This is a genomic window from Streptomyces sp. NPDC059255, assembly GCF_042752355.1.
GTDB lineage: Bacteria > Actinomycetota > Actinomycetes > Streptomycetales > Streptomycetaceae > Streptomyces.
Genome location: NZ_JBHYZP010000001.1, coordinates 574,776 through 799,342, shown reverse-complemented (window position 1 = coordinate 799,342; position 224,567 = coordinate 574,776). Strand labels below are relative to the sequence as shown.

The following is a 224,567-nucleotide window of genomic DNA, read 5'->3' as shown; positions in this document are numbered from 1 at the left end:
GCTCGGCCGGGCGACCGGGCTGACCGGGAAGCTGAGACTCGCCGGCGAGCTCGTGGACGCCGACCTCACCACGGAAGGCGGCCGCTACGCCGCCCGGCACGCGCTCGCCGCGGTGCTGGAACCCTGGTTCGCCGCGCGCACCCTCGCCGAGGTCCGTGCCGCGTTCGCGGGATCGGGCGCGCTGTGGGGTCCGTACCAGACCTTCCGGCAGCTCGTGGCGGAGGACGAGCGCTGCTCCCCCGACAACCCCATGTTCTCGTGGATCGAGCAGCCCGGCATCGGCACCTACCTCGCGCCGGGGTCGCCCCTCTCCTTCTCCCGCGACCCGGTGCCGCCCGCCCGGCCGGCGCCCGCCCTCGGCGCCGACACGCAGGATGTCCTGGCGGCGGCCGGCCAGGCGCGGTGAGCGTCGCCCGGGGCCGCGGGACGGGTGCCCCCGCCCCGGGCTCGCCTGCCCCCTCAGCGGTCGCCGACGAGATACATGGCCACGAGCACCGTGCACACCACGACGGTCCATCCGCCGAACAGCAGGCGCAGCACTCTCGGCGCCTGGGAGAGCTCCATGAAGTAGCGGCCGACCAGGTACACCTTGAGGAAGGCCACCGCCAGTACGCCCACGGTCGCGGCCTGCCGGGCACCGTGGCCGTCTCCGAGGTACCAGGACACCGCTGTCGCGCCCATGAGGGCGAGCCATACGAGGACGGCGCGATGTCTGGCCGTGCGGGCCGCGGCGGGTGTCGGCACGGGGGTCACCTCATCAGGTAGAGCAGTGCGAAGAGGACGATCCAGAGCAGGTCCACGAGATGCCAGTAGCAGCCTCCGGCTTCGAGGACACGCATCTCCTCGGCGCCGGGAGCGGGGGTACGGGCGATCCTGTACATGATCACCAGGGCGGCCATCCCGATCAGCAGATGGAGCAGGTGGATGCCCGTGAGGACGAAGTAGTACATGAAGAAGACGTTCACCGACGGCCCGTGCCCGGCCTGGATCTCGTGCGCGTACTCCAGGTACTTGTCGACCACGAAGCCCGCTCCGCAGAGCAGCGTGACGACGAACGACCACGCGCCCGACCGGGCGGCCCCCCGGCGCAGCGCGTGCAGGCCCAGCACGACGCACACCGATCCGGTGAGCAGCAGCAGGGTGTTGACCGTGCCGAACGTCAGGCTCAAGGCCTGGCGGCCCCGCTCGAACTCCTCCGGGCTGCGCGACCGCTCGTGGACGAACACGCAGAAGAGCACCGTGAAGACGACGAGGTCTCCGAAGATGAAGACCCAGATGCCGGTCTCCCCGGGTACCCGGCCGTCGCCCCGGGAGGGCCGCACGGGCCCCCTCGGAGCGACGCGTGCCACGAACGGATCGGCGAAGGAATCCGAAGTCCGCGTAGGGCCGGTCACGACACGCCGGCCGGCTCTCGTTCACCGGCTCCACGAGCCGGTTCCTGCTCGTGTACGAAGCCGTTCCTGACGTTCCGCATCGAGAGGTAACTGAAGTACAGGACCCACATGCCGAAGACGACGAACGGTATCCAGAGGCACACCACGCCGGTCCAGCCGAACGGCCCGTCCTTGAAGAACCAGACGGTGCCGCCCGGGATGAAGCAGACACCGGCCCAGATACTGAAGTAGCCCGTCCAGCGCGGGTAGACGGGGGCGTCGGTCCTGTCCAGCAGGATGTTCAGCCCGAGCGCGACGGCCCAGATGGTGAACGGCGGCCACGTGCCGAGCAGGATGATGTAGGCCGCGTCGTTGAACGCCTGGGTGATCTCGGGTGACACCTCGCCGGCCCGGAAGGCCGCCGTCGCCCAGAGGCCGCAGTTCACGACGATCTGCGCGGTGCCCGCGGCCATGCAGGTCAGCTGTACGTAGGTCAGCGCAGGGAAGAGTCCTTCCTTGCGCCGGGTCTGGACGGCCACGCACACACCCCACACGCCCATCAGCGCGTAGGCCATGGTGGAGAGGACGAGGCCGATACGGATGGGTGTCGCGTGGTCCTGGTAGTACCGCGCCACCTGCTCCGCGGAGTCGCCCGGATGGATGGCGGGCGGGAAGTAGCGCGCGAGCCACACGCTGCCTATCGCGAAGAGGACGACCATCGCGGGCCCGCACCACGCGATGAGGAGCTGGGAGTTACGGCTCATGCTCCGGAGGTCGGGTTCCGCCCGACCGGCGGGATTCGAGCCCTGGCCCGTGGTGGGAGCCACGACGGTATCGGGGGCGCTCATGGGTGCCCTCCTTCTCACTCGACCGATGGGGACGCGGGCGGGCCGGGTGCCGGTCGGCGCCTTCTGCGCGACGCGGGGAAACGTCCGCGGCCCGCCCCTCGTACTGTGCTGGCCGCCGGCCGCTCGTCGGCGGGGGCGGCACATCGAGCGATCCTCAGTCAACAAACAACTGATTGTTTGCGAAGGTAGCTCCGCCCCTGATGAGTGTCAACAGGACTGACACATCACCACCTTGCAACAAACAACCATTTGTTCTAGCGTGAGGATCCGTTGCGGGCCTGGGCCCGCGGGCCCGTCGTCGTAACGGGTCGACCAAGCGGAAGGAGCAGGCCGTGACTGCCGGTGGACAGCACGTCAGCACGCTTGAGGGAAGGACCGTCCTGATCACGGGGGCGGGCTCGGGAATCGGCCGGGCGACCGCGCGGCTCACCGCCGCGGCGGGGGCGTTCGTCGTCGCCACGGACGTCAAGGGCCACGACGAGACCGCGGCGGCCATCACCGATGCCGGTGGCGGGGCCGAGGCGCGCACGCTCGACATCACCGACGCCGGCGCGTGGCGGAGTGTGGTGAACGAGGTGCTGTCGTCGCACGGCCGGATCGACGGCCTGGCCAACATCGCCGGCATCGTGTCCAGCACGGACACCCTGCTGACGCAGACCGAGGAGGGGTGGGACCGGCTCATCGGCATCGATCTCAAGGGCCCGTGGCTGGGGATGCGGGCGGTCATCCAGCACATGCTGGCCGCCGGGTCCGGAAAAATCGTGAACACCGCGTCCACGGCGGGGCTCATCGGCATGCCCGACGTGCTGGCCTACTCGGCGGCCAAGGGTGGCGTCATCGCCATGTCCCGACAGGTCGCCGTGGAGTACGCGGCGCGGAACGTCCAGGTGAACGTGGTCGCTCCCGGGGTCATCCGTACCCCCATGCACGGTGATGTCACCCCCGAGCTCATGACCGCGGTGAAGGCGGCGACCCCGGCCGGCCGCATCGGCGAGCCGGAGGACATCGGGAACATGGTCGCCTACCTGCTCGGGCCGGCCGCCGACTTCGTCACGGGTCAGGTGTTCACCGTGGACGGGGGCTGGACCGCGCAGTAGGAGTACGGGAAGCCGTACGGCGCGCCCTGCGCCGAGGCGCCGCTCCACCGATCGGGGGGAGCGGCGCCGTCGTATCCGCCGAAGGCGCACCGGTCTGCCGAAGCCGCTCCGGCCGGCCGGTCAGCCGTCGAGCCCGATCGCCCGCTCGGGGCAGCCGCGCGCTCCGCGCCGGGCATCGGCCTCCTGCTCCGGCGCGATCTCGACGGTGTCGTCGCGGCGCAGGTTGTAGCCCTCGTCATCGGGGACGTAGACGTCAGGTGCCAGGGTGTAGCAGCGGCCGTGGCCCGTGCACAGCGAGCCGTCGACGGTGTACTTCATCGGCCCGCGCCTCCCGCCCGCCGGCCGGGGAACACCAGGTGCAGCGATGTCATCGTGCGCAACACACCGGTCTCGTACTCCTGGGTGGTGCCTTCCTTGACGGAGAAGTCCGGGATCCGGCGCAGGAACTCCTCGAGGACGACCCGCAGTTCGAGGCGGGCCAGGTGCGAGCCGATGCACCGGTGCGGACCGACACCGAAGGAGGTGTGCAGGATGTCCTCGCGGCCGATGTCGAGTTCGGCGGGGTTGTCGAGCGCCTTCGGATCACGTGAGGCCGAGGCGTAGTTGAGCAGGACGTAATCGCCCTCCTTGAACCGGTGCCCGCCGATCTCGGTCTCCTTGGTGACCGTGCGGCCGAGGGCGACCACCGGCGGGTAGTAACGGGCGAACTCCTCCACCGCGTTCGGGATCAGGCCCGGGTCCCGGACCAGCCTCTCGCGGTCTTCCGGATGGGTGGCCAGATGCAGCATCGCGCCGGCCATGACGAAGGTCGTGGTGGCGATGCCGCCGAAGGTCAGGTCGGTGATGACGCTGACCCGGTCCTCCCACGGACACGGCTCGCCGTCACGCTCGACCCCCGCGGCGATCACATCGACGAGATCGCCGCGCGAGGGCTCGTCCCGCCGCCGGGCGAGGAATTCGCCGAGGTAGCCCAGGGCCCGCCCGAAGGCCGCCGCACGCTTGTCGACGGGACCGTAGATGCCGGTTTCCATTGCCTCGACCAGCATCGGCAGATCCTCCACCGGGACGCCGATCAGGTTCTTGAAGAAGGCGCGCCCGGGCAGTTCGGAGGCGAAGTCGCTGATGAACTCGCACTCGCCCCGGTCGACGAAGGAGTCGATGAGGTCGTTGGCGTCGGCCCGGATCTGTTCGTCGAAGCCCTTCACGGCGTTCGGGGAGAAGTACGGGCTCAGGACCCGGCGCCAGTTGTCGTGGTACGGCGGGTCGGACTCCTCCGGGTAGAGATAGGGCAGGCCCTCGGGGCGGTTGGGCTGGAAGCCCTTGGCGCTGCTGAACGTCTGCCAGTCCTGCCCGGCCCTGCGGACGTCCTCGTACCGGTTGATCAGCGCATAGCCGTTCCCGACCTTGCTGTGCGCGACCGGGCACCGCGCGACCAGGGTGTCGAGCACGTCGTAGAAGTTCTCGTTGAATGCCGGATCGTCGATGTCGAAGTCCTTCTCGATGTCTCGTCCGAACCGCTCGGTATCCACGTGAGGTCCTCCACCGGAATCTACGGTGCGTCCACCTTCATGACACACAAACAAACAGTCGTTTGCAAGCTAGGACGCGTCTCATGCACTGTCAACCGCCTTGACAGGCACAGCCTTCGGCCAGGGCCGCGATGGCGGCTGAGGTCGTGTCCGCGACGGCCCTCCCGCGCTCCGCCGACGGTCCGGTGTCCACAGCACCGTCCGGGAGATCCCGACCTCCACGACGTCGACCTCGGGCAGCTCCAGCAGTACGTCGGTGATGAAGCGCCGCATTCCGGTGAAGTGGACGCACGACGTGTCCGTGAGCACCAGGGTGATCCGGACCCGCCCCGCCGCGTACCGGATCTCTTCGACCAGCCCCATCTCGCAGATGTCCAGGGGGTCCCGCATCAGCAGGGCGCACGGTTCGGGAACCTTCCGCAGCTGGCCACGGATCCGGTCCTCCAGGGAGACGGCCGCGCCACCGCCGTCGGCCGTCATCCGCGCACCCGCGTCGCGCGGCCGGCCCGCAGATATCCCCAGGGTGGCCCGCCACCGTCGCGGGAGCGGGCCCGCGCGAACGCGTCGCCGGCGGTGCGCCGGACCACCTCGGCCGCGTCCAGCCCGTGCACCCGCAGCGCGGTGCCACCGAGGATCAGCTCCCTGTCCCGCGCGGTGATCTGCCGGAAGCCGTACTCGTCGAGCGTCTCGCGCGGGAAGCGGTAGTCGCGGAACGCGGCGAGCAGCGGCGCGGGATGGCTGAGGTTCGAGCCGCTTCCGTACATCAGTTGGCCGGCGCCGCAGGCCTGCAACAGCGTGCCCAGGATCTTGGCGAAGACGCGCGGCCGGACGACGGCGTAGGCGAACACCGACTCCAGCGTGGCGTACAGGTTACGGTGCCGGCCCAGCAGGGCCGCGGTGTGCTCAAGGAACGCCGCTCCCGCGTGCACGACATGGAAGTTCAGCTCGGGAAAGCGTTCCAGCGGCGCGCTCAGGTCGTCGATACCGAAGGCGCTGCGCGGCGCGGGCGGCAGCCACAGCGCCTTGTGCACGGCGACATTGCGGATGCCGAGATCGCGGGCGGCCTCCAGCAGCGGGGTGGCGAAGTCGGCGCCGTCCAGGCGCCACCCCTCCCCCGTGCCACCGTAGAAGAACGCGGGGTAGAGCTTCAGCCCGTCCACCCCGAACTCGGTCACCTGCCATTCGAGTTGGGCGATCGCCGCATCGGTGACCGGGGTGTCGACCGTCGCGTAGAGCAGAAAGCGGTCCGGGTGGCGGGACCTGAACGCGGCGGCGCGCCGGGGGTCGGTGACGTAGTCACGGGCGAATCCGAGGTTGGGCAGGGCGTGAATGACCGCCAGGTCCACGGGGCTCTCCACGAACAGCGAGCCGGCGATCGCCTCGAACGGGAAGTCGGAGAAGAACTCGTCGCGGTCGAGCCGGTAGCCCCGGAGCTCCCGCGCGTCCCCGGTCGCCAGGAGATGGGCGGCGTAGACCGATTCCAACTGCTCTGCGGCATCTGGATTCCGGTTCTCGGACGAGAGGTTGTACGGGTGGACCACAGCGTCCACCACCACGATGTCACCGATCATGCGCACCTCCAGCGGTATACCAAACGAGTGTTTGTTCACGGGGACCCGATGTCAAGCGAACGGCCCACCGCCTCCACCATCCGTAAAACAAACAGTCGTTTGTTATCGTCGACTTGAGGGAATTCTCCCCGACGCCCACCGCAATGGCTCTGCCGGTACCGGGTCTCCCAGAGAGGTGACGAACATGAGCGAGTCGTCGTCGACAGCGCATGCCGCGACCACGGCGGCCGGGACACTCTGGGCGGCCGCCCAGGTCCACCCCGACCGGATCTGTGTCACCGAAGTGGACCGCCCGGACGGCGTGCTCAGCTATGCCGGGCTACGGGACAGGGTCGCCGCGACGGCGGGCGGTCTGCGCGCCCTGGGGGCCGGGCCGGGCGACCGGCTGGCCCTGCTGCTGCCCAACTGCGTCGAGTACGTGGAGACCTTTCTCGGCGCACTGGCCGCCGGGCTGGTCGTGGTCCCGTTGAACATCCGGCTGCTGCGCACGGACTACGCACACATGCTGTCCGACTCGGGCAGCAGGGTGCTGGTCACCACCGGGGCGTTCCTCGACCGCCTGCCGGAAGCGAAGGGCCTGCCCGGCCTGACGGTCGTCCGGACGGACACCGTCGGCCCCGGCTCGCTGCGGGCGCTGCGCTCCACCGGCGAGCCGGCCGCCGAACCCGTCGCCGCCCACGGGCACGACGCGGCCTCCCTGATGTACACCTCCGGCACCACCGGGCTGCCCAAGGCGGTCGTCCTGACGCACCACGCGTGGCGGAGCGTGGCCGAAACCGCCCTGCGCGTCCTGGACTTCGGCCCGGACGAGGTGATCCTGCACGCCGCCCCGCTCACCCACGGCTCGGGGTTCCTGCTGCTGCCCACCCTGATGACCGGCGGGCACAGCCTGCTGGCCGGCTCGTACGACGCCACGCGCACCGCCACGCTCTTCGACGAAGCGGGCGTCACGGGGCTCTTCATGGTTCCGTCGATGATCAGGATGCTGCTGGACGCGCTGCCCGCCGGATACACCCCACCACCGGCCCTGCGGCGCGTCTACTACGCCGGGTCGCCCATCGACCCGGAGACCCTGCGCGAGGCGGCCGATGTCCTCGACGGGCGACTGGTGCAGTCGTTCGCGCAGATGGAGTCACCGATGTTCTTCACCGTCCTGGATCAGGCGGACCATCGCCGGGCGGCACGCGATCCGCGGCTGCCACTGGTCCGCTCCGCGGGGCGCGTACTGCCCGGCGTCACGCTCGTGGTCGTGGACGGGACGGGCGCGCCCCTCCCCCCGGGCCGGGCCGGGGAGATCCTCGCCCGGGCCCCGCAGACCATGGCCGGCTACTGGAACCGCCCCGGCGAATCCGCGGCGGCGCTCGCGGACGGCTGGCTGCACACCGGAGACATCGGCTTCCTCGACGAGCGGGGGTACCTCTTCCTCGTCGACCGCAAGAAGGACATGATCGTCACCGGCGGGTCGAATGTGTACGCCCGCGAGGTCGAGGAGGTCCTGCTCAGGCTGGCAGGGGTGCGTGACGCTGCCGTGGTGGGGCTGCCCCACCGGATCTGGGGCGAGGCGGTCACCGCCGTACTCGTACCGGAGCCGGACCGGACCCCGCCCGCCGACGAGGAGATCGTGGCCGGCTGCCGGGCCTCGCTGGCCGGGTACCGCGTGCCCAAACAGGTCGTCTGGGTGGACGAACTGCCGCGTAACGCCTACGGGAAAGTCCTCAAACGGGAGTTGCGCGAACGGCTGTCGGCCGAGCACCTGTACCGCGTTGACAGTGCGGGGAACCCGTGACTACCGTACAAACAAATGATTGTTTGCTTAGCTCTTCAGCTACGAGCCACCCACCACGATGGAGAGTGTGGACACCGTGACGCAGACATCGCCGAAGACCGGCCTCACGGCAGCGGAGCAGCAGTACCCCCTCCCCCCGAGCCGATGGGACGCGTCCGTCTACACCGACCCGGACCGCTACCGCTCCGAACTCACCGCGGTCTTCCATCACTCCTGGTTCCCGGTCCATCCGTCCAGGGACCTGCCGCGCGCGCGTGACTTCCTCACCTGGGACCGGATCGGGCAGTCGATCGTGATCACCCGGCTAGACGACGGTTCGGTACGTGCCTGGCACAACGTGTGCCAGCACCGCGGGGCCCGGCTGGTCAACGGCTCGGGCAACTGCGGCCGGGCCCGGTTCACCTGCCCCTGGCACGGCTTCGTGTACGACCTGGAGGGCATGGTCGGCGCGGTGCCGCTGCGCGAGAGCTTCGACGAGGAAGCGCTGCGCGGGCTGCGCGCCCCCGCCGTTCAGGTGACGGAGTGGGCCGGGTGGATCTGGCTGGCGCTCTCCGACGACGTGCCGCCGCTCCTCGACCACCTCGGCGCCATCGGCACCGAGCTCGCGGGGTACGGCCTGGAGGGCTTCACCACGCGCTTCCGTACGTCGGTCCGCCTGAAGGTGAACTGGAAGATCGCCGTCGACGGCTTCAACGAGACCTGGCACGTGCCCTTCACCCACCCCCACACCCTCGCCGGACTGGTGATGTGGCGGGACGCCGTGCTGCGGATCAGCTCACCGCATTCGTGGATGACGCTCCCGATCCGCGGGTACACCGAGCGGGCGAAGGCGACGGACGACCACCGCGCCTCCCACCTGTGCCACTACCTGGTCTTCCCTAATACCATCTTCAGCTGCTTCCCCACCCACCTCCAGATGTGGAGTGCCTGGCCAGTGTCGGTGGACGAGACGGAGCTGTGCGCGTACGAGGTCGTCGGACCGCCGCCCGCGGGGAAGACGGCGGAGCAGTGGGACCGGCACAACCGGCGGGACTGGCAGCAGTTCCTCGACGTCCTCAACGAGGACGCCGAGGTGATCAACGACATCTCGACGGTGATCGGGTCGCTCGGCTTCCGAGGCAGCATGTTCAACACCGCCGAGAGTCGGCTGACCGCGTTCCACCGTGAGATCGCCCGGCGGATCGGCGAGGAGGAGCCCGCGTGATCGGCATCAGGGTCGACCGCGAACGGTGCCAGGGGTACGGCAACTGCGTCATGGCCCTGGCCGGCGCGTTCGACATCGACGACGAGGGACTCGTCGTGCTGAAGCGCGCGACGGTGGGCGACGGTGAGACGGGGGCGCTGCGACGGGCCGCCTACGACTGCCCCACCGAGGCGATCTCGTTCCACGCCGCCGACGACGCCGGCCCGGAGGCCGAGGCCGGAGCCGAGACCGAGACTGGCTCCGGCTCCGGCGATCGTGTCTGAGCGCTGTCCTCACCCGTCGTCGCGCAGGCACGCCACGTAGTCGCGCCAGACGACCCGCCCGGCCAGCACGTCCCGCAGCCCGTAGTCCTGGGCAGGAACGTCCCACCGGGTGGTGGTCGAGGTGAACTGCAGCAGGGTGCCGAAGGTCGCTCGCGGCGGCAGGAACGTCTCGCTCCAGCGCGGCGAGGCGGTGTCGGTCCCCGTGGGCACGTAACCGCTCGCCGCCAGCGCCTCGACCGTCTGCGGTACGTCGTCCACGAACAGGGTCAGATGGTGGAAACCCGGCCCCCGGCCGTCCAGGAAGGCGGCGACCGCGGCGTCGGCGCGCAGCGGCTGCAGCAGCTCGATCTTGAACTGGCCGAGGGCCAGGTGCAGGAGCCGGATCCCGCGTTCGTCGTTGTCCCCGCCGGACAGGAACCGGCCGCCGAGCAGATCGACGAAGAGCGGTACGGCCTCGGCCACGGACGGTACCGCGATCCCGATGTGGTCGACCGTCCGCACCCGGTCGGCCACCGACACCGTGCGCGTGTCCGCAGGGGTCACAGGCCCATCTCCTTGGCGATGATGCCTCGTTGGATCTCACTGGTGCCGCCGCCGACCATGGCGTGCTTGGCCTCGCGGAAGTAGCGCTCCATGTCGTACTCGGGCAACTGGGCGTAACCGCCCAGGGCCTGCATGCCGTTGAACGACGTCTTGAAGGCCACGTCCGCGGCGAACACCTTCGCCATGGAGACCTCCTTGACCGCCCGTTCGCCGCGGGCCATCTTCGTGGCGGCGCTGTAGACCAGCAGACGGGCCGCCTCGATCTCGCACTCGTTCTCCGCCATCCGGTGCTTGAGCACCTGGAACGACGACAGCGGGCGGCCGAACTGGGTGCGCCCGGAGGTGTACGTGACCGTGTCGTCGAGCGCGGTGCGGGCGTTGCCCACGTAGCTGGCGGCCAGCGCGAGGCGCTCGTACTCCAGGTGCTCACCGATGTACGTCCAGCCGCCGCCGACCTCGCCGAGGAGGTTCTCGCGCGGCACCCGTACGTCGGTCAGGAAGATCTCGGTGGTGCCGAGGCTCCGGCGGACGATGGTGTTGAGCTTGCGGATGTCCACGCCGGGCTCGTTGTTGGGTACGAGGATCAGGCTCAGCCCTTTGTGCCGGTCGGGTCCCGTCCTGGCCAGCACCGTGATCACGGTGCCGGGTACATGGGCGCCCGAGCAGAACACCTTGTTACCGTTGAGGACGAAGTGGTCGCCGTCGGCCACCGCACTGGTCCGCAGACCGGCCGCGTCCGAGCCGGCGCCCGGTTCGGTGATGGAGACACTGAACTTGATGTCGCCGCGGAGGAATCCGCCGAGGTAGCGCTCGCGCTGCTCGGCGGTGCCGTGGTTGGCGATGTTGGTGGCGGTGAACATCGAGGTCATCACGGCGGCGGCGAAGTCGAGGCTGTACGTGGCGATCGCCTCGCAGAAGATCGCGTACATCACCGGGTCCGCCTCCAGGCCGCCGTACTCCTCGGGGATCAGCAGCCCAAGCCAGCCCCGGTCGGCGAACTTCCGGTACGCCTCTTCGGGAAACTCCCGCGACTCGTCGTGCTTGCGGGTGTACTCGCGGCCCACTTCCCGCTCCATGAAGGTGTGCAGGGTGTCGCTCCACAGTCGCTGCTCGTCGGTGAACCGGAAATCCATGCCAGGCCCTTCGCCGTAGGATCGTCAGTCCCGCTTTTCGTCCGTCCCTTTGCAGCACGGTTGTTGACCACCGTAGTGGCCGCTGCTAGTACTAACAAGTGTTTGTTTTTCCCTGACGCCCGAGTGCGGCCGATTCCTGGGGAGGGGACCATTGAGTCTCGAACGCACCTATCGCGGACTGCGCGTGGTGGATCTCAGCGAGAACATCGCCGGCCCGCTGGCCTGCATGATTCTCGCCGACCTCGGCGCGGACGTGGTGAAGGTCGAACCACCGGGAACCGGCGAGGCCACCCGCCGGCTACCGCCCCACTGGGGCACCGACAGCACGGTGTTCCTGGCACTCAACCGCAACAAGCGCAGCGCCGCCGTCGACCTCCGCGTCCCGGCCGGCCGGGACGCGGTGCTGCGGATCGCCCGGGGTGCCGATGTCGTCGTACAGTCCTTCCGGCCGGGTGTGGCCGACCGGCTCGGCCTGGGCTTCGACGATCTGCGGCGGGCCGCCCCGCGCGTGGTGTACTGCTCGGTGAGCGCGTTCGGCGAGGGTGCGCTCGGCCGTGAACTGGCCGGCTACGACGCCCTGATACAAGCGTTCACCGGAATCATGGAGATGACCGGCGACCCCGACGGGCGACCGGCACGGGCCGCGCCCTCGGTGGTGGACATGTCCACCGGCATGTGGGCGGCCGTCGCCGTCATGGCGGCACTGGCCCGGCGCCCCGACGAGCCCGGTGCACAGCGGCTGGAGGCCGGCCTCGTCGACAGCGGCTTCTTCCTGATGGCCCATCAGATCATGGGTTATCTGGGCACCGGGACGTTCCCACCGCGGCTCGGCTCCGCGGCCCCCAGTACCGCTCCGTACGAGGCGTTCCGGACCGCCGACGGATCGATCATGATCGCGGCGGCCACGGACCGGCTGTTCGCCCGGCTGTGTAGGGCGCTGGACCTGCCAGGACTGGCGACGGACCCCCGATTCCGCCGCGTGGCCGACCGGGTGGCACGGCGCGCGGAACTGGCCGAACCGATCGAGGAGCGACTGCGCGGCGCACCGTCAGGATACTGGCTGGACCGCATCGCCGCGGCGGGCGTACCGGCCGCGGCTGTCCACACACTGGCCGAGGCCCTGGAGCACCCCGTGACCGTGGAGCGCGGCATCGTGCGCGACGCGGCGCGGGGGCGTGTCCACGGTCTGAAGCAGCTGCGGCTGCCGATCGACACCGGCGCCGACTGCGCGATGCGCCAGCCACCCGCTCCGGGCGAGCACACCGAGGAGATCCTCTCCGAAGCCGGGTTCTCCCCTGAGGAGATCGACCGGCTTCGTCCGTCAACGGCGATGGAAGGGACGGCACCACCTCAATGACGACACTCCCCCCTCCACAGGAACGGCGTGCCGCCCTGGAGGCGCGGCACCCGGTGTGGACACCACGCACCACCGCCCAGCAACTCGACGCGGCGGCCGCGGAGTTCGCCGGGCGCCCGTTGATCCTGGCCGATGATCACATCCACACCTACACCGAGGTACGGCGGCGCTCCATCCGACTGGCCGCCGGGCTGATGGCGCTGGGAGTGCGGGCGGGCGACCACGTCGCCGTCGACCTGGCCAACTTTCCGGACATCATCGCCCTCAAGTACGCGGTCGCCCGGGTCGGCGCGGTCTCCGTGTCCGTCAACTTCCTGCTGCGGCACGAGGAACTGCGGTACGTCCTGCGCCAGTCCGACGCCGTCCTGCTGATCACCATGGACGCGTTCCGGAAGCTCGACTACCTCGACGCACTCGACCGGATCGCGCCCGGCTGGGAGGAGCACGCGGGCGCCGCCGTGCTCCCCCGGCTCCGTGAGGTCGTCGTACGGGGGACGGACGGGCCGCCCGCCCGGGGCCGGTCCCTGGAGGAACTCGTACGGCTCGGGGCGGCGATCGGCGACGCGGAGGTCCTGGAACGCACGGCCGCCGCCGACCCGTTCGCCGCCTCGGACCTGCTGTACACGTCGGGCACCACCGGCATGTCGAAAGGGGTGCTGCTCCAGCACGACGCGGTGCTGCGCACGGCGTACGCGAGCGCCTACACCCGCGCGTTCCAGGACGGGCGGCGCATCCTGACCGCGCTGCCGATCCACCACGTCTTCGGGTACGTGGAGGCGACACTCCCCGTGCTGTTCGTGGGCGGAGCCGTCTGTCCGCACACGGTGTTCAGCGCCGAAGGGACACTGCGGGCGATCGGCAGGCACCGTATCGACGAGCTCATCTGCGTACCGGCCATGACCGGTGTGGTGCTCTCCGAGGCGAGGTCCGGACCGTACGACCTGTCGTCGCTGACGACGATGTTCTCCTCCGGCGCCGCCCACCCGCCCGGCATGTGGGCACAGATGGCGGAGGTGCTGGACGTGGCGGAGATCTTCACCGCGTACGGGCAGACCGAGACCACCGCTTCCACCTTGTGCACCCGGCCCGGCGACCCGGTCGAACGGCTGAGGACGACGAACGGGTGCCCCAAGCCCGCCGGGGTCGCCGGCGATCCCGGGCTGGGCGGTGTGCTCGCCGCGTACCGGGCCGTCGACCCGGCGACCGGCGAGGAGGTGGCGACGGGCGAGGTCGGCGAACTGGTGGTGAAGGGCCCGGCGGTGACCTCCGGCTACTACAACAAGCCCGAGGAGACGGCCGCCGCGCTGGACGCCGGCGGCTGGCTGCGCACCGGAGACCTCGGGCGCTTCGACGAGCAGGGCTATCTGACGCTCACCGGGAGGCGCAAGGAGTCGTACCGCTGCGGCTCCGAACTGGTCATGCCCGGCGAGGTCGAGGCGGTGCTGCGGGAGCATCCGGGGGTGCGGGCGGCGTATGTCGTCGGCGTCCCGCACGAGCGGATGGGCGAGGTCGGCTGCGCGTGGATCGTGCCCGAGGGGAGCGGAGCGCCACCCGACCCGGACGAGCTGGTCGGGTACTGCGCCGGGCGGCTGGCCAGGTTCAAGGTGCCCGCCGTCGTGCGGTTCGTCGAGGAATCGGAGGTGCCGGTCACGGTGACCGGGCGGGTGCGGAAGTACCGGCTCGCGGAATGGGCGACGGCCGACGGCGGCGGCATGGCGACTCCGGCCTCCGCAACGGCGGACGGCACCGCGGTGACCGACGGCGTCGCAGAGCCCGACGGCAGTGCGGTGAGGCACGCCGCGGCAGTGTCCGACGGCGCCACGTCGCCCGCCGACAGCGCGGCGGCCCCGACGTGAGCGCCGGGCGACGCGGCACCGTCATCGCCGGTGCGGGACTCGCCGGGGTCCGCACCGCGCAGACGCTGCGCGATCTCGGCTACGAAGGACGCATCCGGCTGTTCTCCGAGGAGAGTGAACTCCCCTACGACCGACCGCCGTTGTCCAAGGCCTACCTGACGGGCCGACGGGGTGGGGAAGCGATCCGGTTCGAGGACCGGCTCGATGCCTATACGGCGCGGGGCATCGAGCTGGTCCTCGGGAAGCGGGTCGTCGCGGCCGATCTCGCCGCCGGAACCGTGGGGCTCGCCGACGGCTCGGAAGCCAGCTTCGACCAGCTGGTGGTGGCGACAGGTTCCCGGCCGCGGGAGCTGGCTGCGCTGCCCCCGTCGCCCACCGTGCACTATCTGCGGACGGCGGCCGACTCCCGGCGGCTGGCCGGGGCGCTCACGGCGGGGCGCCGGGTCGTACTGGTCGGAGGAGGCTTCATCGGGCTGGAAGTGGCCTGTGCGGCCCGCGCGCTGGGCTGTGAGGTGACCGTCGTCGAGGCCGTCGCACTGCCGCTCGCCACAGCCGTCGGTGAGGAACCGGCCCGTCGGCTGGTGTCCTGGCACACCGCACGCGGGATCTCGTTCCGCTGCGGGGTGACGGTCCGGAGCGCCTCCGCCGCGGCCGGTGCGCGGATTCTGCGGCTCGACGACGGTTCGCAGGTCACCGCCGATGTCGTGGTCGTCGGCGTCGGTGTGGTCCGTGACACCGGCTGGCTCTCCGCGGCCGGACTCGGCATACATCACGGACTCGTCTGCGACCACGACGGACGCGCCTCGGACCCGGCCGTGCTCGGCGTGGGTGACGTGGTGTGCCGCCACAACGACACCAGGAGCGACGGGACCGGACGGAGCGGAGAGACCGGCGGGAGCGGGGTGTGCCGGCCGATCGGCCACTGGACCGCCGCCGCGGACAGTGCGGTACGCGTGGCCGGGACCATCACCGGCGGTGCTCCTGCCCCGGTCCAGGACGACGGCTTCTTCTGGTCGGACCAGGGCGACCTGCGGCTCCAGTTCGCCGGGTACTCCGGCCCCGGCTCGGAGGCCGCGGTGATCTCGGGCGCACTGGACGCGGACGCCTTCGTCGTGCACTACACCGACCGCGGGCGGCTGACCGGTGTGTTCGCCGCGAACAGCCCGCGCGAGTTCCTGCGCGGCCGGACGGCGCTGCGTTCGGCGAGCGGCGCGGGCCTGGCCCGTACGGCGGAAGGGAGCGGCACATGACCACGGACTCACGGGTGCTGGGCGACATCGATCAGCGGGAGGTCACCGACCTGTACGCGCGCTGTGCGTACGCGTACGACGAGGCGCGGCCCGAAGCGTTCGCCGCGCTGTACACCGAGGACGGCGCGTTCGAGGTGGCGGGCGCCGAGCCGGTGCGGGGAGCGGCGGCGCTGGCGGACCTGGTCCGCGGGGCCGCGGAACGCTCGCCCGGCACGCGGCACCTGGTCTCCAACGTCCTGGTGCGGGGCACCGGGGACGGAGCGAGCGGCACCGCGTACGTCGTCGCACTGCGGGTCGCGCCGCCCGCGGTCCGCCTGATCACCATCGGCCGGTACGACGACGAGTTCGCGCGCACCACGGACGGCTGGCGGATCCGGCGGCGCCGGTTCACACCGTTCGTCCGGCCCGGCGCCGTACAAGCAACTGATTGTTCAGGAGGGTGACCATGTCCATCGGCCCACTGTTCGACGAGTACTCCGAACGGTACGAGCACATCCGCCTCGAACGGGACGACGACGGCGTTCTGCAGGTCACCCTGCACACCGGCGGCGACAGCCTGATCTGGACCTCGCAGGCACACGACGAACTCGCCTACTGCTTCACCGACATATCCTGCGACCCCGGCAACAAAGCCGTCGTACTGACCGGCGCCGGGTCGGCCTTCTGCGCCGAAATCGACTTCAGCAGCTTCCAGTTGGGGACACCCGGCGACTGGTCCCATGTCATGTTCGAGGGCAAGCGGCTGCTCACCAACCTGATGAACATCGAGGTGCCGGTGGTCGCGGCGATCAACGGACCGGCTCTCGTCCACCCCGAGATCCCGGTGCTGAGCGACATCGTCCTCGCGTCGGAGACCACCGTGTTCAAGGACGGCCCCCACTTCCCGTCCGGAATCGTCCCCGGCGACGGCGCCCATGTGGTCTGGACCCACGTGCTGGGCCCGGCCCGGGGCCGTTACTTCCTGCTGACCGGGCAGGAGATCGGTGCCCGCCAGGCCCTGGACCACGGCGTGGTCAACGAGGTTCTGCCGCCCGGGAAGGTGCTGCCCCGGGCCAGGGAACTGGCCGCGGGGATCGCCGCCGGTCCGGCGCTCGCCCGCCGGTTCTCCCGGGTCGTACTCACCCATGAGATCAAACGGCTGCTGCACGAGCAGCTCGGACTCGGCCTGGCCCACGAGGCGCTCGCCGCCCTCGACCGGTGAACGCGGTGAGCGGCCGGTCCGCGAGCGGCCGGCCTGCGGGCGAACCGCCTGCGGGCGGCGCGTTCAACCGGACGCGGCAGTACTTCGAGGACTTCGCGGTCGGTGACACGGTGCTCTCGCCCGGGCGCACGGTCGACATCACGGACATCTCCGCGTTCGCCGGACTCACCGGGGACCACTACCCGTTGCACGTCAACGAGGAGTACGGCCGGGGCACCAGATTCGGCGGCCGCATCGCCCACGGACCGCTGACCTTCGCCCTGGCCGTCGGGCAGATCGCGCTGACCGGCTTCCTCGGCGACGCCGTCGTCGCGTTCCTCGAATGCCAGGGGCTGCGCGCGCTGGCCCCCGTGCGCCCGGGTGACACCATCCGGGCGCGGGCCGAGGTGGCGGCCACCGAGCCCGGCAGCAGGCCGACGCACGGGACGCTCCGCCTCGACTACACCGTCCTCAACCAGAAGGACGAGGACGTCATGACGTTCCGCATGGTGCTGCTCGCCCGGCGGCGGTCATAGCGGTGCCCCACTCGCCACCACGGCCCACGCACAGCATCCCCCCCGAGGAGGAGAACCCACAGTGCCTGCCCCCGTACCCCCCGCATCCCTGGCTCCCGCGTTCCCGCCGTCCCCGGACGAGGCCGCGTTCGTCGGCATCGGCGAACTGCCGTCGGGGCGCTACCCCGACCGGTCCTTCATGGGCGGCCTCGTCGAGGTCGCGCTCGCCGCCGTACGCGACGCCGGTCTGGCCCTGTCCGACATCGACACCCTGCTGCTCATCCCCTGTCTGCACTCCCCCGCCGACCAGGCCGACCTGATCTTCTCGCGGGTGGTCGAGGAACTCGGCCTGGGCGGGCGGGTCAAGAGCAGTGTGATGCTGCACTCCGGCGGCTCGACCAGCGACAACACGGTACGCACCGCCGCCTCGCTGATCGCCGCGGGATACGCGCGCAACGTACTGGTCCTCCAGGCCGAGAAGTGGGGCTCGGCACCGGTCGGCGAAATGATCGACATGCTGACCGCCAACGGCATCCCCCGCGAATGGGAGAAGGCGACGGGGCTGTCCTTCAACGCCGTGGGCGCGCTCATCGCCCGCCGTTACATGGCGGTGAGCGGATCGACACCCCGGGACATGGCCTCGGTCTGTGTCGCCCTGCGCGCGTGGGCGCGGCTCAATCCGAACGCCATGTACCGGGACCGGGAACTCACCGTCGACCAGGTGCTCGGCTCACGGCTGGTCTCCGACCCGCTGCACGCCTTCGAGTGCCCGATGATGGCCGACGGCGCGGTCGGACTCGTCCTCACGAGTGCCGCGCGGGCGCGCGCCGGCGGAGAACCATGGGTACGGGTCGCCGGATCGGGTGGGTGCGTGTCGCACTACAGCATCGGCCAGGAGGAGGACCTCGCGGTGCTCGGCTGGCCGACCGCGGCGGCCCAGGCGTACGAGCAGGCGGGGTGGGGGCCCGAGGACGCCGATGTCGCCGAGGTGTACGACTCCTACGCGGGCGTGCTGACCGTCGCGCTGGAGGGACTCGGTCTGGCCCCCGCCGGCGAGGCCGCCCGGATGTTCGCCGCCGGCGCGTTCTCGCCCGGCGGCCGGCTGCCCGTCAACACCAACGGAGGCCTGCTGTCCGCCGGGCACACCGGGGTGGGAGGCGGAACGGCGCTGCTCGCGGAGGGCGTACGGCAGTTGCTCGGCAGGGCCGGGCCGGAGCGGCAGGTCGAAGGGGCGCGGCGCGCGGTGTGCGGTGGTTCCGGCGGGACCTACATGGACAGTCAGGTACTTCTCCTGGAACGGGTGACACGATGAGCGGACCGGCGGACGGACCGGACGGGGGCCCGGAAGCGGGCCCGGGAATGGGACCGATGGGACCGGAAGTGGGCCCCGGAATGGCGGCGATCACCGAGCCCTACTACGAGGGCCTCGTCCGCGGTGAGCTGATGCTCCAGCACTGCAAGGGGTGCGACCGGGCCATCATGTACCCGCGCCACCTCTGCCCCTTCTGCCATGCGGGCGACCTGGACTGGGTGGTGTCGCACGGCCGGGGTGTGCTGCACAGCTTCACCGTCCAACGACTCGGCGAACCCACCGGGTTCGCCGAGGACACCCCGTACGCGCTCGGCGTGGTCAAGCTGTCGGAGGGCGTCCAGTTGCTCGGCCGGCTGTGGCCCGGCGCGGACGGCGGCTGGGACGCGTACACGTGCGACGCGCCGGTCGAGTTCCGTCCGGCAGCCGCACACGAGGCCAGGCGCCGCCCGGTGGCCTGGTTCGGGCCGGTCCTGCGATGAACGGCAGCTGCACAGAGAGGAGTTGGGCATCATGAACGAGGTTCTGATCGCCGGCGTCGGCATGACCCGCTTCGGCAAGGATCTCCGGCGCGGCGAGCGGACGATGGTGGCCGCGGTCACCGACCAGGCGCTCGCCGACGCGGGGATCCCGGCATCCGGCGTCCAGCGCGTCTTCGCCGCCAACGCGGCGGCCGGACTGGTCTCGGGACAGGAGATGATCCGCGGCCAGGTCGCGCTGCGGGACACCGCCCTGGCCGGGGTGCCGCTGGTCAACGTGGAGAACGCGTGCGCCTCCGGCAGTTCGGCGGTGAACCTGGCGTACGAGGTCATACTGGCCGGACGGTGCGATGTGGCCGTGGTCGTCGGCGTCGAGAAGATGTCCCACGAGGACAAGGCGCGCACGTTCGACGCGCTGCGCGGCGCCACCGATGTCACCACCACCGGACCGCGCGGCGACAGCGGCGCGCCGCCGAAGAACTCGGTGTTCGTCGAGATGTACGCGCACGAGGCCAAGCGCTATCTCGACACCTACGACGCCACCATCGAGGATTTCGCCGCCGTGGCCGTCAAGAACCGGCGCCACGCATCGCTCAATCCGCTGGCACAGTACCGGCAGCCGCAGACCCTGGAGGAGGTGCTGGCCGCACGGACGGTGGTCGATCCGCTGACCCTGCCGATGTGCTCGCCCACCACCGACGGGGCCGCCGCCGTGGTCCTGTGCTCCGCGTCGTACGCGCGTCGGCATGCCACGGGCCGCTGCGCGATCCGCGCGACCCGGACGGCCGCCGGGAACGGCGAGGACTCCCGGCCGGTCGCCGCCGCGGCCCTGGCGGCCTTCGAGGACGCCGCACTCGGCCCCGGGGACCTGCATCTGCTGGAACTGCACGACGCCGCCGCACCGGCGGAGGTGCTGCAGTACGAGGAGATCGGCCTGTGTCCGCCCGGTGAGGGACATGTGCTGGTCAGGAACGGTGTCACGGCCCTGGGCGGCCGGATACCTGTCAATACGGACGGCGGGCTGATGAGCCGGGGGCATCCGATCGGTGCCACGGGATGCGCGCAACTCGTCGAGCTGTACGACCAGTTGCTCGGCCGGGCCGGGGGGCGGCAGGTCGAGGGGGCGCGGGTCGGCATGGCGGTCAACGCGGGAGGCTGGCTGGCGGGCACGTATGCCGCCGCGGTCGCCACGATTCTAGTGAAGGCCGGGTAGCGGATGTCCTCCTCTGCCGGTCCCACCGATGTCGTCGAGCGCGACACCCTCTTCCACGCGCGCGTCGCGGACGGTGTCGTCCTGATCACCCTCAACCGTCCCGACCACGGCAACGGAGTGGTCCCGGAACTCGCCCGTGACCTGCTCGCGGCCCTCACCGAGCTGGAGTCCGACCGGTCCGTGCGCTGCCTGGTCCTCACCGGCGCCGGGCGGCAGTTCTCGGCCGGCGCGGACCTCCACGCCATGCGCCGTTACCTCGACGAACGTCTCGCCGTCGAGCAGGAACCGTACAACGCCAGGGCCCTGTTCCCGGTCACCCAGCGGATCGCCGCCTCCCGCCTGCCGGTCGTGGCGGCGGTCAACGGCGGGGCCACGGCAGGCGGCCTCGATCTGGCGCTCGCCTGTGATCTGCGCATCTGCTCGACGGCGGCCAGACTCGGGGAGACCTACATCAACCTCGGGCTGCCACCGGGCAACGGCGGGTCCTGGTTCCTGCCTCGTCTGGTCGGGTCCGGGACTGCCGCGGAACTGGCCCTCACCGGAGATCTCGTGGACGCGGAGCGTGCCTTGGCGATCGGCCTGGTCAACCGGGTCGTCGAGCCGGACGAGTTGATCCCGGCCGCGGTGGAACTGGCCGGACGCATCGCAGCCAAGGCGTGGCGGGCGGTCGAGGCGACCAAACAGGCGCTGCGGTCCGGCTGGCAGGTCGATCTCGCGACCGCGATGAACTCCGGCTACTGGGCCGTCGCCGCGCTGCACCACACCGACGACCTCTCCGAGGGCATCGACGCCTTCCTCGAACGCCGCCCGCCGGTGTTCAACCGCGGCCGGAACGAAGACGGCACCGTATCCGACGAACCCCCACGCGCATGACGCGGCCCGGGCGCTGATCACCTCCCCTGTACAATCACTTGTTAGGAAACTCCCGGGGAGGTACATCTCTTGGCAGCGCCGTCCAAGTCGCGGAAAACGGAGGCCGGACAGGGCCCCGTCTCGGTCGAACGCATCGAGACGGCTGCCATCCAGCTGTTCGGTCAGAAAACGTATCCCGTCGTCGGGATGCGGGACATCAGCGACGCGGTGGGCATCCTTCCCGGCAGCCTGTATGTGCACATCCGCAAGAAGGAAGACATACTGCTGCGGATCATCGAGGGCGGGATCCAGAACTATCTCGACGCCATCGAGGCCGCGATCAAGCCCGGCACGAACGGACCGGACCGGATGCGCCGCGCCATCGTCGCGCACATGTGCGTCCTCGGCGACACCCTGCTCCAGACGCGTGTGGCGTTCCACCAGTGGACGTATCTGAGTCCTCCGCTCCAGGAGCAGGTGGTCGAGCTGCGGAGGCAGTACGAGGAGATCTTCACCCGCATCCTGCGGACGGGTATCCGCAAGAAGGAGTTCCGGCGGGTGAAGCATCACCGGATCGCGGTGCTGGCCATCATCGGGATGCTCAACTCGGCCACGGAGTGGTTCTCCCCGGACGGCGAGCTCTCCCCCGAAGCCGTCGGCCATCTGCTCGCGGACAGCGCTCTGGAGGGACTCGCCAGGCAGCCGTCGGCGCCTGCCTCCTGACCCGCCCGTCCTGACCCGCTGCCCCGGCGGCGCCCGGTGCGTCGGGCGCCCCTGGTGCGGCCGGCGGGCCGCACCGGGCGGTCTTGCTCGGCGCGTGACCGGCGAACTAGGATGAATGCGCTTTCATAGCGGTTCGGTGGCAGGCATCAGCGCGTACCCAGGTACGGCGGAAGAAGCGGACGGTCGGTCGAGTGAGCGCGCCCACGGTATACGACGTCGCGGAGCGGTCGGACGTCTCCATCGCCACCGTCTCGCGGGTCTACCGCAACCCCGGATCGGTACGGGCACAGACGCGTGAGCGGGTCCTGGAGGCGGCCCGCGCGCTGGGTTACGTCCCCAGCGGGAGCGCCCGGGGTCTGGCCAGCCGCACCACCGGCGTGCTCGGCCTCTGCTTCCCGGACTACGCCGATCCCGACGCCGAGGCGGACGCGGAGGCGGAGGGCGACGCCGACGACGCGGTGATGCTGTACTCCGACCAGATCATCCGCGGTATGGAGCGGGCGGCCCGGCGGCACGGCTACGCGCTGCTGATCTCCGCGTCACTGGAGGGCGGCCCCGAGAGCCTGGTCGCGAAGGTCGCCGGGCGGGTCGACGGCTTCGCCGTCCTCGCGCAGACCGTGCCGACCGAGGACCTCGAAGTGATCTCGAACCGGCTGCCGATCGTGATGCTCGCCGGGCCGCGCGAGATCGACCACCTGGACCACGTCGTGGTCGCCAACGCCGACGGCGAGCGCGCGCTCGCCCGCCATCTGATCGACGACCACGGGCTGCGCCGGCTCGCGTTCGTCGGCGGCGACGCCGACTCCCCGGACGCCGAGGCGCGGTTCTCCGGCTTCCGGGAGGCGTGCCGGGAGGCCGGTCTGCCGGTGCCGGACGCGCCCGACCTGCGGGCCGGGATGATGACCCGGGCCGAGGGCGCGCGCGCCGCCGAGCAGCTGCTCGACCGGCCGGGCGACCGGCCGGAGGCGATGCTCTTCGCCAACGACCAGATGGCGGTGGGCGCGCTGCGCGCACTGGACGGGCGGGGCGTACGGGTCCCCGAGGACATCGCCGTCACCGGGTTCGACGGGATCCCGTTGAGCCGGATCGTACAACCGGCGCTGACCACCGTACGGCAGCCGATCCGCCAACTCGGCGAGCAGGCGGTGGAGTTGCTGGTTCAGCGGTTGGGTGACGGCGACCGCGCCCCGGTCTCGCTGATGCTGCCGGTCTCCGTCGTCCGGCGCGCGAGCTGCGGCTGCGGCTGAGGCAGCCGCAGAATCTCACGGACCACCGGAGGTCCGTCCGTACACCCGTCCGTACACCCGTTTGTGCACCCGTCCGCACGCCGGGACGCCGCGCTCGGACGGCACGTACCGTGCGCGGCGCGTGCCGCGGCGTGCCCGTCAGCGCGGCCGGTGTCCGTGGGGTGTCCCGCACGTTGCACGAGTGTGACCCCGCATCCTCTTGCGTATTTCCAGCCACCTGCCGCAGAGTGATGTATGCGCTTACAGGCAGCGCATACATCCGGATTGCTCAAGGAGGAGCCCTCCATGCCCCGCACCGCCAGAACCGTTTCGGCCGGTATCGCAGTCGCCCTCACCTTCGGTATCACCGCGTGCGGCGGTTCGGGCGGCGGCGACGTCGCCGCGGACGCGAAGCAGACGATCACCGTCTGGGCCATGGGGGCCGAGGGCGAGAAGCTCACGGATGTGGCCGAGAAGTACACCGAGGCCAACCCGAACATCACCGTCAAGGTGACTCCGGTCGGCTGGGACGTCGCCCATCAGAAGCTGGTCTCCGCCGCCGCCGCGGGCACTCTGCCGGACGTGGCCCAGATGGGCGGCAGCTACCTGGGCGAGTTCGCGGAACTCGGTGTGCTGGAGCCGGTCGACACCAAGACCTTCGACAAGAAGGACTTCTTCCCCGCGGGCTGGCAGCAGGGCGAGGTGGACGGCCAGGCGTACGGCGTGCCGTGGTACGTCGACACCCGCGTCCTCTACTACCGCACCGACCTGGCCGAGAAGGCGGGGGTCGGCAAGGCTCCGGCCACCTGGCAGGAGATGCGCGACCTCGCCACGGCGTACCAGCAGAAGGCCGGTACGAAGTGGGGCCTGTCCATCCAGCCCAGCGGCCTGGACACGGTACAGAGCTTCTACTCCTTCCTCTACTCGGCCGGCGGCGAGATCGTCGACGACAAGGGCGAGGTGGTGATCGACAGCCCTCAGGCCGTCAAGGCGCTCAAGGAGTACGGCGCGTACTTCGACAAGGGCCTGTCGAACAAGTCCGTGCCGCCCGGGTACGACGTGGTGAAGGACTTCGGCAACGGCCGCGTCCCGATGTTCTTCGGCGGCCCCTGGCACGTCACCCTGCTGAACGAGGGCCAGCCGCAGATCGCGGGCAAGTGGGCGGTGGCCAACGTGCCCGCCGACGCGGCCTCCGTCTCCATGGCCGGCGGCTCGTCGCTGGTGATCTCCAAGGACAGTGAACACAAGGCCGCGGCGACCCGGTTCATCACGCACCTGACCGACACCAAGGGTCAGGCCGACTGGTACGAGCGCACCAAGGACCTGCCGGCCAACACGGCCGCCTGGACCTCCGGCGACCTCGCCGGTGACGCGAACCTCCAGGTCTTCAAGAAGCAGATGGACACCGCCAAGGCATCCCCGTCGCTGGCGGAGTGGACGGAGATCACCGACAAGGTGGACCAGGCCATCGCCAAGGTGACGCAGGGCAAGGCGTCCCCCGAGGACGCGCTGCGGACCGCGCAGTCCCAGATCGAAGGGCTCGTGAAGTAGGAGCCATGAGCACCACGACCGGAAAGGCCGCACGGACGGCCCAGGTGCGGGCCGGGACGGGCGTCGTCACGCCCCCGGCCGGCGGGCCCGGGGGGCCGCGAAGGCGCCGGAAGCCCTCGATGGGCGTGCAGAACGTGGCCGGCTGGCTGTTCTCCACTCCCTTCCTGGTGCTCTTCCTGGTCTTCATGGCCGTCCCGATCCTCGCCACGCTGGCGATGAGCTTCACCGACTTCGGGCTGCGCAATGTCACGCGCCCGCTGGACGCGGAGTTCATCGGCTTCGAGAACTACGTCAAGCTCTTCCAGGACGACAAGTTCCTCACCTCGCTCTTCAACACGGCGTACTTCGTCGTCGTCGGCGTCCCGCTGACGGTCCTGCTCGGGCTGGTCGTCGCGGTCCTGCTGAACAACGGCATCGACCGGGCACGTACCTTCTTCCGCGTCGGCTTCTACGCCCCGGTGGTCACCACCATCGTCGCGGTCGCCGTGGTCTGGCGGTTCGTGCTCGATCCGAGCGACGGGCTCGTGGCGGGCCTCTTCTCCGAAGTGGGGCTCACCGCCCCGGACTTCCTCGGCTCGGAGGCCCTGGCCATGCCCTCGCTGATCGCGATGGCGGTCTGGCGCAACATGGGCACGGTCATGGTGCTCCTCATCGCCGGGCTCCAGGCCGTCCCCACCGAGGTACGGGAGGCGGCGCGGCTGGACGGCGCCGGGGTCTGGCAGGAGTTCCGCCAAATCACCGTTCCGCTGCTGCGTCCCACGCTGCTCTACGCCACGGTCATCACCACCATCGGCTACCTCAACGTGTTCGAGGAGCCGTTCGTGATGACGCAGGGCGGGCCCTCGGACTCCACCCTCACCGTGTCGCTGAACATGTACCGCGAGGGCTTCAACTTCTTCCACATGGGTTATGCGAGCGCCATGGCGTATGTCCTCTTCGTAGTGATCATGGCCATCACGGTGCTGCAGCTCCGACTGCTGAAGGACAACACGAAATGAGCGCCTCCAGTGCACCGGACGGCGCGGTGACGGCGCCGTCCCAGCAGCCCGGGCCTCCCCGGCAGCCCGGGCCTCCCCGGCGGGACCGGGCGGACCAGCCGGACCCGTCCGGCCGGCCGGGCCGGGCGGACCAGCCGGAGCGGCCGGACCGGTCCTCCGGCCGCCGCCCCCGGTCCGCGGGCCGGTGGGTCCTGGTCCACGCGCCGCTCGCGCTCGGCCTGCTCGTCATGTCGGCGCCGTTCCTGTGGATGGCCCTGGCCGCCTTCAAGACACCCGGTGAGCTGACCGCCAGTCCGCCGGTGTGGATCCCGGCCGAGTGGACCCTGGACAACTTCCGGGACCTGCTCGACAAACTCGATCTGCCGCTCCACTTCATGAACTCGCTGATCGTGGCGGTCCTCGTGACCGTGTCGAACCTGGTGTTCTGCTCGATGCTCGGGTATGCCCTGGCCAAGCTGAACTTCGCCGGCCGCGACAAGATCTTCGGACTGGTGCTCGGCGCCCTGATGGTGCCCGGCAACCTGATGCTGCTCCCGCTCTTCGTGCTGATGAGCAGGATGGGCCTGATCGACTCGTACGCCGGTCTGGTGCTGCCGTTCGCCGCCGGAGCCTTCGGGGTCTTCCTGATGCGGCAGTTCATGCAGTCGATCCCGGACGAGCTGCTGGAAGCGGCCCGGATGGACGGCGCCGGTGAGTGGTACATCTTCTGGCGGATCGTGATGCCCCTGGTGAAGCCCGCCCTGGCGACGCTCTCCATCTTCACGTTCCTGGGGTCCTGGAACAACTTCGTCTGGCCGCTCATCGCCACCAACGACCCCGACAGATACACCCTGCCGGTCGCCCTGGCCACATTCGCCACCGACCCCAACCAGGCCGGAGGCTCGAACGGCATGCTCATGGCCGGCTCCTTCCTGATCGTGCTGCCCGTCCTGGTGGTGTTCATCGCCCTCCAGCGGCACTTCACGCAGGGCATCGCGACGGCGGGCATGAAGTAACCACCGCGAAGCGGCGCCCCGCCCGCCCCACCCCTCCGACCGCTCCGCCTTCCCCACCCTCCACGTACCGGAAAGACATCTCGTGATGACGCACACCCACGTCCCGTTCCCCGAAGGCTTCCTGTGGGGCGCTTCCACGGCCGCCCACCAGATCGAGGGCAACAACACCAACAGCGACTGGTGGGTCAAGGAACACACCGCGGGCACCCACATCCAGGAGCCCAGCCTGGACGCCTGTGACAGCTACCACCGCTGGCGCGAGGACATGGACGTACTGGCCGGGCTCGGCTTCACCGACTACCGCTTCTCCATCGAGTGGGCGCGTATCGAGCCCGCGGAGGGCCGGTTCTCGCGCGCCGAACTCGCCCACTACCGCCGCATGGTCGAAGGCGCCGTCGAACGCGGCCTGCGCCCGATGGTCACCCTGCACCACTTCACCGTGCCGCAGTGGTTCGAGGAGCGCGGCGGCTTCACCTCCGAGGGCGCCGTCGAACTCTTCGCCCGGTACGTCGCGGCCTGCGCCCCGGTCATCTCGGAGGACGTCGACCACGTCTGCACCATCAACGAGCCCAACATGATCGCCGTCATGGCGGGTCAGGCCCGGCGCGGCGACATCGGCTTCCCGCCGGCCGGGCTGCCGACCCCGGACGAGGAGACCACCCACGCCGTGATCGCCGCGCACCACGCTGCCGTCAAGGAGGTCCGCGCCATCAACCCGGACATCCGGGTCGGCTGGACCGTCGCCAACCAGGTCTACCAGGCACTGCCCGGCGCCGAAGCGGTCACCGCGGCCTACCGGCACCCCCGCGAGGACGTCTTCATCGAGGCCGCCCGCGGCGACGACTGGATCGGTGTGCAGTCCTACACCCGGACCAGGATCGGCGCCGACGGCCCGATCCCCACCGCCGACGGCGTCGAGCGCACCCTCACGCAGTGGGAGTACTACCCCGAGGCGGTGGGCCACGCGCTGCGCCACACCGCCGAGGTCGCCGGCCCCGACCTGCCGCTGATCGTCACCGAGAACGGCATCGCGACCGATGACGACCACCGCCGGATCGACTACTACACCGGCGCGCTGAACGAGGTCGCCGCCGCGCTCCAGGACGGGCTGCGCGTCGAGGGATACCTCGCCTGGAGCGCGCTGGACAACTACGAGTGGGGCTCGTACAAGCCCGCGTTCGGCCTGATCGGCTGGGACCCGGAGACCTTCGAGCGGCGGCCCAAGCCGTCCGCCACCTGGCTGGGCGCCATGGGCCGCACCCGCGCACTCCCCCGGCAGGCCGGCTGACGCCGACACCGGCCCACCCGCCGGGAGCCGCCCCTCGGAGCCGCCCGCCCCACCGGGAGCCGCCCGTAGGGCTCCGCCCGACCGGCCCCCGCCCGTACGGGGCCCGGCGCCACCTGACCGGCACCGGGCCCCGTACACCGCCGGGCGCCACGGCCCTGGGACCGCCACGGCCCCAGGTCCGTCAGCGCCCGGGTCCGTCACGGGTCCGGGCCGCGCCGCTCGGCCCCCTGAACCGCACCGCGTACGTCACGGAACTTCCCCCGTCCCCTTCTGCCACCGGGAGCTGGATCGTCATGGACCGTCGCACGTTTCTCACCGCCGCGGGGGGCGGAGCCGCCGCGCTCTCCCTCGGCGCCGCCTCCGCCCCCTCCGCACTCGCCGCCCCCTCAGCGCCGGGCGTCGCGCGGGACTCCGCCGCTCCGCCTCTGCTGCGCTGGTTCCGCGACACCCACCGCTCCATCGAGGCGATGACCACCGACCTCGGTCTCGCCGTCGACAAGATCGACCTCAGCGCCGCGGGCGGCCCCGTACTCTCCCGCCAGACCTCGCCGACCAACATCGGCTGCGGCCTCTGGTCGACCGTCGCCGCCGCCGGCCTCGGCGTGATCGACGACCGGACCATGGAGCGCCGCCTGGCACGCACCGTGGGCGCCGTCGAGAAGCTGGAGCGCCACCACGGCTTCTGGCTCAACTGGTACGACGCACACGACGGTTCGGTACTGACCGAGTGGCCGGAGACGGGCGCCCCGGTCCGCCCCTTCCTCTCCTCCGTCGACAACGCCTGGCTGATCACCGGGCTGCGCATCGCCGCCGACGCCGCGCCCGCGCTGCGCCCCCGGATCGCCCGCCTGCTCGCCACGGCCGACTGGTCGTACTACTACACCCCGTACGACCCCGCCGACCCGGTCGCCGGACCGGGGCAGTTGCGCGGCGGCTTCTGGACCGACACCGGGGAGCCGACGGGACACCACTACGGGGCCCTCAACACCGAGCCCCGCATGGCGAGTTACCTCGGCATCGCGGACGGTTCGCTGCCCTCCGACCACTACTGGCACATGCTGCGCACCATGCTCCCGGAACACGAGCAGGAGCAGCGCCCGGGGGGCCGGTACGAGGTCATGGACGGGGTCCGCGTCTGGCAGGGGCACTACACCCACCGCGGCCGCGCGCTCGTCCCGACCTGGGGCGGTTCGATGTTCGAGGCGCTGATGGTGCCGCTCTTCGTCCCGGAGCCGGAGTGGTCGCCCGGGTCCTGGGGCCTCACCCACCACCGGTACGTCCGCGGCCAGATCGAACACGGCCTGGAGGAGGCGGCGTACGGCTACTGGGGCTTCTCCCCCGCCAACATTCCCGAGGGCGGGTACCAGGAGTACGGGGTCGACGCGATCGGCATGCAGGTCGACGGGTACGCCTCCAACACCGACCGGACGTACACCACGGACGGCGCGCCGCTGCCGCCGCCGTCCGCGTTCACCAACGGGGTGGTCACACCGCACGCGTCCTTCCTCGCCCTGCCGTACGCGCCCCGCGAGGCGGTCGCCAACCTGCGCGCGCTGGACCGGGACTTCGGCGCGTACCACGACGGCTACGGCTTCCGTGACTCCGTCAATGTCTCCACGGGCCGGGTGAGCGACTTCGTACTGGCCCTGGACCAGGGCATGATCGCGGCCGCCCTGGCGCAGGCGATCCGGCCCGGACTGCTGCAGCGCCCGTTCCGTACGGGGGGCTTCCGCGCCCGGGTCCGCCCGCTGCTCGCGAAGGAGCGGTTCTCCATCTGAGGCACGCGGCCCGGACGGGAAGCCCCCGCCCGGGCCGCTCCGCCACCGTCAGTTCCAGGGGTTGGCGATCTGGTCGTCGACGGCGGTCCAGAGGCGTGCGCCCTCCGGTACGTAGCCGTACGCCCAGAAGGACCAGCCGCCGGAGGACTCCAGGCCGGGTCCGTACCGTCCGTCGTGGAACTCGGCCATCCGCCAGCCCGCCCCGTAGTACTGGACGCAGAGGTTGTCGGCGACGGCCCGGCTGGTCAGTGTCGTGCCGCGTACGGGCGGGGTGGCCGCGACGGTTCCCCGGGCCCAGCCCGCGTAGAAGTCGGGAGTGACGCCGGTGGGCACGGCGGCGCCGGTGATTCTCAGGCACAGCACCGACAGCGTGGCGGAGGCGGGGGTGTCCCCCTGGTACGGGTTGGTCACCGCGTCGGAGCTGACCCGGACGGTGCCGTCCGCGCCCTTGGCCGCGACCGTCCAGGTCATCCCGGCGTGATCGGCGCTGACCGCCGCCTGCGCGGGCGCTGCGGTCAGGGTCAAGAAGGTGAGCGAGGCGGCGACCGCGGCGGCGGCGGTGCCCCGGCGTAACGGATTCCTCATGCGTGTCCCTCCGGACGGCGGACACCGGCACCGGCAACGACTGCTCGGTGCTCGGTGCTCAGTACGTGATGCCCGACCAGCATCGGGAGGAGTGCACGATTCCATCACGTCTTCTTCGCGAATTGACCGCAAATGCCTGTGCGGCGTCCGATAAGACGCTCTTGTCACAGGGGTACTTCGGGGAGCGCGATGTCCCCGTCGTACCAGGGGTCGATGGGCGCGCTCTCCAGGCGGCGCCCCAGCTCGTCCAGGATCCACCCCTGCCGCTTCAGCGTCCGCAGCACGACGCCGTGGTCGGCGATCTCCAGCCCCGGGCACCGGGTGCCGATCCGGTCCTCCAGGTCATGGGCGCTGTCGACCGAGTGCAGCCAGGTGGAGAGGAGGATGTTCGTCTCGCCACTGGTTGCGGTGAGCAGCCGGACGTCCGGCATCCGGCCGAGGTGCTCGCAGATCCGCCGCCGCTGCGAGACCGGCGCCCTGGCCCACATGAGCGAGGTGACCGGCCAGCCCGTGATGTGCTGGGAGATCTCGCAGCGGAACGCGACGGCCCCCGTACGCTCCAGTCGCGCCAGCCGGCGCCGGACGGCGGTCTGACTGGTGCCGGTGCGCTCGGCGAGATCGGTGACGGGCAGCCGGCCGTCCGGGGCGAGGGCCAGGAGCAGCTCCCTGTCCGGCCCGCTCAGCGGGCCGGGGGCGGCCTGCCGCGGCGCGGTCTCGTCCGCAGCCCCCTGAGCGGGCCGGAGCAGTTGCCGCTGCGCGCGGGGCAGCGCGTCCAGCCGCCAGTCACTGCCGGAGACGAGGATGCGCGTGGTGATCTGGGTGTTCACCCGCACCACCCCCGGCAGCCGGCTCACCCCGTCCAGGATGAACCGGGACAGGCTCGGCAGGTCCCGGGTGACGGCGTTGACGTGGATGTCGCGCCCGCTGGCCAGCTCCATGACGGACTTCGTCCGCGGGTCCCGGGCCAGCGCCAGCGCGACCCCGCGCCGGGCCCCGGGTCCGCAGTCCACGTCGATGAACGCGTTGCAGAGGGAGCGCCACAGGGCGGGGCTGCCGGTCGCCGTCACCCAGGCCAGGCCCCGGTCGGAGATCCGCCCCCAGCGGCGGGCGACCGTCACCGCGCTGAGTCCGAGCACCTCGCTGATCGCCGTCCAGGAGGCGCGTGGCGCGATCTGGAGGGCGTGCGCGATGGCCAGATCCGTCTCGTCGAGCTGAGCCTGAAGGGCGGCGGAATCCTTCACCCGGGGATGGTCCATGGCGATTCTCGTCGATTTCCTGGGTTGGTGAACGGGAGATGGCCACGATGTACCACCACCGGCGGCCCCGCAAGAGCGATGGCGACCTGAGTGGTACGTCCCCGGGGGCGCCCCGGGACACATTTCTCTCACGGAAGGCCGGATTCTGATGCCGCAGAGCGAACAGCAGCAGCCGTGGGAATGGGACGAGCCGACCTGGCGCGGCCATGTCGGACGCGTACGCGCCGGGCGCTCCCTGGCGCCCGCCGGCTGGCCCGGCGGGGCCCGCTGCGCGGTGGCCGTGTCCTTCGACTCGGACCACGAGACCCCGGCCCTGCGGGACGGCGAGACGAGCCCGGCCAAACTCGCCCAGGGCGAGTACGGCGCCCGGGTGGCCGTGCCGAAGATCCTCGGCCTGCTGGAGAGGCACCGCGTTCCGGCGAGTTTCTTCATGCCCGCCGTCTGCGCGCTGCTGCGTCCGCAGGAGGCGAAGTCCTACACGGCCGCCGGTCACGAGCTGGCGGTCCACGGCTGGATCCACGAGCGCAACACCCTGCTCACCGCGGAGACCGAGCGTGAGCTCCAGTTCCGCGCCGCCGACACCCTGGAGCGGATCGGCGGTGTACGTCCCGTCGGCATCCGCACGCCGAGCTGGGACTTCTCGCCGCACACCCTGGCGATCACCCGTGAGATGGGTCTGCTCTACGACTCCTCGCTGATGGCCGACGACGAGCCCTATGAGCTGGTCGAGGACGGGGAGGCGACCGGTGTGGTGGAGATCCCCGTGGAGTGGATCCGCGACGACGCGCCGTACTTCATGATGGAGCGTTTCGCCTCGCTGCGGCCCTACATCGCGCCGCGCGACGTGCTCGGCATCTGGCAGGACGAGTTCGCGGCCGCGTACGCGGCCGGCGGTCTGTTCCAGCTCACGATGCACCCGCACATCATCGGCCACCGTTCCCGGCTCGTCGTGCTCGACGAGCTGCTCGCGCACATCGGCGGGCACGAGGGGGTGTGGTTCGCCACCCACCGGGAGATCGCGGAGCACTGCCTCGCGCACCACCCGGCCGCCTGACCCGTACTCCCCGCCGATGTGCGGACACCCCCGTCCGCACACCGGGCTTCCCGTAACGCACTCCCCGTACACGCCCCTCGTACGCACACCCACTCCCCGTACACACCCCTCGTACGCACGTCCGCTGCCTCACCCGGCGTCCCGGACCACTGCCGGCGACCGCCCCGGCCGCCCGCGCGTCCCCACCCCAGGACGCCCCCGTTCGCACAGCGCGCGCCCGTCCCCCGGCGCGCCCGTCGACCCCGGTTCCGGCCCGCCCCGAGAGGCCCGGCGGAACCGCCCCCACGGGAAGACACCGGGCCCGCACGCCCGCAGCCCGATCCGTCCCCAGTGACGCTCCCAAGGAAGGCGAGGATCCTCCTCGTGAAAACCGACACCGCCGCATCCGGTACCGCCCCGTCGCACAAACTCACGTCCCAGCAGCGCAAGGCCATCGTGGCCGGATCCGTGGGCAACACCGTCGAATTCGTCGACTGGGCCCTCTACGGCATCTTCGTGAAGATCATCGCGGATGTCTTCTTCCCGAAGGCCGAGGGAGCGGTCGCGCTCCTCTCCACGCTCGCCGTCTTCGCCGTCGGCTTCGTGATGCGGCCGGTGGGGGCCGCCGTCCTCGGCGCGTACGCCGACCGGCACGGCCGCAAGAAGGGGCTCTCCCTCACCATCGGCCTGATGGCGGGCGCCGGTTTCCTCATCGCGATCACCCCGGGCTACGAGACGATCGGCATCGCCGCCCCGGTGATCCTGCTGCTGGCGCGGCTCACCCAGGGCTTCTCCGCGGGCGGCGAGTTCGGCTCGTCCTCGGCGTTCCTGGTGGAGTCCGCGGCGCCCGGACGGCGCGCCTTCGCCGGGTCCTGGCAGCAGGTGTCCGTCGCGGGCGGTGTCCTGATCGCCTCGCTGCTCGGTACCGCGTTCACCTCGCTGCTCAGCGAGGACGCCCTGCACAGCTGGGGGTGGCGGGCCGCCTTCGTCATCGGTGCGCTGCTCGGCCTCGTCGGGCTCTGGCTGCGCGTCACCGTCGAGGACACCGCGTCCTTCAACGAGACCAAGGCCGGCGGGCAGGACCGGAAGAACCCGCTGAAGGCGATGCTCGTCGAGCACCCGGCCGCCGCGCTGCGGGTCGCGGGCATCACCGTCGCCGGCACACTGACGTACTACATCTGGGTCAACTACCTGCCGACGTACGCCAATCTCACCACCGGTATCCCGCTGGAGCGGGCCCTGCTCTCGCAGACCCTGTGCCTGGTCATCTTCATCGTGCTGCTGCCCTTCGCCGGGCTGCTCTCCGACAAGCTGGGGCGCAAGCCCACCCTGGCGGCGTTCGCCGCGGGCTTCGTCCTCCTCTCCTGGCCGATGCTGCACCTCCTGAACGACAGCTTCCTCGTCCTGTTCCTGGTGCAGCTCACCGGCATGCTGCTGATCCTCGGCTACTCCGCCAACTGCGCGGTGATCATGGCCGAGCAGTTCCCGCCGGAGGTCCGGGCCACCGGGATCGCCCTGCCGTACGCGCTGGCCGTCGCCGTGTTCGGCGGCACCGCCCCGTACGTCACAACCTGGCTGAGCGACTCCGGCCACGCCGACAAGCTCTGGCTGTACGTCTCCGGCGCCGCCCTGATCTCCCTCGTGATCTACCTGACCATGCCCGAGACGAAGGACAAGGAGTTCTCCTGATGGCGCACGTACTGGTCACCGGTGCCGCGAGCGGCATCGGACGGGCCGTCGCCGAACACTTCGCCGCGGCCGGCCACCGGCTGACGCTCGTGGACATCGACGCCGACCGGCTCGCCGGGACGGCGGGCCCGCTGGGCGCGGCCCACCAGGTCCACGACCTGTGCGCCCCGAACGGTCCGGCCGCCGCCGTCGGCGATGCCTGGGAGGCCCACGGGCCGGTGGACGTGCTGGTCAACTCGGCCGGCATCTACCCGTCGCTCGACATGGCCGAGGTCACCGCCGCCGACTGGGACCGGGTCTTCGCGCTCAACACCCGGGCCCCGGTCCTCGCCACGGCCGAACTGGCCCGCCGCGCGACCGCCGCGGGGCGGCCCGCGTCGGTGGTCAACATCTCCTCCGGCGCCGCGCTGCGCGCCCGGCCCGGCGGCGGCCCGTACGCGAGTTCCAAGGCGGCGCTGGAGATGGCGACCCGCGCGGCGGCCCTCGAACTGGGCCCGCACGGCATCCGCGTCAACGCCGTCAGCCCCGGCTTCATCGGGGTCGACAGCGCCTGCAACCCCGTCACCGACGAATACGCCGCGGCCGTCTCGGTCAACCCGCTGGGGCGGCCGGGCACCCCGGCGGACATCGCGCGCGCCGTCGTGTGGATCGCCGGTCCCGACGCCTCCTGGGTGACCGGGGAGATCCTGCGCGTGGACGGCGGCAGCGGCACCGGCGCCACCCATCTGCCCCGGCTGTGGCCGCCGGCCGGCGGCTCCCCCGGAGGGCCGGCCGCCGCTCCGCCGGCGGGCACGGACCCGCCCCACCCGGCGGCGGGCAGCCCCACACCCCACAGTCCGGGCCGGGGCCCGGAGCACACTCCGGACCGCGAACCGGACACCACGAAAGGACCCACCACATGACCGGCGATGCCTACACCGTGGTCGGCGCGGGCGCCATCGGCGGCACCCTCGCCCACCGCCTCGCGGCGGCCGGACACCAGGTCACCGTCATCGACACCGACACCGCCCACGTCGCCGCGATCCAGGCGGACGGGCTGACCATCCTGCGCGGCGAGGAGCGCGAGAGCGTACGCCTCGACGCCGCCACCCCGGACACGTACCAGGGCCCGCCGCTCGGACGCGTCCTGCTCAGTGTCAAGGCGCAGGCCACCGAGGCGGCCGTGCGCTGGATCGCGCCACGCCTCGCCCCCGACGGCTATGTCGTCTCGGTGCAGAACGGTTTCAACGAGGCCCTCATCGCCGAGCACGTCGGCGCCGGGCGCACCGTCGCCGCCTTCGTCAACATCTTCGCCGACCTCGTCGAACCGGGCGTGGTGCGCGACGGCGGCCCCGGCGCGTTCGTCCTCGGCGAGGTGGGCGGCGCGCCGGTCTCCCCTCGGGTGCGCGCCCTGGTCGCCGACCTCCAGGCGTGGGGGCCGGCCCGGGCCACCGACAACGTCGAGGGCTATCTGTGGGCGAAGGCCGCGTTCGGCGCCATGCTCTCCGCGACCGCCCTCGCCGACGCCCCCATCGCGGACCTCACGGACCGTCACCGCCCCACCATGTACGCGCTGGCCGCGGAGGTGTACGCGGCGGCCGACGAGGCCGGGGTACGGCTGGAGTCGTTCGACGCCTTCGAGGCGTCCGCCTTCCGGCCGGACCACGACCCGGCCGCGCGGGACGCCGCCTGCGACCGGCTGACCGCGTGGCTGCGCACCCAGCCGAAGGACCGCAGCGGCATCTGGCGCGACCTGGCCGTCCGCCGCCGTCCGGTGGAGGTGACCACGCACTACACGGACGTGTTCGCGTACGCGCGGCGCGCGGGCCGGCCGACGCCGGTGCTCCGGGCCGTCCTGGACGGTCTGCGGGAACTGGAACGGGACCCGTCCACCATGTCCGAGTCCCGTCTGGACGCCCTGGACCGGCTGGCCGCCTCCGGCGGCTGCGCCGCCGGGACGCCCGGCGGCGGTACGGCGGCCCCGGACGGCGCTCCGGGGCGGGGGCTGCCCACCGGGCCCGCGCTCACCGACGCGCAGGCCGTCGCCGTCCGGGACTGGCTCGACGGGCACCGCGACGCGATGGACGCCGACCTGGCCGCGTACACCGGGCAGGAGAGCTCCAGCGACGACAAGGCATCGCTCACCGCCTGCCTCGACTGGGTGCGCGGGTGGCTGGACAGCGCTCTCGGCGCGCCCGTGAAGGAGGAACTGATCCCGCGTGACGGCGCGGGCGACATCCTGGTCCGGCGCTATGCCGGCAGCGGTGCGCCGGCCGCCGCCCCGCTGCTGCTCGTCGGCCACTACGACACCGTCTGGTCCACCGGGACCCTGCGGGACTGGCCGTACCGGCGGGACGGGGACCGTATCTCCGGACCCGGTGTGTTCGACATGAAGGCCGGGCTCGTCCAGGCCGTCTGGGCGCTGCGCGCGCTCACGGCGCTCGGGCTGCCGCGTCCGGAGTGCACCCTGCTGCTCAACGGGGACGAGGAGACGGGCAGCGAGGCGTCCAGCGATGTCATCGTCGCGGAGGCGCGGCGCTCCCGGGCGGCGCTGGTCTTCGAGGCGAGCGCGGACGGCGCGGTGAAGACGACCCGAAAGGGGGTGGGGCTGTTCTCCCTCACCGTCACCGGCGAGGAGGCGCACGCCGGACTCGACCCGACGCGCGGGGCCAGCGCGGTCAGCGAGATCGCCCGTCAGGTGCTGGCGCTGGAGGCCCTCGCCGATCCGGCCGCCGGAACCACCGTCAATGTGGGGGTGCTGCGCGGCGGCACCCGCAGCAATGTCACGGCGGGAGAGGCGATCGCGCACCTCGACATCCGGGTGGCGACCGAGGCCGAACGCACCCGCCTGGACGCGGCGCTGGCCGCCCTCACCCCGTTCGATCCCCGGACGGGCCTGGAACTCGGCGGCGGCTGGAACCGTCCGGTCTTCGAGCGCACCGAGGGCGTCGGGCACCTGTTCGCGGTCGCCCGGGCCTGCGCGGTGCCGCTCGGTCTCCAACTGCGCGAGACGGCCGTGGGCGGCGCCAGCGACGGGAACTTCATCCTCGCCGCGGGCACCCCCGTGCTCGACGGGCTCGGCGCGGTGGGCGGCGGCGCCCACGCCCGCGGCGAGCATGTGACGCTCAGCGGCATGGTCGAGCGCTCCGCCCTGGCGGCCGGTGTCCTCGCCGCCTTCGCCACCGTCTGAGGACTCCCCCTCCGGCCGGGACCGGGAGCCCTTCTCCGGCCGGGACAGGGGACTCCCCTCCGGCCGGATCCCTGAGGGCTCCCCCGGCGGAGCCGGGCCGGCCGTACACGCGGCCGGTCCGGCACCGCCCGCCTCCCTTCCCGCCTCCGTTCCCGCCTCCGTTAGGGTGACGGGATGCGACGCGTCTCCCGCACCCTCGGCTCCGGTACGAGCGGGGCCCGCGCGTGACCACGGAGACCAGGTCGCTGCCGGCCCTCGGGCCCGGCGCGACGGAGACGCCCTTCGTCATCATGGGGTACGACGAGGTCGTCGCACATGACACCGTGTGGGACGAACACTCCCACCCCTTCCACGAGTTGCTCTGGAACCAGCGCGGTGTCTCCTCGGCGGTGGTCGGCGCGCGGGTCTGGACGATCACCCCCGCACTGGGCCTGTGGATGCCCGCGGGCACACTGCACTCCGGCTCGGCGGTCGCCGGTACCTGGTTCCGCGCGAGTTTCTTCGGCTTCGGCACCACGTCCTCGATCTCCGACGTGCCGGTGGCGGTCGAGATCACCCCGCTGCTGCGGCTGCTGCTCGAACGGCTCGGCGACCCGGGGCTCGCCGCGGGCTCCCGGGCGGCGACCGAGGCGCTGGTGCTCGACGTACTCGCGCCGTCGTCGCGCGAACTGCTCGTACAGGTGCCCACCTCCGCCCTGCTGCACCCGATCGCCGAGGCGGTACGGGAGAACCCGGGCGACCCGCGGACGCTGACGGACTGGGCCGGCGCACTCGGGGTGAGCCCCCGCACGATCACCCGCGCCTTCAACTCCGAGACGGGTACGAGCTTCGCGCGCTGGGTGGCCGCGGTGCGCGCCCAGCACGCGGTCGCCCTGCTCACCCGGGGCTGGGACGTCGAGGCCGTCGCGGAGCAGGTCGGCTACCGGTCGGCCAGTGCCTTCGGCGCGGCCTTCCGGCGTACGACCGGGCTCACCCCCGGCACGTTCCGGGCGCGCTGAGCCGGTTGCCCGCACCCCCGGGGGTCCGGGGCCGGGACCGCGTATGTCCGGATCGCTACAACAGCTGACCCAAAGGGTTGATTGCGACACGGGGGCAACGTCTTTAAAGTACAAAGGCAAGCCTTACCTAACCGACTTGTGCGAGCCCGGTGCACCACTCCACGACGGCATCCCGCGCCCCGGACGTGCGAGGGCCGGCACCCCTGACCCCCGAAAGCTGAGTACGGACCCATGCCTTCATACCGCCTTCGCCTGCTCACCGCGGCAGCCGCCCTGGTGGGTCTCACCGCCTGCGGCGGCCCGACCGACACCGGGGACACCGGCGCCGGGAGCCCGGACGGGAAGAGCAGTTCGAGCCAGTTCCCGCTGACCGTCGAGCACGCCCTGGGGAAGACCACCATCCCCGCCGAGCCGAAGCGCGTCGCCACGGTGAACTGGGCCAACGACGAAGTGCCCCTGGCGCTCGGGGTCGTACCGGTGGGCATGGCCAAGGCGAACTTCGGCGACGACGACGGCGACGGGGTCCTGCCCTGGACCGAGGAGCGACTCAAGGAGCTGAAGGCGGAGACGCCGGTGCTGTTCGACGAGACCGACGGGATCGACTTCGAGGCCGTGGCCGACACGGAGCCGGACGTGATCCTGGCCGCGTACTCGGGACTCACCGAGCAGGACTACGAGACGCTGAGCGAGATCGCCCCCGTGGTGGCGTATCCGGACGCGCCGTGGGCGACGCCGTGGCGCGAGATCATCCGGACGAACAGCAAGGCGATCGGGCTCGCCGACGAGGGCGAGAAGCTGATCACGGACCTGGAGGGCGACATCACCAAGACGGTCGCCAAGTACCCGCAGCTCAAAGGCAAGTCGGCGATGTTCATGACGCATGTCGACCCCAACGACGTGAGCGAGATCGGCTTCTACACGACGCACGACACCCGGACGCAGTTCTTCCAGGACCTCGGCCTGAAGATCCCGGGCAGCATCACGGAGGCGTCCAAGGGCACCGAGAAGTTCGCCCTGACGCGGAGCGCCGAACAGATCGACGTGTTCGACGACGTCGACATCATCACCGGGTACGGCGACGAGAAGGGTGAGATGCTCACGACCCTCCGCAAGGACCCGCTGATCTCGAAGATCCCCGCCGTCGAGCGCGGCTCGGCGTACCTGCTGCCCGGCACCACGCCCCTGGCGACCGCGGCGAACCCGACGCCTCTGTCGATCTCGTGGGTCCTGGACGACTACGTCGCCGCCCTCGCCGAGGCCGCGGACAAGGTCAAGTGACGACGGCCGGCACCCGGCGTCCGCCGGGCGCCGCCGTGGCGCGGCGCCCGGCCGGTGCCCGGACCCTGTGGCTCCTCGCCGCGGTCCTGGTGCTGGCCGCGATCATGGTGGCGTCCCTCGCGTTCGGTTCGCGCGACGTCGCCTGGTCCGACGTGTGGGCGGCGCTCGGGGGCGCGGACGACTCCCTGGAGCGGGCGGCGGCCACGAAGCGGCTGCCCCGTACGGTGCTCGCCGCGGTGATCGGCGCGGCGCTCGGCCTGGCCGGCTGCGTGATGCAGGGCGTGACCCGCAACCCGCTGGCCGACCCGGGCATCCTCGGGGTCAACATGGGCGCCTCGCTCGCCGTGGTCACCGGGGTCGCGTACTTCGGGCTCACGTCGCCGACCTCCTACGTATGGGTCGCGATCGTGGGCGCGGGGCTCTCGGCCCTGTTCGTGTACACGGTCGGGACGATCGGCCGGGGCGGCACCACGCCCCTCAAGCTCGCGCTGGCCGGCGCCGCCACGTCGGCGGCGTTCGCCTCGCTGGTCAGCGCCGTGGTCCTGCCGCGCAACGACATCGCGGGAAGCTTCCGGCTCTGGCAGATCGGCGGGGTCGGCGGGGCCTCCTTCGAACGCGTCGGGCAGGTCCTGCCCTTCCTCCTGGTGGGTTTCGCCGTCTGTCTGCTCTCCGCGCGGGCGCTGAACTCGCTCGCGCTGGGCGACGAACTGGCGGCCGGTCTCGGTGAACGCGTCGCCGTCGCACGGGCCATGGCCGCGCTCGGCGCCGTCGTACTGTGCGGTGGGGCGACCTCGGTCACCGGGCCGATCGCCTTCGTCGGCCTGGTCGTTCCCCACGTCTGCCGGCTGCTGGCCGGTGTCGACCACCGCTGGCTGCTGCCGTTCTCCGCGCTGCTGGGCGCGTCGCTGCTCACGGCCGCCGACGTGGTCGGGCGGGTGGTGGCGCGTCCCGCGGAGATCGACGTGGGCATCGTGACGGCGCTGATCGGCGCCCCGTTCTTCATCTACATCGTCCGTCGTCAGAAGGTACGTGCCCTGTGAGTGCCAAGGTCCTGACCCGGCCGCCGTCCGCCGGGGCCGCGGCCCGCGGCCGGGTGCGCCGCGCGTCCCGGCGGCGCGTCGTCGTCCTCGTGCTGGTGGTCCTCGTCGCCGTCGCGTTCTCCGTCACCCTGATGGTCGGGCAGACGTTCTACCCGCCGCGCGACGTGATCCGGGTGGTCCTCGGCGAGCGGGTGCCGGGGGCTTCCTTCACGGTCGGCCGGCTGCGGCTGCCGCGGGCCGTGCTCGCCATGGTGGCGGGGTTCAGTTTCGGGCTCGCCGGTGTCACCTTCCAGACGATGCTCCGCAACCCGCTCGCCAGCCCGGACATCATCGGCATCAGCTCCGGTGCGAGCGCCGCCGCCGCTTTCGCGATCGTGACCCTGTCCCTCGGCGAGTTCCAGGTGTCGGTCCTCGCCATCGCCGCCGGACTCGCCGTGGCCGTCCTGGTGTACGCGCTGGCCTTCCGGAGCGGTGTCGCCGGCACCCGGCTCATCCTGATCGGCATCGGGATCTCCGCGATGCTCGACAGCCTGACCAACTACGTCCTCTCCCAGGCCGCCGAGTGGGACCTCCAGGAGGCGATGCGCTGGCTGACGGGCAGCCTCAACGGGGCGAGCTGGGACCAGGTCGTGCCCGCCGTCGCCGCCCTGGCGGTGCTCACCCCCGTCCTGCTGGCCCGGTCACGTGATCTCTCCGCGATGCAGCTCGGCGACGACACCGCCTCCGCCCTCGGGGTCCGGGTCGAACGGACCCGTATCACGGTCATCGTCGCCGCCGTCGGGCTGATCGCCTTCGCGACGGCGGCGGCCGGTCCCATCGCGTTCGTGGCGTTCCTCTCCGGCCCCATCGCCGCGCGGATCGTGGGGGCGGGCGGCTCGCTGCTGGTGCCCGCCGGACTGGTCGGCTCGCTCCTGGTGCTGGTCGCCGACTTCTGCGGCCAGTTCGCCTTCGGCACCCGCTACCCGGTCGGGGTCGTCACCGGCGTCCTCGGGGCCCCCTACCTCGTCCATCTGATCATCCGTACCAACCGGACAGGAGGGTCGCTGTGACCTCGACCCACTCACTCGCGGCCGAGAGCCTCACCCTGGGCTACGGCGACCGCGTCGTCATCGATTCCCTCGACCTGACCGTGCCGCCCGGCCGGATCACGGTGATCGTCGGCGCGAACGCCTGCGGGAAGTCGACCCTGCTGCGCTCGATGTCCCGGCTGCTCACGCCCCGCGCGGGCCGGGTCGTACTGGACGGCAGGGAGGTGCACCGGCTGCCCGCGAAGGAACTGGCCCGTACGCTCGGGCTGCTCCCCCAGTCGCCGGTCGCCCCCGAGGGCATCACCGTCGGGGATCTCGTCGGCCGCGGCCGCCACCCGCACCAGGGCGTCTTCTCCCGCTGGAGCGAGCGGGACGACGCCGCCGTGGCGTCCGCCCTCGACGCGACGCACACGACGGAGCTCGCCGACCGCGCGGTGGACGAGCTGTCCGGGGGCCAGCGCCAGCGCGTGTGGATCGCGATGGCGCTCGCCCAGCAGACCGATCTGCTGCTGCTCGACGAGCCCACCACCTTCCTCGACGCGAGCCATCAGATCGAAGTCCTGGACCTGCTGACCGACCTGAACCAGGCACGCGGCACCACCATCGTCATGGTCCTGCACGACCTCAACCTCGCGGCCCGGTACGCGGACCACCTCATCGCCCTCGCGGCGGGCCGGCTCCACGCGGTCGGGACCCCCGCCGAGGTGCTGACGCGGGAGAACGTGCGCGCGGTGTTCGGCCTCGACAGCCGCATCATCGAGGACCCCGTCTCGGGCCGCCCGCTGATGCTGCCGATCGGCCGTCACCACGCGGGGACCCCGGCGGAGGAAGCGGTCCGGTGACAGTCGACCGGCCGGCCGGCGGTGCTGACCCCGTCGGCGCCCGAGGCCAGGAGACGTACGAGGTCAGTTGACGTACATGGTCAGTTGACGTACGCAGCGTTCCGTGCCGTTCTCACCACGGTGTCGCCGTCGGTCCGGCCGAGGAGGCCCGCGGAGCGCCACGCGTCCACGGTGCTCCGCACCCGCGCGACGAGCGCGTCCTTGTCACGGAACGGGGCCCCGGCCCAGATCTCGTCGAGGAGGGTCGTGCCGTCGAGCCGCGCCGGGTTGGCGACGCCCGAGTCGGTGTTCCCGAACACGACCCGGGGTTCGTCGCGGCGGAAGTAGACGTGGGCCGGGTCCTCGGTCCCCTCGAAGAAGGGGGCGAACTCCGTGCCGTCGAGGGTGTGGTGGAGGGGCTTGCCCGGTACCGGGGTGAGGGTGGGCAGGAGGTCTCCGGAGAGCGCGGCGTTACGGTAGAACCCGAGGCGCCGACAGGCCGTCGCGGGGTCGCGCGCGACCAGGTTGACCGGCCCGTGGAAGAGGGCCTGGAGGGTCGGGTCGTCGGGCGTCGCCTCGGTCCGGAGCCGGAAGGGCACCGTGATCCGGACGGTGTCTCCGGCGCGCCAGGTGCGGGAGACGGTGAAGTAGGCGCCGGGCCGCGGCTGCCCCGCCACCGGGGCGCCGTTGACGGTCACCCGGAAGTCGGGGCCCGCCCAGGAGGGCACGCGCAGCCGCAGTTCGAACGCGCCGGCGCCGCCGATGGTCAGGGTGGAGCCCTGCTCCCTGGGGTAGTCGGTCGTCTGGGTCACGGTGACGCCCCGCTCGGCCCAGGTCAGGGTGGACGGGCTGTACAGGTTGACGTAGAGGGCGCTGTTGTCGGCCGTCCTGAAGTAGACGGAGTCCTGGTATTTGGTGGCGCTCTCCATCCCGGTGCCCTCGCAGCAGGTGGTGCCCGCCTTCGGTGTGTAGTCGCGGACATGGCCGGGTGTCAGCCCGATGAAGTACGTGACCAGCGGCTTCTCGCCGTCCGCGGTGTCCTGCTTGGAGCCGAGGACCTGGTTGTAGAGGGCGCGTTCGTAGTACTCCATGTACTTCGGGTCCGGCTCGTGGAAGAAGAGCAGCCGGCTCAGCTTGAGCATGTTGTACGCGCAGCAGCTCTCGGCGGTGGTGGCGCTGATCGTTCCGGCCACGGATCCCCGGGCCCGCCAGAACTCGCCGGTGCTGGTGCCGCCGATGGCGTACATCCGGGTGGGGACGACCATGTCCCAGAAGTTCTTCGCGGCGGCGAGGTAGCGGGCTTCGCCCGTCGCGTCGTGGAGCCGCAGGAGCCCGGTGAGAACGGGGATGTGCTGATTGGCGTGGAGCCCGTCCAGGATGTCGCGGTTCGCGGCGCAGGCGTCGATGAGGGAGTCAAGGTCGAACAGCCGGGCGAGAGCGAGGTGTTCGGGTCCGCCGGTGAGGGCGTGGAGATCACAGACCGCCTCGACCAGGCCGCCGAACTCGCCGCTGGAGAAGAGGCCCCACATGCGCTGCAGAGTGGCGGCGGGCAGCCGGGACAGCCGGGAGTACATCCAGTCGCACAGGCCCGAGGCGAGGTCGAGCGCCCGCGCGTCGCCGGTGTGCAGGTGGGCGTCGAGCAGGCCCCGGAGAATCTTGTGCGCGGTGTAGTACGGCGCCCACACGACCGTGTAGTCGCTGCCGGTCATCGACTCCAGCGTGATGAACTGGGTCTCCGGGTAGGCCGCGAGGAACCCGGGGTGGCTCGGGCCGCCCCAGGTGCGGCGCACGGTGGCGTCCAGGCCGCGCGCCGAACCGTCGGCGACGGTGGAGCCCGAGGTCTCGTCGAAGGCGTACGACACCAGATCGCCCCGGCCCGGGGAGGCGTCGGCGGCCCGCCTGTCCTGCAGTTCCGCGATCTCGCGGGCGGTGAGGGCGCGCGCCCAGGCGTTGAACTCGTCGAAGGCGCCGGCGAACACCGGGTCGCCCGGAAAGTTCGAGCGGCCGAGCCAGTTGTTGCGCAACGGGCCCAGTACCGCCGGGTCGAGGGTCATTCCCGTACGGCGCCCGACGGCGGTCCCGTTGACGTAGAGCACACCGGTGCCGCCGCCGATCGTGACGGCCAGATGGCTCCACCGGTCCAGCGGGAGCTCCCCGGTGCCGTCGATGCCCTGCTCGCCCGCGGGGCCCCCGGTCGTGACGGCGAAGCGGGGCACCCCGTTCGCGTTGCGGGCGGCGAGGTAGAGGTAGCGGGTGGTGTCGTCGCCGAAGTCGAAGACCCGGGCCCAGGCCGCGTGGTGGGTGGGCTTCACCCAGGCGGACAGGGTGATGGCCGGGGCGCCGCCGAGGACGCCGGCGGGCAGGTCGACGTACCGGTAGGAGCCGCGGACGTGTTCCGCCGCGGTGCCGAACCGGCCGGCCACGCCGAGCACCGCCGGCGCGACCCTGAGCGCCGCCCTGACCTCGGTGAGGGCGCCGGTCAGGTAGCTGATCCGGTCTGCGTACACCTGGTCACCGGTGCCGGCGTAGGACTGGGCGAGCATCGTCAGGAAGTGTCCGGTGTAGTGGCCCCGGAGGTTGCCGTTGGCCTCGCCGTCGAGGCCCTCCCAGCCGCCGGGGGCGACCGCGCCGCGGGTCGACAGCCCGGCGTTGGCGCGGAAGACCTGGAGGAGCCGGTCCGCGTCGTAACCACGCCCGTGGTCGAGCATGAACTGGCGTTTCGTGGCGAAGACGCCCCGGCCGAGCGTCACATCCCCGAGCGCGAAGGGGTGCAGCGCCCAGGTGGGCGGGGCCGGGAGGGTCGCGGCGGAGGGGCCGACGGGAGCGGAGGAGGAGGCGGATGAGGAGCCGGCGGTGGCGCCGGAGAATCCCGATGCCGCCGCGGCGAGTACCGCGGTCCGGAGCATGCCGCGCCGGGAGAGGGGCGGTGGCGGTGGTGGCGGTGGCATAGGGGGGTCCTCATCTCTGCGACTGGGGAGGCGGCCATGAGCGTCGGAGACGGGCATGTCTCCTTGAGCGGCACCATCCGTTCGGGATACCGAACGTCGTTCTGAGTTCCGGTCAGAAGATAGATTCGGAAAGCGGGCGCGTCAACGCTCGCGTCAGGGCCCGGCGGTGTCCCTCGCACCGCCGGGCCCGCTCCTTCGCCTCTCCCTCTCCTGCCGCCTCGCCCTCCGCCTCCCCTACCAGCGCGGGATGGTGGCCCGGTAGGTCGGGTGGATGGTGCGCATGTAGCCGGTGTCGTCCCGGTCGCGCAGACCGCTGCTCAGGTACTGCTCGTGCAGTGTCCCCAGGGCGTCCCGGTCGAGCGTGACACCGAGGCCGGGGGTGGTGGGCACCTCCACCGAGCCGTCCTTGAACGCCAGGACACCGGGCTCGATGACGTCCTCGGTCTTCCAGGGCCAGTGGGTGTCACAGGCGTAGGTGAGGTTCGGGGTGGCGGCCGCGAGATGGGTCATCGCCGCGAGGCTGATGCCCAGATGCGAGTTCGAGTGCATGGACAGGCCCATGCCGAAGGAGTCGCAGATCCCGGAGAGGAGCTTGGAGCGGCGCAGGCCGCCCCAGTAGTGGTGGTCGGAGAGGATGACCTGTACGGCGTCCACCGCTACCGAGGGGTGGAGTTCGTCGAAGGCCACGACGCACATGTTGGTCGCCAGCGGCATCGACACCTCGCGGGCGACGGCGGCCATGCCCGCGATGTCCGGCGTGGGGTCCTCCAGATACTCCAGCACCCCGTCGAGCGCCTGGCCGACCTTGACGGACGTGGGCACCGTCCACGCCGCGTTCGGGTCGAGCCGCAGCGGGTGGTCGGGGAACTCGGCGCGCAGCGCCCGTACCGCCTCGATCTCCTCCTCCGGCGGCAGGACCCCGCCCTTGAGCTTGATGGCGGTGAACCCGTACGTGTCGACCATGCGCCGGGCCTGGGCCACGATGCCCTCGGGGTCGAGGGCCGCGCCCCATGCGTCGGGCTCGGCGCCGGGGTGGGCGGCCCACTTGTAGAACAGGTAGGCGCTGAACGGCACCGCCGGGCGCACCGCGCCGCCGAGGAGATCGGAGACCGGGCGGCCGCAGGCCCGCCCCTGGATGTCGAGCAGGGCGACCTCGAACGGGGAGAACACCCGGTCGACGGTGCTGCTGGTGGTGACCATCCCGGTCAGACCGGAGCCGCCGACGCCGCCGACCCGGGCGATGACCTCGCCGACGATCCGATGCAACTCCTCGGTGGCGTAGACGTCGAGTCCGGCGATCCGGTCCGCGACGGCCTGGAGCCGTTCCAGGTGCTTGGCGTCGGCGTAGGTCTCGCCGAGCCCGGTGAGCCCGCCGTCGGTGTGCACCTCGACGATCGCGCGCAGGGCGTACGGCTCGTGGACGCCGACCGAGTTGAGGAGCGGCGGGTCCCGGAAGGCGACGGGGGTGATGGTGACGGCGGAGATCCGCAGCTTCTCGGCGCTCATGCGCTGGTGCTCCCTACCAGTTCGAGTCCCCGCTCCAGGAGCGAGGCGAGTTCGTCGAGGTCCTCCCGTGTGGGCTCGGTCAGCGGTGCGCGCACCGGCCCCACGTCGAGGCCGCGCAGCCGCACGCCGGCCTTGACCAGGGAGACCGCGTACCCCGGGACTTTGTCCCGCAGGGCGACCAGCGGGTGGAAGAAGGCGGCCAGCAGGGCGTCGGCGCGCTTGTCGTCGCCGGTGGTCACCGCCTGATGGAAGGCCAGGGAGATCTCCGGGGCGAAACAGAAGACGGCGGACGAGTAGAGCGGGACACCGATGGCCCGGTAGGCGGGGACGGTGACCTCCGCGGTGGGGAGCCCGTTGAAGAACTGGAAGGGCTTGGCGCTGTCGCGCAGCGATGCGCGGATGGCGACGACGGTGCGCGCCAGGGTCTCGATGTCGCCCACGCCGTCCTTGAAGCCGACGACCTGGTCGATCCCGGCGACCTCCACGGCGGCGCGGGGGCCGAACCGGGCGTTGGCCCGGTTGTAGACGATGAGGGGCAGTCCGGCCGCCTCCGCGACCTCCCGTACGTACCGCACCAGGCCGTCCTGATCGGCGTTGACCAGGTACGGCGGCAGCAGGAGCAGTCCGTCGGCGCCGCTCTCACGTGCCGTCACGGCGAGTTCGACCGCCGTCGGGAGCGCGCCGCCGACACCCGCGTACACGGGAACCGCACCGTTCACGGCCTCGACCGCGATGCGTACGACGTCGGTGTGTTCCCGCGGCGCCAGGGCGTGGAACTCCCCGGTGCCGCAGGCGGCGAAGACCGCGCCGGCACCGGCTTGCACCCCCGCCCGTACATGGGCGTCGAGGGTCTGTGGATCGAGAGCGCCGTCGGGTGCGAAGGGGGTGACCGGAAAGAACAGCACTCCGTCAAGCATGAGACTCCGTTCATGTATGTGTCCGAGATCTATGTTCATGTATTCGTCACCGAACTTAGGCCGCCCCGCGGGAAACCGTCAAGCGGTCACACCACCGCCCCTTCGCCTCTGACGTGGGACCTTGCACCTCATGGACACACGGTGGCGGTCCCGCGAGATTCCACGGGAAACCATTGACCGGGTGGACACGCGACCGTAACGTGTCCACACGTGTGACAGATGTTCACATACATATACGACCGAGCCGGACGCCGGGACGGTCGGGGCGCGACGCGCCCCCGCCCTCGCGAGCGGAGTCCGGCCTTCGCGGTCGACGGCCCAGGCACCGGACATATCTGTCATGCCGTCACGCCAATCGAAGTGGGAGACAACGATGGTCCCGCAGCCTCTTGCGAAGAGCCCCAAGAGCGAACCAAGCGAACCGGACGCGGAAAGCCGTGCGGTCGGCAAATTCCTCCGCCGCATGCTGCCCATTCTGGTGCTGATGCTCCTGGTCAACCAGATGGACCGGACGAACGTCGGGTTCGTCCAGGACGAGTTGAGGGCCGACGTCGGGGTGAGCGCCACCGCCTACGGTCTCGGCGCCGGCCTGTTCTTCATCGGGTACGCCCTCTTCGAGGTTCCGAGCAACATGCTCATGGAACGCTTCGGCGCCCGGGTCTGGCTGACCCGCATCATGATCACCTGGGGCGCGGTGATCCTGGCGATGTGTCTCATCCACAACGTGACGACGTTCTACGTCCTGCGCTTCCTCCTCGGTGTCACGGAGGCGGGCTTCTTCCCCGGCGTGCTCCTCTACTTCACCCAGTGGCTGCCGGACTCCAGCCGGGGCCGGGCCAGCGCGATCTTCCTGGGCGGCTCCGCCACGGCCTACATCGTGACCGGTCCGATCACCGGGGCGCTGCTGGAGATGCACGGGGTGGCCGGATTCGCCGGCTGGCGCTGGATGTTCGCGATCGAGGGCGTCTTCTCCATCGTGGTGGGGATCGTCGCCGGATTCTTCCTGGTCTCCCGGATCGGTGACGCGCGCTGGCTCACGCAGGAGGAGAAGGACGCGCTGAGCGCGGCGGTCGCGCGCGACCAGGAGTCCCGCAGCCGGGCTCCGAAGGTGTCGCGGATGCGGCTCCTGGTCCACCCCCAGGTCGCCCTGCTGACCGCGGTCTTCTTCGCGATGGCCCTGACCGGCTACGCGATCACGTTCTGGCTGCCGAGCCTGGTGGCGGAGATCGGCGGGCTCTCGCCCTTCCAGATCGGGCTGCTCTCCGCCATCCCGTGGATCTGCGCGGTGATCGCCATGTACTCGATGAGCCACTTCACGGACCGCTCCCCGGACCGCCGGCCCTATCTCGCGATCGCGCTGGTCCTGTCGGCGGTGGGCTCCTTCCTCGCCACTCTGGGCTCCCCCTGGTTCGGGCTCGCCGCCATCACCCTGGCCGCGGTCGGCGGCAAGTGCGCGGCCACCCTGTTCTGGCCGATGGCGCAGTCCGGACTCGACCTGAAGATCGCCGCGGCCGGTCTGGCGGTGGTCAACTCGCTGGGCAACCTGGGCGGGTTCGTCTCCCCCACCCTCTTCGGCTACCTCAAGGACACCACCGGCAGTACGCACGGCGGTCTGTACGCCCTCGCGGTGGCATCCGTGCTGGCCGCGTTCGGTGTCGCCTTCATGCGCCGGCCGGGCGGCCCGGCGTCCCGTACGGGCGAACCGGAAGCGGCCGGGCGAGCGGTGGCGACCGGCGAGGTGCGGTAGGCGTGCCGTCCGACCCGGGTTTCCTCCCGGGTCGGACGGGGCCGGGCGCTACAGCAGGGCGACGGCGCGGCCGGCCAGCTCGCCGCTCGTGAGCTTGCCGATGTACTCGGGGATCCGGTCGAACGGGATCGGCACGGTGTGCGAGCGCAGGGCGCCGGTGGCGATGAGGCCGAGGACGGCCTCCGCCTCGGACTTCTCCCCGTTGGAGGCACCGACGAGGGTGATCTCCTTCATCGTGATCTTCTGCATGGAGAGGGTGGCCGTCTCACGGGCCAGGCCGATCTGCACGATCCGCCCGCCGTGCCGGACGGCGTCGACGGCGGAGGCGGTGGTCGTACCGAACCCGGCGAAGTCGATGACGACGTCGAGCCCGGCGTCCTCGAAGTCACGGATGTCGGCGGAGACACCGCCGACCCCCAGCTCCCTGGCCCGCTCCCAGGCGGACTCGTTCACCTCGGCCACGTACACGGTGGCGCCGGCGGCCTTCGCGATCTGCGCGCCGAGCGAACCGAGACCGCCGAAGCCGATGATGCCGACGTTCATCCCGGCCGCGACGTGCCCGAACGTCTCGACGGCGCGGTAGGCCGTACGGGCCGCGTCCATGGCGGGCGCGGCCTGTTCGAAGTCGACGGCGTCCGGCACATGGACGGCGAGCCGCGCCTCGACCGCGGTGTACTCGGCGAATCCGCCGTCGACCGCGGTGCCCGGTCCCTCGGTGGTGGCCGGGATGCCGACCCGGTCGCCGACGGCGAAGCCGGTGACGCCCTCACCGACCGCGGTGACGATCCCGGCGGTCTCGTGGCCGAGCACGATCGGGAGGTGCCCGAGCAGCGAGGTGATCGTGCCGTCGATGAAGCTGACGTCGCTGTGACAGATCCCCGCCGCCTTGACGGCGAGTACGATCTCGCCCGCGGCCGGGGTCGGTTCGGGCAGCTCGACAAGCTGCAGGGGTTCGTTCACACCGGTGAACTGCCATGCCCTCATGGGTGTTTCTTCTTCCTCTGGTGATACGTGGTGGCCCGGCCGGAACGCGCCGCGGTGGCGGCGCCGGCCCCGCCGGGGCCGGTGGTGATCGTCAGCGGACGCTGGTCAGGCCGCCGTCGACGGGCAGGAGCTGCCCGGTGATGAAGTGCGAGGCGTCGCTCGCGAGGAACACCAGCACGGGCGCGAGATCGGTGTCGGCGTCGCCGAACTTCCCGCCGAGCGGGATCGACTTCGCGATCTCGGCGTCGTACGCCGCGAGTTCCTCCGGGCCGAGCGAGCCGCGGTACTTGTCGAACATCGGGGTGTTGACGTACGGGAGGACGGCGTTCACCCGTATCCCGTCCGGCCCCCACTCGCGGGCCACGGTGCGCGTCCAGGTGTGGACGGCGGCCTTCGAGGCCCCGTAGGTGGCGTTGGTGAGCTCGCCGGTGAACCCGGACATCGAGCCGAAGTTGACGATCGCGCCCGCGCCGGCCGGCCGCATGGCCCGGTAGGCCGCCTGGTTGGTGTGGATCGTACCCAGCACGTTGACCCGGAAGACCGACTCCCACAGTTCGTCCGTGATCTCCGCCGCGGGCGAGCTGCGCTGCAGGCCGGCCACGTTGACCAGCACGTCGAGGCCGCCGAGCGCGCCGGTCGCCTCGTCGAAGGCGGCGTCGACGGCGTCCTTGTCGGCGATGTCGGCGCGGCGGAACGTGACCGTCCCGGGCCCCTCCGCCGTCGCCTCGGCCGCGACGCGTTCACCGGCCTCCGGCGCGAGATCGAACGACCACACCCGCGCGCCCTCGCGCGCGAAGGCACGCACGGTGGCCTCGCCGATGCCCTGGGAACCGCCGGTCACGATGACGCGTTTGCCGTCGAGTTGCATGGTTGAGCTCTCTTTCCCTTGCCGCGGGGCGCCTCGCCGCGCCGAGCACGGGATTCCTCCCGTCCCACAGGGGGGGCTCCTCCCTGCGTCGAGTACGGTCCCCTCAGCACCGCGACGGGGTGCGCCTTCTATTCTGGTACTGAGTATCACAATGTACTCGCCCCTGACAGGGGCGGGGGGACAGGACTGGTATGCACGCGACTCCACCGCCACCCCGACGGCGGTCCCCCGGCCGGCCCGCGGTGTCGTCCCGGGAGGACATCGAGCGCGTCGCGATCCGCCTCTTCCTCGACCACGGCTACGCGGCGACCACGATCCCGATGATCGCCGAGGCGAGCGGGGTGAGCCGGACGAGTGTGTTCCGGTACTGGGGGACGAAGTCGGAGATCGTCTGGGGCACCTTCGACGTCCACACCCGGCGCCTCTCCGAACTCCTCGACGCCACGGACCCCGCGGAGCCGGCGATGCGCGCCGTCCGCGCGTGCGTCGTCAGGAACCTCGCGCTCTCCATCGAGGACTCCAGCCTGTGGATGGAACGCTTCGCGCTCCTCGACACCTCCCCCGACCTGCGGTCCGAGGAGTCCGCGCACTGGCTGAGCTGGGCGGCCGCCGTCACCGCCTTCGTCGCCCGCCGGCACGGCATACCGCCGAGCGGTGTGACGGCCCAGAGCATCGGCGGCGCCGTGCAGGCGGCGTTCCTCGCCGTACTGCGGAGCTGGCTCACCGAACCGTCGCCGTCCGCCGCCCTCCTCCCGGAACTCGACCGGGAGCTCGCTCCGCTCTGCGACCTCCTGCAGACGTGGCTCGACACCACCGGCTGAGCAGACTCGGTGGGCACCGGCGCGGCTGGGCTCCGCGCCGGGCCGCGCCCCGGCCTGCTGCGGCACATCTGCCGCCGCCGGCGGGACCCCCCGGCCGGCGCCTGACAGCTCTGACCGCGCCTTCCGGACGGTCCTACTCCCAGACGGCGATGTTGCGCCGTACCGGGACCGTGCCCGAGTCCGTGGCGAACAGCTCCGGCGAGCGGGCCCGGATGCGTTCGACGTCGTCGAAGACCGCCCGCAGATGGGTGCGCATGGCCGTACGGGCCAGGGTGACGTCCCCGGCGAGCACCGCTTCGAAGATCTCCACGTGCTGGGCGGCGAAACCGGCCGGTGACGCGGTGTGGTAGAGGCCCAGGCGGCGCGCGCGGTCGAGGTGGCCCTTGGCCGAGACCACGGTGGCCCAGGCGCTGCCGTGTCCGCTCAGCCGCAGGATGGCCTGGTGGAACGCCTCGTCCAGGGCGAAGAACTCCTCCAGGGCGAGGCCCGGCCGCTGCTGCTCGGCCAGGTTGGCGCGCAGTGCGTCGACGAGCTCGGGGTCGAGTTCCTCGGGGAGGTCTTCCAGAGAGGCCAGCTCCACCGCCTCCCGGAGGAACTGGGCGTCGGCCACCTTGGCCGGGTCGACCCGTGAGACGAAGGACCCCACCTGCGGAAAGACCTGGACCAGACCCTCATGGGAGAGCAGGATCAGACTCTCCCTGACAGGGGTGCGGCTGACCCCGAGGGCCGCCGCCAGCTCGTTCTCGGACAGGGCTGCGCCCGGAGGGAGCTCAAGGGTCAGAACCTTGTGCCGCAACGTCTCGTAGACAGCGCGGCGGCTGGTCCGCTGCCGGTTCGATCGGGCCATGCGCTCATCGTATCGGGCGCTGACACGGCCTGTGCCCGGTCGATGGCGCTGTGCCGTTCCGGTGGCGTCGTCCCATGTGGCGCGAGTATTGCATCACTGGCCGACCAGTGCTTGTATACCAGCCATGTCGACCAGTTGTCCGGCGTGTGAACCGGTTGGCCGGCGGCGTACGGACCCTCGAAGGAGCAGGCTCGTCCCTCTCCGACAGCCGACTGCACTTCCCCGAACAACGGAGTTCCCATGACGGACACCACGCGGACGGAGCCCACGGGCCCCGCGACGAGAACGACGCGTGATCTCACCAAGGCCGCCGTATCCGGCTGGCTGGGTACGGCGATGGAGTTCATGGACTTCCAGCTCTACTCGCTGGCAGCGGCCATCGTCTTCAACAAGATCTTCTTCCCCGACGTCAGCCCGGCGATCGGCCTGATCGCCGCCATGGCGACCTACGGTGTCGGGTACGTCGCCCGGCTCGCCGGGGCCGTCTACTTCGGGCGGATGGGCGACCGGATCGGCCGCAAGAAGGTCCTGTTCCTGACCATCCTGCTGATGGGCGCCTCGACCACGCTGATCGGCGCGCTGCCGACCTACGCCTCGATCGGCATCCTCGCCCCGATCCTGCTGGTCGCCCTGCGCCTGGTCCAGGGCTTCGGGGCCGGCGCCGAGATCGCCGGGGCCACCGTCATGCTCGCCGAGTACGCCCCCACCAAGCGCCGGGGCCTGGTCTCGTCGCTGGTGTCGCTCGGCACCAACTCCGGCACCCTGGCCGCGTCCGGCCTGTGGGCGATCCTGCTCGCCGTGCTCAGCGAGGAGCAGCTGCTCTCGTGGGGCTGGCGGCTCCCCTTCCTGCTGAGCTTCCTCCTGATGATCTTCGCTGTCTGGCTGCGCAGGAACCTCAAGGAGAGCCCGGTCTTCGAGGAGCGGGCCGATGTGGTCGACGGTGTCGCCATGTCCCGCGACGAGGTCGAGACCGTTCTGACCGACTCCGCCCTGGACGAAAAGCAGGAGAGCGTCCTGGAGGCCGGGATCCGCCAGCGCAAGGGCAAGGCGTTCTTCCTCGCCCTCGGTCTGCGGTTCGGCCAGGCCGGCAACTCGGGGCTGATCCAGACGTTCCTCGTCGGCTACATCGCCACCACGCTCCACGCCGAGCGGTCCGTGCCGACCGACGCGATCGTCTACGGCTCACTGCTGGGCTTCCTCACCGTGCCGCTGGTCGGGCTGCTCGGCGACCGCTTCGGCCGCCGCCCGATGTATCTCGCGCTCACCCTGCTGACCATGGCCTTCGCGTTCCCGATGATGATGCTCATCACCTCGGACAGCACCTCCGCGCTGATGCTCGGCATGGTCCTCGGGCTCAACGTCGGTGTCCTCGGGCTGTTCTCGCTGGAGAGCGTGACGATGGCCGAGCTGTTCGGCTCCCGGACCCGTTTCACCCAGCTCGCCCTGGCCAAGGAGATCGGCGGCATCCTCGCCACCGCCATCGGGCCGGTCGTCGCGGCGACCCTCACCGCCGTCACCGGGAGCTGGTGGCCGATCGCGGCGATGCTCGTCGTCTACTCCCTGATCACCCTGGTCTCCGCGTACCTCGCCCCCGAGACCCGCGGCCGCGACCTGGTCCGGCTGGAGGACGCCGCATGAGGGCCGTCGTCGTCCACGGTGCCGGAGACCTCCGTATCGACGAGCGTCCCGACCCCGTGCCGGGCGAGGGGGAAGTCCTCCTCGCGATGGAGTGGGGCGGGATCTGCGGGTCCGACGTCGCCTACTGGAAGCACGGGGCGTCCGGGACCGCCGCGCTCACGCACCCCCTGGTGCTCGGTCACGAGGTCGCGGGACGGATCGCCGCGACCGGCGAGGGGGTCGACGGACTGCGCGTCGGACAGCCCGTCACCGTGCACCCGGCCGAGCCGGTCGGCAACGGACCGCTGCCGGACCGGATCGCCGGCCGCACCAACCTCCACCCGCGGATCAGGTACTTCGGTTCCGCGGCCTTCGACCCGGGCACCGACGGCGGGTTCAGCGAGTACCGGGTGGTCCGGGCGACGCAGATACGGCCGCTGCCCGACGGCGTGGACACCGAGCACGGCGCCCTCGCCGAACCCCTCGCCGTGGCGCTGCACGCCGTGCACCGCGCCGGGGACATCCGGGGCAAGGCCGTGCTGGTCAACGGCTGCGGCCCGATCGGGGCGCTGGTCGTGGCGGCGGCGAAGCACCGGGGCGCCGCCGCGGTGATCGCCTCGGACCTCTCCGCGGCGTCGCTCGACGTCGCCCGCGCCATGGGCGCGGACGAGACGCGCGACCTCGGCGCCGGCGCGGCGCTCCCCGACGATGTCGAGGTGGCCTTCGAGGCGTCCGGCGCCCCGGCCGCGCTCGGCCCCGTCCTGCGGGCGACGGCGCGCGGCGGCACCCTCGTCCAGGTCGGTAACCTGCCGGGCGCCGCCGTGTCCGCGGCCCTCGGTGACCTGGTGACCCGGGAGATCAACTGGGTCGGCTCGTACCGCTTCGTGGAGGAGATCGACGACGCGCTGCTGGCGATGCGGGACGGTCTGGACGTCTCCCCCGTGATCACCCACCGCTTCGCCCTCGACCGGGCCGGGGAGGCGCTGGCCGTCGCCGCCGACCCGGCGAGCGGGAGCAGCAAGGTGATGCTCAGGCTCGGCCGGGACGGGTAGAAGGGGAGACAGGACCGGGGGTTGGTTGCGCCGCGGTGCAACCCCGGCGCAACCTCGCGGCGGGTTGACTGGTTCTCCTGACGACCGGTTCCCTTCCTCCGCAGAGGCGGCGAGATGACGGACGAAACGAGTTCCCCCGAGACGCCCCTGGTCGTGCTGACGCCCGCGGCCGCCGAGTTGATCCGGCGGCTGCGGGCGGACCACGGACCGTTGATGTTCCATCAGTCGGGCGGCTGTTGCGACGGCAGCGCGCCCATGTGCTATCCGGACGGCGAGTTCCGTACCGGCGGCTCCGACGTGCTGCTCCATTCCCTGGAGGTCGAGGGCGTCGCCGAGCCGGTCCCGTTCTGGATGTCGGTGAGCCAGTACGAGGTGTGGCGTCACACCCGGCTCATCGTCGACGTGGTCGTGGGGCGCGGCAGCGGCTTCTCCCTGGAGGCCCCCGAGGGAGTGCGCTTCCTGATCCGCTCGCGGCTGGTCGGTACGTGACCGCCGGGCGCCCGGCGGTCAGGGGTTGAGGCTGGAGACCACCCCGGCCGTGGTGGAGATCCCGTTGGCGATGGTCGGCGCCATGCTCGTGCCCGCGAGGAAGAATCCGAGCAGGGCGCAGACCAGCGCGTGCGAGAACTTCAGTCCGCCGCTGCGCAGGAAGACCACCGCGAGAATCGCCAGAAGCAGCACCACTGAAATCGAAATGGCCATCGCCAAACCTCCTCCGCCGCACGGGAATCGCGGCATTCGGCCGCCAGTGTGGCGGAGGAGGGAGCCGGTACGGCCGACTGGCGTGTCCGCCGTACGGGTGGTTGACGCGGGGTTACGGACGGGCGGTGCGCAGAAAGCGTTCGAGACCCGCGAGGTCGTCGGTGTTGAGGTGGTCCACACCGGCGGCGAGCAGTTCGCTCCAGACGGCGTCCCGCGCGGGCCCCGGCAGGTCGGGGGTGGCCCAGAAGCGCAGCCGCTGCCCGTGGGAGTGCGCGGCGCCGGCGAGACGCCGCAGTTCGGCGCGCTCGGCGGCGGGGAACGGGCCGGCGCCCTGCCAGCTGAAGCTCTGCGTCCAGTTGGTGCTGATGAGCGGGACGAAGGAGGCGGGCGCGGCGGTCCCGAGGTCGTCGAGCCGCCCGTCGTAGAAGGCGTACCGCACGCGCTGCGCCTCCATCGGTACGCGGGCCGCGCGGTCGCCGGAGATGACCGGGGTGACCGCGCCGGGGCGTACCGAGCCGTGGGCGTACGTGGTCAGCATCGAGCGGTAGCGGGCGAGTTGGCGGTGCAGCTCGGTGTACGCGGCGGCGCCGTCCGTCTTGATGTCGATGAGCAGTTGCACCGGGCGGTGGTATCCCCGGTGGACGGAGCCCCCGTTCGCGCGGACCCGGGCGAAGAGCGGGTCGAGGTAGAGCGAGGCGAGGGTACGGGCCGGGTCGAGATCGGTGGCCTCGTGGGCGACCAGCAGTTCGCCGTCGACCAGGAAGATGTCGGCCTCGACGCTGGTGAAGCCGTGCGCGAGCGCGTCGAGGAGCGGGCGCGGGTGGAGGTAGTCGTTGTGGGCGTGGGCGCGGCGCAGCGGCCGGGGGCCCTGGCCGCCGCCTCCCGTCCGGGCTGCGGCCCGGGCGTAGGCGGGGGCCGCGACGACCCCCGCGAGCGCGGCGGTGAGCGTGCTGACGGCTCTGCGGCGGGTGGTGAGGGCCATGATGCCTCCGGGACGGGACGCGCTGGGGGCGCGGCGGGCACGGTCCTGGTGAGTATCGCCCTGTCATGCCTGAATCAAGGCTGTGCCGCGCAGTGTTCGTCCACCCGCCATCCGCGATTCAGCCACCCGCGGGGCCCCTCCCCGGCACGCCGCCGGTCACCTCGGCCCGGCCAGGTTCACCAGCCCGGCCAGGCGCTCCCGGTGTGCGCCGGGCGAACCGAGCGCGCTCTCGTCGGACTTGGCGCGCTTGAGGTACAGGTGCGCGGGGTGCTCCCAGGTCATGCCGGTCCCGCCATGGAGCTGGACGCACTCCTCGGCGGCGTGGACGGCGACGCGCCCGCAGTACGCCTGGGCGACGGCCACGGCGAGCGGGGCCCCGGGGTCGCCGGTGGCGAGCGCGTCGGCGGCGTTGCGGGCGGCGGCCCGGGCCGAGACGACCTCCAGCCAGAGCTGCGCCATCCGGTGCTTGAGGGCCTGGAAGGAGCCGACGGGGCGGTTGAACTGGTGGCGTTCGCGGGTGTGCCGGACGGTCTCCTCCAGGCACCACTCGGCGAGGCCGAGCTGTTCGGAGGCGAGCAGTCCGGCGCCGGCCAGCAGTCCGCGCCGTACGGCGGCCTCTCCCGTGGCGGCGTCGGCGATCCGGACGCCGTGGCCGGCCGCGACCGTGACGGTGGCGAGCGGGCGGGTCAGGTCGAGCGGCGTCAGCGGCTCGACGGTGACACCGGGCGCCGCCGTCTCGACGGCGTACAGACCGTCGGCGCGCGGGACGAGCAGCACGTCGGCGCGTACGGCGTCGGCGACGGCGCTCACCGTGGTCGCCGCCGCCTCCGGGTCCCCTGCGGCCACGGCGTCCCCCGCGAAGGGGAGCGGCGCGTCCGGGGCGGTGGTGAGCGGCAGGGCGAGCACGGCGGTACGGTGGCCGCTCGCCAGCGCGGTGAGGAGCCCCGCGACATCGGTGGACTCGGTGCTCTCCCCGTCACAGCCGAGCAGGGTCTCGGTCGCGATCACCGAACTGGTGAGGTAGGGCGCGGGGGTGATGGCGCGGCCCAGCTCCTCCAGGACGACCGCGGCCTCCCGGTGGCCCGCGCCCTGGCCGCCCAGCTTCTCCGGGACGAGCAGCCCCGCCACGCCGATCCCGGCGGTGAGCGAGGTCCACAGCCCGGGGTCGTAGGGGTCGCCGGACTCGGCGCGGGCGAGGGTGGCCGGCAGGTCGGCCCGGTCGGTGAGCAACGACCGTACGGCGGCCCGCAGATCGTCCTCGGTCTCCGAGTAGAGCAGGTCGGGGGAGGTCGCGGCGGGGGCGGGCTGCGTGGTCACCGGGTCAGGTCCTTCCAGGGGACGTCCTTGTCGTTGCGCGGCTCCGGGGGCAGACCGAGGACGCGCTCGGCGACGATGTTGAGGAGGACCTCGCTCGTACCGCCCTCGATGGAGTTGCCCTTGGACCGCAGATAGCGGTATCCGGCGTCGCGTCCGGTGAAGTCGACCAGTTCGGGCCTGCGCAGGGTCCAGTCGGAGTACAGCAGGCCCTCTTCGCCGAGGAGTTCCACCTCCAGGCCGCTGATCTCCTGGTTGAGGCGGGCGAAGGCGAGTTTCATCCCGCTTCCCTCGGGCCCCGGTTGGCCCGCGACGAGCTGCTGGCGCAGCCGCTCGCCGGTGAGCCGGGCGACCTCGGCCTCCACCCAGAGGGTGAGCAGCCGCCGGTGCAGATCGTGGGTGCGCAGCTCCGGCCGCTCGCGCCAGGTGGCGGCGGCCTTGCCGATCATGCCGCCCTCGCGGGGCAGGCGGGCGCCGCCGATCGAGACCCGTTCGTTCATCAGCGTGGTCTGCGCGACCTTCCAGCCCTCGCCGATCGCGCCGAGCCGATGGGCGTCGGGGATGCGGACGCCGGTGAGGAAGACCTCGTTGAACTCCGCCTCGCCGGTGATCTGGCGCAGCGGCCGTACCTCGACGCCCGGGGCGGTCATGTCGCAGAGGAAGTAGCTGATGCCCTGGTGTTTGGGCAGCTCGGGATCGGTACGGGCGATGAGGATGGCCCAGCGGGCGAGATGGGCGCTGGACGTCCAGACCTTCTGGCCGTTGACGATCCAGTCGCCGGTGTCCTGGCCGCCGCCCTCGCGCACCGCGCGGGTGCCGAGGGCCGCCAGGTCGGAGCCGGCGCCGGGCTCGCTGAAGAGCTGGCACCACACCTCCTCGCCGATCCACAGGGGCCGCAGGAAGCGCTCCTTCTGTTCCCGGGTGCCGTACCGCAGGATGGTCGGCGCGGCCATGCCGAGGCCGATGCCGATCCGCCGGGGATCGTTGTCGGGCGCGTCGGCGGCGGCGAGTTCGGCGTCCACCACCGCCTGGAGGGAGCGCGGCGCGTCGAGTCCGCCGAGTCCGGCCGGGTAGTGCACCCAGGCGAGTCCGGCGTCGAAGCGCGCCCTGAGGAAGTCGGTGCGCCCGGTGGTGGCCGGCGGGTGTCCGGCCAGCAGTTCCCTGGTGCGGGAGCGGAGTTCGGCGGCGTCGGGGACGTCGGCGGCAGCGGTCACCGGAGCTCCCCCGCCGGGAGGACGACCACCCGGCCCGTGGTGGCGCCGTCGGCGACGCGCTGCACGGCGTCGGCGCCGCCCTTCATCTCGGCCCGCTCGCTGATGAGCGGCCTGATCGCGCCCCGGGCCGCCAGCGCGGTCAGTTCCTCGTGGCAACGCGCCACCGCCGAGGGGTCCTTGGAGTTGTAGAGGCCCCAGTGGAGCCCCATGATCGTGTAGTTCTTCACCAGCGCGTGGTTGAGGGCGGGGCTCGGGATCGTCCCGCTCGCGAAGCCGACGACGACGATGCGGCCCTCGAAGGCGACGCTCTTGGCGGAGGCGGTGTACGCGTCGCCGCCCACCGGGTCGTAGACGACGTCCGCGCCCCGGCCGCCGGTGGCCTCCTTGACGGCCGCGACGATGTCGTCCGTGCGCCGGTCGATGACCACGTCGCACCCCATCTCCCGGGCCACGGCGGTCTTGTTGCGGCCTCCGGCGACCCCGATGACGGTGGCCCCCGCCGCCTTGCCGAGCTGGACGGCGGCGCTGCCGACGCCGCCGGCCGCGGCGTGTACGAGCAGGGTCTCCCCCGGCTTGAGGGCGGCCCGCCGGTGCAGGGCGAACCAGCCGGTCTGGTAGCCGATGTGGAGCGCGGCGGCCTCGGCGTCGTCCAGTGTGCCGGGCGCGGGCAGCAGCGCCGCCTCGTCGGCCACGACGTACTCGGCCAGGCCGCCGTGCGGCAGTTGCGGTGTGGCGATGACGCGGCGGCCGTCCTCGGTCTCGCCGCAGATCTCCACGCCCGGGGTGAAGGGCAGCGGCGGCCGTACCTGGTACTGGCCCCGGCAGAGCAGGGCGTCCGGGAAGTTGATGTTCGCGGCCCTGACCCGCAGCCGGACCTGCCCGGCGCCGGGCACCGGAAGCTCGGTCTCCTCCAGCCGCATCACCTCCGCGGGCTCGCCGTTCCTGTGCACGCGCCATGCCAGCATTCGGGCCTCCACACACGGGGTCGGTACCACGTCCCTGTGCATACTAAGCGGTCGCTTGTCACGCTGGGAACAGCCCGCTCAGGGCGTCTTCGGCCGCGCCCTGACATGCATCCGCTCGCCCTGCGGGCCGAAGAGGCTCAGGAATTCCACGGGCGCGTCCCCGGCCGGGCCGAACCAGTGCGGGACCCGCGTGTCGAACTCGGCCGCCTCTCCCGGGCCCATCACCACATCGTGGTCGCCGAGCCGCAGCCGCAGCCGCCCGGAGAGGACGTACAGCCACTCGTACCCCTCGTGGGTCCGCTGCTCGTCGTCGCAGTGGTCGGGCGTGTTCTCCGCCACCACCTTGTACGCCCGGAGGCCGCCCGGCCGGCTGGTGAGCGGCACCATCGTGCGGCCGCCGCGCACGATCGCCTTGGAGCGGATCCGGGGGTCGCCCACCTCGGGCGCGCCGACCAGCTCGTCGAGCGGGACCTGGTGGGCGCGGGCAATGGGCAGCAGCACTTCGAGGCTGGGCCTGCGGTGGCCCGACTCCAGCCGGGAGAGGGTGCTCACGGAGATGCCGGTGGCGGCGGAGAGCGCGCCCAGGGTGGCCCCGCGCTCGCGCCTGATCCGGCGCAGCCGGGGTCCCACCTGGTTCAGCACGTCGTCGAGCCGGGGGTCTTCGTCCATCCGTACATTGCAGAAACGGCACGCCCGTTTGTCAATCCGGCACGGCGATCCGGCACGGCGCCGGCCGGGCGCCTCCCGGGCCGCCGCGGGGCGCTCAGCCGTCCGCGCGGGCCGCGTCCGTCCTGGCCGCGTCGGCCCGGGTCATGCCCGCCCGTCTCCCGTCCGGCCTCGTGCGGTCCGACCCCGTACGGTCCGTCCCCGTACGGTTCGAACCGGTACCGCCCGGTTCCGTACCGTCCGGGAAGATCGGAACCGGCCTGATCCTGCGCAGATACGCCTCCGCCTGCCAGATCGCCTCCCGCGCGGTGCGCTGTCCCATGAGGACGCAGAGGGTGTACGCCACGTCCTCGAAGCGTCTGCGGGTCGTCACGTCCAGCGGATCGGCGAGCACCAGCCGTTCCCAGGCCCGGTAGCGGGCCAGGAGATCGGCGACAAGATGTCTGTCCGGCAGCAGCATGTCCACCACCTCCGCTTCGGCGGGGACCGGTCGTCACGCACAGCCCTGACACAGTCCCCTGAGCGTCATTCTCCCCCCGGCGCGCCGCATCCGCGCGGCGGGCGTCGGAGGCTCAGCTCTCGCCGCGGGCCAGCGCCAGCAGCCGGTCCAGGACGCGCGGGCCGCCCGCCCGTACCCCGTCGTGCTCGAACTCGTCGGTGACCCAGGTGCGCAGGCCGCGGATGGCGCGCGCGGTGCGCAGCGAGTGCTCCGTGTCGACGTACATGTCGTCGTGGTAGACGGCCGCCGCGACGGGCACCTCGTTGGCGGCCAGCCGCGCCGTGTCGTACAGGGCGGGCCAGTCGGTGCGGGCGGCGAACAGTTCGGCGGTCTCGCGCAGGGGGCGCAGCGCCGGGTCGCTCTCGAAGTGCCAGGGGTGGACGGACTCGCCGGTGAAGTAGAGCGGGCCCTCCCCGGCGAGGGTCTTGGCGGCGTCGAACCGGGCGAACTCACCCCGTACCCGCTCGGCGGCCCAGTCGGTGGCCGAACCGCCCTGCGCGTAGATCGCCTCGTGGACCAGCGCGTACAGCGGGTGTCCAGCAAAGGAGAGGGCCGAGGCCACACTCTCCTGGAAGGCGTCGGAGAGGGCGGGGCCCTTGGGGGTGCGGACGAAGGCGTTCTCCAGCAGGTAGTGGAGCTGATGGCTGCCGTCCCCCGATCCGAGGACGATGCCGAGGGACTGGAACGCCTCGGGTGTGAGGGTGTAGCCCCCGGGCAGGACCGGCCGGTGCTCGGCGACGTACCGCGCGACGGCGCGGGCCCGTTCGACGTCCTGGGGGTAACGGGCGTAGTGGGCCTCCACCTTGCGCGCGATCCGCGGGTACGCGGCGCGGTAGACCTCGTCCGCGGTGGCGTCCAGGGACGGCAGTCCCCCGGTGATCAGTACGGTGTCCAGTCCCTCGGGAGCGGCGCTGAGGTAGTGGGTGGCGCAGAAGCCGCCGAAGCTCTGGCCGAGTACGGTCCAGGGGGCGCCGCCGGTGAGCAGCGGGCGGATGGTCTCGCAGTCGCGGACGATGGAGTCGGCGCGGAAGTGGGCGAGGTGGTCGGCCTGCGCGCGCGGGCCGCCGTGCAGCGGCAGGGTCTGCCGGTTGACGGGCGTGGAGAGGCCGGTGCCCCGCTGGTCGAGCAGGAGCACCCGGAACTCCGTCAGGGCGCGCCCGAGCCACGCCTGTCTGCCGGTGAACCGGCGCGCGCCGAAGCCGGGCCCGCCCTCCAGGTACACCAGCCAGGGCAGCTCCGCGCCGGCCCGCGCGCTCGCCACGACCTCGCGTGCGAACAGCTCGATCCGCTCGCCGCCCGGATCGCCGTGGTCCAGCGGGACCGTGAAGCGGTGGTCGGTGAGGACGACGCCGGGCTGGCGGTAGCTGGTCAAGAAGGGCTCCTGTTCTCGCGCCCCTGAGGCGGTCAGGCACCACCGGGGCAGTCACGCCGGACATTTCAGCACACGGTCGGCGGGCGCCTCGGCCCGCCCCGGTGGATACGGAACGGGCACGGTGCGTGTTCAGCCGCCGCTGCCCTCCGGACCCGGACGCGGACGCCGCCGCTGCCCCGGACGCGGGCGGTGCCCCGGACAGTCGCGGCCCGTGTGCGGGCGGGACCGGCCGCTCCTAGCGTGAGGTCATGATCCGGTTCGAGCAGGTCGGCAAGGTCTACCCGGACGGTACGGCGGCCGTGGACGACCTGTCCTTCGAGGTGCGCGAGGGCGAGCTGGTGACGCTGGTGGGGCCCTCGGGGTGCGGCAAGACGACCACGATGATGATGGTGAACCGGCTGATCGAGCCCACCTCGGGCCGGGTCCTCGTCGAGGGCCGGGACGTCTCCGGGGTCGACCCGGTCGCGCTGCGCCGCCGGATCGGCTATGTCATCCAGCAGGTCGGGCTGTTCCCGCACCGTACGGTCCTCGACAACACCGCGACCGTCCCCACGCTGCTCGGCTGGAAGAGGGCGAGGGCGCGCGAGCGGGCGGCGGAGCTGCTGGAGCTGGTGGGGCTCGACCCGGCGACGTACGGTCCGCGCTATCCCGCGCAGCTCTCGGGCGGGCAGCGCCAGCGGGTCGGGGTGGCGCGCGCCCTGGCCGCCGATCCGCCGGTGCTGCTGATGGACGAGCCGTTCGGCGCGGTGGACCCGGTGGTGCGCGAGCGGCTGCAGAACGAGTTCCTGAAGCTCCAGGCGACGGTGCGCAAGACCGTGCTGCTGGTGACCCACGACATCGAGGAGGCGGTACGGATGGGCGACCGCATCGCCGTGTACGGGGAAGGGCGCATCGAGCAGTTCGACACCCCGGGCGCGGTCCTCGGCACCCCGGCGACGCCCTACGTGGCCCGGTTCGTCGGTGCCGACCGGGGGCTGAAACGGCTCTCGGTGACCGCGGTCGAGACGGCCGATCTGGAGCAGCCGCCCGTCGCCAGGACCGGGGAGCCCGCGCGGGACGCGGCGGCGCGGATGCGTGCGGAGGGGGCCCGCTGGGCGGTGGTGCTGAACGACGCGGGCGAGCTGCACGGCTGGATCGCGGCCGGCGCGCCGGCCCGCGCGGGGACCGACGGGTCCGAGCCCGGCACGGTGGGGGACCACGCCCGGCGGATGGAGGCGTGGGTGCCGCTCGGCTCGCCGCTGAAGCAGGCGTTCAGCGAGATGCTCCAGCACGACGCGGGGTGGGTGGCGGTGCTGGACGGGGCGCGCTTCGCGGGGGTGCTGACCCCGGCCAAGCTCCACGAGGCGCTGCGCCGTTCGGTCGACGCGGACGCGCAGGGCATCGGCCGGGGCGAGGTCGACTTCGACTCGGTCTCGGACGCCTGAGATCCGTCGTTCGACCCGGGCGCGGGCCGTGGGCAGCAGGACTCAGGTCGTCCACGCCTGCCGCCGCGGCCCGGTGACCTGACGCCGGCCGCACCGGCGGGTTCGCGCTCTTCTGCGATCCACCCTCCGGTCGTACGGTGTGATCATCCGTTGTCCAGTTGGCCGCTTGGCCAGTAGCCCCGTTTCCCTACCGAGGTGGTCCCGCATGCCCCAGGCCGATCTGCCCCTCGACCAGCTCCGCGACTACCGGAGCGCGTCCGTGGAGCCCGAGGACTTCGACCAGTTCTGGGCGAAGACCCTCGCCGAGACCCGCGGCCACGATCTCGACGCGCGCTTCGAGCCCGTCCCGACCGCGCTGACGACGCTCGACGTCCTCGACGTGACCTTCGCCGGCTTCGGCGGCCACCCCGTCAAGGGCTGGCTCGTCCTGCCCGCGGGCGCCCGCGAGCCGCTGCCCGTGGTGGTGCAGTACGTCGGGTACGGCGGCGGGCGCGGGCTGCCGCACAGTCATCTGCTGTGGGGGTCGGCCGGCTTCGCGCACTTCGTGATGGACACCCGGGGCCAGGGCGCCGGGTGGGACGGCGGCGACACCCCCGACCCGGTGGGCAGCGCCTCCTCCATACCGGGCTTCCTGACCCGCGGCATCGAGGACCCCCACGACTACTACTACCGGCGGCTGTTCACGGACGCGGTGCGCGCCGTGGAGGCCGCCCGGGCCCACCCGCTGGTCGACGCGGCGCGCACCGCGGTCGCCGGCGCCAGCCAGGGCGGCGGGATCACCCTCGCGGTGGCCGGTCTCGTACCGGACCTGGTGGCGGTGGCGCCGGATGTGCCGTTCCTCTGCGACTTCCCCCGGGCCACGACCATCAGCGCCCGGCATCCGTACCGCGAGGTGGGCCTCTACCTGAAGACCTACCGGGGCCGTACGGAGCGGGCGTGGCGGACGCTCAACTACTTCGACGGCGTGCACTTCGCGGCGCGCGGCCGGGCCCCCGCGCTGTTCTCGGTGGCCCTGGAGGACGAGACCTGCCCGCCGTCGACGGTGTTCGGCGCGTTCAACGCGTACGCGCACGAGGACAAGTCGATCGAGGTGTACGACTTCAACGACCACGAGGGCGGCGGCCCGTACCAGCAGGCCGCGCAACTGCGCTGGCTGCCGGAACGGCTGCGGGCGGGCTGACGGGGCGGCGGGCCGCCGCTGCCGGCCGGCAGCAGTCCCCTCGACTCCAGATAGCTTCTGGCGACGTCCTCGGGCAGCCGCCGCCAGCCGTCCACCCGCTCGCCCAGACCGGCCAGGTCCGCGGTGGTCAGTACGGTGTTCAGCCGGTCCAGGGCCTCGGTGACGCCTCGCGCGCCGGCCCTGGCCCGGTTGACGACGGGCACGATGTTGTCGGCGTTCTGCAGGTGCTTGTCGTCGGCGAGCAGCACCAGTCCGAACCGGCCGAGGGTCGCGTCGGTCGTCGTGGTCAGCACCATCTGGTCCTGGCCGCGCCGCACGGCCTCTTTGGCCGGTGTGGTGCCGACGCCCTTCGGGTCGATGCCGGTGATGTCGATCCCGTACGTCTTCCTCAGCCCCGGCGCGCAGTACGGGCGGCGTACGCACTCGTCCCCGGCGGCGAGCCGCACCGGCAGCCGGGAGCGGCCCAGGTCGCTCAGGGTCCTGAGGCGGTGCTTCCGTGCGTAGGAGGCGGCGACCGCGAAGGCGTTCTGGTCGACCGCGCGGCCGGGGGCGAGGACCGTCAGCCCGCGCGCCGAGGCGAGGGTGCGCAGCGCCTTCATCGTGGTGGCGAGGTCGGGCGAGCCGACGGGGCGGGCGCCGGGGCCGTGGGTCCTGGCGTTCAGCCAGTCGGCGAAGGTGGCCGCGTACTCCGGTACGACATCGATCCGGCCGCTCTCCAGGGCCGGTTCGTAGAGCTCCCGGTTGGTGACCGAGAGAATTCTGGCGTGGTACCCGGACTGCTCCAGCAGGAGCGCGTACATCTGGGCCAGCAGGTCGCTCTCGGTGAAACCGGCGGTCCCGACGGTGAGATGACGGCTGTCGCCGGGCGGGGCGGTGACGGCGCCCCGGTGCTCCAGGGACGGTCCCGTGGTGCAGGTGGCCGTCGCCAGGAGCAGGACGCCGCAGAGGGCGGTGGTACGCAGCGGTCTCATCCTGCGCCGTCCCCGGGGCCTCCCGTCCGGCCCGTCCGGCCCCACCGCGGCCCGGACGTCCCCAGCCGGCGCACCGCCTCGAACACCCCCTCCACCAGCAGCGCCAGGGCGGCGACGAGCACGGCGCCCGCCACCACCTGGGCGGTGTCGGCGAGGTTGAACCCGGCGGTGATGATCCGGCCGAGTCCCCCGCCGCCGATCAGCGCCGCGAGGGTGGCGGTGGCCACGAGCTGGACGGCGGCGATCCGTACGCCCGTGAGGATCAGCGGCAGCGCGAGCGGCACCTCGACCCGGTACAGCGTCTGCCACGCGGTCATGCCCATGCCGCGGGCGGCCCGGACGGTGTCCCGGTCGACGCCCCGCATCCCGACATAGGCGTTGGTGAGCAGCGGCGGGACGGCGAAGAGGACCAGGGCGATGATCGTGGGCCACTGTCCGTACGCGCCGAGCGGGGTGAGGAGGAGCAGGACGAGAACCGCGAAGGTGGGGACGGCGCGCCCCGCGTTGGAGATGTTGACGGCGAGGGCGCCTCCCCTGCCGAGGTGGCCGAGGACCAGGGCGACGGGCAGGGCGAGCGCGCAGCTCAGGGCGAGGCAGACGACGGTGAGGAAGAGGTGCTCGTTGAGCCGGTCGCCGATGGAGCCGTCGCCCGACCAGTGTGCGGGGCTGGTGAGCCAGGACCAGGCGGCGGTGAGGGTGTTCACGCGCGGGCCCGCCGGGTCCAGGGGGTGAGCCGGCGCTGGAGCAGCAGGAGGATGACGTCGGCGGCGACGGCGATGACGACGCACAGCACGGAGGCGGTGAGCACCTGCGCCTTGAAGAAGGAGTTCATCCCGGCGTAGATGAGGTTGCCGAGCCCCCCGTATCCGACGATGGCGCCGATGGTGACGAGGGAGACCGCCGAGACGGTCGCGATACGCAGTCCGGCCAGGGCCGCGGGCAGGGCGAGCGGCAGCTCGACGGTGAGCAGCAGCCGGAGCGGGCCGTATCCGAGTCCGCGGGCGGCCTGCCGGGTCTCCTCGGGGACGCCGCGCAGCCCGGCGAGGATGTTCCGTACGAGCAGGGTCAGGGAGTAGAGCACCAGCCCGGCGACGACGAGCGAGGCGGACAGTCCGTAGAACGGCAGGAGCAGCGAGAACATGGCGAGCGACGGAATGGTGTAGAGGACGGTCGTGACGCCGAGGACGGGGGCCGCCGCCGCGTTCCAGCGGCGGGCGGCGAGCGCGAGGGGTACGGCGATGGCCAGGCCGATCAGGACGGCGGCGAAGGTGAGCTGGAGGTGCTGGAGCACCGCGTCCCACAGGATCGTTCGGCGGCTGGAGAGGTAGGCGCCGCAGATCCACTCGTTGCGCGCGAGGCAGTCGTCCGGGGGCGCGGTCACCTGTCCATTGGAGCGCCGCCGGGCGGCGCCCGCGCGCCGTGTTGGACCGTACGGGGGAGGCGGGACGGTCGAGTGGGGCGCGGCGAGATCCGCGTGGCGGGCGCCGGGGCTGCCGGGGAGGGGTCCGAGGGCGGAGCGCGGGGTCCCAATTCGCCTGAATGGTAAGGATGTTGCGTGGGATCACACGTAAATACCCCTTACGGGTGAACTGGACGGAATTACTTGAGTGTGGCGACGATCGTCATGGCATGCTCCGATCAATCAGGACTACTCGCCATCTGTTCCCTCCCCTGAGGAAGTGCCGCGATGACTCCTTCGGATTCCGTGCGGACCTGCCCGGTCCGACATGACAACGCGCTGGAACCCGACCCCTTCATGACCCGGATGCGGACCGAGGCTCCGGTGGCCCGGGTCCGGATGCCGTACGGAGAGGGCGACTGCTGGCTCGTCACCCGGTACGCGGACGTCCAGACCGTCACCTCGGACCGGAGGTTCAGCCGCGCGGCGCTGATCGGCAAGGACTTTCCGCGGATCACCCCGGCGCCCATCGCCCAGTCCGAGGCGATCAACCTGATGGACCCGCCCAACCTCAACCGGGTACGCCGGCTGATCATCAAGGCGTTCACCACCCGTCAGGTCGAGCAGACACGGCCCTGGACCCAGCGGACCGTGGACGAACTCCTCGACGAGATGGTCGCGCGGGGCGGGCCGGGCGACATCGTCGCCGACCTCGCCGACCGGTTGCCCCTGATGTCGATCTGCGAACTGCTCGACATACCTGTGGCGGACCGGCGCCAGTTGCGTGACTGGGCGATGGCGATGATGTCCATGAACGCCGCCGACCGCGACTCCGCGGTCGGGGCGAAGGCGGGGCTGCGGGCGTACTTCACCGAGCTGACCGCGGCGCGCCGGCGCGCTCCGGGGGACGATCTCATCAGCGCGCTCGCCACCGCCCGGGTGGGCGACGAGATGCTGGACGAGGCCGAACTGGCCGTCCTGGCCATGCTCCTGGTCGTCACCGGCCACGACACCACCACGTACGACATCAGCAACATCGTCTTCACGCTGCTGACCCACCCCGCGCAGCTCGCGCAGTTGCGGGCCCGCCCCGAGCTGCTGCCCCAGGCCGTCGAGGAACTGCTGCGGTACATCCCGTTCCGCCAGGGGGTCGGTATCCCGCGGGTGGCCCTGGAGGACGTCGAGTTCGACGGGGTGACCATCAAGGCGGGCGACACGGTCCACGTCTCCTATCTGACGGCCAACCGGGACGATTTCGTCTACGAGCGCCCGGACGAGCTGGACTTCGAGCGCGTGGACCCCGCCGTCCACATGGCGTTCGGGTACGGCAGTCACCACTGCCTCGGCTCCCATCTCGCCCGGATGACCCTCCAGGTCTCCGTCGGCACCCTGTTCCGCCGGTTCCCCGCGCTGCGGCTGGCCGTTCCCGAGCCGGAGGTGCGGTGGAACACCGACTCCATCTGGCGCTATCCGCTGGCGCTTCCGGTCGCCTGGTGAAGGAGCTGACATGGCAACACTGTGCAGACCGGCGATCGCCGTGCCCGAGCACGTCATCACCCGGGAACAGACCCTGGAGTTCGCGCGCACCCTGCACGCCGGGCACCCGCAACTCGCCCTGGCGCTACGACTGATCGGCAACACCGGGGTGCAGACCCGGCATCTCGTGCAGCCGATCGAGGACACGCTGAAACATCCGGGCTTCACCGCCCGCAACGCCCTCTACGAGAGCGAGGCCAAGTCCCGGCTGCCGGAGGTCATCGAGCGGGCACTGGCCCACGCCGAGCTGACGACCCGCGACATCGACCTGATCGTGTACGTGTCGTGCACCGGCTTCATGATGCCCTCGATGACCGCGTGGCTGATCAACACCATGGGGTTCAGATCCGCCACCCGCCAACTGCCCATCGCCCAGCTCGGCTGCGCCGCGGGCGGCACCGCCATCAACCGCGCGCACGACTTCTGCATGGCGTATCCGCGGGCGAACGTGCTCATCGTGTCCTGCGAGTTCTGTTCGCTCTGCTACCAGCCGGAGGACCTCGGGGTGGGCAATCTGCTCTCCAACGGTCTCTTCGGGGACGCGGTCGCCGCCGTCGCCGTACGGGGCGAGGGCGGGGTGGGCGTACAGCTCGAACAGAACGGCTCGCACCTCGTGCCCGGCACGGAGGAGTGGATCTCGTACGCGGTCCGGGACACCGGTTTCCACTTCATGCTCGACAAGCGGGTCCCCGGCACGATGTCCATGCTCGCCCCGGCCATGCGGGACATGGCGGAGCCGTTCGGCTGGGACGTCTCCGACCTGGACTTCTACATCGTCCACGCGGGCGGGCCCCGGATCCTCGACGACCTGAGCAAGTATCTGATGCTCCCGTCGGAGACCTTCCGCTACAGCAGGGCGACCCTCACCGAGCGGGGGAACATCGCCAGCGCCGTCATCTTCGACGCGCTGGACCGGCTCTTCGAGGAGGGCGGCGCGGCACAGGGAGCCCGGGGGGTGATCGCCGGCTTCGGCCCCGGGATCACCGCGGAGATCTCCCTCGGCCGCTGGATCCGGCCGGGCGGCGCGACCCCGCTGTCCCACTGCAACGGAAGCGTCCCGAGGAGCGCGGCGTGAACGCCCGGGAGATCCGGCCGGCCGGCCCACAGGGCCCCCGGCTCTCCCGGGCCGACGCCATCCGCGCCGACCGCCGCGCCCGCGCGCCGGGCACAGACGTTCCGCACAGGGACTACTTCGCCCGGCCCGTCAGGCCCGACGACCCGGACGAGGCCGACGCCCCGGACGGAGCCGACGACCCGGACAGACCGAACGCCCCGGACAGACCCGACGACCCGGCTTCCCTGGCCGCGGCCGCCGACCGGCTCATCCGGCTGGCCGGGACCCGGCTCGCGCCGCTCCCAGGCACCGCCCTGCTCGTCATCGGCTGCGGCACCGGACGGGCCGCGCTGCTGCTGGCGGAGGAGACCGGCTGCGCGGTGACCGGCACGGACATCCGCGCCGCCCGGATCGCCACCGCGCGGCGCCGCGTGGCGCGTTCGGCGCTCGCCGTCCGGCCGGAGTTCCACACCGCCGACGCGACCGCCCTGCCGTTCCCGGCCGGCTCCTTCGACCAGGCGCTCATGATGGAGGTCACGACGCGCATGCCGGACACCCCCGGCCGCCGCGGCAAGCGGGCCGCCCTCGCGGAGGCCGCCCGCTGTCTGCGCCCCGGCGGCCTGCTGCTCCTCGCGGACCCGGTCGGCGCCGACGGCACACCGCCGGGGGCGCCGGGCCTGCGTCTCACGACGCGGGAGCGGCTGCCGGCCCTGCTCGACGCCGCGGGGTTCGACGTACTGCGGATCGACGACCTGACCGGGCTCACCGGTGAACCGGCGGCGGAACGGTATCCCGGCTACGTCATGATCACGGCCTGGTCCCGGGTGGCGCGCGTCACCTAGGCTGTGCGCCCGTCCGTGCCGCACCGCGCCCACCACGGCGCGTCGGCGGTCGCGGCAGCCCCGGTCACCCACACAGGAGCCCTTCATGACGGCCCATCCGCCGCCCCAGCCCCGGATCGACACCAGCAAGGCCCACCCCGCACGGGTGTACGACTGGCTCCTCGGCGGCAAGGACAACTATCCGGTCGACCAGGTGGTCGGGGAGCGCATACCCTCCGAGGCCAAGGGCAACGCCTTACGGAACCGGGCGTACATGCGACGCGCCGTCGCCTGGGTGGCCCGGCAGGGCGTCGACCAGTACCTCGACATCGGTACGGGGATCCCCACCGAGCCGAATCTGCACCAGATCGCCCAGGAGATCGTTCCGACGGCCCGGATCGTCTACGCCGACAACGACCCCATCGTGCTGCGCCACGCCGAGGCCCGGCTCACCGGCACGGCCGAGGGCGCCACCGACTACATCCAGGCGGACGTCCGGCAGCCGGAGGCCATCCTCGATCACGCCCGGACCCTCCTGGACTTCGGCCGGCCCGTCGCGCTCTGTCTCATCGCGCTGCTGCACTTCGTCCCGGACGAGGACGACCCGTACGGGATCACCCGGAGCCTGGTGGACGCGCTGCCCTCCGGCAGCTATCTGCTCCTCTCCCACACCACCTTCGACGAGCACCCGCAGTACCGGGACGTCGTCACCACCGCCTACAAGGAGGGCGAGATCCCGCTGCGGATGCGGGACCGGGCCGAGGTGGCGCGCTTCTTCGACGGTCTCGAACTCGTGGAACCCGGTCTGGTGACGGCCGCCCACTGGTACAAGGACGGACCGGCCCCGGCGCCCGAACCGAGCGGCTTCTACGTCGGCGTCGCACGCGTACCGTAGCCGCCACCCGGCGCCCGCGTACCGCCCCGACGGGCCCGATGGACCGGACCGGCGGGGAGCCGGAGCCGGTCCATCAGGGACACGCCGCCCGTGGCCCCCTAGTGGGAGAACCGGGGCAGCCACTTCACCTGGTAGTCCCTGTGGTGGGCGTGCTCCGCGGCCATCTGCCGGACGACGAAGCCCAGTCCCACCGCGCGGCCGTCGGCGAAGCTGTCGCCGGGACGGTCCACGTCCAGGGCCGCGACCTCCGCGTACTCGTCGAGCAGCACCCGGCTCGTCTCGACACGCCGGAGGGTGCACGCCGGATCCTGACGGGCGATGTGGCGGTCGTACCCGTGCGTGCGCAGGCTGAACGCGATACTGCCGGTGCGGTCGTGGATCTCACCGGGCTGCTCCGGCGGGCACCGCCAGGCATCGCCGCCGGCGTCGCGGGCGATCCGCTCTTCCTCGTCGAGGCGTGCCCGCACGAACGCCATCAGTCCAGCGTTGTGGTCTGTCATCTGGTTCCGGTCCTTCTGGCCATGACGGACCCGCTCCGGGCAGTGCCCGTGCCGGGTCCGTTCCACTCGTCCCGCAGAGCATGCCGCACTTCGGCCCCGCCCGCCGCGCCGTCCACGCCGGGGCGCGCGCCCGGCACCGATCCGCCGGGGAAAAGCGAGTTGACCGGTCGGGCGCGGGGCCGCTTGGCTGGTGGTCATGCAGACGCGCCCCCTCCACGCGGACGAAGTGGCCACCGACGTCCCCCTGGTACGGCGGCTGCTCGCCGCCCAGTTCCCCCGGTGGGCGGCGCTGCCCGTCACGCCGGTCCGCTCCGCCGGTACCTCGAACGCGATGTACCGGCTCGGCGCGGAGATGGTCGTACGGCTCCCCCGCGTCGCGGGCGCCGCCGGCGACGTGGCGAAGGAGCACACCTGGCTGCCGCGGCTCGCGCCGGCGCTCCCGGTCGCCGTTCCCGTACCGCTGGGCAGGGGGACGCCCGGCGAGGGTTTTCCCTTTCCGTGGTCGGTCTACCGCTGGCTGCCGGGCGGGAACCCGGAGGCGGCCGGGACCGCACCGCCGGAGCCGTTCGCGCGGGAACTGGCGGAATTCATCAACGCGTTGCACCGGATCGACCCGGCCGACGGGCCTGCCTCGTACCGCGGTGAGCCCCTGGCCTCGCGGGACGCCACCACCCGCGCCGCCATCGGTGAGCTGGGCGGGCACCTCGACGCCGTCGCGGTGACGGCCGCCTGGGCCGCGGCGCTGCGGGCGCCCGGACGGCGCGGGCCGGCCGTCTGGATCCACGCGGACCTGCAGCCGGGGAATGTACTGATCGCCGACGGACGCCTCGGCGCGGTCATCGACTTCGGCTGTCTCGGGCTGGGCGATCCGGCCGTCGACCTGATCGCGGCGTGGTACCTGCTGCCCGCCGCCGCGCGGGGCGTCTTCCGCGCCGCTGTCGGGGCCGACGAGGCGGCCTGGGCGCGGGGGCGCGGCTGGGCGCTGTCGATCGCGCTCCTCGAACTGCGCCACTACCGGGAGACGGACCCGCGGATGGCCGCCATCGCCCGGCGGGTCGTCGACGCCGTGATCCGGGAGGAAGGAGCCTGACCGCGGTTCCGGGGACGGCGTGGCGAGGCCAGCAGAATTCCTTTGCGCCGGCGCGCCGCACCGCCCCACACTGTGCCGGTGCTGATCCGACGTGAGAACCCCGCCGACCGTGCCGCCGTACGGGCCGTCACCGCTGCCGCCTTCGCGACCCCGGAGAAACCGGAGACCGTGGAGGCCCCGCTCCTCGACGCGCTGCGCACCTGCGAGGACTGGCTGCCGGAGCTCTCGCTCGTCGCCGTCGACGGCGCGCCCGGCGGGCCGGGCGACATCGTCGGGCACGTGGTCTGCACCCGCGGGCGCGTCGACGGCGCCCCGGCGCTGCTCCTCGCTCCGCTGAGCGTGCGCCCGGAGCATCAGCGTCGCGGCGTGGGGCTGGCGCTCGTCCACTCCGTGCTCGGCGCGGCGGACGCCCTCGGCGAGCCGCTCGTCGCACTGCTGGGGAGCCCCGCGTACTACGGCAGGTACGGCTTCCGGACCAGCACGGAGTACGGGATCGTGCCGCCCGATCCGTCGTGGGGCGCGTATTTCCAGGTCCGGACGCTGACCGCGTACCGGGAGACGCTGCGCGGCACCTTCCGGCTCGCCGAGCCGTTCGACCACATCTGACTCCGGAGCGCCTCCCCCGAAAAACGACAGGCCCTAGGTTCCCGAGAGGTCCAGCAGCACCTTGGAGGCGACGGCACGGTCCCCGGCGATGTCGAAGGCGTCGACGGACCGCTCCAGCGGGAAGGTGTGGGTGACGACCGGATCGACGGGCAGTCCTCCGGCCAGCAGGGCCAGCGCCTCGTCGAATTCGCCGTCGAACCGGAAGGCGCCCCGCAGTTCGATCTCGCGGGTGACCGCGACATTGCCCAGCAGCCCGACCTCGCCGGGCGGCAGCAGCCCCAGCAGGACGACGGTTCCCCCGCGGCGTACCCGCTCCACGCAGGTACGCAGTCCCGCCGGGGCGCCGGACGCCTCGATCGCGACATCGACGGCGTCTCCCCAGGCCGGATCGTCGGGGCGGTCCGCCCGTACGGTCGCGGTGGCGCCGACCTCGGCCGCGAGCCGCAGCGGCGCGTCGAGCAGATCGGTGACGACGACCTCCGCGGCGCCCGCCTGGCGCAGCGCCGCCACGACGAGGCAGCCGATGGGGCCCGCGCCGGTGACGAGGACGCGTCGGCCGCGTACCGCACCGGCCCGGCGTACGGCGTGCAGCGCGACCGCCAGTGGTTCGGCGAGGACGGCGCGGCGCAGCCCGAGCCCCGCGGGCAGCGGGCGGATCTGGTCGGCGGGCACGGTGATGTGCTGGGCGAAGCCGCCCTGGACGTGCGGGGTCCGGGCGGCGCTGCCCAGATAGCGGGTGTGGGCGCAGATGTTGCGCCGGCCGTCGGCGCACTCGGGGCAGGTGCCGCAGGGGGTGGCGGGGTGGACGGCGACGGGGGTGCCCTCGGCCGGTCCCGTGGTACCGGGGCCGAGGGCGGCGACATGCCCGACGACCTCGTGGCCCAGAACCATGGGCGCGGTGACGGCGAAGTCCCCCACCCGGCCCCGGTGGTAGTAGTGCAGATCGGAACCGCAGATTCCGCCGAGGGCGACCGAGACGGCGATCTCGCCGGGCCCGGGGTCGGCCGCCGGCCGTTCCTCGATCCGCAGGTCACCGGCTCCGTGGACAACACACGCGTGCATGGGGGAAGGCTCCTTCACAGGACGGAGAGCATGCCGCCGTCGACGTACAGCACCTGGCCGTTGACGAAGTCGGAGGCGGGGGAGGCGAGATAGATCAGGGCGCCGACCAGGTCGTCGACCGTGCCCCAGCGGCCGGCGGGCGTGCGGCCCCGGACCCAGGCGCTGAACTCCTCGTCGGCGACGAGCGCGGCGGTCAGCTCGGTCTCGAAGTAGCCGGGGCCGATGGCGTTGACCTGGATACCGGAGGGGCCGAGGTCGGCGCACATGCCCTTGGTGAGCATCTTCAGGCCGCCCTTGGTGGCGGCGTACGGGGCGATACCGGGGCGCACCACCTCGCTCTGGAGCGAGCAGATGTTGACGATCTTGCCCTGGCCACGGGGGGTCATCCGCCGGGCGACCTCGCGGCCGACCAGGAAGGCGCTGGTGAGGTTGGTGCCCAGCAGCCCGTGCCATTCCTCGTCGGTGAAGTCGGTGAAGGGGGCGCGCCGCTGGGCCCCGGTGTTGTTGACGAGGATGTCGATCGGGCCCGTCCGCTCCTCGACGGAGGCGACGGCCCGGGCGACGGCGGCGGAGTCCGTGACGTCGAACGCCTCGGCGCGGACGGCGTCGCCGAACGCCTCGGCCAGTCCGGCGCGCGCCGCCTCCAGGGCGGCGGTGTCCCGGCCGTTGAGCACGACCGTGCAGCCGGCTTCCAGCAGCCCCCGCGCGAGCGCCAGACCGATGCCCCGGCTCGATCCGGTGACCAGGGCCACCTTTCCGGTGATGTCGAACATCGGGTGGCTCATCGGGCGGCCCTCCGGTGTCGTCTCATGCACAGCTCCTTCCATTTTTCCACTGAGTGGAAACACAATCTGTTCAATGGAAAGTATCGTGTCCACGCTCCCCGGCCGGTGTCAACCACCAGGTCGCGGACCAGGTCGCGCGCTGCCCGGCGGAGGGCCCTTCCGCCGAGTGGTAGCGTCCTGCTGTGAGTGCCAGCGATGTCCCGGTCGACGTGGTGGGCCGGGCGATCCGGCTCCTCCTGCTGGTCGGCGAGCACCCGCACGGCATCACACTCTCGGAGCTGGCGCGCGAGAGCGGCGTGCCCGTCTCCACCTCGCACCGGCTGGTGAACTCGCTGTGCCGCGAGGGCCTGGTCGAATTCGAGCCGGTCGGCAAGCGCTACAAGCCGGGGCTCGGCCTCTTCCGGCTCGGCCAGCAGGCCGGCCAGGCGTACGGCTTCGCGGGCGCCGCCCTTCCCGTGATGCAGCGGGTGACGCGGCTGACCGAGGAAGCCACCCTGATGTCCGTGCTCGACGGGACGCACCATCTCTACGTGCACTACGTGGACGGTCCGCTGCCCGTCGGCGTACGCAGCGAACCCGGCCGGCACGGCCCCCTCCACTGCACCTCGATGGGGAAGGTGCTGCTGGCGTTCGCCCCCGCCGAGGTCCGGGCGGACCTGCTGGAACGGATCGAGCTCACCCCGTACGGACCGCGCAGCATCACCGACCGCGCGGTCCTGCGCGCCGAGGTCGAGCGCGCCGCCGAACGCGGTTACGCCACGGCCGACGAGGAACACCACGCCGGGCTGCGCGCCGTGGCCGTACCCGTGCTCCGTCCGGACGGCAGTGTCTTCGCGGCGCTCTCGACCGCGGCCCCCGCGTTCCGCCGCACCCTCGACGACCTGGTCGCCATGGTGCCGGTCCTGCAGGCCGCCGCGTCCGAACTCGGCGTCCGGCTGCCCACCCGCTGACCCCGGCTTCCCCGAACCGCAATCAGGCCGGGAGTGGCTGGACTTCACCGCAACCATCACGGCTCCACGGTGACCACCGGGATCCCCACCGCCGCCGCCCACGCTTCCACCGCTCCCCCGCCACCCCGTCACCTCACCCCGCGGCAGGGCGAGTTCGCCCGCCGCCGCAGTCTCCGGCCGCTCTCCGCCGGGCCGGTGGCGCACCGGCCGCACCGCCCCTGACCACGCACAACGCCGGTCGGGCGGGGCGGTACCCCGGACGCCGGGCGCCCACCCCGGCGCCCGGGGCGCCTCGGACCACCCCGACAGCAAGAAGCCGTGCGGGCCGGAAAGCGCGGAATGGTGGGTTCCGACACGGAGGGCGCGACGCGGTGTGCCGCCGTGCGGCACGCCCGGCAACGGCCCTGACGGAAGGCCCTATTCCGGCCGTTGCCGCAGGTTGACACGGAAGTGGCCGCCCCAGCAGCATGCGTGATGCCACCGAGGCCCCGCTGCCCGGTGTGCGACCACCTACTTCAGTCCGTCCCCCGCTTCGGCCTGCCCGCTCCGGCACCCGGCAGGCCACCTCGTGTTGTGCGCGACACGAGGTACGGGACCGGATCACGCGGGCAACAAGATGGAGAAACGCATGGCCAAAACGAGACGTGTCACCGCGCTGCGCCTGCTCGGAATCGGCGCCGCCGCCCTGGCGTTCACCACCGCCGCGGCAAGCTCCGCGTGGGCGACCGACTGCCCCGGCGGCAAGGGCTGGGACAAGGGCAACCACGGGGGCTACAAGCCCGGCACGGGCGCGGGCACGCCGGTCACCACCGCCGACAAGTGTGAGTTCTCCCTGGACGGCCGGGACTGGTTCTCCCAGATCAAGGTCGACGACATCAGCCTCAAGCCGGCCGACGACGGCAAGGTCCACGTCAAGGTCCGCACCGCCTCCGACGCCTCGAACTGCACGGTCTCGCTCGCCTCGTACCGTACCCACGGCCCCACCTGGGAGACCTCGGGTGAGCAGGTCTTCCACGACTTCGACGCCGTCGACATCAAGCAGGGCGGCCAGGAAACACTGGACGTGGCCTTCCCCGACGTCGGCTGCTACGCACAGGTCGACCTCTACCGCGGCAAGGTCAAGTACGACGGCCTCAAGGACACGAACGACGGTTTCGAACACGGCGACCTGCCGGTCGGTCCGAGCCACGCGGTCATCAAGGACAAGCTGATCGCGGCCTGGAACGGCGGCACGAAGAACTGCACCGCGCAGGAGATCCCGCCGGCTCCGGAGCCGCCCACGGACGAGTCCACGCCGGAGAAGCCGCCGGCCGAGGCGACGCCTCCCGCCGACACGCCGTCGGAGCCCGGGACACCGGGCACGGACACCCCGACCCCCTCGGCGAGCGAGCCCGGCACCCCCGCGTCGGACACCCCCACGCCGAGCGCCTCCGAGCCGACGTCGGACGCCGCCACCCCGCCGAACGCGCCGAGCGCGGCGTCCACCGGTGGCGGCGGCGACCTGGCGGAGACCGGTGGCGGCAATGTCGTCCCGCTCGCCGCGGGCGCGGCCGTGCTGCTGGCCGCGGGTGGCGCGGTCGTGATCGTGACCCGTCGCCGTAAGGCCGTCGCGGGCAACTGACCCACCACGGCAGCCGGCGCGCGGCTACGCAGACCCCTCCGCCCTTTCCCGCCCCTGTTTCCGGGGGCGGGAAAGGGCGGAGGCCGGTTCGGGTCCGGCGGGCGTCGGTGCCGAGAGCGCCCACTGTGCCCCGGACCGGCGCGGCGATCAGGGCCGCGCCACCCAGTCGTACCAGTCGGCCATTCCCTCGCCGGTGGTCGCCGAGACGGTGAGCACCCGCAACTCCGGATTGACCGAACGGGCGTACTTCTCGCACTGTTCGACGTCGAAGTCGACGTACGGCAGCAGGTCGATCTTGTTGATGATCACGAGGTCCGCCGCGGCGAACATGTACGGGTACTTGAGGGGCTTGTCCGTTCCCTCGGTGACCGAGATGATCACGGCCCGGCTCCGCTCGCCCAGGTCGAAGAGGGCGGGGCAGACCAGGTTGCCGACATTCTCGACCAGGACCAGCGACCCCGCCGCGGGCTCCAGCGTGGCCAGCGCGCCCCGTACCATCTTGGCGTCGAGGTGGCAGCCGGCGCCGGTGTTGATCTGGACGACCGTACCGCCCGCCCGCCGGATCCGCTCGGCGTCGAGCGCCGTCTCCTGGTCCCCCTCGACGACCGCGACCGACCGGCGACCGGCGAAGTTCCTGACGGTGCGTTCGAGGAGGGTGGTCTTGCCGGCCCCGGGCGAGCTCATCAGGTTCACCGCCACGATGCCCCGCTCGGCGAGCCAGGCGCGGTTGTGTGCGGCCAGGCCGTCGTTCTTGACGAGGACCTTCTGTTCCAGGGTGATGGTCTCACCGGCCGCGCCGGCCCCACCCGGGTGAACCCGGTCATGACCGTGCGGATGTGCGTGCGGTACGGAGATCCTCGTCCCGCCGCCGCCCTCACCGCTTCCGCCGACGCAACCGCACGTACCGCACATAGGGTCAGCCCACTCTCATCGAGACGATCTGCAGCTCCCGCCCCGAGGTGATGTCCACGTCGGCGCTGCCGCACGGACAAAGCAATACAAGATCGGTCAGTGTGAAGTCCTGCCCACACGCCCGGCAGTGCGCCGTTCCGGGGGGCTGGTCGATCTCCAGGAGTGCGCCCTCCGCGACCGTGCCCGCGGTGGTCAGATCGAAGCAGAACCGCATCGCGTCGGGCACCACCGCGGTCAGCGCTCCCACCCGGACCCGGACGGTGTGTACGGGCCTTCCGGCGGCGCGCTCACACACCGCGTCCACCACGCTCTGAGTGATTGACAATTCATGCATCAGTGGCCAGCTTTCCGTACTCACCCATTCGCCCCGGCCGAACCGCGACGAAAGGCCGGCCCCCCGAAATAATCTCGTGTTGACAGAACGAGCGGACGCATTCTAGATGGTAGCAAGGTGAGTGTCGCCACCTCACCGGTATAGGGCGGTCCCATCCCGGAAGGCGGCGGGCTATGCCGACAGAAGCAGCGGAAAAAGCGGAGAACACTCTCATCCATGTGCTGTGGATCAACGCGGGGCTGAGTTGTGACGGGGATTCCGTCGCGCTCACCGCCGCCACACAGCCCAGCATCGAGGAAATCGCGCTCGGCGCACTGCCCGGTCTGCCGCAGATCGCCGTGCACTGGCCGCTCATCGATTTCGAGTGCGGCCCCACCGGGGGCGCCGACGACTTCCTGGAATGGTTCTTCAAGGCGGACCGGGGCGAACTGGAGCCCTTCGTCCTGGTGGTCGAGGGGTCCATCCCCAACGAGAGGCTGAAGGAAGAGGGGTACTGGGCGGCCTTCGGCAACGACCCCGCGACCGGACAGCCGATGACCACCAGTGAGTGGCTCGACCGGCTCGCGCCCAAGGCCACGGCGGTCGTCGCGGTCGGCACGTGCGCCACGTACGGCGGCATCCACGCCATGGCGGGCAACCCGACCGGCGCCATGGGCGTGCCCGACTACCTCGGCTGGGAGTGGAAGTCGAAGGCGGGCATCCCGATCGTGTGCGTCCCCGGTTGCCCCATTCAGCCGGACAACCTCTCGGAGACGCTCACCTATCTGCTCTACATGGCCACCGACCAGGCCCCGATGATCCCCCTCGACGAATCGCTCCGTCCGACCTGGCTGTTCGGCCGGACGGTGCACGAGGGGTGCGACCGCGCCGGCTACTACGAGCAGGGCGAGTTCGCCACGGAGTACGGACAGCCCGAGTGCATCGTCAAACTGGGCTGCTGGGGTCCGGCCGTGAAGTGCAATGTGCCCAAGCGCGGCTGGATGAACGGAATCGGCGGCTGTCCCAACGTCGGCGGGATCTGCATCGGCTGCACCATGCCGGGATTCCCCGACAAATTCATGCCGTTCATGGACGAGCCGCCGGGCGGAAAGCTCTCCACGAATGCCGTCGGGCTGTACGGCTCGACCATGCGGCGGCTCCGGCAGATCACCACGCACACCCTCGACCGCGAACCCAAGTGGCGTAAACGCGGGAAGCAGCTCACCACCGGCGCCACCCGCACCTGGTAGCGCACCGAAACGGAAAAAGAGGCGGCCTCATGACGACGACGAGCCAGGGCAAAGGCGATCTGGTGGAGATGGCGTGGGATCCCATCACCCGTATCGTCGGGAGTCTGGGCATCTACACGAAGATCGACTTCAAGCAGAAGACCGTCGCCGAGTGCCACAGCACCAGCTCGATCTTCCGTGGCTACTCGGTCTTCATGAAGGGCAAGGACCCGCGCGACGCCCACTTCATCACCAGCCGGATCTGCGGAATCTGCGGCGACAACCACGCCACCTGTTCCTGTTACGCGCAGAACATGGCGTACGGCGTGAAGCCGCCGCACCTCGGTGAGTGGATCGTCAATCTCGGCGAGGCCGCCGAGTACATGTTCGACCACAACATCTTCCAGGAGAATCTGGTCGGGGTCGACTACTGCGAGAAGATGGTCTCCGAGACCAATCCCGGTGTACTCGAACAGGCCCATCGCACCCCGGCGCCGCACGCCGACGCCCACGGGTACCGGACCATCGGCGACATCATGCGCGCGCTGAACCCCTTCTCCGGCGAGTTCTACCGGGAGGCCCTCCAGGTCAGCCGGATGACCCGGGAGATGTTCTGTCTGATGGAAGGGCGCCACGTACACCCCTCCACGCTCTACCCCGGCGGCGTGGGCACGGTGGCGACCATTCAGCTCATGACGGACTACATCACCCGTCTCCAGCGCTACGTGGAGTTCATGAAGAAGGTCGTCCCCCTCCACGACGACCTCTTCGACTTCTTCTACGAGGCGCTGCCCGGCTACGAGCAGGTCGGCAACCGCCGTATCCTGCTGGGCTGCTGGGGCTCCTTCCAGGACCCGGAGCACTGCAACTTCCAGTACCGGGACATGACCGAGTGGGGCCGGAAGATGTACGTGACCCCCGGTGTCGTGGTGGACGGCAAGCTCGTCACCACCGACCTGGTGGAGATCAACCTGGGCATCCGCATCCTGCTCGGCTCGTCGTACTACAACGACTGGGAGGAGCAGGAGATGTTCGTGACCCACGACCCGCTCGGCAACCCGGTCGACCGGCGGCACCCGTGGAACCAGCACACCAACCCGCAGCCGCAGAAGCGCGACCTGGGCGACAAGTACAGCTGGGTCATGTCGCCGCGCTGGTTCGACGGCAAGGAGTACCTGGCCCTCGACACCGGCGGCGGGCCGCTCGCCCGGCTGTGGACCACCGCGCTGGCGGGGCTGGTCGACATCGGGTACATCAAGGCCACCGGCAGCAGCGTGCGGATCAGCCTCCCCAAGACCGCCACCAAGGGCCCGGTCGAGTTCGAGTGGCACGTACCGCGCTGGAGCAACACCATCGAGCGCAACCGGGCCCGCACCTACTTCCAGGCGTACGCCGCGGCCTGCGCGCTGCACTTCGCGGAGAAGGCGCTCGTGGAGATCCGGGCCGGCCGCACCAAGACCTGGGAGAAGTTCGAGGTGCCGGAGGAGGGCATCGGCTGCGGCTTCACCGAAGCGGTACGCGGGGTGCTCTCGCACCACATGGTGATCAGGGACGGCAAGATCGCCAACTACCACCCGTACCCGCCCACCCCGTGGAACGCGAGCCCCCGTGACTCCTACGGGACGCCGGGGCCCTACGAGGACGCGGTGCAGGGCCAGCCGATCTTCGAGGAGAACGACCGGGAGAACTTCAAGGGCATCGACATCATGCGGACCGTACGCAGCTTCGATCCCTGTCTGCCGTGCGGCGTCCACATGTACCTCGGTGGCGGCAAGAAGCTGGAACTGCTCCACTCGCCCACGCAGTCCGCGGGCAGTGAGTGACATGACGGAACGGCAGACGCACATGACCCCGGCCACCGAGGAGTGGCGGACGACCGGGGAACGCATCGAGGCACTGATCACGGCCGGCGCGGCGGGCGGCCCGGCGGCACGCGAACGCGGCGAGGAACTGGTCCGGCTGGTCACCGACTTCTACGGGGCCGGTCTGGAGCGGCTGCTCGACCTCGTCCACGAGCACGGCGGTCTGGACGACACGGTCCTGGCCGCCCTCGCCGGGGACGACCTGGTGGCGAGCGTACTGCTGGTGCACGGACTGCACCCGTACAGCGTGGAAACCCGGATCGAGAAGGCGCTGGAGAGCGTACGGCCGTACCTCGGCTCGCACGGCGGTGACGTGGAGCTGCTCGGTGTCACGAAGGACGGAACCGTACGGCTGCGGCTGCTGGGCAGTTGCGACGGGTGCCCGTCCTCCTCGGCCACACTGGCGCTCGCCGTGCGGGGCGCGGTCGAGGCGGCGGCGCCGGAGGCCGGCGCGATCGAGGTGGAGGAGTCGGCCGGGACGGCGGAGGCACCGGGTCCGCTGGTGCCGGTGAACTCGCTGTTCGCACGGCTGCGCGAAGCCGGTACCGACGACGCGGATGGCAGGGATGACACCGACGACACGGACGACACGGACGACGCGGCCCGTACGGACGCCGGTGACGGGGCCGGCGGCGCGGGGGCGAGCTGGCAGCCGGTGCCGGAGCTGCGCGCCCTGGAGTCCGGCGGTGTCGAGCGCCTGAGCACCGGCGGGTTCCCCGTGGTGGCCTGCCGGATCGGCCCCGACCTGTTCGCCTTCCGGGACCGGTGCGCCCGGTGCGAGCAGCCGATGAAGGGCGCGACGCTGGCCCGGCGGCTGGGCGGCGGCGCGGACGACGGGGTGCTGCGCTGCTCCGCCTGCCGCGCGCACTACGACGTACGGCGCGCGGGCGCCTGTCTCGACCCGGACGCGGACGGCGCCCACCTGGCCCCCCTTCCCGTGCTGGCGGACGGGGCCTCGGTCCTGGTCGCCGTGCCGGCCGCGCCCGCGGTGGCACCGTGAGCGCGCCCGCCGGACCCGCCCGGTCCCCCGTCGCCGCGCTGCTGCAGGTCACCCGCAACCGTCCGGAGCCGGTCGCCGGCGAGCGCTGCGACATGTGCGCCGCCCCGGCCGCCACGGAGCACCAGCATGTGGTGAACCTGGAGAGCCGGCGCCTGATGTGCTGCTGCCGGGCCTGCTACCTGCTCTTCACGGACGACGGGGCACAGCTGCGCTACCGCGCGGTGCCCGACCGGTATCTCGGCTTCGACCGGCTCCCGCTCGACGCGCGGGCCTGGGACGCGCTGGGGATCCCGGTGGGTCTCGCCTTCCTCTTCCGCAACTCCGCGCAGGACCGCACCGTCGCGTTCTACCCCGGTCCGGCCGGGGCGACCGAGTCCGAACTGCCGCTCGACGCCTGGGCCGGCCTCGTGGCGGCCGCCCCCGAACTGGCGGTCGTACGCCCCGATGTCGAGGCGCTGCTCGTACGCCGTACGGAGGCACCCGGGCGCGGGGACGAGGAGGGGAACGGGGACGGCGACAAGATCTCGTGCCATGTGGTGCCGATCGACGCCTGCTACGAACTGGCCGGCCGGCTGCGCACCCTGTGGCGCGGCTTCGACGGCGGCCAGGAGGCACACGCCGCGATGGACGCGTTCTTCGAGCGGGTCAGGGAGCGCAGCAGACCCGTGCGCGCGGAGCCAGTCCCGGAGCCGACCGCGGAGCCGGTCCCGGAGCGGACCGCGGTGGCGGCAGCGGCGGGGACGACCGCTGAGGAGGGAGCCTCGTGAGCCCGCCCACCGCGCCCGGCCTGGAGTTCTCCGTACGGGACATCGTCGCGGAGCCGTTCAGCGCGGCGCCGCAGCTCACCGCGCGGCTGCGGATCGAGGACGGCTCGGGCGAGCCGGTCCACGCGATCGTGCTGCGCTGCCAGGTCCGGATCGAACCGCAGCGCCGCCCCTACGACCAGGCCGAACAGGACGGACTGCGGGGCCTGTTCGGGGAGCGGGAGCGGTGGTCCGACACCCTGCGGCCGTTCCTGTGGATGCAGTGCAACACGACGGTGCAGGGATTCACCGGCTCCACCGAGGTCGACCTCGCGCTGCCGTGCACCTACGACTTCGACGTGGTCGGCTCGCGTTATCTGCACGCGCTCGGGGAGGACGGGACGGTGCCGGTCAGCCTGCTGTTCTCGGGCACCGTCTTCGCCCGGGGCGCGGGCCGTTCGGGGCTCGGGGTGCGGCAGGTGCCCTGGGACCGTGAGGCACGGTACGAGCTGCCGGTCGCCGTGTGGCGGCGGCTGATCGCGTACCACTTCCCCCACTCGGGGTGGATCAGGCTGGACCACGACGTGCTCGCCGCCTTCGCGGAGTTCCGTGAGCGGCGCGGACTGATCAGTTGGGACGAGACGGTGCGTACGGTGCTGGCGACCGCGGGAACGGGAGCGGGGGCGGGGCCGGACGGGAGAGCGTGCGCCGGTGCCACCGTCGGCGCACTCGACGAGGTGGTCCGGTGACCAGGGCGGCCCCGGCGGACCTCGACCCCGTGCGCGCGGTCGCCGACGCGGTGCTCTACGAGGGCTACCTGCTCTACCCGTACCGCGCCAGCGCCCACAAGAACCGGTCGCGCTGGCAGTTCGGGGTGCTGGGGCCGCCCGCCGCGACCGCCGCGAGCTTCGCCGAGGAACCGGGCATGGCGATGCGGTGTCTGCTCGCGGTGGAGCCCGGCGCGCCGGCCCCCGCCGAGGTGACGGTCCGGCTGCGCTTCCTCCAGCACCAGGTGCGCGAGGTGCGGCGGCGGACGGCGGACGGCGGCGAACTCGCCGTCCCGGAACTCGTCGTCGACGGGGTGGCCGTGCTGAGCTGGGACGAGGCCGTCGAGCGGGAGGTCGACCTCGGGCCGGTCCCGTTGACCGGGCCGACCGACCAGCTGTGCGCGGTCGCCGGGGGCGAGGAGACCGAGCCGCTGACGGACGCGCGCGGGGTGCCGGTGGGCAGCGTCGTGCGCCGCCGCGCGCCACTGGTGGCCCGGGTCCGTACCCACGCGGAGCGGGACGGCGGATTCGTACGGCTGACGGTCTCCGTGGCGAACGAGCACGCCGGGACCGTCGCCGACAAGGACGCCGCCGTCCGCGTCTCGCTGATCGGCACGCATCTGCTCCTGCGGGCCCGCGGCGCCCGCTTCGTCTCGCTGCGCGAACCCCCGGACGAGGCGGCCGCCGCGGCGGCCCGCTGCGTACAGCACCGGTGCTGGCCCGTACTGGCCGGGGCGCAGGGCACCACGGACACGGTGCTCGGCGCGCCGATCATTCTCTACGACTACCCGGAGATCGCCGAGCAGAGCGCGGGCGCCCTGTTCGACTCGACCGAGATCGACGAGATCCTGACGCTCCGCGTGATGACGATGACGGACCGGGAGAAGGCGGAGGCCCGGGCCACCGACCCGCGTGCCCGGGAGATCATCGACCGCTGTGACGCGATGACGCCCGGCGACCTCCAGCGGCTGCACGGCCTGTTGCGCACCGGCGACGCGCGGAACGCAGCCCCCGCCTCCTTCGACACCGGCGGCGCCCCCTGGTGGGATCCGGCCGCGGACGCCGCCGTGTCGCCGGGGTCGGACAGCGTCGTGATCGACGGGGTCCGGGTGGCCAAGGGGAGCCTCGTACGGGTGCGTCCGGCCCGCCGCGCCGACGCGCAGGACCTGTTCTTCGACGGTCAGGTGGCACGGGTGACGGCCGTGCTCACGGACGTGGACGGCGGGGTGCACGTCGCCCTCGTCCTCGTCGACGACCCGGCGGCCGACCTGCACGACTGGTACGGCCGCTACTTCTACTTCGCCCCCGACGAGCTGGAACCGCTGACCGCCGGCGATTCCGGCCTGCCCGTCCCCGATCCGCCACCGGCGGAAATCCGGAAGGAGAACCCCTCATGCGCTTCCTCGGACTGATCACCACAGGTGCTGCCGCCGCCATGGCGGCGGTCGCCGTCGCCGTCGGCGTGCGCTCGATCCCCGACCTCCGCAGGTACCTGCGAATGCGCTCCATGTGAGCACGGGAGACGAGCCGGAGGAGTGCCGGGTGCTCGTCGCGGGTGTCGGCAATCTCTTCCTCGGTGACGACGGTTTCGGCCCCGAGGTCGTACGGCGGCTGACCGCCGGCCCCGGAGAGCCGCTCCCCGGCGGCGTCCGCGTCGTCGACTACGGCATCCGGGGCATGCACCTCGCGTACGACCTGCTGACCGGGTACGACGCGCTGGTGCTGGTGGACGCCTGTCCGGGGGACGGGCCACCCGGGGAACTGACGGTGCTGGAGGTCGGCCCGGACGACCTCGGTTCGGGTGAATTCGACGCACACGGCATGAATCCGGTCGCGGTGCTGGCGAATCTGGATCAACTGGGCGGTACGCTCCCGCTGACTCACGTCGTGGGCTGCACCCCCGCCGGAGTCGACGAGGGCATCGGTCTCAGCGAGCCGGTCGCCGCGGCCGTCCCCCGGGCGGTCGCGGCGGTGCGCACACTGGTCCGCCGGCTGACGGCGGCACACCCCGCGCCGTCGCCGGAGCCCTGCCCCGCTCTTCCGTCCGTGCCCGAACGGCCCCGGAGGTCCTGATCATGTGTCTCGGCATTCCCGGCCGCGTCGTGGAGAGCGTCGAGGGATACGCGGGCCAGCTCGCCCTCGTCGATGTGGAGGGCGCCCGGCGCCGCGTCAACATCGGCATGCTCGACACTCCCCCGGCCACCGGTGACTGGGTGCTGCTGCACATGGGGTTCGCCCTGGAGATCATCGACGAGGCGAAGGCGGCGCACGCGCTGTCGGGGCTGGAGTTGATGGGCGGCGGCCCCCGTGAGCGGGGGGATCCGGAGCCCCGGCAGCCCCGGGTCCGCAGCCGGTTCGAGGTGCGCGGGGTCGTCCAGGGCGTGGGCTTCCGCCCCTTCGTGTATGTCACCGCCGCGGAGCTGTCCCTCGTCGGCTCGGTGTCCAACACCGGCACCGGGGTGGTCGCCGAGGTGGAGGGGGACCCCGGGGCGGTGGCGGAGTTCGGCCGCCTGCTCCGGGACCGGCCGCCCCCGCTCGCGGTCGTCGAGTCGGTGACGGAGACGGACCTGCCGCTCGCGGGCGGCGCCGAGTTCACCATCGAGGACTCCAGCACGGCCGACCGGGCCCGTACCCTGGTCTCCCCCGACATCGCGGTCTGCGCGGACTGCCTGGCCGAACTGCGCGACCCGGGGAACCGCCGCCACCGCCACCCTTTCATCACCTGCACCCACTGCGGGCCGCGGTTCACCATCGTCACCGGCCTCCCGTACGACCGGGCGGCAACGACCATGGCGGCGTTCGCGATGTGCGAGGAGTGCCGCACGGAGTACGGCGATCCGCGCGACCGCCGCTTCCACGCCCAGCCGATCGCCTGCCACGCCTGCGGCCCGCGTCTCGAACTGGTCACCCCGGACGGCGGGACCCCGCTCCACGGCGAACAGGCGCTGCGCGCCGCACGGCGGCTGCTCGCCGGGGGCGGGATCGTCGCGGTCAAGGGGCTGGGCGGCTACCACCTCGCGTGCGACGCCCGTGACGAGGCCGCGGTCGCGCGGCTGCGCCACCGCAAGCACCGGGGAGGCAAACCCTTCGCCGTCATGGTCAGGGACCTCGGTGTCGCCGGGGAAATGGTCACCCTGACCGAGGGCGGGCAGGCGCTGCTCAGCGGCGCGCGGAAGCCGATCGTGCTGCTGCCCCGCCGGGCGTCGTCCGGCGCCGCCGGGGGCATTGCGGAGGCCGTGGCACCGGGCAGCCCGGATCTCGGCCTGATGCTCCCGTACACCCCGCTGCACGTGCTGCTGTTCGGCCTCGACGGCGACGAACCCGGCCCCGACGCGCTCGTGATGACCTCCGGGAACCGTTCCGGCGAGCGGATCGTCACCGATGACGCGAGGGCGCTGGCCGAACTCGCTCCGCTGGCCGATGCCTGGCTGCGGCACGACCGGGCGATCCAGGTGCCGTGCGACGACTCGGTCAGCCGGTTCGTCGCCGGCGCCGAGCTGCCCCTGCGCCGATCGCGCGGGTACGCGCCGCTTCCCCTCGCGCTGCCCTTCGAGGTCCCGCCGCTGCTCGCGGCGGGCGCCGACCTGAAGAACACCTGCGCGCTGGGCGAGGGCGGCTATGCCTGGGTCAGCCAGCACGTCGGGGACTTGGACGACCTCGCCACGGTGCAGGCACTGACCCGTACGGCGGACCAGCTGGCGCTGCTGACCGGTGTCGAGCCGGAACAGCTCGTGGCCGACCGCCACCCCGGCTACCGCTCCGGAGCCTGGGCCCGGGCGCACGCCCGGGGCCGGGCCGTACGCACCGTGCAGCACCACCACGCGCACATCGCGTCCGTGATGGGCGAGCACGGCCTCGGCGAAGGCGAGAGTGTCATCGGCTTCGCCTTCGACGGCACCGGCCTCGGCGCCGACGGCGCGGTGTGGGGCGGTGAGGTGCTGATCGCCGGCTACAAGTCGTACCAGCGGGCCGCGCAGCTCGCGTACGTGCCGCTGGCCGGCGGCGACGCGAGCGTGCTGCGGCCCTACCGGATGGCGCTCGCCCATCTGCGGGCCGCCGGTGTCCCGTGGGACCGGGAGCTGCCCTCGGTGGCGGCCTGCCCGGCCGCCGAACGGCGGGTGCTGGCACACCAGTTCGCGACAGACTTCGGGTGTGTACCGACGTCGAGCATGGGCCGGCTCTTCGACGCGGTGGCGTCGCTGGCGGGCGTACGGCACGAGGTGGCGTACGAGGCGGAGGCGGCGATCGAGCTGGAGGGGCTGGCCCGCGCGGCGCCGCAGGAGCCGCACGACCCGCCGGGGAGCGCGTATGCCTTCGCCGTCCGGCCGGCGCCCGGCCCCGGTGACCCGGTCGTGGCCGACCCCGCTCCGGTGATCCGCGCGGTGGTCTCGGACGTACGGGCTGGTGTGGCACGGGAGTTGATCGCCGCGCGCTTCCACACCTGCGTCGCCCGCCTCACCGCCGATCTCGCCGAGGGGTGCCGGGAGCGGACCGGGCTCGGGGTGGTGGCGCTGGGCGGCGGTGTCTTCCAGAACGCCGTCCTCCTGGAGGCCACGCAACACGCCCTGGAATCAAGGGACTTCACCGTGCTCCGGCCCCGTCTGCTGCCGCCCAACGACGGCGGGCTCGCCTTCGGTCAGCTGCTGATCGCGGCGTCCGGCGGCTGACTCCGGCGCCCGAAACCCACCCGATGCCCCGCAGAGAAGGAAGGCACCATGTGTCTGGCAGTTCCGGGACGTGTCCTGCGCACCGCGGAGGTCGACGGCGCCGTGATGGCGGAGGTCGACTTCGGCGGCGTACGCAAGGAGGTCTGCCTCCAGTACGTCCCCGACGCGGCGGTCGGTGAATACGTCGTCGTCCATGTCGGCTTCGCGATCCAGCGGCTCGACGAGACGTCGGCGCGGCAGACCCTGGCCAACTTCGAGCGGCTCGGGCTCCTGGAGGAGGAGTTCGGTGACGGCCTCGAACCGGCCGCCGGAGCACGGAACTCGGTGGAAGGAACCGACCGGTGAAGTACCTGGACGAATTCAGCGACCCCCAGCTGGCACGGCGGCTGCTCGACCAGATCCACGCGACCACCACGGGCCCGGTGGCGATGATGGAGGTCTGCGGCGGCCAGACCCACTCGATCATCCGGCACGGCATCGACCAACTGCTCCCCGACCACATCGAGATGATCCACGGCCCCGGCTGTCCCGTCTGCGTGACCCCGCTGGAGGTCATCGACCGGGCGCTGGCGATCGCCGCCCGGCCCGAGGTCATCTTCTGCTCCTTCGGCGACATGCTGCGGGTGCCGGGCAGCGGCCAGGACCTGTTCTCCGTGAAGAGCGCGGGCGGTGACGTACGCGTCGTCTACTCACCGCTCGACGCGCTGAAACTGGCGCGCGAGAACCCCGACCGGGAGGTCGTCTTCTTCGGCATCGGCTTCGAGACGACGGCCCCCGCCAACGCCATGACCGTCCACCAGGCCCGCCGGCTGGGCGTGCGCAACTTCTCCCTGCTCGTCTCGCATGTCCTCGTGCCGCCGGCGATCGCGGCCATCATGGAGTCCCCCACCTGCCGGGTGCAGGCGTTCCTGGCCGCCGGGCACGTGTGCAGTGTGATGGGGACGTCGGAGTACCCGGCGCTGGCGGAGAAGTACCGGGTCCCCATCGTCGTCACCGGATTCGAGCCGCTCGACATCCTGGAGGGCATCCGCAGGACGGTCCGCCAGATCGCGGAGGGACGGCACGAGGTGGAGAACGCCTATCCCCGTGCCGTGCGCGCCGAGGGGAACCTGCCCGCCATGGAGATGCTGCGGGATGTCTTCGAGGTCACCGACCGGACCTGGCGCGGTATCGGGCCGATCCCCGCCAGTGGCTGGCGGCTCGCCGAGAAGTACCGGGAGTTCGACGCGGAGACGCGGTTCGACGTGGCGGCCATCCGTACGGCGGAGTCCGCGCTGTGCCGGTCGGGCGAGGTGCTCCAGGGGCTGATCAAGCCGCACGAGTGCCCGGCGTTCGGCAGGGAGTGCACCCCGAGAAATCCGCTGGGCGCGACGATGGTGTCCTCCGAGGGCGCGTGCGCCGCGTACTACACGTACCGCCGACTGGAACTGGTCGATGCGAAGTGACTGAGACGACGCGTCAGGTACCCGCCCCCGCCGCCGAGGCCGCGGGGCCGGACTTCGAGAGCTGGGTCTGCCCGGTCCCCCTGCGGGAGACGCCGACGGTGGTGATGGGGCACGGCGGCGGCGGCGCGATGTCGGCCGAGCTGGTCGAGCACCTGTTCCTCCCGGCGTACGGTTCGGCGGCGGCGTCCGAGCTGGGCGACTCCGCCGTGCTCACCGTCGGGGACGGGACGCGGCTCGCCTTCTCCACCGACTCGTACGTGGTACGGCCGATGTTCTTCCCCGGCGGCTCCATCGGCGACCTCGCGGTGAACGGAACCGTCAACGACCTGGCGATGTCGGGCGCCGTACCGCTCTTCCTGTCCAGCGCGTTCATCCTCCAGGAGGGGACGGCGCTCACCGATGTCGGCCGGATCGCCCGGGACATGGGCGAGGCGGCGCGGGCGGCGGGCGTCCGGCTGGTCACCGGCGACACCAAGGTCGTCGACAGCGGCAGCGGGGACGGCGTCTACGTCAACACCTCGGGGATCGGGGTGATCCCGGACGGCGTCGACATCGGCCCGCGCCGCGCCGCGCCCGGTGACGCCGTGCTGATCAGCGGCGACATCGGGGTCCACGGCGTGGCGGTGATGAGCTGCCGGGAGGGTCTGGAGTTCGGCACCGCCGTCGAGAGCGACACCGCGGCGCTGCACGGCCTGGTGGCCGCGATGATCGCCACCGGCGCGGAGATGCACGTACTGCGCGACCCCACTCGCGGTGGTGTCGCGGCCTCCCTCAACGAGATCGCCACCGCCTCCGGGGTCGGTGTGGAACTGGTCGAACGGGATTTGCCCGTACCGGAACCGGTGCGGGACGCGTGCAGTCTGCTGGGGCTCGACCCGCTCCAGGTGGCGAACGAGGGCAAGCTGCTCGCGATCGTCCCGGCCGACAGCGCCGACCGGGTCCTCGCGGCCCTGACGGCGCATCCGCTGGGCCGTGGGGCGCGCCGGATCGGTACCTGCGTGCCTGACCATCCGGGGATGGTGGTGGCCAGGACGGGGCTCGGCGGCTCACGGGTGATCGGGCTGCCGATCGGTGAACAGCTGCCGAGGATCTGCTGAATGAGTGAGCGGGGCGCGCTGCTCTTCGCCCGGTACGCCTATCCGCCGAACGAGCTGGGCTACTGCGGCCCCGCGGACGCCGGGGCTCTGCTCCGTACCGAGGAGACGGCGGGCATCGAGCGTCATGCCCGCCGCTTCGAGGGCGCCTGGTGCTATCTCGAACTGCTCGCCGAGACGGCCGGTCTCGCCGACCCGCTCGACGAGCGGGTGGTCGAGGCGTACTGGATCGGCAACGAGCTGCTGGACCGGACCACCCCGGCGGTCCTGCTGGCGCGGCTGCGGGACCGTTTCGACGGCCAGTGGGGCGGCACGTGGCGTGACGCGGCGGACCGCGCCCTCGCCCACCACACCTTCCAGGTCTTCGACGTGTACCCGTGGGCCGGCCTGCTGCGCGGGCCGGCCCGGCCGACCGCGCTCTCCGTCCTCGACCGGTGCCGTATCCGTACGGGCGTGGTCCACGCGGTACACGGCGAGTCCGCCACGGTGGAGTCCCGCCCGCTGTGTTGGACGGGCACCGCCCTGGCCCCGGGACCGCCCCGCCGGGAGTCCGTCCGCTGGTCGACGGGCGGACGGTCCCTGATCGCGGGGCTCACCCCGGGCGATGTGGTGGCGCTGCACTGGGACTGGGTGTGCGACGTCCTCACACCGGCGCAGGCGGCGCGCGTCGAGTCGACGGAGGCCCGCCAGTTGACGGCGCTGGGGCTGTCTCCCGGCCGGTGACGCCCCCGTCGGCCCCAGCGCCCTCACGGGAGTTCAGGCGTTGCCGACGAGCGACCACTGGAAGGCCCGTACCAGACAATCGCCCGGGTCGATCCACAGCAGGCTGTTGCCCTCCACCTGGATGTCGAAGCGCAGCTCCACCTCCGCCCAGATGCTCTGTCCCGGGAAGGGGGAGCTCATGGTGAGCGACGGCATGGGCTGGAACCCGGGGAGGTTGACCGGCCGCATACGGCTTCCGCCCAGTCCTCCGCTTTCGAGGAATATCAGGTTCTGCGCCTCCACACGTTCGCCGAGTATGTGGCGGTTAGGGGGCGCAGGTGCCGGTCGATCCGGGCATGCCCTTCAGCGGCCTCTTCGAGCTTCTGCACCTGACGTGCCCTGTGTTCCGACGCCCGTGCCCGGTAGTCGTCCAGATCGGCACCGGACGCTCGCGCGACGGACCGGAACAGGTCCGCGCTGGATGCTTGTGCTTCTTCGTCGGGCTGCGCGGCCAACTGATGTACCGGCCGCGCGCTTTGGGTGCGATATACACCATTCAGGGCGGCTTCATCACCAGCCTACTCGGATCCCCGGGATGCGCCTCTCCGAGGCGGGTGTGCCGCGGGAGGCCACATGGCCTGCCTGAACGCCTCCGACGTCAGGCAGGAACACGCCCCCGGTGCGCCGTTTCACGAGCCGCTCCGGGTCTTTTCGTTCGGATCGGGCCGGATCAGGGTGCGTCCGGGCACCAGTGTGCCGGGCAGCAGTTCGTGGGTGATCTCCGTCCGGCCCGGGTTGTCCAGCATGGACTTCATGACGGTCACGGCACGTTCGGCCGCCCGCTCCACGGGGATGCGCAGGGTGGTGAAGCCGAGGAGGTCGTTGCCCGGCATGATTCCGTCGCACCCCGTGAGGGACAAGTCGTCCGGCACGCGCACGCCGGCCGCCTGCGCGTGGGGCAGGAAGGCGAGCAGCCGCAAGTCCGAGGGGAACATGGCGGCGGTGATCCGGCCCGCGCGCCGCAGGGCGATGATCTCCCGCGCGCCTTCGTCCCTGAGTCCGAAGGTGGGGGCGGGGATCTCGTGCACGCGGATGCCGTGGCTCCGCAGCCGGCGGGCCATCGTGGTGCCACGCCGGTACTCCGCCACCGAGTTGTCGGTCCCTGGTGTCACCACGGCCACGGCCCGGTGTCCGTACTCCGCGACGGCGTCCGCGAGTTGCGCCGCGTTGTTCTCCTCGTCGTAGGACACGCTGTATATCCCGGGGTGCGAGGCCGGCCGGCCGATGAGGACGACCGGCACCCTGTCGAGGAACGGCACCAGCATCTCGGCGCGGATGACGCCGGTCGCCACGAACATCCCGCCGACCCGCAGTCCGAGGAGGCGGTTGAGCGCCTGCCGTTCGAAGTGGGCTCCCTCGGTCCGTGACGGGGCGACCGTCACCATCTGGAGGCCGGCCCGGCTGATGTGGGTCTGCAACTCGCTGAAGAGCAGGCCGTACGCGGGGTTGGTGGGGTCCCGCAGCAGCAGGCCGAGGATGTCGGAACCGCGGGCGGCGAGCGAGCGCGCCATCACGTTCGGGACGTATCCGAGCCGCTCCGCCGCGGCGTAGACCGCGTCCCTGGTCCGCGGGGACACGGGCGTCGACCCGTAGAAGACACGCGACGCGGTGGCCCGCGACACGCCTGCCGCCGTGGCGACCGCCGCCATCGTGACGTTCAGCGGTGACGCGGTGGAGGACGGGTCCGGGGGGCTTTCGGCACCTTCGTTCGATCGCACCAGGTCACCCTACCCACCGCGGGCCGGGGGCCGGTTCGTACCGGGGACGGTGGCGTCGGGGCGGGATGCCCCGGAGCTCCTGCCGGTACTGGCACAGCGGTCCCGGCCAGTCGGTCTGGATGATGTCGGCGCCGTGTTCCATGAGCCGCCCCCATCCCTCGGCGGGGTCGCCGAAGAGGGAGGTGTTGTCGTCGTGGCCGGCGAAGAGGGGGATGCCGTTGGTGAGGTTGATGGCGTTGAGCAGGCAGGCCAGCCCGGCCTCGTGCATCCGCGCGACGACCTCGGGCGCGGACAGTTCGTCGTCGTGCCCCACGGCGAGGAGTTCGGCCCCGATCAGGTTGATGTCCGGATCACCGCGTACCGCCTCGATGTCGGCGAGGGAGCGCACCATCGGGATGAAGGGGTACTTGACCGGGTGCCGGCGCAGTTTGTCGAGCCAGATCTCGTCGACCGGGCTCTTGAGGACCAACTGGGGCGCGACGTCGTAGCGGTCGAGGAAGGGCAGCAGGTCGTCCCAGTACCACCACGACCGGTCCACGTTGAACAGCACATCGCCGCGGAAGCGTTCGAGAACCGTGTCGAGTCCGGTCACGGGGATATCGTGTCCGGTCCACCGGTATCTCAGGGCGCGTATCTCGTCGGCCGACAGGGCGCGAAGGTCGAGGTCACGGTCGAACGCCTGGCGCTCGCAGCCGTCGTGGAAGAGGAAGAACTCCCCGTCGGCCGACTCGACAAGGTCGATCTCGACCATGTCGGCACCTTGCGCCAGAGCGGCCTGTACGGCTCTGTCGGTGTTCTCCGGCACGTCACCGAGACCGGTGCCGCGGTGCACGGCGACCAGCGGGGCGCGCTGCGCGAGCTCCGTGTTCACAAGGGAGTTGATGTCCTGGTACCGCGCTTGCCCGAACATGGTTTCCTTCCGTCAGGCGATGGGTGTGCCGTGGGGTCCCGGCGCGGCCGGTGTCTTCGGCCGGCGCCGCTCACGGCGCGGGGACCGGCCGGGACCGGCCCCGCCTCGGCGGCCGTACACGAACCAGATGGCCAGGGTGGAGATGACCATGAGCAGCACGGTGTAGACGAAGGTCAGCGCCGTGGCGTCGCTGTTCCCCTGGTTCCGGGTGGCGTTCTGGATCGCGATGCCGAGGGGCTGGTAGAGCGGGTGGGCGAGGAACACCGCCGTGTCGTACTCGTCGAGCAGGCTGTTGAAGTTGAGCGCCGTGACGGCTGCCGCCGCCGGGAGCACCAGGGGCAGCAGCACCCGCCGGTACGTGTGGAACGTGCTCGCGCCGAGAACGGTCGCCGCTTCTTCGAGGGAGTCGGGGATGCCCGCGTAGGCCGCCTTGAGCAGGCGCAGGGTGAACGGGATCTTGGCCGTGATGTAGGCGATCGCCAGCAGGGCGACCGTGCCGGAGAGGACGACGCCGCCGGTGAGGGCCTGCGGTACGGAGTACGTGATGACCAGCCCGAGCGCCATGAGGGTGCCGGGCAGCACCCACGGGATGTGCAGCAGGTATTCGACGGTGATCGTCACGGCGTTGACGAACCTGTGGAGGATCCGGGCGACGAACAGCATCGCGACGATGACGACGGCCGCCGTGACCGCCGCGTATCCGACGCTGACCACGAACGGCCAGGAGGCCGTCGCGTCCGTCAGCACCCGTCGGTAGTTGGCGAGCGTGAAACCGCCCGCGCCCAGCCGGCCGGACGAGATCGTCGCCGCGTCGGTGAACGAGAAGACCACGATGAGCAGCGGCGGGATCAGATAGACGAGGAAGAGCGCGTAGGCGAGCAGGTGGACCACCGCGTTCGCCACGGGATGGTCGATGCGCTGCTTCTCGAGAACGGCGGGAACCTTCGAGACCGAGAAGTATGTCCCTCCCGCCTGGAGGCGGTTGAGGATGCCGAGCAGCAGCAGGGAGGCCGCGCCGAGGATCAGGGCGAGGGTGGCCGCGAGGTCGCGCGACGTGGGGATCCCCGAGAAGGTGAGAATCATGGGAGTGATCGTCTGGAACTCCCGTCCGCCGAGAACCTGCGGCGCCGCGAAGGCTCCGAGCCCGCCGAGGAAGGTCAGGACGGTGACGGCGAACAGCGTGGGCCTGAGTACGGGCAGCACGATCCGCCGGAGGATCCGCCAGGGGGACGCGCCCAACTGGCGTGCGGCCTCGATGGTCTGGTGGTCGATCCGGGCGACGGCGGAGGAGAGGAAGAGCAGATGATGGCCGGTGCCGGTCAGGGTCATCACGACCACGACCGCGAGCATCCCCGAGAACCACGCCGGGTCCGTCCCCGGGAGGAGTGAGGTCAGCAGCCGGGTGACAAATCCGTTCTCGCCGTAGACGAAGGCGTAGCCCGAGACCGCGACCACACCGCCGTAGACCAGTGTCGTGGCGTATCCGAGCCACAGGAAGCGGGCGCCGCGGATGGTGAAGTAGCGTGTGACGAGCACGATGAAGACGCCGACGACGTTCACCGTGACCGACAGGACGGCGGCCAGCAGAAAGCTGTTACGCAGGGAGTCGAGCGCGCGCTGTGAACTCCAGAGCTTCTCGAAGGCGCGGGTGCTCGGCGAGCCGTGGGGGAAGAAGATCTGCTGCAGTGTGACGGCGTTCGGGTAGACCAGGAACGCGACGACGAACCACAGCAGCGCCACGCCGGCGACGATGACCAGGGGGGACCGGAACATGGTCCGCGCGGAGGCGCTCATCACGCGGCTCCGGGGTACTGCAGGACGGACGCGGGGTCGATGTCGGCCACGACCTCCTGCCCGGTCCGCAGCCGTGGCCCGTCGCCCTCCTTCCGTACGATGCGCAGGCTGTCGTGCTCGGTGCGCAGGCGGTACACGCTGTGCAGTCCGTGGTAGGTGCGCGAGGTGACGGTGGCCCGGACGGGAAGACCGGTCGCCGGCCGGCCGTCCGCCAGGAGGCTGATCTTCTCGATGCGGGCGTAGGAGGGCCTGGCCGGGTCGAGTCCGCGCTCACCGTGTGCGGCCAGCGCTCCCACGAGGTGTGGGCTGAGCTTGTTCACCTCGCCGATGAAGGTGCAGACGAACTCGCTCGCGGAGCGGTCGTAGACCTCCTCGGGCGTCCCCACCTGCTCGATACGCCCCCGGTTGAGCACCGCGATGCGGTCACTCATCGACAGTGCCTCCTCCTGGTCGTGCGTGACGTAGAGGGTGGTGATGCCGAACTGGGTCTGCAACTCCTTGAGCTGGCCGCGCAGTTGCCGGCGGAGCTTCGCGTCGAGGTTCGACAGCGGCTCGTCGAGCAGCAGGACTTTGGGGCGCATGACCAGAGCGCGCGCTATGGCGACACGCTGCTGCTGGCCGCCGGAGAGTTCGGCGACGCCCTTGGCGAGCTGTTCCGGCGAGAGGTCGACCTGTTCCGCGATCTCGCCGACGCGGCGGTTCACCTCCTCGGCGGGACATTTGCGTACCCGCATGCCGAACGCGATGTTCTCGCGCACGCTCATGCCGGGAAACAGGGCGTAGTTCTGGAAGACCATGCCCACCTCGCGCCTGCCGCTGGGAAGGTGGGTGATCTTCCGGCCGGCGACGGCGATGTCTCCGGCGGTGAGGCCGACGAAGCCGGCGAGGGCGCGGAGCGCGGTGGTCTTGCCGCAGCCGGAAGGTCCCAGCAGGGTGAAGAACTCCCCCTCCTCGACCCGCAGGGAGAAGGAGGGAAGCGCCTCGAAGTCCTGGAACCTCACCGTGACGCCGTCAAAGGTGATCATGTCGTTCCTCGGTTGTGCGGGGGTGGGCGGCGCCGTGGGGCGCGTCGGGCGGATGGTGCGGGCGGGGTGGATGGCGCGGCCGGGAGCAGATCACTTGGCGAGGTACTCGAGTTCGATCTTCTCGATCCACTGGTCGAGGTGGCGGGCCACGAAGGACCAGTCGATGTCCTGCGCGGTGAAGGAGTCCGTCTCCTTGACCGCCTCGGGGCTCGCCTTGGCCAGTGCCGCCCTGTCGGTCGGGGCGGTGAAGAACTTCCGCGACCAGGCGGCCTGGACGTCGGCGCCGCCGAACCAGTCGATGAACTTCTTCGCGGTGGCGGCCTTCTTCGTCCCCTTCACGAGGCCGACCTGCTGGACGACCATCGGGACGCCGCCCTCGGGGTGTACGGCCTCGGTCCGGATCTTGTACTGCTGTTCCCGGGTGGCCTTGCCGGACAGCCACATCTGGCCCGCCCCGACCTTGCCCGCGGCCATCCGCGCGTACAGGTCGGTGCCGGTCACCGCGGGCGTCCCGCTCGCGAAGTACTTCTTCACCGCGTCCCAGCCGGCCCGGCCGACACCGAGTTCGCCCTGGTCGTCGCGGTAGCGGCTGAGGATGCCCGCGAGCACCATCTGGGTCGTACCGCCGCCGAGATCGGCGGGGACCTCGTACTTCTTCCTGAACCGCTCCTCGGTCCACAGGTCCGGCCAGTCGGCGGGGGCCTGGTTCCTGTCCGGGTAGGCGGACGTGTTGTAGACGAGCATGACCGGCTCGCGGACGATGGGCCAGAACTGCTTCCCGGTCGCGTCCCCGAGCGAGGCGTCGACCTGGCCGGACCACGAGGGCGTGTAGCCGTCGAGGACCCGCGCCTCCTTCAGCTTCTCGAAGTAGACGTTGTTGAGGCCGAACGTGACGTCCGCCACCGGGTTGTTCTTCTCCGCGACCAGTCGGTTGCGCACATCGGCGCCGCCGAGATCGACGAGCTGGACATCGAAGCCCGCCTTCTTCGCCTCGGCCTTGAGCCAGTCGCCCCGCCCGTCGGAGACGGAGTTGCTGTAGACGACGAGGCTCTCCGAGCCGCCGGACCCGCCGGAGGACATCGGGGAGGAGCATCCACCGGCGATCAGGGCGGTGGCGAGCGCGGCCATGGCGGCCGTGAGGATTCTACGCATCGGTTGTCTTCCGTTCCGGCCCTGTCGGCGTAGCGCGCCGGGACCCCTTGTCGTGGTGGCGACCGCGTATTCGGCTCCTGGCCCCGGGAGACTCGGGCCGCCATGAACGCGCGTTCATTCGGATTGAACGCGCGTTCATCGACGTTCGGCGGTCCGGAAGGTGAACCGTGGGCAGCCGGACACCGAAGAGTGCCGCCCGTACCGCCGCGACCGGCGGGAAGGAAACCTCCACGCGGACGGCTCCCGTCCCGCGCGTGTCCGGAAGCGGAATGAGCCCGGTGCGTACACGGTGGGAGTATGCGTGCGAGCCGATACGGAGGCGCCATGGAGGCGGGAGTGGCCGGAGAGCCGGAGGAGGCGGAGGCCGGGCCCGGGCTGCGCTGTCTGGTGACGGGGGCGACGGGGTACATCGGGGGGCGGCTCGTCCCCGAGTTGCTGGCGGCGGGGCACTCGGTGCGCTGTCTGGCCCGTACCCCGGGGAAGCTGCGGGACCATCCGTGGGCGGATCAGGTGGAGACCGTCAAGGGGGACGTCACCGACGCGGACTCGGTCGGCGCGGCGATGGAGGGGATCGACGTCGCCTACTACCTGGTCCACGGGCTGGCGGGCGGGCCGGACTTCGAGAAGACGGACCGGGCGGCGGCCCGGATCTTCGGCGAGCGGGCCCGCGCCGCGGGCGTCCGGCGCATCGTCTATCTGGGCGGTCTGACCCCGGACGACGTCCCCGCGGAACAGCTCTCGCCGCATCTGCGGTCCCGCGCGGAGGTGGGCCGGATCCTCCTCGGCTCGGGCGTACCGACGGCCGCGCTGCGTGCGGCGGTCATCATCGGTTCGGGCTCGGCCTCCTTCGAGATGCTGCGCTATCTCACCGAGCGGCTTCCGGTGATGGTCACGCCGAGCTGGGTGTCGACGAGGATCCAGCCGATCGCCGTCCGCGACGTGCTGCGCTGTCTGGTGGGCAGCGCGCGGATGCCCGGGGACGTGAACCGCACCTTCGACATCGGCGGCCCGGACATCATCACCTACCGCGAGATGATGCAGCGTTACGCGCGGGTCGCCGGGCTCCCGCACCGGCTGATCGTGCCGGTCCCGGTGCTGACGCCCCGGCTGTCGAGTCACTGGATCGGCCTCGTCACCCCCGTTCCGCGATCGATCGCCCGGCCGCTCGCGGAGTCGCTGCGGTACGAGGTCGTCTGCCGGGAGCACGACATCCGGCGGTACGTCCCCGACCTGCCGGGCCGGCCGTTCACCTTCGACCAGGCGCTCACGCTGGCGCTGCGGCGGGTGCGCGAGGCGCGGGTCACCACGCGGTGGTCTTCGGCGTCGGTGCCCGGCGTACCCAGCGATCCGCTGCCGACCGACCCCGACTGGGCCGGCGGCAGCCTCTACACCGATGTGCGGGAACGGGACGTGGCCGCCTCTCCGGGGGCCCTGTGGCGGGTCGTCGAGGGCATAGGAGGTGATCACGGCTGGTACTCGTTCCCCCTCGCCTGGGCCGTCCGGGGCCGGCTGGACCGGCTGATCGGCGGGGTGGGGCTGCGCCGGGGCCGCCGCGACGCCGAGCGGCTGCGCGTCGGGGACTCGCTGGACTTCTGGCGGGTCGAGGAGATCGAACCCGGGCGGCTGCTGAGGCTCCGCGCCGAGATGCGGCTGCCGGGGCTGGCGTGGCTGGAGATGTACGCGCAGGAGCGGGAGGGAGGCGGCTCCCACTACCGCCAGCGGGCTCTGTTCCACCCGCACGGGCTGCTGGGCCACGCCTACTGGTGGGCGGTCTCCCCGTTCCACGCGGTGGTCTTCGGCGGGATGGCCCGCAACATCGCCCGCGCGGCGGACCAGGAGACGGAACCCGCCCGTGCCGTGTCCGTGACGTCCCGCTGACCGTTGTACCGGCACGTCCGGTGGACACCGGGGCGGGCGGAAGGCACCCGGGTCCGTCCGGCCCCTGGAACAGGAGCAGCAAGATGAGTGTCGCCGTCGTCCTCTTCACGTCCGATCTGCGGCTGCGTGACAACCCGTCGCTGCGCGCGGCCCTCGCGGCGGCCGACGAGGTGGTCCCGCTCTTCGTACGGGACAAGGGTGTCGAGGACGCGGGCTTCGCCGCGCCCAACCGCCGGGCGTTCCTCCACGACTGCCTCCGGGATCTGGACGCGGGTCTCCGGGAGCGCGGCGGCCGGCTGGTGATCAGGTCGGGCGAGGTGGCCGAGGAGGTCTGCCGGGTCGCCGCCGCGACGGGGGCGCGGGACGTATACCTCGCCGGGGGTGTGACCGGTTATGCCATGCGTCGCGAGACGCGGCTGCGCGCGGCCCTGGAGTCCCAGGGGCGCGCGCTCCATGTGCACGACGCCGTGGTGACCGCGGTGGCGCCGGGCGCGGTGACGCCGACGGGTTCCCGGGCGGACCACTTCGCGGTGTTCACCCCGTACTTCCGGCGGTGGTCCACGGAGCGGATCCGGGACACCCTCGACGCGCCGCGCTCCGTGCCCGTACCGCGGGAGGTGGGATCGGACGCGCTGCCGTCCCGGGCCGATGTCAGCGGTCTCTCGGAAGGGCTCGCCGAGGGCGGCGAGCGGGCGGCACGGCGGTGCCTCACGGCCTGGCGCCGCACGGGGCTGGCCTCGTACGCGGAGCTCCATGACGATCTGGCGGGCGACGCCACCTCGCGTCTCTCGCCCCATCTGCACTTCGGCACCCTCTCCCCCGCCGAGCTGATCCGGCGGGCCAGGACGGCGGGCGGCCCGGGCGCGGAGGCCTTCGTACGGCAGCTCTGCTGGCGGGACTTCCACCATCAGGTGCTGGCGGCCCGCCCGTCGGCCGCCCACGCCGACTACCGCGCCCGGCACGACCGCTGGCGCACCGGGAAGGCGGCGGCCGAGGAGATCGAGGCGTGGAAGGCGGGACGTACGGGCTATCCGGTGGTCGACGCGGCGATGCGGCAGTTGCGGCACGAGGGCTGGATGCACAACCGGGGCCGGCTGCTCACCGCGAGCTTCCTCGTGAAGACGCTGTACGTGGACTGGCGTGTCGGCGCCCGCCACTTCCTGGATCTGCTGGTGGACGGCGACATCGCGAACAACCAGCTCAACTGGCAGTGGATGGCGGGGACCGGCACGGACAGCCGGCCCAACCGCGTGCTGAACCCGGTGACCCAGGGGAAGCGGTACGACCCGGACGGCACCTATGTACGCCGCTGGGTGCCCGAGTTGCGGGACATCGAGGGCGGCGCGGTCCACGAGCCGTGGAAGCGGCGGGCGCGGGGGCCGGAGCCGGCGCGGTCCGACTACCCGGAGCCGTTGGTGGAGCTGTCGGAGGGGCTGGCCAGGTTCAGGCGGGCCCGCGGCCTGGACTGACCTCCTCCACCGGACCGGGGCCGCACCGGCCGGGCGCGGTCCGGTCAGTGCGCGAAGAGGGTGCTGGCCAGGACCACGTGGACGGCGGTGCCGCCGACGATGCTCAGCACGGCGTTGCGCCGCCACAGGTGCAGGCCGACCGTGACGGCCAGCGCCGCCGACGGGGCGATGGCCCGCGGCTCGGTCAGGGGGAGGTCGCGCAGGCAGTAGACGAGCAGGATCACCATGATGCCGGCCGGCATACGGGTGCTGAGGTACCGCACGGTGCCACTGGCGCGCAGCGGGGCCAGCGCCGCGAAGGGCAGGGCGCGCAGGGCCCAGGTGACGGCGGCGGAGACCGCGACCGCGGCGATCAGGTACGGGGTGTCAGGCACGGCGGGTCCTCGTACGGGTGAGGAGGTGACGGGTCAGCAGGGCGGCGGTGAACAGGACGCAGGCGGCCGGCATCATCTGCCCGGGCAGGAGCAGGCGGGCGGCGAGCGCGCTGAGCAGGGCCAGGACGGGGGTGGGCAGGTCGTCGCGGCGCTCGCGGATCGCGTCGAGGGCCAGCACGGTGAACAGGGCGGTGAGCGCGAAGTCCAGGCCGGTGACGCTCGTGGGGATGAGCGAGCCGAGCAGCCCGCCGGCGGTGGCGCCGGCGGCCCAGTACAGGTGCATGTACGCCTGGAGCCACAGGATGCGGCGGCCCGGCCAGGAGCGGGCCCGCTCGTTGGTGGTGAGCGCGTACGCCTCGTCGGTCAGGGCGAAGGTGCTGTAGGCCTTGGCGAGGCGCCCGTTCACGCGGTGCAGGGGGAAGGACAGCGTGTAGAACACGTGCCGGACGTTGACCAGGAACGCGGTCAGGGCGACCGTCCCCAGCGGTGCGACGGCGGCGGCCAGGCCGACGAGCAGGAATTCGAACGAGCCGGCGTAGATGAGAGCCGCGAACGCGCTCGCCCACCACCAGGCCAGGCCGGACTGGGTGATGACGGCTCCGAAGGCGAGACCGAGCGGCACCATGGCCAGGCCCACGGTGGCGGAGTCCCGGAACGCGGCGAGCGCCGGAGGCATCGGGCTCGGGGCGTGGCCAGGGGCGAGATCCGGGGCTGGGTCCGGGTGCACGGCGGCGGGCCGGGACGGGTCGCCTACGGCGGGTGGAGATATTCCCATACGGAAATATTATGACAGAGTTGACCAAATATGGTTGCCAATAATGACTCGGTAACTCGCCCTTGAGCAATTAAATGCAGGCGGATCCCTTCCTTGGTGGCATTTTGTTTCAGCCCCGCCGGGGCGGCCTGTCAGACCTCGGGCCGCGCGCCGGCGATCCGCAGCGCGATGTCGCCGTACTGGTAGGCGAGGTCGTCGACGGAGAACTCGCCGTCCTCGCGGAACCAGCCGGCCACACCGATCCCCATGTCGAGGATCGAGTACGAGGCGATCCTGGCGGACCGCACCTCGAAGGCGCCCTCGGCGGCGCCCCGTTCGATCAGCTCACGGAAGCCGCGCTCGTAGTCGCTGCGCCGACCGAGCAGCCGTTCCTGGTCCGGCGGTTCCAGGCTGCCGATCTCCCGGTTGCCGACGAACGCCTCCAGGCGGTGCCGGGCGTGGTAGCGGATGTGTGCCTCCACGGCGCGGCGCAGCGCCTCCCGTGCGGAGTCGGCGCCGGCCACGGCCGCGGTGTGGTCCGCGATCAGCCGCTCCATCGTGCCGGTCATGATCTCTGCCAGTAGTTCGTACTTGGACGCCACGTGCTTGTAGAGGCTCGGGCCGCGCACGCCGACGGCGGCGCCGATCTCGACCATGGTGGTGGCCCGGTACCCCTGGGCGGCGAACAGCCGCAGGGCCGCCTGCCCGATCGCCGTCCGCCGGTCGGCCGGAGGCCCGCCGCCGGACTCCGCGGGCCGGTGCGGACGCTCGTAGGAGCCGTCCTGGATCGCCCTCACACGGACCCCCGAAGCTAAGAGTGGTTAGCCGGTGTTCTCTCCTGACAGCGCTGATTATAGGCAGAGGTCTTGACACCACGCCCCTTCGGCTCTGAGATGGCTAATGTCCAGTAGCCGCGTGTGGCGGAACGAGTGTCCCAGCATCAGAAGGAGAGCCCATGCGCAATCGTCTGTCCGGGCAGGTCGCCCTGGTCACCGGTGCGACCGGCGGCATCGGGGACGCCGTGGTGCGCCGGCTGGCCGATGAGGGAGCCGCGGTGGTGGTGACCGACGTGGACGCCGGCCGCTGCGAGGAACTGGCGCAGGAGCTGACGTCCGGCGGCGCGAGCGCGCTCGGTCTCGCGCTGGACGTCAGCGACGAGGAGGCGTGGCGCGGCACGGTCGAGCGGGTGGTCGCCGAGCTGGGCGGCCTGACGACGCTCGTCAACAACGCGGGCATCGCGGCGATGCGGACCGTGGAGAGCGAGACCCAGGAGTCCTGGGACAAGGTCATCGCCGTCACCCAGACGGGCGTCTGGCTCGGCATGAAACACGGCGGGCCCGCGATCGAACGGTCCGGCGGCGGCTCGATCGTCAATGTCGCGTCGATCTTCGGTACGGTCGGCGGCTTCGGCAGCCAGTTCTCGTACCACGCCGCGAAGGGCGCGGTACGGCTGATGACCAAGAACGCCGCGCTGCACTGGGGCACCCGGGGCGTCCGGGTCAACTCGCTCCACCCCGGCTTCATCGAGACGCCCCGCTCGCGCGAACTGTGGCGGGGTACGCCCCGGCACGCCGCGATGGTCGAGGGCACACCGCTGGGGCGGCTCGGCACCCCCGACGAGGTCGCGGGGGCCGTGGCGTTCCTCGCCTCGCCGGACGCGAGCTTCGTCACCGGCTCGGAGCTGTACGTGGACGGGGGATGGACGGCACGCTGACCCGGGCGGGCGCGGTGTGCCCGGCGGGCGCGATGTGCCGGGCGCCGCGCCGGGTCACCGTACGCGTGTGTACCGGTCGACCCCGTCGGCGTGTGCCACCGTGGCCCGGCCACGCAGCACGAGAACGTCCAGATGCGCCGCCGTCTCGTTGACCGCGAGCATCTGGTTGAAGGCGCTCAGCTCGGCGAACGGCAGCTGCCGGCGCGTCCAGCCGAGCCGGCGCGCCACCGCGTGGGCGTCGAGGGTGCCGTCGTCGAGCGCCGACAGGCTCTTGGCCAGCCGGTCGTCGTGATGGGTGAGCAGTTCGGCGACCCGGATGTGGGTGCTGTCCGAGACCGGCCCGTGGGCGGGCAGCAGCCGGGTGTCCGCGTACCGGGTCATCAGCCGCAGCGAGTCGAGGTAGTCGGCGAGCGGCCGGCCGCCCGGTTCGGCCAGTTCGAAGCCGATGGACGGGGTGATGTGCGGCAGGACGTGGTCCCCCGCGAACAGCAGCCCCCGCCGCTCGTCCAGGTAGACCACATGTCCCTTGGTGTGTCCGGGTGTGGGTACGACGCGCAGTTCGCGGCCGCCGAGCCGGAGGGTCCCCGTACCGAGCCAGCGGTCCGGGAGTTCCCATACGCTCGGGTCGTAGCCACCGTGGTCCATCGCCCCCACCAGATCGGCCAGTTCGGCCGCCCCGGCCCGGCGCAGCGTCGCCAGGGAGCCCTCGGGCCGGTCGCTGCGCAGCCGGCCGAGCATCTCCAGGCCCGGCCGTTCGCCCGCGCCCAGGTAGACGCGTGAGCCCAGCAGCCGGCGCAGTTCCACCGCGTGGGTGTAGTGGTCGCGGTGGATGTGGGTGACGAGGATGTGGCTGATGTCTCCGAGGTCATGGCCGATGGCCGCCATGGCCTGTTCGAGTGCCTTGCGCGCCTCGGGGATCGCCCAGCCGCCGTCGATCATGACGAGGCCGCCGTCGTCGCCCGGGTCCTCCAGCAGGTAGACGTTGACGGCGTGCAGCCCGTCGTTGGGCAGCGGCAGGGGCACACGGTGCACCCCGGGCTGTACGGTCTGGACGCCGGCCTGGGCCCAGGGCCCCTGGTCGAACCGCTCCGTCATGTCTCTCCTCACTCCGTGACGCCGCGTGCCGGGCCGCGCGGGTACGCGGCGGCCCGGCACGCCGGTGTGGCGTCGGTTCAGGCGGTGCCGTCGGGGCCGTGGGTGCCGGTGGGGGCGGCGGTGTCGGTGGGGTCGGTGGTGTCGGTGGGGTCGGTGGGGTCGGCACGCAGCCGCCGGACGAGTGCCCGGGCCCCTGCCCGGTCCAGCTTGCCGACCTTCGTCTGGGGCAACTCCTCTATCCCGTAGACGAATTCGGGCCATTTCGTCTTGGAGAGTCCGACACTGTCGAGGTGTCCGGTCACCTCCGCCAGCGCGATGGAGCCGCCGTCCTCGGTGACGACGAGCAACGCGACCCGCTCACCGAGCACTTCGTCGGGGACCGGTGTGACGCAGACCCTCGACACGCGGGGGTGGGCCGCGACCGCGCGCTCTATCTCGGTGATGTCGATGTTGCGGCCGCCGCGGATGATGACGTCCTTCTCGCGGCCCATGATGCTGATCGTGCCGTCCTCATGGGGCATCAGCAGATCGCCGGTGGGGAAGTAACCGTCCGCGGTGAGGGACGGCGGTTCGACCCGGCCTGCGCGGGCGTAGCCGAGGAAGAGCGAGGGGCCGCGCACCTGCGCCCGGCCGGATTCCCCCGGTCGCGCCCGCTCTCCCCCGGCCGTGAACGCGCGCAGGTCCGTACCGGGGAAGGGGCGGCCGTCCCTTCCGAGCCGGATGTCCTCGGGGTCGTCCGGGCTCGGCGAGGTGTGGCCGAGACACTCCGACATGCCGAAGACGCGGAGGATCTTCGTACCGAGGGAGCGTTCGGCGCGGGCGAGGGCGCCCCGGTCCATGGGGCCGCCGCCGACCGTGATCGCCCTGACTCCCCCGAGGATCCCCGAACCGGCCGCCTCGGCACCCATCTGGAGCGCCATGGTCGGGACGCACATGGTCCAGCGGACCTGGTGGTCGGCCAGGCGCCGCAGTGCGACGGCCCGATCCCACTTCGCCGTCAGGACGAGCGGACCGCCCAGTTGCAGGGCCAGGTGTACGCCGAAGCAGTACGCCGCCGTCGAGGACAGCGGCACGATCGCGGCCACCGCGTCGCCCTGGGCGAGGCCGTTGATCGCGATCGTGTGCGCGCCCGCGTACCGCAGGGCCTCCTCGGACTGGACGACGCCCTTCGGCCTTCCGGTCGAGCCGGAGGTGAGCCCGATCAGGACACCGCCCGACCAGCGCGTGACATCACGCGGCCCCGGCGCGGACCGGCAGGCCCAGCCGTCGAGCACGGTCTCCGCCCGGCCCGGCAGCAGCTCGGGCACCGCCCATTCGTCCATCGCCGAGGGCTCGGCGACGACCACGTCCGGGCGGATGTCCTCCCAGGCCGCGGCGAACTCGGCGCGAGTGGTGTGCCGGTTGACGACCGCGAGGACGCCCCCGTTCCGGCCCACGGCGAGGGTGGCGGCGACGGTACGCCAGGAGTTGTCGGCCTGCACCATGACCGTGGCGCCCGCCGCCTCCGTCCCGTCCGCCCCACCGGGTGACAGGGCTTCGGCCAGCCGGGCCGCCTCGGCGAGCAGTCCGCGCGCGCCATGCTCTCCCGCGTCGTCGACCACGGCGACGAAGTCCGCCTGCTCGGCTCTGAGTTGGAACTCCCGCACTACCTGTCGCATCCCGGCTTCCTCGCTACGCTGTGCCGAACTCCGGACTGAATGCTGTGCTGTGCTGTGTTGTGCTGCGTTGTGGCGCGTTGTGCCGTACCGCCGTCGGGTGCGGCGGTCTCAGCCGGTGAACAGCTCCGCCTCGGGACCCATCACCGCGATGCGCCGGCCCTTCATGTCCCCGACCTGCGCGACGGCCCGCTCCCACTCCGGACTCGCGAGCGCCTTCCGCAGGTCCTCCGGGGAGTCGAAGCTGAGGACGGACAGTCCGTCCCACCCCTCGGAGCGCGTCTCCAGGGCCGTGTCGATCTCGGTGTGCCGCCAGGCGCGCAGTCCGGGCAGGAGGCGGGTCAGCTCCGCGTGGTCGCCCCGCCACCAGTCGATGAACCGCTGGTGCGTCCACTCGGGGGGCCGGGCTGCCAGCAGGACGAGGTTGTACATGACGGTTCTCCTACGGGTTCAGGTGCCCAGGTGTCCGGGCGTTCAGGCGTTCAGGCGTTCAGGGGAAGCGGATCTCGGACGACCGGCCGATCAGCAGCCGCTGGAGCCTGCCCTCGCCGTTCACCCGGCCGGCCGCGACGAAGCTGGCCTCCGGGACACCGGCGCGCCGCACCTCACCGAGGAAGAGTTCGTCCTGGCCGAGGGTGGTCGCGGAGAGCCGGTGGTGGGTACGGGTGCCCTTCTCCCGCTGCTCCAGGTAGCCGACGAGCGCGGCGCGGTCCCCAGCGAAGTCGGTGGCGCTGCCGCCGCCCGTGGAGAACAGGATGGAGAGGGCGAAGTCGTCGCTGATCAGGTCGAGGATCCTGGCGGGCTCGTCGCTGTCCAGGATCTCGAACCACGCGGTGAGGAAGGGCGCCGCGGAGGTCGTGTCAGTGGGCGCGTCCGCGGGTGTGCCGGTGGATGTGCCGGTGGGTGTGTCGGTGGGTGTGTCGGTCATCTCAGCCTCCAATTGGCCGGGGGTCGGACGGTGTCTGCCCGGCCGCGCCCTTGGCCGCCGGGCGCCCCCGGGCGCGGGCCGCGGCCAGCAGGCCCGCGCGGCGGCCGGAGACGACCGCCTGGCACAGCCCGCCGCCGTATCCCTCGTGGTAGACGTCGGACATGTCGGCGCCCGCCGCGTACAGACCCGGCAGCGGCCGGCCCGAGGCGTCCACGACGGTGCCCTCCTCGTCCACCTCGACGCCACCGAAGGTGAAGGTGATCGCGGGGACGACATCCGCGGCGAAGACCCGTCCGTCGCCGAGCCGGGCCCGCGCCTCGTCGTCGAGCACGGGCTCAGTGTGTCCCCATTCCCGCAGTACGGGAAGGAGTGTGGTGAGGTCCTCCGCGACGGTGGTCCGGCCGCCGCGGTCCCGGGTGAAGGCCCAGCGGTCCAGCCGTGGGGTGCCCGGTACGAACGGCGCCTGAGCGGCGTCCCGCTGCACCTCCTCCGACCACAGCAGCAGGCCCCGGCCACCGTGCGCGGCCAGTGCCATGGCGTTGTTGTGGTCTCCGCGCCGTTCATCGGTGAACCGGTGTCCCCGTGGGTCGAAGAGGACGCCGAGTCCGCTGTGGTAGAGGGCGAAGGTGATGTGGTCGACCGGGGAGAGCGTCTGGACGCCGGAGGCGAAGAGGTGACCGTAGAAGCCGGTGTTGGCGGTGTTGGCGGACCCACCGAGCCGCTCGGCGAGGGCCACTCCGGTGCCCCGCGAATACGTGTTGCCCCGCAGCGGCGGCACGAAGCCCCCGCCGACGAGGGAGGCCCGTACCGCCGGATCGGCCTGCCGTCCGCCGGTGGCCAGCACCACCGAGGGGCTGGTGATCCGCAGAACGCCGTCCGGGGTGGACGCGACGGTCAGATAGCCGTGGCCGGTGCGCGTCACGTCCTCGGTCCGCGCTTCGGCGACGACACGGCCGCCGCCCGCCATGACCTCCCGTACCAGATGGGCGATCACGACCGGCATGTCGAACTTGTGACCACGCCCGGCCAGTGCCCGCTCCTCGCCGGTCAGGGGTGGTGTGTACCCGGTGAGCCAGTCGATGGCGTCGCGGTAGCCGTCGACCACGAGGCGGCCGTGGCGCTGGAAGCGGCCGGGGTCCTCCTCACGCAGCCGCTCGGCGCTCTCGACGGCCCAGACGTAACCGCCGGAGATCGCCGCCGATCCCCCGACGGTCACGGCGGGCTCCAGTACGACGGCCGTGGCCCCCGCGGCGGCGGCCGTGGCCGCGGCGGAGAGACCCGCCAGCCCGGCGCCGAGTACGACGAGGTCCGCGCGCAGTTCCCTCGCCATCGGCTACGCCGGCCGGTCGACGAGGTCGAAGGTGGTGGTGAAGAACGACTGGTAGCGGGCCAGGTGTCCGTCCGGCGTGACGGCGGCGGCGGAGAGGAAGGACCCGACGGTCCTCCCCGACTCGGTCACGACGCCGTACACGGTCTCCAGATCGCCGTCGGCGGTGGCGCGGAGGACCTCGTGCACCCGGTCGACGGCGGCGCGGCCCGCTATGTAGGCGGCGAAGTCGTCCCTGGATGTGCCTCGGGCCTCACGCCCCGGCAGGGCGATGAGGAACTGGAAGTCCGGCACGAGGAGGTCGAGCGCCTGCTCGGGGTGTTCGCTGTCCATACGGGCCAGATACGCGCGCAGCACGGGGGCCATGAATATCCTTTCAGCTGTCGTCCGCCTGCCCGGGGGAGCCGGCGCCGAGGGGGATCCGGTACCTCCCACTCAAACTGAGTTAAGTTCAATTCGGTAAGTGGATTTTAATCCCGCCGAAACACACCTGGCAATGGCCGGTGCCGGACTCGATCCGAACGGTCCGGGGCGGGGCGGGAAAGAGCGCGGCCCGCCGACGGAACTCGGCCGGCGGGCCGGTGGCGGTTGCCCAAGAGGCAGGTCGCCCGGGGAGCGGATCGCTCAGGTGGCGCTCAGGTGGCGACCATGCGCACGCAGGAGCCCTCGATCAGCTCACTGATCTCCGAGAGCGGCGTCGGCCCCGACGGCCGGTACCACCGCCAGACGCTGACGATCAGGCCGAGCACCCCCGCGCCCAGCAACTGCGCGTCCCGCAGCGGGAAGACGCCCTGGGACATCCCCCGAACCAGCAGGTTCGTCCAGTCCCGCTCGACGACCTGGACCAGTTGGCGGGCCGCGACCCGCTCCGCCTCCTCGCGCTTGGAGCCGCGCGCACCGGAGAGCAGGTCCATGTGGCTCTGCAGGATCCGCATCTGCAGCACCTCGTGCGCGGAGACGTCGTACGCCGCGCGGACCGCGGCCCGCAGCGCCTCGACCGGGTCCGCGATGTCCTCGGTGGCCTCGGTGAACCGGTCGTGGGAGCGCTGGAGTTCGAGCCGCATGATGGTGAGCAGGCAGTGGGTCTTGGACTCGAAGTAGTGGTAGAGCGCGGTCTGTCCGATGCCGACGCGCTCGGCGACGGTCGACCACTTCGTGGCCTCGAAGCCGGACTCGCCGAAGCAGTCGACGGCGGCGGTGAGAATGGCCGCGCGCTTGGATCGCGGTCCCGCCTCCGGTTCAACCATCCTGGCCATCGTCTCCCTCTCCAGACCGTCACCCACCGTGTCAGTACCCGAGAGTAGCCCCAAGTTGAACTCAGTTGCCAATCAGCCGGTTCACAGGCTTTCGAGGACGGTGGCGTTGGCCATGCCGCCGCCCTCGCACATGGTCTGCAGACCGTACCGGCCGCCGGTCCTGCGCAGCTGGTGGACGAGTGTGGTCATCAGCCGCGCGCCCGTGGCGCCGAGCGGATGCCCGAGCGCGATCGCGCCGCCGAAGGCGTTGACCTTCTCCGGGGCGGCGCCCGTCTCCTTCTGCCAGGCGAGGACCACGGAGGCGAACGCCTCGTTGATCTCGACCAGGTCGATCCGGTCGAGGGACAGCCCCGCGCGGTCCAGGACCTTCTCGGTGGCGGGGATCGGGCCGGTCAGCATGTGGATCGGGTCCGAGCCGACCACGGCCATCGCGTGCACGCGGGCCAGCGGGGTCAGGCCGTGGCGGCGTACCGCCTCCGCCGAGGCGATCAGCAGCGCGGCGGCGCCGTCGGAGATCTGGCTGGAGACGGCGGCGGTCAGCCGGCCCCCTTCGGTGAGGGTCTTCAGGCCCGCCATCTTCTCCGGCGTGGTGTCGGCGCGCGGTCCCTCGTCCCGTGTGAGCCCGAAGGACGGGACGATCTCGTCGTCGAAGACGCCCTCCGCCTGGGCGGCGAGCGCCCGCTGATGGCTGGTGAGCGCGAACCGCTCCATGTCCGTACGGGAGACGGCCCACTTCTCGGCGATCAGTTCGGCGCCGCGGAACTGCGAGACCTCCTGGTCCCCGAAGTGCTCGCGCCAGCCGTCGCCCCCGAACGGGGTGCCCAGGCCCGCCTGTTCGCCGACGTACATGGGACTGGCGATGGGCACCAGGCTCATCACCTCGACCCCGCCGGCGACCACCAGGTCGGCGGCGCCCGAGCCGACCGCCTGGGCGGCGAAGTGCACGGCCTGCTGCGAGGAGCCGCACTGCCGGTCGACGGTGGTGCCGGGCACGTGCTGGGGCAGGCCCGCGGAGAGCCAGGCGGTACGGGCGAGGTTGCCGGTCTGCGCGCCGATCTGGCTGACGCAGCCGAAGAACACGTCGTCGACCTCGCCCGGGTCGACGCCGCCGCGGGCCAGCAGGGCGCGCAGCACATGGGCGCCGAGGTCGGCCGGGTGGACGCCGCTCAGGGCGCCCTTGCGGCGGCCGACGGGGGTGCGGACGGCCGCGACGATGAATGCTTCCGACACTGTGCTCTCCATGGTTTCGGTACGGGGACGGCCCGGTCGGCGGTACCGGCGTGGGCCTGCCGGTGGTGTGCGGGCGCGGGCCCGTGGCGGGGAGGGGGATCAGGGCGCCTACGAGGTGCCCGCGAAGTCCGGTGCGCGCTTGCCGAGGAAGGCGGCGACGCCCTCGCGGCCCGTCGCGGAGGCGGCCGCCGCGGCGATCGCCCGTGCCTCGCTGTCCAGGTGCGGGCCCAGCTCCGTCAGCGGACCGGCGGCGACGAGGCGACGGGTGGCGCCGAAGGCGGCGGTGGGTCCGCGGCGCAGGGCCTCGGCCGTCCGCTCGGCCTCGGCGGCGAGCCGGTCCGCGTCGACCACCCGCGTCACCAGTCCGATCGCCTCGGCCTCCGCCGCCGGTATCCGGCGGTTGGTGAGCAGCAGGTCCAGGGCGCGCTTCGGCCCGACGAGGCGGGGCAGCGACCAGCTCACCCCGGCGTCCGGCGAGTAGCCGATGCCGGTGTAGGCGGCGGTGAACGTGGCGTCGTCGGCGGCGAGGGTGAGGTCGGCGGCGGCCGCCAGCCCGAGCCCCGCCCCGGCGACCGGGCCCTGTACGGCGACGACCAGCGGCGCGTCCAGCGCGGCGAGGACGCGCAGCGCGCCGTGGAGCGCGTCGGTCACCGCCGTCAGGTGGCTCTCCAGGTCCTCGGCCGGGAGCGCGGAGAACTCCCGCAGATCGCCGCCGACGCAGAAGGACCGGCCCTCGCCGGTGAGCAGGACGGCCCGTACGTCCGCCCGCGCGCACGCCCGCGCGGCGTCCAGCAGCTCGCGCGCCATCGCCAGGTCGATGGCGTTGCCGGCCTCGCCGCGCCGCAGGGTCAGGCGGGCGAGGCCGTTGTCCTGGATGTCGGTGGAGACCCTCATCGCGCCGTCCATCCGCCGTCGACGGTCAGGATCTGTCCGGTGCAGTACGAGGACGCGTCCGAGGCGAGGAAGAGCAGTGCGCCGTCGAGTTCGTGGGCGTGGCCGCCGCGGCCCAGCAGGGTGTTGCGTCCGACCCAGCGGGCGGAGCGCTCGTCGCCGAAGAGGTCCGCGGTCATCTCGGTGCGGAACCAGCCGGGGGCCAGCGCGTTGACGCGGGTTCCGGCGGCGCCCCACTGTCCGGCCAGTTCGCGGGTGAGCCCGATCAGCCCGGCTTTGGAGGCCGCGTAGCTCGCGCCGCCGAGCGGGGCGGCGGAGACCAGGCCGAGGATGGAGGAGACGTTGATGATGCTCGGTCCGCCCGCGCGCCCCCCGGCGGGGGCCTCGGCGGTGAGCCGGGCGAGGTGGAAGGGCGCGGTGAGATTCACGCCGAGGACGTCGGCGAAGGCGTCCGGGGACTCGTCCTCGGCGCGGGTCGCGCCGGGCATGGCCGCGTTGTTGACGAGGACGTCGATCCGGCCGCCGGCGGCCAGCGCCGTCTCCACCAGTCGGACGCGGTCGGCCGCCACCGAGACGTCGCAGGTGACGGCGTGGATCCGGGGGTGCGAGCCGGCGAGTTCCCGGAGCGGGCCGGTGCGGCGGGCGGCGGCGAAGACGGTGGCGCCCGCCTGGGCGAGGACGGTGGCGAAACGCCCGCCGAGCCCGGCGGAGGCGCCGGTGACGAGCGCCGTCCTGCCCTCCAGCGAGAACAGTTCGGCGGCGGGCCGCGGCGTGCTCATCCGGCCACCCCGATCGGCAGGGCGGTGGCGCCGCCGTCGAGCACCAGGGTCTGGCCGGTCATCCAGGAGGAGGCGTCGGAGGCCAGGAACAGCGCCGCGTTCGCCACGTCCTCGACCGTGCCGAGGCGGCGCATCGGCAGCGCGGCGGTGAGGATGTCCTCGCGGGCCTCCCATACCGCGCGCGCCAGCTCGGTCTTGATCAGTCCGGGCGCGATGGCGTTCACCCGGGCGCGTGGGCCGAGTTCGTAGGCGAGCTGCCGGGTCATGTGCAGCATGGCGGCCTTGGTGGCGTTGTAGTAGCCGATGTGCGGGTCGACGACGAGCCCGCCGACGGAGGCGATGTTGATCACCGCTCCGCCGTGCTCGGCCATCGACGCGCGCCAGGCGCAGCGGGTCCAGGCGACCATCCCGTACTGGTTGACCCGTACGGTCTTCTCGGCCCGCGGCAGGTCCAGGTCGAGCAGGTCGCCGTGGTACGGGTTGGTCGCCGCGTTGTTGACCAGGATGTCGACGCGGCCCAAGCGGCTCATGGTGGTGTCGACACAGGCCTCGGCCTGGTCGGGTTCGCCCGCGTTGGCGACGACGGTGTGGATCTCCCCGTCGCCCTCGACCCCCAGCAGGTGCGCGCGGGCCTCGGCGAGTCCGGGCGCCTTGCGCGCGGCGATCACCACATGGGCGCCGGCCGCCCGGTAGGCGGCGGCGATGCCGAGGCCGATGCCGCGGGAGCCGCCGGTGATGACGGCGACCCGGCCGTCGAGCGTCCGGGTGCTCATGCCGCACCGGCCTTGGAGCCGCTGTCGCGGTAGGGGGCGAGTTCCCGGCGGGCGATCGTCCGCAGGTGCACCTCGTCGGGGCCGTCGGCGATACGCAGCGCCCGGGTGATGGCGTACAGCCGGGCCAGTACGGTGTCGTCGCTGACGCCCGCCGCGCCGTGCGTCTGGACCGCGCGGTCGACCACCTTGTGGGCGACCTCCAGCGCGGCCACCTTGATGGCGGCGACCTCGGTACGGGCGGCGGCGTTGCCCGCGGTGTCCATCAGCCAGGCCGACTTCAGGACGAGGAGGCGCAGTTGCTCGATCTCGATGCGGCTGCGGGCGATCCACTCGCGGACCACTCCCTGGTCGGCGAGCGGGCCGCCGAAGGCGATCCGCTCGGTGGCGCGTTCGCACATCATCCGGAGGGCGCGTTCGGCGAAGCCGACGGCGCGCATCGCGTAGTGCATGCGGCCCGGTCCCAGGCGTCCCTGGGCGAGTGCGAATCCCTCGCCCTCGCCGCCGAGGATGTTCGCCGCGGGGACGCGGACGTCCTCGAAGAGCACGTCGCCGTGGCCGAGTCGGTCAGTGTAGCCGAACATGGGCAGGTCGCGCAGGACCGTGACGCCCGGGGTGTCCCGCGGGATCAGCACCATGGACTGCTGCCGGTAGGCGGGCGCGTCCGGGTCGGTCTTACCCATCAGGATGATCAGCCGGCAGTCCGGGTCCATGATCCCGGAGGTGTACCACTTGCGTCCGTTGACGACGTAGCTGTCACCGTCGCGGGTGATACGGGTACGGATGTTGCGGGCGTCGGAGCTGGCGACCTCGGGTTCGGTCATCGCGAAGCAGGACCGGATCTCGGCGGTCAGCAGCGGCCGCAGCCAGCGGTCCTGCTGCTCGGGGGTGCCGTACAGCGCGAGCAGCTCCATGTTCCCGGTGTCGGGCGCCGAGCAGTTGAAGACCTCGGGGCCGATGAGGGAGCGGCCGGCCAGCTCGGCGAGGGGCGCGTAGTCGAGGTTGGTGAGTCCCGCGCCCCAGTCGCCGTGCGCGAGGAAGAGGTTCCACAGGCCCTCGGCCCGTGCCTTCTCCTTCAGCTCGGTCATCACCGGCGGCAGCGCGTGGGGATCGGCCGCGGCGGCGAGCTGCCGGTCGTACACACTCTCCGCGGGGTAGACGTGCTGTTCCATGAAGGACCGCATACGGTCCTGGAGTTCGCTCGCGCGTGGCGAGAGTCCGAAATCCACGATTGCTCCTCCTCGCCGGCGGCTGGCCCGGCGTACGTGCCCTGTGCGGTGCGGTGTGTGGCGTGGTCGGCGCGGCTCGGCCGGTCGGGGGATCAGCCGAGAAGGTCGCGGGCCGTGCGGATCATCGCCGCGATGGTGGGCGGCAGCCGTTCCTGGTCCGGGTCGTGGTGCCGGCCCTCGCGGTGCCTGCGCAGGTTGTGGCCCATGATCGCGGCCATCTTCATGCGGCCCAGCGCCCGGAACCAAGCCATCGCCGGCGGCTCCGGCCGGCCGTCGAGGTACGCCGACAGCAGTTCGTCCTCGGTGGGCAGGCCCGGGACGGCGCGTCCCAGCGCGGGGAAGTTGCGGTGGTCGGCGAAGAGCAGGAACCAGCCGAGGTCGGTGCGCGGGTCTCCGGTGCTCCAGATCTCCCAGTCGACGACGGCCACCGCGCGTTCCCCGGCGCACAGTACGTTGCCGAGCCTGAAGTCGCCGTGCAGCAGCACCGGCGGCAGGCCGGGAGGCACCCGGTCGGCGAGGAGGGCGAGCAACTGCTCTGCTCCTGGCCGCAGTTCGGCGGGTACGGCCTGCATGGTGCGGCTCCACCTGGCCAGTTCGCCGGCCGGGTCGAGCGGTGGCGGCGCGTCCAGTCCCTGCGTACGGAGATCGGTGCCGTGCAGCCGCCGCAGCACGGAGGCGATCTCCAGCATCCGCGCCCGTGCCGTCCCGGCGGCCACCTCCGGTGTGTCGAGTACGGGTTCGACGGCCTCCCCGGCGGCGAAGTCCATCGCGAACCAGCCGGGGGCCGCCTCGTCGACGACGGCGACGCCGGGCACCGGCACCGGGCCGCCGGCGAGGGCGCGCAGGACCCGGGCCTGACGCAGCACGTCGTTGCGTCCGACCGGCTCCCGGCCGGGCGGCACCGCTTTGACGACGTACGCCGTGTCCCCGGCGCCGACCGAGTACGTCAGCCCGGAGTGGCCGCCCGGCAGTACCTTCAACTCCCCTACGGTCACGCCGGGATGGCGGGCGGCGAGCCGGTCGCGGACCCGGGCGGCCAGCGTCGGGGACGGCGGGGCCGTGGTCATCGGGAGGGCTCCTTGGGCAGGCCGAGGACGCGCTCGGCGAGGATGGTGCGCTGGATCTCGTCCGTGCCGCCCGCGATGCGGTAGCCGGGCGCGCCGAGCAGGTGCTCCGTCCAGGCGTACGTGCCCCACTCCCCCGTGTCGGCGACCAGGCGGGGGCCGAGCAGCTCGGACACCAGGTCGCTGGTGCGCCGCATGGTGCCGGTCGCGTACAGCTTGCCGACGGAGGCCTCCGCGCCGGGCTCGCGGCCGGCGACGAGGGCGGCGGTCACCCGCTGTCCGATGAGCCGCTGCACCAGGGCGCGTATGTGGAGGTCGGCGGCCCGGACGCGTTCGCCGTCGGTGAGCGGGCGGGGCGGATGGGCGGCGAGCCGCAGCGCCCGGTCGGTGTTGTCCAGCCCGAGGCTCCCGGAGTCGAGCCGCTCGGCGGCCAGCACGGTGAGTGTGACCCGCCAGCCCTCGCCGACGGGTCCGAGCCGGTCGGTGTCGGGCACGACCACGTCGTCCAGATAGACCTCGTTGAAGCTGGCGCCGCCGGTCATCTGCCGGATCGGCCGCACGATCACGCCGGGGGCGTCCATGCGGACGAGGAACACGGTGATCCCTGCGTGCTTGCGTACCTCCGGGTCGGTGCGGCACACGGCGACGCCCCAGGTGGCGGCCCGGGCGCCGGAGGTCCACACCTTGTGCCCGTTGAGTACCCAGTTCTCGCCGTCGCGCTCCGCCCTCGTCCGTACCGCGGCGAGGTCGGAGCCGGCCTCCGTCTCCGAGAAGAGCTGGCAGGCCAGCTCGTCCGTCCGGAGCAGCGGCCGCAGCCAGCGCCGCTTCTGCTCCTCGGTGCCCCAGACGCCGACCGCGGGGGCGACGAGCTGCTGGGTCACCGGGAAGATCTCGGCGCGCCGGGGCACCTCGAAGGCGGCCTCCTCGGCGCGGTAGAGCTGCTCGTAGTAGCCGGGCAGGCCCTGGCCCCCGTACTCCCGCGGCCAGTTGAGCGCGCCCCAGCCCTGGTCGTACCGGAGCCGCTCCCACTCCTGGGCACGGGCGGTGTGTTCGTGTTCCTCCCGCTCGGTCCAGTTCTCGAACACGGCGACGGAGTCGGAGCCGCTGCCCCATCCGCCGTCCGCGGCGACCGGCCGGGCGACCGTGGCGAGCCAGCTCCTGGCCCGGTCGCGGAACTCCGCCGGGGACGGGTCGTCACTCATCTCTTCCTCCTCCACCTGATATCAGCGGGACAGCACCGTGCAGGCGCTGACGCCGGGCGCGCCGTACACATGGGTGAAGCCGGTCCTGGGATCGCCGGGCACCTGCCGCGCGCCGGCCCGGCCGCGCAGCTGCTGGACGATCTCGTAGACCTGGCGCAGCCCGGAGGCGCCGATGGGTTCCCCGTTGGCGATGCAGCCGCCGTCGGTGTTGACCGGCAGCGAGCCGCCGATTGCGGTGGCGCCGGCGGCGATCAGCTTCTCCTGTTCGCCGTCCGCGCAGAAGCCGCACTCGGCCATGTGCATGATCTCGGCGCCGCTCTCGGTGTCCTGGAGCTGGCAGACGTCCACGTCGGCCGGGCCGATCCCCGCCTCCTCGAACGCGGCGGCCGAGGCGTCCCGGCTGACGCTGGTCGGCTCGCCCGCCGGGACCGACGGGCTGAACACCTCGAAGGAGCCGAAGCGCCGGGTGCGTACGGCGACCGAACGCAGCGTGACCGAGGGGCCGTTCATGGTGCGGGCGGCCTCGGGCGAGCAGAGGACGAGCGCCGCCGCGCCGGCCCCCGGGGAGCAGAACATGAAGCGCGTCAGCGGGTCGCTGACCATGGCGGAGTCGAGGATCTCGGCGGCCGGGACCGGTTCGCGCCGCCAGGCCCCGGGGGTCCGGGCGCCGTTGCGGTACGCCTTCTCCGCGACCAGGGCGAGGCTCCGCGGGGTGATCCCGTGGTCGTACATGTAACGCTGGATCTTCATGCCGAAGAACTGGGTGGTCACCATCAGTCCGTCGGTGCCGTACTCCTGGCCCAGGCCCCAGTCCTCGGGGCGTGGGTCGAAGGCGCCGCGCGGGTGTTTGTCGAAGCCGACGGCGAGGGCGACATCGGCCATGCCCGAGCGGATCGCGTTCGCCGCGGAGAGCAGGGCGCTGCCACCGGTCGCGCAGCCGTTCTTGACGTTGACGAACGGCACGCCGGTGAGGCCGAGTTGGGCGACGAGTGTGTCGGCGAGACCGGCGCTGTCGCTGCCGCCGAACGCGGCGCGCACCCGGGGCCATTCGGTCCCGGCGTCCGTCAGCGCGGCGTTCACCGCGGCGACGGCCAGTTGCCGGCCGCTCAGCTCGGACCGGCCGAAGGGGGTGCGCCCGGCACCGCAGATGAGGACGTCGGTGGTCATGTTCCCTCCTCGCCGGGGACCGCGGGCCGGGCCCGCGGCACCCCGTCGCCGGCCGTCACCGTCATCGGCGTGCCGATCCGGATCCCGTCGAGGTCGTCGACGTCGAGTACGGCGGCGACCCGTACCCCGGCCGCCAGCTCGACGTAGCCGAGCGCGAACGGCTCGAAGCCGCCGGACGGGGGCTGGTACGGCGGTGACTTGGGCGCGTAACGCTGCACCGTCCAGGTCCACAGGGTGCCCGCGCCGGACAGGGCCGCCGGGTCGGCCGGCCCTCCGCAGCGCGGGCACGTGTCGTCCGCGGGGTAGAGCGACACCGAGCAGCGGGGACAGTGGGCGCCCGCCAGTCCGGCGGGCCCGCTCCGCGGAGGTGTGGTCATGGGGTTCAGCGCCCCTGCCACTTCGGCTCGCGCTTCTCCAGGAACGCCGAGACGCCTTCCTTGGCGTCCTCGGAGTTGAGCGCCACTCCCACGGCGAGGTGCTCCATGACCATCAGCGACTGGATGTCGGCGTCCAGGCTCCGGTCGATCGTCATCTTGGTGAGCCACATCATGAACGGGCTCTTGTCGACGAGGTCCCCGATGAAGTCCTCGACCGTCGCGTCGAGTTCGCCGGCCGGGGCGGACTTGTTGATCAGTCCGAAGTCGGTGGCCTCGACGCCGGAGAGCAGTTTGCCGGTGAGCATCAGCTCCTTGGTCTTGCGGATGCCGATCATGCGCGGCACACGGTAGATCGGGCCGGCCCCGCCGAAGAGCGAGCGGCGGATGTGGAAGTCACCGATCTTGGCGTCGTCCGCGGCGATGGCGAAGTCGCAGGAGATCATGAGCTCGAAGCCACCCGCGGTGACATGGCCCTCCAGGACGGCGACGGAGGGGGTCTTCATCGAGTAGAGGCGGTCGCACACCTTGGCGGACTTCACCGCCACGTCGATGGCGTTCGACTTGCCGACGTACTCGGCCTTCAGACTGTCGAGGTCGAAGCCTGAGCAGAAGGTGCCGCCGCGACCGCGCAGCACGAGGACCCGCAGTTCGGGGTCCTCGTCCACCTCGGTCACGATCTCGTCGAGCCGGTCCAGGATCGGCACGGTGACGCAGTTCTTCTTCCACGGGCGATTGAGCCAGACACGGGCGACATGACCGTCGCGCTCGAACTGGATCTCGTCTTCCACTGCCATCTCTCATCTCCAAACTGAACTGAATTCACTACGATTCTGGGGAGCCGACGCCCCCCTGTCAACCCCACCATCGACGTCGGTTCACTTCGCGGAAAAGACGGTTGAACCCGCCAGATCGGGGAAGTCGCTCATCTCACTGAACCAAATTCAACATGCTCGACGGTGCCGCGCCGGCCGTCACGCGACCGGGAGGCCGATCAGCCCGGCGAGCCGGGCCCGGTGCTGGTCCGCGGTGCCGAACAGCACCTCGGCGCTGCGCGCGCGGCGCACATAGAGGTGCGCCGGGTGTTCCCACGTGAAACCGATCCCGCCGTGCAGCTGGACGTACTCGGCGGTCGCCAGCAGGAAGGTCTCCGAGCAGACCGCGGCGGCGGCGCTCGCGGCCTCCGGCAGCCTCGGCGAGGCGGCGGCCACGCAGGCGGTCGCGTACGCGGACGCCGAGCGCGCCGCCTCCAGCGCGACCAGCACATCGGCGAGCCGGTGCTTGACCGCCTGGAAGGAGCCGATCGGCCGGCCGAACTGGGTACGTTCCCGTACGAAGCACACCGTGTCGTCCAGCGCGTGGGCGCTGCCGCCGACCTGCTCGGCGGCGAGCCCGGCCCGCCCGGCGTCGAGGGCCGCCGTCACCTCGCCCGACGTGCCGACCGGCGTCGCGGGCGCGCCGCCGAACTCCACCAGTGCCTGGCGGCGCGTCCCGTCCAGGACGCGGCGCGCCGTCCGTACGCAGGTGTCCGGAGCCGGCTCGCAGGCGAACAGCCGGGGCCCGTCGGCCGTTCGGGCCCGCACCAGCAGCAGCTCGGCGCCGGCTCCGTCGAGCACGAAATCGGCCGCGCCCCGCAGCACCCAGCCCGAGCCGCCGCGCTCGGCGCCGACATCGGGCCCGCGGCCCTCGGCGCCGTCCCCGAAGCCGGCCACGGTGGCGGTGAGCGTGCCGTCGGCGATCCGCGGCAGATAGCGCTCGCACGCGGACCCGTCACCGCTGTACAGCAGGGCGTGCGCGGCGAGGACCACCGTGGGCAGCAGTGGCGCGCAGGACAGGACGCGCCCGGACTCCTCCAGCGCCACGGCGAGCTCGGCGAAGGTGAAGCCGGCCCCGCCGTACTCCTCGGGGATCGCCAGCCCGTGCACGCCGATCTCGCGGGCCATCCGCGTCCAGAGCCGCTCGTCGTGACCGCGCGGGGTGGCGGACTGCTCACGGAGCGCCTCGGAGCCGTGGGTGTCGGCGAAGAAGTCCCGGAGGACGGTGCGGAGTTCCCGCTGCTCCTCGGTTTCGGGCAGGAGACGCGGGTCGCCTTGGTGCGGACGGGGGCTCATGGGGTCTCCAATGCGCTCGGGTACGGGACGGGACGGGGGCGACACAAGGGTTTTTGAAATTGAACTCAATTCATGAACGGTACGTGCCGAATCCCCGGGCGGGCAAGATGCGCGCCCCGCGACCCGTATTGAACTGACTTCGTCTCTGTTACCGTCACGGCATGGGACTGACAAGACCCCCGGCGGCCACCATGCGGGCCGTGCGGATGACGGCCTGGGGAGAGGAACCGGCGTACGGGACGGTCGAGCGCCCCGTTCCGCGGGGCGCCGAGGTGGTGGTGCGTGTGGAGGCCACCGGGCTCTGCCACTCCGATCTGCACATCGTGGACGGCCCCGCGGGCGCGCTCCCCTACCGGCTGCCGTTCACCCTCGGGCACGAGGTGGCCGGGGAGGTCGTGGCCCTGGGCCCGGACGCCGGCGGACGGACCACCGGTGAACGCGTCGTGGTGTACGGCCCGTGGGGCTGCGGGGAGTGCGACCGCTGCGCCGCGGGCCGCGACAACTACTGCGACCGGCGCGGCGAACTGGACTGGCACGGTGCCGGACTCGGCCGGGACGGCGGGATGGCCGAGTACGTACGCGTCCCCTCCGCCCGGTACCTGGTGCCGATCGGCGACCTGCCGGCCGACCGGGCGGCACCGCTCACCGACGCGGGGCTGACCTCGTACCACGCGGTCGCGGGGGTACGGGAGGCGCTCGGCGAGGGCACCACCGCCGTGGTCATCGGCGTCGGCGGGCTCGGTCATCTGGCGGTCCAGATCCTGCGCGCGACCACCCCGAGCCGGGTGCTGGCGGTCGACATCCGCGAGAGCGCGCTCGACCTCGCGCACCGGTCGGGGGCCCATTTCGCCACGCTGGCGCAGGAGGACACCGCGCGGGTGCTGAGGGCGCGGACCGGTGGGGTGGGAGCCGACGCGGTCCTGGACTTCGCCGGCACGACCGCCTCCCTGGAGCTCGCCACCGGCGTCCTGCGCCCGGGCGGGGAGCTCTCGGTGGTCGGCAGCGGCGGCGGCCGGCTGACGGTCCGCAAACCGGGCGCCCTCCCGCCGGGGTGCCGGCTGTCGCTGCCGTTCTGGGGCACCCGGGCCGAACTGGCTGAGGTGGTGGCGCTGGCACGCTCGGGTGCGCTCCATGTCGAGACCGAGCGGTTCCCGCTCTCCGCCGCGGCCGAGGCGTTCGGGCGGCTGCGGCGCGGGCAGGTGCGAGGGCGGGCCGTACTCGTACCCGGGTGATCCGCGCGGAGGCGTGCGGCTGATCGTCTCGGAGGCGTGCGGCTGATCGTCTCGGAGGCGTGCGGCTGATCGTCTCGGAGGCGTGCGGCTGATCGTCTCGGAGGCGTCCGGCCGGAGGCCGCCGTGCCGGCCTCCACCGCCCCGGTCGCCCGCCGTCGTCAGCCGTCGTCGGTCGGGCGGGGGCCGGGGGGATCCGGCGGCCGCCCGGTGCCGGGTGCTGTGAGGAGGTGTTCGATGCGGTCGAGCCGGTCGTGGAGGGCGCGCACATCGTGCGAGATCCCGGCCCGCCCGCCGTGTGCGGCGCGTTCGAACACGGCGGCCAGTTCGTGCAGGTCGCGCCCGGCGTCACCGACGAACCAGGTGGCGACGGCCGCCGTGACGACGCTGAACACGGAGATCCCGGCGAGGAGTACCACCGAGGCGATGACCCGGCCCGGCGCGGTGACCGGGTACAGGTCGCCGTACCCGACGGTGGAGGCGGTCTCGACGGACCACCACAGCGCGAGCGGGAAGGACGTGATGGTCGCGTGCGGCGCCGACCGCTCGAACGGGACGATGATCCACGAACCGGCGAGCAGCACGACGGCCACCGCGACCAGGGCCCAGCCGGCCGCCCGTACGTGAAGACGCTGCCACCGCTCACCGCCGAGCAGCCGTTTCAGCACACGGGTGAAGGACAGCAACGGCACGGACCCACCTCGCTCCGGCGGCGGACAACGCTCGACCGCCCCGAAACTACCCGTGCCGTGACGGTCCCGGGGCCCTGACACACGCGGCGCACGCGCGGCACGCGCGCGCCCCGGCCGTGCGGCGGCGGAGGCTTCGCCGGGGGGCTCCGGGGTCGATCGGGAGCGTCGGGTCAGCGCGGCGTGACGAGGCGTCGTACCGCGTCCCGGACGACCGCGACGCAGTGTTCCTCCGACAAGCCGTCGGTCCCGGAGGCCCGTGCCCAGTAGGTGGCGGTCGCGAGGATCATCTGGAGGAGTTCCCCGGGATCCCACGCCCCGTCGACGGTGCCGGCGGCCTGGGCCCGCCGCACGGCTTCGATCTTCCGCTCCGCGTGCGCGCGGACGTCGCCGGTCCTCAGGGCGCGTTCACACTCCTCCTCCAGCCGCATCCAGGCCATCATCCGCAGGTCGTCCGGGTGCCGGAAGAAGTGCCCGGCGAGCCGGCCCGCGTACTCCACGAGGTCGCCGTCATCGATCCCGACGGCCATCGAACTGCGCTCCACGGCACCTCGGACGGCCTCGTCGAACAGCGTCCGCTTGTCGCCGAAGTACGCGTAGAGCCGTTCCTTGCTCGCCCCGGCGTTCCGCGCGATCCGGTCGACGCGGGCGCCGCCCACGCCGTGGCGGATGAACTCGTCCATGGCCGCCTCAAGGATCCGCTGTCTCGCTTCCGCGCCTGTCCTTCGCATGGCGAGCAGCGTACATACAAACAAGTTTGTTTGACTTGGCCACCGAGCGGTCGCAGACTGCTCCCATCCGCGAACCGAACTGTTCGTCCCGGCCCGGCGATCCGCGAGAGGACGACCGCCCGGCGCCCCGCGGCACACTCTCGGCTCGCCCGTTCATCCGAACCGAAAGAGGGACTCCTCATGGCCGGCACGCACGGATCCTCCGTCGACATCGCCACCCCGGACGGAACCGCCGACGCCTATCTCACGCACCCGGACGACGGCGCCCCGCACCCCGCCGTCCTGTTCTACATGGACGCCTTCGGGCTCCGCCCCCATCTGAGGTCCATGGCCGACCGCCTCGCCTCCGCCGGTTACACCGTCCTGGTCCCCAACGTCTACTACCGCCACGGCCGCGCTCCCGTGGTGGAGCTGCCCGAGTTCATCAACCCCGCCGACCGCCCGGAGATCTTCGAGAGCATCCGCCCCGCCGCTGGGACCCTCACCCCCGAGGGGGCCGTGCGGGACGCCGGTGTCTATCTCGACTGGCTGGCGGCCCACCCCCTGACCACGGGCGGCCCGGCGGGGGTCACCGGCTACTGCATGGGCGCCGGCCTGGCCCTGCGCACCGCCGGGGGACACCCGGAGCGCGTGGCTGCCGCGGCCGGCTTCCACGGGGCGTACCTCGCGACCGACGCCCCGGACAGCCCCCATCTGCTGGCCGACCGGATCACCGCCGAGCTCTACTTCGGCCACGCCGATCAGGACCGGACCAACCCGGCCGAGCAGATCGACCGCCTCGGCAAGGCCCTCGGCGCGGCCGGTGTCCACCACCACTCCGAGGTCTACGCCGGCGCCCACCACGGCTTCACCCAGGCCGACACGTCGATGTACAGCGCCGAGGCGACGGAACGCCACTGGACCGCCCTGCTCGACCTGTTCGGCCGTACCCTGCGCTCCGGCTGACGCACGGGGGCATCGGCAACTGCCGTGTAAACCGGGGAAGTTGGAGTGGCCGGTTACGGATGAGGGGGTATGGCGGCGGGGGGCCCGCCGCGCACATACTCGAATCTCCGAAGCCCGGGAGGGGAACCTCATGGCGCAACCGCTCACTGTCGGTGCCGAAGAGGAGTTCTTCCTGGTCGATCCGGGCAGCGGGGCGGCCGTTCCCGCCTTCGAGGCGGTGAGCGCCGCCGCGTCGTCCGCCGGACCCGCGCGCCGGCTCCAGCCGGAGGTGTCCTCGGCCCTGATCGAGGCGGTGACGGAGCCGCATCGCGAACTCTCCCTGCTCGCCGACGACATGCGCTCCTTGCGCGCCACCGCCGCGGCCGCCGCCGAGGCGGCCGGCTGCGCGGTGCTGGCCTGCGGGACGGAGCTGCTGGCCGGGCCGTACATGCCGCCGACCGGGAGCTCCCGCTACCGCGCGATCCACCGGAAGTACGGCGCCCACGTGTTCGGTCATATCCCGTGCGGCCTGCATGTCCACGTCGGCATGCCCGACCGGGAACACGCCGTGCGGGTGAACAACCACCTCCGGCCCTGGCTGCCCACACTCCAGGCGCTGGCGGCCAACTCCCCCATCATGCTGGGAGAGGAGACCGGATACGCGAGCTTTCGGTCAATGTGGTGGGCCTACACACCGGTGGCAGGCCCGGCTCCGCTGGTCGCCGACGCGAGTCAGTACGACGCCCTCCTCGACAGCCTGGTCGCCTCGGGGGTGATCCTCGACCGGAAAATGGCGTACTGGTTCGCCCGCCCCTCCGAGGACGTGCCCACCATCGAGATACGGGTCATGGATGTCTGCCCCACCAGCGACACCGAGATCCTGCTGGTGGGACTGGCCCGCGCGCTGGTCACCACCTGCCTGCAGGCAGTGGAACGGGATGCCCAAGTCCCCCAGGTTGCCGAGCAGTTGCTGACCGCCGCCCACTGGCAGGCCGCCCGGTACGGCCTGGAGGGCGACGCCCTGGACGTGGCCTCCGGGCGTCCGCTCCCCGCCTGGACACTGGTGGAACGGCTGGTGAAGCACGTCACTCCCGCCCTGTCGGACGCGGGGGACCTCGCCCTCGTCAGCGATCTGCTGCTGGACCTGCGTACGCGTGGCTCCTGGGCCGGCCGGCAGCGGAGGATCCTCCAGGAGGGGGGCACACCGGCCGACGTGTCGGCGTATCTCCGCTCCTTGTTCCTGGTGTGACGCCTTCCGCGGTTCGGCACCTTGTACGGGCTCCCGCCCCGCGGCTACCGTCCCTGCCGTCCCTGCACACCGACCAGGAGGCTCAGTGACGGCATCCGCGCCCGAACCCGCACCCGTCCCCGTACTTGAACCCGCACCCGCGCCCGCCCCGCCCGGCGGCGTCGACCCGGCGTGGCTGCCGCCCGAGGTCTTCCGCCCGATCGGTTCCCGGCGCACCCTGATCGCCGGGACGGGGCCGCTGGTGGAGACGGTGCACGGTGAAGTGGCGGACGCCTGCGCCCGGTTCGGGGGGCAGGTCGTCAGGGACGCGCGGACTCAAAACGCGCGGACCCGGGACGTGCCGTACGACGTGGTGCTGGAGGTGGCCGGGGGCGTCGGCCCGGACGCCCTCGGCGGCGAGGGGTTCGCGCTGGTACGGGCCGACGGCGTCACCCGGGTGACGGCCGGGGGCCAGGCCGGGCTGCTGTACGGGCTCTTCCATCTGGTGCGGCTCGGCGAGGCCGCCTTCAGGGGCGAGCGGCCCCGCGAGGTGCACCGCCCGGCGCTGGCGCTGCGGATGCTGGACCACTGGGACAACGTCGCCGTCCATCCGGTGATGGGCCAGGTGGAGCGGGGTTACGCGGGCGGCTCGCTGTTCTGGCGGGACGGCCGGGCCCGGGGCTCGCGGGGCGAGCTGGAGCGGGTGCGCCGGTACGGCCGACTGCTGGCCGCGTGCGGCGTCAACGCGGTGGCCGTGAACAATGTGAACGTGCACCGGGCCGAAGCACGGCTGCTGACCGACCGGATCGGCGAGGTGGCCGCGATCGCGGACGCCCTGCGCCCGTACGGGATCCGGACACATCTGTCGGTCTCCTTCGCCTCTCCCGTCCTGCTCGGCGGCCTGCCGACCGCCGATCCGCTGCACGAGGCGGTGCCCGGCTGGTGGGCGGAGACGACCCGCCGGGTGTACGCGGCGGTGCCCGACTTCGGCGGGTACGTGGTGAAGGCCGACTCCGAGGGGCAGCCCGGCCCGTTCACCTACGGCCGCAGCCACGCGGACGGCGCCAACCTGCTGGCCGGGGCGCTCGCCCCGTACGGCGGTACGGTGCACTGGCGGGCCTTCGTCTACGACCACCGGCAGGACTGGCGGGACCGGTCGACGGACCGGGCCCGCGCCGCCTACGACCACTTCGTGCCGCTGGACGGCGAGTTCGCGCCGAACGCGGTGCTCCAGGTGAAGCACGGGCCGCTGGACTTCCAGGCGCGCGAGCCCGTCTCCCCGGTGATCGGCGCGATGCCGGACACCCGCCTCGCGGTGGAGCTGCAGGCCACCCAGGAGTACACGGGACAGCAGCGGCACGTGTGCTGGCTCGGGCCGATGTGGAGCGAGGTACTGCGGTTCCGCCCCCGGGGCGAGTCGCACCCGGGTGTCGGGGAACTGGCGTGCGGCGGCGGCCTGGTGGCGGTGTCGAACGCCGGTGACGACCCGTTCTGGACCGGGCATCCGCTGGCTCAGGCCAACCTGTACGCGGTGGGCCGGCTGGCCTGGCAGCCCGACGCCGACCCGCGCGCGGTCCTGCGCGAGTGGATCGAGCTGTCCTTCGTCCCCGGGGAGAGCGCCGACCCCGGGCGGCTGCGCGAGGGGCTGCACGCGGTCCTAGACGGCTCGTGGCACACGTACGAGAAATACACGGCGCCGCTCGGGGTCGGCTTCATGGTGCAGCCGGGGCACCACTACGGGCCGAGTGTGGACGGCTACGAGTACAGCCCCTGGGGCACCTACCACTTCGCCGACCGGGACGGCGTCGGCGTCGACCGCAGCCGGGCGACCGGCACCGGATTCGCGGGGCAGTACGCGAAGCCGTGGGCGGAGGTGTACGAGTCGCCCGGAACCTGCCCCGACGAACTGCTCCTCTTCTTCCACCATGTGCCGTACGGACATGTGCTGCACAGTGGCAAGACGGTGATCCAGCACATCTACGACACCCACTTCGACGGGGTGGCGGAGGCCGAGGAGGCGCGCCGGGTGTGGGCCGGGCTCGCGGACCTGGTGGAACCGGCCAGCCACGCCAGGGCTGCGGAGCGCTACGAGGAGCAGGTGCGCGGCGCCCGCGAGTGGCGCGACCACATCAACACATACTTCTTCCGGAAATCCGGTGTGCCGGACACCCACGGGCGCCGTATCCACTGACCACGCGGCGGCCCCGGGAGCGGAGTCCGTCCCGGGGCCGCCGGGTGTCAGTGGGCGCGGCCCTGCTCCGGGCGCAGCACACGGACTCCGTACGGGTCCAGTGTGAGCGTCTCACCGCGCTCGGCCCGCTTGCCGGTGAGCAGGTCCACGGCCGTGGCGTGGGCGGTCACGGACACCGGTTCGGGCGCGTGGTTGAGCAGGAAGAGCAGCCGGGTGCCGTCGGGGGCGGTGCGGGCGGCGGTCTCGACCGACGGGTGGTCCGCGTACGGGCCGACGAGTCCGTGGCGGGCGAGGACGCGGCGTACCACCCAGTCGACACCCGGCTGGTCGAGTGCGGTCGCGACGTACCATCCCTCGCCCCCGCTCGCGCCGACGGGGTGGCGGGTGACGGCCGGGGTGCCCGCGTAGAAGTCGGCCCGGTAGGTGCCGACCGGCTCGGCGCCCCTCGGCAGCACGATCTCGAAGACCAGGCGTGCCTCGGTGTGCAGGGCCTCGTCGCCCGTGCCGAGCACGACCGGGTTGGCGGTGTCGGCCGGGCGCGCGTCCCACTCGTCGACGCGGACGCCCAGAAGACCGGCCAGCGGGCCGGGGACATCGGTGAGGAACGCGTTGTCGTGCTCGTCGACGCGGCCGGAGAGGAACGTGGTCAGGACGGTGCCGCCGCGCGCGGCGACGGCCTCCAGGCGCGGGGCCAGATCGCCTTTCACCATGTGCAGGACGGGGGCGATGACCACGTCGTACGGGGTGAGATCGGCGGTGACCGCCACCACGTCCACGTCCGCGCCCGCCGCACGGGCGGCCCGGTAGTAGGTGTGGACCACGTCCTGGTAGCGGACGAGGCGGGACGGCCCGTCCGAGAGCTCCAGTGCCCACCAGCTGTCCCAGTCGAAGAGCAGCGCGGTACGGGCCGGGGTGCGGGCGCCGAGCGTGGCCGCGCCCAGCTCCGCCAACTCACGTCCCAGTTCCGCGACTTCACGGAAGACACGGGTGTCCTCGCGGCCGGCGTGGCCGATGACCGCGCCGTGGTACTTCTCGCAGGCGCCGCGCGAGGCGCGCAGCTGGAAGTACAGGGCGGCGTCGGCGCCGTGGGCGACCGCCTGCCAGGTGGCCAGCCGCAGCTCACCGGGGCGCCTGAGCGGGTTCACCTCGCGGCAGGCGGTGGTGGAGGGGGTCTGCTCCATGAGCCAGAAGGGCGCGCCGTCCTTGAGACCGCGCATCAGGTCGTGCCCGAGCGCGGCCCGGGTGGGCGGGGCGTCGAGCGGTGGATAGCTGTCCCAGGAGGCGAAGTCGAGATGGGGCGCCCAGCGGTGGTAGTCCAGCGGGCGGTAGGTGCCCATGAGGTTGGTGGTGACCGGTGTGTCCGGGTCGTGGGCGCGGATCGCCTCCTTCTCGCCGAGGAAGCAGCCGAGGAGGGCGTCCGTGGTGAAGCGGTGGTAGTCGAGGGTGATGCCCTGGAAGGCGGTGTGGTCGGGTCCGCGCCAGTGCTCGGTGAGGGCGCTGGGCGCCTCGATCTCCTCCCATTTCGTGTAGCGGTGCGACCAGAAGGCCGTGCACCAGGCGTCGTTGAGGGCGTCGAGGGTGCCGTACCGCTCGCGCAGCCAGGTGCGGAACGCGGCGGCGCACCGGTCGCAGTAACAGGCGCCGCCGTACTCGTTGTTGATGTGCCAGGCGAGCAGGGCCGGGTGGGCGGCGTAGCGCTCGGCGAGGCGGTCCGCGAGGGCGGTGGAGAGCCGGCGGTACGCGCGGGAGCACGGGCAGAAGTTGTGGCGTTGTCCGTAGCGGTGGCGGCGGCCCTCGAAGTCGGTGCGGTTGACCTCGGGGTGGGCGCGGGCCAGCCAGGGCGGGAGGGCAGCGGTGCCGGTGGCGAGGCACACGCGCCGGTCCTCGGCGGCGGCGCGGTCGAGGATGCGGTCGAGGACGGTGAAGTCGTAGGTGTCCTCGGCGGGTTGGGTGAGCGCCCAGGAGAAGACACCGACCGTGAGGGTGTCGATACGGGCCGCGCGGAAGAGGCGGTGGTCCTCGTCCCAGACGGGTTCGGGCCACTGCTCCGGGTTGTAGTCGCCGCCGTAGGCGATCCTGTCGGTCTCGGGGGTGGTCATACGGTGAAGTCCTCCTGGGCCTCGGTGATCACCGGGCGGGTCGTGTGGAGCAGGCAGAGCAGCAGTGGCGCGGCGAGCAGGGCGGGCAGGGCCTCGGTGAAGAGCACGGTGAGGCCGGCGGCGAGGGCGAGCAGGGAGGCGGTGCCGAGCGTGGCCCCGCCGTGCCGGAGCAGGAGGTACGCGGCCAGGCGGGCGGTGTCGGCGGTGCGGAAGGTGAAGAGCGAGGCGAGCACGAGCGCGTACGTGCCCCACAGCACCGACACCAGACCGGTGAGCACCAGCAGCCAGGCCCACCAGCGAGGAAGCCCCGCGGCGGGGAAGTGGGCGAGCGAGAAACCGATGACCGAGAGCCAGCCGAGCAGCGGAGCCCACAGCTTGAGCACGGGCACGGCGTTCAGCCGCCAGCCGCGCGTGTACACCCGGGCCGGACGGAGCTCCGTGAGGTCCCGGCCGCGGCGGTGGAGCGCGTACAGCGCGGCGGACAGGGCGGGGCCGAGCGGCAGCAGACAGACGGCGGCGAGCGGCAGGTTGGACGCGCTCCGGGCAAGGAAGAGAAGGGCGACGAAGCCGGGTGAGGCGGCCACGAGGACCATCAGCTGGGTGATGAGCAGGGTGTGGACGAGGGCGGCGGCCCGGGAGAGCGTTCCCGTACCGAAGGTGTGGCGGCGAGCCGCCTCGGGGGTACTCATCCTGGCTCCTTCTCGGGGCCGGCCCGGCGGCCCGGTGTGCGCCGCCGGGCCGCGTGGTCCGGCGTACGGTGGCGGCCCGGACGGTCCGGGCAGCCCGGTGTGCACCGTGGGACCGAGCGGTCCGGTGTGCGGTGGTGCGGGGCCGGGCCGGTCATCGTCAGCCGTTCTCCTTCTTGAACCGTTCGTACGCCTTGTTGGTCACGTCGACGAACTGCTGCATGTTCTTGGCCTTCAGTTCGGCGACGTAGTCGTCCCATTCGGACAACGGCCGCCTGCCAAGGGCGAACTGGAGGGTGTTCTGCTTGACGTGGTCCCTCAGCGGGGTCTCCCAGAGCGTGGCCTGCTCCTGCTCCATGGCCTGGAGCGGGTGGGCCGGCTCGACGGGGAGCCGCTCGCGCCGGGCCATCGAGTCCTGGAACGCCTTCTCGTCCGCCGTGAAGGAGGACGCGACCAGGGACCAGGTGCCGCCGTAGGCGAAGACTCCGTTGGAGAACCCGTAATCCTTCTGCAGGTCCTTCTTCGCCTCCGGGTTCAACCCCAGGACCTTGATGCCGTCGAGGGGCTGGTACCGGCCGGGCCCGGAAGTCGTGTATGTGACGTTCCTGACGCCCCACTTGGCGAATTCCTGCCCGGCGTCCGAGTACCACAGCCAGTCCACGAACTGCATCAGCGCGACGAAGTTCTCGCTCTTCAGGGCCTTGCTGGAGATCAGCATGCCGTTCTCCAGGCGGCTGCCCGCCACCACCGGGCCCGCCGGGCCGATCGGCACCGGGATCATCTCCACGGTGGCGCCCTTGATCTGCTTCGCCAGGTTGTTGCGGTACTCGTCCGCCAGGACCTGCGGGTTGCCGCTGATCACGAAGGACTTGCCGCCGAAGAGCTTCTGCTTGGCCTGGTCGTCGGACTGGGTGAAGCTCTCCGGGTCCACCAGACCGTCGGAGACCAGCTTCCTCAGGTAGGTGAGCATCGCGCGGTACGCGTCCATGGCGCCGGTGAAGACGAACTGCCGCGCCTCGGCGTCCCAGGTGGCGTTCTGATATCCCCAGCCCCCCTTGGTGCCGTAGGACGGGGCGAGGAAGTTGAGCAGCGCGCCGCCCGGCTCGGGCTGGTTCCAGCGGTCCGAGAGGGGATACACGTCGGGGTGGGCCTCCTTGAGGCCCTTCAGCACCGCGTGGACCTCGTCCCAGGTGGTCGGCAGGTCGAGCCCGGCCTTCTCCAGTACGTCGGTGCGCAGGGCGAGGGAGTAGCCGGGCTTCACCTTCTCGTGCAGGCCCGGCAGGACGTAGTACTTGCCGTCGGCCTGCCGGACGGAGTCCAGGTCGGCCGCCAGCCCCCACTTCCTGACCTTGTCCTGGAAGTGCGGCATCAGGTGCGCGTACTCGCCGACCGGGAGGATGGCCCCCGAGGAGACGAACGCGGTCTCCGCGCCCGGGTACGTCTTGGGGATGAGGAAGGGCGCGTCCCCCGCCCCGATGAGCAGGCCCCGCTTCTTCTCGTAATCGCTGTACGGGACGGCGGTCGCCTTGAGTGTGACGCCCGTACGCCGGGTCAGCTCCTTCCAGAAGAGCCAGTCGTCCTTGAGCGGATAGGTCGGCATGTTGTTGTGGAGGATGGTGAAGGACAGCGGCTCGGTGGCCTTGAACTGGTCACCCACGCCGTACTTCTTCATCGCGCCGGCCTGTTTGCTCGCGAGGTCCTTCGCGTCCCCGTCGGCCTCGCCGCTGCCGCAGCCGACGAGAACGGTGAGGCCGGCGAATCCGGCGGCGGCGAGCAGGCTCCGCCGCGAAAGCTGTCCGGAGTTCTTCACGGATACTCCTTTGTTCCGTATGCGGGTGTTCCTCCGTGATGGAGCGGGGTTCTTCCCGTGGTGGAGCGGGGTTCTTTCCGTTGCGCGGTCCCGGCCGGTCTCCGGTCAGCCCTTGACCGCGCCGAGGGTGACGCCGGATACGAAGTAGCGCTGGACGAACGGGTAGACGGCGAGGATGGGAAGGGCGGTGAGCAGAATCGTCACGGCCTGGATGTTCGCCCCCACCTGGGTGAGCTGCTCCGACTCGGCGCCCAGGTTTCCCCCGCCGGTCGCACCGGCGATCATGTTGCGGAGATAGACGGTGACCGGCATCAGTTCGGCCCGGTCCATGTAGAGGAAGGCCCCGAACCAGGAATTCCAGAAGGAGACCGAGTAGAAGAGCACCATCGTCGCGATCACCGCTTTGGAGAGGGGCAGCACGACCCGGAGCAGAATGCCGTAGGTGCTCAGCCCGTCGATCTGCGCGGCCTCTTCGAGTTCGGTCGGCAGCCCCTCGAAGAACGCCTTCATCACGAGCAGGTTGAAGACGCTGATCGCGTTCGGGATCACCAGCGCCCACAGTGTGTTCTTCATGTCGAGACTGGTGATGAGGACGTAGTTCGGGATCAGGCCGCCGGAGAAGAACATGGTGAAAACGGCGATGCCGATCAGCGCGCCACGGCCCTTCAGCTGCCGCTTCGAGAGGACGTACGCGTAACAGGTGGTGAGCACCATGGCGACGACGGTGGCCACCACCGTGTAGAGGACGGTGTTGCCGTAGTTCCGCCAGAACATGCCGTCCGAGACGACGAGGCGGTACGTGGTCAGGTTGAAGCCCTCGGGCAGCAGGCTCACCTGGCCGGCCCGGATCCGGTCCTCCGCGCTGAGGGAGCGGGCGATGATGTTCACGAAGGGGTAGAGGGTCACGGCCACGACCCCGGTGAGGATCAACCCGTTCACCCCTTGGAAGACGCGGTAGCCCCGGGAGGGCCGGTGCACCGAGACGCGCGGGCGCGGGGCGCGGCGGCGGGGGCCGCCCGTCAGGGTCACCACAGGCTCGTCCCCACCGTGCGACGCGAGAGCTGATTCGCGGAGAAGATCAGTACGAGGCCGATGACCGCCTCGAACAGGCCGATCGCGGCGGCGTAGCTGAAGCTGTTGGACTCCACCCCGGCGCGGTACAGATACGTGGAGATGACGTCCGCGGTGGGGTAGGTCAGCGGGTTGTAGATCAGCATGATCTTCTCGAATCCCACCGCCATGAAGGTGCCGATGTTGAGGATCAGCAGCGTGATCATGGTGGGGCGGATGCCGGGCAGGGTGATGTGCCAGATCTGCTGCCAGCGGTTGGCGCCGTCGATGCGTGCCGCCTCGTACAGCTGGTCGTCGACGGTGGTGAGCGCGGCGAGGTAGAGGATGGTGCCCCAGCCGGCGGTCTGCCAGATCTCCGAGCCGACGTAGACCGTACGGAACCACTCGGGTTCCTGGAGGAACGGGACCGGATCGTGGCCGAAGGTCCGCAGCGCGTGGTTGACGGGTCCGTCCGTGGCGAGGATCTGCATCGTGATGCCCGCGACGATCACGACGGAGAGGAAGTGCGGGAGGTACGACACCGACTGCACGAACCGTTTCAGCGCGCGGGTGCGCACCTCGTTGAGCAGCAGCGCCAGCACGATCGGGATCGGGAAGCAGAAGACGAGGGTGAGCGTGCCCAGCCACAGTGTGTTGGTGAAGACCTGCCAGAAGGTGGGGTCGCTGAGGAACATCCGCACGTAGCGCAGGCCCACCCAGCCCTCGCCCAGGATCGAACCGCCCGGCTCGAAGCGGCGGAAGGCGATCACGTTCCCGATCATCGGCAGATAGCGGAAGACCAGGAAGAACAGCAGTGGCAGCACCGCCAGCGAGTACAACTGCCAGTCGCGGCCCAGTGCTTGGCGCCAGGTGCGGCGCGCGACGGGAGGCGTACCGGGCGTGGGATGTCCGCCGGCCGGCCGCGGCTCCGGGGGGCCGTGCGGCGGTTTCCGCGTTCCGTCCGGCGGTGGGTCCGGTGCGGTGGAGGTGCTCATGCTCGGGCCTCCGTGGTGTGGGCGGAGTGGATGGCCGGGCCCGGGGGCCGGCCGCAGAGGGTGGTGGTGCGTGGGTGGTTCCTGGCGCGCCCGTCGCCCCGCACAGGGGGCGTCAACTCCGCACAGGGGCTGTTACCGTCCTCCGGAGATGTTCGACCGGACAGCGGAACGGCCGGACGGCTGTGCGCCGTCCCCGACCGCCCTGCGAGGTTCCGTGCCCGCCTTCGATCTCCCCCTGGACGAGTTGCGGCGCTACCGCCCCGTGCTCGACGAGCCCGCCGACTTCGACGCCTTCTGGCAGGACACACTGAAGGAGGCCGAAGAGGAGACGGAAGGGGCCGGCCCGGTGGTGTCGCAGTGTCCCGTGGACACCGGCCTGCGGCTGGTCGAGACGTGGGACGTGACCTTCCGCGGATTCGCCGGCGAAGCGGTGCGCGCCTGGTACACGCGCCCCGCCGGGGTGTCGGGCGCCCTGCCCGCCGTCGTCGAGTACGCGGGGTACGGGCGGGGGCGCGGGCTCCCGCACGAACGGATCACCTGGCCCGCCGCCGGGTTCGCGCACCTCCTCATGGACAACAGGGGTCAGGGGGACCGGTACGGCTGCGGTGGCGACACCCCGGATCCGCACGCCTCCGCGCCCGGTGGCCCCGGACCCGCCGCGCGCGGCCTGCTCGCGCCGCGCGACTACCACTACCGGCGGCTGATCACCGACGCGGTGCGCGCCGTCGCCGCCGTGCGCGCGCTGCCGGGCGTGGACGGCGCCCGGGTGGCCGCGGTCGGCAACAGCCAGGGCGGAGGGCTGGCGCTGGCGGTCGCCGGCCTCGTCCCGGACCTCGCGGCGGTGCTGGTGAGCGCCCCGCTGCTGTGCGGGATCCGCCGCGCGCTGGACCTCGCGGGCGCCGGGCCGTACGACGAGATCGCCGCGTACCTCGCGGTGCGCCGCGAGGCCGCGGGCGCCGCGCTGCACACGCTCTCCTACGTGGAGGGGGCGTCCTTCGCGCGCCGCGCCCACGCACCGGCGCACTTCGGTGTCGGGCTGCGCGACACGGTCTGTCCGCCCAGCGGCGCCTTCTCCGCCTTCAACCGCTACGGCGAACTGACCGGCCGGGAACCGCGCCGGGAGATGCACACCTACCCCTTCAACGGGCACGAGGGGGGCGACGCGGTCCACGTGCGCGGACAACTCTCCTGGCTGCGCGCGGTGGTGGACGACGCGGCGGGCGGCGCGGACGGCGACGCGGCGGGCGGTGTGGTGGGCGACTGAGTGACGGAGGTGTCCCCCGGGACCCCTCGGACCTGGACCGCGGGTGTTCACGCCGTCGCGGTCGACCCCCTGCCACAGGCCGACGAGTTGGGCGAGCTTCTCCTCCAGCGTCATGGCGGCGATCAGATCGAGGACGGCGACCCGGCCGCGCCCGAGGCCGACCGCTTCGTCATTGAGGGCAGACACGTATCACTTCTCCGCGTTCGGCGGGCCGTCCCGCAATTCCCGGCAAGTGGATCTCTGCAACCGCCCGCAAGAGTTGCGGCGGATTCATGACGCGGACGCTAAGTCCGGGTAAAAACGGGTGTCAAGGAATCGGATAGGAACTCGCGGATCACCTGTGGTTTGCATGAGGAGTTGGCGGAATATTCCGCCAACTCTTGCGGGAATTTGCGGTACAGCCGTACCGTCAGAGCGCTCTACGAGAGGGATCCGGCATGACCGGTCGGGCAACGATGGCGGCGGTGGCCAAGGCGGCGGGGGTCTCGATCTCCACGGTGTCACGGGTCCTCGCCGACAAACCGGATATCTCCGAGGAGACACGGGGCCGCGTCACACGGGCGGCGAAGGAGACCGGATATGTGGCGCGCAAGGGACGGCAGCAGCCCCAGGACGGCATCCTCGACGTCCTCATCGAGGGGATCGCCACCCCCTGGGCGGGGGAGCTGATATCCGGAGTGCAGACCACCGCGTTCAGCCTCGGGTACCGACTCGCGCTCACGACCACCGGCCACCCGCGCTTCAGCATCCGCGACTGGATCGCCGTCCGCAGGACGCGCCCCACGGACGGGGTGATCCTCGTGCTCTCCCGCGCCCGCCACGACGAGATCGCCGCGCTGGCCGGTCTGTCGGCCCCGCTCATCCTGCTCGACCCGGTGGGCACCAGCGAACCCACCATCCCGACGGTGGGGGCCACGAACTGGTCGGGAGGGGCCGCCGCCACCCGGCACCTCCTCGAACTCGGGCACCGGCGGATCGGGTTCATCGGCGGGCCCGCCGAGATCCAGTGCACCCGCGAGCGGCACGAGGGCTACCTCGCCGCGCACCGTGAGTTCTCGGTCGCCCCCGACCCCGCTCTCACCCGCTACGGGGACTTCCTCCTCACCGGCGGAGTCGCCCACGGTGCCGCGCTGCTCGACCTCCCGGACCGGCCCACCGCCGTCTTCGCCGGCTCCGACGGGCAGGCCGCCGGCGTCTACCAGATGGCCCGCGCGCGCGGACTGCGCATCCCCGAGGAGCTCTCCGTCGTCGGGTTCGACGACACCACGATCTGCACGATGCTCGCCCCTCCGCTGACCACGGTCCGCCAGCCCCTGGCGGAAATGGCAGCGGAGGGAGTACGGCTCATCGCACAGGAGCGGGCACGGCCCGGTTCGTCGCAGGGGCGGCGGATCGAGCTCGCGACCTCGCTCGTCGTCCGGGACAGCACCGCACCGCCCGCCGCCGTCGAGGGGACGCCCTCGGTCAGCACCTGACCCGCTGGAGGAGACCGCGATGAACGGACGGACAACCGGACGGACGGCCGTACGGATGACCACGGTGGCCGAGCTGGCCAACGTCTCGCAGAGCGCCGTCTCCAAGGTGCTCAACGGCCGCCCGGGCCCCTCCCCCGCACTGCGGCAGCGGGTCATGGACGCCGTCGCGGCGACCGGCTACCAGTGGCATCGCCGCGCACCGCGCCACGGGTCGGTGGGGGTGGTGTTCGGCAGTGTGGGCAGCGCCCTCAACGCGCCCCTCCTGCGCGGGTTCTCCGCCGTCCTCCGCGCGGCCGGCCGGCCGCTCACCGTCAGCCATGCCGACGGCGACCCCGACTGGCTGGAACAACTGCTCGCGCACCGCCCGGCCGGCGCCGTGTGCGTCCTGTCCCCCGTGCCGCCCGAGGTGCGCCGGCGGCTGGCCGAGGCCGGGCTGCCCACCGTCATCCTCGACACGATCGGCGACGCCCCCGCGGAGATGAACGCCGTCGGGGCCACCCAGTGGCGCGGCGGGGCACTGGCGGCCCAGCACCTCACGGGGCTCGGCCACCGCAGGATCGCGCTCATCACCGGACCGCTGGACCTGGTCTGCTGCCGCGCCCGCTTCGGCGGATACCTCTCGGCGCTGCGCGAGGCGAACATCCGCCCGGACCGGGCGTTGATCCGTTCGGTACGGTTCCAGGCGGAGCCGGCCCGGCGCGCCGCCCACGCCCTGCTGGACGACTGCCGGACCCCGACCTCCTTCGTGACCGGCAACGACCTCCAGGCCTTCGGCGTGATCGAGGCGTGCGCCGAGCGCGGGCTGCGGGTCCCCGAGGACGTCTCGGTCGTCGGATTCGACGACGTCGACGCCGCGCGGTCGTCGGCCCCCGCCCTGACCACCGTCCGCCAGCCCTTCGAGGAGATGGCCGCCGAGAGCATCCGGGTCCTGGGCGCGGTCACCGACAACCCGTCGCCGGACCCCGTCCGGCTCGACATGTCGGTGGACCTCGTCGTCCGGAAGTCGACCGGTCCGCCCGCCGGCCACGGCGGTCGGCCGGAGTGAGCGCTCCGCGCCCGGAGATCCACCGGCGGGCCATTCATCCGTGGCGAATCCGCCGGTGGGGGTGACTTCCCACGCAAGCGGTCGCGAGAACAGGGGACGGTGTGCGCTCGTCTGGTACCAGCAAGGAATGCCCAGGCGATCACACCCGCAGCCCGACCTTCCGGATCCAGGTCTCCCGAGTGACGGACGGCGCCGCCGGAAGCGGATCCGTACGGCCCCGCGCCGCACCGGCGGATCCGCGGCGCGGCGCCCCGGGGCACGGCGCCCGGCGGGCGCGCGGGCGGAGGAATCGCAGATGTCCCCCGCGCTGCGCAAGAGCGCCGCCTACGCGTGGCGGATCCTCCTCGTGGCGGCCCTCGTGTACGGCGCGCTCGTCGTGCTGGGACAGTTCCACGACCTCGCGGTCGCGGTCTTCCTCGGACTGGTCGGCGCCGCGATGCTGCGCCCGGTGGCGGACTTCCTGACGCCCGCGCTGCCGCGGCCGCTCGCCGTCGCGGTAGTGCTCCTCGGCAGCATTGCCCTGCTCCTCGGTGTGCTGTCCCTGGTCGGCGAGGCGGTGGCCGGGGAAATGGCCGGTCTGGAACGGCAGTTCGGCGCGGGCCTGTCCAGGATCGAGCGCTGGCTCGAAGGGCCGCCGTTCCGGCTGAACCGCGGGGCACTGACCGATGTCCGGGCCCGGACGGGGCAGTTCCTGTCCAGTCACCGCACCGCCGTGATCAGCACGGCACTCACCGGCGTGGGCCGGTTGATCGAAGTGCTGACCGTGCTCGCCCTGGCCGTCTTCTGCTCGGTCTTCTTCATCCACTCGGGCGAGCGTCAGTGGCGCTGGTTCTGCGACCAGCTGCCCGAAGCGGCGCGCGGTCGGACGGAGATCGCGGGGCGTGCGGCCTGGGGGACGTTCATCGGATACACCCACGGGATCGTCCTGGTCTCCTCGACCAACGCCGTACTCGTCGGACTGGCCCTGTTCGCCCTCGGGGTGCCGTTGGCGCTACCGCTGGCCGTGCTGGAGTTCTTCGCCACCTTCATTCCCCTGGTCGGTTCGCCGATCGCGCTCGCCATCGCGGCGGTGGTGGCTCTGGCGCTGAAGGGTCCGGTCGTGGCGGCCATCGTGATCGCGCTCATCGTGATCATCGGCCAGATCGAAGGACATCTGCTCCACCCCCTCGTGATGGGCTGGGCCGTCCGCCTGCATCCGGTGGTGGTCGCGCTCTCGGTCCTCGGTGGCGCGATCGCCGCCGGAGTGGTCGGAGCCGTGGTGGCGGTGCCACTCGTCTCCATCGTCTGGGCCGTCCACCAGGCCCTGCGGCGGGACAGGGAACGTGGTGGCGGTGCGACGACGCCGCGGGACCGGCGCGCGTGAAGTCCCGCGTGGGGCACGGGCGATGCCCCGTCATCACCAGTAGTGACGCCTGCCGCCCACCGCGTGCCCCAGGGCTCCCAGCGCCCACAGGATGGCGCCGATCGCGACCAGGATGATCCCGATGGTCCACAGAACGGAGAGGCTGGTGACGAATCCGACCACGAGCAGGATGATGCCGAGGACGATCACCGTGTCCTCCTCTCGCCGGTCATTTCCTTCATTCTCCGCCCGTCGCGCACTCCCCGCGATTCCTTCTCGCGGAGGTAAGTGTCCAGCTCGGCGGCCCCGGTCAGCATCGCCCGCCCGCGGGCGGACAGCCTGCCGTGCCAGTCGCCCAGCGCGGACTCCAGCGGCTCCAGCCCGCCGGCCGCCCGCACCTGGGCGATCAGCGGTGCGATCTGCTCCAGCAGATAGCCGCCCCGCCTGAGCTGGTGGGCCAGCCGGGCGTCCCGTACGTCGGCCTCGTCATAGACGCGGTATCCGGTCAGCGGGTCGCGGCGCGGGCGGACCAGCCCGGCGCGCTCCCATTTGCGCAGCGTCGCGGGCCGGATGCCGAGCTTCCCCGCGAGCGGCCCGATGAACATGCCGCCGGGCGACCGGCCGCCGGGCCCGGTCACCGCGTCCGGCCCGGACCGGCCGCCGGGCTCGCGCGGCGTGGTGGGCTCCAGGTCGCGGAGGGCGCTCTCGACCGCCCGGAGGGTCACCCGGTCGTCGAGGAGCTGGGCGTGGCTCTCGTCGATGAGGCGCAACGCCTCATCGGCCGCGCCCTCGTTCACGGCCCGCATGATCGCCGACGCCGTCCGGTGGCCGTGGGCGGGCACCAGGGCGAGAAACGCGCGCAGCGCCCGCGCGTGCAGCGGGGTGTAGGTGCGGTACCCGTGGGGCGTGCGATCCGCGGCCGGAAGGATGCCCGCCTCCTCGTAGTTCCTGACCGCCTGCGTGGACAGACCGTGCCCGCGCGCCAGGTCGACCGGCCTGAGCCGCTCCCCGCTTTGAAGGTTCTGTCCCATGGCATTGACGTTATCGCGGGAAAGTTTCCAGCGAAGGTTCAACGATACCGTTGACGGCATGGATGCTGACATCAAGGACATCACCCCTGCCATCACGACCTCTGCCATCACGACCTCTGGCGTCACACCCCCTGCCGTCGAGACCCGTGCCGTCGGGGCCGCCGCCGTCATGGACCTCCTTCCGGTCCGGCCGCGGCTGCTCGCTCTGGGCGAGCCCACCCATGGCGAGGACACTCTGCTCGATCTGCGCAACGAGCTCTTCCGGCAGCTTGCCGAGAACGAGGGCTACCGGACAATCGCGATCGAGAGCGACTGCGTGGCGGGCCTGGTCGTGGACGCGTACATCACCTCGGGCACGGGCACGCTCGACGAGGTCATGGAACGCGGATTCAGCCACGGCTGGGGCGCCTCCGCGGCCAACCGCGAACTGGTGCGCTGGATGCGCGCGTACAACGACGGCCGGCCCGCGTCCGAACAGCTCCGCTTCGCCGGTTTCGACGGCCCGCTGGAGATCACCCACGCCGCGAGCCCCCGCCACGCCCTCACCGCCCTCCACGGCTACCTCTCGGCCCGGGTGGACGCGGACCTGCTCCCCTGCACCGCGGACACACTCGACCGCCTGCTCGGCGGCGACGACCGGTGGACCGACCCCGCTGCGATGACGGACCCGTCCCGGTCCACGGGGCAGTCGGCGGAAGCCGGCCGACTGCGGCTGCTAGCCGACGATCTGGTGGCGCTGCTCGATGCCCAGACGCCGCATCTGATCACGGCGACCTCGCGGGACGACTGGGACCGGGCACGCCTGTACGGGCGCACTGCGACCGGCCTGCTGCGCTACCACTCCTGCATGGCCGACAGCTCACCGGCCCGCATGACACGGCTGTGCGCGCTGCGGGACGTGATGATGGCCGACAACCTCCTTGCCGTCGCCGCCCGGGGCCCGGCATTCGTCCACGCCCACAACTCCCATCTCCAGCGGGAGAAGAGCGGCATGCGGATGTGGCAGGGGCCGGTGGAGTGGTGGAGCGCCGGCGCGCTGGTGAGCGCCCGGCTCGGGGAGGAGTACGCCTTCGTGGCCACGGCCCTCGGCACGATCCGGCACCAGGGGGTGGACACCCCGCCGCCGGACACCCTCGAAGGACTCCTGTACGCGCTCCCCGAGGACCGCTGCCTCGTCGACGCACCGCGGCTGGCCGCCTCCCTCGGCGGTACACCGCCCACGCCCCGCGTGTCCCCCTGGTTCGGATACGCCTCCCTCGACCCGGCCCACCTGGCGAGCCTCGACGGCATCGTGTTCGTCAAGGACGTCCCGCGGAGCCGCTGAGGGCGGTGCGGGAGACCGTCAGGGCGCGCCCGTGGCGTGTTCGGCGGCGTCGAGCAACTGCCACAGCGTCGTACGGGCCCGCGCGACCCGCGAACGCACCGTACCCACGGGACAGCGGCACAGCGCCGCCGCCTCGGCGTACGGCACACCGAGCAGCTGCTCCGAACACAGACGTGCCTGGTCTTCTGCTGCCAACAACTGGCGGCCGGCCTCGGGGCCTTCGCCGGCGGCGTCGCGGGAGGAGCGGGATACCAACTGGCCGAGCGCGCCGCTCACCCCGGGCTCTTCTGGGTCGCGCCCGGCCGCAATAGCCTCAGTCCTGCGCGGTGGGACGCACGACGATGTCGCCCACGTCGACACCGTCCGGCTGCTCGACGGCGAAGGCGACAGTGCGGGCCACCGCCTCCGGAGGGATCGCGATCCTGTCCATCGTGTCGAGGATCTGGGCCTTGACCTCGGGGTCCGACATGGGTTCCGCGAAGTCCGTGCGGACGAAGCCCGGTGAGACGACGGTGACGCGCAGACCGCCGCCGGCCTCCTGCCGCAGCCCCTCCGAGATGGCGCGTACGGCGTTCTTCGTCCCGGCGTACACCGACATGAGCGGGCTGATCCTCAGACCCGCGGTGGACACGATGTTGACGAAATGCCCGAAGCCCTGTTGCCGGAAGACGGGCAGGGCCGCGGCGATCCCGTACAGCACGCCCTTCAGGTTGACGTCGATCATCTCCTCCCAGTCCTCGACGCGGAGGTCGTCGAGGGGGGAGATCAGGCCGACCCCCGCGTTGCCGACGAGGACGTCGAGCTTGCCGAACCGGTCGCGTGCCAGCGTCACGAGGCCGGAGAGGTCCTCGCGCCGCTTCACGTCCGTGCGGACCCAGGCGGCTTCACCGCCGGCCTTCTCGATCCGGGCTGCCAGCGCCTCAAGCCGCTCCGCGCGGCGCGCCCCGAGCACCACCTTCGCGCCACGCTCGGCGAGCAGCAGCGCGGTCGCCTCTCCGATGCCGCTGCCGGCACCCGTGATCGCCACAACCTTGCCTTCGATTCCCGACATGACCGAGAGTCCTTCCGGAGACGGAACGAGGGCAGACCTGTGTCATGCCCTACAGTAAAAGTGGGGGCGCCGCCACTTCACTCAGACTAAGTGGAGGCACCTCCACTTAGCAAATGGTGAAGAGGGGAGAGTCACTGATGGCCCGAGCCGTCGAGCGCCCACTGAGGGCCGACGCACAGCGCAACCGGGACAAGATCCTGGCCGCGGCCGTGCGGGTGTTCAGCGAGGAGGGACTGGACGCGCACTTCGAGCGCATCGCCAAGGAGGCCGGAGTCGGCAGCGGCACCCTCTACCGGAACTTCCCGACCCGGGAGGCCCTGATCGAGGCGGCCTACCGCAACGAGGTGGCCCGGCTGTGCGACGCCGTCCCCGACCTCCTGGCGGCCCTGCCGCCCGCCGAGGCCCTGCGCGCGTGGACGCGCCGCTTCATCGACTACGCCACCGCCAAATTCGGCATGGCCGACGCCCTGCGGGCCGTCGTCGCCTCGGGCTCCAACCCCTACTCCGACAGCCACGAGATGATCCAGGCCGCCCTCTCCTCACTCATGGAAGCCGGCACCGCGGCCGGTGAGATCCGGTCCGACATCCGCCCGACCGACATGTTCGCCGCGCTGGCCGGTATCGCCCTCACCTCCGCCCAACCGGAACAGCGTGAGCAGGCCGAACGCCTCCTCGACCTCACCCTGGACGGACTGCGACCGGCGGCCCGGCGGCCCGCCACGAGCTGACATCGCCCCCGGACGGATCACGGTGAGGGGACGCCTACCCGGGGAAGCCCGGCGTCCGCCAGGACCGGCCGTCGGGCAGGACGGCGAACGCCTCGTAGCCGTCGAGGGACTTCACCCAGTCGCGGGCCGCCTCTCCCATGGCGAAGGCCGCGGTGGCATACGCGTCGGTCAGGGTCAGTCCGGGGCCCGTGAGGGTGATGGAGGCCGGGCCGGTAGCGGGCGTTCCGGTGTGCGGGTCGACGATGTGGGCGCCGCGTTCGGCCGTGCCCGAGGTGGCGACGGCCAGGTCCCGGCCGGTGACGACCGCGCACAGCGCCCCCGGACGCAACGGGTGGGCGATCCCGGTACGCCACGGCGTGCCGGGGGCCGCCTCGCCCCTGAGCCGGAGGTCGCCGCCGCCGTTGACACAGGTGTTACGGGCACCCGCGTCGTACAGGACGCGCGAGGCGTGCTCGACCGACCACCCCTTGACCAGTCCGGACGGGTCGAGCGTGCCGCCCGGCCGATGGCTGAACCAGCCGCCGCTGACCCGCGCCGCGCCCTCGCAGAGGGCAAGGACGCCCTGCACCTCCGGCGAACAGTCGGCCGGCCGGGCTTCGCCGCGCGCCAGGCGGCTGACGGCACTGTCCGGGCGGTACGGGGAGTACTCGGCGTCGACGTGGTGCAGCCAGGCCACGGCGTCCCGCAGGGCCGCCCCGATCGCCGGGGTGCGGGGGTCGCGGATGTCGAAGGAGAAGACGGTGCCCATGACGTGCTCGACATGGCGCAGTCCGGGCGGGGCGTCAGACACCGGCCCGGTCCAGCGCGCTCTGCAGCGACAGGATGTAGCCCTGGCTGGTGTAGCTGGCGCCGGAGACCGCGTCGATGTGCGCGCTGTGCGCCACCAGCGCCTCCTGGGTCAGCCGGGGTACCGCGGTGGCGGCGAGTTGTCTGCTGCGTCCGTCCCCGGACGGTGTTCGGAGGACCTTGACGGCGGTCAGCTGTCCGTTCGCGACGGTCGCGGCGACCTGCACCGTGCCGAACCGGGTGGGGACGGCGTCGCCGGTGTAGGTGCCGGCCGCCGGATGCGCCCCGCCCGACGGGGGTGAGGACGCGCTCCGCGACGGGGGCGCGGCGGGCGCCGGGGGTGTGCCCGCCGCGAGTGCGCCGGGACGGTGCGGCTTCAGGGAGAGCAGCAGGACGACGACGGCGCTGGTCGACGCCGCGACCAGCACGGCTCGACGGACGGGTGCGGACATGCCGGGGCTCCTCAGAACGCGAACGACTCGTGGTGGATGTGACGGCGCGGCACCCCGGCCGCACGCAGCGCGCGGCGCGCCGCGTCGGTCATCCCGGGCGGACCGCACAGGTACACCTCGTGCGCGGCGAGGTCCGGCACCAGGCGGGCCAGGGCGCGGGCGGTGAGCGGCGCGGTCCGGGCCGGGGTCATCGGCTCAGGGGCCGGGGCCGGTTCGTCGACGACGTAGTGGACGACGGCGCCCCGGGCGGCGGCGATCGCGTCGAGTTCGCCGCGCAGCGCCAGATCCTCCGGGCGGCGGGCCCGGTAGACAAGGGTCACCTCGCCCCGCAGGGTCTCGAAGAGCGCCCGCAGCGGGGTGATGCCGACACCGCCCGCCAGCAGAAGTACCTTGGCCGACCGGCGCCGCTCGGCCGTGAAGGCGCCGTACGGGCCCTCCGCCCACACCCTGGTGCCCGGCCGCAGTGTGGCGAGGGCGGCGCTGTGCGCGCCCGCCGCCTTGACGGTGATCCGCAGCTCGCGCGGGTGAGGTGGCGCGGAGAGCGAGTACGGGTTGGCGGCCCACCACAGGCCCGGCGCCAGGAACCGCCAGCGGAAGAACTGCCCCGGGCGCGCGTTCAGTTCGTCCAGGTGCCTGCCGGCCAGATGGACGGAGACGACCCCCGGCGCCTCCTGCCACAGGGCGGCGACGCGCAGCCGGTGGTGCAGGGCACGCCGCACGGGGACCACGAAGCGGTACCAGCCGATCAGCGCGGCAACACCGAGGTACAGGGCGTACCAGGCCGCTTGGGCGGCTGGGTGGCCGACGAAGTCCGCGCCGTTGCTGAGCTGGTGGGAGAAGGCGAGGAAGAGGGCCAGGTAGGTCGCGAAGTGGAGATGGTGCCAGGTCTCGTACCGCATCCTGCGGCGCGCGGCCCGCGCCGAGAGGATTCCGGTGGCGATCAGCAGCAGGAAGGCGGCGGTCGCCTTGAGCATGTCCGGGTAGTGCAGGACGAGCGTGGACGTCTGGTCCACCACTCCGGTGCCCGAGGTCAGGGAGTATCCGCAGATGATCAGCAGCGTGTGGGCGAGCACGAGGGAGACGGTGCAGCGGCCGCCCATGGCGTGCCAGCGGGCGAGCCGGTCGCTGCCGACGGTGTGGTCCAGGACGGGAGCCCGGGACATCAGTGCCACCAGAACCGCGCAGGCGTATCCGGCCAGCAGTCCCGTGATGCGGCCCGCCCCGGTCAGCCACCCCGCCGCACCCACCACCGAGGTGGTGTCGCGCCACCACAGCACCAGCACTGCCGCGGCGCCCACCCAGATGGCGCACTGTGTCAGCAGCGGCGCGATCGAGCGCGGACGCCGTGGACGGGTCGCGCGGTCCGCCGGACGGTGGGTGGGAATCACCGTACTCATGAGGGCCCCCTCTCCTTCAACGTGAGGGCCAGCGTCACAGCGCGACCTATGAGAAGCCTCTGAGAACGCCGGTCGGCCGGTGCCTCCGGTACACATTCAGAGGAAACTCAGAGCCGGCCGTCGCCCCGCGCCGTCGCTCGCGCGCGATGCTGGAGCCACCATGAACACGCACAGCTCCCCGCCCCGCCTGTACGGCGACGACGGCGGCCCCGTCCGGGTACTCGTCGTCGACGACGAGCCCGACCTCACCGAGATCCTGTCCGGCGTGCTGTCGGACGAAGGCTGGCAGGTCCGCACCGCCGCGGACGGGGCGGGGGCCGTCGCAACCGCCCGTGCCTTCCGGCCGCACGCCGTCGTCCTGGACTGGATGCTGCCCGACATGGACGGTCTGCGGGTGCTGCGGGAGCTGCGGGCGGCGAGCGGGGAGCTGGGACACGTGTGTGTCCTCTTCCTCACCGCGCGGGACTCCGTGGAGGACCGCGTCACCGGGATCACGGCGGGCGGCGACGACTACGTGACCAAGCCCTTCAGCCTCGAAGAAGTGCTGGCCCGGCTGCGCGGGCTGCTGCGCAGGGCGGGCATGGCGCGCGAACCCGCCGCGGGCCGGCCGGACGGCGACGGCCTGCTGACCGTCGGCGACCTGGTCATGGACGAGGAGGCGCGCGAGGTGACCCGGGGCGGCGCGCTCGTGGAACTGTCCCGTACGGAGTTCGAACTGCTCAGGTTCCTGATGCGCAATCCGCGCCGTGTGATGTCCAAGGCGCAGATCCTCGACCGTGTCTGGTCGTACGACTTCGGTGGCCGCGCGCATGTCGTCGAGCTCTACATCAGTTATCTGCGCAAGAAGGTCGACGCCGGCCGGACCCCGATGATCCACACCGTGCGCGGGGTGGGCTACGTCCTCAAGCCGGCGCCCTGATGCGCGCGGGAGCCCGTGCCCGGGCGGTCGGCCTGGCGCGGCGGCTGCGCCCCCGCACCCTGCGCGGTCAGCTCACCGGTGGGCTCGTCGTCCTGCTGGCCCTCGCCTGCCTGGCCGTGGGCGTCACGACCGTCCTGGCCCTCGAAGGGTTTCTCGTACGCCGACTGGACCAGCAGCTCACCGCGTCCGGGGGACGCTTCGCGGCAAGCCTGGAGCACGAGGCCACACCGGACTCCGACAACCGGCCCGACACCCGGGGCCAGTCGGAGGGCACGTTCGGCGCGCGCCTGCTGCACGGCACGACCACCCGGGCGGCCGTCGTACGGGACCGGACGGACGCCCCGGTGCCCCTCACCGCCGAGGACCGGCGGACCCTGGCCGCTGTGCCCGTCGACGGAGACGGGCACAGCCGACGGCTGTCCGCTCTCGACGCCTACCGGCTCACCGCCGTACGAGGTGACGACCGGGACGTCCTGATCACCGGATTGCCCCTCCGGCCGGTGGAGGAGACCGTGCGCCGGCTGGAGGGCGTGGAGGCGGTGGTCTTCGGCGCCGCCCTGGCCGCCACCGGTGTCGTGGGTGCCCTGTGGGTACGGCTCTCCCTGCGGCCGCTGCGGCGGGTCACGGCCACCGCGGCGAGCGTGGCCGAACGGCCCCTGGCCGACGGTGACATCGCCATGCCGGAGCCGGTCCCGGTCGCCGACCCCCGGACCGAGGTAGGTCAAGTGGCCACCGCCGTCAACCGCATGCTGGGCCATGTCGGCGGCGCCCTGGAACGGCGCCGGGCCAGTGAGGAGCGGCTGCGCCACTTCGCCGCGGACGCCAGCCATGAACTGCGTACCCCTGTGGCCAACATCCGCGGTCACGTGGAGCTGGCGCTACGGCACCGGGGCCCCGTACCGCCCGAGGTGCGGCGCGCGCTGGACCGGATCCACGCCGAGTCCCGGAGGATGAGCCGCCTCGTCGACGATCTGCTGCTGCTCGCCCGGCTCGACGCGGGGCGCGCCCTCGACCGGAGCCCGGTGGATCTGACCCGGCTCGTGCTCGACGCGACGGAGGACGCGCGCGCCGCGGGCCCCGGGCACCGGTGGCTGCTCGACCTGCCCGAGCAGGCGGTGACGGTCACGGGAGACGAACACCGGCTGCACCAGGCCGTCGGCAACCTCCTGGCCAACGCCCGCACCCACACCCCGCCCGGCACCGAGGTCACCGTACGGCTCCGGTCCGGTACCGAACCCGACGCCGACCACCCCCGGGTCAGGCTCACGGTCACCGACAACGGCCCCGGCATTCCCCCGGAACTCCGGCCAGAGGTGTTCGGCCGCTTCGTCCGCGCGGACCACAGCCGCTCGCGCACGGCGGGCAGTACCGGCCTGGGACTCGCCATCGTCCAGGCGGTGGTGACCGCACACGGCGGCACGGTCACCGTCACGAGCCGCCCCGGGCACACGGTCTTCACGGTGGAACTCCCCACGCCGCCGGAACCCTAGAGCCTGTCGTCCGGATCCCCGGCATCCGGCGGCTCCGTGCACCACCGCCCGGCCCCGCCCGGGACACCGCCGACCGGAGTGTGGTCCGGCCGCCTCGCAGCAGCAGCCGCCGGATCCCCCTCGGGCCGGTCTGTCCGGCCGCGTCGATGCGCCCGTGGCGGACCCTCACCACCTGCCTGTCGACGGCCACTTCGTAGAACCTGTGAGCACCCTCGCCTTCCAGGGACAGCTCCAGATACGTCGTGGCGGATCCCGTTGACATGGCAGTCCCCTCCCCAGGACGGACCCGCCGCCTGTCCGGCCGGTCCCACTGCTCAGACCGTATGTGCCACCACTGACAACGGCCTCGCGAGCAGGCGCCGCGCGCCCCGCGTCCCCTGTCGGACCGCTCGGGAGCCCGCAGAGTGTCGTGTGGTGCGGCGGACCGGGCTGGGGAAAACTGACCGCCAGGGGGACGACCGCCCGGCGAAAGGGACCGCACCATGACCATGGACGCTCCATCAGCTCCCGTTCGGGTCCTGGTGTTCGGTGCCGCACTGCGCGCCGGGTCCACCAACGCGCGGCTCGCCGCGCTCGCCTCGGAGCTGATCAGCGGGACCGGCGCCGAGGTCGACCTGGCCAGGATGCGGGAATTCGACATGCCGCTGTACGACGGGGATGTGGAGGATGCCGAGGGGCTGCCCGCCGGTGCCCTGGCTCTGTGCGAAAGGATCAAGCGCTGCGACGCGTTCGTGATCTCGTCGCCCGAGTACAACGCCTCCGTCCCGGGAGTGCTGAAGAACGCCATCGACTGGGTCTCCCGGGTACGGCCCCAGCCGTTCAAGACCAAGCACGCGCTGCTGGTCTCGTCGTCCCCGTCGATGATCGGCGGCAACCGCGGCCTGTGGGCGCTGCGGGTCCCGCTGGAGCACCTGGGGACACGGGTCTATCCGGACATGTTCAGCCTGCCCCGCGCGTACGAGGCCTTCACCGAGGACGGCCGGCTCGCCCATCCCGGCTCCCACGAGCGGCTCACCGACACCGTCTGCGGGTTCATGCGGCTGGTACGCGCCGACGTGGAGTTCGTGTGCCTGCGGCGCCGCTGGTACGAGTTCCCCGGCGACCGTACCGACGCTCCGGTCACCCACCGGAGCGAGGATTGACCTGTTACGGGCGGCGGCCCCACGCGGAGACCATCGGGGCGGTGGCCAGGTCGAGGCGTCCGGTGGCGACGTGCGCGAGGTGGCGGTCGATCTCCTCGTCGGTGGCGAGTCCTTCCGCCACCAGACGGCCGCGGATCTGCCGCACGGTCGCGGCCTCCAGGACGGCACACGCCGGTGAGGTGATCGGGAAGTAGGCGTCGGCCCGGACGTCGTCCAGACCGGCCTCGCGCAGCAGCCTGGGCAGGGTGCGCCCGTACGTGAGGTCCGCGCCCCGTGCCGCCATCAGGGTGCGGAACCCGGACCGCAACCGGTTGGCGAGCCGCTGTTCGGGACCCGACTCGTCCGGGCACAGCAGCGGCTGCAGCCCCGGGTCGGCGTCCTCCAGGAGCAGCCGGCCGCCGGGCCGGAGCGCCTGGACCATCCGGCGCAGCGCCTCGGCGCGGTCGGTGACATGGACCAGGACCAGTCGGGCGTGGACGAGGTCGAAGCCGCCGGGCGGCGGCGGGTCGGCCGCCACGTCGTGGCGCAGCACCTCGATCACCCCACCGGCGATGTCCCGGGTCCAGGACACGTCGATGTCGGTGGCGATCACCTTTCCCCCGGGGCCGACCCGCTCGGCCAGCCCGAGGGGTACGGACGGACCACCGGCTCCGACCTCCCAGCAGCGCATGCCGGCCGCGATCCCCAGCTGGTCGACGTGCCGGAACGTCACCGGATCGAACAGCTCGCCGAGGGCCTCGAACCGGGTCCCCGCCTCCGACTGCCGGTTGTCCAGCAGGTAACCCTGGTCCGTGTCGTGCTCAGCCATGTGGCGATTCTGTCAGGCGGCCGCCGGTGGCCAGTGCCGCGGCCGGCGGAGTGACATCGGTCCGGCCGTCGTCAGGAAGCGTCGCGGGGATCGCCGGCCCGCAGGAGCTTGCCGAGGTCGAAGGTGACGCGGACGCCGGTGATGCGACCGTCTTCGACGTGCAGCCAGCTGGCCACGGGGAAAGGGTCCGTCCCGCCTCGGGGGTACAGGTCGAACCACGTCATGACATCCGCGCCGTCGACCCACCGCTTGTGGAAGACGAGTGTGTCGGTGAGGGCGAAGATCCGGCCCAGGGATTCCTGGTACCGCTCGGCGCCGTCGATCAGGCCCAGGGGCCCGTGGACACGGACGTCGGGTGCGAGTACGTCGGCCAGGGCGGCCGGCCGGTCGGCCTCCCAGGCGCCGAAATAGGCGTCGGCGGCCGCTGTCGGATCGCTGCTGTCCGGGGTGGCGTTCATGGAGTGCCCGTCTGTGATCTGAAGGAGTCCGCAGGAGAGGGGACGGTCGGTGGGATCCGGTGGAAGGAGCGGCCTGTTCAGGCCGCGACGTGTCCGGCACGCAGCGGCGCCAGCGCCTCGCTCCACGCGATGACCTGGTCGAGCATGGTGGCGAACACGGGGAGGTTGTAGTCACCCGGCTCGAAGGTGCGGTAGTTCTCGAATTCGGTGGCGAAGGGCAGGACGACCTGTGCGCGCACGTCGGCCATCATCAGCTCACCGGCCATCGTCCGCAGGTGTTCCACGGCGCGGACCCCGCCGTGGGCGCCGTACGAGATGAAGCCGACGGCCTTGTTGTTCCACTCGGCGAAGAGGTGGTCGATCGCGTTCTTCAGCACCCCGCTGGTGCTGTGGTTGTACTCGGGGGTCACGACGACGAAGCCGTCGAACGAGGCGATCTTCTCGGCCCAGCGCCGGGTGTGTTCGTGCTGGTACTGCCCGAACGACGGCGGCGTCGCCTCGTCGAGGTGCGGCAGCGGGAAGTCCCGCAGGTCCACCAGTTCGAACTCGGCGTCCTCACGCTTCGAGGCCAGCTCCAGCGCCCAGTGCGCCACGGGCTCGCCGTTCCGGTTCGGACGGGTGCTGCCCAGGATGATGCCGATACGCGTCATGGTCATTCCTCCATCAGCGGTTCAGTGGTTCAGTAGTTCGCGGTGTAGATAGTACATGCACCGTACCATCTCGGCGCTGTACGATAGGCGCCATGTCCGCCCCTCTGCCCACGGACCCCGAACGCGGCTCCGCCGCGGCGGCGGAGGCCGATGCCCTGGCCCTGGTCCACCTCTCCCATCTGGTCCGGGACACCTTCACGCGCGTCGCCGAGCGCCATGACCTGACGCCGGTACAGGCACGCATGCTCTGCGTCCTGGCCGAGAGGCCGCACGGCATGGCGGAACTCGCCCGCCTCTTCGGCGTGGGAAAGGCGAACCTGACCGGACTCGTCGACCGGGCGGCCCAACGCCGGCTCGTCGAGCGATCACTCGTCCCCGGCGACCGCCGCGCCGTCCACGTCACCCTCACCGAGGACGGACGCCGCTCGGCCCTCGCCTTCCACGAGAGCGTGACGGAGGAACTCGGCGGGCTCCTGGCCCCCTTGGCGCCACAGGCGCGGGCCGACCTCCGCAGGAGCGCCGTCGCCATCGCCGAGGCGGCCGGTACGCCCGGCGCCCCGCCCGGCCATCAAGCCTGCTGACCTTCTTCTCAGGCCTCATTCACGGGTGTTCGACGGATGTCCGGTGGGTGCGGGACCACCGGTTCACGGCGTGCCGGCGGAGAGGTTCGGCGCGGCGCTGACGATCGCGTGGACGGTCTCGGTGACGAGCCGCCGGTCCAGGGGCGCGCCGTCGAAGGCGCGGTGCATGGGCCAGCCCTCGATCAGGGCGTCGAGCGCGCGGGAGACCCCCGGCGTGAAGTAGAGGGCGAGACTGTCCCGGCTGCGTTCGAGCCAGGTGCGGGCCGTGACAGACACCGCTTCGTTGTGGTTGGCGTAGGCGTACATCTCGAAGATGAGCGTCATGTCGCGCTCCGTGGCGTAGGCCGGCCCGCAGATCAACTCGACCACGGCCGCCTCGGCTTCGGCGGCCGATCCGGCGGCGCGCATGGTGTGCCGGTAGAGCGCGGACATGGTGTCGGCGAGACGCGCGAACGCCTGCGCGAGCAGGTCGTCGATGCCGTCGAAGTAGTACGTCAACGAGCCGAGCGGAACCTCCGCCCGCGCCGCGATCCTGCGATGGGTGGTCCGGTGCACCCCGCTCTCGGCGATGACGTCGAGGGCGGCATCCAGGATGCGCTCCTTGCGTCCGGGGTCGTTGGGGATCTCGCGTCGTGTGCCGGTCACGCGTCCAATGTGCCATGAGGCACCCGCCCGGAAGTGTGTACAGACGTACACGTTAGTGCGTACGATGGTACACACTCTGCTCGCATGTGTTGGGGAGCCCACCGTCCATGACCGCCGAACTCGCTCTGCGCCGTACCGCCGTCTTCGCCTTGTTCTTCGTTCCCGGCCTGACCATCTCCTCCTGGGTGTCGCGCACCCCCGACGTGCGCGACCTGGTCGGCGCCTCCACGGCGCAGATGGGCCTCATCCTGTTCGGGCTCGCGGCCGGGTCGATGATCGGCATCCTGTGCTCGGGCCCGCTGGTGGCCCGCTGGGGTGCCCGGCCCGTGATCGTGGTCGGGACGACGGCGGTGGCGGCCGGCGCCGGGGTCATCGGCATCGGGGCCGGCACGGGCTCGGGGCTCGTCGTCGCCCTGGGCCTGGGGCTCTTCGGCCTCGGGATGGGCGGCGGCGAAGTGGCCCTCAACGTCGAGGGCGCGGAGGTGGAACGGCTGCTCGGCCGCTCCACGATGCCGGCCATGCACGGCTTCTTCAGCCTCGGTACGGTCATCGGCGCCCTCGGCGGGATGGGCCTGACCGCGGTCGAGTTCCCGGTCCTCGTCCATCTCGCGGCGGTCGCGGCCGTGGTCCTGACCGTGCTGGTTCTCGTGATCCGCAGTGTTCCCCCGGGGGTGGGCAGACGGGCCGGCGCCGCGGACCGGGCACCGGACGCGGAACGCGCGCCGGTGTGGCGGGACACGAAGCTGCTGCTCATCGGATGCGTCATCCTCGCCATGGCCATGGCCGAGGGGACGGCGAACGACTGGCTCCCGCTGGTCATGGTGGACGGCCACGGCTTCGACCCTGCCCTCGGGTCGGCCGTGTACGCCGCGTTCGCCGCCGCGATGACGGTCGGGCGCTTCGTCGGCGGGCGCGCGGTCGACCGCTTCGGACGAGCCGCCGCGCTCTGCGCGAGCGCGCTCATCGGGGCGGCGGGACTGGCCCTCGTGATCTTCGTCGACCATCAGGCCGTCGCGGCCGCCGCGGCCGTCCTCTGGGGCCTGGGAGCATCGCTCGGGTTCCCCGTCGCGCTCTCCGCGGCAGGCGACTCCGGCGACGACTCCGCCGCCCGCGTCGCGCTCGCCGCCACCGTCGGCTACGTCGCGTTCCTCGTGGGGCCGCCCTCCCTCGGTTACCTCGGCGAACACTTCGGACTGCGCCAGGCCCTGCTCCCCGTTCTCGTCCTGGTGCTGGCCGCCACCTTCGCGACGCCCGCCGCTCGCTCCCGGGCGCCACGGGTCATGGAGCGGCACGGCGGGTGACAGCGCCCCGTCCCACCGCCCGACGGGACGGCGGCACCGCCCCGGTCACCCCTGCGCCCCCGCGCTGCCGGATCCGTGGCGCAGCACCCGGGACAGGCCGAGGGCCGCGGTGCGGACCGCCGGCGCCAGTTGCGCGGGGCGGAAGCGGGAGCGGGGCACCGATACCGAGAGCGCGGCCACGGTGGTGTCCCCCGCGAAGACGGGGGCGGCGATGCAGCTCACCCCCAGTGTGGACTCCTGTTCCTCGTAGGCCAGCCCGGACACCTGGATCTTCTCCAGTGCCGTACGCAGCCGTACGGGATCGGTGATCGAGTAGGGGGTGATGCTCGGCAGGGGGCGGGACAGCACCTGCTCCGTCAACTCGTCGCCGGAGAAGGCGAGGAGCGCCTTGCCCACACCGGTGCAGCTCAGGGGCAGGCTTCCGCCGACGTGCGAGGGCAGTCGGGGCGCGTTGTGGCCGTGGATGCGTTCGAGGTAGACCACTTCCAGTGCTTCACGGACCCCGAGGTTGACGGTCTCGTGTGTGGCTTCGAACAGATCCTGCAGGAACGGGAGCGCCACATGCCGCAGGTCCCGCCTGCGGGGCACCAGCGCTCCGAACTCGAACATCTTCACGCCCAGGTAGTAGTGGGCCCCCGACCGCTCCAGCCACCCGAGCCGCACCAGGTCGGCCGCCAGCCGGTGCACGGTCGCCTTCGGCAGCCCCGTCAGCTCCGACAGTTCCGTGAGGCGGAAAGGTCCTCCGGTCGGGGGGAAGCAGTTGAGGATCAATGCGCACTTGTCGAGCATGTTGCCGCCCTCGCCGTTCCGTGTCACGGAACAAACATTGGCTCACCACGGACGATGCGTCTATACCGGAGGCCACATCGAGCGCACCGACGGCCTCGGTCCTCACTCGTCCCTGGAGGTAGCCCGTGCCCACCGCACCCCCCGCCGTTCCACCGGACTCCGTATCCCCGGCCGTGGTGAAGGCCGCCGGAGTGCTGGCGGACGCCACCCGGACGCGGACCGCCTGCGGTCCGGTGCGTGTGCTGTTCGACGACGGCGACATCGAGAGCGCGTACGCCGTCCAGCGGCTCAACGTCCGGCACGGCCTGACGGCCGGACGACGGGCGGTGGGGCGCAAGATCGGCCTCACCTCCCGGGCCGTGCAGTCCCAGCTCGGGGTCGGTCAGCCCGACTTCGGGGTGCTGTTCGCGGACATGGAGGTGCCGGCGGGCGGCATGGTGCCGGTCGGCCGGCTGATCCAGCCCAAGGTCGAGGCCGAGGTGGCGCTCGTCCTGGGCGGCGACCTGCCGCACCCGCGGTGCACCGTCGCCGACGTGCTGCGGGCCACCGATGTCGCGCTGCCCGCGCTGGAGATCGTCGACAGCCGGGTGCGCGGCTGGGACATCTCCATCGTCGACACCGTCGCCGACAACGCGTCCTGCGGGCTCTACGTCCTGGGCGCTGACCCGGTGCCTCTGCGGGATCTGGACCTGCCCTCGGTGCGGATGACGATGACGCGCAACAACGAGGTCGTCTCCCGGGGAAGCGGCGCCGACTGCCTGGGAAGTCCGCTCAGCGCCGTCGCCTGGCTCGCCTCGACCCTGGCCGGGCTGGGGGATCCGCTCAGGGCCGGTGACCTCGTACTCACCGGAGCGCTCGGACCGATGACGCCCGCTGTCCCCGGCGATGTGTTCGAAGCCCGTATCTCGACCCTGGGCTCCGTACGGGTCGGGTTCGCCACGGAAGGAGATGAGCGGTGAGCAGTAGCACGAGCAGGCGCCCCAAGGTGGCCATCATCGGGTCCGGCAACATCGGCACCGATCTGATGATCAAAGTACTCCGGCTCTCCGAGAGCCTGGAGGTCACGGCCATGGCAGGCATCGATCCCGACTCCGAGGGCCTGGCCCGGGCCCGGCGCCTGAAGGTGGCCACCACCCACCGGGGAGTCGACGGGCTGGTGGAGATGGACGAATTCGCGGACGTGGAGATCGTCTTCGACGCCACCTCCGCCGGCGCGCACCGGCACCACGACGACGTGCTGGGTGCCCTCGGGCGTACCGTCGTCGACCTCACGCCGGCGGCCATCGGCCCGTACGTGGTGCCCCCGGTCAACGGCGACGCCCACCTCCGGGCGCGGAACGTCAACATGGTCACCTGCGGCGGCCAGGCCACGATCCCGATCGTCGCCGCCGTCAGCGCGGTCACCGCCGTCCACTACGGGGAGATCGTCGCCTCCATCGCGTCCCGGTCGGCGGGCCCCGGCACCCGGGCGAACATCGACGAGTTCACCGAGACCACCGCTTCCGCCGTGGAGGCCGTCGGCGGCGCCGCCCGTGGCAAGGCCGTCATCATCCTCAACCCGGCGGAGCCACCGCTGATCATGCGCGACACCGTGCACTGCCTGGTCTCGGAGTGCGACACCGGGGCGGTGGCCGCCTCCGTGGCGGACATGGTCGGCCGTGTCCAGGCGTATGTACCCGGCTACCGCCTCAAGCAGGAGGTGCAGTTCGACCCGGTGCGGGCCGACGATCCGCTGCGGTCCTGGCTGCCCGCCGGGGCCGTCCGCGCCGACGCGGTGAAGGTCTCGGTCTTCCTTGAGGTCGAGGGCGCCGCTCACTACCTGCCCGCGTACGCCGGCAACCTCGACATCATGACCTCGGCCGCGCTGCGCACCGCGGAACGCATGGCCGTACACCGTTCCGGCGAAGGGGCCGCGCGATGACCACGACCGACTCCGGGGCCCGTGCGACCGCGGCCTCCCCCACACCCGTCCTGTACGTCCAGGACGTCACCCTCCGGGACGGCATGCACGCCGTGCGGCACCGCTACACCGTCGAACAGGCCCGCGACATCGCGGCCGTCCTGGACGCCGCCGGTGTGGCGGCGATCGAGATCGCCCACGGCGACGGTCTCGCCGGTTCCAGCATCAACTACGGTGTGGGCGCCCACACCGACTGGGAGTGGATCGAGGCCGTCGTCGGCGCCACCAGCACCGCGATTCCCACCACCCTGCTGCTGCCGGGCATCGGCACCGTACGCGATCTGGAGCAGGCACACCGCCTCGGCATACGTTCCGTGCGCGTCGCCACCCACTGCACCGAGGCCGACATCTCCGCCCAGCACATCGCGGCCGCCCGTTCCCTGGGCATGGACGTCGCCGGTTTCCTGATGATGTCGCACATGGCGGAGCCGGCCGAACTGGCGCGTCAGGCCCGGCTCATGGAGTCCTACGGCGCCCAGTGTGTCTACGTCACCGACTCCGGCGGCCGACTGACAATGGACGGCGTCCGTACCCGCCTGCGGGCCTACCGCGACGTTCTCGACCCCGCCACCGAACTCGGCATCCACGCCCACCACAACCTCGCCCTCGGCGTGGCCAACACCGTGGTCGCCGTGGAGCACGGTGTCACCCGGGTGGACGCCTCCCTCGCCGGCCAGGGCGCCGGAGCCGGCAACTGCCCGCTGGAGGCGTTCATCGCGGTGGCCGACCTGATGGGCTGGGAACACGGCTGCGAGCTGTTCCCGCTCATGGACGCGGCGGACGACCTCGTCCGCCCGTTGCAGGACCGGGAGGTCCGCGTCGACCGCGAGACCCTCACGCTGGGCTACGCGGGGGTGTACTCCAGTTTCCTGCGCCATGCCGAGGCGGCCGCCGCCCGGCACGGGGTGGACACCCGGGCGATCCTGGTCGAGGTCGGCCGCCGCAAGATGGTCGGCGGCCAGGAGGACATGATCACGGACGTCGCGCTGGACCTGCTGAGCCGGGCGGACCTCGCGTCCTGACCGTCCGGTCCCGGGGACGGCCCCCGGCCACCGCCGCACCTCTTTCCCATCCGTACTATGTACGGTACGTTGTAATGAACCGATACCTCCGGCGAAGGCACCGTTCGGTACGGGCCGTCCGGGAAAGCCGTCCGGGAAATTCCCGCTCCTCCTACCCGGGAATTGCGCGAATGGCGGAGGGATCACGACGTCGCGATGCGATGTGATCCGGTGGGACGCCTGCCGCCTCGCCGGTTCCTCTCGATTCGCCGGTTCCGCTCGCCTCGTCGGTTCCGCTCGCCTCGTCGATGCCGGTCGCCTCGCCGCATCACTCCCGAAAGGAAGAGCAGATGAGTTCTGTGGTCCTCGGAGTGGGTGCCTCTCACAGCACCCTGATGAACACGCATTGGGCGGAGGTGGACCACCTCGAAGGCGCGCACCGGTTCCGCGACGGACTGGCCGAGGCCCGCGAGGCACTGGCCGAGGCCCGTCCCGACGCGGTGGTGATCATCGGCTCGAACCACTTCCGCGGATTCTTCCTCGACATGATGCCCGCGATCACCGTCGGCGTCGGCGAGGTGCTGGGGGCGGGCGAGGCCGGAACGCCGGCCGGGCCGCTGCCGGTGGACACCGCCCTGGCACGCCACGTGGTGGACTCACTGGTGCGGAAGGATTTCGACCCGGCCTTCTCGCTGCGGCTGACGGTGGACCACGGCATCACCCACAGCCTTCAGCATCTGCTGCCCGGGCTGGACGTCCCCGTGGTGCCCGTGGTGATCAACATGTTCGCGCCGCCGCTGCCCTCGCTGGCCCGCTGCCACGCGCTGGGGCAGGCGATCGGCGCCTCCGTACGCGACGACGGCGAGGCCAAGAGAGTGGCGGTGGTCGCCTCCGGCGGGCTGTCCCACCAACTGCCCTGGCCCGCGTGGTTCGACGCGCTCAGCGACGACGACCGTTTCCTGGTCGAGGCATGGCTGAACGGGCGCGACTCGTGGAGCGAGTACGAGGTGCGCCGCCGCGCGATCATCCGGGCCGCCCGGCCGCGGATCAACCAGGATTTCGACGAGCGCTTCCTCTCGCTGGTCGAGACGGGCGACCTGAGTTCGCTCCTCGCCCTCACCTCCGAGGAGGTTGCCGCCGAGGCCGGCAACGGAGCCCAGGAGATCCGTTCGTGGATAGCGATGACGGCGGCGCTCGGACCGTGCAAGGGGCGCACTCTGGCCTACGCCGCGATGGACGAGTGGCTCACCGGAATGGGCGTATCCGTTCTGGAACCCCGTTCGTCATTTCCCCTTCCCGCCAAGAAGACTCCCGCCAAGAAGGAGACGCGCTCATGAGTATCTGGACCGAACTGACCGGAACGGAATTCCGTCTCACATACGTGGACGCGGGAGGAATGCGCACCCGGTCGCTCCAGGCCGGGTCCGGCGAGGCCGTGATATTCCTCCACGGCACCAGCGGCCACCTGGAAGCCTTCATACGCAACATTCCGGCTCACGCGGCGGCCGGATACTCCTGCCACGCGATCGACATGATCGGCCACGGCTACACCGCGGGCCCCGACGCGCCGTACCGCATCCCCCGCTACGTCGCCCACGTGCTGGCGTACATGGACGCTCTCGGCATCGACCGGGCCCACTTCGTGGGAGAGTCGCTCGGGGGCTGGGTGGCCGGCAGGCTCGCCGCCGACCACCCCGACCGGGTGAGCCGGCTGACCCTGGTCGCTCCCGGCGGCACCGTCGCCAATCCCACGGTGATGGAACGGATCAGGACCAGCACCCGCAAGGCGGTGGAGGAGGACGACATCGCCTTCACCCGCAAGCGGCTCGAACTGCTCATGTTCGACCCCGCGGCGAACGTCAGTGACGAACTGGTCGAGGTCCGCCATCACATCTATCACCGGCCCGAGTTCGTCAAGGCACTGCCCAACCTGCTGTGCCTGCAGGAGATGGACAACCGTCTGGAGGACCTCCTCAGCCCGGAGCAGATGGCCCGGATCACCGCGCCGACTCTCATCGTGTGGGGTGCGGAGAACCCCTTCGGCGATGTTCCCGAGGCGCACGCCCTGAACCGCGCCATCGCCGGATCGGCCCTGGAGATCTTCGCCGAGTGCGGCCACTGGCCCCAGCACGAGCACGCGGACCGGTTCAACGCGCTGCACCTGGACTTCCTCAGCGGGGCCCGGGCATGACCGCCCCGGAGGGCGGGGCGCTGCGCGTCGGCATACGGATACCGCCCTGCGACCGCGCGGACCGGCTGGTGGAGACCGTCCGGCGGGCGGAGAGCCTCGGCTTCGACCAGGTGTGGTTCCCCGACTCGCAGTTGCTGTGGCGGGACGTGTTCACGGTGCTGACCGCCGCCGCTCTGGCCACGGAGCGGATCGGTCTGGGCAGCGCGGTCACCAACCTCGCCACCCGTCACCCGGCCGTCGTCGCCTCGGCCGCGCGCAGTGTGGCCGAACTCGCGCCCGGCCGGTTCGTCCTCGGTCTCGGCGTCGGCAACAGCTCGGTCGGCCCCGTCGGCATGCGTCCGAGCACCAGGGCGGAGATGCGTGCCGGGCTCACCCTGCTGAAGGCCCTGCTGAACGGCGAGGAGTGGGACTTCGGCGGCGTCAGGTCCCGGCTGCGGGACCCCGGGCCGGGGGTTCCGGTCCACCTGGCCGCCAGCGGTCCCAGGAACCTGCAACTCGCCGGCGAGATCGCCGACGGGGTCATCCTGCTCAGCGGCGTCTCGCCGAGGACCCTCGCCGGCGCCACCTCACAGGTGCGGGAGGGGGCCGCCGTCGCGGGGCGCCCGGCGGGGACCATCCCGCTGACCGTATCGGCGTTCTGCGCGGTGACCGACGACACGACGGCCGCGGCCCGGCTCCTCAAACCGATCTGCGCGTCGATCGCGCAGAACGGCGGAGCGGCGGCTCTCGCCCTCGCCGGGATAGAGATCGACGTGCCCGCGAAGGTCGAAGGGGTCTACCCGGATCTCGTGCACGCCGAGGACTGGGACGCGGCCGTGAAGATCTGCTCGGAGTGGGTGAGCGACGCGGACGCCCTCCGGTTCGCCGAGGAGTTCTGCCTGGTCGGGACCGCCGAGGAGATCGCCCGCAAACTGAGGGCGCTGCACGCCGACGGAGTGACCGGCGTCTTCCTCCAGCATGTGGGTTCGTACGACCTGCCCACCGAGCTGATCGAGAGCGTCGGCTCCGGGGTGCTTCCCGCCCTGGCGAAGGGGACCGGCCGGTGAGCGTCCTGGAGGAGTTGGCCGGATGCGGCGGCCGCGGCCTGGGCAAGGCCCGTGCGGACACCCGGATCCTGGCCGCTCTGCACGTGCTGGACACCATGGGGTGCGTGGCGGCCGGTGTCTCCCATCCTCTGGCGGCCCAGCTCTCCGCGCTCGTGTCGCACACCGGCGACCGGGGCGACATGCACTCGCCCGCGCTGACGGGGACACACTCCCTGCGGGCGACCGTACTGGTGGAGTCGGTGCTGGCCCATGCCGACGAGTACGACGCCCTGCATCCCGCCTCGGCGGTGGTGCCGTCGGCCGTGGTCGTGCCCGCGGCCCTGGCCGTGGCCGACCTGGAGGGGCGGCCGGGCAGCGCCGTCATCGATTCCGTCGTGGTCGGTTACGAGGTCGCCGTCGAGGCGGGGCTGCGGTTCGGCGGGCCGCGGCTCTACGAACGCTCCTGGTGGCCCACCGCGGTCTTCGGCGCGCTGGGGGCGGCCGCCGCCACAGCACACCTGCTGGACCTCGACCGCGCGGCCACCGCGGTGTCGCTGGGCCTGGCCGCGGCCGGGCTCGGCGGGCTGCTCAGCCAGGACGAACTCGCGGCCGGACACTATCTGCTGGCCGGACGCGCGGCGGCGAACGGGGTCGAGGCCGCCTATCTGGCCAGGGCCGGCGCGCGGGCCAGCCCGACCCTGCTGGACGGGCCGGGCGCCGCCGCGCTCGGCGTGGCCGCGGCGCCCGGGTCGGCCGGGGCGCGCCCTCACCTGGAGAGCTGCGTCTTCAAGGCGTACCCGTGCGCCCTCCCTCTGCACGCGGCGCTCCGCGCGCTGGACGCCCTGGCCGCGCGGCAGGTACCGGTCGGCACGGCGCGCCGCATAGAGGTCCTCCTGCCGACCGCCCTGTCCCGCTTCGTCACCGCCGACCGGGTGTCCCCGGGGCCCACCGAAGCCGCGGCCAGCGCGTCCTTCGCCGTCGGAGCCTGGCTCCACGGAGCCGCCGGGGACGTCGCGTCCTTCCGTGGTGAACTTCCCCCGGACACACCGGAGGTGGTCCTGGGGCGAGCCCCCGACCTCGACGCCGGCCTGCCGGACCACTGGGGTGCCCGCGTTGTCGTCCACCTGCCGGACGGCCGGCGGGTCGTACGGGAGGAGACCGGCGCGGCGCGTGAAACCGCCCTGCCCGCGCTCACGGACATGGTGACGGCCAAGTTCCGCCGCCGGGTGGGAACAACCGGGGACGGTCTCCTCCGGGAGCGATGGCCGGCGCGGTGCCTGGCGCTGGACGCCGTGAGCGACATCCGCGACCTGCGGCTCGCTCTGAGCGCGCTCGCCAGGCCCTGAAGGTCCCCTTCGTACAGCACGCACGTACAGCACAAGGAGTCACAGTGACCCTCTACAAGATCGCTGTCATCGGCGGCACGGGGCCTCAGGGGAAGGGCCTCGCCTACCGGTTCGCCAAGGCCGGCCACACCGTGGTCATCGGTTCACGTTCGGCCGGGCGGGCACAGGAGACGGCCGACGGCATCGCCGACCGGATCGGGTCGGCGGGCCTGGTCAGCGGGGCGGACAACGCCGCCGCCGCGGAGGCGGCGGACATCGTCCTGCTCGCCGTGCCCTACCGGGGCCACGCGGATCTGGTCGCCTCCCTCGCCGCCCGGGTGGCCGGCAAGGTCCTGATCTCCTGCGTCAACCCGCTCGGCTTCGACGAGCGGGGCCCCTACGGCCTCGACGTCGCCGACGGCAGCGCGGCCGAGGAGGCCCTGCGTCTGGCCCCCGGGGCCAGACTGGCCGGAGCGTTCCATCATGTGTCAGCGGTGAGTCTCTGGGGACCGTCCGCGATGCTGGACCACGAAGACGTACTGGTCTGCGGGGACGACGAGCAGGCCAAGGATGTCGCGTGCGAACTCGCACGCGCCGTCACCGGTCGCCCCGGTGTCGACGCGGGCCCGCTCCGGCTGGCCCGGCATCTCGAACCGCTCACCGCCACACTGATCCATGTCAACAAGCGCTACAAGGTGCGTTCCGGCCTCCGGATCGCCGGTCTGCAACAGACCGGATGACGTCCGGCGGCACACCGGAGGCTGCGGCGCCGCCGTCCGGCCCCGGGTGTTACGGGGGCCGGCCCCGGGATATCGGCCCTGTTTCCGCATCGCTCCGCCCGTAACGGAAGAGTCTCGCCTTTCTCGCTCCGGCCACCTTCCCTTGACGCCCGTGCATTGAACCGTACATCGTACGGTCACGTGCTGAGGCACCACCGCACCACCCCTTCCGGCCGCCGCCCGAAACGCGCCCCCCTCATTTCCTCGGCGTTCCCGCTCCGGCCGCCGCCCGAGGCCCTGTCCTCACCCACATCTGCGGCTCACCTCATGGAGGATCCGATGAGCGTTTCCAGCACTCCCGCGCAACAACGGACGAAAGCGGTGGTGGCGAGCTGGATCGGTACGACGATCGAGTACTACGACAATGCCGCCTACGGCCTCGCCGCCTCACTGATCTTCGCCCCGCTCTTCTTCCCGAGTACGGACCCGGCGGTCGGCACACTGCTGTCCCTGTCCAGCTTCGCCATCGGCTTCGTCGCCCGGCCGGTGGGGGCGGTCGTGTTCGGACACTTCGGTGACCGGGTCGGCCGCAAGACCACGCTCATGATCACGCTGATCATGATGGGGGTCGCGACCTTCGCGATCGGACTGCTGCCGACCTACGACCAGGTCGGACTCGCGGCGCCCGCCCTGCTCATCCTCTGTCGCATCCTCCAGGGCATCAGCGTGGGCGGTGAGTACGGCGGAGCCATCCTCATGACCGTCGAACACGCGGAGGACAAGCGGCGCGGCTTCTTCGGATCGCTGGTGAACACCGGGTCCACCGCCGGCCTGCTGCTGGCCAACCTCGCCTTCCTGCCGGTGTTCTCCCTGCCCAAGGAGGAGATGCTCGACTGGGCCTGGCGCATCCCCTTCCTGATCAGCGCGGTCCTGGTGGTGGTGGGCTACTTCGTCCGCCGGGCGGTCGACGAGAGCCCGGACTTCGCCCGCGCCAAGGAAGCCGGCGACGTGGCCAAGCTGCCGATCGTCGAAGTCCTGCGCCACAACAGACGCCAGGTGGCCCTGCTGGCCCTCGCCATCCTGGCCGCCGGTGTGTCGTTCACCATGGCGTCGGTGTATTCACTGGCCTACGGGCCCGAGGGCCTCGGACTCGGCAACGACGCGATGCTCAAGGTGCTGCTGCCGGCCACCGCCGTGATCCTCGTCTGCGTTCCCGCGTTCGGCGCGCTGGCCGACCGGGTCGGGGTACGCCGAGTGTTCCTGATCAGCGCGGCGTCCCTGGTGGTGCTGCCGTTCGCCTGGTTCGCGCTGCTCGGCACCCGTCAGTACGGACCGATGCTGCTCGGCTTCGTGGTGCTCTTCATCGGCTACTCCGCGAACTACGCCGTCGTCCCCGCCTACTTCTCCCAGGTCTTCCCGCCGGCCCTGCGCTACACCGGCATGTCCATCGGCTTCACCACCGGTCTCATCCTCGGCAACGCCTTCGCCCCGGCGATCGCCGCCTCGCTTCTGGACAGCACCGGCGGCTGGTTCGCCATCGCCCTCTACATGGGCGGCGCGGCCCTGGTGTCCCTGATCGCCGGAGTCTTCCTCCACCCCGCCGAAGCCCCGGCCGGCAAGCCGGCGCCCCTGACCGTGCCCACCCGCTGACCCGTACCGGGAGAACAGATGCGCCACCATTTCGCCGACAGCCGGTTCGGCCAGCTCCACTACGTGGAGGAGGGCACCGGAGAGCCGGTGCTCCTGCTCCACCAGACGCCCCGGTCCTGGGACGAGTACCGGGACGTCCTGCCCCTGCTCGGGCGCGGCTTCCGCGCCATCGCCATGGACACTCTCGGATTCGGCATGTCGGCCCGCCCCACCGGGGAGTGGAGCGTGGAACTCTTCGCGCGGGCCGTGCTCGACCTGTGCGACGCCCTCGGCCTCGATCGGTTCGCGCTCGTCGGGCATCACACCGGCGGTGTGATCGCGACCGAAGTGGCGGCGGCCGCGCCCGGCCGGGTGCGGACGCTGGTGCTCTCGGGCACGCCCTTCGTCGACGCGCCGCGCCGCCACCAGGTCGCGACCGGACGTCCGCCCATCGACCATGTGGAACGCGCGGCCGACGGTTCGCACCTCCAGCGGCTCTGGGACAACCGGGCCGCCTACTACCCGGCCGACCGGCCGGACCTGCTGGAGCGCCTGGTCCGCGACGCCCTGCGGGTACTGGACCGGGTCGAGGAAGGACACCTCGCCGTCAACCGGTACCGCATGGAGGACCGGATCGGTTCGGTCACCGCGCGCACGCTGGTGCTCTGCGGCGAACTCGACACCTTCTCCCTGCCGGACGTGCCGAAGATCCTCGCGGCGATTCCGGGCGCGGTCTCCGAAGTGCTGCCGGGTACGGGTGTTCCCTCGGTCGACCACCGGCCGGACCTGTTCGCGGAAGCGGTCGGCCGGTTCCTTCTCCAGGACGGCGCGCGCACCCGCGAGTGAGCGACGGCCGTCAGCCAGGAGGCGACAGGTCCGGCCGGGACAGGACGGAGGTGATGAACGCCTCCAGGCCGGCCAGGTACTGCTCGTTCGTGGGCAGGCCGGGGAGTTCGCCGGCGAGTTCGACCAGACGCGGGAACTCGTCGCGAGGCAGCGCCGAGTAGACGTGCGAACGCTGCCGGCGCTGCTCGGCGCGGTCCCCGCCGCCGGCGTCCGCCGCGCGGCCCCAGGGTCTGGGGGCCTGGTAGGTGGCGAATCCGATCGAGTAGGTGATCAGAAATCCGTAGCAGCGCACCGCGAGGGGGCCCGGGATGCCGGCGTCGACCAGCCGCTGCAGCGGGGCCTCCATCGCCCCCCGGAGCGCCGGGCGGCTGTCGGTGACCCTGCTGCCGAACAACCTGATGACGGTCGGATGTTCGTCCATCATGTCGAGGAAGGCGAGCCCGACGTCACGCATCGCCTCGGCCGGGCCCGCCGGCGGCTCCGCCGGCAGCTGCATCCGGCCCAGTACGTAATCGGCCATGCCGTCGAGGATCTCGTCGCGGCTGCGGAAGTAGCTGTAGAGCGTCATGGTCCCGACGCCCAGTTCGGATGCGATTCTGCGCACGGTGAGCCGGTCCAGACCGCCTTCGTGGTCGGACAGGCGCAGTGCCGCCTCGATGATCCTGCCGGGCGTCAGGCTCGCTGTACGTCTCTGGCTCGAACTCCGCTGTGTCATGCCCACTTCCGCGTCTGATCCGTTCCGGACGAGTCTAAGGGCAGCCGGTGTTCCCGGCCGCCCCGGCTGCCCGGACTGCCCCGGCTGCCCCGGCTCGTCATCGTGAGGGGCCGGCGAGGGCGACGACGGTGTGGATGAGATGGCGGGCGAGCCGCTCGGCCTCCCGGATGTCGACGGTGTTCATCCCGGCCGGAAAATCCAGCGGGATCGGAGCGTCGGGACCGATCCGGTCCATGCCGATACGAGCGGTGGACAGTCCCCGGGAGCGCAGGATGTTCGCGTCCGTGGCACCGGAGTTGGCGGTGATCGGCGTGTGTGGACGCCCCTCGATCTCCTCCCAGGCGGCGACCGCGGCCCGTACGACCGGAGCGTCCTCGGGGGTGGCGGTGCCGGGGATGGACAGGACCATGTCCCACTCGACGTCGATCTCGGGACATCCCGACCGGATGCCGTCGATCGCCGCCCCGAACTCGCGCCGTACCTCCGCCGGAGTGGAGCGCGGGTTCGTCCGCAGGTCCACCACGAACCGGCAGAGCGCCGGGGTGGCCGAGGCCAGCCGGGGCCAGCCGCCCTCGATCGCGGCCACGATGCCCTGCGGCGCGACGAGCCCGTCCGTGTGCCGGGCGGCGTACCGCGGGAACCAGTCCTCCAGTTCCTGTACGACCCGGGCCGCGTGCGCGATCGGGTTCCGGTACGGCATGCGGTGGCGGGAGCCGACGTAGGAGAAGGTGCCGCGCACCCGCACCTCGAACCAGCAGAGCCCGACCTCCTCCCACGCGACCGCCCAGCCGGGCTTGGCGATGATCGCGTGGTCGGCCCAGACGCCCTGCTCCAGCATGAACGAGCAGCCGACGCCCTGGCCGGCGTTGCGCCGGGTCAGCCCGCGGGCGGTCCGGCCGTTGGTCGGCATCCCGCCCGCTCCCAGTCCGACGACGACATCGCCGGCCAGGGGGACTCCGGCGGCGGCGAGCGCCTCCGCGGCGGCGATCACCGCCGCCCCGTGCCCCTTCGGGTTGCTGGCGCCGAGCCCCAGGACATGGTCGCCGTGGACCTCGGCGCGCGGACGCATGTCGGGGCGCAGTTCGTCACCGATCCACGGGACGTCCTCGGCCTCGTCGCCCACGGTGAAGGTGTCGATCGGCGCGTAGAGCAGCACGTCGTCGCCTCCGCCGGTGCCGGGAAGCACGCCGACCGCGTTGCCCTGCCGGTCGTCGATCTCCTGGTAGCGGCCGCGCAGCCCCGCCGCGGTCAGGGTGTCGGCGAGGTGCCGGGCGAGCTCGGCCTCCTCGCCGGTGGGGCTGGGGATGTCCACCATCCCGACGACCAGTTCGGTGATCCGGGTGCGGTCGAGACGCGCCCGGGCGGCCTCGACCCACGCGCGCCGCTCGTCGTCGAGCCCGGTCGCGCGGGCCAGCGGGGCGCTCACGCGGGCCGCCGTACGGTCAGCACGGTGGTGCCGCGGCCCGCCTTGGCGAGCAGGCCGGCGCCGTAGCGGCGGCGTATCACGGTCCGGTCGGCGACGATCAGTGTCGCGAGCGCGGCGGCGCCCAGGGAGGCGGCGAGCAGACGGGTACGGGGCACGGGTTCTCCTGCTGAGGTCACGGGTTCCCCTGCTGAGGGGGGACGGGCGGATCTGTCGTGGCGGAGGTGGGTGCCGGCCCGCCTCCGCGGCCGGGCTCCGGGAGGAACGCGTCGGCGAGAGCGGCGACGGCGTCCGGGCGTTCGGACTGCGGATGGTGCGCGGTACGGCCGAGGACCACCAGGTCTCCGTGGGGCAGCGCACCGGCGAGCGCGGCCCCGTAGGCGGGCCCGGAGAAGGGGTCGTGTGCCCCCCAGACCGCCAGTGTCGGGGCGGTGACGGTCCCGAGCAGGGGGCCCAGGTCCTCGTCGGTGCCGCGGGCCGCCGGATCGGTCGCGACGGCGAGCGCCGTCGCCGTGGTGGCCGCCCGCAGGCGCCGCGCGACGAGTTCCTCCGGCGGTGTGGAGCGATGCCATTCGGCGCCCTCCATGAGCGCGCGCATCCGGGCGGACCCGGGATCGGCGTACAGCGCGTCGCGCAGCCGGGCGCCGAGCCCCGGGTCCGTGCGCACACCGCGGAAGGCGGCCGGGGTGCTGCCGATCAGCACGATCCGTGCCACCAGTTCGGGCCGGCGCGCGGCGAGCGCGAGCGCCACCGCGCCGCCGAGGGACTGCGCGAGGATGTTCACGGGACCGCCGATGCCGTCGAGCAGACCGGCGAGCGCGGCTGCGGGTCCGGAGAACCGGCCGGACGGCAGCCCCGGGCCTGGCAGGGGTGAACGGCCGTAGCGGGGCAGGTCGACACAGAGCCAGGCCCGGCGGGGGCGCAGGGCGAGCACCGCGGCGAAGTCCGCGGCGGCGTGGCAGCCCGGCCCGCCACCGTGCAGCACGACGGTCGGAACGGTGTCCGCCGGGCCGAGCCTGGTGTGGTGCAGGCCGGGGCGGCGGGAACCGGGCATCAGTGCCCTCGGCGTTTCTCGGCCGGCTGGACGACGGGGCCGGCCTGCTCGATGTGCCTGCGCCACGCAGTCAGCGACAGGTCCGGCCGGTACAGGCGCTCCGGCGGGGCGTCCATCACGTCGACCATCCACGCGTCCTGCGCGGTGAACTGCCCGTGGAAGAGCCAGCGGATCGCCGTGAGGTACTTCGCCTTGAACGCCAGCGCCTTGCGGCCGGTCTCGAACCGCACCATGAGCTGGACGTACCGGACGTGGTCGGCGTCGACCGGCACGTACCACTCGTAGTGGATGAACTGCGGGTAGGCGACGCGCAGCAGGCCGGGCAGCCGGATCGACACGAAGCCGGGCAGGTCCAGGCCGGCGATGACGGGGTTGGCGTCGCCGTTCTTGCCGGGCCGGTCGGGCAGGGGCATCCGCTTCCACCAGCGCCTGTTGGTGAAGGTGCCGACGCCGGGGAACTCGGCGTCCCAGTGCACCTCGTCCTGCACGCGGATCAGCCAGCCGTCCCGCTCCACGATCCGGGTCATGTTCCAGGTCGGCATGACCTTGAACAGCCGCCAGAGCGCGGTGTTGTGCAGGTACTTGGCGTGGCCCTCGTCGAAGCCGTTCTCGGCGGCGAACCGCCAGTTGCCGTCCCGTATCTCGGTCCGCCCGCCCAGGACCAGGGAGTTGTCGTTCAGTTCCGCCGGGATGTCCCGCTCGACCGGCGGCGGCTCCTCCCCCGCCGGGACATCCCCGATGTAGACGAAGACCAGGCCGAGGCGCTCGGCCACGTGGTAGGTGGCGACCTTGACCTTGCCGCAGATCGGCGAGCTGGGCCCGTCGGTGATGACGGCGCAGAGCCTGCCGTCGGTCAGGTCGTAGGTCCAGCCGTGGTACGGGCAGCTGATGGTGCCGTCGAACTGCCGGCGGCCCAGCGAGAGCGGTACTCCGCGGTGCGGACAGCGGTCGTGCAGGGCGCGGACCGTGTTCGTGGTCTCGTCGCGGACCAGCACGATCTTCTCCCCTGCCACCGTCACCGGGACGGGCTTACGGCCGACCTGGTGGGCGAAGAGCGTCGGGTACCAGAAGTCACGGAAACCGAGTTCGGCGGCGTCGTAGGTGGCCCAGGAGCCCCAGTCGGCGCCGGCCTGCACGGGCGGCCCGGGGGGCGGTTCCGCCGCGGCCGACCTGCCGCGCCGGCGCGCGGGCCGGCGCGGAGCCTCCGCCTCGGCCGGGTCGGACGCCGCCGCGACGGCCGGTTCGACCGGGGTGGTCGCCGCCGCGACGGCCGGTTCGACCGGGGTGGTTCCGGCGGGGCCGGGACCGTCGTCGGAGGCCCGGTTGCTCTGCTCGGTCACAGGAATGCCTTTCGAGGGGGCGGTTCGGGGCAGGCGGCCGGACGGGACGGCCGGTCAGAGATCGAGGACGAGTTCGGCCGTACGGGCGCGGGAGACGCAGGGCAGGACACGGTCGGTCACCTCCGGATCCGTGAGGGTGTCGCGGTGCTCGGGAAGCCCGTCCAGGACGCGTGTCTCGCAGCTGCCGCAGATGCCGTCGCGGCAGGCGTTGGGCACCTCGATCCCGGCGGTCTCCAGGACGTCGAGGACGCTCTCGCCCGCGGGGACGGCGAGCCGCGTGTTGCTGCGCCGCGCGACCACGTGGAAGGCCACGTCGCCGCTGGTGTCGATGCCGGCGGCGGAGAACCGCTCGACGTGCAGGGTGCCGGCCGGCCACGCGGCGCAGGCGGCCTCCATCGCCGCGATCAGCGGCTCCGGACCGCAGCAGTACACGGCCACTCCCGGACGTGGCTCCCCCAGGGCTCCGGCCAGGTCGAGCACCCCGTACACGTCCTGCGGGCGCACCAGGACCCGCGGATCGCTCCCGAGACGGCCGGTGAAGGCCATGGAGCGACGGGTACGGCCGCCGTAGAGCAGCCGCCAGTTCTCCCCCGCCGCCGCGATCATCGGCAGCAGCGGTGTGATGCCGATGCCACCCGCGACGAAGAGGTACTCCTCCGCCGGGACCAGCGGAAAGTTGTTGCGCGGCCCGCCCACCTCGATTAGCTCGCCGGGCCGCAGCGCGTCGTGGACGTAGGCCGACCCGCCCCGGGACGTTTCCTCGCGCAGGACCGCCACCCGGTACTCGCGGCGCTCGGCCGGATCGCCGCACAGCGAGTACTGCCGTACATGGTCGGGCAGCCGGAGGTCGATGTGCGCTCCCGGCGTCCAGGCCGGCAGCAGCCGGCGCTCGGGATCGGCCAGCGTCACCGACAGCACACCGTCGGACTCCCTCCTCAGCTGCACAACCTCCAGTTCGAGCACGCCGGAATGTTGGGCTCCGGCGCTCTGTGTGATGCCTGCGAGAGCGGCCTCACCGATGTCGATCGACATGTGTACCTCCAGCCACGACCGGTCGTACTAAGTACGGTACACAAAAGTTCCCAGTTGGGAAGAGGTCGATCCACACAAAGGAGCGAGTGAAGGAGCGGGGGAAGGAGCGAGAGGCGCTACGTGTTCCACGGGCCGTCCGCGACCTCGGTCGCGATCACCGCAGGTCCTACGGCGCCTCGTGCGGGGCGGCGACCGGGTGTGCGCTCGCGGGGTGCCGGAGGGGGACGACCCCCACGCAGGTGCCGTCGTGGTCCAGCAGTCTTCCCATGTGCTTGACGGTGCGCAGCACCACCGAGCGGTCGTTGACGGTGAGCCGGGGCAGCTGCCGCGAGAGGTGGGCCTCGAAGGCGTGCACATCGCTCAGGGCCCGTAGCCAGACGTCGATCACCAGGGTGTGCGGGCCGGCGGCGATGAAGCAGGAGCGGACCTCGCGGACACCGGCCAGGATCCGGCTGGTCTCGTCCAGGTACTTGCCGGGAACGGAGGCGAAGTACACGGCGGACAGCGGCCATCCGGACAGGGGCCGGGCGAGGTCGCAGCGCAGGTTGAGGCGCGAGGCGAGCAGGGAGTGCAGACGGCGGCGCACCGTGGAGACACCGGCGTCGGTCCGCGCGGACAGTTCGCGCAGCGACATGCGGCCGTCCGTGCTCAGCAGTTCCAGCAGGTGGGCGTCGAGGGAGTCCCAGCCCGCCCCGGCGACCGGCGCGGCCCGGTGGACCGGGGGAAGGGCCGCCTCGATGCGCGCGCTCTGTGTGCTGTCCAGGCTGCGCAGACGCCACTGGCTCCCCTCGGTGGGAACACCGGTGGACACATGGGTACGGGTGGCCCTCACTCCCGGCGTGCGCTGGAACTGCGACGTGGCGAGGCGGGCCAGCTCGTCGAGGCTCATGGTCTGCACGGTGGCCACGATGTCCCGGCCGCCGGCCGTGAGCTTGATGTTCGGCATGGAGGGGTGGGCGGCCAGGGCCCACGCGACGTCCTCGGCGGCCCCCGGCTCGGTGTCCACCTCGATCACACCGGTCACGACGGCCCGTGTGTTGGAGACCCGGGGATAGGCGGTCACCCACGCCAGGCCCGCCCCGGTGAGGCGGTTCCACCGTCGCGCGACGGTGACCGGGTTGATCCCGAGCACCTCGCCGATCAGTGTCCAGGGGGCCCGGGGGTGGATCTGCAGGGCGTGGACGAGGCCACGATCCAGCTCGTCGAGCTCCGTCACGGCACTATCCTGCGCACTCAGGGGCGGCACTTCTCTGCGTACAGGAACGAATTCGGCACGGAAACTGCGCCGTGACACCGGGTTTTCATGTGCATTCCACACTCTCCTCGCCTACTCTCCATCGCTTGAGGAGTGTCTCCCGATGTCGGATGCTATGACACAGAACGCGGCCCGTACCCCGCTGAGGATCCACAACGCCCGGCTCATCGACGGCACAGGTTCGTCCCCGGTGGACGACGCCGTCATCCTCGTCGACGCCGAGGGAGTCATCACCTACGCCGGACCCGCGGCCGCCGCACCGCCGGTGACCGGCCAGGCCGATCCGGTCCGCGTCCTCGACGCCGGCGGCCGCACCGTGCTGCCCGGCTTCTTCGACTGCCACGTCCACCTGTCCTACGCGCATGGTTCCCCGCCCCACCGCCGCGCGGAACTGGACCGGGTCCTCGTGACCCTCGACACCGTCGCGCGGATGCGGCAGACGCTCGACGCGGGCATCACCAGCGCCCGGGACCTGGGAGGTCTGTCCGCGGGGTACCGCACGGCGGTCGAGACCGGGCGGATCGTCGGCCCGCGGCTGCACACCGCCGTGCGGATCCTCAGTCACACCGGCGGCCACGCCGATCTGCGCCTGCCCGACGGCACCGACCTGACCGCGGGCATGTCGGAGATCACCGACACCGCCGACGAGGCGAGGCTCGCCGTACGGCGGGTGCTGCGCGAGGGGGCCGACCTGATCAAGGTCTGTGCCACGGGCGGCATGGGCAGCCCGTACGACCAGCCCGACGACGAGGGCCTGCTGGAGGAGGAGATCCGCGCGGTCGTGGACGAGGCCCGGCGTCACGGCGGCAAGCCGGTCGCGGCACACGCCCAGGGCAACGCGGGCATCCTCAACGCCCTGCGCGCCGGCGTCACCAGCATCGAGCACGGCTACGGCCTCGACGACCGGGCGCTGGACCTGCTCGCCGAGCGCGATGCCTTCGTCGTCCCGACGCTCTCCACGGTGTACGCGGGCATCAACAAGGACACGATGCCCGACTACCACTACCAGAAGAAGGTCCGCTGGTCCGGCATCACCAAGACCAACATCGCCCATGCCATCGAGCGGGGTGCCCGGATCGCGCTCGGCACCGACGCCGCCGTCGGTCCGCACGGGGTGAACCTGATGGAACTGAGCTATCTCGTGGACCTGGGGATGGATCCGATGGACGCCATCGTCGCCGGTACCCGCACCTCCGCCGAACTGCTCGGTGTGGCCGACCGGTTGGGCAGCCTGACGTCCGGCCGCGTCGCGGACCTCGTCGTGTGCGACGGGGATCCGCTCACCGACATCGGTGTGCTGGGCGATCCGGCCCACATCGTGTGCGTGATCCAGGACGGTGTGGTCCGCAAGGGTTCGCTGCAGCCGGGCACCCCTGCCGCAGGGCGGCCATGATGTCCACACCAACTCCTGTGCCGGCGCGGGAGCGTGAGGCCCCGGCCCCGGGCGGGCCCCGTGGCATCGACCGGTTGCTGTCCCTGATCGAGCGGGCCGGCAACGCCCTGCCCAACCCGATTCTCCTGTTCACCGGGCTCTTCGTCCTCCTGGCCGTCGTCTCCACCGCGCTCGCCCTGGCCGACGTGTCGGTCACGGTGCCCGGAGCCGACGAGACCAAGAAGGTCGGCGGGCTGTTCACCGGCGAGGGAATGCGCTGGCTGCTGGAGAACTTCGTCCCCAACTTCGCCACGTTCCCGCCCGTCGCTGCCGTACTGCTCATGATCATGGCAGTGGGTGTCGCGGAGAGGACCGGCCTCCTGGAAACCGTCATGCGGGCCACCCTGGCCCGCGCGCCGCGCGCCCTCCTGCCCTATCTGGTGGCGCTGGTCGCCTGCCAGGCGCACATGATGAGCGATGTCGCCTCCATCGTGCTGCCACCCCTGGCGGCCGTGGTGTTCAAGAGCGCGGGGCGCCACCCCGTGGCAGGTCTGATCGGCGGTTTCGCGTGCGTCGGCGCCGGTTACGCCGCGGGCTTCACCCTCGGTTCGCTGGACGCCCTCTACGTCGGCATCACCCAGCAGGCGGCCTCCGTCCTGCCGGGCGGCGCGGACCAGCACCTGAACCTGTTGGTCAACTACTACTTCACCGCGGCCAGCAGCCTTGTCCTGGGACTTCTGGGCGGTTTCCTCATCAGCCGTGTCCTGGAGCCGCGCCTCGGCCCGTACCAGGCCTCCGCGGACGAACCGGCGGAGCAGAACCTCGCTCTCACTCCGGCCCAGCGGCGGGGACTGCTGCTGACCGCTCCGGTCGTCCTGGTCTACGCGGTGGCGGTCCTCCTCCTGTGGCTGCCCGAGGGGGGTCCGCTGCGCGGTGAGGCCGGGGCGTTGGTCCCTTCACCGCTGCTCACCGGCATCGTCCCCGTGCTGTTCGGGGCGTTCATGCTGGCCGGACTGACCTACGGAATCACGGTCAGGGCCCTGACGGGTTCGGAGAGCGTGGTGACCGCCATGTCCGACTCCGTGAAGACCATGTCGGGCTACCTCGTCCTCATGTTCGTCGCCGCCCAGGTCATAGCGCTCTTCAACTGGTCCAACGTGGGCGTCCTCCTCGCCGTGAAGGCCGCCGCCGGTCTCGAATCGATCGGTCTGACCGGCTTCTGGGTGGTGACCGGCTTCGTTCTCCTGGTGTCCGTCCTCAACCTGTTCATCGTCTCCGGGTCGGCCCTGTGGTCGCTGGTCGGTCCCGTGTTCGTCCCGGCCTTCATGCTCCTGGGCATGAGTCCGGCCCTCAGCCAGGCCGCGTTCCGCATAGGCGACTCCGCCACCGGAATCATCACCCCGATGAACCCCTACGTGTTCCTGACCCTGGCACTGCTGCGCCAGTACGAGCCGGACGCGCGCCTGGGCACGCTCATCTCCCGACTGTCGATCTTCGTCGTGCCCTTCCTGGTCGTCTGGCTGGCGATCCTGAGCGTCTTCTACGGGTTCGATCTGCCGCTCGGGCCCGGGGCGCGCATCGGTCTGGACTGAGCACATCGGTCCGGACGGAGATGACGCGGCAGGCACGGTCTTCCGTCGTGGTGGTCGGCGAACGCGACACTCCATGACCACCGGAAGCCGTGCCTGCGCGCGTACCCGCTACGACGAGCCCACCGGGAGAGCGGCGGCGCCCTGGGCTCAGGACAGGAAGCCGCCGTAGGGGCCGTTCCGGATCCTGTCCTTCTGCTGCTGGCTGAAGTGGCAGTTCGGGTAGTCGTAGAACGAGCCGGACATCGGCGTGCCGTCGGTCTGCGAGGAGTCGGGCAGGCCGAGGGCGTGGCCCAACTCGTGCACCATGCCGCCGTACCACCGGTTCATCGGGCCGTTGACCCCGGCGGCGCCGTCGGCGTCGTGACCGCTGAGGATCACCCAGCCGGCACCTCCACCACCGCCCGAGACACCCGCCTTCTCCGCGCTGACCTCGCCGACGCACAGCCAGCGGGGGTCCGGGGATCTGAGACCGAACCTGGCCAACAGCTCCTGCTGCATGTTGAAGACCACCCACCAGTACGCCTCGCCGCCGTTCGGCGTGTTCTCGTACCAGGCCCGCGGGTGGTTGCCCTGGACCACCTCCACCGCCGGGTCGTTCAGCTTGAACGTCACACCGAGTTCCTGGCGGTAGTAGCGCTGCGACTCCCGCATGACGCCGGTGATGCCGTTCGGGTATCGCGAGTCGTTCGCCACGTCCGAGGGCCTGAGCCAGAACACTCGCACCGTCCCGGTCGGCGGGTCGGCCGCTCTCCGGTCCACCGATCCCGTCGCCGCCCGGGCGGTGCCGGTGAACGCCCCGGAACCGAGACCCGCGATCCCCCCGGCCGCCACGGCCAACGCCGAGCGCCGCGTGAACTTACATCCTTCCACCGGACATCCTCTCCATCGAGGCATGGACATGACCAAATCGCGCTTGGCGACCAGTGTGCGACATGCCGGCTCCCCGGACGTAGGTGACATCAAGCCGCACTCGGGGAAGTCGAGTTCGCCCTGCCTCGACGTCGCCGGCTACGACGGTCGCGAGGCAGGCCCTTCCGTGGACAGGACGCGCATGCCGGGTGCGCAACCGGCCACCAGCTCGGCGCGTTCGGAAGCGGGCAGGGAGTGCGCGGAACCGCGGCGGCCGGGGTCGAGGAGGGCCCCTGCGGAGCGGAGCCACTCGGGCCGCGGGGCGACGCCGATGAACTCGGCCATACGGGTCAGTTCGGCGGACGGGTCGTCCAACAGGTCTTCGTAGGCGAGGGTGGTGCCCCGACCGGCGGGCAGTCGGGCGAGGAATTCCGTTCCGTCGGTGACCAGTTGGGACCACAGAGCGCCGAAGGTCCGCAAGGGGATGGGGTGATGGGTCACCAGGGAGGGATCGAAACGTTCGCCGAGCAGCGTCGTCAACGCGGGAGGAAGCGCCCGGACATGGGCATCGGTCAGCTCGTCGAGACGAGTGACCTCGCACCGGCGGAGGATCTCCCGCGTCAGACAGATCACGCGGTAGCCGGGGTGGCGGCTCATCGAGAGCGCGCAGTCGGGGCCGTCGCGGAACAGGTGGACGAACCGCGCTTCGGGGAACGCCTCGCGCAGGCGGGGGGCCCAACCGGTGGAGTAGCCGGAGCGCTCCACGACATGGGCCCGCCCCAGCCGGGTGCACAGGTGCCCGAAGAGCGCCCGGTGGTGGCCGGCCGGGGAGCGTTCGGGCCAGCGGACCACCGTGCCCTCCAACGCGTCGAGGAGCCCGTCGGGATCGTTCGTGAGATGAGGGAGCACCATCAGCGACAGGCCCGGGATGCCCGTGGTGGACACGTCGTACCGCCGGCCGGGCTCGCGGGTGTACAGGAATTCCGGCATGGGCAGCCCGCTGCGGAGCATCTGCGCGAAATACGGTGTGGGCGTGGCCAGGGCCCGCCAGAACTCCTCCCCGGTCAGGCGGCCTTCGGGGAAGGCGGTCTCTCCGACGGATGCCATGTACTCGTTCAGGCTCAACACGTCCGGGTGCATGGCCAGAATGCGGGAGAGCGCGGTCGACCCACTGCGACCGGTGCCGATGACGAAGGTCAGGGTGCGCATGGATGTCCTTCTGCGAGAGGAATGAGCGTGCCTGCCGCCGAGCGCGCCACAGACTATCCGCCGGCGGACACCTCCGGGCCGCGCCGCACGTACGACCGCCTAGGGTTCCGGTGTGCCGACGTACCGCAGGGGGCGGTCGCACCTGCCCGTGGTGAGTCCGGGGACCGTTCGCCGGTGGCGGTCACCCGCGCCGGCTCGTCGCGCCCACTCGAATCCCGCGACGACCGCCGGCGGATCCCGTCGGCGGAGTCATCTGTCAACGAGGTCCATGCCCATGTCCCTGTCCGCCTTCGACCTCGCCTACGACGCGCTGCGCGCCCGTCAGATCGTCGGCGCTCCTCAGCGGTGTTCCCCCGCGTTCGGTGCGGCCGGCGTCGCCCAGGAGATCGACCGCGTGGATGCGGTGGCGCTCGCCGAGGGCGGGTGCGTTGGCGAACCAGACCAGGCGGGTGGCGGATCCGCAGGGCAGCAGCACCACCGAGCTGCCGTCCGTCGGGCCGTACGAGTGGACCCGGGTGCGCCCGTACGGCGTGGCTGACGGCCTGGCTGGACGCACTGCTGGACGGGCTCGGGCTCGCCCGCACTCACCTGTGCGGTCACTCGTACGGTGCCTGGCTGGCCGCCAGGTACGCGCTGCACGCGCCGCAGCGGGTCGACCGCCTCGCCCTCGTCGACCCCACCCAGGTCTTCGCCGGGTTCCGGCCCGGCTACCTGCTGCGTGCCCTGCCCACGCTGATACGCCCGAGCGAGGCCCGCGCCCGCGCCTTCGTCGCCTGGGAGACGGCAGGCACCCACCCGGACGAGACCTGGCTGCGCTACGAGCGCCACTGCTGGTCCGACGGGGAGATCCGCCGCTCCCAGGGGCTGCGCCCGACGGTGGTGCAGACCCGGGTCCGGGTGGACCGTACGGGCGAGGACACCCTCACGCCGGGCCGCCACGCCTGTGAACTCGCCCTCTTCCTGCCCTCCGGCTGCTACGCCACCAACGCGGTGGCGCAGTGGGTGGCCTGGGCCGGTTCGTACGGGGGCGGGCCGGCCTAGCTAGGGTCTGTCGGGTGGATCAGGCCGGGCCCGCGAGGTCAGCCCCGGCGCGGGTCCGGCCTGCTGCTCATCGTGGTGGACGGCTGTCAGCCCGTGTCCCGCGCCCAGGGTTCGGCGACGGCGACGACGAGATCGACGACGGGATCCTTGACATCGGCGTAGGTGGCGAGGTCGGGGGCGATTCCAGGACCTGATCCGGACGACAGGCCCCGGACCACCGCACCTCGCGCGGTGTCTGCCGCGACGTCGGATGCGCGCGATCGGCTGCCTGGGGGTGGCGCACCCCGGTTGAGAGCGGCCTGGATGGCCTCCGGTGCAGCGGACATGCTCGGTCTCATGACGAACAACCTTTCAGAAAACATCTCCCTGTCGGCTCCCGGTGCGTCCGCGGGGCTGCTCGCCGGCCGGGTCGCGGTGATCACCGGGGCGACCGCCGGGATCGGCGCCGCGACCGCACACCGCTTCGCCTCGGCCGGAGCGGCGGTCGCTCTGCTGGGCCGGCGGTCCTCGCGGCTGGACGATCTCGCCGCGACCCTGCGTAAGGAAGGCTCCGCCGGGGTCCTGCCCCTCGCCGTCGACGTCACCGACCCCGCCGCGCTGGCGACCGCGGCGGCGACGATCCGTGGCGCCCTGGGCAGCCCCGACCTGGTCGTCGCCAATGCCGGGGTGATGCTCGGAGCGCCCTTCGACGTGGCGGACACCGCCGAGTGGGACCAGATGATCGACGTGAATCTTCGGGGACTCCTGTCGACCGGCCGGGTCTTCATCGACGACCTTCTCGCCGCGGCGGACGCCGGACGGGCCGCGGACCTGGTGAACATCGGCTCGATCGCGGCCGAGGTGATCTTCGCCGACTACCCGGTCTACGGTGCGACCAAGGCCGCGGTCACCCAGCTGACCCGCAACCTGCGCGCCTCGCTCGGGCCTCGGGGCGTACGGGTGCGGTCCGTCGACCCGGGGTTCGCCCTCACCGAACTCGGCGATTCCATGGCACACGACGCCACCCGGGTGGGGCTGGACGAGATGCGGTCGGCGATCACGCCCATCACCGCCGATGACGTGGCCGACGCCATCACGTACTCGGTGACGGCGCCGGCCCGGGTCAACATCGCCGAGCTGACGGTCGTGCCCACCCAGCTCGGCTGAGAGCACTGATCCCGCCGCCCCGGGCGGTTGCCGCCTCCGCGGGCCTGGTGGCGTCAGGCGGTCAGGGCCGCGAGGGTGGCCTCCAGGTCGGCCGTCCTGGGCTGGTTGTGGGGAAGCCTGGCGAGCACCGCGGCCATGCCACAGGTGTTGGTCACGGCGGAAACGACCAGGCCGCCGGCGACGCCCGCGGACAGCCGGCGCGCCGGGCTCCAGTTCCGGCCGGCGGCCAGGCCGGCCAGGACGAGGAGTCCGGCGGCGAGGCGGACCTGGCGCTCCATGGCCCAGGGGGTGCGGGTGCCGGCGGGGCGGTGGGTGTCGTGACCGAGCCGGGTCCAGGCGGTGGTGCCCCCGACGAGAGTGGCAGCGGTGATGCCTTGATCGGCCAGCCGCCGGCAGGCGGTCGCGGAGCGGGCGCCCGAGGCGCACACGATGAGGAGATCGCCGCGACCGGCGGCGGTCCTCAGGGCGGGCAGCGCGGTGTCGAGGTGGTCGAGGGGGACGTTGTGGGCGCCGGGCAGGTGGCCGGTGGCGTATTCGCCGGGGGTGCGCACGTCGATGACGGTCAGTTCGTGCAGTCGGGCGTCGGCCTGGTCGACGGTGAGTGCGGTGGATGCGGTGGATGCCACGGGGGATCGTCCTTTGTTCGGTTAAGGTGGCCCTTTCGGCACGATACCCAAGGGGGTATCTCGAAAGGAGTGTGGGTCGTGGAACTGGCGATGGCGGCTGAGGAACTGAAGACGGTCATCAACCGGCTGCGCCGGGCCCAGGGTCAGATCGCCGGTGTGATCAAGATGATCGAGGAGGGAAGGGACTGCGAGGACGTGGTCACGCAACTCGCGGCGGCTTCCCGGGCCTTGGACAAGGCCGGTTTCGCGATCATCGCCACCGGTCTGCAGCATTGCCTGACCGATGCGGACATGGCCGCTTCCGGTGACCGGGAACAGATGCGTGCCCGGCTGGAGAAGCTGTTCCTCTCTCTGGCCTGAGCCGTGGTGCCGCGGCTCGGAACCGCCGCCCGGCTCATCAGGTAAGGGCATCGGTCAGCATGAAGGCGGCCACCGCCAGCAGCACGACGGCGAAGGCGCGCCGCAGGAGCGTGCCGGTGGCCTCGTGGGCCAGTCGCCTGCCGTCCCAGGCACCCAGGATCGCCGCCCCGGTGAAGGGTCCGACCACCGCCCAGTCGATGCCGCCGGTGGTGGCACCCCGGGTGGTCAGGGAAGCGAGCGAATTCGCCGAGATGACCAGCAGGCTGGTACCGACGGCGGCCCGCATCTCGAATGCCAACACGGTGACCAGGGCCGGGACCGCGAGGAAGCCTCCGCCGACCCCCAGCAGCCCGGTCAGTGCGCCCAGTCCCGCTCCGGCGCCGGCTGCCCTGACGGGCCCTGCCTCGCCGACCGCCGAGCCGGTGACGGCCTGGCCGGGGCGCAGCATCCTGACGGCGGCGAGTGCGGCGACGACCGCGAACGCGGCGGTCAGCACCGGCTGGGGCAGGCGGGACGCGGCGGCTCCGGCCGCGGCGGCGGGCAGGAGTCCGGCCGCCGCGAAGAGGGCGCCGGCTTTCCAGCGGACGTTGCCCGTACGGGCGTGGGCGTACAGGGCGGTGAGCGAGGTGGCGGTGACGATGATCAGGCCGGCGGTGGTGGCGGCGGCCGGGGTGAAGCCGAGCAGATAGATCAGCGCGGGTACCGCAAGGACACTGCCGCCTCCGCCGAGCGCGCCGAGCGCGAGTCCGACCACGGCCCCGGCGATCAGGGCCAGGATCAGCGCGCTCACGCTATGACACCGCCGGCGTCGCCCCGATCGCCGGTGACCGGCAGGCCCGCACGGGCCGGTGTCGCGCGGGCGTCCGGCAGAACGGCCTTGCCGGCCCTGATCCGCCGGTGGGCCTGTTCCGCGGTGAGGCGGCCCGGGCCGCGGCGAAGAAGCGAGAACAGCGAGAACATCGTTTGATCACTTTCGTGCGGGTGGCGTGGAAGGGCGCGTCAGTCGGTGGCGTCGGGGCGGGTGAGGGTCAGTCCCGCCTCGGTGGCGGCGTCGAAGCCGTCGTCGACGGCGACGACGTCGCGGCCGGCGGCGTCGAGCAGTGAGGCGGCGATCGCCGCGCGCATCCCGCCGGCGCAGTGCACCCACACCACTCCGTCCGGCACCTCACCGATACGGCCGCGCACCTCGTGGACCGGTATGTGGACCGACCCGTCGACCCAGCCGGATGCGCGTTCCGAGTCCCGGCGTACGTCCAGGACGACCACGTCGTCGCCACGCCCGCGGGCATCGGCGAGGTCGGCGAAGCGGGCGCGGGAGAGGGAGGCGAGTTGCTCACCGGCGCGGACCCAGCCGGCCGGGTCGCCGGTGGCCGCGGCGGCCGGGCGGTCGATGCCCACCCGTGCGAGTTCCCGCTGCGCGTCGGTGATCCGCTCCGGGGTGTCGGCGAGCAGGGTGACGGGCTTGCCCCACGGGATCAGCCAGGCCAGGTAGGTGGCGAGCTTGCCCTCACCCTCGAAGTTGAGTGATCCGGCCACATGCCCCTCGGCGAAGGCCGCGCGTCCGCGCAGGTCCACCACCCACTCACCGGCGGCCAGCCGGGAGGCGATCTCCTCGGCGTCCGCCTGCCCGGGCGGAGTGAGGTCGACCGGTGCGGGGCCCGCGGCGTTGGCCGGGCCCATGTGCGCGTAGTACGCGGGCACGTCGTCGAGCCCGGCGAGCAGCCGGGCGACGAAGCTGTCCACGTCCATGGTCAGTGCGTCGTTGGTCCTGCGCTCCTCGCCGATCGTGGTCGCGTCACCCTCGGCCTGTGAGGCGGAGCAGAAGCTGCCGAATCCATGGGTGGGCAGGACCGGCACCTCGTCGTCCAGCTCATCGGCCAGCCGGTGGGCGGAGGCGTGCTGGGCACGGGCCAGTCGCTCGGTCAGCCTCGGTTCGACCAGGTCCGGGCGGCCCACCGCGCCGATCAGCAGCGACCCGCCGGTGAACGCCGCCACACCGCGCCCGTCCTCGGTCAGGGCGTAGGAGGTGTGGTGCGGGGTGTGTCCGGGAGTGGCCATCGCGCGCAGCGCCAGCCCCTCGTCCACCGTGACGGTGTCGCCGTCGGCGACGGGGGTACGGGCGAACGACACCTGCGCCCCGGCCGGCACCAGGTAGCGGGCGCCGGTGACGCGGGCGAGCTCCAGGCCGCCGGTGACGTAGTCGTTGTGCACATGGGTCTCGGCCACCAAGGCGATGCGTACCCCGCGGCGGGCCGCGGCGGCGATGACCCGGTCGATGTCGCGCGGCGGGTCGACGACCACCGCGGCATCGGCTCCGCCGGCCAGGTAGCTGCGGTTTCCCAGGCCCTGGGTTTCCAGGGTGTCCACAAAGAACACGGTTCACTGCCCCTTTCGAACGGTGTACCCCGGGGGGTATCTGACGCCGACCCTAACAGATATACCCACGGGGGTATTACGCGAAGGAAAGGAGCCGGGCGGCGGCACCGCTCCGGGCGGGGCAACGGCCGCCCGCGCTCCGGGGCGTCGGCACCCGTGCGCCCGCATGAAGGCGGGTGAAGGCGGGCGAGGTACCGCGGGCCACGAGCTGGCTAAGCTGTGGCCATGCGGTACTGGCTGATACGCGGAAGGGATGCGCCGTGACCACGACGTCTCCCCCGCCGACCATGCGGATCGGAGAACTGGCCCGGCTGACGGGGGCCAGCGCCCGATCACTGCGGTACTACGAGCAGCAGGGCCTGATCCACAGCACACGGTCCGGCGGTGGGCAGCGCCACTACGCCGGACCGGAGGTCGCGCGGGTCCAGCTCATCCGGCGGCTGTTCGACGCGGGACTGGGGAGCAGGGTGATCGCCCAGTTGCTGCCCTGCGTGGACAGCGGCGAGGCCGACATCGCCGAGGAGGCGTTCGGCACGATGGTCAGGGAACGGGACCGTCTGACCGCCGACATCACCCGGCTCGTCGAGACCCGGGACTCTTTGGATGCCTTGATCGAGGCCAACACCCGGCACCGGCTCGGCGGGCCGGGGCGGCCCTCTTCCTGATCCCGCCGAGGGCGGTCGTCTCCGCGCGGGGTGCGATCAGAGCCGCATGTCGATGACGAGCTTGCCCGCCGTGTGGCCCGACTCGACGAGCGCCAGCGCCTCTTCGGCCCGCGCCAGCGGATAGGTCCCCGTGATGTGGGGATCGAGCCGTCCGGCGGCCATCAGCCCGGCGACGCGCTCAAGGCCGCTCCGGTCGAGACGGCGGTGGACCGTCGCGCCACCGAGCTCGGTGACCGACGGGTCCGCGGCGGAGATGAGCCCGTCCGGCTTCGCCGCCAGTGGGGCGACGCTCCGCAGGGAGTCACCGCCGACCGTGTCGACCACGGCGTCGAAGCCGTCCGGGGCGTGTACCCGGAGCCGGGCCACGACATCGCCCGCGGTGTAGTCGACGAAGGTCGCTCCCATCGCCGTCGCGCGATCCCGCTTGGCCGCACTGCCGGTGCCGACCACGACCAGGCCGCGGTCCCGCGCGAGCTGGGCGAGGGGAACTCCGACGCCGCCGCCGATGCCGTTCACGAGCAGCGACGCCCCGGCGGGCAACGCGAGTTGGTCCAGGATGTCGAGCGCGGTGGTGCCGGCGACGGGGATGGTCGCCGCCCAGGTCTCCGACAGCGTGTCGGGGATACGGGCCGTCGACTCGGCCGCCAACAGGGTCGCCCCCGCGTATGTGCCGGCTCCGGTCAAGGCGAATCCGGTGACCCGGTCGCCGACGGCCAGGCCGGTCACCTCGGCGCCCACCGCGAGGACGGTCCCGGCCGCCTCCATTCCCAGGACCTGCGGGAAGGGGACGTGGCCGTTCAACTCCTGGACGTATCCGGACCGGAGCAGATGATCGAGCGGGTTGACTCCCGCGGCCGCGACGCGGACGAGGACTTCGAGCGGTCCGGGCAACGGCTCGGGCCGGTCGAAGAACTCCTGGACGTCGGCGCCACCGAAGGTCCGGTACCCCAGGGCTGTGCTCATCACTGTTTCCTTTCTCACCGCCCTCGTCCGGCGTTCGGTCGAGGACGCCGCAAAGCTAATCCTTGACATCAATGTCAGGTTCAAGTGGCGTGACGGACGTCACGCCTCACGTGTGGTCAGTCATGACGCCGCGGAGGGCTCCGCCACCCCCGTCCACTGTCACTCCCGGGGTCGGCGGAGCCCTCCGCGCGTCGCGTTACTTCCGGAGCACTACGGCTGCTCGCCCACCAGCGCGGCCAGCTCGGGGTCGTTCTCGTACCGGCGCCGGTGCAGGTCGGCGATCTTCGCCCCCATCTCCGGGTCGTGGTCGTCGACGATGTCGTACGACTCGTACTTCTCCACCAGGGGCATACCGATCCGGTCGGTTTCCGCGTGCGCGGGATGCGTCAGATACGCCCAGTAGCCGTCGAGGTCCTCGATGACGAACACGCCGCCGCAGTCGAAATCGCCTCCGAAGTCGCGCCCGACGATGAACGACTTCACCGCCGGGATGTCCCGGCCCTGGTTGCGCATGCTCTCCAGGGCCTCCCCGACCTGCTCCTCCGTGACGCCCGCCTTGGCCTTCAGCCGGATGGTGTGGTAGATCATCATGCTCCCCTTCAGAGGTGGTGAAATGCGTTTCCGCCGACACGGTGCGGAGCAGGAGCGCCGCACCAGGCCCGTGAATACGGCGAGCGCCCCGACCAGCGGTTCGCAGGGCCGATCAAGGTCATGAGCCGACTATGAGCTGGTCCGGTACCTCGTCACATCGGCATGAGTTGCCTATTCGACGGCACCTGCCCTCGCGGCCCCAGGCAGCGGGTGCCGCCGCGCGGCGGCCTCGCGGAAGCCGCCACGCTCCCGTTCCCGAACCGCCCCGCCGGGCGAGCGCCCTCGGCTTCGGCCGGTCACCGCACCAAACGTCTGAACTCCGGTCGTGCGCCGATAAGTTAAAGTTTTCAACATGTTGACGTCCTCACCTCGATCGGACCTGCTCCTCGGCAGATTCGACGAGAAACGCCACATGGACGAGTTGACCGGCAGGGCGGCCTCGGGCCGGGGTGGCGCCCTGGCCCTCAGAGGTGAGGCGGGCATCGGCAAGAGCGCGTTGCTGGCCCACGCGGCCGGTACGGCGTCGGCGTTCCGTGTCATTCGCGCCTCGGGCTCGGAGTTCGAGCAGCATCTGCCGTACTCCGGACTGCATCAGCTGTGCGTGCCGATGCTGGAGCACCTGGACGCTCTGCCGCACCCGCGTCGCGATGACCTGCGGGCGGCCTTCGGTATGACCGAGGGGACGCCCGACTCGTTCCACATCGGCCTCGCGGCCCTGGGACTGCTGACAGCCGCGGCGCAGGAACGCCCCCTGCTGTGCCTGATCGATGACGCGCAATGGCTGGACAGCGCGTCGTTGCAGGTCATGCTCTTCCTGGGGCGCCGGATCACGACCGACCCGATCGCGATGCTGTTCGCGGCCCGGTCGGGGGACGGGGCGAAGGAGCTCGACGAGCTGCCCGGGCTGGTCGTCCGCGGTCTGAACGACAAGGACGCCAGGACTCTGCTGACGGCGCGCAGCCCGTTCCCCCTGGACGACCAGGTGCGCGACCGGCTGGTCGCGGAGGCCCAGGGCAGTCCGCTGGCGCTGCTCGAACTGCCGCGGGCCGGGGGCTTCGTACCGCCCGAGATGTCCTCCGTACCGAACCGGATCGAGCATGGTTTCCAAGCCAGGCTGACCGGCCTGACCGCGGAGGCCCGGCTTCTGCTCACCGTCGCGGCCGCCGACCCGACCGGCGATCCCGGCCTGCTCTGGGCGGCCGCGCGCCACCTCGGCCTCGACCTGGCCCCGTCCAGCGCGGAGGCGGCCACGACCGGGCTGGCCGAATTCGGCCACCGGATCCGTTTCTGCCACCCACTCGCGCGGTCGGCGGTCTACCGGGCCGCCTCGGCCTGTGAGCGCCGCATGGCCCATGGCGCGCTGGCCGAAGCCACCGACCCGACGGGGGCGCCGGACCGGCGGGCCTGGCACCGCGCGCAGGCCAGCGCCGGCCCCGACGACGACATCGCCGCCGCTTTGGAGCAGTGCGCGTCACGGGCGCGGGCACGTGGGGGCGTGGCCGCGGCGGCGGCGTTCCTCGAACGCTCGGTGGCACTGTCCCTTGATCCCGAGCGCCGGATCGAGCGGACTCTGGCGGCAGCGCAGGCCCACTTCGACGCCGGGACGACGGACGTGGCGGAAGGGCTGCTCGCGACTCTGGAGACCGCCACGCTCGATGACCACCAGCACGCCCGAGTCGATCTGCTGCGGGGCCGGACGGCGTTCACCCGGCGACACGACGATGCCGGCCCGATGCTCATGACGCGCGCCGCACAACGGCTTGTCGCCCTGCACCCGCAGCAGGCACGCGACTCCTTCCTGGACGCCCTGGAGATGAGCCTGGTCGTCGGCCGCGGCGGTGGCGTCATCCGCAAGGTCGTGGCCGCGGCCCGATCCGCGGCCCCGGCGTCCGATTCCCCGGATCTGCTGGACGCGCTGATCGAGCTGGTCACCAACGGTTACCCGACCGCAGCTCCGCTCCTCCACCGGACCCTGCACGGCGAGCACGAGCCACTGTGGTTACGGCGACCGGCCCTCGCGGCCATGATCGCCATCGAACTGTGGGACCCGCGGACCCATACCGACATCGCCAACTGGCTGGTGAAGGACGGCCGTGAATCGGGTTCCCCGCTGGTCCTCAGGCTGGGCCTCGCACAGCAGGCCATCGACGCCGCCATGACCGGCGACCTCGGGCAGGCGATCGCCGCCACCGCCGAGGAGGCCGCGATCGCCGACGCCGCCGGCCTTCCTCCCCTCATCTACCACCGCCTCCACCTGGCCGCACAGCGTGGCCGCCGCGAAGAGTTCGAGGAGCTTGCCCGGGAGGCCGAGAACGGTCCCCACGGCACGGGGCAGGTGACGAACCTGCACTCGACGACGGCTCTGCTCAACAACGGACTCGCCGACTACCCTGCCGCCCTGGCCGCCGCGCGCAGGGCCACCGAGCACGACGACATCTTCCTCACCGGATCAGCCCTGCCGGAACTCATCGAGGCAGCTGTCCACTGCGACGACCACGCCACCGCGAAGGAGGCGCTGGCATCGCTGACCGAGCGCACCGAGGCCGGCGGAACCGGCGTCGGCCGGGGGATCGCCGCCTACGCGCGAGGGCTCGTGACCGGCGTCGAGCACCACTTCCAGGAATCCGTCGAGCTCCTCGCCAAGGAGCGTCTGGCTCCCTACCTGGGCCGGGCGCACCTGCTGTACGGACAGTGGCTGCGTCGTGAGGGCCGCCGCCGCGACAGCCGTCAACACCTGCGCACCGCACATGAGTTGCTGTCCAAGGCCGGGAACGAGGGCTTCGCCGGGCGGGCCGCCAACGAGCTGCGCGCCACCGGCGAAAGGGTCCGCCCCCGTTCCGAGCAGCCCTACGAGAAGCTCACCATGCAGGAAGTCGCCGTCGCCCGCCTCGTCGCCTCCGGTGCCACCTCCCACGAGGTGGCCGGCCAGCTCTTCATCAGCAAACGCACCGTCGACGCCCACCTGCGCAACATCTTCCGCAAGCTCGGCCTGACGTCACGGCGCCAGCTCAAGGACCACCCCGAGGTGCTCACCCACGAACGGTTCACGTAGGCCTCGCGGCCGTTCGTCGCGGGCGGCGACAACGGGGAACGGTCAACTCAGCGCGGGCCGGACCGGCTTGTGCAGGACGGCCAGCAGCACGAACCAGGCGGTGGTCAGCACGCTGGCCGGCCCCAGGGCCGGTTCCGGAAGCACGGACGCCACAAACGTATAGCCGAACAGCCACACTCCGGCGGCCACACCGACCACACGGATGACAAGCACTTCCACGCACAACGACGTGGTCGCGATCCAGATGCCCGCGAATATGTGCCCCGCCAGCCGGACCGGCCACGCGGTCTCGTGCGGAACGTCGTTGATCACCAGCACGCCCGTCAGCACATCGAGCACGACCCAGGCGTATCCGGCCGTTCTCGCCCAGACCGGCGCGTCCAGCCACGGGACCAGCAGAAGCAGCGACAGGTGGAAGAAGATCCCCGGGTATTCGGCCCAGACGGCGCCGGGATCGACGACGAACGAGACGAGCGGTGCCGCGAACAGCACCGCCGGTGTGATCGTCGCCGCGCGGAAACTGTAGATCGCGCGGCGCGGATCGAAGGCAAGCACGCAAAACTCCATCCGGACAGTGACATGGCGTCAGCATCCTGGCAATCCAACTGTTGACGTGTCGACATGCCCGGTGAGTCCATGAGTGCGCGCGTCCGATCCCCGGGCTTCCGCCGGTGATCACGATGTCGGACCGTTGAGCACTCCAGGAGGTTCCTTGTGCGACGCGCTCATCGTTCCCTCCCGGCCCGCGAGTCGCATCGGCAATGATTGCCTACCCGGCCGAGGGGCATCGGCTGCGCGCGCCCGCACACCTCCGTGCGACCGGCCACCGCAACGCCGGGTACGCGACGAGGGCCCCGGCCCGCACCACCGCGCTGGGCGCACGGCGGCGGGCCGGGGACGGTTTCCGTTGTTCGGCGTGCCGCGCCGGTCGTCACACCCTGGTCGACTTCTCCATGGGTGCCGGAGCCACGGCGACAGGTCCGGGTGCGGACACCGGCTCGGGGCCGCTTTCGCTCAGTCCGTACCGCGTGTGGAGCCTGCGCAGGAAGCCGGGCGCGTACCAGGCCGTCTTCCCGAGCAGGCGCATCGCGGCGGGGACGAGGACGCCGCGCACGGCGAGGGCGTCGAGGAGGACAGCCAGTCCGCTGCCGAGGCCGAACATCTGCATGAAGCTGATCTTGGCGGTGCCGAAGGCGAAGAAGCTCACCGCGAGCAGGAAGGCAGCCGCGCTGACGATGCGCCCGGTGTGGCCGAGACCATCGGCCACGGCGGTCTCGTTGTCGGCTCCGTGGTCGTGGAGCTCCTTGATCCTGCTGGTGACGAAGACCTCGTAGTCCATGGAGAGGCCGAAGGCTATGCAGAACATCAGCACCGTCATGGACACCTCCATCGGCTGCGCGGTGAAGCCGAGCGGCGAGGAGAGGTTGCCGTCCTGGAAGATCCAGGTCATCACGCCGAGGGTGGCTCCCAGGCTGATCAGGTTGAGGAGCAGTGCGCGCAGCGGCTGCACGACGCTGCCGGTGAACAGGAAGAGCAGCAGGAACGTGGTGAGGACGACCAGGGACGCGGCCAGGGGGAGCCGATCGGCAATGGAATCCTTGGCGTCGACGAGCACCGCGTCCGTTCCCCCGACCAGGGGCTGGACCCCGGGGGGCGGGGTGACCGCGCGCACCCGCTCGACGAGGTCCTGGGCCGCGTCCGACTTGGGTGTCAGGCCGCTCACCACGCTGATCCGCTGTGCGTCGGGCCGGCCGAGGGCGGAGTCGGCCGGGCCGGCCGCCGCGGCCTCTCCCTTGGTGTAGGTGCCCGTGCTGCTCTCGACCCGCACGACACCCGCGAGCTCGGACAGCCGGCCCGCGTACGACGCCAGCGGGGCCCGGTCCACGGACCGGTCGATGGCGATCTGGAGGGCCGAGTCCTCACTGCTCGCGAACTTCTCCCGCAGCACCTGCGAGACCTGGCGGCTCTCGGCGTCCTCGGGCAGCACGCGTTCGTCGGGCGTGCCGAAGGTGATGCCCAGCAGCGGGCTCGCCGCGAAGAGCAGCACCGCGAGGACGGGCAGCGCGGTGAGCGCGGGGCGCCGCATGACCGTACGGGCAAGCCGTCCCCACATCGGCTCCCGGGTGGCGGAGCGCGCCGGCTTCGCCCACGGCAGTCGCCCGCTGTTGACCCGGTGTCCCAGGACCTTCAGCAGGGCCGGCATCACGAACAGGGTGCTGAGGGCGGCGATGACCACGACACCGACACCGGCGAAGCCGAACGAGCGCAGGAAGTACTGCGGGAACACGAGGAGTGCCGCCAGGGCGGCCGCGACCGTCGCGGCGGAGAAGGCGACGGTGCGGCCGGCGGTGTGCACCGTCCGCCGGACGGCGTCGTCCACGCTCACCCCGGCCGCGATCTGCTCCCGGAAGCGGCTGACCATCAGAAGGGCGTAGTCGATGCCCAGTCCGAGGCCCAGCGCGGTGGTGAGGTTGGTCGCGGTGTCGCCGACATCGGTGACGCTGCCGAGTACGAAGAGCAGGGCGAACGAGCCCATGATGGCGATGACCGCGATGACCAGCGGCAGCAGGGCCGCGACGACGCTGCCGAAGACGAACAGGAGCAGGAGGAGGGTGAGGGGTACGGCGATCACTTCGGCGAGGATCAGATCGTCGACCACCTGGCCGGACAGGTCGGCGCCCACGGCCGCGCCCCCTCCGGCCTGGACCGTGAGGGTGCCCTGGTAGGTACCGGTGTAGGCGTCGAGGATCTCCTGGACGTTGTCCCGGAGCTGCGTGGGGTCGCCTTTCACATGGGCGAGCACCACGGCTTCACGGCCGTCCTCGGAGCGGAGGTCGGGGCTGTTCGTCTCCCAGTACGAGACGATGTTGGTGAGGTTCTTCTCCTTCTTGAGGTCGGCCACCAGGGCTCGGCCGGTCCTGCCGGAGGCGGGGGTGTCGACACGGCCGTCGGAAGAGCTGACCAGGAGGACCAGGTTCGCCTCTCCGCCGAACTTCTCGTCGATGACCTCTGCCGCTCGGGTGGACGCGGAGGCGGGGTCGTCGAATCCGCCCCCCTTCAACTTGTCGAAGGCGCCCGCCCCCAGCCCACTCATGAGAGCCAAGGCCACGACAGCGACGATCAGCACCAGCCGAGACCGGCGGATCGCCAGTTCGGCTATACGTTCGAACACGGATGAATCTCCTTCAATGCTTTCTGCGATAGGCGAGGGGCGCCAGCCGGACAGGAACCGGCTTCACGCACCGCAGAGCCCCTTCACCCCGTCAGAGAGGGTGCGGTGCCGCGCTCTTCGTCGCCGGGAACGACGCTAGTAAGACTCGCGGCGTTTGAGCAGTAGGAGATTTACTTGACACCTGTGAGGGAAATCTGACCCGCCGCGGTTTCTGATGCCTCGTCGGATCGGAGGCCGAGCGCCCTCCGCAGCCCATGGGGACATGGGCGACGCCCCGCGGTCCCGGCGGCGGGTGGGTGCGGTGGACCCTGGCTGAGCCCCGCACACGGTCCTAGCGTCGAGTCATGAAACACGAACAGGCAATCGCCGACCTGCACCGCCGATGGGTGTTCGGCTGGGAGCGTGACGAGGGGGACGCGCCGTTCGACTTCCGGCGCACCTTCGGTGAGTTCTACGACTTCAGCGCCCCGGACGTCCGCCTCTACGACGACTTCGACCCCGCGCAGCGCGTGGCGACGACAGCCGCCGGATACGGCTCCATCTGGGAGCCCGCCTTCCGCCGGATGGTCTCCGCGCATCATGCCGTCGACGACGGCCCCCATGTCGTCGCGGGCCACGATCTGGCCGCGTCCACCCTGACCTTCGTCGCGCGGATCACCATGCCCGACGTCACCACGGACCTTCGCACCACGACCTCGCTGGTCTGGCACCGAACACCTGACGGCTGGCGGATCGTCCGCGAACACAACTCGTCCAAGGTGCTGCCCGCGGGGGATCTCGACGGCGTGCTGCCGACGCGCAAGGCCCCATGACCCCGCGTACCGGCTCGGACTCCCGCTCCGAGCCGGTACGGCGGCCCGGAGGCTCCGGCGCACCCGTCGAATTACCGACGTCACACCCGTTGACGCGCGCACCGGGACCGCCGAAGAATGTGCGACACGCTTCTGACAACGTTGTCTACCTGCCGAGGTTCCGCTCCGTGTCGCATCCCCTGCCCCTCGACCGCCGCCGCTTCCTGCACCTCGCCGGTCTCACGGGCGCGCTGGCCGCCCTGCCTCCGCTCAGCGCCTCCGCGAGCCCCCACGCGGCAAAAGGCCGCACGGACACGCCCCCCGACGACGTCGCGGCCACCTATCTGCGGGTGCTCCTGGACCACACCCGGTGGTCCGAGACCCAGTGGGACGAGGCCCAGGGCCACTACCGGGCCAAGGACTTCGGGTTCGCCGTGGTCCTCGGCAACGCGGTCCTGCTCACCCACGGCACCTACGACACGGAGCGCGCGGGAACGGACCCGGAGACCCTCAAGCGGCGCACACTCGCCACGATCCGCCACTTCGCCGCGTCCAACCGGCTCACGGGCGGAGGCGAGTGGGGACGCACACTGTTCTTCGACACCACGTTCCAGTCGTACTTCATCCTCGCCGCCCGGCTTCTGTGGCAGGACCTCGACGCCACGACACGGACGAACGTCGACACCGTCATCCGCGAACAGGCCGCCTACTGCGCGTCGTTGGGCAGTGGCGACGACCCCGCCTCGGGCAGCTGGACGCCGAACGGACTGCTCGGGGGACACGTCGGCGACACCAAGCTGGAGGAGATGGGCCTGTACGCGCAGACCCTCGCGCCGGCGCTCGCATGGGCCCACGACGACCACCGCGCCGCCGACTGGGCCACGTGGTACGGCATCTGGTCGCGCAACGAGGCGGGGCTGCCGCCCGCCGACCTCGCCAACCCGGCCCGCGTGGACGGCGTCGCCGTCTCCGAGAACACCGCCCGCAATCTGTACGACACCTTCATCGTCGAGAACCACGGCTCCTTCGGCCCGCACTACCAGGAGGAGTTGTGGCGCACCTCCGGCCGTAACGCCGCGCACTTCCTCGCGGCAGGACGGCCCCTGCCGCAGGTCCTCGTGCGGCAGCCGAACGCCGAGCCGCTGTGGCGCACACTGCTGGGCGTCATGAGCGACGCGGGTGAGCCGCTGATGCCGATGGTCAACGACCGCGAGCACCTCTACGGCAGGGACGTCATCCCGCTCGCCTTCCTCTCCCAGGTGATGCGCGACCCGGCCGCGGCGCGCGCGGAGCAGGAGCTGGCGTCGCGGCTGGAGGCCTACCAGCAGTACCCGCCCGCGCACCGGATGGTGAAGTTCTCGGGGGAGCCGAAGTACGAGCCGGAGGCACGCGCAGAGATAGCGATCAGCTATCTGCTGCACGTGTGGGCGGCTGCCGCCGGCCGGCCCGTGCAGGCACTGTCGCGCGAGGAACTGTTCGCGCAGGCCTCCGGTGTCACGGACTTCGGGAGCGGCCCCGGGCTGGTGTCGCACCAGTCGCGTGGCGCGTGGGCCGGTGCGGTGACCAAGCCGGGGTTCGTGAAGTTCGCCTGGCAGCCGAGGCACGACGACTGGCTGTTCCGGCTCAGCGGCGCGACCCCGATGTTCCTGCCCGCCACCGGTGCGAAGGTCCAGGGCCGTACCGTACGTGTGTACGAGTCCCTGCGCGACGGCTTCGACGCCGGCGCGACGCTGCTGCGTCTGGACGGCGGCTGGGCCGGGTTCGCGACGCTGCCGACGGGCGCCGTCGTCTACGCGAGCAGCGGCACCGCCGACGCGGAGGGCCGCCTCGACGTGCACAACCTCACGATGCCCGGCATGCCAGGGCTCGACGGCGCGCGCACGTACCGCTTCGAGGAGGGCGAGGCGACCGTCCGCGCCCGCGACACCTCCCCCGGCACACCCGCGGGGCGGGTCGACGACCTCGGCTTCACGCCCACGACGGTGCGCCATGTCCGCATGCTCGGCGTGCGGCCCGACCCGTCCTACGGGTACTCCCTGTACGCCGTCGAGGTGCGCGAGGGCCCTCAGGGCGAGGACCTCGCGCGCGGTGGATCCGCCACCGCCTCGTCGGCCGACGCCGGGAAGGGCGCGCCCCTCGCGGTGGACGGCGACGCGACCACCCGCTGGGCGGTGTCGAGGGCCGAACGTCCGCGCGCCGACAGCTGGCTGGCCGTCGACCTCGGCGCCGAGCGCCGGATCGGCCACGTCACCCTGCGCTGGGAGTCGGCGGCCGGCCGCGCCTACCGCGTCCAGGGTTCCACGGACGGCCGGAACTGGCAGGACCTGGCGACCGGGCCGAGGCCGGCGGTGAGCAGCCGCGGCGGCTGGCTCGACGTGGCGGGGCGCGCGGGGCTCGTGGTGCGTGAGGGGCGGAACCCGATCGGCGTCCACGACGACAGGATCGTCCTCGGCGACGGCCCGGCGGCGCCCCTCCTCGTCGAGGGCTTCCCCGGTTCCTCGGCCGGGGAGTTGCGCGTGACAGCCCGGCGCCCCGCGCCCTCGGCGGAGGCCGCCGAGGTACGCACGACGCTGACGGACGGGTATCTGACCCTGTTCAACCTCTCCGGGGAGTCCGTCAGTACGAGGGTCGCGATCCCGCGCGCCGGCACGGAGACGGTGGTCTTCGAGGGCACGCAGCGGCTGACCGCCGACGGCACCGCTTTCGAGGCCGCCCTGCCCGCCGCCTCGGCGGTCGTGCTGGCCCCGCGCTTCACACTCACCCCCCTCACGGGCGAGCGACTGCCGTCGGGCCTGCGGGTCCAGGTCGTCGACGGCGCCACCGTGCGCCTGTCCGGGGCCAGTTGTGCCCTGCGCGTCCAGGCCCAGGGACGCGGCAAGGCCGCTGTCGTGACAGCGGGCCGGACGATCACCGTGGTCCTGGACGGCGCGACCGCCTACCCGCACGACGACCTGGCCCTCGGCAGGACCGTCTTCCCCACGAACCCACTGCCGGAGGGCATGTCCGACCCCGCGGCGGCGGTGGACGGCGACGCCCGCACCGCGTGGCGGCCGGGCACGCGCGGCCGCATGGTGGTGGACCTCGGCGCGGAGCTTCCGGTCCGCCTGGTGGAGACCGAGTGGACGACCGGCGCCGTGCCGGGCGCGAAGACAGGCCTCAGCACGGACGGCATCACCTACCGGAACGCCGGGCCCCTCACCGGGCGGGGTCGCCTCCGCCGGCTGGCCGTCTCCGGAACGGCCCGCTACGTCGGTGTCGAGGTCGACGGGTCGCATGCGCCGGTGTCACACCTGCGGCGCCTGACGGTGCGCTGACGCCCGCCCTCTGACCGCGTCAGACGACGGTGATGACGACTCGTTGGTAACTGGTGAGGGCCGGCGAGCCGTTGTCCTTGGCTTCGAGGATGAGGTGGATGGTCTGGCCGGGCCGGGCATCGGCGGGAACGTTCACCTGCACGGTGCTCGTGCCCTTGCGCCGGATGTCGACGGTGCCGGGGTACGTTCCGGCTTCCCGGTACTGCCACCACGTACGCGTGACGGTGTCGCCGTCGGGATCGGTGACCCGGGAGGTGAGTTCGACGGGCCGGCCTGCGCGGCGGTCGATGTCCAGGCCTTGGGTGATGCGAACGCGGGGGGCGTGGTTGGCGTCGGCGTAACTGCTGACGCTCCATCGGAGGCGCGCGGCGAAGTCGTTCTGAAAGGCGGAGAACCACCGCGCGGCCGCGTAGTCACGGGGCGTGGCGCCGGTCTCGTCGGCGTCCTGTGCGTCCCGGTTGGACCACCGGTGGGGGTCGTCGGGGTCGACGACCTGTCGGCCGCCCCAGCCGCCCCAGCCGGGCTGCTGGTAGCTGCGCAGTCCGTTGTCGACGAGGAGGGCGAAGTTGGAGGAGTCGCCTTCGGAGATCCACGATCCCTTGGGCTGCGGTGGCGTCCACACCAGGTACCCCATCGCTTTGAGTTCCTCGGCCGTGTATCCGGACAGGCCGAAGTAGTCCTCGTCGTCGAAGCCGGCCGCCATCTGCTTGCCGTCGCCCCAGACGCGGTAGGAGGCGCCCATCGGTCCCGCGGCGGAGACGTTGGTCCTGGTCCACTCGGCGGAGTGGTAGAACGCGTCCTCGGGGCGAACGACACCGCGGGAGCCGTAACCCCAGACGGACGTGGCCACCTCCCGGTTCTGGATGTCGGGCCAGTTGGGCTTGATGTAGTCGTCGAACGTGGAGTCCTGCTGGCCGAAGCTGGTGATGACCGCCTTGTTCACGACCTTCTTGTAGACGGCGCGCCACCGGGGAGTGCCCTGGTACTCCTCCTGGATCGACCGGAGGGCCCGGGCGATGGTGTTGGGCCCGCCCCAGGCCTGCAGGAACACCTGTCCCGGCCTGTCGTCCAGCAGGACCTTCCTGATCAGGTCGGAGCCGTCCGTGTCCGCGGCCATGTCGCCCTCGTCGGTGACATTGCCCGTCGCGATCAGCGACCGCAGTCGGGAGGGCGTGGGATAGCGCGGGTCGTGCCGGACGAGGTTCGGGTAGGCCCGGGCGTAGGCGTCGACGGCCTCGTCGATGTGCAGCCGGGCTCCGGGGGCGGGCCAGCGGTGTGGTTCCAGGCCTCGGCTCGGGTCGCCCTGGTAGTGGTGCTGGCTGGAGGAGTAGACGAGGCCGGCGATGTTGATCTCGTTGCTGTAGAGCAGCATGCGCAGCATCGAGTTGAGGTCGTCCAGCTCCGGGTCGGTCGTCACGATCGTACGGGGTGCGGCCGACGGTGCGGTGGCATGGCTGCCGGTGCGCACCTGCCGGTCCCGGTCCGCGGCCGATGTGCCGGCGCCTGCCGCCGCGCCGGTCTGGGTGAGCGACAGTGTGAGGCCGAGAGCCGCTGTGCTCACGACGAGCGCGCGGGCGAGGTGGGAGAATCCGGGAGATCGTGGGGCGCTGATCGGGGCGCTGGGTTCCATCGGAGACCTCCATGTGTAGGGCGCTGCTGACGAGTTGGGGAAGTGCTTCGGCCGTACGGGCTCACCGCTCGAAGCCGCCCCGTACCGCTACGGAGCCGCCGAGGGGCGGAGGTACGGAGGGGCGGAGGTACGGAGGGGCGGAGGTACGGAGGGGCGGAGGTACGGAGGCGACGGAGGTGCCGAAGCCGCCCTCCGGCCTTGTGGACGTGTCGTACCGCGGTCAGTCGCTCAGCAGTTCTCGGGCGACATCGACATCGGTGACCAGGATGTTGATCCACCTGCCTCGCACCGCGCCCCGGATCGCTGCCACCTTGTCCATTCCGCCCGCCACCGCGATACGGCGTTCCACGGCGCGCAGCTGATCCGGATCGATGCCGATGAGGCGGTCGTTGAAAGGCGCGCCGACGGAGTTCCCGTCGGCGTCGAAGTACCGGGCGCAGACGTCGCCCACCGCTCCGAGTTTTTTCAGTGCCCGCTGGTCCTGCGTGGTGATGGCGTTGCCCGAACGTCGCAGCAGCGGAGAGGGATCGAGGCTGCCGATACCGAGGAGCGCCAGTGTGAGGCGTGACCACGCCTGCATGACACCCACCATCGCCGGCTCCTGCGCCAGCAGGACCCTCAGTTCCCTGCTGCCGACCAGGGCGGCGGAGGGGGCGAACACCGGTCGCGCGCCGGTGAGTTCCGCCAGTCGGCTCGTCAACCGGGTGGCGTGCAGCTGTACTTCCGGGCTGCCGGAGCCACCGACGATCTGGACGACTTCGTGTGCCACGGACGACGTCCTGGCCCGCATGACCTTCACGGATTCGAGCAGAGTGGCGCTCCAGGAGGAGACACCGATGACCTCTCCTCCCTTGAGCGTCGCGTCGAGATAGGTGGCGGTGGCCGCGGCGAGCGCGGGGATGACGTCCGCCCCCGAGCCCTCCACTTCGACCACGACGGCGTCGCGCAGGCCATACCGCTCGACGAGGGCTTCCTCCAGCTCGGCGTGTACGCCTTCGGGCGACACCACGACGGTGCGGACCACACCTCTGTCGACCGCCTCTTTGAGCAGACGGGAGACGCGCGGCTGCGACATGTTGAGGTGTGCCGCGATCTCGGGCTGCCGCACTCCGCGCTCGTGATACATGCGGGCTACTTTGATCAGCAGCCTCATATGGTCAGGGCTGGGAGTGGACGCTGCCGCCACCATGTCTCCATCCTTGTCATCCCTGGCGGCCGGGCGCCAGGGCCTGTTACCGCTGCGGAGCACCCTATCGTCGGGGCTCGGCCATGGCTGGCCGCGGTGCCCACGTCGCCGGTGTCAGAGCTTGGCGAAGACGCCGTACTCGGCGGCGTTCTTCTCGGTGATCAGTTCGCAGTCGATGGACTGCTTCTCGGGCTGTCCGGTCTTGCCCGTCTTCACGTACGTGTCCGCCTGCTCGACCGCGCGCTCGGCTCCCAGCGCGGCGGGCTGGAGGGCCGTCGCCCGCATGGTGCCGGCCTTGATCTGGGCGATGGCGTCCGGGCTGCCGTCGAACCCGACCACGATGACGTTCTCGCGCTTGGCCGACTTGAGTGCGGCCACCGCGCCGAGGGCCATGGTGTCGTTCCCGGCGATCACACCACGGATCTTCGGGTTGCGCTGCAGGATGGTCTCCATCTTGCTGAAGGCCTCCTGCTGATCCCAGTTGGCCGTCTGCTTGGCGACCTGCTTCATGTCCGGGTACTGCGAGATGACGTCGGTGAAGCCTTTGGAGCGGACACTGGCGTTGGTGTCGGACTCCTTGCCGGTCAACTCGACGTATTCGCCCTTGCCTTCCATCGCGGTGACGAACTCCTGCGCGGCGAGCTGCGCGCCCTGGGCGTTGTTGGACACGATCTGGGCCTTGGCGATGCCCGTCTCGTTGATCTCCCGGTCGATCAGGAAGACGGGGACGCCGGCCTTCGTGGCCTTGCGGACGGGGCCGATCGACGCGTCGGCGCCCGCGTTGTCGAGAATGATCGCCGCGGCCTTGCGGGAGACGGCCGCGTCGATGAGTTCGCTCTGCTTGTTCGGGTCGTCGTCGTGCGAGGCGACCGAGGTCGTGTAGCCGAGGCTTTCGGCCTTCTTCTTCGCCGCGTCGGCCTCGGCCTTGAAGAAGGGGTTGTCCGCGGAGGGGGTGATGATGGCGACCAGGTTGCTTTTCGAACCGCTCTCGGACGATGCCGCGCCGGACGACGAGTCGCCTGATCCCCCGCACGCGGTCAGGAGCAGAGCACCTGCCGCGAGGGCTGCGGTGGTCGTGGCGGTGCGGTTGCGCTTGCGGTGGAACATTCTGGTCTCCTCACAACGGTGTGCGGATATGGGTACGTAGGTCGGTACTGCGAGCGGTGGAGGGGACGGGCCCCGGAGAGATGAGTCGGCTGCGGGGTCACCGGAGTCGGCTCATGGGGCGCTGCCCGCGCCGGCCGGCTCGGGTTCGGTTCGCACGGCGACGGCGGACGCCGCCGCACGGCGGCGCTGGAAGCGCTGCTGGCTCTGGTCGAGAATGACGGCGACGATGATGACGGCGCCCTTGATGAGCATCTGCCAGAACGTCGAGACGCCGAGGATGACGAGGCCGTCGGCGAGGAAGCCGATGACGAAGGCCCCGACGAGCGTGCCCCGTACGGTGCCCCGGCCACCGGAGAGGGCGGCGCCTCCGATGACGACGGCGGCGATGGCGTTGAGCTCGAAGGTCTCACCGGCCTGTGGTGCGGCGGAGGTGAGTTCGGAGGCGATGATGAGGCCGGCCATCGCGGCGCAGGCGCCGGAGATCACGTACACGAGGAGCTTCACACGTGTGACGGGGACTCCGCTGAGTTCGGTGGCACGTTCGTTGCCGCCGGTGGCGTAGAGCCAGCGGCCGAAAGGCGTCGAACGCAGCAGTACCGCGACGAGGCCCGCCACCACGATCATGATCCATACCGCGACGGGCAGACCGAGGGGGCGGCCTTGGCCGAGCCAGCCGAAGCCGGTGTTGTGGGTTCCCGGATCGCCGGCGAGATCGGGGTAGGTGGTGCCGTCGGAGATGAGCAGAGCGGTGGCCCGGGCCACGTACAGCATGCCGAGGGTGGCGATGAAGGGTGCCACGTTGAGGCGTGTGACGAGGATGCCGTTGACGGCGCCGACCAGTGCGCCGACCGCGATGCACAGGGCGATGACGGCCCAGACCTGCGGATAGGCGACGACGTCGAGGATGCTCAGGTGCAGGCCTTGGAGCAGCTCACCGGCGATCACTCCGGACAGGCCGACGGTCGATCCGACGGAGAGGTCGATGCCGCCCTTCAGGATGACCAGCAGCATGCCCAGCGCGAGGATCGCGTTGATGGCGACGTGTTTGGTCATCGTGATCACGTTGTCGACGGTGAGGAAGGAGTCCGACAGCAGGCTGAAGACGACGATCAGGACTCCGAGGGCGATGAAGGCGCGCAGTTCGAAGATCGAGTCGACCGTCTTGAGGCGCCGTGCCTGCGCGGCCGCGGCGCGGCGCTGCTGGAGCACTACTTCGTGGTCCTTGGTCAGGGTGTCACTCATCTTCTGCCTTCTCGGTGGTGTCGGCTCCGTCGGCCAGGCTCATCAGCCGGTCCCGGGTGATCTCTCCGGCTTTCAGGTCGGCGACCAGCCGGCCGCGCGCCAGGACCAGGAGGCGGTCGGGCACGTGCAGCGCTTCTTCGGCCTCGGAGGTGGTGAAGAGCACGGCGAGGCCGCGTTCGGCCTGCTGGGCCATGAGTGTGAAGACATCGGCCTTGGCTCCCACGTCCACACCGCGGGACGGTTCGTCCAGGAGCAGGACGCGCGGGCCGGTCATCAGCGCCTTGCCGATGACGACCTTCTGCTGGTTTCCGCCACTGAGCGAGCCGATGGGCGCACGGGACCCGGAGGTCTTGACGGTCACGTCGGAGATCATCGAGTCGACCGCTTCCTCCTCGTCACGCCGGCTGAGCAGCAGTCGGCGTACGAACCGGGTCACGGAGGCCAGTGAGAGGTTCTGTCCCACCGTCATGGACTGGACCAGGCCGTCCCGCTGGCGGTCCTCGGGGACGAGGGCCAGCCCGCTGCGGATGCGGTCGCGCACACTGCCGGTGAGCGGTGCGCCGTGGAGCCGCAACTCGCCCGAGGCGGCGGGCATCCGGCCGGCCAGACACTCCAGCAGTTCGGTACGGCCGCTGCCCATCAGGCCGTAAATGCCGACCATCTCGCCCGCCCGGACCGTCGTGGTCACACCGTTCACGGCGAGCCGTCCGGGGACGGACGGGTCGGCGACGGACAGTTCGGTCATCTCCAGCGCCAGGGGCCCGAGGGTGGGGTTCCGGTCGGGGAAGAGATCCGCCTGGTCGCGTCCCACCATCGTGCGGACGATCCACGCGAGATCGATGTCCCGCGCCCGTGCCGTGGCGACCATGGCACCGTCCCGCAGGACCGCCACCTCGTCGGCGACGGAGAGGGCTTCCTCCAGGTGGTGCGAGATGTACACGATCGCGACGCCCTCGGCCTTGAGCTCCCGGATCACATGGAAGAGGATCTCCACTTCCGGTGCGCTGAGCGCGGAGGTCGGTTCGTCCATGATCAGCACGCGTGCGTTCTGCAGCAGTGCCCGGGCGATCTCGACGAGTTGCTGCTGGCCCAGCCGCAGCTCGCCCACGGAGGTGTCGGGGTCGAGTTTTCCGTCGAGTCGGCCCAGCACCTTCCGTGCCATGGCGCGCTGAGTGGGGCGGTCGAGCAGGGTGCCGGCCTGCCGGGTGCGCTCGCGGCCGAGGAAGAGGTTGTCCTGGATGCTCAGGTTGGGGCAGAGGCTGAGTTCCTGGTGGATGATCGATATGCCGTGGTCGGACGCCTCTCGCGCGCTGGCGAACTTCACCGCCCGGCCGTCCAGTTCGATGTGGCCGGTACTGGGGGACTCGACCGCGCTGAGGATTTTCATCAGGGTCGACTTGCCGGCCCCGTTCTCGCCGAAGAGCACGGTGGTACGGCCCGCCGGGATGTCCAGCGACACTCCTTTGAGCGCCTTCGTCCCGCCGTACACCTTGGTGACCTCGGCGGCGCGCAGCACGGGTGGAACCGGTGTGTTCGGGGTCGCGGAGGTCATGACGCGGCCTCGATCGAGACGGGGGTGAGGGTCAGTACGTCGGCGGTCAGCGGGGTCATGGCGCCGATGACAGTGATCTTCTTGCCGCGGACCGCCGCGGGATCGAAGGCCTTGAGCACCTTGTCCTTCATCGCGGTGTTCAACGCGGTGCCGGCGTCGGCGTATTCGACCTGGTTGGTGAACTGGCCGAAGGTGATGAAGCCGGCCGCGTCACGGAGGGCCGTGCCGTTGATCGCCGGGCCGACCTGTACGGAGACACGGGCCTTGTCCAGGCCGTCCACGGTCACCTGCAGGAGGCCGTTGCTGACGGCGCCCGCGGTCCCGGTCAGCGTCGCGGCATAGCTGTAGGGTCCGGTGCCCGGCCGATGCCCGTACTGCTTGCCGGCCGCCTCGGTGTCGGCGGCGATGGCCTGGTGCAGGGTGGCGATGTCCACGGCGTTCTTCTTGATCGCGGGAACGACCTTCGGTTCGTACGTGCTGGTGGCGTACGTGGAGGCGTCGAACGCGGGCTTGCCGCTCGTCCTGGCCTCGCTGTCCGATCGGTAGGTGGTGGTGGCCGCGATGGCGGCGAACAGGAGCACCAGCGCGATGAGCGAACCGCTGCCCAGGGTGAGCCGGCCGCGGGGGCGCGCCGGTGTCCTGTCTGTCTGTGGCAAGTCTGCTGTGGTCATGACGTCCTTTGCTGTCCACGTGTCCCGAGGTCGCGAGCGGCCGCGACCCGATGACGCCAGCGCGCGACCGTGGCGCCGCGCTGTGTTTCGTTCCAGTCGGCGGTGAAGGTCTGCAGGTCGCGGTCCGCGCGCCGTTCCAGGTCGGCGGTCGTCCACAGGCCGAGTCCCACTCCCGCCAGCTGTGCGGCGCCCGCGGCGGACCGTTCGTGGTGGCGTGTGCGGGCGACGGTGATATCGGAGACGTCGGCCTGCAGCTGCATGAGCGCGTCGCTGCGGCTCAGGCCGCCGTCGGCCAGGACCCGTCGGGGACCGGGGAGGGCGGCGAGGACGTCGCCCACCTGGAGTGCGACCGATTCCAGTGCGGCGCGCGCCAGTTGGGCCCGACCGGTACCCAGCCCGAAGCCGGCGAGGACGGGCACGGCATGGGCGTCCCACCAGGGCGCTCCGATGCCGCCGAAGGCCGGCACCAGTGTCACGTCGCCCGCGTCCGTGCCGGCCGCGAGCCGGATGAGTTCCGCGGGCTCGGTGTTCAGCAGTTCGGCCAGCCAGGTGAGGGTACGCCCGGTGGAGCGGATGTTGGCCTCGTGCGCGTGGACGGGCTGTCCGGTGGACCAGGCGATGGTGGTGCACACGTGTTCCGCGGGTTCGGGTGAGTCCGTCACCGTCATGACGGAGGATCCGGTGCCGTAGGTGGCTTTCACGGTTCCGGATCGCCAGCCGGCATGGGCGAACAGGGCGGCGTGTGAGTCACCCATGACGGCCAGCACCGGGGTGCCGTCGGCCAGGGGGCGCAGACCGCGCACCGTTCCGAACGGCCCGGTGGAGGGCACGATACGGCCCAGGGCCGCCCGGGGGATGTCGAACAGGTCGAGCAGTTCGTGATCCCAGTCGCCCGTGGCGAGGTTGAGCAGCTGGGTCCGGGACGCGTTGCCGATCTCGGTCACCGGCCGCCCGGTGAGCCGGTACAGGAGGTAGGCGTCCACGGTGCCGAGGCGCAGGGCGCCGTCCTTGCTCCGGGCCCGCGTGGGGTCGTACCGGTCGAGCAGGGCGGCCATTTTCAGAGCCGAGAACATCGGGTCGAGCGGGAGACCCGTGCGGCGGCGGATCTCGTCGGCCGTTCCGGCGGCGGTGAGGCGGGCCGCACGTTCTCCCCCGCGCTGGTCCTGCCAGCTGACCAGGGGTGCGACCGGCTCGCCGGTCGCCGCCTCCCACAGCACGACCGACTCGCGCTGCGTGCTCAGCGCCACCCCGGCCACCGCGCGCGGGTCGATGCCCGTCAGGCAGTCGGCGACGGCGCCGTACACGCTGTCGAGCAGTGCCGTCGCGTCCTGTTCCACCAGGCCGGGGCCGGGATGGGTCTGTGACAGGGGTGCTTCGGCCCGGCCGACGATGTCGCCCGTGGCGTCCAGGAGCAGTGCCTTGGTGGAGCTGGTGCCCTGGTCGATGGCGAGAACGTGCGGCTTCATCACACCCGTCCCAGTGCCTCGCGCGCGGCACCGGCGATACCGTCGGCCGTCAGCCCGAAGTGGTCGAGCAGGAAGGCCGCGCTGCCGGTCGGGGCGAACCCGGGTACGCCCAGCATGCGCACCGGGACAGGGGTGCTCTCGGCCGCGACCTTGGCCACGGCGGCTCCCAGGCCGCCGGAGAGCAGTCCCTCCTCGGCGGTGACGATGGCCGCGGTCTCCCGTGCCGCGGCGATGACGGCGGCGATGTCGAGGGGTTCGACGAAGGTCATGTTGAGGACGCGTGCGGAGATGTTCCGCTGTTCGAGAAGGTGCGCGGCGTCCAGGGCCCGGGAGACCATCGTGCCCACCGCGATCAGGGTGACGTCGGTGCCCTCGCGGAGCCGTACGGCCCGGCCGGGTTCGAACGGCGCGTCGTCGGGAGTGACGGCGGGCACCTTGAAGCGCGGTACGCGGATATAGGTCGGTCTGCCCGACCCGGCGGCCCAGCGCACCGCGCTGCGTGTCTGCGACGGATCGGCCGGCACGATGATGTCCAGTCCCGGGATCGCGCGCATCCAGGACAGGTCCTCGATGGAGTGGTGGGTGGGTCCCAGCTCTCCGTAGGCCATGCCCGGGCTCTGGCCGCAGAGCACGACATGGCGGTGGGTGTAGGCGATGTCGGCCTTGATCTGCTCCAGGGCGCGACCGGTCAGGAAGGGCGCCGCGGCGGACGCGAAGGGGATGAACCCGGCGTTGGCGAGTCCCGCCGACACACCGACCAGGTCCTGCTCCGCGATGCCCACGTTGATGAGGCGGGTGGGGAACTCCTCGCGGAACCCGACGAGGTTGCTGGAGCCCACCGAGTCGTTGCAGACCGCCACGATCCGCTCGTCGGCGCGGGCCAGTGCGGCGAGTTCGTCGGCGAAGTCCGCGCGGCAGTCGAAGGTGGGTGCCTGTTCGGCCACGGAACTCATCGGCTCAGCTCCTCAAGGGCGAGACGCACCTGTTCGTCGGTGGGCACCTTGTGGTGCCATTCGACGCGGTCCTCCATGAACGACACGCCCTTGCCCTTGGTGGTGTTGGCGATCACCGCGACCGGACGTCCCGTGGTCGACGGCGCGTACGCCTCTTTGATCGCCCGGTGGTCGTGGCCGTCGATGACGCGGACCTCCCAGCCGAAGCCGGCCCACTTGGCGTCCAGCGGCTCCAGCGACTTGGTGTCCTCCGTACGCGCGCCCTGCTGCAGCCGGTTGCGGTCCACGACGGCCGTCAGGTTGGCGAGTTCGTAGTGGGCGGCCGTCATGGCGGCTTCCCAGTTGCTGCCCTCCTGCATCTCGCCGTCGCCGAGCACCACGACGGTCCGCCAGGACTCGCCGCGCAGCTTCGCCCCGAGTGCGCATCCGGTGGCCACGGGGAAGCCGTGTCCGAGCGGTCCGCTGTTGGTCTCCACACCGGGAACCTTGAGCCGGGCCGGGTGTCCGTTGAGCGGGGACAGCGGAGCCATGAACTCGCTCAGCCGGCTGCGCGGGAAGAACCCGCAGGACGCCAGTGTCGAGTACAGGGCCGCGGCACAGTGCCCCTTGCTGAGCACGAACCGGTCACGCCTCGGGTGCTCGACCTCCGTGGGACGCATGCGCAGGGTGCCCCACAGGGCGGTGACCATCAGGTCGGTGACGGACAGATCGCCCCCCACGTGTCCCATGCCGGCCGACTGGATGGTGGTCAGGATGTCGCGCCGGATCGAGGCCGAGATGTCGGCGAGTTCCGCGGCCGCCTCGGCAGGCGATGCGGCGCGCAGTCGCGCGCTGCGGCGCTCGTACTCCCGGGCAGCGGTCTCGTCCGCCCGCAGCGGCGCGGCGGTCTCCAGGGTGGCGCTCACGCGGACTCACTCTCCGCGAGGGCGCGGAACAGCGCCCGCTTCGCGATGCGCTGCGCCCCGAGGGCGTCCTGCGCGGACTGCGCGGCGGCCAGTTCTTCGCGGTCGAGGTAGGCCAGTGCCTGGTGGAAGGCGCGCATCGTACGGATTCCGGTGCGGGCCGCCTCGACGGGGTCCTCACGGAACGGGAACTGGTCGAGCTGCCACACGCCCTCCCAGCCGGCGTCCTGCAGGGCGAAGAAGAACTCGAAGGTCTCCAGCAGGTGCACGGAGCCGACGACCATGTCGTCGTCCCAGCCGCGGAAGTTGTCGTTGACATCGATCGCGAAGAGCCTGTCCCGGGCTATGGCCAGCCGGGCGGCCTCGGCCGGGGTCTCCCCGCCGTACAGGGAGTGACCGAAGTCCAGGAGGACACCGACGTTGTCCACGCCCATGTCCTGGATGGCCAGCAGGGTCCGTGCGACGGACGAGAACACCATCCGGTTGCGCGGCTCGCGCGGCTTGTACTCGATCGCGAACCTCAGATCCGGGAAGCCCTGGGCGAGTTCGCGCAGTGCGTCGACCGACTTGGTCCACAGGTCGGTGTAGTCGGCCTGGAAGGGATAGTCGTAGCCGTCCTGCCCGGGCCAGATCTTGACGTAGTCCACGCCGAGCTCGCGGCCTACCTCGGCCGAGGCGGCGACCAGGTCGATGGCCTGCCGGCGGACGGCGGGGTCGGGGTTGGTGAAGCCGCCCTTGGCGAACTTTCCGGTGTAGAACTCCGGTGTCACGGCGATGGCCCGCAGGTTCTGTTCGGCCAGGGCCTGCCGCACCTCGGCGGTGCTGATGTCGCCGGGCGGGAAGGGCCAGTTCAGGTCGAGGACGGACAGATCACCGACCGCTCCGGCGAGCTTGATGGCGTCGAGGATGGTGCGTGGTTCGCCGTAGCCGTCCGTGGCGTATCGGTCGACGTAGGTCGCGAAATGCCAGACACCGGCGCCGTAGATCGGTTCGTCCTGACCAGGCTGCTGAATGTCTATGCGTGGTTGAGTCGACATGCGGGTCAAGTTACGAACCCGAGCCGGGCGCGTCAAGACCCCTGCGTGAGGGGGTTTTCGCTCCGGTCGACCGGAGCTTCGACCACGCGCCGGGACCGTCGGGAACTTCCGTCCGATCTGTTGACATGCCGTCGGGGTGCTCACAGAATCTCACTGCTTACCGAATCGAACACGAATAGGCATTCACTTCCGGACGTTCATCGGCCCCGCCGCGCCTTGCTCGCGTACGTACGCCGGCCGAGGCAACCCGAGTCCGGTCCGCGTGCCGGACCCCCGTGGCCACGATGCGGGGCGGGCCGGCCCAACAGGCTGCCACGGCACGTCCTGTGCGGGCCGCCTGCCGCACGGTCGGCGGCGTCCACATCGCGAGCAGGGCCGCCACGCCACGCCACCGGAGCACACCAGCTGCGGCCGCACCCCGGAACTCTCCGACAACTCAGAGGAGACACATGCACACGCACGGTCCGATCCCGCGCCGACGCCGGCCGTTCACCATCACCGCCCTGCTCGCCGTCACCGCGTCCTTCCTGCCCGCAACGGCCTACGCGACGCCTGCGGCGTCCCCGCTCGACCGTCCCGCGGCGTCGGCGGAGCAGCGCCCTCACGACAAGCCGCGTGTCATCGTGACCCAGGACGGCGAAGTCGATGACATGGACTCCTTCATCCGGTTCCTCTACTACGCCAACGAGTTCGACATCGCGGGCATCGTGTACACCAGCTCACGGTTCCACTGGGCGGGCAACGGGGACACGGTCGCGCCGTACCGGTGGACCGGAACCCGTTGGGTCGACCAGTACATCGACGAGTACGCGAAGATCTACCCCAACCTGCGCAAGCACGCGGACGGCTATCCCACACCGGAGCGCCTGCGCTCGTTGTACAAGATCGGCAACATCGAGAACGTCGGCGACATGGCCGAACCCTCCGACGGCTCCGAGCTGATCAGGAAGGCGATCCTCGACGACCGGCCCGGACCGCTCTACGTACAGGCGTGGGGCGGCCTCAACACCGCCGCCCGAGCACTGAAATCCATTCAGGACGAGTACGAGGGCACGCGGAAGTGGGCCGCCGTCCAGCGGAAGATCGAGAAGAAGCTGGTCCTCTACAACATCCTCGAACAGGACTCGACCCTGCGGGACTACATCAAACCCAACTGGCCGAACGTGAAGATCATCGACAACCAGTCCCAGTTCTGGAGCTTCGCCTACGCCTGGCAGCGCACGGTGCCCGGTCCGCTCCAGCACTCGCTCCAAGGCCCCTACATGGAGCGCAACTTCCTCGACGGACACGGTGGCCTGCTGAAGCAGTACCGGACCTATCGGGACGGCAACCCGACACCCGGGGACGACGAGAACAACCGATGGCGTCCGGAGCCCAGCCAGGAGAATCAGAACCTCGGCTACGGGGTCCACGACTTCATCTCCGAAGGCGACTCCCCCGCGTTCCTGCACATGCTGGACTTCAACGGACTGCGCTCCTCCGAGGACCCCACGTACGGCGGATGGGGCGGCCGGTTCGCCCCCAACGCCTCGGGGTGGATCGACACCACCGACGCCAACCCCTACACGGGAAACGCGGCCGACCGCAGCTACCCCCAGACCCGCTGGGTCGAGGACATCCAGAACGACTTCGCGGCCCGCGCCGACTGGGGGAAGGCCGATTCCTACCGGAAGGCCAATCACAACCCCACAGCCTCCGTCCGCCAGGGCACCGACCTCACCGCCCGGCCGGGCTCCAGGATCACACTGAACGGCAGTGCCACCGACCCCGACGGGGACCGTGTGTCCTTCAAGTGGTGGCGGTACACCGACGCCGGCACCTATCCCGGCGACGTCGACCTGGGCGCCGCGAACGGGCCGAAGCTGTCCTTCGTCGTGCCGTCCGACGCGACACCGGGCTCCACGCTCCACATCATCCTGGAAGTGAAGGACAGCGGCACGCCCGCGCTCAAGCATTACCAGCGCGTCGTCGTCACGGTCGCGGGCAGGTAAGCCCCCTCCTCCAAAGTTGAAGTTTGACTGCAACTAAGTTTCATGCAGACTGTAACTCGTGAGGAGGTGACCACGTCGGCGGGCGCCCACACACCCAGGGGAAAGAGGACAGATGAATCGGCGCGCGCTCGTCACGGCGGGAACTGGCGGAATCGGTCTGGAGACCGCGGTGGGCCTCGCCGCGGCCGGGTACGAGGTGACCGTGGTCGGCCGCGACGCGGGGCGGGGCGGCAGCGCCGTCGAGCGTATCAACGCCGCCGGCACCGGTACGGAGGCCCGGTTCGTCACCTCCGATCTCACCTCCCTGGCGGAGGTGCGGAGTCTCGCCGGGCGTGTGGCGGCGGACGGCGCCCTGAGCGTACTGGTCAACAATGTCGGAGCGATGTTCGACGACCGGCGCCTGACGCCCGACGGCATCGAGGCGAGCTTCGCCCTCAACCATCTCAGCCCCTACCTGCTGACGGAGTTGCTGCTCCCCGCCCTGCGCGCCGGCGCTCCCAGCCGCGTCGTGAACGTCACCTCCGGCTCCGTCCGCATCCCCACCGGCCGCATCGACACCGCCGAGCGGAAAGGCGCGTATTACGGCCTCCACGCGTACGGCCGCGCGAAGCTCGCCAACCTCTCCTACACCCTGGACCTGGCGCGGCGTCTGAAGGGGGACGGCGTCGGTGTGTTCGCCGCCGATCCCGGCGGCGCGGTCACCACCATGACCACCGGGACCATGTCCTCGTCCCATGTCGTCGCCCCCTGGCTGCGACCCTTCTGGCCGCTGGTCCGCGCGGCCTTCCGGCGCACCACGTCCGGGACGCCGGCGCAGGCCGCCCGCTCGTCGGTCACCGCGGCGACCGACCCCGCCCTCGCCGGCCGGCCGGGGCTGGTCGTCGGCCCTGACGGGCTGCCGCTCTCACCACCGCGCCGGGCGGCCGACCCCCGCCTGGCCGAGGCGGTCCGCACACTCAGCCGCCGTCTCGCGCCGTTGACGGGCGAAGGCTGCTGAAGGGCTCCACGCCCACCGGCATCCGCCTCGGCGTGAGACACCCCCGGCCCGAAGACCTTCGAGCCGGGGGTTTGCTCTGCCGGTCACACCATCCTCAGGCCGCGCCCCACCGGGACACGAAACTCATGTCGAACCCGTGAACGGAACGGTAGAAGTAGTCCCCGGCCGACAGATGCGGCGCCTTGACGGCGCGGTTGCGCTCCGCCTGCTCGATGATCAACTGGCCGATGGCCGTGTTGATGTCCAGCCGGGGGAACGCTTCATTGATCACAGCGGCCTCCTCGTCGGAGATGAAGTCGGACTCGTATCCGAAGTCGACCCCGGTGCCGAGGCGGACGAGGTCGCAGACGGTACCGCGGCGTTGGGCGATGCCAGGGCTGGTGTGCAGGGCGATCGCGTCCCAGACGGCCTCCCTCACCTCGGACGCGACCCCATGGCGGGCGAGGAGTTCCGCGGCCATGTCGGCGCCGGCGACCTCGAAACGGTCCGGCCGGGCCTCGCCCGGGTCCGACAGGCCGAGGTCGTGCAGCACCGCCGCGAAGAACAGCGCGTCGTCGTCGTAGTCGACGTCCCGGCGCAGTTGGCGGAATTCGGCGACCTTGAGAGCGAAGAAATAGCTGCGGAGGCTGTGATGCGCTATCGAGGGGGCCTCGATCTCAAGGACATGCTCGACAACGGCTTGGCGGAGCGGCGAGGAGGCGAGATCCGGAAGGGACAGCCCTGAGGCGTTACTGATCGTCATACAGCAACAGTGGCTGCCCCTGGCCCAGTTCGACTACGGGCAGGACTGCCAATCAGCAACTGATTCCTGACATGGCAGGTGATTTCATCTCATCGCCGAGGAAGCCGCGTGGTCCGTGCGCGCCGGGTCCGGGGCGAGCTCTCGCAGGAGACCGGGGGAGAAATTACCGCCGGTGAGGATCGTGGCCACGGAAGCGACACCGAGGTCGTGGCGGAGTGCGGCGGCGATGCCGACCGCGCCCGAGGGTTCCAGGATCAGGCCCAGGGTGTCCCGTACCAACCGCAGCGCCCGCCGGATGTCCTCCTCGCCGACGAGGAGGACGTCGTCGACGACCTCACGCATCCAGGCCACCGCCGCGGGCACCGGCACCCGTACGGCGATGCCGTCCGCGATGGTGCCCACCGGACCGGTGGCCTCGGGCACGCCGGTGCGCCAGCTCGTCGCCATGGCGGGGGCGCCCTCCGCGCACACCCCGATGATCCGGGTGCGGGGTGAGCGGGCCTTCGTCCAGCAGCCGATGCCGCTGATGAGCGCGCCGTTGCCGACCGGGACGACGATGGCGTCCAGATCGAGCGGGGCCAGCTCCACAGCGATGGTGCCGGCTCCCTCCGCGATGAGCGGCTCGTCGCCGTCCTCCACGAAGACGGACTCCGGGCGGCTGCCGGCGTACGCCCGGGCCGCGTCCTTGGCCGCGTCGAAGTCGGCGCCCGACAGAAGGACTTCGGCGCCCAGTTCCCGCATCCGCGCCACCTTGGTGGGGTTGGCGTCATGGGCGGCGAACACCGTCACCGGGATACCGCGGGACCGTCCGACATACGCCATGGCCTGGCCGAAGTTGCCGGCCGAGGCGCAGACGACATGCCGCGGGACCGCCGCTTGCCGCAGGAAGAGGTCCGCTCCGCGGCCCTTGAAGGAGCGGAGCGGGTTCAGTGTCTCCACCTTGACCACGGTGTCCCGGCCGAGTGCGCGGGAGAGCGAGGGGTCCGGGAATTGGGGAGTGTGGAGGAAGGCGGGGTCGATCAGACGGGCGGCCTCATCGATGCCGTCAGGAGACAAACGCGTTACGGTCATGACTCACCCTAAGGCGCACCCGGCGTGCCGGAGGCATGGTTCCGCAAGGGGCGCCCATGACCGTTCGCACGGCCCCTCCTCAGGGGTCCGTGGTCTCCGTCCCGTGCGCCCTGCGTGTGCGGGTGAGGGGCGCCAGCCCCGCCAGGACCAGTCCGACACCGGCGGTACAGACGAAGGCGACGCGCAGCCCGGTCGAGTCCGGAGCGGCACCGGCCGAGGCGAGGGTGGCGATCGTGACCGACGCGGCGGTGCCGAAACCGGCCGAGACTTGTTGCAGGGTGTTGAGAATGGCGCTGCCATGGCCGTAGAGGTGCTCCGGCAGCGCCGACAGCGCCTCGGTGATCAGCGGTGTCATGAGGAGGGCGACCCCGGTCATGAACAGTACGTGGACGCCGACGACCGTGGCCGTACGGGTGCCGTGGCCGAAGGTCGCGAACACGGCCAGGGCTGTGGCGATCGCGATCGCCCCGGGAACCACGACGAAGCGGGCGCCGACGCGGTCGTAGAGCGCTCCGACGGGACGGCCGAGGACACCGAGCATCACCCCGCCGGGCAGCAGTGTCATCCCTGCGGCGAAGCCGGTGCGGCCCAGCACTGTCTGGAGGTGGAGCGGGAGCAGTACGGAACCGGCCACGATGAGTGTCAGGAACATCAGCACCGCCAGCACCAGAGGTACCGAGAACCGGCGGAGCGCCAACGGGCGGAGGTCGAGCAGGGCACGATCGGTGCGTTGCAGGCTCCGTTGCCGCACCACGAAGAGCAGCAGTGCGCCGGCCCCGGCCGCCACCGGCCCCCATACGCCGAACGGCAGGGCGGTGCGCCGTTCTCCCAGGGCGGACAGACCGTAGAGGATCCCACCGAACCCGATCACGGACAGGGCGAGGCTGGGCAGATCCAGCGATACGACGCGCAGCGGGGAGGGCGCCCGCACGACGACGATTCCCACCGCGAGGACGGCCAGCGCGAGAGGAAGTGTGATCCAGAAGATCCAGCGCCAGCCGAGAGTGTCGATCACCGCACCGCCGAGCGCGGGTCCCACGGCGGGTGCGACGGCGACGACGACCGACGTGGCGCCCATGGCCGCGCCGCGGCGGTGCGCGGGCACGTACCGCATCACCGATGTCATCAAGAGGGGCACCATCGTCGCGGTTCCCCCCGCCTGCACGATCCGTGCGGTCAGGAGCAGACCGAATCCCGGGGCGAGCGCGCCGATCAGCGCTCCCACGATGAAGACCGTCAACGAGCCGATGAAGATACGCCGTACCGAGAACCGGTCGAGCAGGTATCCGGTGACCGGCAGGACGATCGCCATCGCCACGAGATACCCGCTGATGACCCACTGCGCGGTGGCCGTGGTCAGGCTCAGGTCCCGGGTGAGGGCCGGCAGCGCCACGCTGAAAACGGTCTCGTTGAGGAACATCACGAACGCCGCCACCACGAGCACACCGATGAGCGGTCCGGTGCGGTCCTCGTGTGCGGACGGTGCCGTCGCCGCCCGTGTGCCGCTCACCACCGCGCCACCCGTCCGCACACGCCGTTCATGGCAGGGCTCCACCGGAGTACCGATGAGAAGGGGGAATCGCCGTCATGCCATCGCAACCGGGGCGCCCGTGGCGCTCCACACCGTGCCGCGCCGTTCGTGCCGGATGAGTTCCGAGACGGCGTGGGCGACGCGGGGCCCCACCTCGCGTTCGACCAGGTACAGGGCGAGGTCGAGGCCGGAGGTGACGTTGCCGGAGCTGAGCAGGTTGCCGTCGTCGACCATGCGGGCCTCCACCGGGATCGCCTTCGTTCCGGCGAGGTCCTGGCCCCGCTCGTGGGTGACCAGCGGCCGGCCGTCCGCCAGTCCGGCGTGGGCGAGGAGCATGGAACCCCCGCAGACGGTGGCGACGGTCATGTCCGGGCGGGCCAGAGCCTCGCGCAGCAGGTCCGGCAGATCCGTGGACCCCGCCTGCCGGAGAATCCAGCCGATGGAGCCGACGACCCCGGGATCCAGCGAGAGGCTTCCCGCGGCGCCGGGGACGACGATCACGCTCTTCCTGTTCACGTCCACGACGGAGGTCGCGGTGAGCTTGATCGACGGGAATCCACTGGGTACTTCGCGCGCGCCTTCGGCACTGACGAACTCGGTGGACACCCCTCCGCCGGAGAACTCGCCCGCGGAGTGGAAGACTTCGAAGGGTCCCAGCACATCGAGGGGGTCGAAGCCGTCGTAGAGCGCGATCTGTACGTGCATGGCACATGTCCTTGTCCGGTCGGGAAGCGCGGTCGGTGAGACAGCGTCGGAAAGGGAAGAGGAAAAGGAAGGGGAAGGGGAAGGGGAAACCGGTCAGCCCAGCATCCGGCGTAGCGCGTGCGCGCTCGCGGTGACGGCCTGGTCGAACCGGGGGCCGAGATGGACGAACGGCAGGAAGCCGTGCGGCAGGTCCGCTTCGCGGACGGCGGTGACCGGGACACCCGCGGAGCGAAGCTTGTCGGCGTAGGACTCGCCTTCGTCACGCAGCGGATCGAATCCCGCCGTGACGAGGTGGGTCGGCGGTGTGTCCGGGGCGACCTCGCCGTGGAGGACCGACACCTGCGGATCCGTACGGTCCGCCCCAGGGGGAAGGTAGTGGTCCTGGAACCAGACGATGTCGTCGTCGGTGAGCAGGAACCCCTTGCCGTACGTGTCCCGGGACGGGTGACGAGTGGCCAGGTCCGTGGCGGGGTACAGCAACCACTGCCCCGCCGGGACGGGGCCGTGCTCGCGCCCGGCGGCGCGGCGGGCGGTCACCGCGGCGAGCGTGGCCCCCGCGCTGTCCCCGCCGACGACGATCCTGTTCGGGTCGATGCCGAATTCCGCGGCTCGCGCGACGGTGTCGTCGAACGCCGCCAGTGCGTCGTCCACCGCGGCGGGGAACGGGGCCTCGGGTGCGAGCCGGTAGTCCACCGACAGCACCCGGTGGCCCGTGTGTTCGGCGAGAAAGCGTCCCACGTGGTCATATCCGGCGCGGCTGCCGATCACCCAGCCTCCACCGTGGAAGAACACCAGCGCACCCGACGTTCCGGGGCAGGACGCGGGTTCGTACAAGGTTGCTTCCAGGCCGTGCTGACCGCCCTTCAGACCTATCTCGGACACGGTCACCGCCCGTGTCGGCCGCCGGCCGGCACGGAGCATCGGGGCGTTGCGCTCCAGTGCCGCGCGGGACAGCTCCGGTGAGTCCTCGACCACCAGAGCCGACTCCTTGTCGCCGAGGGAGCGGATCAGCAACCGGGCATCGACGGCCAGTGTTTCACCGTCCACGACGATCTCCGGCCCCGCCATCGCCGACCGCACCCGGTCCGGCAGGCGGCCCAGCAGCCCGACCATCACCTCCTGTGCCCGCACCCCTATCGGCACGGGGACATCCCTGGCCATGCGGCCCCTCCCGGTGAGTTACAGCTTGACTGAAAGAATGTTTCAGGCAGACTGTAACTCAAGGGAGAGGGCCACGCCAACCGAGGGCGGCCCGCCCCTCCGGCCCGACCCTCCGGCGCGGCCCTTACCCGGTGACGCGAAGAAAGAGGAACTGATGACCGTGCCCATGGACGCCGAAATCGCCGCCGCGCTGGCGCCGACTCTCGCGGCGATGAAGGCCGTGCCCCCGCCGGCACCCGGTGACTGGAAAACCCGGCGGGAGGTGTTCGGCACGGCCATCGCCGCTCAGGCCGCACAGCTCACGGCCCCTCCCGGCGTCACGGTGACCCCCTGCTCGGCCCGGGCCGGCGACGGGGCCACGATCCCCTTGCGCCTGTACCGGCGGCAGGACGCCCAGGGGGCGGCACTGGCCGTCTACCTTCACGGCGGCGGGATGTTCCTCGGGGACCTCGACACCCACGACACCCAATGCCGCGTCTATACACGCCTCTCCGGCGTCGCGTTGCTCTCGGTCGGCTACCGCCTCGCCCCCGAGCATCCGCACCCCGTCCCCGTGGAGGACTGCTGCGCCGCTCTGCGCTGGGCCGCGGCGAACGCCGCCGGTCTCGGCATCGACCCCGCTCGCATCGCGGTCATGGGAGACAGCGCCGGGGGTGGTCTCGCGGCCGCCGTGGCTCTGCTCTCCCGGGACCGCCGGGGCCCCGCCCTGGCAGCCCAGATCCTGATCTACCCGATGCTCGACGACTGGACCACCGTCGCCCCGCCCGACCTCGCCTCCACGCTGACCTGGAGCGCGGAGGACAACCTCACCGGCTGGCGCTGCCTGCTGGGTGACGCGGCGGGTGGCCCCGACACCCCCGGCTACGCCGCCCCTGCCCGCGCCGGCAACCTGAGCGCGCTGCCACCCACTTACATCGAAACAGGCCAGCTCGACCTTTTCCGCGACGAGAACATCGCGTACGCACAACGGCTCAGCCGCGCGGGAGTACCGGTCGAGCTCATCCAGTACCCCGGCGTTCCCCATGCCTTCGACACCTTCGATCCCGCGGCAGCAGTCAGTCGGCGCGCGGTCGACCATCGCGTACGGGCACTCAAGGCCCTGTGAGCGCCGGCCTCGCACCCGTTCCATGACCGCAGACGAGCCGAGGGAATGAACCGAGCGTCAGTTGAGCGCACGCACCACCAGCCGGACAACTCCTTTTATGCCGCGCCACATCCACTCGAAGAGTCCTGCCGGCACAGCCAGGTCGGCGGCGGTGTCGACTGCGGTCTCCCGGCCCGACCCCGAACGGCACTGAGAGCAGGAACGGGGCCAACGGCGCTTTTGCGCACCGCACTTCTTGCACATAGTCATGACCTCATTCATACCTGCTGCCACATCCCGGCGGATCGCCTCGTACACAATGCGGGCGGGGCGCGGGGCGCGGGGGGGCTGAGCAGGGGGCAGGACACGGTCGCTGCGGTGGAGGAGCTCCCCTGCGAGCGAGGGCAGCGTGATCGTATCTGCTTCCATGGACGTTGACGGTGCGGTGCGTGCGGCCGGTTTCACCGTTGGCGACTGCTGCCGCATGCCTTCGAACGGATCGCGCCAGAAGCGGGCACGCGGGGTTCGCCAGTTGTAGCGCAGGGCCAGGAGATGGGCGAGCACACCGCCGCCGACGGAGCTGGCGCAGCGCGCAGGGCGCAGGGCGCGAAGAAATAGCCGAGATCGGTGAAGGCCACGGGGGTGACCCTGAGCACCAGGTCACGGAAGAGGCCGCCGCCGAGGCCCGCCGCCTCGCTGAGGATCACTGTCCCGAACTGGACAGTGCCGCTCAGTTGCTCTACGCGCATCGGACAGGGCCTCTCTGAAAGCTGGTGAGGGTGTGGGCCCTTGACGGCTGCGGAGCGTCTGACGACGCGGGGCTGACCCGCGGCCGCCGTGCGGGCGGCGGCTGCACGGGGTAGACGGGGCTCAGCCGTGGTGAGGGGGCCGAACCCGCGTCGATGAGGGTGCGGGTGCCCCGGGCTCCGCCGAGTCCGGGGCGGATGCGGTCGCGCGGTCGGCGGCTTCCCACAGGGCCGCGCCGAGCTCCTGGCTGTGCAGCTGGGCGGAACCCCCGGCGCGGCGGGTGTGGACGAAGTAGGCCCCGGCAAGGGCCTGTTGGCGGGTGGCGAGTTCGGCCAGCCGTTCGGCGCCTTGGCGAGGGGTGCCGATGAACGGGCGGGCGGCGGTCTTCAGGAGGCTGCCCGTGCGGCCCATGTACCGGCCGAAGTCCGAGGCCATGATGCCGGGGTGGAAGTCGCCGGCGTCCACGTCCGGGTTGCGGCGGTGGAACTCACGCAGCAGCACCCCGGCGGCGAGCTTGGCCCGGGCATAGGTGCGGTGCCCCGACACACGCGGCTCGCCCGCGAAGGTGGCGGCGAGGTTGTGCGGGGAGAGGACGGCGTTGCTGTGTGACGGGGAGGTGGTCAGCAGGACGCGGCCGGTGCCGAGTTGTCCGGCCAGCAGTGTCATCAGCAGCCATGGCGCCAGGGCGTTGGCCTGGAAGTTGGCGTCGATCCCGTCGTCGGTGAGGTGCGGGGGCATGACGCCTCCGGCGTTGAGGGCCAGTACGTCGATCTTCGGCGCGGCGTGGGCCAACCGCGCGGCCAGGGCGCGGGTCTGGGACAGGCTGGTGAAGTCGGCCGTGTAGGTGGGTGCGTGCAGTTCCTCGCCGATGGCCCTGGTACGTGTCTCGTCGCGGCCCACGAGGTGCAGGGCGGCGCCTCGGGCGCTGAACAGGCGGGCGGCCTCGGCACCCAGCCCCGAGCTCGCCCCCGTCAGCACCATGGTCTTGCCCGTGAGGTTCATGGGAGCGTCATCCTTTCGGCGCGCCGCTGACCGAGAGGCGGTGAGCGGTGGGGCCGGGAGATTCGACGGCGTTCAGCAGGCACTGAGCCAGGTCGGCGCGGCTGATCGCCAGGGGCGAGGGGGTTTTCACGTCGGGGTGGGCGGACCAGGCGGACGAGGCGGGCCGGTCGGTCAGCGAGCCGAAATAGGCGATGGTGAAGTCGAGCCCCGAGGCGGCGAGGATCGCCTCCGCGGTGTCGAAGTCCTGGTAGTCACGGCGGATGAGCAGCCGGGTCAGGGCCCTGAGCGGCCACGCGGTGTGCGGCCGTGAGGCGCCGCTCCCCCAGGCCAGCGGCATGGCGAAACGCCGTACCTGATGCAGATGCATGGCGGCCACCAGATTCGCGGTGGCCCGGGCCATCACCGCGGAGCCCGTACGTGCCTTGAGCCAGAGCGGGTTGCCCAGGGCGCCGACGATCGCGTCCTGCCCGTCGACAGCGCGGCGTACGGCTGCCAGGTCATCGCCCACCGCACCCTCCACGATGCGCAGCCCCGGCGTCCGTGCCTGCCCCGCGCCCTGTCGTACGAGTGCGGTCACCTGGTGTCCGCGCTCCAGGGAGTGGGTGACCACCTGCCTGCCCAGGCCGCCGTTGGCGCCGACCACGAGGAGCTTCATCTCCGTCATCTCACTTCATCTGGATCACCGGTCAACTGCAATGATCGTCCTGGGGTGTTGTCACTGGGGACGGCCCTGGCGCCGCCCTGGACCGGCTCCGCGGTGTGCTCGGCGAGGAGGGCCGCGTCGGAGGAACCGGTCAGGTCGCGGGGGACTCGGCCAGCAGGCGCGTGGCCTTGTCGGTCAAGTCCCGGACCTGCTTCTGATAGACAGTCAGGACCGGAACATTGGCGGCTATCAGCTGGCGCTGGTAGCCGGCGAGCGCGGCGAAGTGGATCCCGGCCAGCTCCGACGACCTGGTGCAGGACTCGGCGGCGGTTGCCGCGGCGATCTCGCCGGCGGTCGGCTTCACTGTCTTCCAGGGGCCGGCGGCGAGTTTCTCTGGGTCCTGGGCCGGGTGCCCCGCCGTGGTCATGCAGGCGCTCCAGCGTGTGCGCGCGGCGACAACCCGTCGGTCGGCAACCGCCAGCTGGAGTGACCGGCCGTACAGGGTTTGCGTCAGTTTCCAGCCGTCGGTGTTTGTCAGAGCCGGAAGTTGTTTCTTCGCCTCGGTCGAGCAGGCTCCGTAATCCTCGGCTGTCCGGCCGCTCACGCCCGTCCCGCCGGTCGGCATCCTCAGCCCCACATGGAAACCCCTTTCCTCGGCCGTCGCACGGCCGATATAACCCCAGGCGCCGACAGGGTTGGCCGCCTCTCTGTCCTCATCGGTTCTCGCTTCGATCCGGTTCATGTTCTGACCCGCGTAGCTGTGATGTCCTCGGTCCTTCATACAGCGGACGACCAGAGCCCTTTCTGTCCTGAACAGCAGGTCGTCGTCCTTGTCGGACGTGCCGTAGGCGGACAGCGGAAGCCGCGTCAGTCCGTCGCGCCCGGTGGCGGGCACCGGCGGGGACGGCTCGATGACCGGCGGGGTCGGTGTCATATCCGCCGGGCTGCCCACGGAGTTCGTGGAGCAGCCGGTGGCCGACAGACCGGCGGCCATCGTCACGGCGCAGGCCACTTTGGCGCCGCGCCTCGATCGGGGCGCGGCGGTCGTGACGCGGGCGGATGCCATGGTGGAAATACCTCATCGGGAAGCGCTGGACGGGTCTCGAATGTGAAGGCGGGGAAACACCGCGAGGCACTGCAGTGCTCCCCCACCTGGACAGCGGACGAACGCGATCAGGCTCGACTCCTCACCGTTTCCGGCCGAGGAGCAAGATTTCAGAAGATCTTGATGCTGCTGACCTTGTGAAACGGAGCCTGGCCCCAATCCGGGGCGATCGTGTTATATTTCGAAAAAGCAACGTTCTGCACCGGACTGCTCGTCGTCCGCGCCATGGAGAATTCCCCGCTATTGTTACCTGAATTCACCTGGCGTACGCCATAGATGGCCACGTCCGTGTAACCAGCATTCGCAAAGCAGAGCTGTCCGTCGTTGACGACCGAGAAGAAGTCGGTCCGTCCGGCGCAGTCCACCCTGTTGATCGCCTGCGCGGGAGCGGCGGTTCCGGCGAGGACCGTCACCGCCGCCAGGGCGGTGACGAGGCCGGAAAGGCGGGCGCGATGGGAAATTTTCATACTCACTCGCATTTCGAATAGTGGATCACATGGAAATCCGGAACGAATTCCATGACTTTTACCGGGGCAGGTTTCGCATCTCCGCACCCTCCGCGGGCCCGCGGAACAGGCGACAGCGAGCAGGTCGGCGGCAATCGTCGCCGCCGGGCCGGCGACGCGCCTCGCCCCTCGCGGTGCGGCCGTGCACTCGGTTTCAGCTGGCCTGAAACTCGGGACCCGGTCTTACGCCGTGCCCGTCGGAA

Annotated in this window: 214 protein-coding genes and 3 pseudogenes (1 of these 217 only partly in view); 100 read left to right on the top strand and 117 right to left on the bottom strand. The window is 71.7% G+C overall.

Annotated elements, in window-relative coordinates; all coding sequences use genetic code 11:
* Positions 1 to 406, top strand: the 3' end of a protein-coding gene (locus tag ACFXKG_RS03565) for a CoA transferase (RefSeq protein ID WP_384831570.1). Its footprint begins 785 nt before the window's first position; only the last 406 of its 1,191 coding nucleotides appear in the window; the start codon falls outside the window, past its left edge; its stop codon occupies positions 404 to 406.
* 53 nt (positions 407 to 459) lie between these two features.
* Here the strand turns inward: ACFXKG_RS03565 and ACFXKG_RS03560 are convergent, their stop codons facing one another.
* From ACFXKG_RS03560 to ACFXKG_RS03550, 3 genes are all read right to left on the bottom strand, one after another.
* Positions 460 to 744 (bottom strand): cytochrome C oxidase subunit IV family protein, encoded by a 285-nt coding sequence (locus ACFXKG_RS03560; RefSeq protein ID WP_384831567.1) that lies wholly within the window; start codon positions 742 to 744, stop codon positions 460 to 462.
* Between the two features lie 5 nt (positions 745 to 749).
* The gene (locus ACFXKG_RS03555; RefSeq protein ID WP_384831565.1) at positions 750 to 1,322 is read right to left on the bottom strand and encodes a cytochrome c oxidase subunit 3 family protein; all 573 of its coding nucleotides are present in this window, start codon (positions 1,320 to 1,322) and stop codon (positions 750 to 752) included.
* Between the two features lie 68 nt (positions 1,323 to 1,390).
* On the bottom strand, positions 1,391 to 2,221 hold the full coding sequence (locus ACFXKG_RS03550) for a hypothetical protein (RefSeq protein WP_384831563.1): 831 nt from the start codon (positions 2,219 to 2,221) through the stop codon (positions 1,391 to 1,393).
* A 332-nt stretch (positions 2,222 to 2,553) separates the two neighbouring features.
* On the opposite strand from ACFXKG_RS03550, the gene ACFXKG_RS03545 reads away from it, so the two are divergent.
* A complete protein-coding gene (locus tag ACFXKG_RS03545; protein WP_384831560.1) occupies positions 2,554 to 3,318 on the top strand; it encodes an SDR family NAD(P)-dependent oxidoreductase in 765 nt (254 codons plus the stop codon).
* A 120-nt stretch (positions 3,319 to 3,438) separates the two neighbouring features.
* On the opposite strand, the gene ACFXKG_RS03540 is transcribed toward ACFXKG_RS03545, so the two are convergent.
* From ACFXKG_RS03540 to ACFXKG_RS03525, 4 genes are all read right to left on the bottom strand, one after another.
* Complete coding sequence (locus ACFXKG_RS03540) at positions 3,439 to 3,636, bottom strand: ferredoxin (RefSeq protein WP_384831556.1); 198 nt, start codon at positions 3,634 to 3,636, stop codon at positions 3,439 to 3,441.
* Positions 3,633 to 4,847: a cytochrome P450 gene (locus ACFXKG_RS03535; protein ID WP_384831553.1), complete on the bottom strand. Its 1,215-nt coding sequence runs from the start codon at positions 4,845 to 4,847 to the stop codon at positions 3,633 to 3,635. Before ACFXKG_RS03535 ends, ACFXKG_RS03540 begins: the two co-directional genes overlap by 4 nt.
* 81 nt (positions 4,848 to 4,928) lie before the next feature.
* Positions 4,929 to 5,327, bottom strand: a complete 399-nt coding sequence (locus ACFXKG_RS03530; protein ID WP_384831550.1) for an iron-sulfur cluster assembly protein — start codon at positions 5,325 to 5,327, stop codon at positions 4,929 to 4,931.
* Complete coding sequence (locus tag ACFXKG_RS03525; protein WP_384831547.1) at positions 5,324 to 6,418, bottom strand: amidohydrolase family protein; 1,095 nt, start codon at positions 6,416 to 6,418, stop codon at positions 5,324 to 5,326. Before ACFXKG_RS03525 ends, ACFXKG_RS03530 begins: the two co-directional genes overlap by 4 nt.
* Positions 6,419 to 6,602: 184 nt before the next feature.
* Here ACFXKG_RS03525 and ACFXKG_RS03520 point away from each other — a divergent pair, with 184 nt between their 5' ends.
* The 3 genes from ACFXKG_RS03520 to ACFXKG_RS03510 all read left to right on the top strand — a co-directional run bounded on the left by ACFXKG_RS03520 (position 6,603) and on the right by ACFXKG_RS03510 (position 9,671).
* A complete protein-coding gene (locus ACFXKG_RS03520; protein ID WP_384831544.1) occupies positions 6,603 to 8,204 on the top strand; it encodes a class I adenylate-forming enzyme family protein in 1,602 nt (533 codons plus the stop codon).
* Positions 8,205 to 8,271: 67 nt separating this feature from the next.
* Positions 8,272 to 9,408, top strand: a complete 1,137-nt coding sequence (locus ACFXKG_RS03515) for an aromatic ring-hydroxylating dioxygenase subunit alpha (protein ID WP_384831541.1) — start codon at positions 8,272 to 8,274, stop codon at positions 9,406 to 9,408.
* Entirely contained in the window at positions 9,405 to 9,671 is a 267-nt protein-coding gene (locus ACFXKG_RS03510) for a ferredoxin (protein ID WP_384831538.1), read from the top strand. The genes ACFXKG_RS03515 and ACFXKG_RS03510 overlap by 4 nt, the downstream gene beginning before the upstream one ends.
* 9 nt (positions 9,672 to 9,680) lie before the next feature.
* On the opposite strand, the gene ACFXKG_RS03505 is transcribed toward ACFXKG_RS03510, so the two are convergent.
* Together ACFXKG_RS03505 and ACFXKG_RS03500 are read right to left on the bottom strand one after the other, a co-directional pair.
* Positions 9,681 to 10,214: a VOC family protein gene (locus ACFXKG_RS03505; protein ID WP_384831535.1), complete on the bottom strand. Its 534-nt coding sequence runs from the start codon at positions 10,212 to 10,214 to the stop codon at positions 9,681 to 9,683.
* The gene (locus ACFXKG_RS03500; protein ID WP_384831532.1) at positions 10,211 to 11,347 is read right to left on the bottom strand and encodes an acyl-CoA dehydrogenase family protein; all 1,137 of its coding nucleotides are present in this window, start codon (positions 11,345 to 11,347) and stop codon (positions 10,211 to 10,213) included. Before ACFXKG_RS03500 ends, ACFXKG_RS03505 begins: the two co-directional genes overlap by 4 nt.
* Before the next feature lie 151 nt (positions 11,348 to 11,498).
* Between ACFXKG_RS03500 and ACFXKG_RS03495 the strand changes: the two genes are divergently transcribed.
* The 17 genes from ACFXKG_RS03495 to ACFXKG_RS03415 all read left to right on the top strand — a co-directional run bounded on the left by ACFXKG_RS03495 (position 11,499) and on the right by ACFXKG_RS03415 (position 29,917).
* Entirely contained in the window at positions 11,499 to 12,704 is a 1,206-nt protein-coding gene (locus ACFXKG_RS03495) for a CaiB/BaiF CoA transferase family protein (RefSeq protein WP_384831529.1), read from the top strand.
* The gene (locus ACFXKG_RS03490; RefSeq protein WP_384831526.1) at positions 12,701 to 14,560 is read left to right on the top strand and encodes an AMP-binding protein; all 1,860 of its coding nucleotides are present in this window, start codon (positions 12,701 to 12,703) and stop codon (positions 14,558 to 14,560) included. Before ACFXKG_RS03495 ends, ACFXKG_RS03490 begins: the two co-directional genes overlap by 4 nt.
* Entirely contained in the window at positions 14,557 to 15,810 is a 1,254-nt protein-coding gene (locus ACFXKG_RS03485) for an NAD(P)/FAD-dependent oxidoreductase (protein ID WP_384831523.1), read from the top strand. Before ACFXKG_RS03490 ends, ACFXKG_RS03485 begins: the two co-directional genes overlap by 4 nt.
* The gene (locus tag ACFXKG_RS03480; protein ID WP_384831520.1) at positions 15,807 to 16,253 is read left to right on the top strand and encodes a nuclear transport factor 2 family protein; all 447 of its coding nucleotides are present in this window, start codon (positions 15,807 to 15,809) and stop codon (positions 16,251 to 16,253) included. Before ACFXKG_RS03485 ends, ACFXKG_RS03480 begins: the two co-directional genes overlap by 4 nt.
* 2 nt (positions 16,254 to 16,255) lie before the next feature.
* Complete coding sequence (locus tag ACFXKG_RS03475; protein ID WP_384831518.1) at positions 16,256 to 17,011, top strand: enoyl-CoA hydratase/isomerase family protein; 756 nt, start codon at positions 16,256 to 16,258, stop codon at positions 17,009 to 17,011.
* On the top strand, positions 17,008 to 17,526 hold the full coding sequence (locus ACFXKG_RS03470; protein WP_384831515.1) for a MaoC family dehydratase: 519 nt from the start codon (positions 17,008 to 17,010) through the stop codon (positions 17,524 to 17,526). Before ACFXKG_RS03475 ends, ACFXKG_RS03470 begins: the two co-directional genes overlap by 4 nt.
* A 61-nt stretch (positions 17,527 to 17,587) precedes the next feature.
* Positions 17,588 to 18,817, top strand: a complete 1,230-nt coding sequence (locus tag ACFXKG_RS03465) for a thiolase family protein (RefSeq protein ID WP_384831512.1) — start codon at positions 17,588 to 17,590, stop codon at positions 18,815 to 18,817.
* 56 nt (positions 18,818 to 18,873) lie between these two features.
* On the top strand, positions 18,874 to 19,296 hold the full coding sequence (locus tag ACFXKG_RS03460; RefSeq protein ID WP_384831509.1) for a Zn-ribbon domain-containing OB-fold protein: 423 nt from the start codon (positions 18,874 to 18,876) through the stop codon (positions 19,294 to 19,296).
* A gap of 31 nt (positions 19,297 to 19,327) precedes the next feature.
* A complete protein-coding gene (locus ACFXKG_RS03455) occupies positions 19,328 to 20,506 on the top strand; it encodes a thiolase family protein (RefSeq protein ID WP_384831506.1) in 1,179 nt (392 codons plus the stop codon).
* A gap of 3 nt (positions 20,507 to 20,509) precedes the next feature.
* Entirely contained in the window at positions 20,510 to 21,379 is an 870-nt protein-coding gene (locus tag ACFXKG_RS03450) for an enoyl-CoA hydratase/isomerase family protein (RefSeq protein WP_384831503.1), read from the top strand.
* 69 nt (positions 21,380 to 21,448) lie between these two features.
* Positions 21,449 to 22,081 (top strand): TetR/AcrR family transcriptional regulator, encoded by a 633-nt coding sequence (locus ACFXKG_RS03445; protein ID WP_384831500.1) that lies wholly within the window; start codon positions 21,449 to 21,451, stop codon positions 22,079 to 22,081.
* 191 nt (positions 22,082 to 22,272) lie between these two features.
* Positions 22,273 to 23,328 (top strand): LacI family DNA-binding transcriptional regulator, encoded by a 1,056-nt coding sequence (locus tag ACFXKG_RS03440; protein WP_384831497.1) that lies wholly within the window; start codon positions 22,273 to 22,275, stop codon positions 23,326 to 23,328.
* A 285-nt stretch (positions 23,329 to 23,613) separates the two neighbouring features.
* Positions 23,614 to 24,858, top strand: coding sequence for a sugar ABC transporter substrate-binding protein (locus tag ACFXKG_RS03435; RefSeq protein ID WP_384831493.1), 1,245 nt, complete (start codon positions 23,614 to 23,616; stop codon positions 24,856 to 24,858).
* A gap of 5 nt (positions 24,859 to 24,863) precedes the next feature.
* A complete protein-coding gene (locus ACFXKG_RS03430) occupies positions 24,864 to 25,856 on the top strand; it encodes a carbohydrate ABC transporter permease (protein WP_384831490.1) in 993 nt (330 codons plus the stop codon).
* Positions 25,853 to 26,851, top strand: a complete 999-nt coding sequence (locus ACFXKG_RS03425) for a carbohydrate ABC transporter permease (protein ID WP_384831487.1) — start codon at positions 25,853 to 25,855, stop codon at positions 26,849 to 26,851. The genes ACFXKG_RS03430 and ACFXKG_RS03425 overlap by 4 nt, the downstream gene beginning before the upstream one ends.
* An 85-nt stretch (positions 26,852 to 26,936) precedes the next feature.
* A complete protein-coding gene (locus ACFXKG_RS03420) occupies positions 26,937 to 28,139 on the top strand; it encodes a glycoside hydrolase family 1 protein (protein WP_384831483.1) in 1,203 nt (400 codons plus the stop codon).
* Between the two features lie 293 nt (positions 28,140 to 28,432).
* Positions 28,433 to 29,917 (top strand): glucoamylase family protein, encoded by a 1,485-nt coding sequence (locus ACFXKG_RS03415; protein ID WP_384831480.1) that lies wholly within the window; start codon positions 28,433 to 28,435, stop codon positions 29,915 to 29,917.
* Positions 29,918 to 29,965: 48 nt separating this feature from the next.
* Here the strand turns inward: ACFXKG_RS03415 and ACFXKG_RS03410 are convergent, their stop codons facing one another.
* Both ACFXKG_RS03410 and ACFXKG_RS03405 read right to left on the bottom strand, forming a co-directional pair.
* A complete protein-coding gene (locus ACFXKG_RS03410) occupies positions 29,966 to 30,502 on the bottom strand; it encodes a hypothetical protein (protein ID WP_384831477.1) in 537 nt (178 codons plus the stop codon).
* 164 nt (positions 30,503 to 30,666) lie between these two features.
* Complete coding sequence (locus ACFXKG_RS03405) at positions 30,667 to 31,743, bottom strand: Lrp/AsnC family transcriptional regulator (RefSeq protein WP_384831474.1); 1,077 nt, start codon at positions 31,741 to 31,743, stop codon at positions 30,667 to 30,669.
* A 163-nt stretch (positions 31,744 to 31,906) separates the two neighbouring features.
* Between ACFXKG_RS03405 and ACFXKG_RS03400 the strand changes: the two genes are divergently transcribed.
* The 9 genes from ACFXKG_RS03400 (at position 31,907) to ACFXKG_RS03360 (ending at position 42,835) form a co-directional block, all read left to right on the top strand.
* Positions 31,907 to 32,812, top strand: coding sequence for a polysaccharide deacetylase (locus ACFXKG_RS03400; RefSeq protein WP_384831471.1), 906 nt, complete (start codon positions 31,907 to 31,909; stop codon positions 32,810 to 32,812).
* Positions 32,813 to 33,175: 363 nt separating this feature from the next.
* Positions 33,176 to 34,480 (top strand): MFS transporter, encoded by a 1,305-nt coding sequence (locus tag ACFXKG_RS03395; protein WP_384831468.1) that lies wholly within the window; start codon positions 33,176 to 33,178, stop codon positions 34,478 to 34,480.
* The gene (locus ACFXKG_RS03390) at positions 34,480 to 35,382 is read left to right on the top strand and encodes an SDR family NAD(P)-dependent oxidoreductase (protein WP_384831465.1); all 903 of its coding nucleotides are present in this window, start codon (positions 34,480 to 34,482) and stop codon (positions 35,380 to 35,382) included. Before ACFXKG_RS03395 ends, ACFXKG_RS03390 begins: the two co-directional genes overlap by 1 nt.
* The gene (locus ACFXKG_RS03385) at positions 35,379 to 37,649 is read left to right on the top strand and encodes a 2-dehydropantoate 2-reductase (protein WP_384831462.1); all 2,271 of its coding nucleotides are present in this window, start codon (positions 35,379 to 35,381) and stop codon (positions 37,647 to 37,649) included. Before ACFXKG_RS03390 ends, ACFXKG_RS03385 begins: the two co-directional genes overlap by 4 nt.
* A 224-nt stretch (positions 37,650 to 37,873) precedes the next feature.
* Complete coding sequence (locus tag ACFXKG_RS03380) at positions 37,874 to 38,647, top strand: helix-turn-helix domain-containing protein (RefSeq protein WP_384831459.1); 774 nt, start codon at positions 37,874 to 37,876, stop codon at positions 38,645 to 38,647.
* A gap of 231 nt (positions 38,648 to 38,878) precedes the next feature.
* Positions 38,879 to 39,925: an iron-siderophore ABC transporter substrate-binding protein gene (locus tag ACFXKG_RS03375; protein WP_384831456.1), complete on the top strand. Its 1,047-nt coding sequence runs from the start codon at positions 38,879 to 38,881 to the stop codon at positions 39,923 to 39,925.
* Entirely contained in the window at positions 39,922 to 40,965 is a 1,044-nt protein-coding gene (locus tag ACFXKG_RS03370) for a FecCD family ABC transporter permease (protein ID WP_384831453.1), read from the top strand. The genes ACFXKG_RS03375 and ACFXKG_RS03370 overlap by 4 nt, the downstream gene beginning before the upstream one ends.
* Positions 40,962 to 42,014 carry a FecCD family ABC transporter permease gene (locus ACFXKG_RS03365; protein WP_384831450.1) on the top strand — a complete coding sequence of 351 codons (1,053 nt, stop codon included), beginning with the start codon at positions 40,962 to 40,964 and terminating at the stop codon, positions 42,012 to 42,014. Before ACFXKG_RS03370 ends, ACFXKG_RS03365 begins: the two co-directional genes overlap by 4 nt.
* Positions 42,011 to 42,835, top strand: coding sequence for an ABC transporter ATP-binding protein (locus tag ACFXKG_RS03360; protein WP_384831447.1), 825 nt, complete (start codon positions 42,011 to 42,013; stop codon positions 42,833 to 42,835). Before ACFXKG_RS03365 ends, ACFXKG_RS03360 begins: the two co-directional genes overlap by 4 nt.
* 80 nt (positions 42,836 to 42,915) lie before the next feature.
* On the opposite strand, the gene ACFXKG_RS03355 is transcribed toward ACFXKG_RS03360, so the two are convergent.
* From ACFXKG_RS03355 to ACFXKG_RS03345, 3 genes are all read right to left on the bottom strand, one after another.
* Positions 42,916 to 45,762 carry a beta-L-arabinofuranosidase domain-containing protein gene (locus tag ACFXKG_RS03355; RefSeq protein WP_384831444.1) on the bottom strand — a complete coding sequence of 949 codons (2,847 nt, stop codon included), beginning with the start codon at positions 45,760 to 45,762 and terminating at the stop codon, positions 42,916 to 42,918.
* 234 nt (positions 45,763 to 45,996) lie between these two features.
* Positions 45,997 to 47,268, bottom strand: a complete 1,272-nt coding sequence (locus ACFXKG_RS03350; RefSeq protein ID WP_384831441.1) for a glucarate dehydratase family protein — start codon at positions 47,266 to 47,268, stop codon at positions 45,997 to 45,999.
* Positions 47,265 to 48,185, bottom strand: a complete 921-nt coding sequence (locus tag ACFXKG_RS03345) for a 5-dehydro-4-deoxyglucarate dehydratase (protein WP_384831438.1) — start codon at positions 48,183 to 48,185, stop codon at positions 47,265 to 47,267. The genes ACFXKG_RS03350 and ACFXKG_RS03345 overlap by 4 nt, the downstream gene beginning before the upstream one ends.
* A gap of 463 nt (positions 48,186 to 48,648) precedes the next feature.
* Between ACFXKG_RS03345 and ACFXKG_RS03340 the strand changes: the two genes are divergently transcribed.
* Positions 48,649 to 49,932, top strand: a complete 1,284-nt coding sequence (locus tag ACFXKG_RS03340; protein ID WP_384831435.1) for an MFS transporter — start codon at positions 48,649 to 48,651, stop codon at positions 49,930 to 49,932.
* Positions 49,933 to 49,980: 48 nt separating this feature from the next.
* Here the strand turns inward: ACFXKG_RS03340 and ACFXKG_RS03335 are convergent, their stop codons facing one another.
* Positions 49,981 to 50,916, bottom strand: coding sequence for a zinc-binding dehydrogenase (locus ACFXKG_RS03335; protein ID WP_384831432.1), 936 nt, complete (start codon positions 50,914 to 50,916; stop codon positions 49,981 to 49,983).
* Between the two features lie 91 nt (positions 50,917 to 51,007).
* Positions 51,008 to 51,784 carry an SDR family NAD(P)-dependent oxidoreductase gene (locus ACFXKG_RS03330; protein WP_384831429.1) on the bottom strand — a complete coding sequence of 259 codons (777 nt, stop codon included), beginning with the start codon at positions 51,782 to 51,784 and terminating at the stop codon, positions 51,008 to 51,010.
* Between the two features lie 191 nt (positions 51,785 to 51,975).
* Here ACFXKG_RS03330 and ACFXKG_RS03325 point away from each other — a divergent pair, with 191 nt between their 5' ends.
* Positions 51,976 to 52,605 carry a TetR family transcriptional regulator gene (locus ACFXKG_RS03325; protein WP_384831426.1) on the top strand — a complete coding sequence of 210 codons (630 nt, stop codon included), beginning with the start codon at positions 51,976 to 51,978 and terminating at the stop codon, positions 52,603 to 52,605.
* Positions 52,606 to 52,738: 133 nt separating this feature from the next.
* Here ACFXKG_RS03325 and ACFXKG_RS03320 read toward each other — a convergent pair whose 3' ends face one another.
* A complete protein-coding gene (locus tag ACFXKG_RS03320) occupies positions 52,739 to 53,452 on the bottom strand; it encodes a GntR family transcriptional regulator (RefSeq protein WP_384831423.1) in 714 nt (237 codons plus the stop codon).
* 240 nt (positions 53,453 to 53,692) lie between these two features.
* On the opposite strand from ACFXKG_RS03320, the gene ACFXKG_RS03315 reads away from it, so the two are divergent.
* The 3 genes from ACFXKG_RS03315 (at position 53,693) to ACFXKG_RS03305 (ending at position 56,610) form a co-directional block, all read left to right on the top strand.
* Positions 53,693 to 55,090 carry an MFS transporter gene (locus ACFXKG_RS03315; protein WP_384831421.1) on the top strand — a complete coding sequence of 466 codons (1,398 nt, stop codon included), beginning with the start codon at positions 53,693 to 53,695 and terminating at the stop codon, positions 55,088 to 55,090.
* On the top strand, positions 55,087 to 56,121 hold the full coding sequence (locus tag ACFXKG_RS03310; RefSeq protein WP_384831417.1) for an L-idonate 5-dehydrogenase: 1,035 nt from the start codon (positions 55,087 to 55,089) through the stop codon (positions 56,119 to 56,121). Before ACFXKG_RS03315 ends, ACFXKG_RS03310 begins: the two co-directional genes overlap by 4 nt.
* A 114-nt stretch (positions 56,122 to 56,235) precedes the next feature.
* Positions 56,236 to 56,610 carry a DUF779 domain-containing protein gene (locus ACFXKG_RS03305; RefSeq protein WP_384831414.1) on the top strand — a complete coding sequence of 125 codons (375 nt, stop codon included), beginning with the start codon at positions 56,236 to 56,238 and terminating at the stop codon, positions 56,608 to 56,610.
* A gap of 18 nt (positions 56,611 to 56,628) precedes the next feature.
* Here the strand turns inward: ACFXKG_RS03305 and ACFXKG_RS03300 are convergent, their stop codons facing one another.
* From ACFXKG_RS03300 to ACFXKG_RS03265, 8 genes are all read right to left on the bottom strand, one after another.
* Positions 56,629 to 56,823 carry a hypothetical protein gene (locus ACFXKG_RS03300; RefSeq protein WP_365816244.1) on the bottom strand — a complete coding sequence of 65 codons (195 nt, stop codon included), beginning with the start codon at positions 56,821 to 56,823 and terminating at the stop codon, positions 56,629 to 56,631.
* 112 nt (positions 56,824 to 56,935) lie between these two features.
* A complete protein-coding gene (locus ACFXKG_RS03295; protein ID WP_384831411.1) occupies positions 56,936 to 57,805 on the bottom strand; it encodes a phosphatidylinositol-specific phospholipase C/glycerophosphodiester phosphodiesterase family protein in 870 nt (289 codons plus the stop codon).
* Between the two features lie 156 nt (positions 57,806 to 57,961).
* On the bottom strand, positions 57,962 to 59,122 hold the full coding sequence (locus tag ACFXKG_RS03290) for an acyl-CoA dehydrogenase family protein (RefSeq protein ID WP_384831408.1): 1,161 nt from the start codon (positions 59,120 to 59,122) through the stop codon (positions 57,962 to 57,964).
* Positions 59,119 to 60,333 carry an acyl-CoA dehydrogenase family protein gene (locus ACFXKG_RS03285; protein WP_384831405.1) on the bottom strand — a complete coding sequence of 405 codons (1,215 nt, stop codon included), beginning with the start codon at positions 60,331 to 60,333 and terminating at the stop codon, positions 59,119 to 59,121. The genes ACFXKG_RS03290 and ACFXKG_RS03285 overlap by 4 nt, the downstream gene beginning before the upstream one ends.
* Positions 60,330 to 61,298 (bottom strand): NADPH:quinone oxidoreductase family protein, encoded by a 969-nt coding sequence (locus ACFXKG_RS03280; protein WP_384831402.1) that lies wholly within the window; start codon positions 61,296 to 61,298, stop codon positions 60,330 to 60,332. Before ACFXKG_RS03280 ends, ACFXKG_RS03285 begins: the two co-directional genes overlap by 4 nt.
* Positions 61,299 to 61,376: 78 nt before the next feature.
* Entirely contained in the window at positions 61,377 to 61,967 is a 591-nt protein-coding gene (locus ACFXKG_RS03275) for a helix-turn-helix domain-containing protein (RefSeq protein WP_384831399.1), read from the bottom strand.
* A 94-nt stretch (positions 61,968 to 62,061) separates the two neighbouring features.
* Entirely contained in the window at positions 62,062 to 62,424 is a 363-nt protein-coding gene (locus ACFXKG_RS03270) for a DUF5133 domain-containing protein (protein WP_384831396.1), read from the bottom strand.
* 112 nt (positions 62,425 to 62,536) lie between these two features.
* Complete coding sequence (locus ACFXKG_RS03265) at positions 62,537 to 63,835, bottom strand: alpha/beta fold hydrolase (protein ID WP_384831393.1); 1,299 nt, start codon at positions 63,833 to 63,835, stop codon at positions 62,537 to 62,539.
* A gap of 248 nt (positions 63,836 to 64,083) precedes the next feature.
* On the opposite strand from ACFXKG_RS03265, the gene ACFXKG_RS03260 reads away from it, so the two are divergent.
* Both ACFXKG_RS03260 and ACFXKG_RS03255 read left to right on the top strand, forming a co-directional pair.
* The gene (locus ACFXKG_RS03260) at positions 64,084 to 65,259 is read left to right on the top strand and encodes an ABC transporter ATP-binding protein (RefSeq protein WP_384831390.1); all 1,176 of its coding nucleotides are present in this window, start codon (positions 64,084 to 64,086) and stop codon (positions 65,257 to 65,259) included.
* A 205-nt stretch (positions 65,260 to 65,464) separates the two neighbouring features.
* Positions 65,465 to 66,439, top strand: coding sequence for an acetylxylan esterase (locus ACFXKG_RS03255; protein WP_384831387.1), 975 nt, complete (start codon positions 65,465 to 65,467; stop codon positions 66,437 to 66,439).
* Positions 66,440 to 66,459: 20 nt separating this feature from the next.
* On the opposite strand, the pseudogene ACFXKG_RS03250 reads toward ACFXKG_RS03255, so the two are convergent.
* From ACFXKG_RS03250 to ACFXKG_RS03240, 3 genes and pseudogenes are all read right to left on the bottom strand, one after another.
* A pseudogene (locus ACFXKG_RS03250) lies at positions 66,460 to 67,410 on the bottom strand (ABC transporter substrate-binding protein); the annotation flags it as partial.
* Complete coding sequence (locus ACFXKG_RS03245; RefSeq protein WP_384831384.1) at positions 67,407 to 68,114, bottom strand: ABC transporter permease; 708 nt, start codon at positions 68,112 to 68,114, stop codon at positions 67,407 to 67,409. The gene ACFXKG_RS03245 and the pseudogene ACFXKG_RS03250, both read right to left, overlap by 4 nt.
* A complete protein-coding gene (locus ACFXKG_RS03240; RefSeq protein ID WP_384831381.1) occupies positions 68,111 to 68,791 on the bottom strand; it encodes an ABC transporter permease in 681 nt (226 codons plus the stop codon). The genes ACFXKG_RS03245 and ACFXKG_RS03240 overlap by 4 nt, the downstream gene beginning before the upstream one ends.
* Before the next feature lie 306 nt (positions 68,792 to 69,097).
* On the opposite strand from ACFXKG_RS03240, the gene ACFXKG_RS03235 reads away from it, so the two are divergent.
* The 4 genes from ACFXKG_RS03235 (at position 69,098) to ACFXKG_RS03220 (ending at position 73,115) form a co-directional block, all read left to right on the top strand.
* Complete coding sequence (locus ACFXKG_RS03235) at positions 69,098 to 70,306, top strand: cytochrome P450 (protein ID WP_384831378.1); 1,209 nt, start codon at positions 69,098 to 69,100, stop codon at positions 70,304 to 70,306.
* A gap of 10 nt (positions 70,307 to 70,316) precedes the next feature.
* On the top strand, positions 70,317 to 71,420 hold the full coding sequence (locus ACFXKG_RS03230; protein ID WP_384831376.1) for a type III polyketide synthase: 1,104 nt from the start codon (positions 70,317 to 70,319) through the stop codon (positions 71,418 to 71,420).
* The gene (locus tag ACFXKG_RS03225; protein WP_384831373.1) at positions 71,417 to 72,241 is read left to right on the top strand and encodes an SAM-dependent methyltransferase; all 825 of its coding nucleotides are present in this window, start codon (positions 71,417 to 71,419) and stop codon (positions 72,239 to 72,241) included. The genes ACFXKG_RS03230 and ACFXKG_RS03225 overlap by 4 nt, the downstream gene beginning before the upstream one ends.
* Positions 72,242 to 72,326: 85 nt before the next feature.
* Positions 72,327 to 73,115, top strand: coding sequence for an SAM-dependent methyltransferase (locus tag ACFXKG_RS03220; protein WP_384831369.1), 789 nt, complete (start codon positions 72,327 to 72,329; stop codon positions 73,113 to 73,115).
* Between the two features lie 98 nt (positions 73,116 to 73,213).
* Here the strand turns inward: ACFXKG_RS03220 and ACFXKG_RS03215 are convergent, their stop codons facing one another.
* On the bottom strand, positions 73,214 to 73,615 hold the full coding sequence (locus tag ACFXKG_RS03215; RefSeq protein WP_382889792.1) for a DUF6221 family protein: 402 nt from the start codon (positions 73,613 to 73,615) through the stop codon (positions 73,214 to 73,216).
* A gap of 196 nt (positions 73,616 to 73,811) precedes the next feature.
* Here ACFXKG_RS03215 and ACFXKG_RS03210 point away from each other — a divergent pair, with 196 nt between their 5' ends.
* The gene (locus ACFXKG_RS03210) at positions 73,812 to 74,705 is read left to right on the top strand and encodes an aminoglycoside phosphotransferase family protein (protein ID WP_384831365.1); all 894 of its coding nucleotides are present in this window, start codon (positions 73,812 to 73,814) and stop codon (positions 74,703 to 74,705) included.
* A gap of 78 nt (positions 74,706 to 74,783) precedes the next feature.
* Entirely contained in the window at positions 74,784 to 75,311 is a 528-nt protein-coding gene (locus tag ACFXKG_RS03205; RefSeq protein ID WP_384831362.1) for a GNAT family N-acetyltransferase, read from the top strand.
* Positions 75,312 to 75,344: 33 nt separating this feature from the next.
* Here the strand turns inward: ACFXKG_RS03205 and ACFXKG_RS03200 are convergent, their stop codons facing one another.
* Both ACFXKG_RS03200 and ACFXKG_RS03195 read right to left on the bottom strand, forming a co-directional pair.
* On the bottom strand, positions 75,345 to 76,373 hold the full coding sequence (locus ACFXKG_RS03200; RefSeq protein ID WP_384831360.1) for an L-idonate 5-dehydrogenase: 1,029 nt from the start codon (positions 76,371 to 76,373) through the stop codon (positions 75,345 to 75,347).
* 14 nt (positions 76,374 to 76,387) lie between these two features.
* Positions 76,388 to 77,158, bottom strand: coding sequence for an SDR family oxidoreductase (locus ACFXKG_RS03195; RefSeq protein ID WP_365816281.1), 771 nt, complete (start codon positions 77,156 to 77,158; stop codon positions 76,388 to 76,390).
* Between the two features lie 182 nt (positions 77,159 to 77,340).
* Between ACFXKG_RS03195 and ACFXKG_RS03190 the strand changes: the two genes are divergently transcribed.
* The 3 genes from ACFXKG_RS03190 (at position 77,341) to ACFXKG_RS03180 (ending at position 79,729) form a co-directional block, all read left to right on the top strand.
* Entirely contained in the window at positions 77,341 to 78,108 is a 768-nt protein-coding gene (locus ACFXKG_RS03190; RefSeq protein ID WP_384831358.1) for an IclR family transcriptional regulator, read from the top strand.
* Positions 78,109 to 78,141: 33 nt separating this feature from the next.
* Entirely contained in the window at positions 78,142 to 78,330 is a 189-nt protein-coding gene (locus ACFXKG_RS03185; RefSeq protein WP_384831355.1) for a hypothetical protein, read from the top strand.
* A gap of 406 nt (positions 78,331 to 78,736) precedes the next feature.
* Positions 78,737 to 79,729: an LAETG motif-containing sortase-dependent surface protein gene (locus ACFXKG_RS03180; protein WP_384831352.1), complete on the top strand. Its 993-nt coding sequence runs from the start codon at positions 78,737 to 78,739 to the stop codon at positions 79,727 to 79,729.
* A 147-nt stretch (positions 79,730 to 79,876) separates the two neighbouring features.
* Here ACFXKG_RS03180 and hypB read toward each other — a convergent pair whose 3' ends face one another.
* Positions 79,877 to 80,641 carry a hydrogenase nickel incorporation protein HypB gene (gene hypB / locus ACFXKG_RS03175; RefSeq protein ID WP_384831349.1) on the bottom strand — a complete coding sequence of 255 codons (765 nt, stop codon included), beginning with the start codon at positions 80,639 to 80,641 and terminating at the stop codon, positions 79,877 to 79,879.
* 4 nt (positions 80,642 to 80,645) lie between these two features.
* Positions 80,646 to 80,975 carry a hydrogenase maturation nickel metallochaperone HypA gene (locus ACFXKG_RS03170; RefSeq protein ID WP_384831345.1) on the bottom strand — a complete coding sequence of 110 codons (330 nt, stop codon included), beginning with the start codon at positions 80,973 to 80,975 and terminating at the stop codon, positions 80,646 to 80,648.
* A 173-nt stretch (positions 80,976 to 81,148) separates the two neighbouring features.
* On the opposite strand from ACFXKG_RS03170, the gene ACFXKG_RS03165 reads away from it, so the two are divergent.
* Genes ACFXKG_RS03165 through ACFXKG_RS03105 form a run of 13 tightly spaced genes read left to right on the top strand, consistent with a single transcriptional unit; the run spans position 81,149 to position 94,484 of the window.
* Positions 81,149 to 82,204, top strand: a complete 1,056-nt coding sequence (locus ACFXKG_RS03165; RefSeq protein ID WP_384831341.1) for a hydrogenase expression protein HypE — start codon at positions 81,149 to 81,151, stop codon at positions 82,202 to 82,204.
* 29 nt (positions 82,205 to 82,233) lie between these two features.
* Positions 82,234 to 84,006, top strand: a complete 1,773-nt coding sequence (locus ACFXKG_RS03160) for a nickel-dependent hydrogenase large subunit (protein ID WP_384831338.1) — start codon at positions 82,234 to 82,236, stop codon at positions 84,004 to 84,006.
* Position 84,007: 1 nt separating this feature from the next.
* Complete coding sequence (locus ACFXKG_RS03155) at positions 84,008 to 85,045, top strand: NifU family protein (RefSeq protein ID WP_384831334.1); 1,038 nt, start codon at positions 84,008 to 84,010, stop codon at positions 85,043 to 85,045.
* Entirely contained in the window at positions 85,042 to 85,812 is a 771-nt protein-coding gene (locus ACFXKG_RS03150) for a DUF5947 family protein (protein ID WP_384831331.1), read from the top strand. The genes ACFXKG_RS03155 and ACFXKG_RS03150 overlap by 4 nt, the downstream gene beginning before the upstream one ends.
* Entirely contained in the window at positions 85,809 to 86,537 is a 729-nt protein-coding gene (locus tag ACFXKG_RS03145; protein WP_384831328.1) for a DUF6084 family protein, read from the top strand. Before ACFXKG_RS03150 ends, ACFXKG_RS03145 begins: the two co-directional genes overlap by 4 nt.
* Entirely contained in the window at positions 86,534 to 87,967 is a 1,434-nt protein-coding gene (locus ACFXKG_RS03140) for a hypothetical protein (RefSeq protein WP_384831325.1), read from the top strand. The genes ACFXKG_RS03145 and ACFXKG_RS03140 overlap by 4 nt, the downstream gene beginning before the upstream one ends.
* Complete coding sequence (locus ACFXKG_RS03135) at positions 87,949 to 88,068, top strand: DUF6893 family small protein (protein WP_384831322.1); 120 nt, start codon at positions 87,949 to 87,951, stop codon at positions 88,066 to 88,068. Before ACFXKG_RS03140 ends, ACFXKG_RS03135 begins: the two co-directional genes overlap by 19 nt.
* Positions 88,065 to 88,628, top strand: coding sequence for a hydrogenase maturation protease (locus ACFXKG_RS03130; protein WP_384831319.1), 564 nt, complete (start codon positions 88,065 to 88,067; stop codon positions 88,626 to 88,628). Before ACFXKG_RS03135 ends, ACFXKG_RS03130 begins: the two co-directional genes overlap by 4 nt.
* Before the next feature lie 2 nt (positions 88,629 to 88,630).
* Positions 88,631 to 91,222: a carbamoyltransferase HypF gene (gene hypF, locus ACFXKG_RS03125; protein ID WP_384831316.1), complete on the top strand. Its 2,592-nt coding sequence runs from the start codon at positions 88,631 to 88,633 to the stop codon at positions 91,220 to 91,222.
* Between the two features lie 48 nt (positions 91,223 to 91,270).
* Positions 91,271 to 91,567: a HypC/HybG/HupF family hydrogenase formation chaperone gene (locus tag ACFXKG_RS03120; RefSeq protein WP_384831313.1), complete on the top strand. Its 297-nt coding sequence runs from the start codon at positions 91,271 to 91,273 to the stop codon at positions 91,565 to 91,567.
* Positions 91,564 to 92,667, top strand: coding sequence for a hydrogenase formation protein HypD (gene hypD, locus ACFXKG_RS03115; RefSeq protein WP_384831310.1), 1,104 nt, complete (start codon positions 91,564 to 91,566; stop codon positions 92,665 to 92,667). The genes ACFXKG_RS03120 and hypD overlap by 4 nt, the downstream gene beginning before the upstream one ends.
* The gene (gene hypE, locus ACFXKG_RS03110; protein WP_384831307.1) at positions 92,664 to 93,764 is read left to right on the top strand and encodes a hydrogenase expression/formation protein HypE; all 1,101 of its coding nucleotides are present in this window, start codon (positions 92,664 to 92,666) and stop codon (positions 93,762 to 93,764) included. The genes hypD and hypE overlap by 4 nt, the downstream gene beginning before the upstream one ends.
* Positions 93,765 to 94,484 carry a DUF6390 family protein gene (locus ACFXKG_RS03105; protein ID WP_384831305.1) on the top strand — a complete coding sequence of 240 codons (720 nt, stop codon included), beginning with the start codon at positions 93,765 to 93,767 and terminating at the stop codon, positions 94,482 to 94,484. It abuts the gene before it with no gap.
* Positions 94,485 to 94,517: 33 nt separating this feature from the next.
* On the opposite strand, the gene ACFXKG_RS03100 is transcribed toward ACFXKG_RS03105, so the two are convergent.
* From ACFXKG_RS03100 to ACFXKG_RS03075, 6 genes are all read right to left on the bottom strand, one after another.
* A complete protein-coding gene (locus ACFXKG_RS03100) occupies positions 94,518 to 94,664 on the bottom strand; it encodes a hypothetical protein (RefSeq protein WP_384831302.1) in 147 nt (48 codons plus the stop codon).
* Between the two features lie 488 nt (positions 94,665 to 95,152).
* Positions 95,153 to 96,241, bottom strand: coding sequence for a LacI family DNA-binding transcriptional regulator (locus tag ACFXKG_RS03095; RefSeq protein WP_384831299.1), 1,089 nt, complete (start codon positions 96,239 to 96,241; stop codon positions 95,153 to 95,155).
* A gap of 4 nt (positions 96,242 to 96,245) precedes the next feature.
* On the bottom strand, positions 96,246 to 97,151 hold the full coding sequence (locus ACFXKG_RS03090; RefSeq protein WP_384831296.1) for a glycerophosphodiester phosphodiesterase family protein: 906 nt from the start codon (positions 97,149 to 97,151) through the stop codon (positions 96,246 to 96,248).
* Between the two features lie 12 nt (positions 97,152 to 97,163).
* Positions 97,164 to 98,945: an ABC transporter permease gene (locus ACFXKG_RS03085; RefSeq protein ID WP_384831293.1), complete on the bottom strand. Its 1,782-nt coding sequence runs from the start codon at positions 98,943 to 98,945 to the stop codon at positions 97,164 to 97,166.
* Positions 98,945 to 99,970: an ABC transporter ATP-binding protein gene (locus ACFXKG_RS03080; RefSeq protein ID WP_384831290.1), complete on the bottom strand. Its 1,026-nt coding sequence runs from the start codon at positions 99,968 to 99,970 to the stop codon at positions 98,945 to 98,947. Before ACFXKG_RS03080 ends, ACFXKG_RS03085 begins: the two co-directional genes overlap by 1 nt.
* 90 nt (positions 99,971 to 100,060) lie before the next feature.
* On the bottom strand, positions 100,061 to 101,122 hold the full coding sequence (locus tag ACFXKG_RS03075) for an extracellular solute-binding protein (RefSeq protein WP_384831288.1): 1,062 nt from the start codon (positions 101,120 to 101,122) through the stop codon (positions 100,061 to 100,063).
* Between the two features lie 324 nt (positions 101,123 to 101,446).
* On the opposite strand from ACFXKG_RS03075, the gene ACFXKG_RS03070 reads away from it, so the two are divergent.
* On the top strand, positions 101,447 to 103,000 hold the full coding sequence (locus ACFXKG_RS03070; RefSeq protein ID WP_384831801.1) for an SDR family oxidoreductase: 1,554 nt from the start codon (positions 101,447 to 101,449) through the stop codon (positions 102,998 to 103,000).
* 83 nt (positions 103,001 to 103,083) lie between these two features.
* Positions 103,084 to 104,469, top strand: coding sequence for a cryptochrome/photolyase family protein (locus ACFXKG_RS03065; RefSeq protein WP_384831285.1), 1,386 nt, complete (start codon positions 103,084 to 103,086; stop codon positions 104,467 to 104,469).
* Positions 104,470 to 104,513: 44 nt separating this feature from the next.
* On the opposite strand, the gene ACFXKG_RS03060 is transcribed toward ACFXKG_RS03065, so the two are convergent.
* The 3 genes from ACFXKG_RS03060 to ACFXKG_RS03050 form a co-directional block, all read right to left on the bottom strand.
* Positions 104,514 to 104,843, bottom strand: coding sequence for a branched-chain amino acid transporter permease (locus ACFXKG_RS03060; RefSeq protein WP_384831282.1), 330 nt, complete (start codon positions 104,841 to 104,843; stop codon positions 104,514 to 104,516).
* Positions 104,836 to 105,519, bottom strand: coding sequence for an AzlC family ABC transporter permease (locus ACFXKG_RS03055; RefSeq protein WP_384831798.1), 684 nt, complete (start codon positions 105,517 to 105,519; stop codon positions 104,836 to 104,838). Before ACFXKG_RS03055 ends, ACFXKG_RS03060 begins: the two co-directional genes overlap by 8 nt.
* A gap of 230 nt (positions 105,520 to 105,749) precedes the next feature.
* The gene (locus ACFXKG_RS03050) at positions 105,750 to 106,394 is read right to left on the bottom strand and encodes a TetR/AcrR family transcriptional regulator (protein ID WP_384831279.1); all 645 of its coding nucleotides are present in this window, start codon (positions 106,392 to 106,394) and stop codon (positions 105,750 to 105,752) included.
* 158 nt (positions 106,395 to 106,552) lie between these two features.
* On the opposite strand from ACFXKG_RS03050, the gene ACFXKG_RS03045 reads away from it, so the two are divergent.
* The gene (locus ACFXKG_RS03045; protein ID WP_384831276.1) at positions 106,553 to 107,311 is read left to right on the top strand and encodes an SDR family NAD(P)-dependent oxidoreductase; all 759 of its coding nucleotides are present in this window, start codon (positions 106,553 to 106,555) and stop codon (positions 107,309 to 107,311) included.
* 54 nt (positions 107,312 to 107,365) lie between these two features.
* Here ACFXKG_RS03045 and ACFXKG_RS03040 read toward each other — a convergent pair whose 3' ends face one another.
* From ACFXKG_RS03040 to ACFXKG_RS02955, 18 genes are all read right to left on the bottom strand, one after another.
* Entirely contained in the window at positions 107,366 to 108,406 is a 1,041-nt protein-coding gene (locus ACFXKG_RS03040; RefSeq protein ID WP_384831273.1) for an MBL fold metallo-hydrolase, read from the bottom strand.
* 77 nt (positions 108,407 to 108,483) lie between these two features.
* Positions 108,484 to 110,064, bottom strand: coding sequence for a class I adenylate-forming enzyme family protein (locus ACFXKG_RS03035; RefSeq protein WP_384831270.1), 1,581 nt, complete (start codon positions 110,062 to 110,064; stop codon positions 108,484 to 108,486).
* Between the two features lie 108 nt (positions 110,065 to 110,172).
* Positions 110,173 to 110,493, bottom strand: a complete 321-nt coding sequence (locus tag ACFXKG_RS03030; RefSeq protein WP_365809192.1) for an EthD family reductase — start codon at positions 110,491 to 110,493, stop codon at positions 110,173 to 110,175.
* Between the two features lie 58 nt (positions 110,494 to 110,551).
* On the bottom strand, positions 110,552 to 110,989 hold the full coding sequence (locus ACFXKG_RS03025; RefSeq protein WP_384831266.1) for a hypothetical protein: 438 nt from the start codon (positions 110,987 to 110,989) through the stop codon (positions 110,552 to 110,554).
* A 1-nt stretch (position 110,990) separates the two neighbouring features.
* Positions 110,991 to 112,319, bottom strand: a complete 1,329-nt coding sequence (locus ACFXKG_RS03020) for an FAD-binding protein (RefSeq protein WP_384831262.1) — start codon at positions 112,317 to 112,319, stop codon at positions 110,991 to 110,993.
* A 3-nt stretch (positions 112,320 to 112,322) separates the two neighbouring features.
* Positions 112,323 to 112,682, bottom strand: a complete 360-nt coding sequence (locus ACFXKG_RS03015) for a nuclear transport factor 2 family protein (RefSeq protein WP_384831259.1) — start codon at positions 112,680 to 112,682, stop codon at positions 112,323 to 112,325.
* A 269-nt stretch (positions 112,683 to 112,951) separates the two neighbouring features.
* Positions 112,952 to 113,563 (bottom strand): TetR family transcriptional regulator, encoded by a 612-nt coding sequence (locus tag ACFXKG_RS03010; protein ID WP_382889866.1) that lies wholly within the window; start codon positions 113,561 to 113,563, stop codon positions 112,952 to 112,954.
* A 90-nt stretch (positions 113,564 to 113,653) separates the two neighbouring features.
* On the bottom strand, positions 113,654 to 114,802 hold the full coding sequence (locus ACFXKG_RS03005; RefSeq protein ID WP_384831256.1) for an acetyl-CoA C-acetyltransferase: 1,149 nt from the start codon (positions 114,800 to 114,802) through the stop codon (positions 113,654 to 113,656).
* A gap of 108 nt (positions 114,803 to 114,910) precedes the next feature.
* Positions 114,911 to 115,696: an enoyl-CoA hydratase-related protein gene (locus ACFXKG_RS03000; protein ID WP_384831253.1), complete on the bottom strand. Its 786-nt coding sequence runs from the start codon at positions 115,694 to 115,696 to the stop codon at positions 114,911 to 114,913.
* Positions 115,693 to 116,472, bottom strand: a complete 780-nt coding sequence (locus ACFXKG_RS02995; RefSeq protein WP_384831251.1) for an SDR family NAD(P)-dependent oxidoreductase — start codon at positions 116,470 to 116,472, stop codon at positions 115,693 to 115,695. Before ACFXKG_RS02995 ends, ACFXKG_RS03000 begins: the two co-directional genes overlap by 4 nt.
* Complete coding sequence (locus ACFXKG_RS02990) at positions 116,469 to 117,245, bottom strand: SDR family oxidoreductase (RefSeq protein WP_384831248.1); 777 nt, start codon at positions 117,243 to 117,245, stop codon at positions 116,469 to 116,471. Before ACFXKG_RS02990 ends, ACFXKG_RS02995 begins: the two co-directional genes overlap by 4 nt.
* The gene (locus ACFXKG_RS02985; protein ID WP_384831245.1) at positions 117,242 to 118,471 is read right to left on the bottom strand and encodes an acyl-CoA dehydrogenase family protein; all 1,230 of its coding nucleotides are present in this window, start codon (positions 118,469 to 118,471) and stop codon (positions 117,242 to 117,244) included. The genes ACFXKG_RS02990 and ACFXKG_RS02985 overlap by 4 nt, the downstream gene beginning before the upstream one ends.
* Positions 118,472 to 118,563: 92 nt before the next feature.
* Complete coding sequence (locus tag ACFXKG_RS02980; protein ID WP_384831242.1) at positions 118,564 to 119,538, bottom strand: phosphotransferase family protein; 975 nt, start codon at positions 119,536 to 119,538, stop codon at positions 118,564 to 118,566.
* Complete coding sequence (locus tag ACFXKG_RS02975) at positions 119,535 to 120,737, bottom strand: acyl-CoA dehydrogenase family protein (RefSeq protein ID WP_384831239.1); 1,203 nt, start codon at positions 120,735 to 120,737, stop codon at positions 119,535 to 119,537. Before ACFXKG_RS02975 ends, ACFXKG_RS02980 begins: the two co-directional genes overlap by 4 nt.
* 21 nt (positions 120,738 to 120,758) lie before the next feature.
* Positions 120,759 to 121,904, bottom strand: coding sequence for a thiolase family protein (locus tag ACFXKG_RS02970; RefSeq protein ID WP_384831236.1), 1,146 nt, complete (start codon positions 121,902 to 121,904; stop codon positions 120,759 to 120,761).
* Positions 121,901 to 122,281: a Zn-ribbon domain-containing OB-fold protein gene (locus tag ACFXKG_RS02965; RefSeq protein ID WP_384831233.1), complete on the bottom strand. Its 381-nt coding sequence runs from the start codon at positions 122,279 to 122,281 to the stop codon at positions 121,901 to 121,903. The genes ACFXKG_RS02970 and ACFXKG_RS02965 overlap by 4 nt, the downstream gene beginning before the upstream one ends.
* A 5-nt stretch (positions 122,282 to 122,286) precedes the next feature.
* Positions 122,287 to 123,075, bottom strand: a complete 789-nt coding sequence (locus tag ACFXKG_RS02960; protein WP_384831230.1) for an enoyl-CoA hydratase/isomerase family protein — start codon at positions 123,073 to 123,075, stop codon at positions 122,287 to 122,289.
* Between the two features lie 177 nt (positions 123,076 to 123,252).
* Positions 123,253 to 124,389: an acyl-CoA dehydrogenase family protein gene (locus ACFXKG_RS02955; protein ID WP_384831227.1), complete on the bottom strand. Its 1,137-nt coding sequence runs from the start codon at positions 124,387 to 124,389 to the stop codon at positions 123,253 to 123,255.
* 191 nt (positions 124,390 to 124,580) lie between these two features.
* Between ACFXKG_RS02955 and ACFXKG_RS02950 the strand changes: the two genes are divergently transcribed.
* On the top strand, positions 124,581 to 125,621 hold the full coding sequence (locus tag ACFXKG_RS02950; RefSeq protein WP_384831795.1) for an NAD(P)-dependent alcohol dehydrogenase: 1,041 nt from the start codon (positions 124,581 to 124,583) through the stop codon (positions 125,619 to 125,621).
* 158 nt (positions 125,622 to 125,779) lie between these two features.
* Here the strand turns inward: ACFXKG_RS02950 and ACFXKG_RS02945 are convergent, their stop codons facing one another.
* Together ACFXKG_RS02945 and ACFXKG_RS02940 are read right to left on the bottom strand one after the other, a co-directional pair.
* Entirely contained in the window at positions 125,780 to 126,310 is a 531-nt protein-coding gene (locus ACFXKG_RS02945; protein ID WP_384831223.1) for a potassium channel family protein, read from the bottom strand.
* A 170-nt stretch (positions 126,311 to 126,480) separates the two neighbouring features.
* Positions 126,481 to 127,038 (bottom strand): TetR family transcriptional regulator, encoded by a 558-nt coding sequence (locus ACFXKG_RS02940; protein ID WP_384831220.1) that lies wholly within the window; start codon positions 127,036 to 127,038, stop codon positions 126,481 to 126,483.
* A gap of 180 nt (positions 127,039 to 127,218) precedes the next feature.
* Here ACFXKG_RS02940 and ACFXKG_RS02935 point away from each other — a divergent pair, with 180 nt between their 5' ends.
* The 3 genes from ACFXKG_RS02935 to ACFXKG_RS02925 all read left to right on the top strand — a co-directional run bounded on the left by ACFXKG_RS02935 (position 127,219) and on the right by ACFXKG_RS02925 (position 131,381).
* Positions 127,219 to 127,983, top strand: coding sequence for a dienelactone hydrolase family protein (locus tag ACFXKG_RS02935; protein ID WP_384831218.1), 765 nt, complete (start codon positions 127,219 to 127,221; stop codon positions 127,981 to 127,983).
* A 130-nt stretch (positions 127,984 to 128,113) separates the two neighbouring features.
* Positions 128,114 to 129,211 (top strand): glutamate--cysteine ligase, encoded by a 1,098-nt coding sequence (locus ACFXKG_RS02930; RefSeq protein WP_384831215.1) that lies wholly within the window; start codon positions 128,114 to 128,116, stop codon positions 129,209 to 129,211.
* A 175-nt stretch (positions 129,212 to 129,386) separates the two neighbouring features.
* Entirely contained in the window at positions 129,387 to 131,381 is a 1,995-nt protein-coding gene (locus tag ACFXKG_RS02925; protein WP_384831792.1) for an alpha-glucuronidase, read from the top strand.
* A gap of 47 nt (positions 131,382 to 131,428) precedes the next feature.
* On the opposite strand, the gene ACFXKG_RS02920 is transcribed toward ACFXKG_RS02925, so the two are convergent.
* The 5 genes from ACFXKG_RS02920 to ACFXKG_RS02900 form a co-directional block, all read right to left on the bottom strand.
* Positions 131,429 to 133,480, bottom strand: a complete 2,052-nt coding sequence (locus ACFXKG_RS02920) for a beta-galactosidase (protein WP_384831212.1) — start codon at positions 133,478 to 133,480, stop codon at positions 131,429 to 131,431.
* Complete coding sequence (locus tag ACFXKG_RS02915; RefSeq protein ID WP_384831210.1) at positions 133,477 to 134,169, bottom strand: hypothetical protein; 693 nt, start codon at positions 134,167 to 134,169, stop codon at positions 133,477 to 133,479. Before ACFXKG_RS02915 ends, ACFXKG_RS02920 begins: the two co-directional genes overlap by 4 nt.
* 157 nt (positions 134,170 to 134,326) lie before the next feature.
* Entirely contained in the window at positions 134,327 to 135,976 is a 1,650-nt protein-coding gene (locus tag ACFXKG_RS02910; protein WP_384831207.1) for an extracellular solute-binding protein, read from the bottom strand.
* Between the two features lie 105 nt (positions 135,977 to 136,081).
* Entirely contained in the window at positions 136,082 to 136,954 is an 873-nt protein-coding gene (locus ACFXKG_RS02905; protein ID WP_384831789.1) for a carbohydrate ABC transporter permease, read from the bottom strand.
* A gap of 47 nt (positions 136,955 to 137,001) precedes the next feature.
* Entirely contained in the window at positions 137,002 to 138,021 is a 1,020-nt protein-coding gene (locus tag ACFXKG_RS02900) for an ABC transporter permease (RefSeq protein ID WP_384831204.1), read from the bottom strand.
* 214 nt (positions 138,022 to 138,235) lie between these two features.
* On the opposite strand from ACFXKG_RS02900, the gene ACFXKG_RS02895 reads away from it, so the two are divergent.
* From ACFXKG_RS02895 to ACFXKG_RS02880, 4 genes are all read left to right on the top strand, one after another.
* The gene (locus ACFXKG_RS02895) at positions 138,236 to 139,285 is read left to right on the top strand and encodes an acetylxylan esterase (RefSeq protein WP_384831786.1); all 1,050 of its coding nucleotides are present in this window, start codon (positions 138,236 to 138,238) and stop codon (positions 139,283 to 139,285) included.
* 437 nt (positions 139,286 to 139,722) lie between these two features.
* Positions 139,723 to 140,760, top strand: coding sequence for a LacI family DNA-binding transcriptional regulator (locus ACFXKG_RS02890; protein ID WP_384831201.1), 1,038 nt, complete (start codon positions 139,723 to 139,725; stop codon positions 140,758 to 140,760).
* 19 nt (positions 140,761 to 140,779) lie between these two features.
* Entirely contained in the window at positions 140,780 to 141,805 is a 1,026-nt protein-coding gene (locus ACFXKG_RS02885; protein ID WP_384831199.1) for a LacI family DNA-binding transcriptional regulator, read from the top strand.
* A 295-nt stretch (positions 141,806 to 142,100) separates the two neighbouring features.
* Positions 142,101 to 143,168 carry an AI-2E family transporter gene (locus ACFXKG_RS02880; RefSeq protein ID WP_384831196.1) on the top strand — a complete coding sequence of 356 codons (1,068 nt, stop codon included), beginning with the start codon at positions 142,101 to 142,103 and terminating at the stop codon, positions 143,166 to 143,168.
* Between the two features lie 33 nt (positions 143,169 to 143,201).
* Here ACFXKG_RS02880 and ACFXKG_RS02875 read toward each other — a convergent pair whose 3' ends face one another.
* Positions 143,202 to 143,357: a DUF6131 family protein gene (locus ACFXKG_RS02875; protein WP_382889914.1), complete on the bottom strand. Its 156-nt coding sequence runs from the start codon at positions 143,355 to 143,357 to the stop codon at positions 143,202 to 143,204.
* Positions 143,354 to 144,178 (bottom strand): TioE family transcriptional regulator, encoded by an 825-nt coding sequence (locus ACFXKG_RS02870; RefSeq protein ID WP_384831192.1) that lies wholly within the window; start codon positions 144,176 to 144,178, stop codon positions 143,354 to 143,356. The genes ACFXKG_RS02875 and ACFXKG_RS02870 overlap by 4 nt, the downstream gene beginning before the upstream one ends.
* A 169-nt stretch (positions 144,179 to 144,347) precedes the next feature.
* On the opposite strand from ACFXKG_RS02870, the gene ACFXKG_RS02865 reads away from it, so the two are divergent.
* Positions 144,348 to 145,502 carry an erythromycin esterase family protein gene (locus ACFXKG_RS02865; RefSeq protein WP_384831782.1) on the top strand — a complete coding sequence of 385 codons (1,155 nt, stop codon included), beginning with the start codon at positions 144,348 to 144,350 and terminating at the stop codon, positions 145,500 to 145,502.
* Positions 145,503 to 145,520: 18 nt separating this feature from the next.
* On the opposite strand, the pseudogene ACFXKG_RS02860 reads toward ACFXKG_RS02865, so the two are convergent.
* Positions 145,521 to 145,661 (bottom strand): annotated as a pseudogene (locus ACFXKG_RS02860) (sigma factor-like helix-turn-helix DNA-binding protein); the annotation flags it as partial.
* Between the two features lie 154 nt (positions 145,662 to 145,815).
* Positions 145,816 to 146,553 carry an SDR family oxidoreductase gene (locus ACFXKG_RS02855; protein ID WP_384831189.1) on the bottom strand — a complete coding sequence of 246 codons (738 nt, stop codon included), beginning with the start codon at positions 146,551 to 146,553 and terminating at the stop codon, positions 145,816 to 145,818.
* A gap of 137 nt (positions 146,554 to 146,690) precedes the next feature.
* Between ACFXKG_RS02855 and ACFXKG_RS02850 the strand changes: the two genes are divergently transcribed.
* The gene (locus ACFXKG_RS02850; protein WP_384831186.1) at positions 146,691 to 147,281 is read left to right on the top strand and encodes a TetR/AcrR family transcriptional regulator; all 591 of its coding nucleotides are present in this window, start codon (positions 146,691 to 146,693) and stop codon (positions 147,279 to 147,281) included.
* Positions 147,282 to 147,315: 34 nt separating this feature from the next.
* Here the strand turns inward: ACFXKG_RS02850 and ACFXKG_RS02845 are convergent, their stop codons facing one another.
* From ACFXKG_RS02845 to ACFXKG_RS02835, 3 genes are read right to left on the bottom strand one after another with little or no spacing between them, the layout of a single operon-like run.
* Positions 147,316 to 148,029: an FAD:protein FMN transferase gene (locus ACFXKG_RS02845; RefSeq protein WP_384831779.1), complete on the bottom strand. Its 714-nt coding sequence runs from the start codon at positions 148,027 to 148,029 to the stop codon at positions 147,316 to 147,318.
* A gap of 34 nt (positions 148,030 to 148,063) precedes the next feature.
* Positions 148,064 to 148,519 (bottom strand): FMN-binding protein, encoded by a 456-nt coding sequence (locus tag ACFXKG_RS02840; RefSeq protein WP_384831183.1) that lies wholly within the window; start codon positions 148,517 to 148,519, stop codon positions 148,064 to 148,066.
* Positions 148,520 to 148,530: 11 nt separating this feature from the next.
* The gene (locus ACFXKG_RS02835; protein WP_384831180.1) at positions 148,531 to 149,916 is read right to left on the bottom strand and encodes a ferric reductase-like transmembrane domain-containing protein; all 1,386 of its coding nucleotides are present in this window, start codon (positions 149,914 to 149,916) and stop codon (positions 148,531 to 148,533) included.
* A gap of 160 nt (positions 149,917 to 150,076) precedes the next feature.
* Here ACFXKG_RS02835 and ACFXKG_RS02830 point away from each other — a divergent pair, with 160 nt between their 5' ends.
* From ACFXKG_RS02830 to ACFXKG_RS02820, 3 genes are all read left to right on the top strand, one after another.
* Positions 150,077 to 150,835, top strand: coding sequence for a response regulator transcription factor (locus ACFXKG_RS02830; protein WP_384831176.1), 759 nt, complete (start codon positions 150,077 to 150,079; stop codon positions 150,833 to 150,835).
* Entirely contained in the window at positions 150,835 to 152,325 is a 1,491-nt protein-coding gene (locus tag ACFXKG_RS02825; RefSeq protein ID WP_384831173.1) for a sensor histidine kinase, read from the top strand. Before ACFXKG_RS02830 ends, ACFXKG_RS02825 begins: the two co-directional genes overlap by 1 nt.
* A gap of 482 nt (positions 152,326 to 152,807) precedes the next feature.
* Positions 152,808 to 153,467, top strand: coding sequence for an NADPH-dependent FMN reductase (locus ACFXKG_RS02820; RefSeq protein ID WP_384831170.1), 660 nt, complete (start codon positions 152,808 to 152,810; stop codon positions 153,465 to 153,467).
* A 4-nt stretch (positions 153,468 to 153,471) separates the two neighbouring features.
* Here the strand turns inward: ACFXKG_RS02820 and ACFXKG_RS02815 are convergent, their stop codons facing one another.
* The 3 genes from ACFXKG_RS02815 to ACFXKG_RS02805 form a co-directional block, all read right to left on the bottom strand.
* The gene (locus ACFXKG_RS02815) at positions 153,472 to 154,275 is read right to left on the bottom strand and encodes a methyltransferase domain-containing protein (RefSeq protein ID WP_384831167.1); all 804 of its coding nucleotides are present in this window, start codon (positions 154,273 to 154,275) and stop codon (positions 153,472 to 153,474) included.
* 71 nt (positions 154,276 to 154,346) lie between these two features.
* Positions 154,347 to 154,733 (bottom strand): nuclear transport factor 2 family protein, encoded by a 387-nt coding sequence (locus ACFXKG_RS02810; protein WP_384831165.1) that lies wholly within the window; start codon positions 154,731 to 154,733, stop codon positions 154,347 to 154,349.
* Between the two features lie 77 nt (positions 154,734 to 154,810).
* The gene (locus ACFXKG_RS02805; RefSeq protein WP_384831162.1) at positions 154,811 to 155,383 is read right to left on the bottom strand and encodes an NADPH-dependent FMN reductase; all 573 of its coding nucleotides are present in this window, start codon (positions 155,381 to 155,383) and stop codon (positions 154,811 to 154,813) included.
* Between the two features lie 92 nt (positions 155,384 to 155,475).
* Here ACFXKG_RS02805 and ACFXKG_RS02800 point away from each other — a divergent pair, with 92 nt between their 5' ends.
* Complete coding sequence (locus ACFXKG_RS02800; RefSeq protein ID WP_384831158.1) at positions 155,476 to 155,964, top strand: MarR family winged helix-turn-helix transcriptional regulator; 489 nt, start codon at positions 155,476 to 155,478, stop codon at positions 155,962 to 155,964.
* 63 nt (positions 155,965 to 156,027) lie between these two features.
* Here the strand turns inward: ACFXKG_RS02800 and ACFXKG_RS02795 are convergent, their stop codons facing one another.
* Complete coding sequence (locus ACFXKG_RS02795; RefSeq protein ID WP_384831155.1) at positions 156,028 to 156,609, bottom strand: TetR/AcrR family transcriptional regulator; 582 nt, start codon at positions 156,607 to 156,609, stop codon at positions 156,028 to 156,030.
* Positions 156,610 to 156,716: 107 nt separating this feature from the next.
* Here ACFXKG_RS02795 and ACFXKG_RS02790 point away from each other — a divergent pair, with 107 nt between their 5' ends.
* The gene (locus ACFXKG_RS02790; RefSeq protein WP_384831152.1) at positions 156,717 to 157,910 is read left to right on the top strand and encodes an MFS transporter; all 1,194 of its coding nucleotides are present in this window, start codon (positions 156,717 to 156,719) and stop codon (positions 157,908 to 157,910) included.
* Positions 157,911 to 157,955: 45 nt separating this feature from the next.
* Here the strand turns inward: ACFXKG_RS02790 and ACFXKG_RS02785 are convergent, their stop codons facing one another.
* The gene (locus ACFXKG_RS02785; protein WP_384831776.1) at positions 157,956 to 158,699 is read right to left on the bottom strand and encodes an IclR family transcriptional regulator; all 744 of its coding nucleotides are present in this window, start codon (positions 158,697 to 158,699) and stop codon (positions 157,956 to 157,958) included.
* 125 nt (positions 158,700 to 158,824) lie between these two features.
* Here ACFXKG_RS02785 and ACFXKG_RS02780 point away from each other — a divergent pair, with 125 nt between their 5' ends.
* From ACFXKG_RS02780 to ACFXKG_RS02735, 10 genes are all read left to right on the top strand, one after another.
* A complete protein-coding gene (locus ACFXKG_RS02780) occupies positions 158,825 to 159,658 on the top strand; it encodes a 2-keto-4-pentenoate hydratase (protein WP_384831149.1) in 834 nt (277 codons plus the stop codon).
* Entirely contained in the window at positions 159,655 to 160,620 is a 966-nt protein-coding gene (locus tag ACFXKG_RS02775; RefSeq protein WP_384831146.1) for an acetaldehyde dehydrogenase (acetylating), read from the top strand. Before ACFXKG_RS02780 ends, ACFXKG_RS02775 begins: the two co-directional genes overlap by 4 nt.
* The gene (gene dmpG / locus ACFXKG_RS02770) at positions 160,617 to 161,681 is read left to right on the top strand and encodes a 4-hydroxy-2-oxovalerate aldolase (RefSeq protein WP_384831143.1); all 1,065 of its coding nucleotides are present in this window, start codon (positions 160,617 to 160,619) and stop codon (positions 161,679 to 161,681) included. Before ACFXKG_RS02775 ends, dmpG begins: the two co-directional genes overlap by 4 nt.
* A 329-nt stretch (positions 161,682 to 162,010) precedes the next feature.
* The gene (locus ACFXKG_RS02765; RefSeq protein ID WP_384831140.1) at positions 162,011 to 162,997 is read left to right on the top strand and encodes a catechol 1,2-dioxygenase; all 987 of its coding nucleotides are present in this window, start codon (positions 162,011 to 162,013) and stop codon (positions 162,995 to 162,997) included.
* Positions 162,994 to 163,851, top strand: a complete 858-nt coding sequence (locus ACFXKG_RS02760; RefSeq protein ID WP_384831137.1) for an alpha/beta fold hydrolase — start codon at positions 162,994 to 162,996, stop codon at positions 163,849 to 163,851. Before ACFXKG_RS02765 ends, ACFXKG_RS02760 begins: the two co-directional genes overlap by 4 nt.
* A complete protein-coding gene (locus tag ACFXKG_RS02755; protein ID WP_384831134.1) occupies positions 163,848 to 164,897 on the top strand; it encodes an LLM class flavin-dependent oxidoreductase in 1,050 nt (349 codons plus the stop codon). The genes ACFXKG_RS02760 and ACFXKG_RS02755 overlap by 4 nt, the downstream gene beginning before the upstream one ends.
* Positions 164,894 to 166,222 (top strand): MmgE/PrpD family protein, encoded by a 1,329-nt coding sequence (locus tag ACFXKG_RS02750; protein WP_384831131.1) that lies wholly within the window; start codon positions 164,894 to 164,896, stop codon positions 166,220 to 166,222. The genes ACFXKG_RS02755 and ACFXKG_RS02750 overlap by 4 nt, the downstream gene beginning before the upstream one ends.
* Positions 166,223 to 166,266: 44 nt before the next feature.
* Positions 166,267 to 166,941, top strand: coding sequence for an NADPH-dependent F420 reductase (gene npdG / locus ACFXKG_RS02745; protein ID WP_384831127.1), 675 nt, complete (start codon positions 166,267 to 166,269; stop codon positions 166,939 to 166,941).
* Positions 166,942 to 167,259: 318 nt separating this feature from the next.
* Positions 167,260 to 168,570 (top strand): MFS transporter, encoded by a 1,311-nt coding sequence (locus tag ACFXKG_RS02740; protein ID WP_384831124.1) that lies wholly within the window; start codon positions 167,260 to 167,262, stop codon positions 168,568 to 168,570.
* Positions 168,571 to 168,588: 18 nt separating this feature from the next.
* On the top strand, positions 168,589 to 169,395 hold the full coding sequence (locus ACFXKG_RS02735) for an alpha/beta fold hydrolase (RefSeq protein WP_384831121.1): 807 nt from the start codon (positions 168,589 to 168,591) through the stop codon (positions 169,393 to 169,395).
* Positions 169,396 to 169,405: 10 nt separating this feature from the next.
* On the opposite strand, the gene ACFXKG_RS02730 is transcribed toward ACFXKG_RS02735, so the two are convergent.
* The 7 genes from ACFXKG_RS02730 to ACFXKG_RS02700 all read right to left on the bottom strand — a co-directional run bounded on the left by ACFXKG_RS02730 (position 169,406) and on the right by ACFXKG_RS02700 (position 176,175).
* Complete coding sequence (locus ACFXKG_RS02730) at positions 169,406 to 170,110, bottom strand: TetR/AcrR family transcriptional regulator (protein WP_384831118.1); 705 nt, start codon at positions 170,108 to 170,110, stop codon at positions 169,406 to 169,408.
* A gap of 97 nt (positions 170,111 to 170,207) precedes the next feature.
* Positions 170,208 to 171,536 (bottom strand): M20/M25/M40 family metallo-hydrolase, encoded by a 1,329-nt coding sequence (locus ACFXKG_RS02725; protein WP_384831115.1) that lies wholly within the window; start codon positions 171,534 to 171,536, stop codon positions 170,208 to 170,210.
* Entirely contained in the window at positions 171,533 to 171,691 is a 159-nt protein-coding gene (locus ACFXKG_RS02720; RefSeq protein WP_384831112.1) for a hypothetical protein, read from the bottom strand. Before ACFXKG_RS02720 ends, ACFXKG_RS02725 begins: the two co-directional genes overlap by 4 nt.
* A 17-nt stretch (positions 171,692 to 171,708) precedes the next feature.
* Positions 171,709 to 172,587: an alpha/beta fold hydrolase gene (locus tag ACFXKG_RS02715; protein WP_384831109.1), complete on the bottom strand. Its 879-nt coding sequence runs from the start codon at positions 172,585 to 172,587 to the stop codon at positions 171,709 to 171,711.
* Complete coding sequence (locus ACFXKG_RS02710) at positions 172,587 to 173,927, bottom strand: Rieske 2Fe-2S domain-containing protein (protein WP_384831106.1); 1,341 nt, start codon at positions 173,925 to 173,927, stop codon at positions 172,587 to 172,589. Before ACFXKG_RS02710 ends, ACFXKG_RS02715 begins: the two co-directional genes overlap by 1 nt.
* 54 nt (positions 173,928 to 173,981) lie before the next feature.
* On the bottom strand, positions 173,982 to 174,959 hold the full coding sequence (locus ACFXKG_RS02705; RefSeq protein ID WP_384831103.1) for a PDR/VanB family oxidoreductase: 978 nt from the start codon (positions 174,957 to 174,959) through the stop codon (positions 173,982 to 173,984).
* Between the two features lie 166 nt (positions 174,960 to 175,125).
* Positions 175,126 to 176,175: an Lrp/AsnC family transcriptional regulator gene (locus ACFXKG_RS02700; protein WP_384831100.1), complete on the bottom strand. Its 1,050-nt coding sequence runs from the start codon at positions 176,173 to 176,175 to the stop codon at positions 175,126 to 175,128.
* A gap of 142 nt (positions 176,176 to 176,317) precedes the next feature.
* Between ACFXKG_RS02700 and ACFXKG_RS02695 the strand changes: the two genes are divergently transcribed.
* Together ACFXKG_RS02695 and ACFXKG_RS02690 are read left to right on the top strand one after the other, a co-directional pair.
* Positions 176,318 to 177,607, top strand: a complete 1,290-nt coding sequence (locus ACFXKG_RS02695) for an amidohydrolase family protein (RefSeq protein WP_384831097.1) — start codon at positions 176,318 to 176,320, stop codon at positions 177,605 to 177,607.
* Complete coding sequence (locus ACFXKG_RS02690; RefSeq protein WP_384831774.1) at positions 177,607 to 179,178, top strand: AbgT family transporter; 1,572 nt, start codon at positions 177,607 to 177,609, stop codon at positions 179,176 to 179,178. The genes ACFXKG_RS02695 and ACFXKG_RS02690 overlap by 1 nt, the downstream gene beginning before the upstream one ends.
* Before the next feature lie 147 nt (positions 179,179 to 179,325).
* Here the strand turns inward: ACFXKG_RS02690 and ACFXKG_RS02685 are convergent, their stop codons facing one another.
* Both ACFXKG_RS02685 and ACFXKG_RS02680 read right to left on the bottom strand, forming a co-directional pair.
* Complete coding sequence (locus ACFXKG_RS02685; protein ID WP_384831094.1) at positions 179,326 to 180,048, bottom strand: hypothetical protein; 723 nt, start codon at positions 180,046 to 180,048, stop codon at positions 179,326 to 179,328.
* Between the two features lie 138 nt (positions 180,049 to 180,186).
* Positions 180,187 to 181,236 (bottom strand): sulfotransferase family protein, encoded by a 1,050-nt coding sequence (locus tag ACFXKG_RS02680; RefSeq protein ID WP_384831091.1) that lies wholly within the window; start codon positions 181,234 to 181,236, stop codon positions 180,187 to 180,189.
* Between the two features lie 423 nt (positions 181,237 to 181,659).
* On the opposite strand from ACFXKG_RS02680, the gene ACFXKG_RS02675 reads away from it, so the two are divergent.
* A complete protein-coding gene (locus ACFXKG_RS02675; protein ID WP_384831087.1) occupies positions 181,660 to 182,277 on the top strand; it encodes an alpha/beta fold hydrolase in 618 nt (205 codons plus the stop codon).
* Between the two features lie 86 nt (positions 182,278 to 182,363).
* On the opposite strand, the gene ACFXKG_RS02670 is transcribed toward ACFXKG_RS02675, so the two are convergent.
* Positions 182,364 to 182,603 carry a hypothetical protein gene (locus ACFXKG_RS02670; protein WP_384831084.1) on the bottom strand — a complete coding sequence of 80 codons (240 nt, stop codon included), beginning with the start codon at positions 182,601 to 182,603 and terminating at the stop codon, positions 182,364 to 182,366.
* 10 nt (positions 182,604 to 182,613) lie between these two features.
* Between ACFXKG_RS02670 and ACFXKG_RS02665 the strand changes: the two genes are divergently transcribed.
* A complete protein-coding gene (locus ACFXKG_RS02665) occupies positions 182,614 to 183,423 on the top strand; it encodes an SDR family oxidoreductase (RefSeq protein WP_384831081.1) in 810 nt (269 codons plus the stop codon).
* Positions 183,424 to 183,476: 53 nt separating this feature from the next.
* On the opposite strand, the gene ACFXKG_RS02660 is transcribed toward ACFXKG_RS02665, so the two are convergent.
* Positions 183,477 to 184,049 carry a rhodanese-like domain-containing protein gene (locus ACFXKG_RS02660; protein ID WP_384831078.1) on the bottom strand — a complete coding sequence of 191 codons (573 nt, stop codon included), beginning with the start codon at positions 184,047 to 184,049 and terminating at the stop codon, positions 183,477 to 183,479.
* A 78-nt stretch (positions 184,050 to 184,127) separates the two neighbouring features.
* Here ACFXKG_RS02660 and ACFXKG_RS02655 point away from each other — a divergent pair, with 78 nt between their 5' ends.
* A complete protein-coding gene (locus ACFXKG_RS02655) occupies positions 184,128 to 184,409 on the top strand; it encodes a metal-sensitive transcriptional regulator (protein WP_055469017.1) in 282 nt (93 codons plus the stop codon).
* Between the two features lie 37 nt (positions 184,410 to 184,446).
* Here the strand turns inward: ACFXKG_RS02655 and ACFXKG_RS02650 are convergent, their stop codons facing one another.
* From ACFXKG_RS02650 to ACFXKG_RS02640, 3 genes are read right to left on the bottom strand one after another with little or no spacing between them, the layout of a single operon-like run.
* Positions 184,447 to 185,199 carry a sulfite exporter TauE/SafE family protein gene (locus ACFXKG_RS02650; RefSeq protein WP_384831075.1) on the bottom strand — a complete coding sequence of 251 codons (753 nt, stop codon included), beginning with the start codon at positions 185,197 to 185,199 and terminating at the stop codon, positions 184,447 to 184,449.
* Positions 185,196 to 185,369 (bottom strand): hypothetical protein, encoded by a 174-nt coding sequence (locus tag ACFXKG_RS02645; RefSeq protein ID WP_384831072.1) that lies wholly within the window; start codon positions 185,367 to 185,369, stop codon positions 185,196 to 185,198. Before ACFXKG_RS02645 ends, ACFXKG_RS02650 begins: the two co-directional genes overlap by 4 nt.
* A 39-nt stretch (positions 185,370 to 185,408) precedes the next feature.
* Entirely contained in the window at positions 185,409 to 186,785 is a 1,377-nt protein-coding gene (locus ACFXKG_RS02640) for a rhodanese-like domain-containing protein (RefSeq protein ID WP_384831069.1), read from the bottom strand.
* Positions 186,786 to 187,072: 287 nt separating this feature from the next.
* Here ACFXKG_RS02640 and ACFXKG_RS02635 point away from each other — a divergent pair, with 287 nt between their 5' ends.
* The gene (locus tag ACFXKG_RS02635) at positions 187,073 to 187,450 is read left to right on the top strand and encodes a MerR family transcriptional regulator (RefSeq protein ID WP_384831771.1); all 378 of its coding nucleotides are present in this window, start codon (positions 187,073 to 187,075) and stop codon (positions 187,448 to 187,450) included.
* A 36-nt stretch (positions 187,451 to 187,486) separates the two neighbouring features.
* On the opposite strand, the gene ACFXKG_RS02630 is transcribed toward ACFXKG_RS02635, so the two are convergent.
* Both ACFXKG_RS02630 and ACFXKG_RS02625 read right to left on the bottom strand, forming a co-directional pair.
* Positions 187,487 to 188,413: an NADP-dependent oxidoreductase gene (locus ACFXKG_RS02630; RefSeq protein WP_384831066.1), complete on the bottom strand. Its 927-nt coding sequence runs from the start codon at positions 188,411 to 188,413 to the stop codon at positions 187,487 to 187,489.
* A gap of 210 nt (positions 188,414 to 188,623) precedes the next feature.
* Positions 188,624 to 189,004: a Dabb family protein gene (locus ACFXKG_RS02625; RefSeq protein ID WP_384831063.1), complete on the bottom strand. Its 381-nt coding sequence runs from the start codon at positions 189,002 to 189,004 to the stop codon at positions 188,624 to 188,626.
* 352 nt (positions 189,005 to 189,356) lie between these two features.
* Here ACFXKG_RS02625 and ACFXKG_RS02620 point away from each other — a divergent pair, with 352 nt between their 5' ends.
* Positions 189,357 to 192,056 (top strand): AAA family ATPase, encoded by a 2,700-nt coding sequence (locus ACFXKG_RS02620; protein ID WP_384831061.1) that lies wholly within the window; start codon positions 189,357 to 189,359, stop codon positions 192,054 to 192,056.
* Positions 192,057 to 192,098: 42 nt separating this feature from the next.
* On the opposite strand, the gene ACFXKG_RS02615 is transcribed toward ACFXKG_RS02620, so the two are convergent.
* Positions 192,099 to 192,611: a hypothetical protein gene (locus tag ACFXKG_RS02615; RefSeq protein WP_384831058.1), complete on the bottom strand. Its 513-nt coding sequence runs from the start codon at positions 192,609 to 192,611 to the stop codon at positions 192,099 to 192,101.
* 376 nt (positions 192,612 to 192,987) lie between these two features.
* A complete protein-coding gene (locus ACFXKG_RS02610; RefSeq protein WP_384831055.1) occupies positions 192,988 to 195,228 on the bottom strand; it encodes an MMPL family transporter in 2,241 nt (746 codons plus the stop codon).
* Positions 195,229 to 195,572: 344 nt separating this feature from the next.
* Between ACFXKG_RS02610 and ACFXKG_RS02605 the strand changes: the two genes are divergently transcribed.
* Complete coding sequence (locus ACFXKG_RS02605; RefSeq protein ID WP_384831053.1) at positions 195,573 to 196,040, top strand: YybH family protein; 468 nt, start codon at positions 195,573 to 195,575, stop codon at positions 196,038 to 196,040.
* Positions 196,041 to 196,207: 167 nt separating this feature from the next.
* Positions 196,208 to 199,333: a discoidin domain-containing protein gene (locus ACFXKG_RS02600; protein ID WP_384831050.1), complete on the top strand. Its 3,126-nt coding sequence runs from the start codon at positions 196,208 to 196,210 to the stop codon at positions 199,331 to 199,333.
* Between the two features lie 19 nt (positions 199,334 to 199,352).
* Here the strand turns inward: ACFXKG_RS02600 and ACFXKG_RS02595 are convergent, their stop codons facing one another.
* The 10 genes from ACFXKG_RS02595 to ACFXKG_RS02550 all read right to left on the bottom strand — a co-directional run bounded on the left by ACFXKG_RS02595 (position 199,353) and on the right by ACFXKG_RS02550 (position 211,079).
* Positions 199,353 to 200,963 carry a nucleoside hydrolase-like domain-containing protein gene (locus ACFXKG_RS02595; protein ID WP_384831047.1) on the bottom strand — a complete coding sequence of 537 codons (1,611 nt, stop codon included), beginning with the start codon at positions 200,961 to 200,963 and terminating at the stop codon, positions 199,353 to 199,355.
* A gap of 220 nt (positions 200,964 to 201,183) precedes the next feature.
* On the bottom strand, positions 201,184 to 202,116 hold the full coding sequence (locus ACFXKG_RS02590) for a sugar-binding transcriptional regulator (RefSeq protein WP_384831768.1): 933 nt from the start codon (positions 202,114 to 202,116) through the stop codon (positions 201,184 to 201,186).
* Positions 202,117 to 202,263: 147 nt separating this feature from the next.
* Positions 202,264 to 203,256, bottom strand: coding sequence for a D-ribose ABC transporter substrate-binding protein (locus tag ACFXKG_RS02585; RefSeq protein WP_384831044.1), 993 nt, complete (start codon positions 203,254 to 203,256; stop codon positions 202,264 to 202,266).
* A 111-nt stretch (positions 203,257 to 203,367) separates the two neighbouring features.
* Positions 203,368 to 204,498 (bottom strand): ABC transporter permease, encoded by a 1,131-nt coding sequence (locus ACFXKG_RS02580; protein WP_384831041.1) that lies wholly within the window; start codon positions 204,496 to 204,498, stop codon positions 203,368 to 203,370.
* The gene (locus ACFXKG_RS02575) at positions 204,491 to 206,050 is read right to left on the bottom strand and encodes a sugar ABC transporter ATP-binding protein (protein ID WP_384831039.1); all 1,560 of its coding nucleotides are present in this window, start codon (positions 206,048 to 206,050) and stop codon (positions 204,491 to 204,493) included. The genes ACFXKG_RS02580 and ACFXKG_RS02575 overlap by 8 nt, the downstream gene beginning before the upstream one ends.
* Positions 206,047 to 206,721: a DUF2291 family protein gene (locus ACFXKG_RS02570; protein WP_384831036.1), complete on the bottom strand. Its 675-nt coding sequence runs from the start codon at positions 206,719 to 206,721 to the stop codon at positions 206,047 to 206,049. The genes ACFXKG_RS02575 and ACFXKG_RS02570 overlap by 4 nt, the downstream gene beginning before the upstream one ends.
* The gene (locus ACFXKG_RS02565) at positions 206,718 to 208,187 is read right to left on the bottom strand and encodes an FGGY family carbohydrate kinase (protein WP_384831033.1); all 1,470 of its coding nucleotides are present in this window, start codon (positions 208,185 to 208,187) and stop codon (positions 206,718 to 206,720) included. The genes ACFXKG_RS02570 and ACFXKG_RS02565 overlap by 4 nt, the downstream gene beginning before the upstream one ends.
* Entirely contained in the window at positions 208,187 to 209,140 is a 954-nt protein-coding gene (locus tag ACFXKG_RS02560) for a transketolase family protein (protein WP_384831030.1), read from the bottom strand. Before ACFXKG_RS02560 ends, ACFXKG_RS02565 begins: the two co-directional genes overlap by 1 nt.
* Positions 209,137 to 210,045: a transketolase gene (locus tag ACFXKG_RS02555; RefSeq protein WP_384831027.1), complete on the bottom strand. Its 909-nt coding sequence runs from the start codon at positions 210,043 to 210,045 to the stop codon at positions 209,137 to 209,139. Before ACFXKG_RS02555 ends, ACFXKG_RS02560 begins: the two co-directional genes overlap by 4 nt.
* Positions 210,042 to 211,079: a TIM barrel protein gene (locus tag ACFXKG_RS02550; RefSeq protein WP_384831024.1), complete on the bottom strand. Its 1,038-nt coding sequence runs from the start codon at positions 211,077 to 211,079 to the stop codon at positions 210,042 to 210,044. Before ACFXKG_RS02550 ends, ACFXKG_RS02555 begins: the two co-directional genes overlap by 4 nt.
* A 449-nt stretch (positions 211,080 to 211,528) precedes the next feature.
* Between ACFXKG_RS02550 and ACFXKG_RS02545 the strand changes: the two genes are divergently transcribed.
* Positions 211,529 to 213,070, top strand: a complete 1,542-nt coding sequence (locus ACFXKG_RS02545; RefSeq protein ID WP_384831022.1) for a nucleoside hydrolase-like domain-containing protein — start codon at positions 211,529 to 211,531, stop codon at positions 213,068 to 213,070.
* Positions 213,071 to 213,182: 112 nt separating this feature from the next.
* Positions 213,183 to 214,067 (top strand): SDR family NAD(P)-dependent oxidoreductase, encoded by an 885-nt coding sequence (locus ACFXKG_RS02540; protein WP_384831019.1) that lies wholly within the window; start codon positions 213,183 to 213,185, stop codon positions 214,065 to 214,067.
* A 94-nt stretch (positions 214,068 to 214,161) separates the two neighbouring features.
* On the opposite strand, the gene ACFXKG_RS02535 is transcribed toward ACFXKG_RS02540, so the two are convergent.
* The 5 genes from ACFXKG_RS02535 to ACFXKG_RS02515 all read right to left on the bottom strand — a co-directional run bounded on the left by ACFXKG_RS02535 (position 214,162) and on the right by ACFXKG_RS02515 (position 219,277).
* Entirely contained in the window at positions 214,162 to 214,809 is a 648-nt protein-coding gene (locus ACFXKG_RS02535) for an HD domain-containing protein (protein WP_384831016.1), read from the bottom strand.
* An 84-nt stretch (positions 214,810 to 214,893) separates the two neighbouring features.
* A complete protein-coding gene (locus ACFXKG_RS02530) occupies positions 214,894 to 215,880 on the bottom strand; it encodes a threonine/serine dehydratase (RefSeq protein ID WP_384831013.1) in 987 nt (328 codons plus the stop codon).
* 79 nt (positions 215,881 to 215,959) lie between these two features.
* Positions 215,960 to 217,390, bottom strand: coding sequence for a DHA2 family efflux MFS transporter permease subunit (locus tag ACFXKG_RS02525; RefSeq protein ID WP_384831010.1), 1,431 nt, complete (start codon positions 217,388 to 217,390; stop codon positions 215,960 to 215,962).
* A gap of 75 nt (positions 217,391 to 217,465) precedes the next feature.
* The gene (locus ACFXKG_RS02520; protein ID WP_384831007.1) at positions 217,466 to 218,116 is read right to left on the bottom strand and encodes a DJ-1/PfpI family protein; all 651 of its coding nucleotides are present in this window, start codon (positions 218,114 to 218,116) and stop codon (positions 217,466 to 217,468) included.
* Positions 218,117 to 218,209: 93 nt separating this feature from the next.
* Positions 218,210 to 219,277, bottom strand: a complete 1,068-nt coding sequence (locus ACFXKG_RS02515) for an alpha/beta hydrolase (RefSeq protein WP_384831004.1) — start codon at positions 219,275 to 219,277, stop codon at positions 218,210 to 218,212.
* Between the two features lie 154 nt (positions 219,278 to 219,431).
* On the opposite strand from ACFXKG_RS02515, the gene ACFXKG_RS02510 reads away from it, so the two are divergent.
* Entirely contained in the window at positions 219,432 to 220,382 is a 951-nt protein-coding gene (locus ACFXKG_RS02510) for an alpha/beta hydrolase (protein ID WP_384831001.1), read from the top strand.
* 581 nt (positions 220,383 to 220,963) lie between these two features.
* On the opposite strand, the pseudogene ACFXKG_RS02505 reads toward ACFXKG_RS02510, so the two are convergent.
* The 5 genes and pseudogenes from ACFXKG_RS02505 to ACFXKG_RS02485 all read right to left on the bottom strand — a co-directional run.
* A pseudogene (locus tag ACFXKG_RS02505) lies at positions 220,964 to 221,077 on the bottom strand (TRIC cation channel family protein); the annotation flags it as partial.
* 154 nt (positions 221,078 to 221,231) lie between these two features.
* Positions 221,232 to 222,110: an SDR family NAD(P)-dependent oxidoreductase gene (locus ACFXKG_RS02500; protein ID WP_384830998.1), complete on the bottom strand. Its 879-nt coding sequence runs from the start codon at positions 222,108 to 222,110 to the stop codon at positions 221,232 to 221,234.
* 7 nt (positions 222,111 to 222,117) lie between these two features.
* The gene (locus ACFXKG_RS02495) at positions 222,118 to 222,774 is read right to left on the bottom strand and encodes an NAD(P)-dependent oxidoreductase (protein ID WP_384830996.1); all 657 of its coding nucleotides are present in this window, start codon (positions 222,772 to 222,774) and stop codon (positions 222,118 to 222,120) included.
* A 130-nt stretch (positions 222,775 to 222,904) separates the two neighbouring features.
* A complete protein-coding gene (locus ACFXKG_RS02490; RefSeq protein ID WP_384830993.1) occupies positions 222,905 to 223,819 on the bottom strand; it encodes a hypothetical protein in 915 nt (304 codons plus the stop codon).
* A 149-nt stretch (positions 223,820 to 223,968) separates the two neighbouring features.
* Positions 223,969 to 224,325, bottom strand: coding sequence for a beta/gamma crystallin domain-containing protein (locus ACFXKG_RS02485; RefSeq protein ID WP_384830990.1), 357 nt, complete (start codon positions 224,323 to 224,325; stop codon positions 223,969 to 223,971).
* Positions 224,326 to 224,567 lie beyond the last annotated feature (242 nt).

Bases quoted from the DNA above. Each gene is read 5' to 3' on its own strand.
- ACFXKG_RS03550 (WP_384831563.1), bottom strand. From the start codon at position 2,221: ATGAGCGCCCCCGATACCGTCGTGGCTCCCACCACGGGCCAGGGCTCG.
- ACFXKG_RS03540 (WP_384831556.1), bottom strand. From the start codon at position 3,636: ATGAAGTACACCGTCGACGGCTCGCTGTGCACGGGCCACGGCCGCTGC.
- ACFXKG_RS03530 (WP_384831550.1), bottom strand. From the start codon at position 5,327: ATGACGGCCGACGGCGGTGGCGCGGCCGTCTCCCTGGAGGACCGGATC.
- ACFXKG_RS03525 (WP_384831547.1), bottom strand. From the start codon at position 6,418: ATGATCGGTGACATCGTGGTGGTGGACGCTGTGGTCCACCCGTACAAC.
- ACFXKG_RS03520 (WP_384831544.1), top strand. From the start codon at position 6,603: ATGAGCGAGTCGTCGTCGACAGCGCATGCCGCGACCACGGCGGCCGGG.
- ACFXKG_RS03500 (WP_384831532.1), bottom strand. From the start codon at position 11,347: ATGGATTTCCGGTTCACCGACGAGCAGCGACTGTGGAGCGACACCCTG.
- ACFXKG_RS03490 (WP_384831526.1), top strand. From the start codon at position 12,701: ATGACGACACTCCCCCCTCCACAGGAACGGCGTGCCGCCCTGGAGGCG.
- ACFXKG_RS03480 (WP_384831520.1), top strand. From the start codon at position 15,807: ATGACCACGGACTCACGGGTGCTGGGCGACATCGATCAGCGGGAGGTC.
- ACFXKG_RS03475 (WP_384831518.1), top strand. From the start codon at position 16,256: ATGTCCATCGGCCCACTGTTCGACGAGTACTCCGAACGGTACGAGCAC.
- ACFXKG_RS03460 (WP_384831509.1), top strand. From the start codon at position 18,874: ATGGGACCGGAAGTGGGCCCCGGAATGGCGGCGATCACCGAGCCCTAC.
- ACFXKG_RS03455 (WP_384831506.1), top strand. From the start codon at position 19,328: ATGAACGAGGTTCTGATCGCCGGCGTCGGCATGACCCGCTTCGGCAAG.
- ACFXKG_RS03450 (WP_384831503.1), top strand. From the start codon at position 20,510: ATGTCCTCCTCTGCCGGTCCCACCGATGTCGTCGAGCGCGACACCCTC.
- ACFXKG_RS03435 (WP_384831493.1), top strand. From the start codon at position 23,614: ATGCCCCGCACCGCCAGAACCGTTTCGGCCGGTATCGCAGTCGCCCTC.
- ACFXKG_RS03430 (WP_384831490.1), top strand. From the start codon at position 24,864: ATGAGCACCACGACCGGAAAGGCCGCACGGACGGCCCAGGTGCGGGCC.
- ACFXKG_RS03425 (WP_384831487.1), top strand. From the start codon at position 25,853: ATGAGCGCCTCCAGTGCACCGGACGGCGCGGTGACGGCGCCGTCCCAG.
- ACFXKG_RS03420 (WP_384831483.1), top strand. From the start codon at position 26,937: ATGACGCACACCCACGTCCCGTTCCCCGAAGGCTTCCTGTGGGGCGCT.
- ACFXKG_RS03415 (WP_384831480.1), top strand. From the start codon at position 28,433: ATGGACCGTCGCACGTTTCTCACCGCCGCGGGGGGCGGAGCCGCCGCG.
- ACFXKG_RS03410 (WP_384831477.1), bottom strand. From the start codon at position 30,502: ATGAGGAATCCGTTACGCCGGGGCACCGCCGCCGCCGCGGTCGCCGCC.
- ACFXKG_RS03400 (WP_384831471.1), top strand. From the start codon at position 31,907: ATGCCGCAGAGCGAACAGCAGCAGCCGTGGGAATGGGACGAGCCGACC.
- ACFXKG_RS03390 (WP_384831465.1), top strand. From the start codon at position 34,480: ATGGCGCACGTACTGGTCACCGGTGCCGCGAGCGGCATCGGACGGGCC.
- ACFXKG_RS03385 (WP_384831462.1), top strand. From the start codon at position 35,379: ATGACCGGCGATGCCTACACCGTGGTCGGCGCGGGCGCCATCGGCGGC.
- ACFXKG_RS03375 (WP_384831456.1), top strand. From the start codon at position 38,879: ATGCCTTCATACCGCCTTCGCCTGCTCACCGCGGCAGCCGCCCTGGTG.
- ACFXKG_RS03355 (WP_384831444.1), bottom strand. From the start codon at position 45,762: ATGCCACCGCCACCACCGCCACCGCCCCTCTCCCGGCGCGGCATGCTC.
- ACFXKG_RS03350 (WP_384831441.1), bottom strand. From the start codon at position 47,268: ATGAGCGCCGAGAAGCTGCGGATCTCCGCCGTCACCATCACCCCCGTC.
- ACFXKG_RS03345 (WP_384831438.1), bottom strand. From the start codon at position 48,185: ATGCTTGACGGAGTGCTGTTCTTTCCGGTCACCCCCTTCGCACCCGAC.
- ACFXKG_RS03340 (WP_384831435.1), top strand. From the start codon at position 48,649: ATGCTGCCCATTCTGGTGCTGATGCTCCTGGTCAACCAGATGGACCGG.
- ACFXKG_RS03335 (WP_384831432.1), bottom strand. From the start codon at position 50,916: ATGAGGGCATGGCAGTTCACCGGTGTGAACGAACCCCTGCAGCTTGTC.
- ACFXKG_RS03330 (WP_384831429.1), bottom strand. From the start codon at position 51,784: ATGCAACTCGACGGCAAACGCGTCATCGTGACCGGCGGTTCCCAGGGC.
- ACFXKG_RS03325 (WP_384831426.1), top strand. From the start codon at position 51,976: ATGCACGCGACTCCACCGCCACCCCGACGGCGGTCCCCCGGCCGGCCC.
- ACFXKG_RS03320 (WP_384831423.1), bottom strand. From the start codon at position 53,452: ATGGCCCGATCGAACCGGCAGCGGACCAGCCGCCGCGCTGTCTACGAG.
- ACFXKG_RS03315 (WP_384831421.1), top strand. From the start codon at position 53,693: ATGACGGACACCACGCGGACGGAGCCCACGGGCCCCGCGACGAGAACG.
- ACFXKG_RS03310 (WP_384831417.1), top strand. From the start codon at position 55,087: ATGAGGGCCGTCGTCGTCCACGGTGCCGGAGACCTCCGTATCGACGAG.
- ACFXKG_RS03305 (WP_384831414.1), top strand. From the start codon at position 56,236: ATGACGGACGAAACGAGTTCCCCCGAGACGCCCCTGGTCGTGCTGACG.
- ACFXKG_RS03300 (WP_365816244.1), bottom strand. From the start codon at position 56,823: ATGGCCATTTCGATTTCAGTGGTGCTGCTTCTGGCGATTCTCGCGGTG.
- ACFXKG_RS03295 (WP_384831411.1), bottom strand. From the start codon at position 57,805: ATGGCCCTCACCACCCGCCGCAGAGCCGTCAGCACGCTCACCGCCGCG.
- ACFXKG_RS03280 (WP_384831402.1), bottom strand. From the start codon at position 61,298: ATGCTGGCATGGCGCGTGCACAGGAACGGCGAGCCCGCGGAGGTGATG.
- ACFXKG_RS03275 (WP_384831399.1), bottom strand. From the start codon at position 61,967: ATGGACGAAGACCCCCGGCTCGACGACGTGCTGAACCAGGTGGGACCC.
- ACFXKG_RS03270 (WP_384831396.1), bottom strand. From the start codon at position 62,424: ATGCTGCTGCCGGACAGACATCTTGTCGCCGATCTCCTGGCCCGCTAC.
- ACFXKG_RS03260 (WP_384831390.1), top strand. From the start codon at position 64,084: ATGATCCGGTTCGAGCAGGTCGGCAAGGTCTACCCGGACGGTACGGCG.
- ACFXKG_RS03255 (WP_384831387.1), top strand. From the start codon at position 65,465: ATGCCCCAGGCCGATCTGCCCCTCGACCAGCTCCGCGACTACCGGAGC.
- ACFXKG_RS03235 (WP_384831378.1), top strand. From the start codon at position 69,098: ATGACTCCTTCGGATTCCGTGCGGACCTGCCCGGTCCGACATGACAAC.
- ACFXKG_RS03230 (WP_384831376.1), top strand. From the start codon at position 70,317: ATGGCAACACTGTGCAGACCGGCGATCGCCGTGCCCGAGCACGTCATC.
- ACFXKG_RS03220 (WP_384831369.1), top strand. From the start codon at position 72,327: ATGACGGCCCATCCGCCGCCCCAGCCCCGGATCGACACCAGCAAGGCC.
- ACFXKG_RS03215 (WP_382889792.1), bottom strand. From the start codon at position 73,615: ATGACAGACCACAACGCTGGACTGATGGCGTTCGTGCGGGCACGCCTC.
- ACFXKG_RS03210 (WP_384831365.1), top strand. From the start codon at position 73,812: ATGCAGACGCGCCCCCTCCACGCGGACGAAGTGGCCACCGACGTCCCC.
- ACFXKG_RS03200 (WP_384831360.1), bottom strand. From the start codon at position 76,373: ATGCACGCGTGTGTTGTCCACGGAGCCGGTGACCTGCGGATCGAGGAA.
- ACFXKG_RS03195 (WP_365816281.1), bottom strand. From the start codon at position 77,158: ATGAGCCACCCGATGTTCGACATCACCGGAAAGGTGGCCCTGGTCACC.
- ACFXKG_RS03180 (WP_384831352.1), top strand. From the start codon at position 78,737: ATGGCCAAAACGAGACGTGTCACCGCGCTGCGCCTGCTCGGAATCGGC.
- hypB (WP_384831349.1), bottom strand. From the start codon at position 80,641: ATGTGCGGTACGTGCGGTTGCGTCGGCGGAAGCGGTGAGGGCGGCGGC.
- ACFXKG_RS03170 (WP_384831345.1), bottom strand. From the start codon at position 80,975: ATGCATGAATTGTCAATCACTCAGAGCGTGGTGGACGCGGTGTGTGAG.
- ACFXKG_RS03165 (WP_384831341.1), top strand. From the start codon at position 81,149: ATGCCGACAGAAGCAGCGGAAAAAGCGGAGAACACTCTCATCCATGTG.
- ACFXKG_RS03160 (WP_384831338.1), top strand. From the start codon at position 82,234: ATGACGACGACGAGCCAGGGCAAAGGCGATCTGGTGGAGATGGCGTGG.
- ACFXKG_RS03155 (WP_384831334.1), top strand. From the start codon at position 84,008: ATGACGGAACGGCAGACGCACATGACCCCGGCCACCGAGGAGTGGCGG.
- ACFXKG_RS03135 (WP_384831322.1), top strand. From the start codon at position 87,949: ATGCGCTTCCTCGGACTGATCACCACAGGTGCTGCCGCCGCCATGGCG.
- hypF (WP_384831316.1), top strand. From the start codon at position 88,631: ATGTGTCTCGGCATTCCCGGCCGCGTCGTGGAGAGCGTCGAGGGATAC.
- ACFXKG_RS03120 (WP_384831313.1), top strand. From the start codon at position 91,271: ATGTGTCTGGCAGTTCCGGGACGTGTCCTGCGCACCGCGGAGGTCGAC.
- ACFXKG_RS03105 (WP_384831305.1), top strand. From the start codon at position 93,765: ATGAGTGAGCGGGGCGCGCTGCTCTTCGCCCGGTACGCCTATCCGCCG.
- ACFXKG_RS03100 (WP_384831302.1), bottom strand. From the start codon at position 94,664: ATGAGCTCCCCCTTCCCGGGACAGAGCATCTGGGCGGAGGTGGAGCTG.
- ACFXKG_RS03090 (WP_384831296.1), bottom strand. From the start codon at position 97,151: ATGTTCGGGCAAGCGCGGTACCAGGACATCAACTCCCTTGTGAACACG.
- ACFXKG_RS03085 (WP_384831293.1), bottom strand. From the start codon at position 98,945: ATGAGCGCCTCCGCGCGGACCATGTTCCGGTCCCCCCTGGTCATCGTC.
- ACFXKG_RS03080 (WP_384831290.1), bottom strand. From the start codon at position 99,970: ATGATCACCTTTGACGGCGTCACGGTGAGGTTCCAGGACTTCGAGGCG.
- ACFXKG_RS03075 (WP_384831288.1), bottom strand. From the start codon at position 101,122: ATGCGTAGAATCCTCACGGCCGCCATGGCCGCGCTCGCCACCGCCCTG.
- ACFXKG_RS03070 (WP_384831801.1), top strand. From the start codon at position 101,447: ATGGAGGCGGGAGTGGCCGGAGAGCCGGAGGAGGCGGAGGCCGGGCCC.
- ACFXKG_RS03065 (WP_384831285.1), top strand. From the start codon at position 103,084: ATGAGTGTCGCCGTCGTCCTCTTCACGTCCGATCTGCGGCTGCGTGAC.
- ACFXKG_RS03055 (WP_384831798.1), bottom strand. From the start codon at position 105,519: ATGCCTCCGGCGCTCGCCGCGTTCCGGGACTCCGCCACCGTGGGCCTG.
- ACFXKG_RS03045 (WP_384831276.1), top strand. From the start codon at position 106,553: ATGCGCAATCGTCTGTCCGGGCAGGTCGCCCTGGTCACCGGTGCGACC.
- ACFXKG_RS03040 (WP_384831273.1), bottom strand. From the start codon at position 108,406: ATGACGGAGCGGTTCGACCAGGGGCCCTGGGCCCAGGCCGGCGTCCAG.
- ACFXKG_RS03035 (WP_384831270.1), bottom strand. From the start codon at position 110,064: ATGCGACAGGTAGTGCGGGAGTTCCAACTCAGAGCCGAGCAGGCGGAC.
- ACFXKG_RS03030 (WP_365809192.1), bottom strand. From the start codon at position 110,493: ATGTACAACCTCGTCCTGCTGGCAGCCCGGCCCCCCGAGTGGACGCAC.
- ACFXKG_RS03025 (WP_384831266.1), bottom strand. From the start codon at position 110,989: ATGACCGACACACCCACCGACACACCCACCGGCACATCCACCGGCACA.
- ACFXKG_RS03020 (WP_384831262.1), bottom strand. From the start codon at position 112,319: ATGGCGAGGGAACTGCGCGCGGACCTCGTCGTACTCGGCGCCGGGCTG.
- ACFXKG_RS03015 (WP_384831259.1), bottom strand. From the start codon at position 112,682: ATGGCCCCCGTGCTGCGCGCGTATCTGGCCCGTATGGACAGCGAACAC.
- ACFXKG_RS03010 (WP_382889866.1), bottom strand. From the start codon at position 113,563: ATGGTTGAACCGGAGGCGGGACCGCGATCCAAGCGCGCGGCCATTCTC.
- ACFXKG_RS03000 (WP_384831253.1), bottom strand. From the start codon at position 115,696: ATGAGGGTCTCCACCGACATCCAGGACAACGGCCTCGCCCGCCTGACC.
- ACFXKG_RS02995 (WP_384831251.1), bottom strand. From the start codon at position 116,472: ATGAGCACGCCGCGGCCCGCCGCCGAACTGTTCTCGCTGGAGGGCAGG.
- ACFXKG_RS02990 (WP_384831248.1), bottom strand. From the start codon at position 117,245: ATGAGCACCCGGACGCTCGACGGCCGGGTCGCCGTCATCACCGGCGGC.
- ACFXKG_RS02980 (WP_384831242.1), bottom strand. From the start codon at position 119,538: ATGACCACGGCCCCGCCGTCCCCGACGCTGGCCGCCCGGGTCCGCGAC.
- ACFXKG_RS02975 (WP_384831239.1), bottom strand. From the start codon at position 120,737: ATGAGTGACGACCCGTCCCCGGCGGAGTTCCGCGACCGGGCCAGGAGC.
- ACFXKG_RS02970 (WP_384831236.1), bottom strand. From the start codon at position 121,904: ATGACCACCGACGTCCTCATCTGCGGTGCCGGGCGCACCCCCTTCGGC.
- ACFXKG_RS02965 (WP_384831233.1), bottom strand. From the start codon at position 122,281: ATGACCACACCTCCGCGGAGCGGGCCCGCCGGACTGGCGGGCGCCCAC.
- ACFXKG_RS02960 (WP_384831230.1), bottom strand. From the start codon at position 123,075: ATGGCAGTGGAAGACGAGATCCAGTTCGAGCGCGACGGTCATGTCGCC.
- ACFXKG_RS02955 (WP_384831227.1), bottom strand. From the start codon at position 124,389: ATGAGCCCCCGTCCGCACCAAGGCGACCCGCGTCTCCTGCCCGAAACC.
- ACFXKG_RS02950 (WP_384831795.1), top strand. From the start codon at position 124,581: ATGCGGGCCGTGCGGATGACGGCCTGGGGAGAGGAACCGGCGTACGGG.
- ACFXKG_RS02940 (WP_384831220.1), bottom strand. From the start codon at position 127,038: ATGCGAAGGACAGGCGCGGAAGCGAGACAGCGGATCCTTGAGGCGGCC.
- ACFXKG_RS02935 (WP_384831218.1), top strand. From the start codon at position 127,219: ATGGCCGGCACGCACGGATCCTCCGTCGACATCGCCACCCCGGACGGA.
- ACFXKG_RS02930 (WP_384831215.1), top strand. From the start codon at position 128,114: ATGGCGCAACCGCTCACTGTCGGTGCCGAAGAGGAGTTCTTCCTGGTC.
- ACFXKG_RS02920 (WP_384831212.1), bottom strand. From the start codon at position 133,480: ATGACCACCCCCGAGACCGACAGGATCGCCTACGGCGGCGACTACAAC.
- ACFXKG_RS02915 (WP_384831210.1), bottom strand. From the start codon at position 134,169: ATGAGTACCCCCGAGGCGGCTCGCCGCCACACCTTCGGTACGGGAACG.
- ACFXKG_RS02900 (WP_384831204.1), bottom strand. From the start codon at position 138,021: ATGAGCACCTCCACCGCACCGGACCCACCGCCGGACGGAACGCGGAAA.
- ACFXKG_RS02890 (WP_384831201.1), top strand. From the start codon at position 139,723: ATGACCGGTCGGGCAACGATGGCGGCGGTGGCCAAGGCGGCGGGGGTC.
- ACFXKG_RS02885 (WP_384831199.1), top strand. From the start codon at position 140,780: ATGAACGGACGGACAACCGGACGGACGGCCGTACGGATGACCACGGTG.
- ACFXKG_RS02880 (WP_384831196.1), top strand. From the start codon at position 142,101: ATGTCCCCCGCGCTGCGCAAGAGCGCCGCCTACGCGTGGCGGATCCTC.
- ACFXKG_RS02870 (WP_384831192.1), bottom strand. From the start codon at position 144,178: ATGGGACAGAACCTTCAAAGCGGGGAGCGGCTCAGGCCGGTCGACCTG.
- ACFXKG_RS02865 (WP_384831782.1), top strand. From the start codon at position 144,348: ATGGACCTCCTTCCGGTCCGGCCGCGGCTGCTCGCTCTGGGCGAGCCC.
- ACFXKG_RS02855 (WP_384831189.1), bottom strand. From the start codon at position 146,553: ATGTCGGGAATCGAAGGCAAGGTTGTGGCGATCACGGGTGCCGGCAGC.
- ACFXKG_RS02850 (WP_384831186.1), top strand. From the start codon at position 146,691: ATGGCCCGAGCCGTCGAGCGCCCACTGAGGGCCGACGCACAGCGCAAC.
- ACFXKG_RS02845 (WP_384831779.1), bottom strand. From the start codon at position 148,029: ATGGGCACCGTCTTCTCCTTCGACATCCGCGACCCCCGCACCCCGGCG.
- ACFXKG_RS02840 (WP_384831183.1), bottom strand. From the start codon at position 148,519: ATGTCCGCACCCGTCCGTCGAGCCGTGCTGGTCGCGGCGTCGACCAGC.
- ACFXKG_RS02835 (WP_384831180.1), bottom strand. From the start codon at position 149,916: ATGAGTACGGTGATTCCCACCCACCGTCCGGCGGACCGCGCGACCCGT.
- ACFXKG_RS02830 (WP_384831176.1), top strand. From the start codon at position 150,077: ATGAACACGCACAGCTCCCCGCCCCGCCTGTACGGCGACGACGGCGGC.
- ACFXKG_RS02825 (WP_384831173.1), top strand. From the start codon at position 150,835: ATGCGCGCGGGAGCCCGTGCCCGGGCGGTCGGCCTGGCGCGGCGGCTG.
- ACFXKG_RS02820 (WP_384831170.1), top strand. From the start codon at position 152,808: ATGACCATGGACGCTCCATCAGCTCCCGTTCGGGTCCTGGTGTTCGGT.
- ACFXKG_RS02815 (WP_384831167.1), bottom strand. From the start codon at position 154,275: ATGGCTGAGCACGACACGGACCAGGGTTACCTGCTGGACAACCGGCAG.
- ACFXKG_RS02810 (WP_384831165.1), bottom strand. From the start codon at position 154,733: ATGAACGCCACCCCGGACAGCAGCGATCCGACAGCGGCCGCCGACGCC.
- ACFXKG_RS02805 (WP_384831162.1), bottom strand. From the start codon at position 155,383: ATGACGCGTATCGGCATCATCCTGGGCAGCACCCGTCCGAACCGGAAC.
- ACFXKG_RS02800 (WP_384831158.1), top strand. From the start codon at position 155,476: ATGTCCGCCCCTCTGCCCACGGACCCCGAACGCGGCTCCGCCGCGGCG.
- ACFXKG_RS02790 (WP_384831152.1), top strand. From the start codon at position 156,717: ATGACCGCCGAACTCGCTCTGCGCCGTACCGCCGTCTTCGCCTTGTTC.
- ACFXKG_RS02785 (WP_384831776.1), bottom strand. From the start codon at position 158,699: ATGCTCGACAAGTGCGCATTGATCCTCAACTGCTTCCCCCCGACCGGA.
- dmpG (WP_384831143.1), top strand. From the start codon at position 160,617: ATGACCACGACCGACTCCGGGGCCCGTGCGACCGCGGCCTCCCCCACA.
- ACFXKG_RS02765 (WP_384831140.1), top strand. From the start codon at position 162,011: ATGAGTTCTGTGGTCCTCGGAGTGGGTGCCTCTCACAGCACCCTGATG.
- ACFXKG_RS02760 (WP_384831137.1), top strand. From the start codon at position 162,994: ATGAGTATCTGGACCGAACTGACCGGAACGGAATTCCGTCTCACATAC.
- ACFXKG_RS02755 (WP_384831134.1), top strand. From the start codon at position 163,848: ATGACCGCCCCGGAGGGCGGGGCGCTGCGCGTCGGCATACGGATACCG.
- ACFXKG_RS02740 (WP_384831124.1), top strand. From the start codon at position 167,260: ATGAGCGTTTCCAGCACTCCCGCGCAACAACGGACGAAAGCGGTGGTG.
- ACFXKG_RS02735 (WP_384831121.1), top strand. From the start codon at position 168,589: ATGCGCCACCATTTCGCCGACAGCCGGTTCGGCCAGCTCCACTACGTG.
- ACFXKG_RS02730 (WP_384831118.1), bottom strand. From the start codon at position 170,110: ATGACACAGCGGAGTTCGAGCCAGAGACGTACAGCGAGCCTGACGCCC.
- ACFXKG_RS02715 (WP_384831109.1), bottom strand. From the start codon at position 172,587: ATGCCCGGTTCCCGCCGCCCCGGCCTGCACCACACCAGGCTCGGCCCG.
- ACFXKG_RS02705 (WP_384831103.1), bottom strand. From the start codon at position 174,959: ATGTCGATCGACATCGGTGAGGCCGCTCTCGCAGGCATCACACAGAGC.
- ACFXKG_RS02695 (WP_384831097.1), top strand. From the start codon at position 176,318: ATGTCGGATGCTATGACACAGAACGCGGCCCGTACCCCGCTGAGGATC.
- ACFXKG_RS02690 (WP_384831774.1), top strand. From the start codon at position 177,607: ATGTCCACACCAACTCCTGTGCCGGCGCGGGAGCGTGAGGCCCCGGCC.
- ACFXKG_RS02680 (WP_384831091.1), bottom strand. From the start codon at position 181,236: ATGCGCACCCTGACCTTCGTCATCGGCACCGGTCGCAGTGGGTCGACC.
- ACFXKG_RS02670 (WP_384831084.1), bottom strand. From the start codon at position 182,603: ATGTCCGCTGCACCGGAGGCCATCCAGGCCGCTCTCAACCGGGGTGCG.
- ACFXKG_RS02665 (WP_384831081.1), top strand. From the start codon at position 182,614: ATGACGAACAACCTTTCAGAAAACATCTCCCTGTCGGCTCCCGGTGCG.
- ACFXKG_RS02645 (WP_384831072.1), bottom strand. From the start codon at position 185,369: ATGTTCTCGCTGTTCTCGCTTCTTCGCCGCGGCCCGGGCCGCCTCACC.
- ACFXKG_RS02635 (WP_384831771.1), top strand. From the start codon at position 187,073: ATGCGGATCGGAGAACTGGCCCGGCTGACGGGGGCCAGCGCCCGATCA.
- ACFXKG_RS02630 (WP_384831066.1), bottom strand. From the start codon at position 188,413: ATGAGCACAGCCCTGGGGTACCGGACCTTCGGTGGCGCCGACGTCCAG.
- ACFXKG_RS02625 (WP_384831063.1), bottom strand. From the start codon at position 189,004: ATGATGATCTACCACACCATCCGGCTGAAGGCCAAGGCGGGCGTCACG.
- ACFXKG_RS02620 (WP_384831061.1), top strand. From the start codon at position 189,357: ATGTTGACGTCCTCACCTCGATCGGACCTGCTCCTCGGCAGATTCGAC.
- ACFXKG_RS02605 (WP_384831053.1), top strand. From the start codon at position 195,573: ATGAAACACGAACAGGCAATCGCCGACCTGCACCGCCGATGGGTGTTC.
- ACFXKG_RS02595 (WP_384831047.1), bottom strand. From the start codon at position 200,963: ATGGAACCCAGCGCCCCGATCAGCGCCCCACGATCTCCCGGATTCTCC.
- ACFXKG_RS02590 (WP_384831768.1), bottom strand. From the start codon at position 202,116: ATGAGGCTGCTGATCAAAGTAGCCCGCATGTATCACGAGCGCGGAGTG.
- ACFXKG_RS02585 (WP_384831044.1), bottom strand. From the start codon at position 203,256: ATGTTCCACCGCAAGCGCAACCGCACCGCCACGACCACCGCAGCCCTC.
- ACFXKG_RS02580 (WP_384831041.1), bottom strand. From the start codon at position 204,498: ATGAGTGACACCCTGACCAAGGACCACGAAGTAGTGCTCCAGCAGCGC.
- ACFXKG_RS02575 (WP_384831039.1), bottom strand. From the start codon at position 206,050: ATGACCTCCGCGACCCCGAACACACCGGTTCCACCCGTGCTGCGCGCC.
- ACFXKG_RS02570 (WP_384831036.1), bottom strand. From the start codon at position 206,721: ATGACCACAGCAGACTTGCCACAGACAGACAGGACACCGGCGCGCCCC.
- ACFXKG_RS02565 (WP_384831033.1), bottom strand. From the start codon at position 208,187: ATGAAGCCGCACGTTCTCGCCATCGACCAGGGCACCAGCTCCACCAAG.
- ACFXKG_RS02560 (WP_384831030.1), bottom strand. From the start codon at position 209,140: ATGAGTTCCGTGGCCGAACAGGCACCCACCTTCGACTGCCGCGCGGAC.
- ACFXKG_RS02550 (WP_384831024.1), bottom strand. From the start codon at position 211,079: ATGTCGACTCAACCACGCATAGACATTCAGCAGCCTGGTCAGGACGAA.
- ACFXKG_RS02545 (WP_384831022.1), top strand. From the start codon at position 211,529: ATGCACACGCACGGTCCGATCCCGCGCCGACGCCGGCCGTTCACCATC.
- ACFXKG_RS02540 (WP_384831019.1), top strand. From the start codon at position 213,183: ATGAATCGGCGCGCGCTCGTCACGGCGGGAACTGGCGGAATCGGTCTG.
- ACFXKG_RS02535 (WP_384831016.1), bottom strand. From the start codon at position 214,809: ATGACGATCAGTAACGCCTCAGGGCTGTCCCTTCCGGATCTCGCCTCC.
- ACFXKG_RS02530 (WP_384831013.1), bottom strand. From the start codon at position 215,880: ATGACCGTAACGCGTTTGTCTCCTGACGGCATCGATGAGGCCGCCCGT.
- ACFXKG_RS02520 (WP_384831007.1), bottom strand. From the start codon at position 218,116: ATGCACGTACAGATCGCGCTCTACGACGGCTTCGACCCCCTCGATGTG.
- ACFXKG_RS02515 (WP_384831004.1), bottom strand. From the start codon at position 219,277: ATGGCCAGGGATGTCCCCGTGCCGATAGGGGTGCGGGCACAGGAGGTG.
- ACFXKG_RS02510 (WP_384831001.1), top strand. From the start codon at position 219,432: ATGACCGTGCCCATGGACGCCGAAATCGCCGCCGCGCTGGCGCCGACT.
- ACFXKG_RS02500 (WP_384830998.1), bottom strand. From the start codon at position 222,110: ATGAACCTCACGGGCAAGACCATGGTGCTGACGGGGGCGAGCTCGGGG.
- ACFXKG_RS02495 (WP_384830996.1), bottom strand. From the start codon at position 222,774: ATGACGGAGATGAAGCTCCTCGTGGTCGGCGCCAACGGCGGCCTGGGC.
- ACFXKG_RS02490 (WP_384830993.1), bottom strand. From the start codon at position 223,819: ATGGCATCCGCCCGCGTCACGACCGCCGCGCCCCGATCGAGGCGCGGC.
- ACFXKG_RS02485 (WP_384830990.1), bottom strand. From the start codon at position 224,325: ATGAAAATTTCCCATCGCGCCCGCCTTTCCGGCCTCGTCACCGCCCTG.